Source organism: Pseudomonas abieticivorans (genome assembly GCF_023509015.1).
In the GTDB taxonomy this organism is placed as follows: domain Bacteria; phylum Pseudomonadota; class Gammaproteobacteria; order Pseudomonadales; family Pseudomonadaceae; genus Aquipseudomonas; species Aquipseudomonas abieticivorans.
This window is the reverse complement of sequence record NZ_CP094975.1, coordinates 1,316,851-1,540,724: the sequence shown is the minus strand read 5'-3', so window position 1 is coordinate 1,540,724 and position 223,874 is coordinate 1,316,851. Positions and strand designations below refer to the sequence as shown.

The following is a 223,874-nucleotide window of genomic DNA, read 5'->3' as shown; positions in this document are numbered from 1 at the left end:
GCCGAAGGCTTGCGCACCTCCGACAACCTGGACATGTTCAACGGCGCGCCCGACCGCTACGACTGGAAGCTTGAGGGCAAAAAGGAGATGTACATCGCCGAGAACAGCTACAAGCTCGACTCGCCCACCCTCAAGTACAGCGACATCATCAAGCCCGGCCACATCAACCAGGACCTGGCCCGCTACGAACTGCGCCGGGTATGGCACGTGGTCGCCACCCTGAAGGAAGGCCAGCGGCACATCTACGCCAAGCGCGACTTCTACATCGACGAAGACACCTGGCAAGCGGCGGTCATCGACCACTACGACGGCCGCGGCCAACTCTGGCGCGTGGCCGAGGCCCATGCCCAGGATTACTACAACGTACAGGTGCCGTGGTACACGCTTGAGACGTTGTACGACCTGCAGTCCGGGCGCTACCTGGCGTTGGGGATGAAGAACGAAGAGAAGAAGGCCTACGATTTCGGCTTTACCGCCAATGCGGCGGACTTTACGCCAGCGGCGTTGCGCCAGGATGGGGTGCGCTGACGGCGCGGACTTCTTCGCGGATAAATCCGCTGCTACAGAGGGGTCCCGCGGCCTGTAGGCGCGGATTTATCCGCGAAGCATTCACCCTCCATTTCCGCGACAATACTGCCATTCAATTCCGCAGCCGGAGTCATTCACCATGACGACCCCACCCACGCTCATCCGCGAAACCTTCCCCGTCGGCCCGTTGCAGTGCAACTGCACCATCATCGGCGACCCGATCACCAAAAAAGCCATCGTGGTCGACCCCGGCGGCAACCATGAACTGATTTTGGCGCGCCTGGATGCGCTGGGCCTGAAGGTGGTGAGCATCATCCACACCCACGCGCACCTGGATCATTTCCTGGCGTCGGGGCAGTTGAAAGAGAAGACCGGCGCCACTTTGCATCTTCATAAAGAGGATCAATTCCTCTGGGATAATCTGGAAATGCAATGCCAGATGTTTCGCGTGCCCTACACACCGGTGCCGTCCCCGGACCGTTGGCTGGAACACGACGAAGAGCTGGCCTGCGGCTGTGGCGTAGCCCTGCACACGCCGGGGCATACGCCGGGTTCGATGAGTTTCTGGTTCGCCGATGCCAAGCTGTTGATCGCCGGCGACACGCTGTTCAAGCGCGGCATTGGCCGCACCGATTTGTGGGGCGGCGATCAGGCGACTATCGTACGTTCCATCAAGCAACGGTTGTACAGCCTGGATGAAGGGGCCACCGTTGTGACCGGGCACGGGCCTGATACACGGCTGGGGGATGAGATGCGGGAAAATCCTTACGTGCGGGCCTGAGTTTTAATTCACGGAATTTTTTCGTGTGGCGGCGATCCAATCCGCGCAGTGGTCCATGTGTGCGATCTGCCGCTGCACCTAATTTGAAAGTACAGGAGCGTCCTGATGTTCACCGCCACTCGCGTGATTATTGCTGCCACCGCTGTTGCCTTGCTAGCCGGCTGTGCATCGCAAAACCCCTATGACAACCAGGGCCAGGCCCAAGGCTCCAGCGGCATGAGCAAGACCGCCAAGTATGGCGGCCTGGGCGCGCTGGCCGGTGCCGTGGCCGGTGCTGCCATCGACCACAACAACCGTGGCAAGGGCGCGCTGATTGGCGCCGCCGTGGTGGGTGCCGGCGCGGCCGGTTATGGCTACTACGCCGACAAGCAGGAAGCCGCCCTGCGCGCGAGCATGGCCAACACCGGCGTGCAGGTGCAACGTGAAGGCGATCAGATCAAGCTGATCATGCCGGGTAACATCACCTTCGCCACCGACTCGTCGGCCATCGCCCCAAGCTTCTATTCGCCGCTGAACAACCTGGCCAACTCGTTCAAACAGTTCAGCCAGAACAGCATCGAGATCGTCGGCTACACCGACAGCACCGGCAGCCGCCAGCACAACATGGACCTGTCCCAGGCCCGTGCGCAGAGCGTGGCCACCTACCTGACCTCGCAAGGCGTGGATGGCTCGCACCTGTCGGTGCGCGGCGCCGGCCCCGACCAGCCGATCGCCAGCAATGCCGACGCCAACGGCCGCGCGCAAAACCGTCGGGTAGAGGTGAACCTCAAGCCGATCCCTGGCCAGCAGTACCCGCAGCAGTAAGTTGACCGGATAAAAAAACCCGCCGTGTTGGCGGGTTTTTTTTGGCCGGCAGCAATCAGTCATGCCGCCCGTGCAACTCCCCAAGCTGCACGTCCTTCTCATCCCACATCCGGTTGATCCACTGCTGGAACTCTGCCCGGTACTGCGCATCCTGATCATAGCTTTTGCCCAGGAACTGCGCCGGGATCGGCGTCTCGCGAATGTGCACCACCACTTCCTTGACCCGACCGCACAGCAGGTCCCAGAAACCGGGGCGGCCGTGGGGGTAGTGCAGCGTCACGTCGACGATCGACTGCAACTGCTCACCCATGGCATCGAGTACAAAGGCGATGCCACCGGCCTTGGGTTTGAGCAGGTAGCGAAATGGCGATTGCTGCTGCTTATGCTTGCCTTCGGTAAAGCGCGTGCCTTCGACGAAGTTGAAGATGGCCGTGGGTTTGCCTTCGAACTTGGCACAGGTGCGGCGGGTGGTTTCCAGGTCCTTGCCTTGTTTTTCCGGGTGCTTGGCCAGGTAGGCCTTGGAGTAGCGCTTCATGAACGGGAAGCCCAGCGCCCACCAGGCCAGGCCGATCACCGGCACCCAGATCAGCTCTTGCTTGAGGAAGAACTTCAGCGGGCGGATCTTGCGGTTGAACACGTACTGCAGCACCAGGATGTCGACCCAACTCTGGTGGTTGCTGGTGATCAGGTAGGAGTGCTGGTAGTCCAGCCCCTGCATGCCCTCCACGTGCCAGCGGGTGTGGTTGAGCAAGGTCATCCAGCCTTTGTTGTTGCTGATCCAGGCCTCGTGGATGTGCCGCATCAGTTCGTCGGTGATGCGTTGCGCCGTGGGGAACGGCAGGCACAGCTTGAACAGGCTGACGATGAACAACGGGGTGCAGCAAACGATGGTGTTGAGCGCCAGCAGCAGCGAGGCCAGCACGCCTCGCAATGGCGGTAAAAAGTCCTTCATGGGGCGTCCTGAAATTCCGCGCTACGGTTGGCCTGGATGGCAGTGAGGGCGATGGTGTAGACGATGTCGTCGACCTGGGCGCCGCGCGGCAGGTCGTTGACCGGCTTGCGCAGGCCTTGCAGCATGGGGCCCAGGCTGACGCAGTCGGCGCTGCGTTGCACGGCCTTGTGGGTGGTGTTGCCGGTGTTCAGGTCGGGGAACACGAACACCGTGGCACGGCCGGCTACCTGGCTGTCGGGCGCCAGTTGGCGGGCGATGGTTTCGTTGGCGGCGGCGTCGTATTGCAGCGGGCCGTCGATCAGCAAGTCGCGCTGGGCTTCCTGGGCCAGTTGCGTGGCTTCGCGCACTTTTTCCACCTCTTCGCCGCTGGCCGAATTGCCGCTGGAGTAGCTGATCATTGCCACCCGGGCCGGGATGCCGAAGGCTTCGGCGGAGTCGGCACTTTGCCGGGCGATTTCCGCAAGCTCGGTGGCGCTGGGGTGCGGGTTCATCACGCAGTCGCCGTACACCAGCACTTGCTCGGGGAACAGCATGAAAAACACCGATGACACCAGGCTGCAACCCGGCGCGGTCTTGATCAGTTGCAGGGCCGGGCGGATGGTGTTGGCGGTGGAGTGCACCAGCCCCGACACCAGCCCGTCGACCTCGTCCAGCGCCAGCATCATGGTGCCCACCACCACGTTGTCTTCCAATTGCTGCTCGGCCATCGGCGCGTTCAGGTTCTTGCTTTTGCGCAGGGCCACCATCGGTTCTACATAGCGCTCGCGCACCCGTTCCGGGTCGAGAATCTCCAGGCCTTCGGGCAATTCGATGCCTTGGGCACGGGCAACGGCGTGCACGTCTTCAGGCTTGGCCAGCAGCACGCAGCGGGCAATGCCGCGGGCCTGGCAGATGGCGGCGGCCTGCACGGTCATCGGCTCGCTGCCTTCGGGCAGCACGATGCGCTTGTTGGCCAATTGCGCCCGTTGGATCAACTGGTAGCGGAACACCGCTGGCGACAGGCGCATTTCCCGTGGCGTGCCGCAGCGCTGGTGCAGCCAATGGGCATCGAGGTGGCCGGCGACGAAATCGGTGATGATCTCGGCACGTTCGCGGTCGTCGATGGGGATTTCCTTGTTCAGTTGGTTCAACTGGTTGGCCGTGTCATAGGAGCCCGTGCTCACCGACAACACCGGCAGCCCGGCCTGCAGCGCGCCGCGGCACAGGTCCATGATGCGCGGGTCTGGCAGGGTGTCGCTGGTCAGCAGCAAGCCGGCCAACGGCACGCCATTGAGGGCGGCCAGGCTCACGGCCAGGATGATGTCGTCGCGGTCGCCCGGGGTCACCACCAGCACGCCCGGCTTGAGCAACTGCAGGGTGTTGAGCACGGTACGCGCGCAGATGATGATCTTGGACATGCGCCGCTGCTCGTAGTCACCGGCGTTGATCACCTGGGCACCCAGCAGGTCGGCGACATCGCGCGTGCGCGGCGCGTTGAGGTCGGCCTGGTAGGGAATGCAGCCCAGCAGGCGGAAATCGCCACTGCGCAGCAACGGTGAATGCTCTTTCAGGCGGGCGGCAAATTGCTCTATGGTTTCTTCGGTGCGCACCTTGTTGAGGATCACCCCGAGCACTTTCGGATCCTTCGGCCCACCGAACAATTGCGCCTGCAATTCCACCCGGCCTGACAGTTCGGCCAGTACTTCGTTTTCCGGCGCGGACACCAGAATCACCTCGGCGTCCAGGCTCTTGGCCAAGTGCAGGTTGACCCGCGCGGCGTAACTGGCGTGCCGGGTGGGCACCATGCCTTCGACGATCAGCACGTCCTTGCCTACGGCCGCTTCCTGATACAGGGCGATGATCTCTTCCAGCAGCTCGTCCAATTGGCCATCGCCGAGCATGCGCTCCACGTGGGCCAGTGCCAAGGGCTTGGGTGGGCGCAGGCCGTGGGTGCGGGCGATCAGTTCAGTTGAGCGCTCCGGGCCAGTGTCGCCTGGGTGTGGCTGGGCAATGGGCTTGAAAAAACCGACCTTCAGGCCAGCCCGCTCCAGGGTGCGAACCAGGCCCAGGCTGATGGAGGTCAGGCCGACGCCAAAATCGGTCGGCGCGATAAAAAATGTTTGCATGCGAGCTTCTCGAGTGAGCATTGCATTGGCGTCAGCGTATGGTTCGCTGATCGCTCGAATCAGCTGCCAAGGGTATCGTCATCCGCCCCCTGTGTGCATCTGCCACAGGCAAAGCTTTGCGCAATTGGCAGATTCGCGGCGTGGGCCGTTGGTCAGTGTTCCGTTCGCTTTCAGGCGATGGCTTGGTTACACTTGAGCGTTCTACATTCTTATGCAAAAGGTCTCGCCCCATGCTGATCGCCGCCAACAAGGCTGTCTCCATCGACTATACCCTGACCAACGACGCTGGTGAGGTCATCGACAGCTCCGCCGGTGGCGCGCCACTGGTCTACCTGCAAGGCGCAGGCAACATCATCCCGGGCCTGGAAAAAGCCCTGGAAGGCAAAACCGTTGGTGACGAGCTGCAAGTTGCCATCGAGCCGGAAGAAGCCTACGGCGAGTACCTGGCCGAACTGGTCAGCACCCTGAGCCGCAGCATGTTCGAAGGCGTCGACGAACTGGAAGTGGGCATGCAGTTCCACGCATCCGCGCCAGACGGCCAAATGCAAATCGTCACCATTCGTGACCTGGACGGCGACGACGTCACCGTCGACGGCAACCATCCGCTGGCCGGCCAACGCCTGAACTTCAAGGTCAAGGTCATCGACATTCGCGATGCCAGCCAGGAAGAAGTTGCGCACGGCCACGTGCACGGCGAAGGTGGTCACCACCATTGATCTGAGCCCCACAGCCCGGATTGACTGAAAGGCGCCTGTACCAGACTGTCGCGTATTCCACGGAGTATTCAACGGCTTGGACAGGCGCCTTTTTAGTCTGCTAGTGTCCAGTTACGTCCGCGACGTTTTACAGCAGGGATTTGGAGAGGGGAGTTCGTCATGAGTATTTTCCACGACCTTAAGTTGCAGGCCCTGGATGGCCAGGAGCTGCCCTTGGCGCCCTTGAAGGGCAAGGTGGTGCTGGTGGTGAACGTGGCCTCCAAATGCGGTCTGACACCGCAATACGCCGCCCTGGAAAACCTTTACCAGCAATTCAAAGACAAGGGCTTCAGCGTATTGGGCCTGCCGTGCAACCAGTTTGCTGGCCAGGAGCCGGGTACCGAACAGCAGATTCAGGAGTTTTGCAGCCTGAACTACGGCGTGACCTTTCCATTGAGCAGCAAGCTTGAGGTCAATGGGCACGATCGTCATCGCCTGTACCAATTATTGGCAGGCGAGGGCGCCGAGTTCCCTGGCGACATTACCTGGAACTTCGAGAAGTTCCTGGTGGGCAAGGATGGGCGGGTGTTGGCCAGGTTTTCGCCACGCACCGCGCCCGATGAGCCTGCGGTGGTGCAGGCCATCGAGAAAGCGCTGGGCTGATATACCGAGTGGGGTTTTTCGCGGATCAATCCGCTCCTACGGGCGGATGTAGGAGTGCGCGAAGCAGCCACCGCTATCTTCAGCCAGCGTCATCACCCTGATCAATAGTACTGTGCCCTAACCCCCTGGCGGATTAAGCTGGAGTCTTTGCGCCCCTAACGCCACGGAGATCAGCATGCCGGTCAAAGCCCTGTTCAAACCCTTCAACCTGGGCTCGCTCGAGCTGCCAAGCCGCGTGGTCATGGCGCCGATGACCCGTTCGTTCTCGCCGGGCGGCATCCCCACCGCCGAGGTCATCGAATACTACCGCCGCCGCGCCGCTGCCGGGGTAGGCCTGATCGTGACCGAGGGCACCACCGTGGGCCACAAGGCCGCCAATGGCTACCCCAACGTGCCACGCTTCTACGGCGTTGACGCACTGGCTGGCTGGAAAAAAGTGGTGGAGGCGGTGCACGCCGAAGGTGGCAAGATCATGCCGCAACTGTGGCACGTGGGCGCAGTGCGACGCCTGGGCACTGAGCCCGATGGCACCGTGCCGGGGTATGGCCCGGTCGGCAAGTTCAAGGGTGACACCGAGGTGGTGCATGGCATGACCCACCAGGACATCCAGGACGTGATTGGCGCCTTCGCCCAGGCCGCTGCCGATGCCAAGGCCATCGGCATGGACGGCGTGGAGATCCATGGCGCCCACGGCTACCTGATCGATCAGTTCTTCTGGGAAGGCAGCAACACCCGTGACGACGAATACGGTGGCAGCCTGGCCAAGCGCTCGCGCTTTGCCGTGGAGTTGATCAAGGCCGTGCGCGCGGCAACGGGCCCGGGCTTCCCGATCATTTTCCGTTTCTCGCAGTGGAAGCAGCAGGACTACAGCGCCCGCCTGGTGCAGACGCCAGAAGCACTGGGGGAATTTTTGCAGCCGCTGTCTGACGCAGGCGTGGATATTTTCCACTGCTCCACACGTCGCTTCTGGGAGCCGGAATTCGACGGCTCCGACCTCAACCTGGCCGGCTGGACCCGCCAGTTGACCGGCAAGCCGACCATCACCGTGGGCAGCGTGGGCCTGGATGGCGAGTTCCTGCAGTTTATGGTCGACACCGACAAGGTCGCCCAACCGGCCAGCCTGGACAACCTGCTCAAGCGCCTGGGCAATGAAGAGTTTGACTTGGTCGCCGTGGGCCGTGCACTGCTGGTAGACCCTGACTGGGCGGCCAAGGTGCGTGATGGCCGTGAGCAAGACATCCTGCCGTTCAGCCGTGAAGCGTTGACGAGCCTGGTCTGATCCCTTGCTGATCGCGCGCGGTGCCGGCACAGGCACCGCGCAGTTGGCTCTCGAACTGCTCCACAATCGCCCCCCAGCCTTGGCGGCTGGCATGCTGGCGCGCGTTAAGGCGCACCCGGCGCAGGGTCTCGCTGTCTTCCAGCAGCCAACTGGCCGCATCCATGAACCCCTCCTCATCGCCGGGCAAGGCTAGCGCGCCGTTGTGCCCGTGGCGTATGTGCTGCGCGGCGGCGGCTTCGTCGTAGGCCACCACCCCAAGGCCTGAGGCCAGGGCTTCAAGCACCACGTTGCCGAAGGTTTCGCTCAGGCTGGGGAACAGGAATATGTCACCCGAGGCATAGTGCTCGGCCAGCGCTTCGCCGCGCTGCGTACCACAGAAGATCGCTTCGGGCAGTTGCTGGGCCAGCACCGCCTTTTGTGGGCCATCGCCCACCACGATCAACTTCAGGCGTTGCAGGGGGTGTTCCAGTTGCAGGGTGTGCAAGGTGCGCTTGAGCAGGCCCAGGTTTTTTTCCGCTGCCAGCCGGCCGACGTGGATCAGCGCAGTGTCCTCTGGCCCCAGCCCCCATTGGGCGCGCAGGCTGTCGCTGCGTCGCGACGGCTGGAACAACTGGCTGTCCACCCCGCGGGCCAGCAAGGCCAGGCGCTCGAAGCCACGCCGTTGCAAGGTGTCGCGCTGGCTGGCGCTGGGCACCAGGGTCAACCGGGTGCGGTTGTGAAACCAGCGCAAATAGTGCCCTACCCACCGGGTCAGCATCCCTAGGCCATACTCATTGGAGTATTGCTGGAAATTGGTGTGGAAACCGCTGACCACGGCGATGCCCAGGCGTTTGGCCGCGCGCAGTGCGCTGAAGCCCAGCGGGCCTTCGGTGGCGATGTAGAGCACGTCCGGGCGCTGACGCTTCCAGCGCCTGAGCAGCTTGTGCATCGAGGACTGGCCCCATTGCAACCCCGGGTAGCCGGGCAATGGCCAGCCACGGCAGAGCATCAGGTCGGCGTCGCTGGATTGGCGCAGGTCTTCGCCTTGCCGGGGGCGAACGATCTCGATGCGGTGGCCCAAGGCACGCAGGCCATCGCTGAGGCGCCCAAGGGTGTTGGCCACGCCGTTGATTTCCGGGGCGTAGGTTTCGGTCACCAGGGTGATGTGCAGCGAAGAAGTTCTCATGACGCCAGTGTCGGGCCTGGCGATTGCGCCCACATGTCACCCAGGTGACAGATAGATGACTGCAGGGGGAGGCGACGGTGTCGGACAACGTGTATGCCCCGCCCCAGGCGGATTTACGCACGCCGCTGGGCGGCACCCGGCCGCAGTTCTACGTGGTGTCGGCGGGCAAGTTCTTTGCCTTGTTCGTATTGAGCCTGGGGCTGTACCAAGTGTATTGGTCCTACCGCAACTGGCGCCTGTACAAGGCCTCGACCGGTGCCCCCGTGTGGCCGTTGATGCGCGGGCTGTTCCCGATATTCTTTGTGCACGCGCTGTACCGCCACGCCGACGACAGCCTCAAGGCACGCGGGTTGGATTACCCTGGCCGGCCCATGTTCTGGGCCACGGCGTTCGTCGCGGTAAGCCTGTTCAGCAGCCTGCTGGACGCTTTGGTCAAGCGCAATATCGGCTACCCGTTGACCGATATCGCCAGCCTGGGCTTTTTATTCATCCAGGCGCTGGTGGTTTACAAGGGCCAGCAGTTGATCAACTTCGCCGCCGACGACCCGGTGGGCTACGGCAACTCGCGGATGCAACTGCTCAACTACCTGTGCGTGGTGCCCGGCGTGTTGATCTGGGCGTTGATGCTGGCCGGGCTATTCATCGAAGTGGATTGATCAGCTGCGCTCGCGCACCCAAAACAGCGTGGCACCGGCCACGGCCGCCGGCATCATCAGCAGGTTGACCACCGGTATCAGCAGCACCAGGTAGACGATCCCGCCAAACCCCAGGCTCTGCCAGCGCTTTTGCCGCAGCCAGGCGAGCATGTCCTGCCAGCTCATCTTGTGGTTGTCGGCCGGGTAGTCGATGTATTGGATGGCCATCATCCACACGCCAAACAGCAGCCACAGGGGGGCGGCGACAATATTGACCACCGGGATCAGCGACAGCACGAACAGGCCGGTGGCCCGGGGCAAAAAGTAGCCCAGCTTGCGCATTTCGCGGCCCATGGTGCGCGGCACTTCGCCGGCCAGCTCGCTCCATTTGAATGCGGGGAATTCGTCCTTGCCGCGCACAACGATCTCGACCTTTTCCGCGAGAAAACTGTTGAACGGCGCGGCGACGATGTTGGCGACCATGGTGAAGGTGAAAAACACCATCAACACCACCAAGGCGACAAAAATCGGCCACAGGATATAGCTCAAAAAATCCAGCCAGCCGGGCAGGGTGGGCATGAGCTGGTCAACCCACTGGCCGAATGCGTGGCCGGCAAAGTAGATCAACCCCACGAACAGAATCAGGTTGATGGCCAGGGGTAGCAGTACAAACAGCCGCAGGCCGGGGCTCAGAACCAGCTTCAGGCCTTCGCGCAGGTATTGCGGGCCGGACAGTACAGGGGCTTGCATGGCGTGCTCCAAGGGTGAAAACCGGCCGACATTACCGATTTTGAGCGGCGGGTGAAAGCCGCGAAGGTGCTGTGCAATGCACTGTAACAAAGCTTATAGCCCAAGGGGTGGCGTCAAGCCGTGATGAATAGACGCGGCCTATAAGGTGGATTGTGAATCGGTATTTCCTTAATCTTGCCCACCTCGTTAAAGTGCGCACATCAAATTTTCAAAGCCTTCGAATTTTCACCTTCAAGGAGTTCCCATGAGCATTCTGGTCAACAAGCAGGCCCCTGATTTCGACGCTGCCGCAGTACTGGGCGACGGTTCGATCGTCGACAGCTTCAAGCTCTCGTCCCTGCGTGGCAAGTACGTGGTGCTGTTTTTCTGGCCTCTGGACTTCACCTTCGTGTGCCCGTCCGAGATCATTGCGCACAACAACCGCATGGACAAATTCCGTGATCTGGGCGTTGAAGTGGTGGGCGTTTCCATCGATTCGCAGTTCACTCACCACGCCTGGCGCAGTACGCCGGTGGCAAAAGGCGGTATCGGCGAAGTCCAGTTCACCATGGTGGCCGACGTCAAGCACGAGATCACCCGTGCCTACGGCATCGAGCACGAAGACGGCGTGGCCCTGCGTGCCTCGTTCCTGATCGACCAGCAAGGCGTGGTGCAGCACCAGGTGGTGAACAACCTGCCGCTGGGCCGCGAAGTGGACGAGATGGTGCGCCTGGTCGAAGCCCTGCAGTTCACCGAACAGCACGGTGAAGTCTGCCCGGCTGGCTGGCGCCCAGGGCAAAAAGGCATGAAGGCCGACGCCCAGGGCGTGGCCGACTACCTGGCCGAGAACGCCAGCAGCCTGTAATTGTTTTCAGGGCTGCCGGCCAAAGGCCTTCCCCAAGTGCTTCGGCAGCCCCTTTTAATTCCAGCCGCTCTGGCGGCATTGCGACCCAGGCCCACCCGGCCGGTCGAAGGAGTCATGTATGTCTGAAGTCCGCCACTCCCGAGTCATCATTCTCGGTTCCGGCCCTGCCGGTTATAGCGCTGCCGTCTATGCCGCGCGTGCCAACCTCAAGCCGCTGCTGATCACCGGCATGCAGGCGGGTGGCCAACTGACCACCACCACCGAAGTCGACAACTGGCCCGGTGACGTGCACGGCCTGACTGGCCCGGCGCTGATGGATCGCATGCGCGAACACGCCGAGCGTTTCGAAACCGAAATCGTCTTCGACCACATCAATTCCGTGGACCTGGCCGGCAAACCGTTCAGCCTGACCGGCGACAGCGGCGTGTACACCTGTGACGCACTGATCATCGCCACCGGTGCCAGCGCTCGCTACCTGGGCCTGCCGTCGGAAGAAGCGTTCATGGGCAAGGGCGTTTCCGCCTGCGCGACCTGCGACGGTTTCTTCTACCGCAACAAGCCGGTTGCCGTGGTCGGTGGCGGTAACACCGCCGTGGAAGAGGCGCTGTACCTGGCCAACATCGCCAGCAAAGTGACCCTGGTTCACCGTCGCGAAACCTTCCGCGCCGAGAAGATCCTGATCGACAAGCTGCACGCTCGCGTGGCCGAAGGCAAGATCGAGCTCAAGCTCAATTCGACCCTGGACGAAGTGCTGGGCGACAACATGGGCGTGACCGGCGCGCGCTTGAAGAACAACGACGGCAGCTTCGACGAGCTGAAAGTCGACGGCGTGTTCATCGCCATCGGCCACACCCCGAACACCGGCCTGTTCGAAGGTCAGTTGGCCTTGAAAGACGGCTACATGGTGGTCGCGGGCGGCCGTGAAGGCAACGCCACTGCCACCAGCGTGGAAGGCGTGTTCGCTGCCGGCGACGTGGCAGACCACGTATACCGCCAGGCCATCACCTCGGCCGGCGCCGGCTGCATGGCCGCCCTGGACGTTGAACGTTATCTGGACGGCCTGGCCAACGCACAGTTCTGACACACCACCTGTGGGAGCACGGCTTGCCGGCGATGGCGTCAGTGGTATCGCCATCGCCAGCAAGCTGTGCTCCCACAAGGAGGCTGCCTAGGCTTGGCCAACGCGCAGTTCTGACACACCACCTGTGGGAGCACGGCTTGCCGGCGATGGCGTCAGTGGTATCGCCATCGCCAGCAAGCTGGCTCCCACAAGGGGACTGCCTAGGCTTGGCCAACGCGCAGTTCTGACACACCACCTGTGGGAGCACGGCTTGCCGGCGATGGCGTCAGTGGTATCGCCATCGCCAGCAAGCTGCGCTCCCACAAGGGGGCTGCCTAGGCTTGGCCAGCGCGCAGTTCTGACACACCACCTGTGGGAGCGCGGCTTGCCGGCGATGGCGTCAGTGGTATCGCCATCGCCAGCAAGCTGTGCTCCCGCAAGGTGTGTTGCAAAAAGGCGTGTTGCAAAAAGGTGTGTTAAAAAAAACCGGCCTCGATGGGCCGGTTTTTTTATGCCTTGCGTTTGAGCGGTTCGCCGTCGAACATCACCCCGGCCAGGCCGTGGCTGATCAGGTTGCGGATGTTGCCGTGGTCGCTGCCTTCTGGCGTGGCCAGTACCGAGCGGTAATGCTCGCCGAACGCCAACAGTACCTGCTGGTCGTTCAGGCCTTCCAGTACGGCCAGGCCGACGGTCTTGCACGAGCCTTCGTTTTGCCCGGCGGCGTTTTCCACCTCGCCGTTGCGGAACGCTTGCGGGGTGTAGTCGTAGTGCGCCGCGATAAACCCCAGGGTATCGGCAAACAAGTGCTCGCCGCTGTCCAGGCTGTTACGCAGGGTGTTCAAGTCAGTCATGCTGTTTTCCTTTGGCAAACGCCGCTTGTTGGTCGGCGCTGGCTTCTTTCTGGTGAAGGTTTTTCCATTCGGCGTAAGGCATGCCGTAGACGACTTCGCGGGCCTCATCCAAGGTCACCTCGATCTGCCGTTCGTCTGCCTCGGCCTTGTACCATTTGGACAGGCAGTTGCGGCAGAAGCCGGCCAGGTTCATCAGGTCGATGTTCTGTACATCCACCCGTTTGTCCAGGTGCTGGACCAGGCGGCGGAAGGCCGCGGCCTCAAGTTCCAGGCGTTGTTGATCGTTCATTGCAGCTCCTTCAGCGGCGTGCGGCGAGGGTGATCGACACCGACTCGGCAAAACGCAGCGCATGGGGTTTGTCGACTTCGACTTCGGCGTACAGCACGGCGGTGTTGCTCATCACCAGGTCCAGCAGTTCCTGGGTCAGGCGTTCGAGCAGGGCAAAGCGGTTGCCCTCCACGTGCTGGATCACGGCCTTGGTGATGGTGCGGTAGTTCAGGGCGTGGTCGATGTCGTTGTCACGCACCGCTTCCTGGGCCGCATAGAGGATGGTCAGGTTGATCAGCACATCCTGCTTGTTGAGGATCTCGTCCTCGTTGATTCCGATGAAGGTGCGCAGGCACAGGTCCTTGACCCGGATGCGCGCCATTCCTGGCTCCAGTTGTGGCATTGCTACTTGCTCCGTCCAATCAATTGCAGGAATTCCTGGCGGGTGGTGCTGGAGTCGCGAAAGGCGCCCAGCATCACCGACGTGTTCATGGTCGAGTTCTGTTTCTCGACGCCGCGCATCATCATGCACATGTGTTTGGCCTCGATGACCACGGCAACCCCTGCGGCGCCGGTCACCTCCTGAATGGCGTCGGCGATTTCCCGCGTCAGGTTTTCCTGGATCTGCAGGCGCCGGGCGAACATGTCGACGATACGGGCGATTTTCGACAGCCCCAGTACTTTACCGGTGGGGATGTAGGCCACATGGGCCTTGCCGATGAAAGGCAGCAGGTGATGTTCGCACAACGAGTAGAGCTCGATGTCTTCGACGATGACCATTTCATCATTGTCGGAGGCAAACAGCGCGCCGTTCACCAGCTCCTCCACGGTTTGGCCGTAGCCGTGACACAGGTATTGCATGGCCTTGGCGGCACGCTTGGGGGTGTCGAGCAGGCCTTCGCGGTCGGGGTTTTCACCCAGGCCCTTGAGGATTTCCCGGTAATGATACGGCAGGGGTTCGGTCATGAAGCATTCCTCGCGGGGCGGCTTATTTTAGGTGCCGGCCGCCGTTGACGGTCAAGGTGGATCCCGTGGCGTAAGGGTTGTCCATAAGGTAACGCAGGCTCTGGTAGACGACTTCGGCGCCGGGCTCGATGCCCATGGCCGACTTGGCCAGGGTTTTTTCGCGATAGGCCGCGTTGTCATCGGCATTGAACATCAGCAAGGCCGGGGCGATGCCGTTGACCTTGATGCGTGGCGCAAATTTGGCGGCGAACGACAGCGTCAGGCTGTCTAGCCCGGCCTTGCTGGCGCAGTAGGCGATGTGCTTGCTGCTGCCTTTGCGGGTGACGTCATCGCTGATGTGCACGATGTCGGCCGGTGTGCTGGCGTGCAGCAGTTCGGCGCAGTGCAGGTTGATGAGGTAGGGCGCCAGCATGTGCACATTGACCATTTGTGTGAAAGCGTCGGCTTCCTCGCCGGCGGTTTCGGCCAGCCAGGCCGAGGCGTTGTGCACGATGGCCCGCAGGCTGCTGGTATGGGCCTTGAGGCTATCGATAAAAGCCAGGATGCCGGCTTGGGTCGAGAAGTCCCCGAACAGTGTGATTGCGCCCCGTTCACGCAGGTGCTGCAAGCTGTCGCGCTCGCTGCGGTAGCTGATGATCACGGCAAAGCCATCGTCCAGCAGGCGCTCGGCGCAGTGCAGGCCGACGCGCTGGCTGGCGCCGGTGATCAGGATGGGGGCACAAAGGGGCATGGGGTACTCGCACAGGGCTATCACCCGTGACGTTATCCCACTGGAACATTCTGTACAACATTCCCCACGCCCCGTGGGCGCGGATTCAGTGAGTGGCCGGGCGCAAAGGCCTGGCTGGGGCGGCGTGTAGCCAGTTGTGCAGCAACCTTGTCGACAGCGGGATAAAGAAAAACACCATCAACGGCGTCAGGGCCAGGGTGCTGTAGAAGATCCGGCTCAACAAACCCAGTTCGCCCAGCAATGGGCCGAGCACGAAGTTAAATAGCAACGATACCGGAAAAAAAGCCAGCCAGATGGCCACCGTCTGTTTCCAGCGCGGCGGCCGTTGCGGGTGGCCGGTGTCGCCGAACCAGCCGTCGATGCCGCTTACCCGATGCTCGTGGGGCTGGGCGAACAGGCCGCTGCCGCGGCTCAGCCAGGCGCTGCGCGAGGCGCAGTGCTCCCAGGCGTGCAGGGTGGTTTCGTCAGCAAAGCGGAAGATGATCTGGAATTCATCGTCGTCGGGCGGCGGGGCCAGCACGCCAGAACCCAGGTAGCCGGGGAAGTCGGTGGCGAGTTGTTCGCCTTCACGCAGCCAGGTCATGAGGTCCTGGTAACGGCCATCGGCCACGCGACGCGCAACCATCAGGGTGACGGGTGAGGTAGACATTGTGTATCTCCGTGCAAAATGAGCGTCCCGGGTAGGGCTTCCCATGAAAACGCAGCGCCGGGGTGTTGGGCTGCGTTTGAAATCAAGCAAGGATTATTCCTGAAACGATTAATTAAGCCAGTACTGTTTCCAATACGGGTGTTTGTTGGGTAAGCGGGCGCTGGCAAGGTTAGAATGGCCTACGCCTCCTGCCCCCGGTTTCCCTAGCGATGACCCAGACTGATTACGACGCCCTCGGTGGCGGTGAGCTTGCCCGCGAAGACCTCTTTCCAATCCGTGAAGTGTCCCGCCTGACCGGCATCAACCCCGTGACCCTGCGTGCCTGGGAGCGCCGTTATGGGCTGGTGCAGCCCACGCGCACCGAGAGTGGGCACCGGCTCTACTCCCAGGCCGACATCGACGAGGTGCGCAGTATCCTGGGTTGGATCGAGCGAGGCGTGGCGGTGAGCAAGGTCGGCAAGATCCTCGCCAAGGCCCAGACGGCCAAGGCACGTGAGGGCGAGCGCGACAGCGCGGTGCTGCTCAGTGAGCACGGCGAGTGGCAGGCGCAGTTGGGCCGCGCCGTGCGCCAGTTCGACGAAACCCGCCTGGAGCAGATCTACGGCCAGGTATTTTCCAGCTACCCCATGGCGGTGGTGTTCCAGGACATTCTGATGCCGGTGTGGCAACAGGCGTTGCTGCAGGTCGATCAGTTCGGCCAACTGAGCGAATGGCTGTTCCTCGATAATTTCCTGCGCGCCCGTACCTTGCAACGGCTGCAAATGACCCGCGGCCAAGGCCAGGATGCTCGGGTGCTGCTGGCCGCGATGCCTGGCAAGTGCCGCGAGTTGGAATTGCTGGTGGCGGGCCTGCTGTTGGGCAGCGATGAAGTGGCCGTGCACGTTCTGGCCATGGGCCAACCGCTGGAAGAGTTGAGCCTGGTGTGCGACAGGATGCAGCCCCACGGGGTGGTACTGTTTTCCAGTTACCCGCCCAAACCGGATTTTGCCCGCCAGGTGCTCAAGCTGAGCATGGGCCTGGGCTGCCCGTTGATGGTGGCGGGCGAGGCATCGGAACTGGCGCACGACAGCCTGGTCAATACCGACGTGGCTTGCCTGGGCAATGATGGGCGGTTGATGCAGCGGCGCTTGCAGCAATGCCTGGCAGGGCGCTTGGATACCTGATCAGGCGTGCAGGTGCGGATGGGTCAGGCGGTGCTGGTGCAGGATGTACTGGCGCAGGCTTTCGATGTCTTTTTCATCGCTTTGGTCGAGCCGGTAGGCGACCAGGCCTGCGGCGGTCTTGCGTTCCAGTGAGCCACGCAACGCAATGGGTTCATGGCCCGAGGGGTTGAACCACAGTGAGAAGTGCCGTGGTGTCTTGGCCTGGTTGCGGATTTCCAGCAACACACCCTTGAAGGATATTTCCCGCACCCACAGGTGGCTCATGCGGCCCTGTTCGTCTTCCAGGGGCATCGGCTCTTCCAGGGTCAGGCGCCAGGGGCGGATCATCGGCCCTTCTTCGTAGATGCTCGGTGCGCCCAACTTCAGGTGCAAGGCGTGGAACTCATCCTCCACTAACTGCAGGGGAAAGCTCATCTGCTGGTTTTCGAACTGCGCCTGGATGGTGACTTGCTCGTTAGCCGCCAGGCGGGTGAGCAGGTCCTTGATTTGCGCCCCACCATTGACCAACAGGCTCGACGTCGCGTCGCGCTTGTTCAGCTGCGGGTTGTGCTGCATGGTTCGAATGAAATCCAGCTCATCCTGGGTGAGGAGGGCATCAGGCTGCATGATCAGGCTCAACGAGAGGAAAAAAAATCGGTTTACCGCAATGGTAGACCGCCGCAAGGCCAATTAGTTACGACCGTCGGTCAGCTTTGAGCGCTTGCAACTGCGCACGCGTTTCGGCCAACTCCAGTTCCAGCAACGCGAGGCGCTCGCGACATTGCACTTCTTCTGTCACATCCTTCTGCACGCCGATGAAATACGTCAGCTGATGCGTTTCGTTGTGCACCGGGGTGATCGAGAGCTCGTTCCAGAACGGCGTGCCGTCCTTGCGAAAGTTCTTCAGGATGGTGCGGCTGGGCAGGCCGTTATCGATCGCCTGGCGGATTGCCCGCAAGGCGTCCTCATCGCGCGTGCCGTTCTGCAGGAACCGGCAGTCCTGGTACAGCGTCTCGTGGGAGCTGTAGCCGGTCAGCCGCTCGAAGGCAGGGTTCACGTAGATCAGGATGGTGTCGTCGCCTTCCTGTTCGGCGACCACGATGCCGTCATTGGAGGCGTCAATGACGTGTTGCAAGAGTTTGGCGTTGATCATCAAAAGGCGTCCGCTGCGCAATGAATCCATTTCAAGGGCTGCATTCTAGTGCAAAGTGCGCCGAAGCACAGCCAGTTCAGGCCTTTTGCCACTAACGGTGTGCCTGCGATTCCTTGCTCAGGCTGTTAATATCCGGGCTTTTATTGCTGCCCAGGATAGATTTGATGAAAGTTGCCATCCTCTCCGGTTCTGTCTACGGGACCGCCGAAGAAGTTGCCCGCCACGCACAATCGCTGTTCAAGGCTGCAGGTTTGGAGGCGTGGCACGACCCGCGCGCGACCCTTGCCGATGTGCAGAAGTTTGCCCCGCAGGCATTCTTGGCCGTGACCTCGACCACCGGCATGGGCGAACTGCCAGACAACATGATGCCGCTGTTTTCCGAGATTCGTGACGTGCTCCCCGCCGCGTGGCGCGGCCTGCCGGGGGCGGTGATTGGCCTCGGGGATTCGAGCTACGGCGATACCTATTGCGGTGGCGGTGAGCAGTTGCGCGAATTGTTTGCCGAACTGGGCGTGCGTGAAGTACAGCCGATGTTGCGCCTGGACGCCAGCGAGACCGTCACCCCGGAGACCGATGCCGAACCATGGCTTGCAGGCTTCATCAGCCATCTCAAGGGGTAATCAGCGCGGCTCAACCTGTTTGCCGTGCCTTTGGACGGGGCCATTACCTGGCTGAGCCACGGGCTGACTCGCCAGGACACTAAGCTGGCTGCCAATGCAATTACCCGCCTGGGCGTGGGTGATTAGACTGCACGCCAGGAGAGCACAAGTATGTGCCGAGGTGATTGCCGTGACCGCATTCCATGTTCAGCCGCAAAAGCGCGTACAGGATCGAATCAGCAGCGCTCCCCACGATCGAGCCGCCCACCTTGATGCGCCCGGCGTGGCGTCAGGGGCGGCTATTGGCCCACGTCAACAGGGATGTCAGGTAATGCCGCTTGCCGAGATTCCATTGAGTGTCTGGCGAACCCGTGCGCAGACCTTCAATTTTAACAATCACCGCATTCACTTCTGGAGCGCCGGCCAAGGCGAGCCGTTGTTGCTGCTGCATGGTTTTCCCAATGCCAGCTGGGATTGGCACTACCTGTGGCAACCATTGATGCAGCGCTACCGGGTGATCGCCTGCGACATGCTCGGGTTTGGCGATTCGGCCAAACCCCTGGACCATGACTATAGCTTGCAAGAGCAGGCCGACCTGCAGCAGGCCCTGCTGCAACACTTGGGTATCCGGCAGCCGGTGCACGTGTTGGCGCATGATTACGGTGACAGCGTCGCCCAGGAGTTGCTGGCCCGCCACCACGAAGGCCGCGCCAGCATTGCCAGTTGCGTGTTCCTCAACGGCGGGTTGTTTCCCGAGGCGCATCGCACAGTGTTCATCCAGAAAATGTTGCTCAGCCCGCTGGGCTGGCTGGTGGGGCGTGCGTTCAGCCGCGATACGCTGGTCAAGAATGTCACCCAGATTTATGGCCCCGATACCCGGCCCAGTGAAAGCCAGATCGATGACGGTTGGAGCCTGATCGACGCGCAAGGTGGCACGCGGGTATTGCACAAGCTGATCGCCTACATCCCCGAGCGAATTCTTTGGCGTGAACGCTGGGTGACGGCCATGCAGCAGGCCGGCGTGCCCATGCGCTTTATCAACGGTGCCGTCGACCCCGTGTGCGGCGCGCACATGTTGGAACGCTACCGCGAGCTGATCGACAACGCCGACACGGTGCTGCTGCCCACTATCGGCCATTACCCGCAGACCGAGGCACCCGTGCAGGTGCTCAAGCACTACCTGGCCTTCCGTGGTCAATTGCAGCCAAGCCGACGAATACTGGTCGGAGTGTGACCAAAAAGTCGATCATCGCCCTGCCTTATCGATCGTTATTCAGCCCCTGCGTTGTTGATTGTGACAAGCCGGCGGGTGGCTGACACTCAGGGCCACGAACCGTTGTGAAGGCAGAGTTTGATCATGAGTGAGTCGATCCGTTTCGAAGATAAAGTGGTCGTTGTCACGGGGGCCGGCGGCGGTCTGGGCCGTGCCCACGCGCTGCTGTTCGCGCAGCACGGTGCCCGCGTGGTGGTCAACGACCTGGGCGGCTCCAGCCAAGGCGAAGGCGCCAATGCCTCGGCGGCCGACCGTGTGGTGGCCGAAATTCGTGAAGCCGGCGGCACGGCGGTGGCCAACCACGACTCGGTGACCGATGGCGACAAGATCATCCAGAACGCGTTGGATGCGTTCGGCCGGGTTGACGTGGTGGTCAACAACGCGGGCATCCTGCGTGACAAGAGCTTCCACAAGATGGACGACAGCGACTGGGACCTGGTGTACCGGGTGCACGTCGAGGGTGCGTTCAAAGTCAGCCGCGCCGCGTGGCCACACCTGCGCGAGCAGAACTTCGGGCGCATCATCTTTACCGCCTCTACCTCGGGTATCTACGGCAACTTTGGCCAATCCAACTACGGCATGGCCAAGCTGGGGCTGTATGGCCTGACACGCACCCTGGCGATCGAGGGGCGCAAGCACAACATTCTGGTTAACGCCATTGCGCCCACCGGTGGCACGCGCATGACCGAAGGGCTGATCCCCGCCGAAGTGTTCGCCAAGCTGAAACCTGAATTGGTCAGCCCGCTGGTGGTGTACTTGGGCAGCGAAGGTTGTGAAGACACCGGCGGCTTGTACGAAGTGGGCGGCGGCTGGATGGGTAAGGTACGCTGGGAGCGCAGCCTGGGCGTGGGCTTCAACCCTGATCAGGCGCTGTCGGTTGAAGCGGTGGCGGATCATTGGGCGCAGATTGGCGATTTCGATGGCGCGGTACACCCGCGGGATAATATCGAGGCGCTCAACGAGATGATGCAGAACTTGCGCCGGTATTAAGTACGTTAGTACCAACCGTTGAATCCCAGGCATAAAAAAGGCCGCTGTAAAACAGCGGCCAAGCAAGACGTTCGATCAAGGAGCTTCAAATCAACGTCAGTGTACAAGTTTACGCTCTGGCCTAACTGGCCGGGCGGGGCGGAGGAAAATAATCGGTGAAGATTAATTCATCGTTAAGGCGCTTGGCGCCTCAAGGCCGACCTGCTGCGAATGAGCAAATAATAGGCATTGTGGCGAGCCGAAAAAATAGCGCTTTGTGACAATCACTATTACACCCTGGGTAACAGTCAGATGCGGGCCCTGCGCTTGGGCTGGCTGGCGGGTACCCAATGCCTTCCCCGCTGTATCGACGCCCAGATGACAGGTATTACGTATCGATGAGTGGGGATGTGAAGTTGCCGCCATGGTCCACTTGCAACGCGTGGCGTTTCATATTCCGCTATCGCAAGTTCGGCGCTGGGTCGTCGTGGTATTCAATAAAGCCTGTCTGCTAACAGCCGCGGCGAGCGTATTGATTGGCACGCTGATAATTACTTATCGTGTTCGGTACATAACGCCGTTGTTTCAGGGTGCTTTCCACCGGCTTCAGCCGATGTTATGAGTCGGACTATCGTGGCCAACTCGAGCATTTCTGCTCAGGCCCGACCTGACCGCCAATGGTGCCAGAATATCTACTTTCGCAAGGGGCAACTGGGCGCGAACGCCCTCCCGGAACCGGACAGCCGCTACGCGGTAAATTGAACCGGTGGGTTCAGCCCTGATACCCCATGCGCCAACTCACCGCTCGACTGGCCGCCAATAGGCTTTTGGCCGCCGGGCCGTGTTCATCGGCATGGAACATCGAGGTGGGGCCGACCACCGTCAGCACCGCGACCACCTTGCCCATGGCATCGAACACCGGGGCCGACAGCGCGTCGACACCGGGTAGCAGCAAGCCGTGAACATGGTGCAAGCCTTGTTCACGGATCTGCTGGAAGAGCTGCGTAGGGTCTTGCACGGCCGGGTCACTGCGCTCTTCGCGAATAAATTCGACGGTTTCCCTGGCGGGTAGAAATGCACCAAACACCAAGCCGGTGGACGAACTGAGCAACGGCAACACCGAGCCCATTTGCGTCACCACCGTGACCGCGCGTACCGCAGGCTCGATCTGTACCACGGTGGGCCCACGGTTGCCCCATACGGCCAAAAAGCAGGTCTCGTTGAGTTCGTCGCGCAAGTCCGACAGCGGCATCGCCGCCACCTTCAGTACGTCCATGCTGCCCAGCGCTGCCAAACCCACCCGCAAGGCTTCGCGGCCCAACCCGTAATGGTTGGTGGCCGGATTTTGCTCGGCGAAACCGCTGGCGATCAACGCCTGCAAATACCGGTGTACCTTGCTGGCAGGCATTTGCACGTGCTCGGCCAGGCGCGACAGCGAGGTGCTGGGCGACAACTGCGCCAGGGCCTTGAGGATGTCGGTGCCCACCTCGGCCGAACGTACTTTCTGCTTGTTGGCGCTTTCGGGGGCAGGGCTGGGTTTTTCCATGACGCATTCGATCCGCAGGGCAGGTGGGCGTCTTTATAGCTTGACGGTCGGGCTCAATCAAATTACGTTATTCGTAATTGGATTACGATAAAAATAACAGGAGGCCTTCATGTGCCCCGAGATGTCCACGCCGGCCCTGCGCTACCAAAGCGGCTTTGGCAACCAGTTCAGCAGTGAAGCACTGCCGGGCGCCTTGCCCGAAGGGCAGAACTCCCCACAAAAAGTCCCTTATGGCCTGTACGCCGAGCAGTTCTCCGGCACGGCTTTCACGGTGGCGCGCAGCGAAGCGCGGCGCACCTGGCTCTACCGCATCCGCCCCTCGGCATTGCACCCGCGGTTCGAGCGCCTGGGGCGCCAGTTATGCGGTGGCCCGCTGGGCGAGGTCACGCCCAATCGGTTGCGCTGGAACCCTTTGCCGTTACCCAGCGGCACGGTCGATTTCCTCGATGGGTGGGTGGCGATGGCGGCCAACGCTGCGGCCGATAAGCCGGCTGGCGTCAGCCTGTACACCTACGCCGCTAACGCCTCCATGCAGCGGGTGTTCTACAACGCCGACGGTGAGTTGCTGCTGGTGCCTGAGCATGGCCGGCTGCGCATCGCCACCGAGTTGGGCACCCTTGAACTCGGGCCACTGGAGATCGCCGTGTTGCCGCGCGGCCTTAAGTTTCGCGTGCAATTGCTCGACGCCACGGCGCGCGGCTACATCGCCGAGAACCACGGTGCGCCCCTGCGCTTGCCTGACCTGGGTCCCATCGGCAGCAATGGCCTGGCCAACCCTCGGGACTTTCGCAGCCCGGTGGCCTGTTACGAAGAGCAGCCAATGCCAACGCAGTTGGTGCAGAAGTTTCTGGGTGAACTGTGGGGCTGCCAGCTGCAACATTCGCCGCTGGACGTGGTGGCCTGGCACGGCAACAACGTGCCCTACACCTATGACCTGCGCCGCTTCAATACCCTGGGCACGGTTAGCTTCGACCATCCCGACCCGTCGATTTTCACCGTGCTGACCTCGCCGACCAGCGTGCATGGCCTGGCTAACCTGGACTTCGTTATTTTTCCGCCACGCTGGATGGTCGCGGAAAATACCTTCCGCCCGCCGTGGTTCCACCGCAACCTGATGAACGAGTTCATGGGCCTGATTCAGGGCAATTACGACGCCAAGGCTGAAGGGTTCGTGCCCGGTGGTGCGTCCTTGCACAGTTGCATGAGCGCCCATGGCCCGGACGCCTCCACTTGCGCCCAAGCCATTGCGGCCGAACTGGCCCCGGCCAAGATCGACAACACCATGGCCTTCATGTTCGAGACCAGCCAAGTGCTGAGGCCTACCCGCCACGCCCTCGATTGCCCGCAACTGCAAACTGATTACGACGCGTGCTGGGCCTCGTTGCCCAGTACCTTCAACCCGAACCGGAGATACCCATGAATCAGCCTGCCAACCTGCGCAGTTGGGTCAGCGACGCCAACCAGCACGCGGATTTTCCCTTGCACAACTTGCCGCTGGGGATCTTCAGCCAGGGTGGTTCGCCGCGCCGCGCGGGCGTTGCCATCGGTTATTCGATTGTCGACTTGCACGCGGCCCTGGCCGCAGGTTTATTCAGCGGTGCAGCGCAGACGGCCGTGCAGGCCACGGCCGACGGCACGCTCAATGGCCTGTTTGCGTTGGGCCGCGGGCCACGGGTGGCCCTGCGCAATCGCCTGTTGGAGCTGTTGGGCGAAGGCAGCGGCGAGCGCGATGCGGTGGCCCGCTGCCTGTTGCCCATGGCCGACTGCACACTGCATGTGCCGGCGAAAATCGGCGACTACACCGACTTCTACGTGGGCATCGAGCACGCGAAGAATGTCGGCAAGTTGTTCCGGCCCGACAACCCGCTGCTGCCCAACTACAAATACGTGCCCATCGGTTACCACGGCCGCGCGTCCACCGTGCGCGCCTCGGGCACCGAGGTGCGCCGGCCGCGGGGCCAAACCCTGCCGGCCGGCCACAGCGAGCCAAGCTTTGGCCCCTGCGCGCGGCTGGACTTCGAGCTTGAGCTGGGCGTGTGGATCGGCCCGGGCAATGCCATGGGTGAGGCGATTGCCATCGACCAGGCCGACGAACATGTCGCCGGCTTCTGCCTGCTCAACGACTGGTCGGCGCGCGATGTGCAGGCTTGGGAATACCAACCGCTGGGGCCCTTTTTGTCCAAGAGCTTCATTACCACGGTTTCGCCCTGGGTGGTCACGGCCGAGGCCTTGGCGCCGTTCCGTTGCGCCCAGGCCGCGCGCCCTGAAGGTGACCCGCGGCCACTGCCGTACCTGTGGGACGCCCGCGACCAGGCCGAAGGCGCCTTGGACATAGAGCTGGAGGTACTGCTGCTGACAGCGCAGATGCGCGAGCGCCACCTGCCGGCCGAGCGCCTGGCCTTGAGCAACAGCCAGAACATGTACTGGACCGTGGCACAAATGGTCGCGCACCACAGCGTCAACGGCTGCCAGTTGCAGCCTGGCGACCTGTTCGGCACGGGCACCTTGTCCGGCGCCCAGCCGGGCCAGTTCGGCAGCTTGCTGGAAATCACTCAAGGCGGCAAAGAGCCGATCAACCTGGCCAGCGGCGAGGTGCGGCGCTTTCTGGAAGATGGTGACGAAATCATCCTGCGCGCCCGTTGCCGTGGCATGGGGCAATCCTCCATCGGCTTCGGTGAATGCCGCGGCGTGGTGGTCGCGGCACGTTAAGGGAGGCGGGCCATGAAGCTCTACACCTATTACCGGTCTACCTCGTCGTATCGAGTGCGCATTGCCTTGGCCTTGAAAGGGCTGAGCGTGCAGGCGGTGCCGATCAACCTGCTTAAAGGCCAGCAACGCCAGCCGGACTACCTGGCACTCAACCCGCAAGGGCGCGTGCCTATGCTGGAGCTCGACAGTGGTGAGCGGCTGCTGCAGTCGCCGGCGATCATCGAGTATTTGGAGGAGTGCTATCCCACGCCCACGCTGCTGGTCGGCGATCCGTTGCAGCGCGCTCGCGCCCGCGGCGTGGCCGCGTTGATCGGCTGCGACGTGCACCCGCTGCACAATGTCAGCGTGCTCAACCGGCTACGCGAAGGCGGCGCCAGCGATACCCAAGTGGCCGAATGGATTAGCCATTGGATCAGCCAAGGCTTGGCGGCGGTCGAGTCGATGATTGGCGATCAGGGCTACTGCCTGGGTGCGTTGCCGGGGCTGGCCGATGTTTACCTGATACCTCAGGTGTATGCCGCCGAACGGTTCAATGTTTCGCTGGCGGCCTACCCGCGCATCGCCCGGGTGGCGGCCTTGGCGGCGCAGCATCCGGCCTTTATCCAGGCGCACCCGTCACGGCAAGTGGATACGCCCTGACGTCAGTGCACCGACGACGGCCGGGGTGGCAGTTGGCTCAAACGTTGGGTCAGGCGAAGTTTTTGCAGGGGGTCGTCGCTGAGCATCAGCGCATGCTCCAGGTCAAAACGTTCGGCCTGGGGGCAGTCCAGATGTTGGTACAGGCTGGCGCGTGCCAAGTAATCACTGGTGTTGGCCGAGCCCAGTTCCATGACCCGTTCGGCATCCCTTAAGGCCGCGATGGGGTCATCATGGGTGGCGTGCAGTTGCCTTAGGTTGCGTGACAGGCGCTGCAGCATCTGCCGGGGGCTGGCTTCTTGCAAATGGTCGGCTGTGAGCAGCATCTGTGGGCCGAACTGGCGGCCCAGCAAGTCCCGGCAGTCGGGCAGGTAAAGCCTGCGGCCGCCGCATGGGTCCAGTTGGTGGTCGGCGCCGGGCACGCGCAGCAGGAAATGCCCGGGGAAGTTCACGCCGATCAGCGGGATTGCCAGGCGCCGGGCAATTTCCAGGGCGATCAGCGACAGCGCCAGCGGTTGCCCGCGCTTGCGCTCCAGCACTTTGTCCAGCAACGCCGCTTGGGCACGGATGGGGTGGTATTCGTCCTGCTGGTAGCCTAGGTGGCTGAGCCTGCGCAGCAGTGGCTGGGCCAGTTCGTTGACGGGCAGCATGGGCAGCCCGGCACTTACCTGAACCTGCAGCTCGTGCAGGGAGGCCAGTAGGTGGGCGGGGTCGACCTTTACGTCATGCTCGGCCGCGATCCACAGCGCAGCCTCGAACAACGCTGGCGGGCTGCGTTCCAGACAGTTAAGGCAGGCTTGGCGTGGGCTCATGGAATACTCCGTCATCCCCCCTGTTTTAGCCCTGCCCGGTGCGTAAGTCCAGCCTGCAGGAGCGGATTGATCCGCGAAAAGCACAACGCGGTGTTTCAGGCAAACCGCGGCTCATGGGGAAGGACGACCACACGGCCCCCCGGCATGCACATGCGCCAACCCCACCTATACTAGGAGCATAAAAAGAAACTGTTCGGGAGCTCGTCGATGTTCGCTCTCATGCAAAGTACCCGCACCCATTCGCTGCATCTTGCCGTCGACCCCGATACCGGTTTGCGCGCAGTGATCGCGATCCATGACTGCCAAGCCGGCCCGGCCATTGGCGGCTGTCGTTACCTGGCCTACCCGGACGACGAAAGCGCCATGGTCGATGCCATTCGCCTGGCCCAGGGCATGAGCTACAAGGCCGCCTTGGCCGGGCTGCCGTTTGGTGGCGGCAAGGCGGTGATCATCCGCAGCCCGCACGTCGAAAACCGCGCGGCGTTGTTCGAGGCCTTCGGGCGTTTCATCGAGCAACTCGACGGGCGCTACATCACCGCCATCGACAGCGGCACCTCCATGATCGACATGGACTGCGTTGCCCAGCAAACCCGTCACGTCACCAGCACCAGCGCCGCGGGCGACCCGTCTACCCATGCGGCCCTGGGCGTGTTCGCCGGCATTCGCGCAACATCGGTGGCGCGCCTTGGCAGCGACAACCTGGAAGGGTTGCGCATTGCCGTGCAAGGCCTGGGCAACGTCGGCTATGCGGTGGCTGAACAGCTGCATGCCGCCGGCGCCGAGCTGTTGGTCAGCGACTTGGACCCTGGCAAGGTGCAACGGGCCATGGAGCAACTGGGTGCGCACCCCATCGCCGCCGAAGCGCTGCTCAGCACCCCTTGCGACATCTTTGCACCCTGCGGGCTGGGCTCGATTCTCAATGGCCAGAGCGTCGCGCAATTGCGTTGCGCGGCGGTGGCCGGCAGCGCCAATAACCAGCTCACCAGCCTGCAGGTGGCCGATCAGTTGGAGAAACGCGGCATTCTGTATGCGCCCGACTACGTGATCAATTCCGGTGGGCTGATCTACGTTGCCCTCAAGCATCAGGGCGCAGAGCTTGGCACCATCACCGCGCACCTGAAAAACATCGGCACGCGGCTCACCGAGGTGTTTGCCCATGCCCAGGCTGAAAAGCGCTCGCCGGCGCGGGTGGCCGAGGCGCTGGCCGAGAAGCTGATTTACCCGTAAAGGGCCGTGGCCTACCCGGTTGCAGCCCTGGATAACTGGCAGCCACAAGCCGCCGGCCATTGTCACCACGCGTACCGCGCGTGTCAGGAGTGTGCCCATGACCTCAAGCAAGCTTGAACTCCCCTTTACCCGCTATTTATCCCCCGACGGTCGCTTGACCGCTCAATTGCCCGACTGGGCCGATGACTTCAACTTGTTGACCCGCCTGTACCGGCAAATGGTGCTGACCCGTTTATTCGATCAAAAGGCCGTGGCCTTGCAGCGCACCGGCCGGATCGGCACCTATGCCCCGACGTTGGGCCAGGAAGCGATCGGCGTGGCCATCGGCAGCCTGATGCACCCTGAAGACGTGCTCATTCCTTACTACCGCGACACGGCCGTGCAACTGATGCGCGGCGTGCGCATGGAGGAGATCCTGCTGTACTGGGGCGGCGACGAGCGCGGCAGTGACTATGCCGAGCCGGCGGTGGCCCAGGACTTCCCGTTGTGCGTGCCCATTGCCACCCAAGCCCTGCACGCCTGCGGGGTTGCCAGTGCGTTCAAGATCCGTGGCGAGCACCGCGTGGCCGTGACCACTTGCGGCGATGGCGCCACCAGCAAGGGCGACTTTCTGGAGGCATTGAACGTGGCCGGTGCCTGGCAGTTGCCGGTGGTGTTCGTGATCAACAACAACCAATGGGCAATCTCGGTACCACGGCGTATCCAGTGCGGCGCGCCGACGTTGGCGCAGAAAGCCATCGGCGCGGGGTTTCATGGCGAACAGGTCGACGGCAATGACATGCTCGCCGTTTACGACCGCATGCAGGTGGCCCTGGAGCGGGCGCGTCAGGGTAAGGGCCCGGTGTTGCTCGAATGCTTGAGCTATCGGTTGGGCGACCACACCACTGCCGACGACGCCACGCGCTACCGCTCGGCCGAGGAGGTCAAGCAAGCCTGGCAAGAGGAGCCGATCAAGCGCCTGCAATCGTTCATGGCGGGGCAAGGGGTGTGGGACGAAGGCCGCGAGCAGGCATTGATTGCCGAATGCCAGGTGTTGGTCCAGCAGTCTGTGGATAACTTCGAGGCGGCCGGCCTGCAACCGGCCGAATCGGTGATGGACTATGTCTACGCGCAATGGCCCAAGGCCCTGGCTGACCAGCGTGAGGAATTCCTTGAGCGGGTCGCTCGCCGTCAGGGAGGTGACGCCCATGGCCAGTGAAAAAATCAGCCTGTTGGAGGCCGTTAACCTGGCGATGCACACCGCCATGGCCGAGGACGAGAACGTCGTGGTGCTGGGCGAGGATGTCGGCGTCAATGGCGGGGTGTTCCGCGCTACCCAAGGCCTGCGCGAGAGTTTCGGCTTCAAGCGGGTGATCGACTCACCCCTGGCCGAAACCATGCTCGGCGGCCTGGTGGTGGGCATGGCCGCCCAGGGCCTCAAACCCATTGTCGAGATCCAGTTCATGGGCTTTATCTACGCGGCCATGGAGCACCTGGTGTCCCATGCCAGCCGCTTGCGTAACCGCACGCGCGGCCGGCTCAGTTGCCCGATGGTGTTGCGCACGCCCATGGGCGCCGGCATTCGCGCCCCCGAACATCACAGTGAAAGCACCGAGGCCCTGTTCGCCCACATTCCGGGCTTGCGGGTGGTGATCCCCTCATCACCGGCCAGGGCCTATGGCCTGCTATTGGCCGCCATCGACGACCCAGACCCGGTGATCTTCCTGGAGCCCACCCGGTTGTACCGTATGAACCCGCAACCGTTAGTGAACGATGGCAAGCGTTTGCCGCTCGACACCTGCTTCACCCTGCGCGAAGGCAGTGACATCACCCTGATCAGTTGGGGCGCCAGCGTGCATGAAACGTTGCAGGCCGCCGACGCGCTGGCCGAGCAGGGGGTGTCGGCAGAAGTGATCGACGTGGCCTGCGTCAAACCGCTGGACCTCGACACCCTGGAAGCCTCGGTGCGCAAGACCGGGCGCTGCGTGATCGTGCACGAGGCGCCGCGCTCTTGTGGTGTGGGCGCAGAGATTGCCGCCAGCCTGTACGAACGGGTCTTGCTCGACTTGCAAGCGCCGATCCAGCGGGTCACTGCCCCCGATATTCCACCGCCGCTGTACAAACTCGAACAGCTCTACATTCCTGGCGTGGCGGACATCCTGCACGCCTGCGACACCGTGCTGAATTTCGCCTGAGGAGGCTGCGATGAAATATTTCAAACTGCCCGACCTGGGCGAAGGCCTGCAAGAAGCCGAGATCGTGCAATGGCACGTGAAAATCGGCGAAACGGTCAAGGCCGATCAATTGCTGGTGTCGGTGGAAACCGCCAAGGCGCTGGTGGACATCCCGGCACCTTACGACGGCGTGGTGGCGAAAACCTTCGGCGGCGAGGGCGACATCCTGCACGTTGGCGAGCCACTGCTGGGCTACGAAGGCGAAGCGGATGCAGGTACGGTGGTCGGGCGCCTGGAAGGCGGCGGCAACAGCCAGGCCGATCAGTTCTTTGTGGGCGCGGCGCCTTCTACCCGCGAACACATGGCCACCCGCGCCACGCCGGCGGTGCGGCAACTGGCCCGGCAACTGGGCGTGGACCTGGCCGCGCTGAACGGCTCGGGCAGCGATGGGCTGATCACCCGCGCCGACGTCGAGGGCGCTGCGCAATCGGCGCAGGACCGCTTTGGCGGGGAAAAACTGCGCGGCGTGCGCCGCAGCATGGCGCTGAACATGGCCAAGTCCCACGCCGAAGTGGTGCCTGTGACTATTTTTGGCGACGCCGATTTGCACCGTTGGGGCCAGGCCCGCGACCCGCTGATCCGGCTGGGCAAGGCCATAGCGGCAGCGATGCTGGTGGAGCCGGTGCTCAACAGCTGGTTCGATGGCAAGAGCTTGTCGATTCGCCAACACGCCAACCTCGACCTGGGCATTGCCGTCGATACGCCTGACGGTTTATTCGTGCCGGTGCTTCGGGATGTGGGCGCGCGCAGCCCCGAGGATTTGAAAGAGGGCATGGGCCGCTTGCGCGCCGACGTGAAGGCGCGCTCGATCCCGGCAAAGGAAATGATGGGCGCGACGATCACGCTGTCCAACTTCGGCACGCTGTTCGGGCGTTATGCCAACCCGGTGGTGGTGCCGCCGCAAGTGGCGATCCTGGGGGCAGGTGGTATACGGGACGAGCCCGTGGCCATGGAAGGACAGGTGGTGGTGCACCCCATACTGCCGTTGTCACTGACCTTTGATCACCGGGCAGTGACGGGGGGCGAGGCGGCACGGTTCTTCAAGGCATTGGTGATGGAGTTGGAGAAGCCGTGACACCGGGGCATTCTTATCGCGGATGAATCCGCTCCTACAGGAACGTATTCATCTGCGAACCCGCCACTATTCCTCGCCGTCGCCGTTGATCAGTTCGTTCAGCGCATCGGGCTGGCTCTTGAACGCCTTGGCGAATACATCACGGTTTTTCGCCATGTAGATACCGGCGTCCTCCACCTGCTGCTCGCTCAGGGACGGCACGGCTTTTTTCAGGACTTCTGAAAGCAATTCGGCCAATTCGAGCATTTTGTCATGACGGTCAGCTTCGGCTTTATCCATGAACAGGCGCTCCAGGTCTCGGCTGCTGCGATATACCACTTCGACGGACATTCATCACCTCATAGGCCTTTCGGGTACTGGTTGTTTATACAGTGGATGATAAGGCAAACCGCAGCGCTTGAACAGCGGCAAAACGCCGGGGTGAGTCAAAGTGCCGCTATGGGCTTGTCACACCGCTCAGGCACACTGGTGTGGCCTTTAATCTGCATAGCAGAGCATAGGCATTGGCGACCATCGAGCAAGGGATCACTACCGTGAAAATGAATTGGGCCGAAGCCCTGCGCCAGCGTGTGCATGGGTTGGCAGAGTCGTTGGGAAACCTGTGTGTCGAGGTCTTCCACTACCTGGCGTTGTTCGCCATCGGTGGGGTAACCGCTTGGGCAGCGGTCATGGCATTTATCGATATGCTGGAAAAGGGCCACATTACGGTCGATGACATTCTGTTGTTGTTCATCTACCTGGAATTGGGTGCCATGGTGGGCATCTATTTCAAGACCAACCACATGCCGGTGCGCTTCCTGCTGTACGTAGCCATCACGGCGCTGACCCGCCTGTTGATCTCTGACGTTTCGCACCATGCGCCACCGGATTTGGGCGTGGTGTACCTGACCGGTGCAATCTTGTTGCTGGCCGTTGCCATCCTGGTGGTGCGCTACGCTTCGTCCAAATACCCGTCGGCAAAAATCCCCGATCGCCACAGCCCGGTCAAAGGCGCGGTGACCGAGGAGAAAGGCGAAATTTAAAGTGCTTGAACAGCACCGCCCCGCGTATGCGGGGCGGTGTCAGGTTCAGTTGACCCAGCCACCGGCACGCCAGTGCCAGCCGTCACCGCGTTGCACCCACTTGGCATGCTGGTAATGGCCATTGGGGCGCACTGGTTCCCAGTGGCCGCGCACCGGCACATAGCGGCCGCCTTCCCAACCCCAATAACCGCGGGCCCACACGTAGCCTGGGCGAGGGCCCGGTTCTACTTCGATAACCTGCACGGGCGGCGGCTGCGGCGCCACCACCTCGACGTATTCGCGCTGCACGGGTGGGCGCTCGACCACACGCCGTTCGTGGACCACTCGTTCTTCAACGCAACCGGCGGTTGCGGCGATCACGGCCAACAGAGCCACGTAGCGTACTTTCATGTTGCCACCTCTGGGCTTGCTTGAAAGATTTCACGCTACACATGTATCCACCCGCTCACATTAGCTTTACCAGTCATTTACATTCAGTTACATCTTCGCTCGGCTGGGCTCCGGTAGACTGAAAATGTCTTGCCCTTGCCGTGGAAACTTCTTGATGCCACTGCCGCGTCTCGTGTTCCGAGCGTTGATACTGCTTCTATTACCAACTTTCGCGTTGGCAGCCACGCCCATACCGCTCAAGCCAAGTGACATCGCCTGGTTGCAGCGTGACGGCTTTGGCCTGGACGCCGCGCAGCTCGCGCGTTTTCATGCCTTGGGGCGCAACGGCCTGCTGCAGGCACAATTGGCCGATCGCCTCGACGAGCCGTTGCCCGCGCCCATCGAGCAAATGCTCAAGGCCTATCCGGTGCTGAGCCAACCGCTGCAGGCCACGTGGCTGGCGCAACGCCAAGCTCAACAGGCCTACAAGGACATGCCCGAGGGCGACGCCCGGGTTCAGGCGCGCAAGGCCTTGCAGCAAGACGCCAACGCGCTGGGCGAGCAGGCTCGGGAAATCGTCATGCTGCGCGCGGTGTATGGCCCCAACCAGCTCAAGGAGCAGTTGGTGTGGTTCTGGCTTAACCATTTCAGCGTGTTCCTGGGCAAGGGCCCGGTGCGCCTGATGGCGGCCGATTACGAAGAGCAGGTCATCCGCCCCCATGCCCTGGGCAAGTTCAAGGACTTGCTGATGGCCACCTTGAAAAGCCCGGCCATGCTGGCGTTTCTCGACAATGCCCAGAACGCGCAGGGCAAGGTCAACGAAAACTATGCGCGCGAGTTGATGGAGCTGCACACCCTTGGGGTGGGCGCCGGCTACACCCAGCAGGACGTACAGCAATTGGCGTTGATTCTGACCGGGGCCGGGTTTGCGCCACTGGATGGCAAGCCGCAGGCATTCGGTCCGAAACTGGCAGACAAAGTGGTGCGCGAAGGCCTGTTCGAGTTCAACCCGCGCCGGCACGACTTCAGCGACAAGGTGTTGCTTGGCCAGGCCATCCCCGGGGCCGGCTTTGACGAGATTACCCAGGCGGTCGAGCTGATCACGCGCCAGCCCGCTTGCGCACACTTCATCTCACTGCGCCTGGCGCAATATTTTGTTGCCGACAAACCGCCGCCGGCGCTGGTCGAGCGGATGGCCACTACCTTCCAGCGTACCGATGGCGACATTGCCGAGGTCATGCGCACGATGTTCCAGGCCAATGAGCTGACGCAAAGTGCCGGCCATAAGTTCAAGGACCCGATGCAGTTCGTGGTGTCGTCGGTACGCCTGGCCTATGACGGCAAACCCATTGCCAACCCCAAGCCCATGCTCAACTGGCTGAACCAGTTGGGCGAACCGGTGTTCGGGCGCCTGACGCCGGACGGCTGGCCCCTGGATGCCAGCGCCTGGTCAAGTTCGGGGCAAATGGCCAAGCGCTTTGAGATCGCCCGTGGCATTGGCATGGGGGACAACCGCCTGTTTACCGCCGAAGGCAGTGCCAAGGCCGGTAGCGGATTTCCGTTGATCACAACGCCCCTGTATTACGAGGCCATTGCCCCGTTTTTATCGGCAGCCACCCAACAAGGGCTGGACCAGGCGACTTCCCAGCGCGAGTGGAACCTGTTTCTGCTGGCCTCGCCAGACTTCAATCACCGTTAGAGGTGCTTTATGAAGCGTCGTGACTTTCTCCTGGGTTCAGCGGCGGCCATCGCGTTGCCGGGCCTGTCGTTTTCCGGGCGGTTGTTTGCCGCCCCCGCCAGTTCGCCGCGGTGCCTGGTGGTGTTCCTGCGCGGTGGTTACGACTGCAATAATTTGCTGGTGCCCTACGCCAGCGACTTTTACTACGAGTCGCGGCCTACGTTGGCCATCGCAAGGCCCGATGCAAGCAACGCCGAAAGTGCCATCGCCTTGGATAGCCAGTGGGGCCTGAACCCGGTACTGCGTGACTCGATCTACCCGCTGTGGCAACGCAAACAGATTGCCTTTATTCCCTTTGCCGGGACCGATGATCTGTCGCGCAGCCATTTCGAAACTCAGGACAACATTGAGGCCGGCCAGCCGACCCAGCAACGTGGCCACTATGATTCGGGCTTTTTGGCGCGCCTGGCCAAGGTGGCCCCCAACAGTGCACCTATCGCGTTTACCGATGCCATGCCGTTGAGTTTCCAGGGCGGCAAGGACATTCCCAACCTGTCATTGCGCGGGGTGGCCAAGCCTGCGTTCGACGATCGCCAGTCGGCGATTTTGGCGGGCATGTACAAGCACTCGCCGTTGGCCGCGGCCGCGGCGGACGGCCTGGAGCTACGCCAGAAAGTGTCCATGGATTTGCAGGAGGAAATGATCAAGGCCAACCGCGGTGCACCGACGGCCAAGACCTTCGCCGACGAAACCCGGCGCATGGCCACGCTGATGCGCGATCAGTATCGGTTGGGTTTTGTCGATGTGGGTGGTTGGGACACGCACGTCAACCAAGGCAGTACCACAGGCGTGCTGGCCAACAATTTGAGCAACCTGGGGCAAGGGCTGGCGGCGTTTGCACAAGCGCTCGGCGATGTGTGGAACGACACGACCGTGGTGGTGGTATCGGAGTTTGGTCGCACCTTTCGCGAGAACGGCGACAAGGGCACCGACCACGGGCACGGCACGGTGTATTGGGTGCTGGGCGGTAGCGTGCGCGGCGGGCGGATTGCCGGCGAGCAAGTGGCGGTAGATCAACGCAGCCTGTTTCAAAACCGTGATTACCCCGTGCTCAATAATTATCGCGATGTGCTCGGCGGTGTGCTGGGGCAGACGTGGGGGCTTTCGGGCAGCCAGTTACAGGCGGTGTTTCCTGGCGCCAGGCCCAATGCCTTGCAGCTGGTGTAAGGCCGCGCACCATTATCCGTCACGAAAGGGCTGAAGCAGGTCTTTGTGGGGCAGTTTCAGGAAGCCTGCGCCGTAAGGGCGGAGCAGCCTTCCTGTCAGCAGAGGGAGGGGGTAGCGGTCAAGGTCAGATACCTGTGGACAAGCCGGGTGGGTTGCCCAGCCAGCCTTTGCGCTGCTGTGACAACAGTTTGAGATTATCGCCATCGGTCATGGCCGCGAGGATCTCCATCGCGCTGTGGCCTTTTTCGATGGCGATGCCAAATTGAATGCTTTCGATCAGGCGTTGCAGGCGCTTGGGATCATTACGTTGGGCGGCGCTGATCATGCGCTTGGCCACTACCCCTGTTTCATTGGACAAGGTCAGCATGATGCTGCCGTCCAAGCGCTGGATGCTGAGGTTGACCCGGTACTCGGGCTGGAAGGCATCGCTGATGGCTTTGAAGGGGTTTTCCATGGTGCTTACCTGCTTATTAAGACATGCATCATTGACTGGGCGGCAACGCAAAAAGTTCGCCGTGACCAGACCACTGGCGGGGAAACCTCCTCGTCATGACTGCGGTGTAATTAACATTGCAAGGCGCATGCCGTTGGCGGGCAGGTAAATAAATGGCAATAAAAAAGGCGAGCCCGTGGGCTCGCCTTTTTTTATTCAGCTGATCAATCAGCTATTGAGTGCCGCCTGTTCATTCTCCAGGAATTCTTCCTGCAGCAATGCGTCGGTCGGGCTGCCTTCTTCGATGGCGCTGCCGGCCCCACGCTTGGCGCGCAGTTTGCCGAACAGGTGCTCGAGGGCGTGATTGAGTTTGGTGGCCGCGCCATCGACTGCCTGATCCAGCGATGCGGCTTTATGGGTAACGGAAATCGGTTGGTGACCTTTTGGGCGGGCCTCCATTTGGCAGCGTTTGTCGTGCGTGCCGGGCTTGTCGCCGTTCTCGTCGCGAAGGTGGACTTCGACACGGGTCAGATCTTCTTCGTAGCGTTCTAGCGTGCTTTCAACGGTAGTGCGTACCCACTCCTCCAGTCGGATGCTGCTTTGAATATGGTTGTCGCTATTGACTTGGATTTGCATAGTTCATCCCTTATTCAGCTAGCTCGCAAGAGATTCGATGGGGCCCTTTGGCAGGGGAATATTTCCATCGCCTCTTGATTACAAGGTCGGGCAGTTGAGCCAACAATTCAACCCCCTGAAGAAGATAAATATTCAGTCGCACAAAAAACGCCCGGCCATTTCAGGGGCCGGGCGTTGTTTTTTTTATCGTGTTTTAGAACGCGATCGAGGTTTGCACGTAGACGGTGCGGGGCTCGCCGACGTACTTGCCTTTGTTGTTGTCATCGAAGGAACGGGTGAAATATTCGTGGTTGAAAATATTTTTCATGCCCACTGCCACGTTCAGATTTGACAACTGCGGGCCAAAGTCATAACCGGCGCGGGTGCTGAACAACACGTAGCCAGGGATCTTGCCGGTGCTGCCATCTGCGCTCTCGGCGCGGGTGTTGGCGTTGTCGGCAAACTGGTCGCTCTGGTAGCTGCTATCCAGGTTGAGTTTCCACGGGCCCTCGGTGTAGCCGATGCCCAAGGTGCCCTTGTGGCGCGAGGAAAACGGTACGCGGTTGCCCTGGTTGTCGCCGCGTTCGCGGATGGTGGCGTCGACAAAGGCGTAGGTGGCGTACACGTCGAAACCACTGAGTACGGGGCTTACATCATCCAGGGCGTAGTTGACGCTGGCCTCGATACCCTGGTGGCGGGTCTTGCCACGGGCGATGACCGTGTCGTTGGTTTGGTTGCTGTCATATTGGTTGTTGAAGTTGATCAGAAACGCGCCGATCTCCGCGCGCAGGTTGCCATTGTCGTAACGCGTGCCCAGCTCCCATGTGCGGGCTTTTTCAGGTTTGACTTCGCCGTCGGCCACCCGATTAGGCATCTGGCTGTACTGCACGCTGCCGAACGAACCTTCGGTGTTGGCATACAGGTTCCAGCTTTCGGTCACGTGGTACATCACATTCAACGCTGGCAAGGCGGTGTTGTAGTCACCCTTGTAGTCAACTTGGGTGAGGTTGTTGGCCTGCTCGGACTTGATCATCTCGTAGCGGATGCCCGGGGTGAAGGTCCACTTGCCGATGTCGATGCGGTCGTCGACGAAAAACGCATTGGCCTCGGTGCCACCCCGTGTGTCGCGGTCGTTGCGGCTGTCGGTGGTGGGCAGGGCGTTGGAGGTGATCGGGGTGCGGTAGCGCAGCTCATGGCCAGCCTCGTTGATGTAGCGGTAGCCCACGCCCACTTCATGCCAACTGTCGCCCAGGGCAAAGCCCTGGGAGAAACGGGTTTCCAGGCCGCGTACCCAATACTCGCGAGGCGACAGCGAAAGGAAGGTGCCCTGGTCGAGGTAACCGCTGCGCAGGGTTTTGGTGAAGAAGCTGTTGACGGTGAATTCGCGGGCGTCTTCCTGGTAGCGGTAGCCGACGTTGACCATAGTGCGGCGGCCCCAGAACTTGTCGTTCTTGCGCGTGGACTGGTAGGGGTCGGCCTTGTAGTCGGCGGCGCTCAAGCCACCGGGCATGTCGGCCTGGCCTTCGTAGTACTGCGCTTCGGCGTTCAGGCTGTTGGCCGCGTCGATCTGGTATTTACCCTTGAGGATCAGGTCATCGATTTGCGTGTCGCTGTGCTCGCGCCAGTCGCCGCCGCGGGTGCCGGAGTACAGCAGTGCGCCGCCCAGGCCATTGTCGGCGGTGCCACCGGCGAGCAGGTTGCCGGTGGTCTTGAACCCGTCCTGGCTGGACGATGGGCTGGTCTGGGTCTGCAAACCACCTTTCACCGTGGGGGCATCGGGGATGGCGCGGGTGACGAAGTTGACGATGCCGCCGACGTTCTGCGGGCCATAGCGCACCGCGCCGCCGCCGCGCACCACGTCGACCGCGTCCATGTTGCCCATGCTGATGGGGGCGAACGAAAGCTGTGGCTGGCCGTAAGGCGCGAAAGGCACCGGGATGCCGTCCATCAGCACGGTGGAGCGGGTGGCCAGGCGCGGGTTGAGGCCGCGGATGCCGAAGTTCAGCGCCATGTCATGGCTGCCGGTGCCGTTGTTGTCCGGGGCATTGACGCCAGGGATTCGGTTGAGCACTTCCCGGGCGGTGGTGGCGCCAGTGCGCTCGAATTCTTCGCGGCGGACCACGTCACGGGCGCCGGCATGCTCGAATACGTTGGTTTGCTCGGCCGAGCCCAACCAGTCGCCGACCACCGCCGACGCCCCCAGCTCCAACGGCGCAGGCACGTTATGGGGTATCGCACTGATCGGTTGCAGGCTGTAGGCATTTTCGCCCTCGGCCCGCGCTTGCAGGCCGGTGCCTTCCAGCAAGGCCGCCAGGCCCTGGTCAGCCGTATAGCTGCCATTCAGGCCATGGCTCTGCACGCCTTGGGCCACCTGTGAGCCAAAGGAAATCAGCACGCCGGCTTCGCGGCCAAACTGGTTCAGCGCCGCCTCCAACGAGGCCGCCGGGATGTGATAGCTGCGCGCCTGGGGCTCGGCCGCCAATACCTGTGGCACGCTGGCGAAACTGAGGCTGGCACCGAGCAGCAGGTGGCGCAACGAGCGGGCAAGCGGGGTGGGGTGGGATGACATGCAAAGCGTCCTTCAGAGAGGCGTTAAGGGTGATTACCCTCTCTGTCACGCGAGACGCGGAAAACGGCTCACTGCGAATGAAAATAATTCAGCTGGCGGCTTCGACGTTTACCCAGTAGCGGGTAAAGCGCCGCACTTTCACCGGCAGTGCCACTGCCAGCAGGTCGAGGATGCGTTCGGTGTCGCCCAGCGGGTAGCTGCCGGAAATCTGCAGGTTGGCCACGCTGGCCGCGCAATGCAGTTGCCCGCGACGGTAGCGGCCCAGCTCTTCGAGAAAATCCCCCAGGCGCATGTGGGCTGCCACCAGCATGCCGTCCACCCAGGCGCCGCTGTTGGCATCCAGGGGGCGGCTGGCTTGCCAGCCCGTCTGGTTGAACTCCACCTGGCGGCCGCTTTCGACGATCAATGGGTAGCCGTGCAGGCCAATGGGGTTCAGTTCTACCTGCCCGCTGAACACCGCCAACCGCGTACGCCCGGCCAGTTGGCGCACGTTGAAACGCGCGGCCTGGGCCGCAAGCGTGCCCTGTGCGGTGGTTACGCTCAGGGGGCGTGGGTCGGCGGCGCTGGCCAGGAGCATTTCGCCCTCAAGCAAACGCACCCGCCGTTGGCTGGCTGTGAAACTCACGTCCACGGCGCTGGCCGTGTTGAGCTGCAATTGGCTGCCATCGCTCAACGCTTGCGAGCGGCGCTGGCCTAACGGGCTGCGGTAATCGGCCAGCAGCGGCGGCAGCAGGTCTTGCTGGCGCAAGGCAAACCCACCGGCGCCACCCACCCCCAGCAACAGGGCCAGCTTCAAGGCCCGCCGGCGGCTGGCGTTTTGCGGCGCATTCAGCGCGGCGTGGGCCAGGGGCGAAGCCACGCCACGCAAACGTTGGTTCACCGCCTGGATATGCTCCCAGGCGCGCAGGTGCTCGGGGTGCGCCGCCAACCACTGGCGCCAGGCCAATTCGCGAGCGGCGGGCAGCGGGCCTTCCTGGCGCTCGATCAGCCAATGCACCGCCTGCTCGGCGATGTGCCCCGGGATATTTTGTGCAGCGTTCATCGTGCGAAGTAACAGCGCATGGCTGCCTTGTGCAGGTGGCGCTTGACCGTGGCCAGGGAAATGCCCAGTTGGCTGGCGATTTCGTTGTAGGTCAGCCCGTCGACCTGGGCCATCAGGAAGGCCCGCTTGACCTGGCCGGGCAACCCGTCCAGCAGGCGATCCAGCTCCATCAGGGTTTCCAGGATGATGGCGCGGTGTTCTTCCGACGGCGCCAGTTCTTCGGGTAACTGCTGCAACGCCTGGTAGTAGGCGCGCTCGATATCCTGGCGGCGATAGTGGTTGAACAACACGCGCTTGGCCACCGTGGTCAAGAACGCCCGAGGCTCGTTAAGCGGTGGTGTTTCGCGGTTGGCCAGCAGGCGTACGAAAGTGTCTTGGGCAAGGTCCGCAGCGCTGTGCGGGCAGCCCAGGCGCCGGCGCAGCCAGCCGGTCAGCCAGGTTTGATGGTCGAGATAAAGGCCCTCGACGGCAGACGAGGCAGGGGCGTTGGCACGGTGCACCGCAGAACTCCGGCGCTGAACACGCGCTAAAGAATAAGAATTGTTCGCATTGTAGGGGCGTACAAGCCGCCTCGGCAATCACCAGATGTGGACCAACGGAGGCGCGCGACGAAAAGCACCTTTGCGTATGAGAATATTTATCATTAATATTGGCGGTCTTCGGCCTGTCCTTTCAGGCACTCAAGGTTGTCTATGAAAAGCGCTGTCAGCGGGGTACCCGCATCCTATCGGTTGGCCGTCGCCTCGCGCGTTGTCGCAGCGGCGCTGGGTGGCTATGTGTTGGCCTCGCTGGCCAGCGTTTGCGTGGCCTGGCTGATGCCAGGCAGCCGCGCCGATGCCGTGGTCACCGCGATGATGCTGTCGTTTCTGGTGTACCTGGTGGCGGTACTCTGGTGCTTTGCCTGCCACAGCGCCTGGCGCGCCTGGCTTGGCCTGTTGCTGCCAATTGCCTTGCTGGCGCTGGCCGATGGCGGCTTGTACTGGATGCATCAAGGATGAAAGAAGGTTTCAGGCAAGCCATGGCCTGGCTGCATACCTGGGCCGGGCTGGTGTTCGGCTGGATTTTGTTCGCGATCTTTTTGACCGGCACGCTCTCCTACTTCAAAGATGAGATCAACCGCTGGAGCCACCCCGAAGCGCCGGCCCAGGTGGTGGACGCGCGCACGGCCCTGAACAGTGCGCAGGCGTACCTGCAGGCCAACGCCGCAGACGCTTCGCGTTGGTACATCAGCCTGCCGGATGCCCGCAACGCCGCCCTGTCGGTGATGTGGCAGCAGGAGGGCAAGCGCGGTTTTGTCGACAAACTGGTCGACCCACGTGAAGGCACCGAGTTGCACACCCGTGACAGTCGCGGCGGCGAGTTCTTTTATCGCTTCCACTACGAGCTGCAAATGGGTTACCCGTGGGGGCGCTGGCTGGCCACTTTGTCGGCCTTCGTGATGCTGGTAACCCTGGTCAGCGGGATCATCACCCACAAGAAAATCTTCAAGGACTTCTTCACCTTCCGCCCAGGCAAAGGCCAGCGCTCGTGGCTGGACGGGCACAACGCGATTGGCGTGCTGCTGTTGCCGTTCTTCGCGATGATCAGCTATTCCAGCCTGGTGATTTTCATGACCATGGTGATGCCGGCGAGCATCCTCACCACGTATGACAATGACCTGAACGCGTTTTACAAGGACGTGTTCCCCAGCGCGTTCAATGATGTGAAGGCGGCAGGCACGGTGGCGCCCTTGCAACCCTTGAGCGTTTTTTATGACAAGGCCCTGGAGCAGTGGCCGGGCGGGCATGTCGGGGTTGTCGATGTTCAGCATCCGGGCGACGCCAACGCGCGGGTCTCGGTGTCGCAGTTGGCCGGCGACCGCATCGTGCATAGCGCCGGCAATGGCCTGTTGTTCGACGGTGTCAGCGGGGCGCTGCTCAAGGGCCGCGTGGCCGATTCGTTACCGGTCGCGGTGGCAGGCAGTTTTTATGGGCTGCACATGGGCAATTTCGCCGGGCCGGTGTTGCGCTGGGTGTACTTTTTCTGTGGCATTGGCGGCACGCTGATGATCGGTACGGGCCTGGTGATGTGGTTGGGCAAGCGCCAACTCAAGCACGCCAAGACCGGTGCGCAACCCTTGGGCCTGCGCGTGGTGGCGGTGCTCAACATCGCCAGCATGGCCGGGTTGTTGCTGGCGGTGGTAGCGTTTTTCTGGGCTAACCGACTGTTGCCCACGGCATTGCCAGACCGGGCGGCGCTAGAGGTCAAGGTGTTCTTCCTGGTGTGGCTGCTGTCGGCCGGGCATGCCGTGCTGCGCCCTGGGCGTCGCGCCTGGGTGGAGCAGTTGAGCGTCGCGGCGGTGCTCTATGCCGGCCTGCCGGTGCTCAATGCCCTGACCACCGGCCAGGGGTTGCAGCATTCGATTCCGGCCGGCGACTGGGCCATGGCCGGGGTCGACCTCACGGCCTTGGGCAGCGGCCTGTTCTTGCTGTGGAGCGTGCGCAAACTGCAACGGGTAAACGTGGCACCTGTGAAAAAGCCGCGGCGCACGGCGGTCATCGTCGAAGGCGAGGTGTCCTGATGCTGGCGGCCGCCTTGCTCTGCTACGCCGCGTTCACCGCCCTGTGCCTGTCGATGGAGCGCCACCACACCGAGTTGCTCGGGCACACGCCGTCCCTGGCCCGTCGTCGCCTGCTCAAGGCCGCTGGCTGGGGCTTGCTGGCCGTGTCGCTGTGGGCGGCGTTGCGTGACATCGACTGGGGTATGGGCCTGGTCCACTGGGTGGCCGCGCTGATGGGCAGCGCGGTGTTGCTGGTGTGGTTGCTGCCTTACCGGCCGCGCCTGGCCCTTGGCCTGGCGGGCACCGGTTTGCTGCTCGGGCCGCTGGCTGCCTTGGGGTCGTTTTGAGCATGCGTTTGATCACCGATGAGCCGGTACCGGGCGGCGATGAGGACAATGGCGGCGCACGTGCGCATTTCCTCAAGGTGTTCTTGTCGCAGCGCGCCCAGATGGAGGCGCTGGTCAACCGCCGGGTCGGTTGCCGCGCCACGGCGGCCGACCTGGTGCAGGACCTGTTCTTGCGCTTCTGGCGCCGGCCGTTGGTGCAGGTCGAGGAGCTCAGCACCTACCTGCTGCGCTCGGCCAGCAACATCGCCATCGACCACCTGCGCAGGGAAGGCGCCCGCGAGCGCAACACCGAAGCCTGGCAGCCGGACGCCGCCGAGCAACTGAGCCCTGAACCGCAAGGCAGCCCTGGAGGCGGGTAACGATTTGCGCCATATCGAAGCCGCGCTGCGGCAGTTGCCCGAACGTACCCGGCAGATCTTTTTGCTCAACCGCCTGCACGGGCGTACCTACGCCGATATCGCCCGGGCCATGCATCTGTCCCAAAGCGCCGTGGAAAAACATATGATGCGCGCCCTCCACGCGTGCAAGGCGAGCTTGCACGAGCCGCCAGGAAAAGCCGGTCGATGAAGCCCAATTGTGATATCAGCGCAGAGCATGAGCGCCAGGCGCTGGCCTGGCTCAGCCTGTTGCACGACAAGCCCAGCGCGGGCGACCAGGCCACCTTCAGCCACTGGCTGCAGGCCGACCCGGCCCATGCCCAGGCGTACGCCCAGGCCCAGGTGCTGTGGGAGTTGAGCGAGGCCCCCGCGCGGCGCCTGGCCGAGGAAGACGATGCCGCCCTGCAAGCGTTGTTGCAGGCCATGGACCGCCCGCGGCGCAGGCCGGCGCGCTTTGCCGCAGCCTTGGCCATGGCGGCCTGCCTGGTGCTGATGGTGGGCATGGGCGCAGGTGTGCGACCGATCGATTGGCTGCAGGACCTGGGCGCCGACTATGTCAGCCGGGGCGATGTACGCACGGTGACCCTGGCGGACAACTCCGAAGTGACCCTGGACGCCGACAGCGCCATTGCCGTGGACTTCGATCACGGCCAGCGCCATGTGGAGCTGAGGCGCGGTGCGGCCTTTTTCCATGTCACGCACACGGGCGAGCCTTTCGTTGTCAGCGCCAATGGCGGTGAGGCACAAGTGCTGGGTACCCAGTTCGAGGTTCGCCGGCAAGCGGCGGGCGCGCAGGTGACGGTGCTGTCCGGGCGCGTGGGTGTCACGCCAAGCCCAGGGCAACCGCAGACCGTGCTCACGGCCGGCCAGCAACTGGCCTACAGCCACGGGTTGGCCGCGCCGCTGCGCCAGGTGGACAGTGACGCGCAACTGGCCTGGCGCCAAGGCTGGCTCAGTTACTACCAGGCGCCGCTGGCCGAGGTTGTCGCCGACCTGGCGCGCCATTACCCGGGGCGCATCCTGCTGCTGAACGACCAACTGGCGGCGCGCAAGGTCAGCGGCAGCTTCCCCAGCAGCGACCCGCAGGCCGTGCTCGACTCGCTGCAAAAGGTCATGGGCTTCGAGCAGGACCATGTGCTGGGGCGGCTGATCGTGCTGCGCTGAGTTTTTTTCGGATTTATCGAGCCAGGCGGTGAGGTCTTTGTCGAGCTGATCCGTGTAATGGGTGAAGTGCGATTCATTCGCATCAAAGTCGATGTTATTCACAGGTCACCCACTCATGAAGTACAGACACGTTTGGTTCGGCGCATCGGCGTTATGGTTGGGGCTATGCTGGCTGCTGCCGTTGAGTGCCACCGGCGCTGAGCAGGTGGCCCGGCAGAGCACACTTTATCGTTTTGCCATTGCCGCCAAGCCCTTGCCCCAGGCCCTGAACGACTTTAGCCGGGTAACCGGCCTCAGCGTCATTTACACCGAAGAGGCGCCTTATCGCCTACAGGCGCCTGCGCTCATGGGGCAGTTCAGCGCAGAAGAAGCGTTGCAGCAGTTGCTTGCGCAGTCCGGTTTTACCTTTCGGCATACCGACGCGCATACCATCACCCTGCAACCAGTGCCCACCCGCGCAGCGCTGAGCATTGCGCCCACCAGCATTGTCTCGACCCTGTCCGACAGCACTGGCTACCAGCCGCCGGCCAGCAGTTCGGTGATGCGCTCGCGTGGATTGATCCAGGAAATCCCGCAAGCGATCAACGTGGTGCCGGCCCAGGTGCTCAAGGACCAGGCGCCGCGCAACCTCGACGATGCCCTGGCCAACATCAGCGGCGTGACCCAGGGCAATACCTTGGGCAGCACCCAGGACACGGTGATGAAACGCGGTTTTGGCGACAACCGCGACGGTTCGATCATGCGCGATGGCATGCCGCTGGTGCAGGGGCGCAGCCTCAATGCGACTGCCGAGCGGGTCGAGGTGCTCAAAGGGCCGGCCTCTTTGCTGTACGGCATCCAGGACCCGGGCGGGGTGATCAATGTGGTCAGCAAGCGCCCGCAACTGACCGCCTACAACGCCATCACCGCACGCGGCTCCAGCTATGGCGACGGCAAGAATGGCGGCGGCAGTACCCTGGACAGCACCGGGCCACTGGGCGAAAGCGGCTTGGCGTACCGCTTGGTCCTGGACCACGAAGACGAGGACTACTGGCGTAATTTTGGTACCCACCGCGAAACCCTGGTGGCGCCGTCGCTTGCCTGGTACGGCGAAGACACCCAGGTGGTCGCCGGTTTCGAGCACCGCGAGTTCATCTACCCCTTCGACCGCGGCACTGCCATCGACCCCAGTACCAACCACCCATTGAACATCCCCAGCACCCGCCGCCTGGATGAGCCGTTCAACAACATGGAAGGGCGGTCGGACCTGTACCACCTGGAGGTCGATCATCAGCTTGGCGATGATTGGAAAACCCACCTGGGCTACAGCTGGAACCGCGAAACCTATGACGCGAGCCAGGTGCGGGTGTCGTCGGTCAACCCGGCCAAGGGCACCCTGACCCGTAGCATGGACGGCACCCGTGGCGCGATCAGTATCGACCGCTTCACCACGCTCAGCCTGGAAGGCAGCCTGCAGGTGGCGGGCTTACAGAATGACCTGTTGGTAGGGGTGGACGATGAGTACCGCAAGATCTACCGCGCCGAGTTGATCCGCCAAAAAAGCCTGACCACCTTCAGCTATGCAAGCCCGGTGTATGGCCAGGAAGTGGAAGGCACCACGGTCAGCGCCGCCGACAGCGCGCAAAGCGATCGGCTGCGCACCGATTCAATATTCTTCCAGGACTCGCTGCACCTCACCGACCAGTGGATCCTGGTGGCTGGCGCCCGTTATCAGACTTACGACCAGATCGCCGGCAAGGGCATCCCCTTTACCGTCAACACCAACACCAATGGCCAAACCTGGATACCCCGCGCAGGCCTGGTGTACCGCTACACCGAGGCGCTGTCGTTCTACGGCAGCTACACCGAATCGTTCAAACCCAATTCCACTATCGCACCGTTGACCGGCGGGGTGATTGTTGATTCAGCGATCAAGCCGGAAACCGCCAAAAGTTGGGAGCTGGGCGCCAAGCTCGACCTGCCCGGCGCGATCACTGGCAGCGTGGCGCTGTTTGATATCAAAAAACGCAATGTGCTGGTGTCCAACTACGATGCGCTGACCACCGACACGACCTACAGCAACGCCGGCGAGGTGCACTCCCGTGGCCTGGAAATGGATGTGAGCGGGCAACTGAGCGAGCGCTGGAGCCTGATCGGCAACTATGCCTACACCGACGCCGACGTCAGCAAAGACCCGACCTACCAGGGCAACCGCCTGCAGAACGTGGCCAGGCACAGCGGCGCGTTGTCGGCGGTGTATGACTTTGGCAGCGTGCTGGGCGGCGGTGATCGCCTGCGCGTGGGCGCCGGGGCGCATTACGTGGGCGAGCGGGCGGGCAATGCGGTGAACGATTTCACCTTGCCCAGCTATACCGTGGCGGATGCCTTTGCCACCTACGACACGCGAATCGATGGGCAGAAGGTGCAGTTCCAGGTCAACGTGAAGAACCTGTTCGACCGCATTTACTACACCTCGGCGGTGAACCGCTATTTTGTCTCGATGGGTGATTCCAGGCAGGTGGTGGTCTCCAGTACGCTGGAGTTTTGAGGGGGTAGGTTCGCGGATAAATCCGGCTCTACAGGGCGGGGGCATGTTGGAGTGGATTCAGCACCTTGCCAACGCCTGGCGATACTCACCCGGCGTCGCGCCTACCCCCTGCCTGAACCGATTGGCAAAATGGCTGGCACTGGCAAACCCGCAGGCCAATGCCACTTCGCCCAGCGGCAGGCGGCTGTGGCGCAGCAGGTGGCGCGCCCTGGCAAGGCGCCGAGCCAGCACGAACTGATGGGGTGGCAAGCCAACGCTTGTGCGGAACATCCGTGCGAAGTGGTACTCCGACAGGCTGCACAGCCCCGCCAGCTCACCCAGGCTCAACGGGGCCTCCAGGTTGGCGTCGATGTACTCCAGCAATTGCCGCCGCTGGTGCGCCGCCAGCCCACCTTTCAATCGCAGCCCCTCACGCAGCCCCACTTGGCCGAGCAGCGCGTGGCCCAGCATCTCGTGGGCCAGGCTGCTGGTCAGCAGGCGCTCGCCCGGCTCTTGCCCGTTCAGCTGGATCAGTTGGCGAAAGCGCGCGACCTGCAACGGGTCATCGAAAAAGGTGCTTTCGCGCAGTTGCACCGCCCGTGGCTCGCGGTCCAGCAGGGTGATGCACCCCAAAGCGAACTGTTCAGCGCTGAAATACAGGTGGGCCAGGCGAATTTCGCCATTGATCACCCATGCTGACTCGTGGCCTGCGGGCAAGGTGCAGAGTTTGTCGGGGGCGCCTTTCTCACTGGGTCGGTCGCGGCGGAACGTACCCGTGCCACCGCCGATGTAGCACGACAGGGTGTGGTGGCTTGGCGCCTGGTAATCCTGGGCGTCGTGGCGATTGTTCCACAGGGCGGCGACCATCCCGTCACCCAGCTCGGCAGTGTGCTCCAGCACCGCATGGGGCGAGCTGTTCAGGGCCTGGAAAATCTGGATGTGCGAGAGCGGGTTCATGGTCGTTTTCCTCAGGCCTCATCCTACCGTGGCCTCAGTAGGCTGGCAGCCCTGGCGCGATAAAAAGCGCAAGTTTACGCAAGCGGATATCCAGGTAGCGCTCGACACTGGCGGCCTGTCCTGGAGGTCACCCGCATGAACCTGTTTTTATATCTGCTCACCGTCCTGATCTGGGGCACCACCTGGATCGCCCTGAAACTGCAACTGGGCGTGGTCGCGATTGCGGTCTCGATCGTCTACCGCTTCGGCCTGGCCGCCCTGATGCTGTTCGTTATTTTGCTGCTCAGCCGGCGCCTGCAACCGATGAATCGTCGTGGCCACCTGATCTGCCTGGCCCAGGGGCTGTGCCTGTTCTGCGTGAACTTCATGTGTTTCCTGACTGCCAGCCAGTGGATCCCCAGCGGCTTGATCGCCGTGGTGTTTTCTACCGCCACACTGTGGAATGCGCTGAACACCCGGATATTTTTCGGTCAAAAAATCGCCGCCAATGTGCTCGGTGGTGGTGCCTTGGGGTTGGCTGGGCTAGGCCTGCTATTTTGGCCTGAACTGGCCGGGCATGCGGCCAGCCACGAAACAATCATCGGCCTGGCGCTGGCTTTGCTGGGTACGCTGTGCTTTTCGGCCGGTAACATGCTCGCAAGTTTGCAGCAAAAGGCCGGCTTGCGGCCGCTGACCACCAACGCCTGGGGCATGCTTTACGGCGCCTTTATGCTGGGGCTGTTTTGCCTGGTGCGCGGCATTCCCTTCGCGATGGAATGGAACACCCGCTACGTCGGCTCGCTCTTGTACCTGGTGATCCCGGGCTCGGTGATCGGCTTTACCGCCTATCTCACTTTGGTCGGGCGCATGGGCCCGGAGCGCGCTGCCTATTGCACCGTGCTCTTTCCGTTGGTGGCGTTGAATATCTCAGCCTTTGCCGAAGGCTACCAGTGGACCGCACCGGCCTTGGCAGGTTTGGTACTGGTGATGCTGGGCAACGTGCTGGTGTTTCGCAAACCCGCGGCAGGCGGCCGGCGCTGGGCGTTCAGTCGTCGTTTTTCAGGCTGACGAACACTAGGCCAACCAAGATCACATCGAACATGCGCAGGGAAATCCCCAGGCTGCTCACCGGGCGTGCCACAATTTGGAACAGCCAGGGGCTGGCATTGACCCCGAGCACCAGGCCCACCACGAGCAGGCCGATCAGCAGCCCCAGCACGCTTAGCCGTTTGCTGTCGTGAAAGGCCGAGGCACCGGAGTCCAGGTGTCGAACCATCTGGCGGGCGCCCACCAGGCACAGCGCGCCGAACAGCAGGTGCGCGGCCGTCACCAAGGCATAGGCGCTGGGCGGCACCCAGGTCAATCGGGTTACCCAATAGGCTATCGGGTACTCCTCGGCCAGCACGCTCAGCAGCAGGTCCTGGCGGATGAGCGAAAACACCTTGGGTAAACCGGCCAGGTAATCGATGCCCACCAGTATTCCGAAAAGGCCCGTGGCCAAGGTGATCAACAGTTTGCTGGCGCGGATCAGGTCGCGGGTGGTCAGGGCGTACATGCAGAATTCCTTGAGCGTGGGCGGCGAGATCACCGGCCGGGGCAAAAGGAAATTCTGGCAATTGCAAGGTCTTGCGTCAGCTGAAGATGAGTGTCAGGACGTGTAGCCGCCCAAGGCTTAGCCCTTGAACACCTGAGGGTTCACCAGGTCCTGCGGCCGTTGGCCCTTCAAGGCCGCAGTCAGGTTGCTGATGGCGCGGTTGGCCATGGCTTCGCGGGTTTCCGAGGTGGCGGAGCCGATGTGTGGCAGGGTCACGGCGTTCTTCAGTTGGAACAAAGGCGACTCGGCCAGCGGCTCTTTTTCGTAGACGTCGAGGCCGGCGCCGCGGATTGTGCCGTTCTGCAGGGCTTGGATAAGCGCCGGTTCGTCGACGATCGGGCCACGGGCGATGTTGATCAGGAACGCGCTGGGCTTCATCAGCTTCAATTCGCGGTGGCTGATCAAGTGCTTGGTCTTTTCGCTCAACGGCACCACCAGCACCACGAAGTCGGCTTCGGCCAACAGTTGGTCCAGGCTGCGAAATTGTGCGCCCAGTTCCTGTTCCAGGTCAGCCTTGCGGCTGTTGCCGCTGTAGATCACCGGCATGTTGAAACCCAGCCGACCGCGGCGGGCGATGGCCGCGCCGATGTTGCCCATGCCGACGATACCGAGGGTTTTGCCGTGCACGTCGCTGCCGAAGTGGCCCGGGCCGACGCTTGCCTTCCATTCGCCGGCCTTGGTCCAGGCGTCCAGTTCCGCCACGCGACGGGCGCTGCTCATGATCAGCGAGAAGCCCAGGTCCGCAGTGCTTTCGGTCAGCACGTCGGGCGTGTTGGTGAGCATCAGGCCGCGTTCGTTGAAGTAGCCTACGTCGTAGTTGTCGTAACCCACCGACACGCTGGACACCACCTCAAGGTTCGTCGCGCCTTCCAATTGCTTGCGGCCCAAAGGGCGGCCGGCGCCGATCAGGCCGTGGGCGCGGGGCAGGGCGTCGTCGAACTGCGCGGCAATGTCACCGTGCTTGGGGTTGGGCACGATGACTTCAAAGTCTTGCTCCAGGCGCTCGACCATGGCGGGGGTGATGCGACTGAAGGCAAGTACGGTCTTTTTCATTGGGCTTGTTCTCGGCAGACGGGCTTGAATGATGAGCACGCTAACATTCTATCGCCCGACTCTTCAAACACTACAGTGTCGTCTGCTTCGCGGATGAATCCGCTCCTACAGGAGCCCTTTGTAGGAGCGGATTTATCCGCGAAAGCCCCGCCGCCGACTCAATTGGCGATATGCAACTCGTGCGTCTTCAGGTCTGCCTCATGCGCCGCCAGGATGTCTGGCAACGAGCCGCGCAGGTATTCCACCCAGGTCTTGATCTTCGCATCCAGGTACTGACGCGACGGGTAGATGGCGTACAGATTCAGCTCTTGCAGGCGGTAGTCGGGCAGCATGCGCACCAAGGTGCCGTTGCGCAGGCCTTCGATGGCTGCGTAGATCGGCAGCACGCCCACGCCCATGCCGCTGCTGATCGCGGTTTTCATGGCGTCGGCCGAGTTCACCTGGAACGGCGCGTTGGTGATGTTGACCATCTCCTGGCCTTCCGGGCCGTCGAACAGCCATTTTTCCAGTTGCACCACCGGGCTGATCAGCCGCAGGCAGGCATGGGACAGCAGGTCGCCGGGCTTTTTCGCCACGCCGTTGGCGCGCACGTATTCGGGCGAGGCGCAGACGATGCTGTAGGTGATGCCCAGGCGCTGGGACACGAAGCCTGAGTCCGGCAGCTCGCTGGCCAGCACGATGGACACGTCGTAGCCCTCGTCCAGCAGGTCTGGCACGCGGTTGGCCATGGTCAGGTCGAAGGTCACGTCCGGGTGGGTCTTGCGGTAGCGAGCGATGGCGTCGATCACAAAGTGCTGGCCGATACCGGTCATGGTATGCACTTTCAACTGGCCAGCCGGGCGCGCATGGGCGTCGCTGGCCTCGGCCTCGGCTTCTTCGACGTAGGTCAGGATCTGCTCGCAGCGCAGCAGGTAGCGCTTGCCCGCTTCGGTCAGCGCGATGCGCCGCGTGGTGCGGTTGAGCAGGCGGGTTTGCAGATGCGCTTCCAGGTTTGAGACCGCCCGGGAGACGTTGGCGGTCGTGGTGTCCAGTTGCACGGCGGCGGCTGTAAAGCTGCCCGCTTCGGCCACGCAACTGAAAGCACGCATATTTTGCAGGGTGTCCATGGGTCACTCTCTGAATAGACGGGCAAATTGTCGCATGAAGTAACAATTGTCGTCTTCAGTACAAAGGTCGATTATCGCTTTTTACGTAACAAAGATTCGCAGGAAACTGAGCTTATCGCCATCTGCGGCGCCCCCTATGATGAGCCGCTCCAAGGGTTCTCCTTAAAATCATGTCGGGAAATTGCAGCTGTGCCGCGTCGCATCAACCGTAAGCTGAATGCTTTCAGTGTGTGGGCTTTAACTTTGACTCTCAGCGGCTGCATCGGTACTGGGGGGATTGCCCCACAAGGCAAGGCCCTGCCGGCCAACAGCCTGGCCACCGACGAAGCCATCCAGGCGGCCGCAAAAGACGCGCACTGGCCCACCGCCCAATGGTGGCAGGCCTATGGCGACACGCAACTGAACCACTGGGTCGAAATGGCCGTGCAGGGCAGCCCCAGCATGGCCATGGCGGCTGCCCGCGTGCGCCAGGCCAAGGCGATGGCCGGGGTGGCCGAGGCCGCCGAGTCGGTGCAGATCAACGGTAAATCCACGCTGATCCGCCATAACTGGCCGGCTGACCAGTTCTACGGGCCGGGCGAGCTGTCGGGCGCCACCACTTGGGACAACAACGCCTCCCTGGGCTTGAGCTACGCCCTGGACCTGTGGGGCCGCGAAAGCAACGCCACCGAGCAGGCCGTGGACATGGCCCACATGAGCGTGGCCCAGGCCCGGCAAGCCGAGCTTGAACTGGAAAACAACATCGTCAAGGTGTACATCCAGTTGTCGCTCAACTACGCCCAGCGCGACATCGTGCAGTCGACCCTGGCCCAGCAGCAACAGATCCTGGACCTGGCCCAACGGCGCCTGCAAGGCGGTATTGGCACCCATTTCGAGGTGAGCCAGGCCGAGGCACCGTTGCCGGAAACCCATCGCCAGGTCGATGCACTGGACGAAGAAATCGCCCTGAGCCGCAACCAGTTGGCGGCATTGGCCGGTAAAGGCCCGGGCGATGGCGCGCAATTGCAGCGCCCCACATTAACCCTGAACACCGCGCTTAAACTGCCGTCCTCGCTGCCCGCCGAGCTGTTGGGCCAGCGTCCGGACGTGGTCGCCAGCCGTTGGCAAGTGGCGGCGCAGGCCCGCGGCATCGATGTCGCCCATGCCGGCTTCTACCCCAACGTCGACCTGACCGCGAGCCTGGGCTACATGGCCACCGGTGGCGGCATGCTGGAATTTCTGACCGGCAAGAAGTTGGCTTACACCGTGGGGCCGGCAATCTCCTTGCCGATCTTCGATGGCGGCCGCCTGCGCTCGCAATTGGGTGAAGCCTCGGCCGGCTACGACATGGCCGTGGCGCACTACAACCAGACCCTGATCAATGCGCTGAAGAACATCTCCGACCAATTGATCCGTCGCGAGTCGATGGACAAGCAGCAGGTGTTCGCCGCCGAATCCGTGGCCTCGGCGCAAAAAACCTATGACATCGCCAAGGTCGCCTTCCAGCGCGGCCTGACCGACTACCTCAACGTGCTGAACGCCCAGACCCTGCTGTTTCGCCAGCAACAGCTGCAACAGCAAGTGCAGGCCAACCGCCTGAGCGCCCATGCCGAACTGGTGACTGCCTTGGGCGGCGGCCTGCGCGCGGGCAACGATGTGCCCAGCGAGCAGAAAACCGCCGCGCCGGTCACGCCCAAGGCCCTTGCCTTCCTCGATCATTGAATAGCCGACCATGACTTTTTTGTCTGCCCCCTTTCGCTGGCTGGGAACGCTGGCCTGGCGCCGCGGGTTCTTTGAATGGGCCCGCAGCGACGGCGTGACCTGGGCCTACATCTTCAAGGTGCTGATCGCCGCGTTCCTGACCTTGTGGCTGGCCATGCGCCTGGAGTTGCCGCAGCCGCGCACGGCGATGATCACTGTGTTTATCGTGATGCAGCTGCAAAGCGGCCATGTGTTCGCCAAGAGCTTTTATCGGTTTTTGGGCACGGTGGCCGGCTCTGCCGTCACCGTGCTGCTGATTTCGCTGTTCGCGCAGAACACCGAACTGTTCCTCGCCGGCCTGGGCCTGTGGGTGGGTATCTGCTCGGCCGGGGCCGTGCGCCATCGCAATTTCAAGGGCTACGGCTTCGTGCTTGCCGGCTACACCGCGGCCATGGTCGGCCTGCCGGCATTGGCCCACCCCGATGGCGCCTTTATGGCGGCGGTATGGCGGGTGCTGGAAATCTCCCTCGGGCTGGTGGTGTCCACGGCGGTGAGTGCGGCGATTTTGCCGCAGTCGGCCAGTGCCTCGATGCGCAATGCCATGTACCAGCGCTTTGGCGTGTTCGCAGGCTTCGTGGCCAACGGCCTGCGTGGCAACAGCACCCGCGAGGGTTTCGAAAGTAGCAACGTGCGGTTCATCTCCGAGGCCGTAGGCCTGGAGAGCCTGCGCGGGGTGGTGGCGTTCGAAGACCCGCACATGCGTCGGCGCAGTGGTCGGGTCAGCCGCCTGAACAGTGAGTTCATGGTCATCACCACGCGCTTCAACGCTCTGCACCAGTTGCTCGAACGCATCCGCAGCCACGGCCACCCCGAGGTGGTCACCGCCATCGAGCCGGGCCTGCAGGCGTTGGCGCAGGTGCTCGACGGCTTCTCGGGCCGCGCCCTCACCGATGCCGACGCGGCACGCCTGGCCGATCAACTGGCCCTGTACAAGGAAGAGCTGCCGCCCCACGTGCGCCGGCTGCGGGCGATCTTCGTCGAGAGCGGCCCCAGCGACGCCGACCTGATGGATTTTCACACGGCTTACGAACTGCTCTACCGCTTTGTCGACGACCTGCACAGTTACGCGCAAACCCACGCTTCCCTGGCCGACCATAGCCACGCACGGGAAAATTGGGACGAGCCGTTTATGCCGCAAACCAACTGGTGGGTATCGATCGCCGCCGGTGCCCGGGCTTCGACCATCCTGCTGGTGCTGGGCAGTTATTGGGTGGCCACGGCTTGGCCGAGCGGGGCGACCATGACCCTGGTCGCCGCCGCCACGGTGGGGCTGTCGGCCGCAGCGCCAAACCCCAAGCGCATGTCGTTCCAGATGGCCTGCGGCACTATGCTGGGCGCGGTGGTCGGCTTTATCGAAATGTTCTTCGTGTTCCCCTGGATCGACGGCTTCCCGTTGCTGTGCGTGATGCTCGCACCGGTGTTCATCCTGGGCGCCTTCCTGGCTTCACGGCCGCAGTACGCGGGGTACGGCCTGGGCCTGCTGATCTTCTTCTCGATTGGCTCGGTGCCCGACAACCTCACCGTGTACAACCCCTACGCCTTCATCAACGACTACATCGGCATGATCATCGGCATGCTGGTATGCGCCGCGGCCGGGGCAATCATCCTGCCGCCCAACAGCCGCTGGATGTGGGAACGCCTGGAGCAGGACCTGCGCGCCCAAGTGGTGTTCGCCATCAGTGGGCGCCTCAAAGGCTTGGGTTCGGCGTTTGAAAGCCGCACCCGCGACGTGCTCAATCAGGTCTACGGGCTGGCGGCCGGCAAGCCCCAGGTGCAGCGCAATTTGCTGCGCTGGACCTTCGTGGTGCTGGAGGTCGGCCACGCGGTCATCGAGTTGCGCCGCGAGCAGGATCGCTTGCCGGTGCACCCGGCGTACGCCCAAGCGCAGCCTTGGCGGCAGGCGATCCGGGTGATGGGTCGCTCGTTGATCCGGCTGTTCATCAAGCCCAACCAAGACAACCTGGTCCGCAGCCTGGGAGCCGTTGACCACGCCCTGGACCGCGTGCGCAACACCGACGAGCCATATGCGCCGCACTTCGACACCTCGGCCCTGCGCCGGGTGCAAAGCTACCTGCACTTCATTCGCTCGACCTTGCTCGACCCGCAATCACCGCTCGCCGAACTGCCGCCTACAGACGCCACCAAGGACTGATCCATGCCCCGTGAAATTGCCTTCCACGGCGTCTACATGCCGACCGTGACGCTGATGTTCCTGCTGGCCGGGGTCGTCGCCTGGGCGTTCGACCGGTTGCTCAGCGGGCTGGATGCGTACCGTTTTTTCTGGCACCCGGCGCTGCTGCGCCTGTGCCTGTTCATTTGCATTTTCGGCGCCATGGCGCTAACCGTTTACCGTTGAGACCGACCCGATGAAAAAGTTTTTCAGCCTGATCGCCACCCTGTTGGTACTGGCCCTCGCCGTGTTCATCGGTCGGGAACTGTGGGTGCACTACATGAACACCCCCTGGACCCGCGATGGCCGCGTGCGCGCCGACATCATCAACGTCGCGCCCGACGTTTCCGGCTACGTGGTGGCCGTGCCGGTCAAAGACAACCAATTGGTGAAAAAGGGCGACGTGCTGCTGCAGATCGACCCCGAGCACTACCAGATTGCCGTCAAGCAGGCGCAGTCGCTGGTGGCCTCGCGCAAGGCCACCTGGGACATGCGCAAGGTCAACGCCAGCCGCCGCGCCGACATGGACAACCTGGTGGTGTCCAAGGAAAGCCGCGAAGACGCCAACAACATCGCAAGTTCGGCCCAGGCCGACTACCAGCACGCCCAGGCCCAGCTTGAAGCCGCCGAACTGAACCTCAAGCGCACTCAGGTGCTGGCAACCGTGGACGGCTACGTCACCAACCTCAACGTGCACCCCGGCGACTACGCCCGCACCGGCGAGGCGAAAATGGCCGTGGTCGATAAAAACTCGTTTTGGGTATACGGCTTCTTTGAAGAAACCAAGCTGCCGAACATCCGCGTGGGTGACCGGGCCGACATGCAGATGATGAGCGGCGAAACCCTCAAGGGCCACGTGGAAAGCATCTCGCGCGGCATCTACGACCGCGACAACCCGGAAAGCCGCGAACTGATCGCCGACGTCAACCCCACCTTCAACTGGGTGCGCTTGGCCCAGCGGGTGCCGGTGCGTATTCATATCGATGAAGTGCCAGAGGGGATGCTGCTGGCGGCGGGGACGACGTGCACAGTGATTGTGAAGCAGGATTCGCTGGGGCAATAGGTTCGGGGGGGCGCATCGCAAGCAAGCTTGCTCCCACATTGGCTGCAACGCGCCATGGCCTGAGAGACCGAGTTGCCAGCCTGGGCAGCACCCTCATAGATTCACTGTGAACCCAAAAAGGCCAACACTCCAATCTGTCAGGGCAGATGTGGGAGCAAGCTTGCTTGCGATGCGCCCGCGCGGCGCTCGATTTGCGCGGTGCTGCAAGGCTAAAGGCTTCGGCTAAGCCCAAACTTCTTCTTTAACACCGCATCCAGTAGCCCCTTGGGCAGCAACCGCTCCATCAACGGCAACACCGTGCTGCCGTTGCCGATGCGCACCAGCCGGGCCGGTTTGGGTTGCAGTACCGCTTTGACCAGTTCGCCGGCAAATGTAGCGGCAGGGGTTGGGCGGTTCTGCGAGGCGTTGGCCCTGGCGCGGATGCTCTCGCGCAACGGCCACCAGGCCGATTGCTCGCTGATCACCAGCTCCGCTTCGCGCCCGGCGTTGCTGGCAAAGTGCGTGTCGATGGCGCCAGGCTGCACCTCCATCACGCGGATACCGAAAGGTGCCAGTTCCAGGCGCAGGGCATCGCACAGCCCATGCACGGCGGCCTTGGAGGCACAGTAGGCGCCGGCAAATGGGGTGACCAGGACGCCTGAGACGCTGCCGATGTTGACCACCAAGCCGCGGCTTGCGCGCAGCAGCGGGAACAGTGCGCGGGTAACGCCCACGATCGAAAACACGTTGGTTTCAAACTGCCGGCGCATGCCCTCGACGCCGCCATCGAGCAGTGGCCCCATGGCGCCGTAGCCGGCGTTGTTGATCAGGATATCCAGGTGCGGCAACTCGCTGGCCAGTTGCGTGAGTGCCGTTTCATCGTTCACGTCCAGTTGCCGGCCGATGAAGCCTTGGGCCTGCAAACGGCTGACGTCCTCTGGCTTGCGGGCGGTGGCCCAGACTTCATGGCCGGCCTGTTTGAAAGCCTGTGCCAACGCCAGGCCAATGCCGCTGGAACAACCGGTGATCAGTGTGACGGGCATGGGCCATCCTTGTCAGGTATCAGTTGGAAAAGCTGCCCTGCAGGTGCTCGGCACGAAACTCCAGGGTTTGTGGCCGGTAGCCCGAGCGCAGCGGTGGCATCGGCAAGCAGTCTTGCCACTGTGCGCCGGCCTGCAACTCGCCGGGGCCGCGGTAACGCGGAGCGGAGTATAGATTCTGCGCAAGGTTTGCGGTGTCGCCCGGCGCATAGGCGGCCACGCGCCATTGCAGCTCCACCAAAGGGACCTTGTTGCCATTGTTCAGGCTGACCCGCAATGGCCGATCGGCCGGGCACTGCTCGGGCGCATAGTTCAGGCGCAACTCCAGCCGGGCCAGTTGATTGGCTTCGCGATTATCCAGCCACACCACCCACAGGCCCACCAGGCTCAGGCCGAACAGCGTGGCCAGGGAAATGGGGAAGGCCTTGGCCGGGTAGCGGACCAGCAAAACCAGCCAGGTGATGATCAGGAAGATGCCAATGAACATGCGCGTGTCTCTGAAGCTTGGTGCTTTTATCCTAACAGGAGCGCTGTCATTGGCGATACGACAGGTATTTTGCGGTGCGGCCTTCGCGGATTCAGCCGCTGCTACACGGATTTATCCGCGAAAAGAGCGCCGCTCAACGTAAAAAAAAAGCCCCTGCCTCACCGGCTGCGGATAGGGGACGCAGCGGGTGGGGCAGGGGCTTTTATCGAGGCCGGTTACTGCGCGATGGTTTTCACCGACACGCCGCGCCCGATCGGGGTGCTGCGCCCGTAGATGTCTTCGAAGCGTTCGATGTCATCTTCACCCAGGTAGCTGCCCGACTGTACTTCGATGATTTCCAGCGGGATCTTGCCTGGGTTGCGCAGGCGGTGTACCGAGGCAATCGGGATGTAGGTGGACTGGTTCTCGCACAGCAGGAACACATTTTCGTCGCAGGTCACTTCGGCGGTGCCCGACACCACGATCCAGTGTTCGGCGCGGTGGTGGTGCATTTGCAGGCTCAGGCAGGCGCCCGGCTTGACCGAGATGTGCTTGACCTGGAAGCGCCCACCCATGTCCACCGAGTCGTACGAGCCCCACGGGCGATACACTTCGCAGTGGTTCTGGGTTTCGCTGCGGCCCTGTTCGTTGAGGGTGTTGACCATCTGCTTGACGCCTTGGACCTTGTCCTTGTGGGCAATCATCATGGCGTCTTTGGTTTCCACCACCACGATGTTGTCCAGGCCGATCACCGACACCAGTTTGCCGTTGCCGTGGATCATGCAGTTGCGGCTGTCTTGCAGCACCACGTCGCCCTTGGTGACGTTGCCGTGGGTGTCTTTCTCGTGCACGTCCCACAGCGACGACCAGCAACCCACGTCACTCCAGCCGGCCGTCAGCGGCACCACGCAGGCACGCTGGGTTTTTTCCATCACCGCGTAGTCGATGGAGTTGTCCGGGCAGCAGGCGAAGGTGGCTTCATCGATTTCGATGTTCTCATCTTCGTGGTTGCTGCGCTCAAGGGTCAGCAGGCAAGTATCGTAGATGTCCGGGTCGTGCTTTTTCAGTTCTTCCAGGAAGCGGCTGGCGCGGAACAGGAACATGCCGCTGTTCCAGAAATAGCCGCCGGCCTGGACGTATTCGGTGGCGCGTTTTTCGTCGGGTTTTTCGACGAACTGCGACACCCGGCTCACGCCTTCCGGCAGCAGCGCATCGGCGGTGGACTTGATGTAGCCGTAGCCGGTTTCAGGCTTGGTGGCCGGCACGCCGAACAACACCATTTCGCCACGCTCGGCGGCCACGGTGGCCAGGGCCAGGGCGCGTTGCAGGGCTTTCTGGTCGTCGATCACGTGGTCGGCCGGCAGCACCAGCATCAGCTCGTCGCGGCCTTCGTTGACCAGCTTCATGGCGGTCAGGGCCACCGCCGGCGCGGTGTTGCGCCCGAACGGTTCCATCAGGATGCCCTGGGTTTGCAGCTTCAGTTGGCTCAACTGTTCGTTGACGATGAAGCGGTGGTCTTTGTTGCAGACCACGATGGGCTGGTCCATGCCTTCGAACACCAGGCGCTCCAGGGTTTGCTGGAACAGGGTGTGTTCGCCGGTCAGGGCCAGGAACTGTTTAGGGAATTGTTTGCGCGAAAGCGGCCAAAGACGTGAGCCACTACCACCTGACAAGATCACCGGAATCATGTTGTTTCTCCAATAAACGAATGGGATGACTGTTGTTGCCGTTTCTGTCTTGTTTTTGTTCCATGTGGGCCCCCCGCACCCGCGGGGGGCTCACTCAATGCGTTAGCGCGTGGCGACCGGGCGTTTCACCCAGACCGGCGACAGGTTGCTGCCATTGCCGGTGACGTACAGCACGGCGGCTTCACCGCGTTCCAGGGCCACGGGCTTGAGGTCGCTGACCTTCTTGTCGCCTTCGTATAGCGCCAGGCTGACTTTCACCGGGTTGATCTCGCGCTCGCCACGGCCTTTGGCCGCCACGTCCTTGACCACGTCGGTCTTGCCGTCGGCGGTCTTCAGGGTCAGGGCCTTGTCGCTGAGGTTCTGCACGCGTACCAGGGACTTCTGCTTGTTCTTGAACGGCGGCTCTTCGACCAGTTGTGGCGCGCCGCTGGTGTTGTTGACCACGGTGTAATAGTGGTCACCGGCAAGCTTGACCGGCAGGGCCTGGCTGCCGACCTTGGCGCTGTAGTCGCCCTGGGGCATGAAGCTGAAGTCGCTGCTGGCCAGCGGCGCGATTTCGTTGAGGCTGGTGTTGCCCACGCTGGCGCTGACTTCCTGGTTGCTGGCGTTGTACACACGCACGAAGGCCGAGCCTTTGGGTGCGGTAGGGCCATACAGAGCGGCGTCGCCACCGGCGAAGGCCTGGGCCGACATCAGGCCGGCTGCTGCAAGCAGTGCACAAGCCAGGCGGGTTTTGGCGGTACGGCGTTGAGTGTTCATAGTCATGTGCTGTTCCTCTATCTTTCTTGAGTATCGAGCGTCCATCGGGCCGCTCAGTTGGATTGGCCCACAGCCAGGTTTTGCGTCGTGTCGCTGGTGCTTTTCAGTTGCGCGATCCAATTGGGATCAAAGTCGCTCAGGTCGTTTTTCATCGGCAGATAACGTTCCGGGAACTCCCAGACCAGCACTTGGGGCGCGCTGTTCTTGAAGGCGTCGGTTTGCAGGTACTTGAGCATCGGCAGAATCGGGCCGTGGCCGTCTTCGGCGTAATTCACCACGTCGCTGTGCAGGGCTTGCTGCAGGGCGCCCAGGAAGTTCCAGTGCGGGTTGGCGCTGTAGCTGGTGCCCACCAGGGCCACCGGGATTTCGCTGTCGCCGAACAGCGAGTCACCGCCGGCGGCTTTGTCTTGCGCAGCCTTGGTGGTGCGCTGGGCCAGTTCATCCGGCTTGGGCAGCAGGTTGCTGAACAGCGGGTCCAGGGGCAGGAAGTTGGTCAGGTCGCCCTTGTACGGCTTGCTCGCGTCGCTTTCGGTGACGAAGCTTTGTGGCTCGCCGCTGAGTGGGGTCTTGCTGGCAATTGCCTGGCCCAGGTTCTGCGCGACGATCTCGGCGCCCATAGGCGTCCAGTGGGTGTCGGTGCGCAGGAACACTTGGCCATTGGGCTTGGCCTGTTGCAGCGGGCCCAGCAGGTCGGGGGCAAAGATGCCGGCTTGTTGCGCTTGGGCATGGAACTGCTGGTACAGGTCTTCGTGCAACTCGGCGGGGGCCACGTCACCGATGTGCTCCGGGTACAGCCGCGCCTTGGCCGGCACGATCGCCAATACCAGTTGCACGCCGTGCTGCTTGAGGGTGTTTTGCACGCCTTTGATCAGGGCAAAGTTATCGGCTTCGATCTGCTGGCTGTTGGCGACCGGGTTGAACTCCTCGTCGCTGTACAGCCACTGGTCACGGCCCAGCACCACGCCGGGGCGGCCTTCCTTGAACACTTTGTAGTCCAGTGCTGCCCAGAGGTTGGTGCCCAGGCGCTTGATCGGGAATTGATCGTCGTAGTGGGTTTCCACCGCCTTGGTGAACTTGCCGTTGAGCACGGTCATCTGCTCGGTGCGGTTGAAGCTGGCGAAGCTCCACAGCGACCAGATGCCCATGCCCAGCAGCACGGCCAGGAACAGCAGAATGTAGAGAACGCGTAATGATCGGGTCATGGTCGTCTCGCTCAGAACTGGAAGTAGAGGAAGGGCGAGAAGCTCTGCGCCGACAGCTTCAGGATCGAAGCCACGAACAGCAGCAGCACCAGGGCACGCATCAGGTAGCGTGACCAATCCACCGTCCAGTACGACGCTTGCACCTGATGCCCGTGGGCATGGGCGGCCAGTACGTTGGGTTCATCACCCGGGGTTGCGCGGTACAGGCCGGGTTGCGCGGTGGCCGGGCCGTTGGCCTCGGCCACTTCGGCCCGGGCCTTGGGCTTGGGCTGGTTGGTGTACAGGTCACGCAGGCCGAAGAACGCCAGGGTGATGTACGCCACGATCAGGGTGGCGACTTGCAGGCCTGTGAGGCTGGCGCGGTTGAGTTCCGACAACTGCCAGTCGCCGAAGCTGAACATGGCGCCGTACATGCGGTAGGCCACGTGCAGGTTCTCGGCGCGGAAGATCACCCAGCCCATGATCACCAGCAAGAAGGTCAGCACCCAGCGGATCGGGTTCAGCGCACGTGGCGTGGTGTTGATGCCCAGCAGGCGTTCGATGGCCAGCCACATGCCATGCCACGCACCCCAGATGATGTAGGTGAAATTGGCGCCGTGCCACAGGCCACCCAGCAGCATGGTCAGGAACAGGTTGCGGTAGGTAGCCAGGGTGCCTTTGCGGTTGCCGCCCAAGGTGATGTACAGGTAGTCGCGCAGCCAGGTCGACAGGCTGATGTGCCAGCGGCGCCAGAACTCGGTGATCGATTGGCTGATGTAGGGCTGCTTGAAGTTTTCCATGAAGCGGAAACCCATCATCAAGCCCAGGCCGATGGCCATGTCGCTGTAGCCGGAGAAGTCGAAGTACAGCTGCGCGGTGTAGGCCAGCGCACCCAGCCAGGCGTCACCGGTGGTGGGGTTGGCCAGGGCAAAGCAATGGTCGGACACGGTCGCCAGGGTGTCGGCGATGAACACCTTCTTGATGAAACCCTGCATGAACCGCGTGGCACCCTCGCTGAACTTGTCCAGGGTGTGGGTGCGGTTATTGAACTGGTCCACCAGGTCGGCAAAGCGCAACACGGGGCCGGCGATCAGGTGCGGGAAGATCGCCACGAAGGCTGCGAAGTCGATCAGGTTACGCGTGGCCGGGGTGTCGCCGCGGTATACGTCGATGATGTAGCTGATCGATTCAAAGATGTAGAACGAGATGCCGATGGGCAGCAGCACGTGGGTCAGGATGAACGGCTGCATGCCGAACGACAGCATGATCTGGTTGATGCTGTCGACGCCGAAGTTGGCGTATTTGAAGTAGCCCAGGATACCCAGGTCTACCGCCACGCCCAGCAGCAGCCAGCGTTGCGCAGGCTTGGTGCGCACGCCTGCCGCACCGACGCGCAGGCCGATCCAGTAGTTCCACAGGGTGACGCCTGCAAACAGCGCGAGGAAGTCCACCCGCCACCAGGCGTAGAACACATAACTGGCAATCAGCAGCAGCAGATTGCGATAGCGAGTTCCGCTCAAGTAGTACAAGCCGAGAAAGACCGGCAAGAACAGGAACAGAAACACATTGGATGAGAAAACCATCCCGATCTCTCCTTGTAAACCCACAGACAAGGGCCGCAGCCCCCCCAAACCCCCCCATGCAAACCGGGGGGGCAAACAACCTCTACCTGTAGGAGCGGGTTAATCCGCGGAGCACTCAACGCGCGAATCGCGTCGTATACCCGTTCGCGGATAAATCCGCTCCTACGAGCCTTTCTTCTCGTGCGCCGGGTCGTACACCTTGGTCACGTCACCCCCCAGGCGGAACGACTTGAACGGCTCCATCTTGTACTTGCGGGCCAACACGTCCGGGCCACAGCTGTAGAGGCTGCACCACGGCTCCAGCCAGGCGAACTTGCTGTCCACCTTAAGATCGGTCATGTCTTGCTTCTGGCCGTTTTTCTGTTGGAACTGGTCGGAGTCGTCGACCCCGGCCAACACCCGGTCACCCAGGCGCTTGAGGGCTGAGTTGTTTTCCTGGCGCAGGTCCACGCCATTGGCCTGGGCGAAGCTTGCGATCATTGCCAGCGGCGGCAAGGCATAGTTGTGGTAGGCCAGGGCACGCTGGCGACGCTTGAGTTCGTTGGGCAAGAAGCCCTGGGCGTCGATCTGGTTGGCGCCGATCTTGAATTCCTTCACCGACCAGTCGAACAGGTCACGACGGTTGGTGGCGACGGACGCCGACATCACCGACCAGGCGGCCCAGTAAGAGTGGTTGTTGGTCTTGTCCATCGGCAGGTTGTCCCAGTCGCTGACCACCTGGTCGGCCACCTTGCTGAACCAGGCCTCGATCTGCTGGGCCTGTTGCTGGTGCGTGGCCAAGGGGTGCGAATCGGAGAACTTCAAACGCAGGTAGGCCGAGGACATGCTGCCCAGCGCCCATTTGCGCATCGACTTGCCGGTGTGGTTGAAGTCCTTGGACATCAGCGCATCGGCCTGGGCCCACGCGGTCAGCCAGTTCAGCGCGCAGTCGAGCTGCTCGGGGCGCCCGTCACGCATGTACTGCATCACCAGTTTGCTGGTGCCGCGTTCCATCGACGTGATGTCGGCGGTGGCGTCGCGAAAGGCCTTGTCGGAGTCGGCGTTGAACGTGGAGCGCGCCTTGTCCGAGCCCTCGTACTTGCTGCGAAATTGCAGGCTTTGGGTGTAAGGCTGCGGCATGGCCGGGCAGCCTTCGCCGCCGTCACCCGTCTTGAATTTGTCGACGGCCGCCAGATAACCCTGGGGCGGGTGCAGGGGGGCTGCGGCTTGGGCATTGCCGGCGAAGATCGCCAAGCCCAGCAGAGTGGGGGCCAACAGGTTTCGAACAGTCTTGGAAGTGTGCATAGGTAACCTCACAGCCCGGCTTGAGCGTTCTGTTGCGTCTTGGATTGCTGCACGCCGGGGAATACGTTGCGTTTGCATACCGTGGCTTCGACTTTCTGTGGCGCGGCGCCGGCCTCAGGGCCTTGGACTTCGAGGGCCAGCAAGTTTTGTGCAGCCCAGTCCTCGTCGTTGCGCAATTCGAAAGCGAAACGCCCGTCTGTATCGGATGTTTCCGGTTTTTCGATTTTCAGGTCCTCGTGGCGCCCGTTCAGGTACCAGAGGGTGGCTTGCAGGGTTTTCACCGAAGGGTCGGCAAACTTGATGTCGATCTGGTGCGTGCCGTTGTGCAGGTCTTTGATCCCGTTGCGGCCGTTGACCAGCAGCTCGTTCTTGCCCGGTTTGAGGGTGGTGCTGGCTTGCAATTCAGCCGGTTTGCCTTCGCAGCCGTTGTCCAGCAGCGACATCATCTGGCGGTAGATGGTCTCTTGGTCCAGGCGATACAGCGGCGAGAATTCCCAGATGAGGATTTTCGGCGGGTGTTTCTGGAAGTCGTCGCTGCCCAGGTACTGCAGCATCGAACCTTCAAGGCCGCCGCCGGGGAACGCCACGTTGAGAATGTCGGCGCCGATGTACTGCTCCAAAAAGCCTGAGAAGTTGTAGTTCTTGCCGCTGTGGCTGGTGCCTACCAAGGTGATCTCCGGGTTGCCGGCGTCGCCGAACAGGTCGCCGTCGGCCGCTTCGCCCTTAGGCTCGGTGGTGAACTGATCCATGTACTGGATCGCGTAGCTGGTGCCGCACAACTGACCGGCCATGTTGTGCAATGTTCCGGTCTTGCCCATACGGCCCGACAGGTGGGTCTCGAATTCACGCTTGGGAATGTCGGCGAACTCCGGGACTTTTTTCACCGTCTGTGCAACGATTTTTGCCGTGCGCTCGGCGCCATACGGCGTCCAGTGTTGGTCGCCGCGGAAGTAGAAATCATGGGCCTGTTGCTCGTTGGTCAACGGCGACAGGTCAGGCACGTGGTAGCCCATGGCGGCGAAGCGGCCGAGCATGGCCTGGTAGTTTTTCAGCGCCTTGTCGTAGTCGAACTTGTCGCGGTCGGCGGGGAACAGTTTGTTGCGGTCGACCAGGCCACGGGTCGGCTGGTACACCACCACCAGCTCCACGCCTTTGCTCTTGAAGGCGTCGTGCAGCTGTTTCATGCGACGGTAGCCTTCCGGCGTGGTGTCGAACTCGGTGCGCAAGTCTTCCTGGGTACGGAACAGCCAGTCGCCTTGGGCCTGCACCAGCGTGGTGAAGTTCTGTTGGTAGCGGGTCACGTAGTTCTTGGCGTCGTGGGCGGCCGGGCACAGGCTGCAGCAGGGCGCTGCGGTGAATTTCGGGGCCTGCAGTTCATCAGCCTTGGCGCCAGCGCTGGCGGCAAGGATGGCGGCGGTCAGGCCGGACAGGCTGAGTAGTTTGAGCAAGGTCGGGTGCATGGTTTCTATCCTCAGTCCTTCATGTCGGTCTGGCGTTCGACGGGGTCGATCAGCACGGCTTTTTTCTGGCGAACCATCAGGTCCATGATCTCGGCCTGGCGTTCGCCCAGGATGCCGTTAAAGCTGATGCCACTGGATTTGGTCGGCGCAAGCATCGACACGCGGTACAGCTCCACCGACAGTGGCGAGTCGATCGCCAAAGGGCCGGAGCCATTGCCGGCCAGCTCACCGCCTACCAGGATCAGCGACACCTCGGCGTCGAACGGGTCCAGGGCGATGTCGCGGTCGGTGTTGCTCAAGTCTTTGATGTGCCCGTACACGCCGGTCAGGCCGTTGCCCATGGCGAGGTTTTCGTACAGGCGGATGTTGGTGCTGTTGCGCACGCGGATACCGTGGCGTTTGTTGCCCAATATCTTGTTGCCCCACAGCAGGTTGTCGCCACTCTCGTAGAGGGTGATGCCGTCGGTGTGGTTCTTGTAGATCTCGTTGTAGGCCACCAGGTTGCCCACGCTATTGCGGTCGATCACCACGCCGGAAAGGTGGTTGTCGTAGCTGCGGTTGTTGATGATGAAGCTGTCGTTCACCTCGCGGGAGACGATGATGCCGTGCTTCTTCTTGGTCCCGTACACGGTGTTGTCGGCGATGATCAGCCCGTGGGAGCGGTCATGGGGGTCGATGCCGTAGATGATGTTGTCGTGGTAGGTGTTGCTCTTGACCACGAAGTCACGGGTTTCATAGCAGTAAAAGCCGTACCACATGTCCGAGAAGGTCGAGCCGATGATCCAGCCGGTGGGCTCGCTGCGGTTCATTTGCTTGGCCATGTTCGGCGTGTACTGGGAAATACTCACCCCGTACGACTTGCTCTGGTTGTAGCCCATGCTCGCCATCACGGTGTTGACCATGTAGGTTTCGGTGCCGCCCCACGACAGCACGAACGGGCGGAATTCCTTGGGCGTGCGGAAGGTGGCGGGGCCATTGTCGGCCTCGCGCCAGCCGGTCACCTTGGTGTCACGGATAAACAGTTTGCCGTCGTTGACGATGAACGAACCGCCTTCCTGGGACAGGCGCAGCTCCTGGGTCTGCTTGTCTATTTCAAGGATGCCCTTGCGCCCGACCACGATGGGCAACCGCGCCAGGAACACGCCCGGCGAGGTTTCGCGGATGTACTGCTTGGGCAGGGTCTTGGTCAGGTCCTTGAGGTTGACGTAGCCGTCTTCCACGAAGATGGCCTGCGGGATGCCGTGCTGGCGCTGTACCCACTCGGCCATCTTGTTGTCGCCGCCGATGAACTCCTTGAGCACGTCTTCCTGGAGCATGCGCTTGACCTGGACCTTGCCGTGGTGGCTACGGTCGATCTTGGCCTGCACCGCTTGCGCGGTATAACCGGTGAGGTCGGGCAGCTTGGGCGCGGCCATTTCCAGCGACTCGGAGGGTGCCGTGGTCACGGTGTAGGTCTTGGCTTGCTGCAGGCCCTTGGCCACGGTTTCCGGTTTGCCGGCGGCCACTGGCGCGTTGGCCAGGGCGCTGGCGCTGGCCAGCAGCAGGGCACTGGCGAGCAATGCGGCCGGCCAGCGGCCGTTGCAAATTTGGCTGTTCATCTCTCGCACTCCCTTCGCGGTTCGCATCAGAAGCGCCAGATCACGTCGACAAAGGCGCGGTGCATGTAGGTGTCGGTGCCGCTGCCATAGGCCGAGCCTGGCTTGAACACACCGGCACGCAGGCGGATCAGTGCCGACGGCTCGTCGATCGATTGGCTCAGGGCCGCAGGCAGCAGGCCTTGCTTGAAGTACTTGCTGACCACCAGGTCCATCTCTTGGCCCAGGTCCTTGTCGCCATCGTTCAGCGGCAGGGAACTGATGGAGGTGACGTTGGTCACGTCTTCAGGGTCGGTGGTGGTGTTGACCGCATCCAGGGTGGTGTTGCCGATCGGCCGGTTGCCGTCCACGCGCCAGAATTTGTGGTAGATGAGGCTGGCGTCATAGTCGTCGCGCAGCTGCCAGGAGGTGAACAGCGAAGCGGTCTGCATGTTCGCCATCTCGGCCTGGTACGCCTCGCCGAAGCGGTGGATGCGCGAGCGGGTGCCGGTCCAGTTGGAGCGGTTGCTCTGCAGGCCGTTTTGCTCGTAATCGCGGCTGGCGCGCGAGTAGGCGCCGCCCACTTGCCAGTTGGGGTCCAGGCGCAGGCGCAGGCCCAGGTCGGTGGCCCAGCCGTTGACGTTGCCCGAGTCCTTGGCGCCGACCACGGTCTGGCCGTTCTGCACGCTGCGGCCAATGGTGTCGCGGTCGCCGCTCATGAACGTCACGCTGCTCCAGTAGTTCAGCGTGTTGGTGTTGCGGTAGTTGTAGGCGTCGCTGTCGGCGGTAAAGCCCAGCCAGGTCAGGTCGCCGGTGCTGCTCTTGTCCGAGTCGTCGATGACTTCGCCCTGGTGCGCCAGGCTGCCACTGTCGTGGGTGTGGTGGGCACGGATGCCGGCCCACTGGCCAGGCGTCCACTGGTACGAAGCGTCGCCGTACACGTGCAGCACGTCTTTGTCGGTGGCCGACAGTTCGGTGAGGTCGGTGCGGTATTCGCTGAAGCGTTCGGCGACACCTGCGTGGGCACGCAGCAGGGTGGTGTCGAAGTCCCAGTTAATGGCTTCGATGTTGGTGTCTTTCCACTGGCCGTCGTCGTTGCGCAGGCGCTGGCGACCGAACTTGAGCATCTCGCCGGGGTAGGGCGTGAAGCCGCTGTAGCCGACCCAGAATTCGCGCATGGCCAAGTAGCTTTTCTTCTGCTCGCGGCCGCTGGCGGTGGAGTCCTCGGTGACTTGGGACTCTTGCAGGGTATCGGTCTGGATGGTGTCGGTGGCGGTCACCGCCTGGCCCATGGCGTAGGCGCTCCAGTTGCCCCATTGGCCATACAGCCAAGGGCGCAGGTCAAGGCCCAGGCCGTTGACGTCGCCGCCGGAACGGGTGCCCAGGTCGCGGTCGTCTTCCGATTGGCCGGTCACCTTGACCTCAAGGCCAAAGTTCTGGTCGGCGGTCAGCGCGGCCAGGGTCGGGCACGACCACAGGGCGGCGAAGCCCAGGCCGATACCGGCCTTCATCCATCGATTCAATTTCATAGCGATTGGTCCTCACCGTCTTCTTCTTGCAGAGCGTGCAACGCCAGGTTGTTGTTGGGGCTCATGGCGCCCCGCACCCGCTGCTCTTGCTGCAGCAGTTGCATGGCCTGGGCACGCTGGTCAGGCGGCAGTTGTTGTTCGGCGGTCGCGGCCAGGTCGAGGGCCGTTTGCGGCGGCTCGGGCTGGGCTTTTGCCAGTTGGCTGAACACGTAGGCATTGACCGGGTTGGGCACGGTGCCGCGGCCGGTCGAGTAGAGTTGCGCCAGGGCATAGTCGGCGCTGGCCTGGCCGCCGCGGGCGGCGATCAGCAGGTTGTCCACCGCCTTCTGCGGTTCGACCTGGCCCAGGTAGCCACGGCGGTAGATCTGGCCCAGGTAGTAGTGGGCGCTGACCTGGGTATTGGCCGCCTTGAGCAGGTGCTGCTCGGCTTTTTTCGCGTCCGGCAGCACCAGCTTGCCTTCGTAGTACACCTTGCCCAGCAGCAACTCGGCGCGGGGCTGGTCTGCTGCGCGGCCCTTGTCCAGGTATTCCATCATCTTGTCCACGTCGCCCAGTTCCGGGAAGTCGTAGAGCAACTGCGCCAGGCTGACCCAGGAGATCGGGTAGGCCGGGGCGATCTTTTCCAGCAGCGCCTGGGCGGTTTTCTCGTCGGTCTTGCCCAAGGTCGGGTCGGCCAATACGCGGGCGACGCTGTCGACACGCTGGGCCGAGACAGTACCGCGCGAATAACCGGCCTGCAGTTGCTTGAGCAGCTCGGCCTGTTGGTCGGGCTGGGCGCGTTTCTGGTAGACGGTGGCCAGTTCCACGTAGCAGATGTCGGTGCTGTTGAGCGCCGCTTTGCAGATGCGTTCAACGTCGTCCAGGTGCTGGTCGTAGGTGCCCTGGGTGCGGTACAGCAGCACTTGGGCCAGGCCTGCTTCCGGGTAGCCGGCGGCTTTCCATTGGTTGATCTGCTTCTGCGCATCGATGTACGGGAAGCTCTTGGGGTATTGCAGGTACAGCATGGCCAGCGGGATCAGGGTGTTGCCTTCGCCATTGGCAAAGGCTTTTTGCAACAGGCCTTCGGCTTCGTGGCGCTCAGCCTCGCTGCTGTCGGGCTTGACCACCAGCAGGCGCCCCAGGCGGGCCTGGGCCCGTGGCGAGGTGTCAGCTGCGGCGCGGTACGTGGCCTCGGCCTGGCGGATCTGCTCGGGGTCGCGGGTTTCTACCTGGATATCGGCCAGGCCGACCTGGGCTTCGGTGTAGCCCAGGTTCGCCAGCTGTTGGTAGTTCTGTTGGGCCAGTGCGGTGTCGCCGCGCTTCAGGGCTTCGTTGGCCAGGCGCTGGTCGGGCAGGCCGGCGCAACCGGCCAGGCCGATCGCTACCGCCAGCCCCAGCAGGGCAGGTCTTGGCAATGTCATGAATGTGCTAGCCACAGGTGTTCTCCTCGCCTCTTAACGGCCGCTGGCCATGGCTTTGTCCATCAGCCAGTTCAGCGATGGGCCGCGGTCGCTGCTCACTTCCACGGCTCGGCCGGCCAGGGTGCTATCCAGTGGCTCGTCAGGCTTGATCTGCACGCGCATGTCACTGGAAAGGTCGACGCTGTTCAGGCTGGTGCTGGCGATCACTTTGCCCTGGCGCACGGTGTTGTCGCCGGCGACCTGGAAGTTGACCGGGGTGCCTGGCTGCACGTCACCGAACTGGCGGTAGGTGAAGCGCGCCTCCACGTTGGCCTGGCTGTTGCGCGGCACCAGTTGGAAGATCACGTCGCCTTTGCTGGCGTATTGGCCGTCAGCCACCAATTGCTGGCCCACGGTGCAGTCGCACGGCGAGGTCAGGGTGCCGGTCATTTGCTTGCCGAACAGTTCGGTGATTTTTTCCGGGGCCAGTTGGTCTGGGTCCAGGTTGCCTTTCAGGGCGTCGAGCATGCTGGTGCTGAAGCTGGCCAGCGGGGCGCCTTTGGGCGCGCTGCCGTCGGCACCCAGCAGGCTTTGCACGGTGCCATCGCGAGGCATGGTCACGTTGAAGCTTGGCGCGCTGACCACCGCCGATTGTGCGTGGCTGACGAAGTACAAGCCGTAAACCGACTTGAACACGAAGCCGAAGGCGGCCAGGCCAACCACGAAGATCCCGGCGCTGAAGGTCACTGCGCGCAGGCGGGCAAAGGCCGACTGGCCCTGGCCACCGGCTTTCTGTTTGCGCGCCTTGGTGAAGTTGTCGCGCTGCAGGGTGCTGAGCACGTCGCCCATGGTCACCACTTCGCCACTCAGGTGCGAGGTGATCAGGTGGCGCATGGTGGCGATGTCTTGCTGCTCCAGGTTCTGGAACTGGCAACCGGCGCGGCCACTGGTGCCGTCGAACGAGCGGACCTGGAATTCGATATCCATGCCCAGGCCCAGGTTGTCGATCACGAACATCAGGCGGCCGCGGTACACCTCGCCGTCCACCAAGGGCTTGGGCGCATGGAAGCTGAAGCCACCGGCCGACAAGTCTTCGATACGGGTTTCGACGGTTTCGCGGTTCGGCCCGATATAGCGCAGCTTGGCCGGGATCTTGACCCGGGCATGTTGGCGCTGCGCTTCGGATTCATGGACAACATTGACGTTCACGGCTTTATTCATGGCGATTTTTTCCTACTTAATCCATTCGAGTTCCGGTTCAAACCATCACGAACAGCACAGCAACGAAGATGCTGGCGGCCGAGAAAGTCATCGTCCGGGAAGACCAGGTGTTGAACCATTGTTGAAAGCTTGCCAAGTCACGCTTGAGGGTCGTGGGCTGGCGGGTCCAGGACTGCTTGTCGAGGCGGAAGAACACGTAGATCTTCATGATCGCGCCGACGATCTGGTTGTAATAAAGAATCACCGGGTAGGCCGGCCCAATGGAGTGCCCCGAACACATCAGCATGATGGTCAGGATCAACCGGGTAATACCGATCCACAGCAGGTAGCCCAACAGGAAGGCAATGTTGAATTTGAAGCTGGCGATGATCGCCACGGTCAGGCCCAGCAGGCTGGTCCACATCGACACGCGCTGATCAAACAGCACCACGCTGGTAAACAGGCCCAGGCGACGCACGCCCAGGCCCAGCGCTCGGGAGTTTTGCCGCAGGTTGTTGCCATACCAGCGGTACATCAATTTGCGACTGGCCTTCAAGAAGCTCTTCTCGGGTGGATGCTCCACGGTGTTGATCGCAGCATCAGGCACGTAGAAGGTGTCGTAGCCCAGGCGCATCAGGCTGAACCAGCTGGACTTGTCGTCGCCGGTCAGGAACTTGAAACGGCCCAGGCGCCAGTGGTCCAGGGAGTCGCTTTCCACGTCGGCGATGAATTCGGGGTTGGTGACCACCGAGGCGCGGAACACCGACATGCGCCCGGTCATGGTCAGCACGCGCTTGGACAGGGCCATGGAGCACATGTTGATGTGGCGCTGGGCGAAGCGCAGCTTGTGCCACTCGCTCATGATGTAGCCGCCGCGCACTTCGCAGAATTCGTTGGTGGTCAGGCCGCCGACGTTTTCGTACAGCTTGAACCAAGGCACGGTCTTGCGAACGCAACCTTCGGACAGCACGGTGTCACCATCGATCACGGCGACCACGGCGTTGTCGTCGGGCAGGTGGCGCGAGATGGCACGGAAACCGAACGCCAGGCCATCGCGCTTGCCGGTACCGGCGATGCGCACGAAGTCCAGTTGCACGCGCTCTGGCGGGTTCATTTTGGCCCACAGGCTCTTGACCAGCAGCTCATCGGACATTTCCACCAGCGAGCACACCACGGTGGTGGGGAAACCGCAGTCGATCGCTTCGCGGATAACCGAGCTGTACACCTGGGCGGTGGTCAGGGCGTCGATGCGAAAGCTGGTCACCATCAGAAACACATGGGAGGGGTCGGCGTCCTTGCCCAGTTTGCGCACTTTGCGGCGCAGGTGCGGGTACACCACGTACAGGAACAGCATGCCCCGCACAAAGTGCGTGGCGCCCATGGAGTAGCGCCAGATACCAACGGCGCCCACCAGGAAAATGAAATTCTTCGACTGTGAGTCGAACAGGGATGTTGGCAATGCCAAGGCGAGTGCCATGAGCAAGCTCAGGTAGAACATCCAACCGGCGGCCTGGAGGAGGCCGTGCTTTAGCCTGTGCATTGATCTGCTTCCGTGTCGTTGTCGGGCCACTTGGGGAACGGGCTGGCCCGCGAAGGCAGTTGCCTTCGCGGGCCAGCCGGTTACCGTTACCAGCAGATGCCTTCGGTACGGGCGACCGGGCAGCTGGAGTTGGGCATGAAGCCGACCAGGTCGATGACCTGCTTGCCGTGTGGCACGGACTCCACCAGCGAGCGGAACTTCTCGTCGCGGTTACCCAGGATGATCACGTCGGAGTTGTTGATCACACCTTCGAAGTCCGAGTCCAGCAGGCTCGACACGTGGGGGATCTTGGACTCGATGTAGTCCTTGTTCGCACCGTGAACACGAGCGTACTCGACGTTGCTGTCGTAGATCTTCAGGTCGAAGCCCTTGCCGATCAGCATTTCGGCAAGTTCTACCAGCGGGCTTTCGCGCAGGTCATCGGTACCGGCCTTGAAGCTCAGGCCCAGCAGGGCGACCTTGCGCTTGTCGTGGCTGGAGATGATGTCGAAAGCGTTCTGCACCTGGGACACGTTGCTGCGCATCAGCGAGTTGAGCAGTGGCGCGTCGACGTCCAGGGTGCTTGCGCGGTAGGTCAGGGCGCGTACGTCCTTGGGCAGGCAGGAGCCGCCGAAGGCAAAACCTGGGCGCATGTAGTACTGCGACAGGTTCAGGGCCTTGTCCTGGCATACCACTTCCATCACTTCGCGACCGTCGACGCCGACCGCTTTGGCGATGTTGCCGATCTCGTTGGCGAAGGTCACCTTGGTGGCGTGCCACACGTTGCAGGTGTACTTGATCATCTCGGCCACTTCGATGTCCTTGCGGATGATCTGGGCGTCGAGTTCTTCGTACAGGGACTGCAGGGCATCGCCCGAGGCCTTGTCGAATTCGCCGATGACGGTCATCGGCGGGTGATCGTAGTCGGCGATGGCGGTGCTTTCACGCAGGAACTCGGGGTTCACTGCCACGCCGAAGTCCACGCCGGCCTTTTTCCCGGAGCAGTCTTCCAAAATAGGAATGACCACATTTTTTACAGTGCCGGGCAATACGGTCGAACGCACGACAATCGTATGACGCGAGGTTTTGTCACGCAGTACGAAACCGATCTCGCGGCACACCGATTCGATGTAGTCGAGTTCCAGGTCGCCGTTCTTTTTGCTCGGGGTGCCGACGCAGATCATCGACAGGTCGGTGTCGCGGATTGCCGCCGCAAAATCGGTGGTGCCGCGCAGCCGGCCGGTCTGAATGCCCTGGGCCAGCAGCTCTTCGAGCCCCGGCTCGACGATAGGCGATTTGCCGTTGTTGATCAGGTCGATCTTGGCTTTGGAAATATCCACGCCAACCACATCATGACCACGTGCAGACAGGCAACCGGCGCACACTGCACCGACATAACCCAAACCAAAGATGCTGATACGCATCGCATTCACCTCATGTGTTTTCACGCCGACTCAAACCAATAAGAGCCAGACTGGGTTTAATTAACCAGCAGTGTTCGCGCACTCGGGGTCCTGACAACTTAAGTGTCATTCAGCCGAACGCAGGCATATAAGTTCCGAGCACAATAAAGTTGCACTCAAGTTGGGCGTCACTGGGCCATGTAATAAGGGCGTTGCCCTGAAATGTAACCAGCCTGTATTACAAAACGACTTCCATGCTTGCAGTGAGCGATTTCGGGATTGGCTAATGGGCCAATGAAATCAAACACTAAGACGCTTTGCAGGAGCTCAGTAAAAGGGCTCTGGCCTGGCCATCTAGAAGGTGCTCTTTTGGTGCGTTCTCTCCTGAGATCAACTTCTGGGTCATATGTGATGACCGTTGAGTCAATGTCTTCCGGGTAATTGCCCGGACCCAATCCAGTCGCGGTGTACGACATCTCTCACATAGCGCTCGAGAATCGTTACGGCATGTAGGAGCGGCAATGTTTGGTATTAGTTCCTGACCGAACCGACCGTTCATGAAGAAATGTTTAATAATTTTTCCGATATCAATACTCGCATTTTGATAGCACTTTCCGTTTCACCCCTATGTATAAAGGCGTTGCGGAGCAGAGATGTTTTTTTGCCACTATCCAAAAAAAAGTCGTCAAAAAACCGGAAAAAAACTCAGTTCCAAGGGTATTCAGATTTGCTATATGTCAGTTCGACGATTTTATGACGTCAAAAAAATACCGATCATGCGATCGGTCGTTTTCTTTGAACTTTGAGAGTGGGCGCGGGTCGGGCGATACCCGCGCACCAGATTGGATCTTTTTCAGTCGTCGGGGTGGTCACGCAAGAACACTAACTGATCGGTTTTGGACTGCTCGGCGCTAAAACGATAACCCTGCACATCAAATTGCTTGAGCGCCTCTGGGTTGTCGATGCGCTGTTCGATCACGTGGCGGGCCATCATGCCGCGGGCTTTTTTCGCATAGAAGCTGATGATCTTGTACTGGCCGTTCTTCAAGTCCTTGAAGTCGACATTGACGATACGGGCCTTGAGAGCCGTGCGCTTGACCGCCGAAAAATACTCGTTGGAGGCCAGGTTGAGCAGCACGTCATCGCCTTGCTCGGCCAGGGCTTCGTTCAGCCATTCGCTGATTTGTGTGCCCCAGAAGGCGTACAGGTCTTTGCCGCGGGCGTTGGCAAGCTTGGTGCCCATTTCCAGGCGATAAGGCTGCATCAAGTCCAGCGGGCGCAGCAGGCCGTAGAGGCCGGACAGCATGCGCAGGTGCTGCTGGGCGTAGCTGAAATCGTCCTCGCCCAGGGTTTGGGCACCAAGCCCCGTGTACACGTCGCCTTTGAAAGCCAGCAGCGCCTGCTTGGCATTGTCGGGCGTAAAGGCGGGGTTCCAGCTACCAAAGCGCGCGGCGTTCAGGCCGGCGAGCTTGTCGGACAGGTGCATCAGCTCGCTGATCTGCGCCGGGCTCAGTTCGCGCAGAATCTGGATCAGCTCCTGTGAGTGGTCCAGGTATTGCGGCTGGGTGAAGCGCTGGGTTACCGGGGGTGTTTCAAAATCGAGGGTCTTGGCTGGGGATATCACCATCAGCATGCGGTCGTCTCCTTTAATCGTGGGGGCGATTTTAGGGGGGCGGGGCGGCAAACTCCATCTGTGGTAGCGGATTTATCCGCGAAAAGCGCCCTACGGTCTACCTGCACCACTGCGGTGTATTTTTCGCGGATAAATCCGCTCCTACAGGGTACAGTGCTGGCCATATCGCTCAGGAGACCTGCCCTTGCGCCTCGCTTGCCTATTAATGGCCGCCCTCGCCACATTCGGCGCCCAGGCCGCCACGCCGCCGCCGGTGGCTTTCATTGACCGCGGCACCTGGCCCGAGGCACTCGAGTCGCCTGCACGCTTTGACGTGGCGTCGCGTGCCGAAATTCTGATGTTCGCCCGCGCCCTGCTGGAAAGCGAAGCGCTGGACGAAACCGAACTGGCCGAGCGCCTGGGCTTGCGGCAGATCAACCTGGCGTCGATCAACGAACTGCGCGGCCGCCTGTGGCAGCGTTTGTGGCAAAACTTCGACCGGGCCCAGCAAAGCTGCGGGCAGGACGCTTCGTTTTGCCTGGCCATCGACGACCTGGACAGCCTCAAGCAGCAGGCCGCGACATTTGCCATCGACAGCGATTCGTTCTACGCCGGTTGGGCCGCACCGGGCCTGGCGTTCCACCAGACTTACCTGGATGAATTATTGCGCCTGGCCGCCTTGGCACCGCAGATCAGCAGCGAAGTCACGCTGCTGTCGGACCTTGAGCGCAATGGCGATGAACTCCCGGACCGGCTGTTCCTGCTGACCTTTGACAGCGGCCCGAGCATCGCCGTGGGCGGCACCGAAGGGATGACCGACTACCTGCGCAAGCAAAAGATGAACGCGACCTTCTTCGTCATTGGGCAGAACCTGCAGAACCGTGCCGACAAGGCCCAGACCAACCTGCAGGCCTTGTACAAGGGCCAGTGCGTGGGCGTGCAGGGCTGGCAATACCGGTCGCACGCGCAGTGGGTCGACTGGCAAGGCTCGATCCTGCGCAGCGTGGCGTTGGTGGAAAACGAGCTGCCCGACAACTACGTGCCGCTGTTCCGCCCGCCCTACGGCCAGCGCCGGGCCGACAGCCGGGAGTTCTTCAGCACGCAGAAGCTGCAGGTGGCCCTGTGGGACATCGATTCCCAGGATGACAGCATTCAACTGACGGCCGAGCAGAGCGCGCAGCGGGTACTGACGTTGATGCTGCTATGGCGTCATGGCGTGGTGGTGTTCCACGATACCCAGGCCAAAGCCCAGTCGGCGGTGCCTTGGTTGCTGCAACAAACGGCGCAAAGCGGGATCGGTTGGCAAGACTGCCATGATTTTGCCAGGGCCCAGTGATTACGTGGCCTGCAGGGCAATGGGCGAAAAATTTGCGGGGGCATTGCGAGGGGGTCGACTTCTGACTTTACCGGTGCGTGGCCCCTACGCCAAGCGATATTCATCGTTCATAAAAATAAACTTAAAAAAAGCGTCAAAGTAGTTTTTTCGTCATGTTTTTTGCGGTATTACGAAGACAGATCGCCGAACCCTGCAACACAGGTGGCGTCTTAAAACGCCAGTTGGGTATGTATCTCGCGTGACCACAGCACTCTGGGGCACAGCGAGGTCGGCGGTCACTTCGCGGCGCAGCACCGTCTAGGTATTGCGTCGAATGGCTCCCAAAAAGGTGACCGAGTATGGATGATCAAGGACGCACCACCTCTTCCAACCAGCCAATCCTTTATGTGCTCGATACCAACGTACTGATCCACGATCCAAACGCGCTGCTGAACTTCGAAGAACACCACGTTGCCATCCCGATGACGGTACTCGAGGAGCTAGACAAGCTTAAAAGCGGCAAGCAATCCATCGCTGCCGAATGCCGCCAGGCCATCCGCCTGATCGACCAGACCCTGGGCGAAGCCTGCCCGGCCGATGTCGAACTGGGTGTGCCGATCCAGCGCGGCAAGGGTGACCCCAAGGGGTTCCTGTCCATCCTGATGCCCAAGATCGGTGAGCCGAGCAACCTTTTGCCCAGCCACCTGAACGACAACATCATCATCAATCAACTGGTCGACCTGCATCAGCGCAAGCCGGACTGGAACATCGTCCTGGTCACCAAAGACATCAACATGCGCCTCAAGGCCCGTGCGTGCGGGATCGAGGCCGAGGACTACAGTACCGACCAACTGGTTGACGATGTCTCCTTGCTTTCCCGTGGCTACCACACCATGACCGGCTCGTTCTGGGACCGCGTCAGCAAGGTGGACACCCGCCAGGACCATGGCCGCACCTGGCACCGCGTGCAATTGACCGACAACCTGCCGGCGGTGCACATCAACGAGTTCATCATCGACGAACAAGGCTTCGTCGGTTGGATCAAGGCGATCCAGTCCGGTGAGTTGGTCATTCTGGACCTGCACCAAGAGCCGCTTCTGCATCAGGAAGCCTGGGGCCTGAAACCCCGCGATATTCACCAGGCCCTGGCGCTGTTTGCCCTGCTGGACCCAGACATCCACCTGGTCAACCTGACCGGTGCCGCAGGTTCGGGTAAAACCATCCTGGCGCTGGCCGCCGCCATCGAACAAACCATGGTCACCAAACGCTACCGGCGCATCATCGCCACCCGTAGCGTACAGGGCCTGGACCAAGAGATCGGCTTTTTGCCGGGCACCGAAGCCGAGAAAATGGAACCTTGGCTGGGCGCGATCACCGACAACCTCGAAGCCTTGCACATGGATGACGAAAACACCCATGGCAGCGTCGACTACATCCTCAGCAAAGTGCCGTTGCAGTTCAAATCCCTCAACTACATCCGGGGCCGCAGCTTCCAGCAAAGCCTGATTCTGATCGACGAATGCCAGAACCTGACCCCGCACCAGATGAAAACCATCATCACCCGTGCAGGTGCCGGCTCCAAGGTGATCTGCCTGGGTAACCTGGCACAGATCGACACCCCTTACCTGTCGGCGCCAAGCTCGGGCCTGACCTACCTCACCGAACGCTTCAAGGACTTCCCGAACGGCGTGCACATCACGCTGCAAGGGGTACCACGCTCGATTCTGGCCGAATACGCCGAGTCGCATTTGTAATCGCTTCACGGATGAAACCGCCCCTGCGGGGGCGGATTCATTCGTTCCCCCCGCAGGCTCGCGCACGGTTTACAATCGTCTTTCCCTACCCAGGAGCAAAGGCTCGTGCTGACTCATCTCGATTCCCAAGGTCGCGCCAACATGGTCGACGTCACCGAAAAAGCCGTGACGTCCCGTGAAGCCACGGCCGAAGCGCGGGTGCGCATGCTCCCGCAAACCCTGGAAATGATCGTTGCCGGTGGCCACCCCAAGGGTGACGTGTTCGCCGTGGCGCGCATTGCCGGTATCCAGGCGGCGAAAAAAACCAGTGACCTGATCCCCCTGTGCCATCCGCTGATGCTGACCAGTGTCAAGGTCGAGCTGAGCACCGAGGGCACTGACTGCGTGCGCATCGTTGCGCGGTGCAAGTTGGCCGGGCAGACCGGCGTGGAGATGGAAGCGCTGACGGCTGCCAGTGTCGCGGCATTGACCCTCTACGACATGTGCAAGGCCGTGGACAAGGGCATGATCATCGAGACCGTGCGCCTGCTGGAAAAGCTCGGCGGCAAGAGCGGCCACTACCAGGCGGACGCACAATGAACATTAACGTAGTGTATTTCGCTCGTTACCGCGAAGCCATGGGCATGGATGGCGAAGCACTTCAAGGCGAGTTCAAGACCTTGGAAGACGTACGCCAGGAACTGCTGGAGCGCGGTGGCAACTGGAGTGTATTGGGGGAGGCCAACCTGATGTGCGCGCGCAACCAGGACTTGTGCAAGCTGGACGAACCGGTGGCAGACGGTGATGAAGTGGCGTTTTTCCCGCCCGTGACCGGGGGCTGACATGAGCGTTCGCGTGCAGTCCAGCCCGTTTGACCCAGGCGTCGAGGTCAACGCCATGCATGCCGCCAACGTAGGTGTTGGCGCGGTGGTGAGCTTTGTCGGTTATGTGCGTGACTTCAATGACGGCCTGGAAGTGGCCGGGATGTTCCTGGAGCACTATCCGGGCATGACCGAGAAAGCATTGGCCAAGATCGTGCTGGAGGCCGAGCAGCGCTGGCCCTTGCTCAAGGTCCAAGTGTTGCATCGCATCGGCGCTTTGGAGCCGGGCGAGCCGATCGTGTTTGTCGGCATCGCCAGCGCTCATCGCCAGGCTGCTTTCGATGCCTGCAACTTCGTGATGGACTACCTCAAGACCCGGGCGCCGTTCTGGAAGAAGGAAAGCACCGAGCAGGGTGCGCGCTGGGTAGAAGGCAAGGACAGCGACAACGCGGCGGCGGACCGCTGGGGTATCTGAAGAGGCCGGAAAGCCCGGGCCTGGCGCAACACGGTAGGAGCGGATTTATCCGCGAAAAAAAACGCCGCGGTTTGCCTGACACACCGCAGCGTTCTTTTCGCGGATCAATCCGCTTAGGTGCGCTTGCGCTCAACCGGCCTGAGCAGCTCGGTCGGCGGCATTTCGCAGCTGATCTTGCGGCCCAGCAGGGCCTCGATCGATGGCAACTGATAGGAGTCGTCTTCGCCGGCGAAGCTGATCGACACACCGCTCATGCCCGCCCGGCCGGTACGGCCAATGCGGTGCACGTAGTCGTCCGGGTCTTCCGGCAGGGTAAAGTTGATCACGTGGCTGATGCCGTCGATGTGGATGCCACGCCCGGCCACGTCGGTGGCCACCAGCACGCGGATCTTGCCTTCGCGAAAGCCTTCCAGGGTTTTGATGCGCTTGTGCTGCGGCACGTCGCCCGACAGCTGCGCGGCGTTCACGCCATCGCGCACCAGGCGCTCCTCGATGCGGCGCACTTCGTCCTTGCGGTTGGCAAATACCATCACCCGCTCCCAACCGTTGTCAGTGACCAGGTTGTACAGCAGCTTGTACTTGTCGCTGCCGGCCACCGCGTACACGTGTTGCTCGACGGTTTCGCTGGCGACGTTTTCAGGCTCGATCTCGACGATGGCCGGGTCCGTGGTCCATTGCTTGGCCAGGTTCATCACGTCTTCGGTGAAGGTGGCCGAGAACAGCAGGGTCTGGCGCTCGTTTTTCGGTGGGGTCTGGCGAATGATCTGGCGTACTTGTGGGATGAAGCCCATGTCGAGCATGCGGTCGGCTTCGTCCAGCACCATCACCTCGACCATGTCCAAGTGCACTTCGCCGCGCTGGTTGAAGTCCAGCAGGCGGCCAGGGGTGGCGACCAGGATGTCGCAATGGCGGGCTTCGAGTTGCTTGAGCTGCTTGTCGAAGTCCATGCCGCCAACGAACGTCATGACGTTCAGGCCGGTGTACTTGGTCAGCGCCGCGGCATCCTTGGCGATCTGCACCACCAGCTCGCGGGTGGGGGCGATGATCAGTGCGCGCGGCTCGCCCATGTAGCGCTCTTTGGGCGCCGGGGTCTGCTGCAACTGGGTGATGATCGAGATCAGGAATGCGGCAGTTTTGCCAGTACCGGTCTGGGCGCGACCGATGGCGTCGCGGCCCTTGATGGTGAAACCCATGACCTGCGCCTGGATCGGCGTGCAATAAGGAAAGCCCAGGTCATGAATGGCGTGCATCAGTTCGGGCGACAGCGGGAAATCATGGAAGCGGGTCTTGCCTTCCTGGGGCGCTACGGCGAAATCTTCCAGCTTCCACAGAACGGCGGCAGGCTTGGGCTTGCGCTCGGTGGGCTTGGGTTTGGTCGAGTGCTGCACCGCTTGCGGCTCTGCAGCAGGCGCCTGAGGCTCGGGCTCCAGGGCTCTGGGCTGCGTGTGTGGGGCAGGCTGGGCAGGTTCTGCCGCGCTGACGGGGATAGCGCGAGGTGCAGGGGCGCCGGCAACGAGCTGCTCAGCCTCGCTTTTACCGAACATTTTCTTGAGTGCTTTGAGCACGGTCATCTCATTAATTGATTAAGGAATGTACGCCGGGCAGTGTAATGCAAGAATCGGGCGCGGCGTAGTGTCTGGCGGCGGACGCTACAGGAAGTTTGCCTGCAGCGCCCGTTTTGTACCGATTTAGACGAGTTTTTCGCTTAACCACACGCCAATGTCATGGATCTCTTGGGGTAACACTTCGTGGCCCATCGGGTACTCCTGCCAGGTAACGGTTACGCCCCAACCCTTCAAGTACTCAAAAGCGCTGCGGCCCATGGCGTTGAACACCACTTCGTCATGGTTGCCATGCAGGCACAGCACCGGCGTGCGCGCCTGGCTGGCTTTCACTACTACCTCATCGCTGAATGTCGGGGCGTAGGTGGACAGCGCCAATACGCCGCCCAGCGGGCCTTCGTAGCGCAAAAAGGCGGTGTGGTACACCACGGCGCCACCTTGGGAAAAGCCGGCGATAAAGATGCGCGAACCGTCGATGCCCTTGGCCCGTTCGGCCTCGATCAAGTCGATGACCAGGTCTGCCGACTGCTCCAGTTGCGCTTGGTCTATGGCCCGCGCCGGGGTCATGGCCTTGATGTCATACCAGCTCGGCATCTCATAGCCACCATTGATGGTGACGGCGCGGGTTGGCGCCTGGGGCAGCACGAAGCGGGTGGTGTGCAGGCTTTGCTGCAGGGCCTCGGCCACGGGCATGAAATCGTAGCGGTCGGCGCCCAGGCCGTGCAGCCAGATCACGCAGGCGTCGGCAGGCTTGTTGGGCTCAAGAATCAGGGGGTTGCTCATGGCTGCTCCAAAGAAGTGCGCACGCTCTCATAGAGTGCAATTTAAAAGGGCGTGAAAGGTGGATCACTGAAGAAGATGTCGCAAGGGTACAAGTTTCCCTATTGACGTGCACTGAAACGCTTCCGCAAAGCACTGTGGTACGGGCTTTGCTACAGGAGATGGCAAGCGAGTGCCTTTCTTCAAGCGGTAACACTATCAGGCTGTTATCAGGCGAGGCAGAGGAGAAATCCCGTTTGGGCATTTCACAATAAATTCGCCGATCAACGGGGGGGACAGAAGCGGGCATGACATCGCTTTACCCCTCCCGGTCGATCAAGGAGTCGCGAGCTCAACAGTGCCTTGGTAAGGCCTGGCGGTTCGCAAAAAACTAATAGTCCTGACCCGCTCGACCCAAAAAAAAGCCAGCACGGGTCGCAGTTGCCTCATAAGGGTGCGGCAGGACGAACGCTCGAACACAACAAGAGCACATTGGAGGTTTGAATGAAGATGCTGAAATCCACCCTCGCCGTACTGACTGCCGCTACCGTTCTCGGTGTCAGCAGCTTCGTGCAGGCAGGGACCACGCTGGACGCCATTCAGAAGAAAGGCTTCATCCAGTGCGGCGTCAGTGATGGCTTGCCTGGCTTCTCCGTTCCGGACGCCTCGGGCACCATCAAGGGGATCGACGCCGACGTCTGCCGCGCCGTAGCCGCAGCAGTGTTTGGTGATGCGAAAAAGGTCAAGTTCAGCCAGCTCAATGCCAAGGAGCGCTTCACCGCGCTGCAGTCCGGCGAGATCGACGTACTGTCGCGTAACACCACCTGGACCAGCTCGCGTGACGCTGGCATGGGCCTGATGTTCACCGGCGTCACTTACTACGACGGCGTTGGCTTCCTGGTCAACAAAAAGCTGGGCGTTAAAAGTGCCAAGGAACTGGACGGTGCAACCATCTGCATCCAGGCCGGTACCACCACCGAGCTGAACGTTTCCGACTACTTCCGTGGCAATGGCCTGAAGTACACCCCGATCACGTTCGACACCTCCGACGAAAGCGCCAAGTCGCTGGAAAGCGGCCGTTGCGACGTGCTGACCTCCGATAAATCGCAGCTTTACGCACAGCGCTCCAAGCTGGCCAACCCAGGCGACTACGTGGTACTGCCGGAAACCATCTCCAAGGAGCCCCTGGGCCCGGTCGTGCGTAAAGGCGACGAAGAGTGGTTCAGCATCGTCAAGTGGACCCTGTTCGCCATGCTCAACGCCGAAGAAGCTGGCGTGACGTCGAAAAACGTCGAAGAAGAAGCCAAGTCCACCAAGAACCCGGACGTCGCCCGTCTGCTGGGTGGCGACGGTGAATATGGCAAGGACCTGAAACTGCCGAAGGACTGGGTAGTGCAGATCGTCAAGCAAGTCGGTAACTACGGCGAAGTGTTCGAGAAAAACCTCGGCAAAGGCACTCCGTTGGCGATCGACCGTGGCTTGAACGCTCTGTGGAATAACGGCGGCATCCAGTACGCACCTCCAGTGCGCTGATTGGCCCCCCGCACCTGGCAGCGGCCGCTGCCAGGTGCTGTTTCACTCCCTTTCCTCCGGGGCATTCCATGCAAAAACAAATCGGCGCACCCAAGGGTTTCTCCCTGACCGATCCACGTGTGCGTGCGTGGCTATTTCAGATCATCACGATTGTGGCGGTGGTCTCGCTGGGCTGGTTTCTGTTTCACAACACCCAGACCAACCTGCAACACCGCGGCATCACCTCCGGCTTCGACTTCCTGGAACGCAGCGCCGGCTTCGGCATCGCCCAGCACCTGATCGACTACACCGAATCGGACAGCTATGCCCGGGTGTTCGTCATCGGCCTGTTGAACACGCTGCTGGTGACGGTCATCGGCATTGTCTTGGCGACTTTGCTGGGCTTCATCATCGGTGTGGCCCGCCTGTCACCCAACTGGATGATCAGCAAGCTGGCAACCGTCTACGTCGAGGTCTTCCGTAACATCCCGCCGTTGCTGCAAATCCTGTTCTGGTATTTCGCAGTGTTCCTGACCATGCCGGGCCCACGGGCCAGCCATAACCTGTGGGACACCTTTTACGTCAGCAGCCGTGGCCTGAACATGCCGGCCGCCATTGCCGCCGACGGTTTCTGGCCGTTCTGGGTAGCCGTGGCCATCGCCATCGGTGCGATCGTGCTGATGGCGCGCTGGGCGAACAAGCGCTTCGAGGCAACCGGCGTACCGTTCCACAAGTTCTGGGCGGGCCTGGCGCTGCTGCTGATCATCCCTGCACTGGACGTGTTGGTGTTCGGCAGCCCGGTGCATTGGGAAATGCCCGAGCTGCGCGGCTTCAACTTCGTCGGCGGCTGGGTATTGATCCCTGAACTGCTGGCCCTGACCCTGGCACTGACCGTGTACACCGCGGCGTTCATCGCCGAGATCGTGCGCTCGGGCATCAAGTCGGTGACCCACGGCCAAACTGAAGCGGCACGTTCCCTGGGCCTGCGCCCTGGGCCAACGCTGCGCAAGGTGATCATCCCGCAAGCCCTGCGCGTGATCATCCCGCCGCTGACCAGCCAATACCTGAACCTGGCGAAGAACTCCTCGCTGGCGGCCGGTATCGGTTACCCGGAAATGGTTTCGCTGTTTGCCGGCACGGTGCTCAACCAGACCGGCCAGGCGATTGAAGTCATTGCCATCACCATGAGCGTCTACCTGGCCATCAGCATCAGCATTTCGCTGTTGATGAACTGGTACAACAAGCGCATTGCGCTGATCGAGCGGTGAGGATACGCACATGACCACTCATATCTTCAAACCCGACATGGCACCGCCAAAGCGCGTCTTTGGCCCGGTGGCGTGGATGCGCAACAACCTGTTCTCCAGTTGGCTGAACACCTTGCTGACGCTGTTTGCCTTCTACCTGATCTGGCTGATCGTGCCGCCGCTGCTGCACTGGGCGATCTTCGATGCCAACTGGGTAGGCACCACCCGTGCCGACTGCACCAAGTCTGGCGCTTGCTGGGTGTTCATCGAGCAGCGCTTTGGCCAGTTCATGTATGGCTACTACCCGCGTGAACTGCGCTGGCGCGTAGACCTGACCGTGTGGCTGGCGGTGATCGGGGTGGCGCCGTTGTTCATCTCCCGCTTTCAGCGCAAGGCCGTCTATGGCCTGAGCTTCTTGGTGATCTACCCGATCGTGGCCTACACCCTGCTGCACGGTGGCTACCTGGGCTTGGAAAACGTGGCCACCAGCCAATGGGGCGGCCTGATGCTGACCTTGGTCATCGCCACGGTCGGCATCGCCGGCGCCTTGCCGCTGGGCATTCTGCTGGCCCTGGGCCGGCGCTCGAAGATGCCGGCGGTGAAGGTGGTGTGCGTGACCTTCATCGAGTTCTGGCGCGGCGTGCCGTTGATCACCGTGCTGTTCATGTCCTCGGTGATGCTGCCGCTGTTCCTGCCAGAAGGCATGAGCTTCGACAAGTTGCTGCGGGCACTGATCGGCGTCATCCTGTTCCAGTCGGCCTACGTGGCCGAGGTGGTGCGCGGTGGCCTGCAAGCCATCCCGAAAGGGCAGTATGAAGCGGCCGCGGCGATGGGCCTGGGCTACTGGCGGTCGATGGGCCTGGTGATTTTGCCGCAAGCGCTGAAGCTGGTGATCCCCGGTATCGTCAACACCTTCATTGCGCTGTTCAAGGACACGAGCCTGGTGATCATCATCGGCTTGTTCGACTTGCTCAACAGCGTCAAGCAGGCGTCGGCCGACCCGACTTGGCTAGGCATGGCCACCGAGGGCTACGTGTTCGCGGCCCTGGTGTTCTGGATTTTCTGTTTCAGTATGTCCCGCTACAGCGTGCACCTTGAGCACAAGCTGGATACTGGCCACAAGCGTTAGGAGTTTTTTCATGAGTGAAGCGATCAAACAGCCTGTGGGTGCCGAAGGCATTATCCAGATGCAGGGCGTGAACAAGTGGTACGGCCAGTTCCACGTGCTCAAGGACATCAACCTGAACGTGCGTCAGGGCGAGCGTATCGTGCTGTGCGGGCCTTCGGGCTCGGGCAAGTCGACCACCATCCGTTGCCTCAACCGCCTGGAAGAACACCAGCAGGGCCGCATCGTGGTGGACGGCGTGGAACTGACCAACGACCTCAAGCAGATCGAAGCGATCCGCCGTGAAGTGGGCATGGTGTTCCAGCACTTCAACCTGTTCCCGCACCTGACCATTTTGCAAAACTGCACGTTGGCACCAATGTGGGTACGCAAGATGCCCAAGCGTCAGGCCGAGGAAATCGCCATGCATTACCTGGAGCGCGTGCGCATCCCGGAGCAGGCGCACAAGTTCCCGGGGCAATTGTCCGGCGGCCAGCAGCAGCGCGTGGCGATTGCCCGCGCCTTGTGCATGAAGCCCAAGATCATGCTGTTCGACGAACCGACCTCGGCGCTGGACCCGGAAATGGTGAAGGAAGTACTCGACACCATGATCGGCCTGGCCGAAGACGGCATGACCATGCTCTGCGTGACCCACGAAATGGGCTTCGCCCGCACCGTGGCCAACCGGGTGATCTTCATGGACAAGGGTGAAATCGTCGAGCAGGCCGCGCCGAACGACTTCTTCGACAACCCGCAGAGCGATCGGACCAAGCTGTTCCTGAGCCAGATCCTGCATTGATGGCTTGAGCGTTTGATAAAAAACCCGGACTCGTTCCGGGTTTTTTTATGGTGCGCCATAAACCCGTGTAGGAGCGGATTCATCCGCGAAAAGGCCGCCGCGGTGCATCAGGCATACCGCGTCGGGGCTTTCGCGGATGAATCCGCTCCTACAAGGTGACGGGTATGCCTGTAGGAATCATCCGCGAACCGGATACCGCACATCCAAAGCTGTTTGCCATCGATGCCCTGCGACGTTAATCTGCACCGTCGTAATTCGTCCGATGATTGGATGTTAAGCCATGTCCACCCTGATCAAACGCTCCCTGGTCGACCAGGCCCTGGACCAACTGCGCGCGCGCATCAACTCCGGTGCCTGGGCCATTGGCCAACGCCTGCCCACCGAACCTGAGCTTGCCGCGCAGCTGGGCATCAGCCGCAACACCGTGCGCGAAGCCATGCGCGTGTTGGCCTTCAGCGGCCTGATCGAGATTCGCCAGGGCGATGGCAGTTACCTGCGCTTGAACGTCGATCCGTTCGACACCCTCAAGGCGCTGTCGGGTTGTTCGCTGGAACAGGCTCGGGAAACCCGGCGCATCATTGAGGTGCAGGCCATTGGCCTGGCTGCAGTGCGCCGTACCGACGAAGACCTGCAAGCGCTGCATGATGGCCTTGAACCACAGCGGCGAGCATTACCACGGCGACGTCGACCGCTACATCGAATGCGACCTGGTGTTTCACCGGCGCCTGGTGGACGCGGCCCATAACCCGACCCTGAGCGAGCTGTATCGCTTTTTTTCCGGGGTGATGGGCAGTGCGATCCTGCACGCGCTCAACCACACCCCGCGCAACCCCAGCGTTTTCCACAGCCACGGCGACTTGCTGGCGGCGGTGGAGGCGCGCGACCCGGAACGGGCCATGTCGATCTGCCAAGCGATTCTCGACTGCCCGGACCTTTGAACCCCTTAAAACGAGAAGCTCATGACCAGCGCTCAACACATCCCCACTTCACTTGAACCGGCCACCCGTGCGCGGCCGTGGTTGTTGCTGCTCGGCCTGGTGCTGGTGGCGCTGAACCTGCGCCCGGCGCTGTCGAGCATGGCGCCGCTGCTCGGCGAGGTGGCGCGCAGCCTGGGGTTGTCGTCGGCCCAGGCCGGCCTGCTGACCACGTTGCCAGTGCTCTGCCTAGGCCTGTTCGCCCCCCTGGCACCGCGCCTGGCACGGCGATTTGGCAGCGAACGGGTGGTGTTCGGCGTGTTGTTGTGCCTGGCGGCGGCGATTGCCCTGCGCAGCTCTCTGGGCGAGTTCGGGCTGTTTGCCGGCACGCTGCTGGCCGGCGCCAGCATCGGCATCATCGGCGTATTGCTGCCGGGTATCGTCAAGCGCGACTTTCCCAACCAGGCCGGCACCATGACCGGTGTCTACACCATGGCCCTGTGCCTGGGCGCGGCGCTGGCGGCGGGCAGCACGGTGCCGCTGGCGCAGAAGATGGGCGATAGTTGGTCGTTGGGTTTGGGCTTCTGGCTGCTGCCGGCGGTGATCGCGGCGTTGTTCTGGTTGCCGCAACTGAAGAATGGCAAGCACGCGGCGCACGCCTCCTACCGTGTACGCGGGCTGTTGCGTGATCGGCTGGCCTGGCAGGTGACGCTGTACATGGGGCTGCAATCGTCTTTGGCGTACATTGTGTTTGGCTGGCTGCCGTCGATCCTGATCGGCCGCGGCCTGTCGCCGGCCCAAGCCGGGCTGGTGATGTCTGGCTCGATCATCGTGCAACTGGTCAGTGCGTTGTCGACCCCATGGCTGGCCACCCGTGGTCGGGATCAGCGCCTGGCCATCGTCATCGTAATGTTACTCACCCTGGGTGGGCTGTTTGGTTGCCTGTATGCGCCGTTGAGCGGCCTGTGGGGCTGGGCGATCCTGCTGGGGTTGGGGCAGGGCGGGACGTTCTCGCTGGCCTTGACCCTGATTGTGCTGCGCTCCAGGGATTCGCACGTGGCCGCCAACCTGTCGAGCATGTCCCAAGGTATCGGCTACACCCTTGCTTCGCTGGGGCCTTTTGCCGTAGGCGTGGTGCACGAGTTGAGTGGTGGTTGGGGCGCGGTGGGCTGGATTTTCGGCCTGATCGGCGTGGCGGCGATTGTTGCGGGCCTGGGCGCTGGCCGTGCGCTGCACGTGCAGGTGGTCAGCGAAAAAGCCTGAAGCCGCCATTGCCGCCAGCCTTGCACCCACAGGGGTTCACACGTGGGGCTTTTACGCTAGGATGCCCTCACGACAACCTTGAGTGCATGCCATGAGCGACGCCAACAGCGCCCTGATCACCCGTTTCTACCAGGCTTTCCAGCGCCTGGACGCCGAGGCCATGACAGCCTGCTACACCGACGACGTAGTGTTCAGCGACCCGGCGTTCGGCACCTTGCGCGGGCGTGATGCGGGTGACATGTGGCGCATGTTGGCCTCGCGCGCCAAAGATTTTTCCCTGACCTTCGACGGCGTTCGCAGCGACGAGCGCAGTGGGGGCGCGCACTGGGTGGCGACCTACCTGTTCAGCCAGACCGGCAACATCGTGGTCAACGACATCCAGGCGCGCTTCGTGTTTCGCGACGGGCTGATGTGCGAGCACCATGACAGTTTCGATTTGTGGCGCTGGGCACGTCAGGCCCTGGGCACCAAAGGCCTGCTGCTGGGCTGGACGCCGTTGGTGCAAGGCAAGGTCCGGCAGCAGGCGCTCAAGGGGCTCAAGGCGTTTCAATCAAGCCCGCGAGCTTAAGGCTTTACCGCCTGGTCGTCGGCACGGTAAATGAACTGCGCGGTTCGGTTGCCTTGGGGCAGGGTGATTTCAATCACCGGGACAAACTTGCCGGTGCTCTTGTGCCAATCCTGTTGCACGCTGCGGGCATCGGCCAGGCCCTGTTGCCCGGTGATATGAAAGAACGACTGGATCGGCAATTGGCCTGAGTGCTCCTTGCTCCAGGTCTTGATCATGATTTCGTTCCAAGGGAACGGGCGGTCTTTCATCAATTGCATCACCTGTAGGGCCTGGTGAAAATTGTCGGCAGCCTTGGCGCCCTTTTCATCGCGTACATCGAAGGCACATTGCGTGGCATAGCGATAATCCGGGTTACCTTGCCAGCCGGTGTACTCGGGTTTTGGTGTGTTGTTGTAGTGGGCAATCCAGTCTTGCGCGCTGTTGATGCCCACCCTGTGGCACAGGGTTTCCTTCACTTGCGGGGTGAATGCGTTGTTGCCGCAACCATTTTTATCCCGCTCCCAACTGTCGCCATCGGTGGGATAGGCGCACAGCGTTTTGTACGGCTGGGTACCGCTGGGGCGGCGGTCGACCGGCGCCAGGGTAAAGCCGCTGCGGGCGCCTTCGGCCAACCGATCGATCTGCGCGTCGGCGCGCAAATACGAAAAGGACACCCCACCTTTTTGCACGGCATTGGGGCTTGGGTCCCAGGTGTGGTATTTGTCGGAGGGTTTGGTGGTGCGCAAGAAAATACCCGAGCACTTGAACGCGGCTGCGCCGTCGCAATGGCTGCGGGTGTCGTTGTATTGGGCCTGCATGGCTTGGGCGGTGTCCACGCCAAGGTCGGCGTGGGCGGCAGTGGCCAGTGACGCCGCCAGTAGCGACAATAGGCAAATATGAGCGGTTTTCATGATTGAAGCCTCATGGGTTGTTGGGCTTCCTAAACTATTTTCCTGCACACGCGCTGTATGTCGCCCGCATGGCTTGATGGCGGGGGTAAACGCTGACCTGGCCAAGTCATTGAGCAGCGGGGCACTGTAGGATGTGATGAGACGGGAAAAGCCTTCCCTTGCACGGTACCGATAGGTTTTAAACACGTGACTGAACAAGCAACTGCTGGCAAACCCTGGTTCGTCTACTTGGTACGCGCCGCCAATGGCGCGCTGTATTGCGGCATCAGCGACGACCCGCACAAACGCTTTGCCAAGCACCAGAGCGGCAAGGGCGCGCGCTTTTTCAGCTCCAGCCCAGCCATCGCCCTGGTGTACGTAGAGTGCTGGGCGGACAAAGGCGAGGCCCTTCGCCAGGAGCGATTGATCAAGCGCCTGCGCAAAAGCGCCAAGGAGCGGCTGGTCGCGTCATATGCGCCGATAACCGCGCTGGATGAGCCACTATCAGCCTGAGCCGGTAGGCCATTGGCAGCGCCGGGAGTAAGCTTGAGGTTTGTGCAACCTTGGCGGACTCATCGATGACCGAGCTGATCCTTCACCATTACCCCACCTCTCCTTTCGCCGAAAAGACCCGCCTGATGCTCGGCTTCAAGGGGCTGTCCTGGCGTTCCGTGCTGATCTCCCCGGTCATGCCCAAGCCGGACCTGGTGGCCTTGACCGGGGGCTATCGCAAGACCCCGGTACTGCAGGTGGGCGCGGACATTTACTGCGATACCGCGTTGATCGCCCGCCGTCTGGACCAAGAAAAATCCCTACCGGCGCTGTACCCCGAAAGCCAGGAAATGACCGTCGCCGCCTTTGCTGCCTGGGCCGATTCAGTGCTGTTCCAGCACGCCGTGAGCCTGGTGTTCCAGCCAGAGTCGGTGGCCGTGCGCTTCGCCCGCCTGACGCCGGAAGCGGTCAAGGCGTTTATCGCCGACCGTGCGCAGCTGTTCAGTGGTGGCAGCGCGACACGCTTGCCGCTGGAGCAAGCCAAGCACCAATGGCCCGCCTTCATGGCGCGCCTGGAACAGCAACTGCAGCGCGAGGAGGGCGACTACCTGTTCGGCGAACCTTCGGTGGCTGACTTTGCCGTCGCGCACCCCTTGTGGTTCCTCAAAGGCACCCCCGTGACGTCGCCCCTGGTGGATGCCTACCCAGCCGTGCATGCCTGGCTTGGGCGCGTGCTGGGCTTCGGGCATGGCGCCTACAGCGAGCTGACGGCTGAAGCGGCGCTGGACATTGCCCGCGATACGGCGCCTGCGGCGCTGCCCGATGAGCAGTTCGTAGACCCCAATGGGTTCAAGGCAGGCGACCGGGTAACGATTTGTGCCGTGGACTACGGGGTTGACCCGGTGGAGGGGGAGTTGCTGTTTGCCGGTGCCCAGCAGCTGATCCTGCGCCGTGAGGACCCACGGGCAGGCGTGGTGCACGTGCACTTCCCACGCCTGGGCTTCAAGATTTCGGCTGTCTGACCGCGCCGCGCGTGTCGCGGATAAATCCGCTTCCCAAGGAGCGGATTCATCCGCGAAGCAGGCGACACTATTTCGGCTGGTTCAACGCCGCCAGAATCGCCGCTTCATCGAACTGGCGCAACAACACCCCGTTCACATCCAGCATCGGAATGCCGCGCCCGCCCAATGCTTCGTAGGCGGCGCGGGCCTGGGCGTCTTTCTCGATGTCGAACTCCTGATACTTCACGCCTTGGCGGTCCAAGTACTGCCTGAAGTCCTTGCAGTAGCCACACCAGCCCGTCGAGTACAGTGTGACGTTCGCGGCGGCGAGGTGTTGCGCCGACACCGCCGAGCCTGGGTTGAAAAAGTGCTCGATCTTGCCCCATTGCTGGAACAGCACCACCACCGCCAGGATCGGCAAAAAACGCTTGAGGGTCCGGTTCAGCACCCCTTCAGTCCTTGCGGCGCTTGAGCTGGTCGGTGAGCTGCGTGGGCAGGCCCTTGATGATCAGGGTGCCGGCTTCTTCGTCGTATTCGATCTTGGAGCCCAGCAGGTGCGCCTCGAAGCTGATGGACAGGCCTTCGGCGCGGCCGGTGAAGCGGCGGAACTGGTTCAAGGTGCGTTTGTCTGCCGGGATCTCGGGCGACAGGCCGTAGTCCTTGTTGCGGATGTGATCGTAGAAGGCACGGGGGCGGTCTTCGTCGATCAGCCCGGAAAGCTCTTCCAGGCCCACCGGGTCGCCGTTCTTGGACTGGCTGGTGGCGTACTCGACCAGGGTCTGGGTTTTCTCGCGGGCAGCCTCTTCGGGCAGGTCTTCGCTTTCGACGAAGTCGCTGAAGGCCTTGAGCAACGTGCGGGTTTCGCCGGGGCCGTCGACACCTTCCTGGCAGCCGATGAAGTCGCGGAAGTACTCCGAGACCTTCTTGCCGTTCTTGCCCTTGATGAACGAGATGTACTGCTTGGAGTTCTTGTTGTTCTGCCACTCGGAAATATTGATGCGCGCAGCCAGGTGCAGTTGGCCCAGGTCCAGGTGGCGCGAGGGGGTCACGTCAAGCTCGGCGTTCACCGCCACGCCTTCGCTGTGGTGCAACAGGGCGATCGCCAGGTAGTCGGTCATGCCTTGCTGGTAGTGGGCGAACAGAATGTGGCCGCCGGTGGACAGGTTGGATTCTTCCATCAGCTTTTGCAGATGCTCGACGGCTACGCGGCTGAAGGCGGTGAAGTCCTTGCCCTCGTCCAGGTACTCCTTCAGCCAGCCACTGAACGGGTGCGCACCGGACTCGGCATGGAAAAACCCCCAGGCTTTGCCCTGTTTGGCGTTGTAGCTGTCGTTGAGGTCGGCCAGCAGGTTCTCGATGGCCGCCGACTCGGCAAGTTCAGAGTCGCGGGCGTGAAGCACTGCTGGGCTGCCGTCGGGTTTCTTGTCGATCAAATGGACGATGCAATGGCGGATCGGCATGGGCTTCTCGGCTGTTCGAATGGGCTGGCACGGAGCGGCGTGTGGTCGGCCCCGGCAAAGGCGCCAAGTGTAACGCAACTGGGGGTTTGGGCAGTGCACGAGTGCGTTTCAGGGCGTTTTTGATTAATTTTCAATCAAACCACCGATAAACCTGAACAAATGGGCAGGTTGTGGCGGATATTTCTCTGTCTGTGTGCTAGTTTTGCCCGGTCTTGCGCTCCAGAACGGCGCATAGCCCGCAGATAGCTGCCCGTCAGGTCGAACCAAACTCCGATTTGTGCATCTACATTCGCGATTGGCGTGGCTGTAGACCGATCGCCGGACCCAGGCGGGTCTGGCGCTATGACTGACGTTGCACTCTGCAATCCAAATGAATTTGATAGGGAAGGAACACCACCATGGCACTAACCAAAGACCAGCTGATCGCCGACATCGCCGAAGCTATCGACGCGCCTAAAACCACCGCGCGCAACGCTCTTGAGCAACTGGGCCAGATCGTTGCTGATCAACTGGAAAATGGCAGCGAAATCACTCTGCCAGGTATCGGCAAACTGAAAATCACCGAGCGTCCAGCTCGCACTGGCCGCAACCCTTCGACTGGCGCTGCCATCGAAATCGCTGCCAAGAAAGTCGTGAAATTCGTGCCAGCCAAAGTGCTGACCGACGCTGTTAACAAGTAATTGTAAGCAGACGTAAAAAAACCGTGCTTCGGGGCAACCCGGGCACGGTTTTTTATTGCCCGCGTTTTACCGCGCCTGGAACGTCCACGCCACGAATCGGCTTTGCTTCTGCCCCTGGCCCATCTCTACCACGCGGGTGGCCACGGCGCCGGCTTTTTTCAGCGCCGCTTGAATCGCCGGCAAATTGGATGCCTTGGACACCAGGGTACTGAACCAGCCCACCTGCTGCCCATACTGCGCGCTCTCGGCAATCAGTTGGCTGACAAAGCGGATTTCGCCGCCTTCGCACCACAACTCATTGCTCTGCCCGCCAAAGTTCAGCACCGGCAGCTTGCGCTTGGGGTCGGCCTTGCCCAGGGCGCGCCATTTGCGCGAGCTGCCCTTGGTGGCCTCTTCTATGGAAGCGTGGAAGGGCGGGTTGCATAAGGTCACGTCGAAGCGTTCGTCGGGCTGCAGCAGGCCGGTGAGGATGTGCTTGGGGTTGGCTTGTTGGCGCAGGCTGATGCCCTTGTTCAAGCCATTGGCTTGCACGATCGCCTTGGCCGAGGCCAACGCCACCGGGTCGATGTCCGAGCCCACGAACTGCCAGCGGTAGTCGCTGTGGCCCAGCAGCGGGTAGACGCAGTTGGCGCCTACGCCGATGTCCAGCGCACGCACCGAGGGGCCCCGAGGGACCTCGCCGCCGTTGCCTTCGGCCAGCAGGTCGGCCAGGCAATGGATGTAGTCGGCGCGCCCGGGAATGGGCGGGCACAGGTAGTTGGCCGGGATGTCCCAGTGGTGGATGCCGTACAACGCCTTGAGCAGCGCCCGGTTGAACACCTTGACCGCCGCCGGGTTGGCGAAGTCGATGCTTTGCTTGCCGTAGGGGTTGAGGATCACGAACTGGCCCAGTTCGGGGCTGCTTTTGATCAACTGGGCGAAGTCGTAACGGCCTTGGTGCCGGTTGCGCGGGTGAAAGGTGGGTTTGCTTGGGGCGGTCATGGCAATGTTCCGATTTTCCGTAGCCCTCTGTAGGAGCAGATTGATCCGCGAAAAAAACGCCGCGCAGTGTCAGACAGTGCGCGGCGTGATGTTCGCGGATCAATCCGCTCCCACGGGGAGCGGTGTGCGTTAGAGGCTGGCGATCCGCGCGTGTTGCTCGGCCAGCTTGCCCAGGGCCTGTTCGGCCTCGGCCAGCTTGGCGCGCTCCTTGTCGATGACCGCAGGCGGTGCCTTGTCGACGAAGGCGGCGTTGGACAGCTTGCCGCCTACCCGTTGCACTTCACCTTGCAGGCGCTGGATTTCCTTGTCCAGGCGCGCAAGTTCGGCGTCCTTGTCGATCAGGCCAGCCATCGGCACCAATACTTCCATCTCGCCGACCAAGGCGGTGGCCGACAGCGGCGCTTCGGCGCCAGCTGCCAATACGGTGATCGATTCCAGCTTGGCCAGTTTCTTCAGCAGGGCATCGTTTTCGCTCAGGCGGCGCTGGTCTTCGCTGCTCACGTTCTTGAGGAACAGTTGCAGGGGCTTGCCCGGGCCGATGTTCATTTCGCCACGGATGTTGCGCACGCCCAGCATCAGGCCCTTGAGCCATTCGATGTCGGCCTCGGCAGCCTCGTCGATGCGTGCCTCGTTGGCCACTGGCCAAGGTTGCAGCATGATGGTCTTGCCTTGCGCGCCCACCAGCGGCGCCAGGCGCTGCCAGATTTCTTCAGTGATGAACGGCATGAACGGATGCGCCAGGCGCATGGCCACTTCCAGCACGCGCACCAGGGTGCGACGGGTGCCACGCTGGCGCTCGACCGGCGCGTTCTCGTCCCACAGCACAGGCTTGGACAGCTCCAGGTACCAGTCGCAGTATTGGTTCCAGATGAACTCGTACAACGCCTGGGCAGCCAGGTCGAAACGGAACTGGTCCAGTTGGCGGGTCACTTCGGCTTCGGTGCGCTGCAGCTGGGAGATGATCCAGCGATCAGCCAGGGACAGTTCGTAGGCTTCGCCGTTCTGGCCGCAGTCTTCGCCCTTGTCCAGCACGTAGCGGGTGGCGTTCCAGATCTTGTTGCAGAAATTGCGATAGCCTTCGACGCGGCCCATGTCGAACTTGATGTCGCGGCCGGTGGACGCCAGCGAGCAGAAGGTGAAGCGCAGGGCGTCGGTGCCGTAGCTGGCGATGCCCTCGGCGAACTCTTCGCGGGTCTGCTTCTCGATCTTCTTGGCAAGCTTGGGCTGCATCAGGCCGTTGGTGCGCTTGTGCACCAGGTCTTCCAGCTCGATGCCGTCGATGATGTCCAGTGGGTCCAACACGTTGCCCTTGGACTTGGACATCTTCTGGCCCTGGCCGTCACGCACCAGACCATGCACGTACACGGTCTTGAACGGTACCTGCGGGGTGCCGTCCTCGTTTTTCACCAGGTGCATGGTCAGCATGATCATCCGGGCAACCCAGAAGAAAATGATGTCGAAACCGGTGACCAGCACGTCGGTGGAGTGGAATTTTTTCAGGAAGTCGGTTTGTTCCGGCCAGCCCAGTGTGCTGAAGGTCCACAGGCCCGAACTGAACCAGGTGTCGAGTACGTCGTTGTCCTGGTTAAGCACCACGTCTGCGCCCAGGCCGTGCTTGGCACGTACTTCGTCTTCGCTGCGGCCCACGTAGACCTTGCCCGATTCGTCATACCAGGCCGGGATGCGGTGGCCCCACCACAGTTGGCGGCTGATGCACCAATCCTGGATGTCGCGCATCCAGGAGAAGTACATGTTTTCGTACTGCTTGGGCACGAAGGCGATGCGGCCGTCTTCCACGGCGGCGATGGCCGGTTCTGCCAACGGCTTGGTGGACACGTACCACTGGTCGGTCAGCCACGGCTCGATGATCGTGCCCGAGCGGTCGCCCTTCGGCACTTTCAGGCCGTGGTCGTCGACGCTGACCAGAAGGCCTGCGGCATCGAAATCGGCAACGATCTGCTTGCGCGCTTCGAAGCGATCGAGGCCGGCGTACTTGGCCGGCAGCGAGCCGTCGATGCTCTCGTTCAGCGTGCCGTCCAGGTTGAATACCTGGCAGGCCAGCAGTACGGCGGCGTTCTTGTCGAAGATGTTCAGCAGCGGCAGGTTGTGGCGCTTGCCGACTTCGTAGTCGTTGAAATCGTGGGCCGGGGTGATTTTCACGCAGCCGGTGCCGAATTCAGGGTCGCAGTAGTCGTCGCCGATGATCGGGATGCGGCGGCCGACCAGGGGCAGTTCGACGAACTGGCCGATCAATGCCTTGTAGCGCTCGTCTTGCGGATTCACGGCCACGGCCGCGTCGCCCAGCATGGTTTCCGGGCGGGTGGTGGCGACGATCAGGTAGCCCAGGCCGTCAGCGGTTTTCGCGCCGTCTGCCAGTGGGTACTTGAGGTTCCACAGGAAGCCTTTTTCGTCATGGTTTTCCACTTCCAGGTCGGAAATGGCGGTGTGCAGCTTGGTGTCCCAGTTCACCAGGCGCTTGCCGCGGTAGATCAGGCCGTCTTCGTGCAGGCGCACGAAGGCTTCCTTGACCGCTTCCGACAGGCCGTCGTCCATGGTGAAGCGCTCGCGGCTCCAGTCCACGGACGAGCCCAGGCGACGGATCTGACGGCTGATGTTGCCGCCGGACTGGTCTTTCCATTCCCACACTTTTTCCAGAAACTTCTCACGACCCAGGTCGTGGCGGTTCTGGCCTTGAGCTTCCAGTTGGCGCTCCACCAGCATTTGCGTGGCAATGCCGGCGTGGTCGGTACCTGGCTGCCACAGGGTATTGCGACCCTGCATGCGGCGGAAACGGATCAGGGCGTCCATGATCGCGTTGTTGAAACCGTGACCCATGTGCAGGCTGCCGGTGACGTTCGGCGGCGGGATCATGATGGTGTACGAGTCACCCTCGCCTTGTGGGGCGAAGTAGTTCTCGGACTCCCAGGTCTGGTACCAGGAAGTTTCAATAGCGTGCGGCTGGTAGGTCTTATCCATGCGCGGCGGGACCCTATAGGCATTTATTCAGGAAAGCCGATAAGTATAACGGGGATGTCGCGCCGGGCGTAGAGCGAGCTGATGGCAGGGCGGATAAAATTTGCGCTGCCTGGTGTGCCGATCGGTGTACGAGCGGATTTATCCGCGAAAATCGCGCCGCGGTGTATCAAGGAGACCGCAGCGCGACCTTCGCGGCCAAATCAGCACCTGCACCGGGTGGCGTCCAGCCGCCACCCAAGGCCTTGTACAGGTTGACCTGGTTGACCTCCCGCGCCAGTTCCAGGGTCAGCCATTGCTGCTGGGCGCTGAACAACGAGCGCTGGGCGTCCATGGTGGAAAAGTAGCTGTCCAGCCCGGCCTCGAAGCGCAGGCGTGACTGGCGGTAAGCCTCTTGGTAGTCGGTGACCAGTTTTTTCTGAAAATCCACCTGGGTGATCATTTCCGAGCGGGCATTCAGCGCGTCTGCGGTCTCGCGAAAAGCGCTTTGCACGGTACCCTCGTAGGCGGCGGTGCGCTCGTCGAAGCGCGCGTGGCTGGCGTCGACCTGGGCGCGGCGGGCGCCCCCATCGAACAATGGCACGGAGCCGGCCAGGGCGATGGACCAGAACTGGGCCGGGCTACTGAGCAGGTTGGAGAAGGTGCCGCTCAGGGTGCCCAGGGCACCGGTCAGGGAAAACGTTGGGAAGTAAGCTGCGCGGGCGGCGCCAATGTCGGCGTTGGAGGCCCGCAGCAAGGCCTCGGCAGCCATGATGTCAGGGCGCCGCGCCACCAGGCTGGCGGGCAAGCCTGCGGGAACGTCGGCGGTCGCCAATTCCTTGCCCAGCTCGCCGGTGGGCAGCAGGGCATCGGGCACCGGTTGGCCGACCAGCACGCGCAGGGCATTGAGGTTCTGCGCCACCTGCATGTTGTAGGTATTCACTTGCACCGCCGCGGTGTTGGTCATGGCATCGCCCTGGTGCACGTCGATCCGCGCCGTGGAGCCCAGGTTGTAGCTGCTGCGCAACAACTGGCCGTATTTGTTCTGGGTGTCGTAGGTGTTTTTCGCCAGGGCCTGCAGGTTGAGGTTGGCCTTAAGGCTCAGCCAGGTGCTGGCCACCTCGCCGATCAGGGCCAGGCGGGCGGTCTGGTAGTCCGCTTCGGAGGCTTCGAACCGGGCACCGGCGGCATGTTTTTGCGCCCGCACGCGGCCAAAGAAGTCCAGCTCGTAGGAGGTGAACCCGGCCGTGCCCTGGAAGGTATTGGCGATAGCGCCGCTGCTGTCGCCGCCGCCCTGGGTGCGCACCAGGGGTGGGATTTTGCTGCGCCCCGCATACGTATCGATGCCGATGGTGGGGAACAGGTTGGCGCTGGCACCGGCGTAAGAGGCGCGTGACTCTTCGACACTGGCGGCAAACTGGCGCAGGCCGCGGTTGTTTTTCAGGGCCAGGTCGACCAGTTGGCGCAAGCGGTCATCGGTGATGAAACCGCGCCAGTCCTGATCGAAGGTCTGTTTGCTGCTGCAACAGCCAGCTGCCGCATTGGCGGGCCATTGCTGGTCGATGGGGGCGTCCGGTTGCTGGTAGGTGGGCTCCAGGGAGCAGCCGCCAACGATCAGAAAAGACGCCAGGCATGTCGTGGGAAAATAGCCGTTCATCATCTCACTCCTACAACCTTGGGCCGAACAGGGCACGGATCTGGGACACCAGCAGGGTCAGCAGGCCGCTTTTGTTCGAGGCCGCTGCAACGGGCATCGAAGCGCGAACCGGGCGACTGCCGAGCGGCCTGAAACGCGGGACGAAGTCACTGACCGGCCGCCGGGTACGCCGTGGTCGCAGCGGTTTGACGTATTTTTCGCCAAGCAAGGAGCGGCGCAGCAGGCTGTTGAAGGCCACGCCAGGGGCCGCCTGCCCGGCCACGTTAGGGCTGGCATCACTGAACAGCCGGCCTATCAGTTGGCGGCGCTGCGGTTCAGGCATATCGATGAACTGCAGGCCCATGTGGTCCTTGCCATGCATGCGCATGATCTCGGCGCCCACCCAGCCCACGCGGTTGATCCAGATTTGCCCGCGCAAGCCCGGTTTCAGCGAGTCGGCGACCGGACAGTAGAACGACGCGCCGGTGACCGAGATGTCCACCAAACGGCCGGGCAGGGTGCTGCCACCGAGCTTGAAACCGGCCGGCTTGTCGAACGGGAAGCGCTCCTCGCCATGCAATCGTGGGCGGTCTACACAGGCCACCAGGGTGGCGACGTTGTACACCAGTGCCACCACCGTCCAGCACAGGTTGAACACCATGTTGCCGTCAAAGGCGTTGGAGGTGGCCATGGCGGTGAAAGCGCCGATTTGCGAGAGCAGGGTCAGCAGCAAAAAGAAGCTGAAGAGTTTCCAGTGCACGGCTGTCTTGCTGCGGTCCAGGCCCTTGGCGGTGACTTTGAACGGTCGGCCGAAGGGCCGGATCATGGCGCTGGCGATGGTGGCCGTGACGGCCAGGGAGGCGACGATCTGCGTGACCTCGGTGAAGATCGGCAGCGTTCGCCGCGCGGTGACCCAGGTGCCGTAGCCCCAGAATGCGATCAGCGCCGGCATGCCGAAGGCCAGGAAGTCCATCGGGTTGGCGTAGAACCCGGCGATGCCGAAGTACCAGTAGAGCACCGGCGACACCAGCATCATCAGGATGAAGGGCTTGGAGAACCAGTGCAGCATGCCGTGCAGGTAATGCAGGCGGTCGTTGAGCGTGTAGCCTTTGCCGCGCAACGGGCCGTCTGGCAGCAGCGCGACCTGGATAGTCCCCAGGCACCAGCGCCCACGCTGGTTGATGTACTCGCTCAGGCCCTCGGCAGACAGGCCGATGGACAGTCGCTCGTTGAGCCAGCGGGTGACGTAGCCTTTTTGCAGCAGGCGGTAGGTGGTGTAGATGTCCTCGCACACAGAGCCCGTGGGAAAGCCGCCGATGTCCTCGATCAGGTCGCGTCGCACCACGAAGGAGGTGCCCACGCAGAACGCCGCGTCCCAGCCATCCTTGGCCGGTTGATACACGTCGAAGAACACCCGTTGTTCATCCACCCAGCAATTGGCCGAACCGAGATTATGCTGGATGGGGTCGGGGTTGTAATAAAACTGCGGGGTTTGCACCAGGCCCACTTTCGGGTCGTCGAACAGGCCCAGGGTGCGCAGCAGGATGGGCGTTTGTGGCGCGAAGTCGGCGTCCAGCACCAGGATGTACGGGGCATTGCTGCTGGCTGCGGAGTGGCGCAGGCCGTTGTTCAGGTTGCCGGCCTTGGCATGGGCATTGTCGGGGCGCCGGCAGTACTGCACGCCAAGCTCGGCGCAGTAGTCGCGCAGCCAGTCACGACGGGTGTCGTCGCACACCCAGAGGGTGAAGTTGGGGTAGTCGATGGCTTGCGCGGCAATGATGGTTTTTTCCAGCACCTCGATGCCTTCGTTGTAGGTGGCGATGAAGATATCCACGGCGGGCACGTCCTGGCCCGCGGCCCGCAGGCGTCGCTCACCCTGGTCGGCATCGGCCTTGTGGTCGGTACGGCAGAGCATCACGATGATCGAAAACAGCGTGTAGCTGATGGCCAACAGTTCGAAAAACAGAAAGGTGTAGGACCACACCGTGGCAAAGCCTGCGTGGGCGCTGGGCAACGTGTCGCGCACCCGCCACACCACGTAGTTGATCAGCAGCAGGGCAGTCATCAGGCCGAATGCGGCCCGGGCCAGCCATTGGTCGCGGTGGGTCAGGCAGCTGAACAGCACCACCATGGCCAAGGTCCACAGGTTGATCTGCAGCAGTTGCATCGAGTCCAGTGCGTGCATGTCAGTTCGCCTCTTGAGCGCCGGTGAAGGGGTTGACGCCGGTGGCAGCAATGGCCGCCCAGGCCGTGGCGCCCAGGTGAGGCAGGTGGTAATAGAAAAAGTCGTTGTAGGCCGAGTCCGGGCCTATCTTGAGCCCCGTACTGATTTGCGCCTGGGGCGTGGCGAACAGCCAGCCACCCTCGGCCTGTTGTGCCATCAGCACCGGCCACAGTGCAGCCGCCTGGCGGGTGTTGCCGCGCAAACTCGACACGGCGGCCGCCTGGGCGGTGCCTTCGGTCCATAGCCCGTCGGGTTGGCGATTGAAGCCATACCCTGGACCTGAACGGTGGGCCTGGTCGATAAAGGTGAACACTCGCAGCCAATCGGCCGGCGGGTTCTGTACGGCAATCAACGGCCAGATCTGCGCGTCGAGCCCCGAAAGCGTATGTTCGGCCGTGTGCCCATCGGGCAGCGTGCCAATCAGGAAGCGGCCCTCGTCGGGCAGCCACTGGCTGTTCACGAAGCTTCGGGCTATGGCCTCGCGTCGCTGGTTTTCCTTGCTCGGTTGCACCTGGTCCAGGGCGGCCCAGGCAGCCGCCAGGTCGACGTTGTGTTCGGTAGACTTCCAGCCTTGGCGCACCTGGCTGGCCGTGTAGCCGTAATAGCCGCCGATGAAACCTGCCGGTGGCTGGCTGTCGTAGGTGTGCTGCAGCGTCCAGTCGAGTAACCGTTGCGTGGCATTCAGGTAGCGTTCGTCGCTGGTCTGGCGGTAGGCCTCAAGCAACGCCAGGGCGGCCCAGGCCTGGTTGCCGGTGGCGCTGCTGACCTGATAGGCGTCCTGGTTCCAGGCGTTGCGCTCGGTGCTCCAATAGCCGGGCAAGACCATCTTGCCTTCCTTCACGGTACCGGCGGCGTAGGCATTGCGCAGCCGCCCATCGGGGTACTCCGGATCATGTTCGGTAGCGTAGGCCAGGGCGTCGGCGATTCTGCCCGCCGACGCCGGCTTGCCACAGCCATACAAGGCGATGCTGGCCAAGGCGTTGTCGTAGGTGAAGGCAACCCCGCGCAACGCCTGGATGGCCGGCGGTTGGCCGTTGAGCGGTGGGTAGCTGGTCAGTAGCACGGGCCCTGCCGGCAATGCCTGCACCGCGGCGTCGAGGGTGGCGCAGGTCATCTGCGCCAATTGCGGTCGCGCATCGGCGGCATGCACGCAAGCCGTGCCCAGCAACAAGGCGCACATTGCCGTGGCCCCCGGCCTCATCGCGTCACCTCGGCGGTCACCCAATTGCCAGGGTTGCAGGCCATGGCGCGCTGGTTATCGCTGAGGCCAGCATCGAATTCGCCCACCACATACACCGAATTTTGCTCGGCATAGGGGAACGGCACGCTGTAGGTGTTGGCCTTGATGTCGGTGGGGCTGGAGAGCAGTTGTACTACCTTGGCGTCCAGCGGCTGGTCCATGCCGCGGATGCTCACCTTGAGCACGCTGTCACGGTCGATCTTGCTGGCCATGCGTTCCGGGAACACCGCCACCACGTAGCTCTGGCTGCAATTGGTCGCCCGCAATAAGGTGGCCCCGGCCTGTACCAGGGTGCCCTGGGGTGCCACCAGTTCCTGCACGGTACCCGGCGAGTAGGCCACCACGTCGTAGGCCGCCATCATCTTCACGCGGTTCTGTTCGGTCTCGATCAGGTGGTTGAGGTTGTCCAGTTCCTGTTGTTGGGTAGCGCGGTTTTTCGCCTGGTTGGCCAGGCTCAGTTGCAAGGTGGTCATCTGCGCCTTGAGGTCGAACATGCGCAACTGGTCCGGGTCCAGGTAGACCTGCTGGTTGGCGGCGGTGACGTCGCCGTCGTTGATTCGCAGTTGCGAGCGTATCGATTCCGCCGCCCCCTGCAACGACGCCAGTTGCGCCTTGGAGGACGCCACCACCGCCTCGCTCACCGCCCCTTGGCGGAAGAGTTCCAGGTTGCGGTCCACCGTGGCATTGGCGTCTTCCAGGCGGGCGCTGGCCGCGCTGCTCTCGGCTTTGAGCGCCTTTTGCGCATAGAGTTGGCGGGTATGGTAGGCGGTCTGGTATTGGTCGCTGGTTTTTTGCAGCGCGTCGAAAAACTGCTGGTCGTGCTCGGCCTGGCTGCTGAGCGAGGACAATTGCTGTTCCAGGGTCAATCGCCGGGTTTGCAGGGTCAGCAGGGTTTCCTGATTGGCCCGCGGGTTAACGATGGTCGCGATCTCCTGGCCCTTTTCAAAGGTTGCCCCCGGCTTGATGTCCAGCGTACTGACTACCCCATCGATCGGTGTGGTCAGCAATATCACCGGGGCATTCAAAATGGCGCGGGTGGCCGTCGAGGTCATCAGCGGCATAAACAGCGTTGAAAACAGTAGCCACAAGATAAAGACCAATACACCCAGGCCTACCAAGCGTGGCAACAGCGATAACGAAATACCCTTTGCAGTCGTTTCAGCCATCTTTCAGCACTCCAAGGAGCGGCACACATCAACGGCAGGCACGCGCATGTTTCCCGTGGCTGCGATGGGCAGAAGGCAGGTGGCAAAAACGTGAAAGTCAGATGGCTTTTATTGGTTTTAGGGATTGCGCAGGCGTCATGTGCCTGTCTTTTGGAAGCGAACCCAAGGCAGGAAAAAATGGTGCGCTCGAGTTCGAAACTATGTCGGAAGTTATTTATTGTCAACAACCTACGAAGGCTGCTTTTGTGGCGCCTGAATATTGGCTGGGCCGAACAGGCTGACGGAAGGTAATGCGGGGCGTTGAACTTTTTGAAGCCTGTTGTTTTTACAAGGGCTTTTTCGAAGTTTTTTATGTTTGATTTGTTACAAGCGCGCGTTGTTATTTTAGATAAATTGCAAGTGGGTTAAAAAGATTATATGGATCCCTCCTTTGTTAGTGCCAAAGTCTGTATTGGATACAGACTTTAATCGCGCATACGCCGTGTCAGGTGACTTTCTCGTTGCGCAGGGCCGCGATCGAGTGGTTGATGGCATCGGCATTTCGATCAAGCGTCTCCAGTGCGCTGCGCACGTTGTCCGCGATGTCTTGTGCTTCCCAGCGAATCTCCACCCAAAGGGCGAGCTCCTCGACAGCCGCCGCGATGGCGAGCTGGTTTTCGTAGAGCTTGTCCAGAAGGTTGGCGGATAGGTGCCCGTCCTGCTGCATGTGATTACCCTTTTCAGAAGCAAAAAATGAACGCCGTTAAGGTAATGACCGATGGCGCTCGAGATCGTTCTGTGGGATGAGTGAAATGATGGGTAAAGGCCATTAGTGGCTGGCGCTGTGGGCGATGGCTGCCTACATTCGGTCGCAGTTTGATGGCGGCAGTTGGATGAAAAGCGCTCTCAGGATATCTAGAATCGGGAGTGCGGAGGCGCAGGTATGCGCTTTCAGTCAAAGACAAGGGGGCGGGGGGGACGAAGTGCGCGAGAGGAGAAAGGTTGGAGCGGGTGAAGGGAATCGAACCCTCGTTATCAGCTTGGGAAGCTGGAGTAATGCCATTATACGACACCCGCGCTACGCGGTTGACTTTGTACCAGAACTCACCCGGAAACTGAAGCTTTTTCCGCAGCTTACGGGTTTTCACGGCCTGTAGTGCCAGGGCATGCATGGGATGATGCCGTGCAGGGGCTGGCGCTACAGGTCGCGACGCGTTTCAGAATGCCAGCGCATGGTGCCCCTGGATGTGGTGATAGCGCACGCGCTGTTCGCGCTTGGTGGGTTTCAGGAAGTCTTGCAGCGCCTGGCGGGTGTCGCGGCAGGCGGCCTTGTGCTCCATGTCCAGGAAGTGCCCGGTGGCCTGGATGGTGGTGAAGGTGCAATCCTTGACGTGCGGTGCAAACAGGCGTGAGTCGTCGGCCGTGGTGTACTCGTCCCATTCACCGTTCATGAACAACACCGGCACGTTGATTTCCGAGGCAGCAAACAGGGCATTGCCCAGGTTGTGCTCCAGCACTTCGCTGATGTGGAAATGCATCTGCTTGTATTCGTGATCGGCCAGGCTGCTGACATGGCGGTAGTTGAAGCGCTTGAACAGGGACGGCAGGTGTTTGCCGATGGTGTCATTGACCAGGTGCCCCACTTCATGCCGGTTGCAGCGGCCCAAGTGGTGGGCGCCGCGCTCCAGATAGTCGCGCATGGGGCCGTTGACGATGGGCGAAAACGAACTGATCACGGCCCGTTCGACGCGTCGCGGCTTGTGGGCCAATGCCAGCAAGGCACAGGCGCCGCCCCACGAAAAGGACATGATGTGCTCGGCGGCGAAGTGATCGATCAGCTCCAGCAGGATCTGGCCTTCTTCTTCCTTGGTCAACGAGCGTTGGTGAATATTGTGGGGCTTGGATTTGCCCGCGTACGGCTGGTCGTAAAGCACCACGTTGAACTGTGGGTGCAGGTTACGCACGGTCTGGGCAAATGACGCCGTGGTGGCCAACGAGCCGTTGACCAAAATGATGGTCTTCTCAGCGGCATCTGCGCGATAGAACTCCGTGTAAACCCGATACTGACCCTGTATATCCAGCACAGCGATTTCTGGCCTCATGTCATCGACTCCTGGCAAAAATAACGGGTACCCGCGCAATCAACTGTGCACGTGTTTTATGACAGGTAGGCAGATGCCTGGAAGACTTGGCCCATGTCGATCCGAACTGGCTGGTCGACGGGGTGTTGTTATAGGCGGGCGATTTGCCGAGCTCGGTACTTTGAAGGCTGCCGAAGACCGACAAAAGGTTTCTTAGAGTTCGATGATGACTGTCGAGTCACACTTGGACTGACGATTGGATTCAAGCAGGCTCAGCACGAACCTGCAAGGGGGTAAGACACATTGTTCGACAAGTTTCGGCTGAGCGGTCGGCGGGCTAGATCTGCTGAATCTCTTCAGCCGTGAGGGCCCGGTACTGGCCTGGCGCAAGCTGTGGATCCAGTTGCAGTGGACCCATACTCTCACGATGCAGCCGTAACACCTTGTTTTGAAAGTGACCGAACATTCTCTTTACTTGGTGGTAACGCCCTTCGACGATGCTTAAACGCGCCGAATAGTCACCCAGAATGTCCAAGTGGGCCGGCTGGGTGGTCAAATTCTCGAACGCAAAATAAATGCCTTCGCGAAAGGTGTCGGCGTAGTTGGCCAGGATGACCTGCTCGGTTTCGACGTAGTACACCTTCAACAGTTTGGTCTGGGGCTGGGTGAGGCGGCGCGACCATTGGCCATCGTTGGTAATAATCATCAGCCCCGAGGTGTTGTAGTCCAGGCGGCCGGCAATGTGCAGTTCGTGTCGGTCGGGCTCATCGATCAGGTCGAGCACGGTGGGGTGCTGCGGGTCTTGGGTGGCGCTCACGCAGCCCATGGGCTTGTGCAGCATGAAGTAGCGCGCTGGCCGACCGGCCTGTAGGACTTCGCCTGCGCACTCCACCTGGCTGAACTCGCGCACCTCGTGCAACGGGTCGCGCACAATCACCTGGTCGACCCGCACCTGGCCTGCAATCAGCAACAGGCGAACCTGCTTGCGATTGAAACGGGGCAAGTTGCTGAGGAATCGATCGACGCGCATTTCAGGGACGGCTGACGGTTGGGCGGGGTGACATCTTACGGGATTTGCGAGCCCGATGCGCCGGGCAACTGCGCCTGCACCTGGGCGCAGCGCGGGCACAGGCAGCTTTTGTCGCGCAGGTCGGGGGGCAGGGCCAGCAGCACCGCCGGGTCGATGCTCACGCTGTAGCACCAGCAGGGCTGGGTCACGGTTCGCGGGTCGGCCAGGCTGCAGTCGTTGCGGGCGCCGCAGGCGGGGCAAAGGTTACTATCGTTCATGATTCGTAATGGGACCTGGGCTGTTCACTGCAGACGCGGTTGCGGCCACTTTGCTTGGCTCGGTACAAGGCCTTGTCGGCACGGCTGATCAGGTTGTGCAGGGTGTCGTCGGCCTGTAAGCCGGTCTGGCCGATGCTGGTGGTCACGCTCAAGGCCACGCCGTGGTAGTGGAACAGCGACTGTTCGGTTTGCTGGCGGATCTTTTCGGCGATCTGCGCGGCATCACTGGCCTGGGTGCCCTTGAGCAATACAATGAACTCCTCGCCGCCCCAGCGGCAAATGATATCCGACTGGCGCAAGCTGTAGCGTAACACCCGGGCAAAGCCTTGCAGCACCGCGTCACCGGCCAGGTGACCGTGCCCATCGTTCAGCGCCTTGAAATGGTCCAGGTCGAGCAGCAGCGCGCTCAGTGGCTGGTTCTCGCGTTCGGCCTCGTGCAGCGCCTGCGCGGCCAACAGGTCGAAGCCGCGGCGGTTGGGCAGGCCGGTCAGCACGTCGAGGGTGGCCAGGGCTTCGATGCGTTCGCGATAGCGCTGCAATACCTGGTTGAGCAGGTACAGCACCACCAAGGTCACCAGCAGGCAAATCAGCAGGTTCAGGTACAGCGATTGGCGGATATCACCCAAGGCGCTGTCTTCGCGCTTGTCGACGAACAGGTACCAGTTGAGTTCGGGAATAAAGCGTACGTTGAGAAAATGCCCGTGACCATTGGCGCTGTACTCATAGTTGCCGCCGCTGGGGTTTGGCATTTTGTGCAGCAGGTCCTCAAGGCCCGGCAGGGTGTGCAGCGAAGTACCGCTGCGGGCGCCTTGGGGGCCGCCTTCGGCACCGGTGAGCATCACCCGGCCGCCCTTGTCGACGAAGTACACGCTGCGTTGGTAGCGCTGTTGATAGGTGTCGATCAGCTTGATCACTGCATCCACGGTCAGGCCCACGCCGGCCGCGCCAATGAAACGGTCCTGATAGTCGAACACTTTGTAATTGATGAAAAACGTCAGGCTGTCGTGGTTCGCCATGTCGACATCGACGTTGATCTCGTAGGGCGCTTGCATGTCCCTTACGCGGAAATACCACACGTCCCGCGGCTCGTCGGGCGCCACTTTTTTCAGCACGCCCTTGGCCTGGTAATAGGTCAGGGTGGTATTGGAAACGAAGAAGGCGGTGTAGGCGCCGTAATGGCTCATCACTTCCTTGAGGTATCGCGTCATTTGCTCCGGGTCGCGCTCGCCCCCCACGACCCAATCGCGCATGAACGTGTCGCGCGACATCATCGAGGAAATCAGGATCGGCCTGACCAGGTCTTTCTGGATTTCCGAGTAGACGGTATCGGAGGTCAGCGGTAGCTCGGTGTTGACGATGTTGTCGCGGATGGAGCTACGTGATGCGAAATAGCTCAGTAGAGAAGTCGCCAGGAAGCCGCAGCCCAGCAACGCGATCAGCGTCAGCACCAGGGAGCGTTGGGAAAACGGTGCGAAGCGAAGCGGCATGGGCAATCCGTTGGCAGATGTCGGCCCGTTCAATTCTAGTGGCTTTGGCCTCGCTCATGTAAGAAATCAGCCTACAGGCCTGGCCGTTTGAGGTGGGGCACGGCCTGGGCAATCATCGTTGCATCACTTGGCACCGACCGCGGTGCTTGCCATGCAAACGAAGAAGGACACCCCTATGCGTACCAAAATCATGTTTGGATTACTTGCCGTGCTGGGCACTGGCACTGCCTGGGCACAGGGCCAGGAGTACTGCCCGGCCACTGACGCGATTAGCCAGGTAGGCGCGACCTACAGCGCTCCAACCGCCGATGGCGAAGGCCAGTGGTATGGTGTGGCCGCGGCGGGTGCCGGCCAGGTGCAGGCGTTCACCGAGGGTGTGTTTCGCGCCCATGAAACCAGCAGCAAAGGCGTGGTGCACGGTGAAATTCTGCGTTGCAGTTACACCCTGCAAGGTGGCAGCAGCCTGGACATGAGGTTCAAGCAGCCGGGCACGCTGGTAAGCATCGACGATACGCAAGGCTGGGAACAATGGCACACGCAGTATTTCTGCGAAAATCCGGAAGCCACGGCGTGCCGGTTTACCGAACTGAAGCGGCCAGCACGTGGCTGACCCAGACCTCGCTCGGTGACTGATCTGTTACAAAATTATACAGGGCGGCACTTAAACCGGATCTCGCAGTCTTAAGTAATGTCGAGAAGCGTATGGCTTGTCGACGCCAACCAGCGCCGCTGGTTAGAGCCGCCTAGCGGTCCAGGAGGCCGCCATGTATAGACAGTATCGAAAACTTTTGCTGATAGTTTTGCTGAGTTTGACGACCACCGCCTGTGTTTACGGAGGCCCCGATTACTATCCCAGCCGAACCTATGTAGCCGAGGCGCCCTACACGCCTTACTACGGCTACGGCACCACGATCTACAGCGGGACTTATTACTCGGCACCGCGCGCCTACTACGCGCCCCGCGCCTATTACGCACCGTCGCCGCGTTACTACCGCCCACCACCACCCGGCTATGGACCGCCACGGGGTAACTGGGGTGGCCCACCCCACGGGCCTGGCCCGGGTTACCGCCCTGGTTACCGGCCGGGGCCAGGGCACTACGGGCCAGACCGCAATCACGACGGTCGGCCGGACCACGGGCGGCGTTGAACCGCTCGCTTGAAAAAAGGCGCCTCCAGCAGGCGCCTTTTTTTTAGGTCAGTATTGCAACAGGTCGGCCAAGGGGTGCCTGCCCTCCCAGGCCTTGCTGAAGTGCGCCTCGATCACGGCGCTTGGAATGTGCGAAACATCCGGCCAATGCCAGTGCGGTTTCTGATCCTTATCAATCAGCCGGGCACGTACCCCTTCGCTGAACTCGGGGTGGCGGCAACAGTTCAGGCTCATGCTGTATTCCATCTGCAGCACTTGCGCCAACGACAGCAGCTTGGCGCGGTGGATCTGCTCCCATACCAGGTGGGCGGTCAGCGGGCAGCCCTCGCTCAGGGTGTGCGCGGCGCGGCTCAGCAGTGGGTCGGCATGGCCGCGCAAATGGCTGATGGCCCGCCAGGCGCAGGCGACATCGCTGACGTCCAGCAGACTGTCGATTTGCTGGCGCCGAGGTAGCCACTGCGGCTCTGGCAGGTCGGCGATGGCTTCCTGCTGCAGGGCCTTGAGCAGGCTGTTGAGCTGCATGGGCGTCTGCTCCTGCCAGTTCAGTTGCAGCAGGCCATCGATCAGCGCCTCCTGTTGATCATCGCGCATGAACCGGTCGGCCAGGTCCAGGTCCAGGGCATCGCGGGCGTTGATGTGCGCACCGGTCAAACCCAGGAACAAGCCCAGCTTGCCTGGCAGGCGGGCAAGAAACCAACTGGCGCCCACATCCGGGTACAGGCCGATGCTGATCTCGGGCATGGCCAGGCGCGAGCTGGGGGTGACGATGCGAATGTTCGCGCCTTGCAACAGGCCCATGCCGCCGCCCAACACATAACCGTGGCCCCAGCAGATCAGCGGCTTGGCATAGGTGTGCAGTTGGTAGTCCAGGCGGTACTCGGCGGCAAAGAAGGCGGCGGCCAGGGGCGGAACTTCGCCGGGGTGGGCGCGGCAGGCCTCGACCAGGCTGCGCACGTCGCCGCCAGCGCAAAATGACTTGCTGCCATTGCCGCGCAGCAGCACGCAAACGATTTGAGGTTCCAGCGCCCAGGCATCCAATTGCGTGCTCAGCGCTTCGATCATGGGCAATGACAGGGCATTGAGGGATTTCTCGGCATTCAGGGTCGCGATACCAATGCGCGCGCCGTCTACACCGGTGAGTTCTTCGAATTGCAGATTCATTCTGACCTCTACTGAACAGATCCTGACAGTATGGTTGCTGTCGTGGTTTGTGCGGGTTACCGGTCGGATTGATTGACAAGCGCGGGCGGCTTTCCTAGTGTCCGCGCATTGTTTCGCAGGTGACCCATGAGCACAGACCACGACCGTATCAAACTTGAGCCCAGTTGGAAGCAGGCCTTGAGTGCCGAATTCGACCAGCCCTACATGGCCCAACTGCGCGAATTCCTGCGTCAGGAGCACGCGGCAGGCAAGGAAATCTACCCGCCAGGCCCGTTGATTTTCAATGCCCTGAACCTGACGCCGCTGGACCAGGTAAAGGTGGTGATCCTCGGCCAAGACCCCTACCACGGCCCGGGCCAGGCGCACGGCCTGTGTTTTTCGGTGCAGCCGGGCATCGCCACGCCGCCGTCACTGGCCAATATCTACAAAGAACTCAAGCGTGACCTGAACATCGACATCGCCACCCATGGTTGCCTGCAACATTGGGCCGAGCAGGGCGTATTGCTGCTTAACACCACCATGACCGTGGAGCGCGCCAACGCCGCCTCCCACGCCAAAAAGGGCTGGGAACATTTCACCGACCGGGTCATCCAGCTCGTCAGCGAGCACCAGGGCAGCACGGTATTTTTGCTGTGGGGTGCACATGCCCAGAGCAAGCAGAAACTGATCGATGCCAGCAAGCACCTGGTGCTGACCTCGGTGCACCCCTCGCCGCTGTCGGCCTACCGTGGCTTCATCGGCAACGGGCATTTCAGCCGCACCAACAAGTTCTTGCAGCAAAACGGCATGACGCCGATCGACTGGAAATTGCCCGCGGCTTAGGTGTAGGAAGTAGCTGAAAGCTGCGTCCTACCTGAGATGTGGGATGGTTCTGGTTTTCTCTCAGTGGCTAGGAATGGCCCCTGTTCCTTGAAATCATGCTCGCCGGAAATGGACGTGCGAGTGGCGATTCAAGATGAAAATACCCCGAGGATTCTGGCTGGCTATCGGTGCCGTGGTCATCAGCCTGATGCCGGCCAGCGGCGCGACGAGCGATTGGCCTGGCGATCCCCTGTTCGATCGCCAGGGCTACCTGCACGCGCTCAATATTCCGATGGTCTGGCAACACTTCACCGGCCGGGGCGTGCGCATCGGCCAGTTCGAAGCGCATAGCACCGATATCAAGGCGGTGTTTGATTATCGTCATCCAGACCTTGCGGCCAACATCGATCCCGCATGGCAGGCCAGCAGCAGCCCCTGGCTTTTCCCCAGCCGTTTCAACAGCGACCGGCACGTCGAGCATGCCACTGCGGTGGCCGGGGTCATGGCGGCGGCGCGCAATGGCCAGGGTGTGGTGGGGGTTGCCTACGATGCGACGTTGGGCGGGCACTGGCTCAAGCGTGACCTGTCCTCACTGCGCTACCTGCAACGCTACGACGTGGCCAATCTCAGTTGGGGCAGCGAAAAACGCTTCGGTCTTTGGTTGAAGATGCCCATGGTCGGGGCAGTGCCTCGCGAATACAGCCAGGCCCTGAGCGAGGGCCGTGGCGGTTTGGGTACCGTCATCGTCATGTCCGCTGGCAACGAGCGCCAGCAAGGCGGCAACGCCAACTATTCGAACCTGAGCAACATGCGCGGCAACATCATGGTGGCGGCCAGTTGCTCGAGCGCCCTGGCGGCCCGATGTGCCAGCAGCGGGTTCTCCAACCCCGGTGCCAACCTGCTGGTCAGTGCGCCGGGCGTGGGCATCATGACCACCAGCCAGGCGGCGGAGCACTATCGTGAGCACAGCGGCACCAGCCTCGCCGCACCCATGGTCAGTGGTGTGGCGGCATTGATGCTGCAAGCAAACCCGGCCCTGGGCTACCGCGACGTGCAGGACATCCTGGCAATGACCGCCCGACGGGTCAGCGACCCCTCCAGCACCTGGCAAATCAATGGTAGCCATGAGTGGAATGGCGGCGGCATGCACGTCAGCCACGACTACGGCTACGGTGAGGTCGATGCCCTGGCGGCTGTGCGGCTGGCGCAACACTGGCCGACGACTCAACGTTTTGGCGACGAGGCCCTGTTGCAAGAGGCCCTGGCCAGCCGCCGGCAAAACCTCGCGATCCCTGACAATGATCCCCAAGGCATTGCGTACCGCATGACATTGCTCAATGCCCGCCTGCGCGTCGAACACGTGCAGGTGCGTGTCGAGCTTGAGCATGAGCGCGCCGGTGATCTGGTCGTGACCCTGGTTTCACCCAAGGGTACCCGTTCGGTATTGATCGACCGGCCAGGCAGGCCGCCCGCCAAACCCGACGACCTGGGCGACCTGCATTTCGCTCGAAAACAGCGCCTGGACTTCACCTTCAGCACGGCGTTGCTACGCGGCGAACCTGCGGCCGGGCAGTGGGAGTTGCACGTCAGTGACCGGGCCGCCGGCAAGATCGGCCAACTGCGGGGCTGGAGCCTGAATGCGTTTGGTCGGGTGGAAAACACTAACGATCACTACGTGTACACCAACGAATTCGCCGAGCAGTCCCGCGAGGTGGGGCGCCAACGGCTCGAGGATCGCAACGGTGGTATCGACACCTTGAACGCAGCAGCCATCAGCAGCGCGAGCCTGGTCGACTTGAGCACCGGGCAGGCGCGGCTGGCGGGTGCGGATTTGACGGTGGTGAGCCCGGAGCAGATTGAACACCTGATTGGCGGTGATTATGCCGATGTGCTGATCGGTAACGCCGCAGACAATGTGCTGGTCGGCGGCAAGGCCGATGACCTTCTGCAAGGCGGCGATGGTGACGACACCCTGCTCGGAGGCACTGGCAACGACCGTTTGAGCGGCGGCCGGGGCCGTGACACCTTTGTGATTGCGGCAGCCGCGCAGCAGGGTGACACGCTGCTGGACTTCACCCCGGGTGAAGACCGATTGCTGTTCACAGGTTTTGCCGCGCATTCCCCAATCGAATGGCTGGACCGTGGGCAAGACACACTGGTCAAGCTGCCCGGCGAGCAGTTCCTACTGCTCAGGGGCGTCGCCGCCGACACGCTGTCTGCAGACGATTGGGCCTGGCGTGAAGGCGCGGTGACGCTGGACTTACTGGCGGGCAAGGTCGACCTGGGTTAGCGCCGACGCTTGGCAGCCGCTGGCTTGACCACCGGCACGTTCAACGATGGGCTGCCCAGCGGGTGGGTGGTGGCATTGAAGAACGACAGCTGCGTGCCGTGGGCCGCGAACAACTGGCTGAAGTAATGCTTCTGGCTGATGACCCACGCGTCGCTGAGCGGGAAGATCGAGATCGCCAGTTGTTGTATGCCGGCTTGCACGATGGCTTCCAGTAGGTGCCGGTCTTGTTTGCCCAGGCTGTGGCCAAACAGGCACAGCGGCCCTTGGTGGTTGGCCAGTTGGGCGTGGCACCAACTCAGGTAGTCGGAGTTTCGAATGGCACGCAGCTTGTCGGCGAGCTGGCCTTCATTGACAAACAAGGGTACCTCGCCCGGCTGGTTGATGGCGAAACCATCCAGCAGTGCACTGGCGCTGGCTGCGCGCTGGAACGTGGTGCCGTCAGCTTGTTTGATCAGGTGCAGGCCACCATGCAAATGCAACAGCCGGGTGCCAGGGGCGCGGGTATGGCAGGCATCGAAACCGGTGTCCACGTCGAACAGTTCGGCGAAGCCCTCGGGCGCCTGTTGCACGGCCCAGTGGGCGAGCAGGTCGTAGTTGGTCGAATACACCGTGGTGTAGGCACGCAAGGCTGCGTTGATCTGCAGCATCGACGCGGCTGGCAGCAGCTTCCAGGGGATGTGCACGCTGCGCATGGCGTGGATCAACGCTTCCTTGATCGCGTAATAGCGATTGAGCGGCGAGGATGAGCTGATTGCCAACGCGGCGTTGACCCGCACTGTGGTGTTCAGCGAGCCAAGTACCTGTTCGAAGTTTTGCGTGGCCATGGACTTGAACAAGGCCAGGTCCGTTTGCCCCAGGGGCTTGTTGCGCACGGTTTGCGCCTGCTCGAACAGTGAGTCGTAGGCAAAGCTGCGCCACACGGCGCGGCTGGCGCCGTTGCCCAGCAGCAGGCCGCTGCAGGCGGTGGCCAGGGGCAGGTCCGGCCAGGCCGCGAGGCTGGCGTCGAGGGCGTCAAGTTCCATGGTGTAAGGTTTGCCTGGTTCGGTTTCAGGGCGCGACTTTACCACGGGAAACCGCGTTGTCATGTGCAGGGGCGACTATGCTGGTTTCGGTAAAACGCCGCGAGGCGTCACCTTTCAAGGAGCAAGCATGTTCGCCACCTGGAGCAAGACCCTTTACCTGGGCGCCCTGTTGATGGGCGCTGTAGCGTTGGACGCACAGGCCGACAGCCACCCTGGCGAGGCCTTGGCCAAGGTGGCCGGGGTGACCTGGCCGGCGGTCATCGCCCACCGTGGCGCCTCGTATGATGCGCCGGAGTCGACCCGGGCAGCCTATGTGCTGGCGCGCGAGTTGGGTGCCGATTACCTGGAGATGGACTTGCAGCGTACCCGTGATGGCGCCCTGGTCGCCCTGCACGACGTCAGCCTGTTGCGCACCACCGACGTGGCCAATAAATTCCCGCAGCGCCAGGACCAGCCGGTAAGCGAGTTCACCTTGGCTGAACTCAAGACCCTGGATGCTGGCAGCTGGTACAACAGCGCCAATGCGCCGCGCGCCCGCCCCACCTTTGCCGGCCTACAGATTCTGACCCTCGACGAGATCATCGACATCGCCGAGGCGAACCCCGCGCACAAGCCTGGGTTGTATATCGAGACCAAGGCGCCCTTGCTGTTTCCTGGCATCGAGCACGACCTCAAGGCCAAGCTTCAGGCCCGTGGCTGGGTGACGAGTGCCAATGGCGTCGCGGCCGGGCACCGACTGATTCTGCAAACGTTCGAGAAAAACAGCCTGCAACTGCTCGACAAGGAAATGCCAGCCGTACCCAAGGTGCTGCTGCTGTGGGTGGGGGCGGGCAGCATCGAACCCAAAAACCCTCAGACTTTCGCCCAGTCTGGCGCTACCAGCAGGGCTGCCTACTACGCCAGCCAAGCGCCCAAGGACCGGGCTGAGTTCGAGCGCTGGCTGGACTTTGCCAAGGCCAATGGTGCTGCCGGTACCGGGCCCTCGGCTGCGTTGACCGAAGGAGGGGACCAGAGCTACATGGACCTGGTGCAGCCGTGGATGAACAGCATGACCCACGACAAGGGGCTGTTCGTGCATGTGTACACGGTGGATGACCCGGTGGATTACCAGAAAGTGATGGCGGCGGGCGTGGACGGGATCTTTACCAATCGCGCCAGTGAACTGTTGAAGTTCTATGGGCGGGCGTCGAGCCAGTCAGTCGGTCAGATCTTGCAGGCACAGGGTTTCTGATCGAAGTCGGTGCCCCTTGGGGCCGCATCGTAGCCATCGGCAGCGGTTACGGGGCGGCAGTCAGGGGCTGCTGTTATTTATTGCTGGTTAAGCAGCCGCTCCATCCGCGCCTCAAGCCGGCGCTTGATCTCGGTTTCGATGTGCGGGGCAAAATCGTCGATCACGTCCTGCATGATCAGTTGTGCGGCGGCACGCAGTTCGCGGTCCAGGTGCAACAAAGTGTCCTGGCGGTTTTCAGCCGGCGTGGCAGCGACCGCAGGCTTGGGTGCTGGCGGCGGGGTAGGTGCCGGCGTTTGCGCCTTGGGTTCTTGCAACTGATCGAACAGCAGCGGTATTTGCTCCTCGCCACCGACGGTGTCGGTCAGCAGGGGTGGTTGCAGTGTGTCATCGCCGAGCAGCTTGCGGATCGATTCGAGGTCGTCCAGCAGGTGCGCGGATTTTGGCAGGGAATTGGGATTGTCCATCTTGAACTCAGAGTCGCTGTAAGCGGTGATCTTGCAGAGCATAGCCCTGTTCACGGTAGAAACGGAAACTCTCCCGTGCGGCCTGACGAATAGCGGGGTCTTCGACCACCACTTCGGCCACGCGGGCAAAACGCTGCACAAAGGCGGGAATCTTCAGGTCCAGGTTGACCAAAAGGTCTTGGTGCGAACCCGGCTCGGCGCTGCCGTGGCCCAAGGCAATCGGGCCGTCGGCGTCGTCTTCGACGGCGCTGTGGGGGATGAAGCTTTCACCCTTGAACTGCCACAGGCGTGCGTCCAGGTCGTCGCGTTGGGCGGCATCGCTGCAATGCAGGTAGATGCGGTGGCCCATGCGCCAGGCCTTTTCGGTCAGCTTGCAGGCAAAGTCCAGCCGAGCCGAAGGGTCGGCGCTGGGTAAAATGTAGAAATCGACTTTGGTCATGACTTTTCCACGTCTCCCGATGCGCCGGCAAGCCGGCGCACCGAGGGGCGTTCAGGTTCAAGCGTTGGCGCGGTCCAGCAAGTACTGGGTCAGCAGCGGCACGGGGCGGCCCGTGGCGCCCTTGTCTTTGCCGCCGCTCAGCCATGCGGTGCCGGCGATGTCCAGGTGGGCCCAGTCATATTGCTTGGCAAAGCGCGACAGGAAGCAGCCAGCGGTGATCGAGCCGCCTTTGGGGCCGCCAATGTTGGCGATGTCGGCAAACGGGCTGTCCAGTTGTTCCTGGTATTCGTCGAACAACGGCAGTTGCCAGGCGCGGTCGTCGGCCAGCTTGCCAGCACTGAGCAGTTGCTCGATCAGTGCGTCGTTGTTGCCCATCAAACCCGAGGTGTGGCCGCCCAGGGCGACGACGCAGGCGCCGGTCAGGGTGGCGATGTCGATCACCGCTTGCGGCTTGAAGCGTTCGGCGTAGGTGAGGGCGTCGCACAGTACCAGGCGGCCTTCGGCGTCGGTATTGAGGATTTCCACGGTCTGGCCGCTCATGGTGCTGACGATGTCGCCCGGGCGCGTGGCGTTGCCGCTTGGCATGTTCTCGGCGCAAGCCAGGATGCACACCAGGTTGATCGGCAGTTGCAGGTCGAGCACGGCACGCAGGGTGCCGAACACGCTGGCGGCGCCGCACATGTCGTACTTCATCTCGTCCATGCCGGCCGCAGGCTTGATGCTGATGCCGCCGGTATCGAAGGTAATGCCCTTGCCGACCAGCACGAACGGCTTCTCGGATTTCTTGCCGCCCTGGTAATTCATGACGATCAGGCGCGGTGGCTGCTCGCTGCCTTGGGCAACGGCCAGGAAGGCACCCATGCCCAGTTCCTTGAGCTTCTTCTCGTCGTGGATTTCAACCTTGAGGTTCTTGTTGGCCTTGCCCAGCGCCTTGGCTTCTTCAGCCAGATAGCTTGGGTGGCACAGGTTGGGCGGCATGTTGCCCAGGTCGCGGGTAAAGCGCATGCCGTTGGCGATGGCCTTGGCGTGGGCCACGGCGCGCTCGACGTCAGCGGAGTTGAGCTTGTCGGTCAACAGGGTGATTTTTTTCAGGGCGCGCGGTTCGGCCTTGGTGCTCTTGAACTGATCGAACACGTACTCGCCGTCCAGCAGGGTTTCGGCCAGCAGGCGAGCCTTGCCGTAGGCGGCGCGGTTTTTCACCGTCAGTTCTTCCAACGCCAGCACCGCATCACTGCCGCCCAGGCCCTTGAGCACGTTGAGCACGCCGGCGGCCAGTTTGCGCCACGGGCGGTCGCCAAGCTCGGTGTCTTTGCCGGTGCCTACCAGCAGTACGCGTTCGGCCTTGAGGTTGGGCACGCTGTGCAGCAGCAACGTCTGGCCAGCCTTGCCGGACAGGTCGCCGCGCTTGAGCACGGCGGTCAGGGCGCCGCCGCTGACGTCGTCGATTTTCTGCGCCACGGTGCCCAGTTTGCGCCCTTCGCCGACCGCGATCACCAGGGTGGCGGTTTTCAGGCTTTCAGCGGTTACGCTTTTTACAACCAATTCCATTTATCGGATCCCCGAGTGAACTGTCAGTTTTCGCAGAGTCTATGCTGTGCGAGGCGTGCATGCCGGTCATGCCAAAGTCCCCAGTTTGAGCCCAGCCGGCCGGCGCTGACAACCCTTGAGCGCAGCTTTGCGCGCTCGCATGCGTACACGAAGTGACAGGGCGGGCCAATCACAGGATAATGCGCCGACTTTTTCGGTGGTTCGCCCTGTGCGTGCCGGTCACTGTCGTGGCAACTTGTGTTTTCCTTGTTCGGCCCCCGAGCCTGACAACCCTGGAGTGTCTGGTTTGATCGTCTTCCGTTATCTGTCCCGTGAGGTCATGCTCACCCTCAGCGCGGTGAGTGCCGTGCTGCTGGTGATTATCATGAGCGGGCGCTTCATCAAATACCTGGCACAGGCCGCTTCCGGCGCCCTGGACCCTGGCGTGCTGTTCCTGATCATGGGCTACCGTCTGCCAGGCTTCCTGCAACTGATCCTGCCCCTGGGGCTGTTTCTGGGCATCCTGCTGGCCTATGGCCGGTTGTACCTGGAAAGCGAAATGACCGTGCTCGCCGCCACCGGCATGAGCCAGCAACGCCTGCTGGCCATGACGATGTTCCCGGCCGCCGTGGTGGCGTTGCTGGTCACCTGGCTTAGCTTGAGCCTGGCCCCGCTGGGCGCCGCGCAGTTTTCCCTGCTGATCAACCAGCAAGACGCCATGACCGAGTTCGACACCCTGGTACCAGGGCGCTTCCAGGCGCTGCGTGACGGCACCCGCGTGACCTACACCGAAACCCTGTCTGACGACCGGGTCAATCTGGGCGGTGTGTTCATTTCCGAGAAGCGCCTGTCGAGCGACCAGAAGGACCGCGGCATTTCCGTACTGGTGGCCGACAAAGGCCGTCAGGAAGTGCGCCCCGATGGCAGCCGCTACCTGATCCTGGACAACGGCTACCGTTATGACGGTAACCCGGGCATGGCCGATTACCGTGCCATCAAGTACGACACCTACGGCGTGATGCTGCCCAAACCCGAAGTCAGCCAGGAGGTCAGCGATCGCGATGCGATCCCGACCCTGAAGCTGATCGACGGTGAGGTCAAGGACGCCGCCGAGTTGCAGTGGCGCCTGTCCCTGCCGCTGCTGGTGTTCATCGTCACCCTGATGGCGGTGCCGCTTTCGCGGGTCAACCCGCGCCAGGGCCGTTTCCTCAAGTTGCTACCGGCGATTCTTCTGTATATGGCGTATCTGACGATCCTGGTGGCCGCCCGCGGCGCTCTGGAAAAAGGCAAGATCCCGGCAAGCCTGGGCTTGTGGTGGGTGCATGTAATCTTCCTGGTGATCGGCCTTGGCTTGATGTACTGGGAGCCGCTGCGCCTGAACATGGCCAGCCGCCGTGCCCAGGAGGTGACCCGTGGTTAAGCTCGACCGGTACATCGGCCGCAGTGTCTTCGTGGCGATCCTGGCGGTACTGGGGATTATCCTCGGGCTGGCCTCGCTGTTCGCGTTCATCGACGAGATGGGCGATATCAGTGACACCTACACCTTGCTCGACGCCGGGCGCTTCGTCCTGCTCACGGCCCCGCGGCGTGTCTATGACATGCTGCCGATGGCCGCGCTGATCGGTTGCCTGATTGGCCTGGGCAGCCTGGCCAGCAGCAGCGAACTGACCATCATGCGTGCCGCCGGCGTGTCCATCGCCCGGATCGTCTGGGCGGTGATGAAGCCCATGCTGGTGCTGATGATCGCCGGCGTGCTGGTGGGCGAGTACGTGGCCCCGGTTACCGAAAGCACCGCCCAGGCCGAGCGTGCGCTGGCCCAAGGCAGTGGCGATGCGCAAAGCTCGCGCCACGGCCTGTGGCATCGCGAAGGTCAGGAGTACATTCACATCAACGCCGTGCAGCCCAATGGCTTGCTATACGGTGTGACGCGCTACCACTTCGACGACCAGCGCCATATGCAAAGCGCCAGTTTCGCCAAGAACGCCCAATACGACAGTGGCCACTGGAACCTTACCGAGGTCACCACCACGCTGTTCCATGGCGACAGCACCGAAGTGGTCAACGAGCCGCAGGTGCGCTGGGACGTCAGCCTGACGCCGCAACTGCTCAGCACGGTGGTGATGGAGCCCGAGTCGCTGTCGATCACCGGCCTTTGGAGCTACATCCATTACCTGGCGGACCAGGGCCTGAACAACGCGCGTTACTGGCTGGCGTTCTGGACCAAGGTGATGCAACCGCTGGTGACGGCGGCGCTGGTACTGATGGCGATTTCCTTCATCTTCGGCCCGCTGCGTTCAGTAACGCTGGGCCAGCGGGTGTTCACGGGTGTACTGGTGGGCTTTACCTTCCGCATCATCCAGGACCTGCTGGGGCCTTCCAGCCAAGTGTTCGGCTTCCCACCGCTGTTGGCGGTGGTGATCCCGGCGGGCATCTGCGCCCTGGCCGGGGTATGGCTGCTGCGCCGAGCGGGTTGATGGCCACACGCTGAAAAAAACCGACCTCAGGGTCGGTTTTTTTATGGGCGGCGTATCAGGTTTTCTTCTTCGGCAGGCGCACCACCTGGGTCTCGGAGTAGCGGTCGTGCCAACTGCGTTTGCGCTCGTCCACCAGCACCCACCAAAAGCCTGCGCCAACGCACAGCCACGAGCCGATCGATACCACGAAGCGCAACAAGGCCTGCCACAGGTTGATCGCGCTGCCATCGGCATTTTGCACGCGTATGCCCCATACCTGCATACCCAGGGTCTGCCCGGCATGGGTCCAGAACTTGGCGAAAAAGCCGAACAGCACAAATAGCAGCAACGTGGACAGGAAGGGATCGCCGTCCAGCTTGCCAGCCTCGGACAGGGCGCGCAGGCGTGCTTCGCCGATAAACGCCATCATGATCAGCTTGTACACCAGCGTGGTCACCATGAGCAGCGCCAGGCACAGCCAAAAGTCATAGAACATGGCCGCCAACCGGCGACCGAGCCCGGCAGCGGGGAAGTCGCCCTGGGGGCGCAGCATTTGCTTGGGCATGGCGTGGTGCTCCTTGCTCACGGGTAACAGGCGGGTACAAAAAAGCCCCTGCTGTTGCCAGCAGAGGCTCTTTCATACGGAGACGAATCAGCCTTCGGCTTGAACTTCGTCAGCCTGCAGGCCCTTCTGGCCTTGCACGGAAACGAAGGTCACTTTCTGGCCTTCTTTCAGGCTCTTGAAGCCGTTACCCTGGATAGCGCGGAAATGTACGAACAGATCCGGACCGCTTTCTGGAGTGATAAAACCAAAACCTTTCTCGTCGTTAAACCACTTGACGGTACCGCTCTGACGTTCAGCCATTTTCTTATTTCCTTGGAACTTGAATTAATGACAGCTTCTTTCACATGAAAGAGTACTGGGCTGGATTGCAGGAAAGTAAGAGACGCAGAACGGGTTGTAGCAAATCTCGGCGCTACTGCCCAGGTCACGATCCAAAGCGACCCATGCAAACACAGTGAAGAAACTCTACGCTAACTTCGCCCGCAAAAACAAGCCCTGCGAAGCGCCCATTGGTTACCTTTTTCCACTTGCCCTGTAAGTCAGGCCAGCCAAGGCTTACAGCCCTGCACTCAAGGTATTTCGGAATGTTATAAAGCCTGTTCGATTTCGAATAGAGCAGCGCTGATTTCGTCGACCGATTGATATGAAATACTGTATCAATTCAATCGACAAAAACCGCTGGGTGAATCGGATCAGCCGCGATAGTAGCGCTGTGCTACGAACGGCATCTTGCTGACTTTCATGGCAACTTTCTTGCCGCGAACGATGGCCCACACTGGCGTATCGATCGCGATATGCGCCGCATCGACATAACCCATGGCCACCGGGGCTGCGAGTGTCGGGCCGAAGCCGCCGCTGCAGACGGTGCCGATGACGGTGCCGGCCTCGTCGACGATTTCGGCGCCTTCGCGCACTGGCGTACGTTCTTGAGGCAACAAACCAACCCGCTTGCGCGCCACGCCCTGCTGTTGTTGGGCAAAGACCTGGGCGGCACCCGGGAAGCCGCCGGCACGCGCACCATCGGCGCGGCGTGCCTTGGAGACCGCCCACAGCAGGCTGGCCTCGATTGGCGTGGTGTGTTCGTTCATGTCGTGGCCGTACAGGCACAGGCCCGCTTCCAGGCGCAGGGAGTCCCGTGCGCCGAGGCCGATGGCCGCGACTTCAGGCTCGGCCAGCAGTGCGCGGGCCAAGGCCTCGGCGTGGGCCGCAGGCACCGAGATTTCAAAACCATCTTCGCCGGTGTAGCCCGAGCGGCTCACGTAGCAGTCCACGCCCAGCAACTGCACGGGGGCGAACTGCATGAAGGTCATCTGGGCAACGTGCGGTGCCAGGCGCGCCAGTACCGTGACGGCGGCCGGGCCTTGCAGGGCCAGCAGGGCGCGCTCCTCGAACAGCGGCTCGACGCGGCAACGCTCGCCCAGGTGCGCCTTGAGGTGCGCCAGGTCCTGGTCCTTGCAGGCGGCGTTGACCACCAGGAACAGTTCGTCGTTGCCCAGGTTGGCAACCATCAAGTCGTCGAGGATGCCGCCGTGCGCGTTAGTGAACATGGCGTAGCGCTGCATGCCCACCGGCAGGTCGATGATGTCGACCGGCACCAGGGTTTCCAGGGCTGCGGCGGCATCGCTGCCCACCAGGCGAATCTGACCCATGTGCGACACGTCGAACAGGCCTGCCAGTTCGCGAGTGTGCAGGTGTTCCTTCATCACGCCCAGCGGGTATTGCACGGGCATGTCGAAGCCGGCGAAGGGCACCATGCGCGCGCCCAGTTCCAGGTGCAGGGCGTGCAGCGGGGTGTGTTGCAGGGTTTCAGTGGACATTGGTGGCTCCTAAAATTGGATGGGTCAACATTCGATGATGTTGACGGCCAGACCGCCGCGGGCGGTCTCCTTGTATTTGCTTTTCATGTCGGCGCCGGTCTGGCGCATGGTGCGGATCACCTTGTCCAGCGAGACGAAGTGCTGGCCGTCGCCACGCAGGGCCATGCGCACCGCGTTGATGGCTTTTACCGAACCCATGGCGTTGCGTTCGATGCAGGGCACCTGCACCAGGCCGCCGATGGGGTCGCAGGTCAGCCCCAGGTTGTGCTCCATGCCGATCTCGGCGGCGTTCTCGACCTGTTGCACGCTGCCGCCCAACACCTCGCACAAGGCGCCGGCCGCCATGGAACAGGCCACGCCGACTTCACCCTGGCAGCCGACCTCGGCACCCGAGATGGAGGCGTTTTCCTTGTACAGAATGCCGATGGCAGCGGCCGTCAGCATGAACCGCACCACGCCGTCTTCACTGGCGCCGGGTATAAAGCGCATGTAGTAGTGAAGCACCGCCGGCACGATGCCAGCGGCACCGTTGGTGGGCGCCGTGACCACCCGCCCGCCCGAGGCGTTTTCCTCGTTCACGGCCAGGGCGTACAGGTTGACCCAATCGAGCACCGACAGCGCATCGCGCAAGGCGGCCTCCGGGTGCTGGCACAGTTGCCGATGCAGGGCGGCCGCACGGCGCTTGACCTTCAGGCCGCCGGGCAGGATGCCTTCGTTGCGGCAACCGGCTTCGACGCAGTCCTGCATCACCTGCCAGATTTTCAGCAGGCCACTGCGGGTTTCGGCTTCGGGGCGCCAGGCGCCTTCGTTGGCCAGCATCACCTGGCTGATCGACAAGTGCTGCTCGGTGCAGTGGGCCAGCAACGCCTTGGCGCTTTTGAACGGGAAGGGCAGCACCGTGCTGTCCTCGACAATGCGGTCGGCGCCGGCGGCATCTTCATCCACCACGAAGCCGCCACCCACCGAGTAATACTCGCGGCTGCGGATTTGCAGGCCGGCGGCGTCCAGGGCGCGAAAAATCATGCCGTTGGGGTGGTAGGCCAGCGGTTTGCGGATCATCGCCAAATGCTGCTTTTCGATGAAGGCGATGGCGTGCTCGCCCAGCAGGTTGATCTGCCCGCTGCCGCGAATCGCCTGCAGGCGCTCGTTGACCGAGGCCGTGTCGACGGTGTCCGGGTGTTCGCCTTCCAGGCCCAGCAACACGGCCTTGTCGCTGCCGTGGCCTTTGCCGGTGGCACCCAGCGAGCCGTAAAGCTCCACCTTGACGCTGGCGGTGCTGGTTAACAGCCCATCGCGCTTGAGCCCTTCGACAAAGCGTGCAGCTGCGCGCATCGGCCCTACCGTGTGGGAGCTGGAGGGGCCGATACCGATCTTGAACAGGTCGAAAACGCTGAGGGACATGAAGCGGCTCCCTATGGAGACATAATTTCAGCCAAAACCACGGTGCGGTGTTCGCGGATGCTCCTACACGGGTATACAAGTCCCATAGGAGCATCCGCCCAGCAAACACCGCACATATCCGGCCAAGCCGCGAGGCTTAGCTTTCCTGGTAAGCCTCGATCGACGGGCAGGCGCACACCAGGTTGCGGTCGCCGAACACGTTGTCCACACGCCCGACCGGCGGCCAGTACTTGCTTTCCACCAGCGAGGCCAGCGGGTACACCGCCTGTTCGCGGCTGTAGGCGTGGGCCCATTCACCGACCAGCTCGGCCGCCGTATGGGGTGCATTTTTCAGCGGGTTATCGTCCTTGTCCAAGGTGCCCGCTTCCACTGCACGGATCTCTTCGCGAATCTGGATCATGGCATTGATGAAGCGGTCCAGTTCTTCCTTGGATTCGCTTTCGGTCGGCTCGATCATCAGCGTGCCCGCCACCGGGAACGACATGGTCGGGGCATGGAAACCGAAATCGATCAGGCGCTTGGCCACGTCATCGACGCTGATGCCGCTGGTTTCTTTCAACGGGCGCAGGTCCAGGATGCATTCGTGGGCCACCAGGCCATTGCTGCCGGAGTACAGCACAGGATAGTGCTCTTCCAGGCGGCGCGAGATGTAGTTGGCGTTCAAAATGGCCAATTGCGACGCGCGCTTGAGGCCGGCGCCACCCATCATGCGGATATACATCCAGGTGATCGGCAGGATGCTGGCACTGCCGTACGGGGCGGCGCACACCGCGCCTTGCTTGCGGTCCATCTGGCCGTGGCCTGGCAGGAACGGTGCCAGGTGCGATTTAACCCCGATCGGGCCGACGCCCGGGCCACCACCGCCGTGGGGGATGCAAAAGGTCTTGTGCAGGTTGAGGTGCGAGACGTCGCCGCCGAACTTGCCCGGTGCGCACAGGCCGACCATGGCGTTCATGTTGGCGCCGTCGATGTACACCTGGCCGCCGTTGTCGTGCACGATCGCGCAGATCTCGCGAATGCCTTCCTCGAACACGCCGTGGGTGGACGGGTAGGTGATCATCAGCGCGGCCAAATGCTCGCGGTGCTCCAGAGCCTTGGCGCGCAGGTCGTCGATGTCGACGTTGCCGCGGGTATCGCAGGCCGTGACGACCACGCGCATGCCAGCCATGTGCGCGGTAGCCGGGTTGGTGCCGTGGGCCGACGAGGGGATCAGGCAGATGTCGCGGCGCTCATCGCCACGGCTCTGGTGGTAGGCGCGAATGGCCAGCAGGCCCGCGTATTCACCCTGGGAGCCGGCGTTTGGTTGCAGCGACACGGCATCGTAGCCGGTGGCGGCGCAGAGCATGGCTTCCAGTTCGTCGGTCAGTTGTTTGTAGCCCTGGCTTTGCTCGGCTGGTGCGAAGGGGTGCAGGCTGCCGAACTCCGGCCACGTGATCGGGATCATCTCGCTGGCGGCGTTGAGCTTCATGGTGCACGAGCCCAGCGGGATCATGGTGCGGTCCAGCGCCAGGTCCTTGTCGGCCAGTTTGCGCAGGTAGCGCATCAGCTCGGTTTCGGAGTGGTAGCGGTTGAACACCGGGTGCGTCAGGAGCGCCGATTGGCGCAGCAGGGCGGCCGGCAGGCGGCTTTGGACGGTAGCGGCAAGGCTTGCGAACGAGGGCTGCACGCCGCCGAACAGGGCCCACAAGGCTTCGACGTCAGCCTGGCGGCTGGTTTCGTCCAGGGACAGGCCCAGGCGCAGGTCATCCACCACCCGCAGGTTGATCCCGGCGGCGTGGGCCTTGGCGTGCAACTCGGCGGTGGCGCTGCCGGTGGCAAGGGTCAGGGTGTCGAAAAAGTATTCCTGCTCTACCGCGACGCCCTGGGCGACCAGGCCCTGGGCCAGGATGGCGGTCAACTGGTGGGTACGCTGGGCGATTTGTTTCAGGCCCACCGGGCCATGGTAAACGGCGTACATGCTGGCGATGTTGGCCAGCAGCACCTGCGCGGTGCAGATGTTGCTGGTGGCCTTCTCGCGGCGGATATGCTGCTCGCGGGTTTGCATGGCCAGGCGCAGGGCCGGTTTGCCGAAGCGATCGACGGACATGCCGACCAGGCGGCCCGGCATGTCGCGTTTGTACGCATCACGGGTGGCAAAGTAGGCAGCGTGCGGGCCACCGAAACCCAGTGGCACGCCAAAGCGCTGGGCGCTGCCGATGGCCACGTCGGCCCCGAATTCGCCCGGGGCCGCCAACAGTGTCAGGGCCAGCAGGTCAGCGGCCACGGCCACCAGGGCGTTCACGCCGTGGAAGCGCTCGACCAGCTCACGGTAATCGAACAGGTCGCCGTTGGTGGCCGGGTATTGCAGCAGCGCGCCGAAGTAGTCGCTGACGTCGCCCAACTCGCGCTCGTCTTCCACGACTACGGTGATGCCCAGCGGCTCGGCACGGGTACGCAGCACGTCCAGGGTTTGCGGGTGGCAGTGGCTGGAGGCGAAAAAGCGGTGGCTGCCCTTGTTCTTGCTCAGGCGCTTGCAGAAGGTCATGGCCTCGGCAGCCGCGGTGGCTTCGTCCAGCAAGGAGGAGTTGGAGATCGGCAAGCCGGTCAGGTCGCTGATCAGGGTCTGGTAGTTGAGCAGCGACTCCAGGCGGCCCTGGGAGATTTCTGGCTGGTACGGCGTGTAGGCGGTGTACCAGGCTGGGTTTTCCAGCAGGTTGCGCAGGATCGGTGCCGGGGTGTGGCAGTTGTAGTAGCCCTGGCCGATGTAGGTCTTGAACAACTGGTTTTTGCCGGCGATGGCTTTGATGGCCGCCAACGCTTCGGCTTCACCCTGGCCTTCGCCCATGTCGAGCACGCTGGTGCCCTTGATGCTTTCCGGGATCACGCTGGCGCTCAGCGCCTCCAGGCTGTCGAAGCCCAGGGCCTGCAACATGGCGGCTTCGTCTGCCTGGCGCGGGCCAATGTGGCGGGCGATGAATTCGTTCTGGGTGTTCAGGGAAGTAGTCATGGCGGGTCTCAACCTTCGGCGCTGATCAGGTTGTCGTAAGCCTGCTGGTCAAGCAGGGCATCGATCTGGCTGGCGTCGGCCGGGACGAAGCGGAAGAACCAGCCGGCGCCCAAGGCATCTTCGTTGACCAATTCCGGCTCACCGTCGAGCGCGCTGTTCACTTCGACCACTTCGCCGTCTATTGGCATGGTGATGCTGCTGGCGGCCTTCACCGATTCCAGGACCGAGACTTCGGCGTCCTTGGCGTAGGTGGCCAGGTCAGGTAGCTGTACGAATACCACGTCACCCAGGGCGTTCTGAGCGAACGGGGTGATGCCAACCGTGACGCTGCCGTCAGCCTCAACGCGCAGCCATTCGTGTTCGACGGTAAAACGCAATTCGCTCATGGAAACTCCTCAGGTCGGCCAGATTACGGCTGGCACATCAATACAGGTGCTCGGGGCATACCGAGCGAGTCTGAGGGAGTACATAGCAAGTTTACTGCCAACCTGCTTTTAGCCTTTAAAATCAGGGGATTGGCGTGTTTTTGGGTCGATTGGCTGTAGCGAAATCGCTACAGCCTGGGGCGGGTAAAAAAGCCTACGGGGATCAGAGCCTTGTACTGCGGGCTTGTGCTTGCTTCGTACTGAAATCATTACGCTGTACTGTTTTCAGTACGGCTCAAGGTTTCCCGGGAATGCCGTACTTGCGCAGGCGATTGGCGATGGCCGTGTGGGACGTTTGCAAACGGCTGGCCAATTGACGACTGGAGGGGTAATTCACGTAGAGTTTTTCCAGCAGGCCTTTCTCGAAATCATCCACGGCCTGTTCCAGGCTGGCGACTTCGCCGTCGCTTTGGCGCGCCACGGAGGTGCCGGCGATATCCAGGTCACCAATGTCCACCAACGTGCTTTCACAGATCGCCGCCGCGCGGAAAATCACGTTTTGCAATTGCCGGACGTTGCCAGGCCAGCGGTTGCCCAGCAGGGCGGGGTAGGTGCCCGGTGCCAGGCGGCAGATGGGCCGCTGGATCTGCGCGCAGGCGTGCTGCATGAACGCCCGGGCCAGCAGCAGGATGTCCTGGCCACGCTCGCGCAGCGGCGGTACTTCCAGGTTCAGCACGTTGAGGCGGTAAAACAGGTCTTCGCGGAAGGTACCCTCGTTGACCATCTTCTCGAGGTTACGGTGGGTGGCGCTGAGGATACGCACGTTGACCTTGACCTCGCGGTCGCCCCCCACCCGGCGGAAGCTGCCGTCGTTGAGAAAGCGCAGCAGCTTGGCCTGCAAGTACGGCGACATCTCGCCGATTTCGTCGAGGAATACCGTGCCTTGGTGCGCCAGCTCCATGAGCCCGGGCTTGCCGCCGCGCTGGGCACCGGTAAATGCCCCCGGCGCGTAGCCGAACAGTTCGCTCTCAGCGAGGTTTTCCGGCAGGGCCGCGCAGTTCAGCGCCAGGAAAGGCGAGCTGTGCCGCGCGCTGATGGCGTGGCAGGCACGGGCCACCAATTCTTTGCCGGTGCCGGTTTCACCCTGAATCAGCAACGGTGCGTCGAGTGCCGCCACCCGTTGGGCGCGGGCCTTGAGGGTGCGGATGGGGGGGGAATCGCCCAGCAGCGAGTCAAAGCCCTCGGCATGGTCGTGGTGCAGCGCCGCCAGCCGCTCACCGATGCGGTTGGGTGGGTACAGCGTCAGCAGTGCGCCAGCATCGGTGATGGGGGTGGCATCGAGCAACAGCGTCTCGCCATTGAGGGTGACCTCGCGCAGCGGCAGGCGAAAGCCATGCTCCAACAGTGCAGCCAACAAGGCTTCGTCACCGAACACCTCGGCTACCGACTCGCCCGTGGGTTCGCGGCCGAACAAGCTGATCAGCGCCGGGTTGGCCAGCAACACATGGCCGGCGCTGTCCAGGGCCAACACCGGGTCGGTCATCGCCGCCAACAGGGCATCCAGTTGCAAGTGCCGGCGCTGGCCGGGCAGGATGTCCACCACGTTCACCGCCTGTACCCCGCGCACGCTCAGCAACGCGTCGCTCAGTTCCTCCAGCACCTGCGGGCTCAAGGTGGGCGCATCGATGTACACGTTGGGCGGCACCATCTCCACCGCATCCAGGTTGAGATTGCGAGCGCCGAGCAGGGCCAGCACTTCCTGGGTAATGCCGACTCGGTCGATGAAACTGACGTGGATGCGCATGGGGCCGTGACAAGTTCTGCTGGACAGGGGCGGCTAGTATGCCTTGCCAAGGCGCCTGTAGGAGCGGATTGATCCGCGAAAAAGGCGCCGTGCTGTTTCAGCTAAACCGTGTCTTGATATTCGCGGATCAATCCGCTCCTTAAGTGCTGGGCTACTCGAGATGTTCAGGCGCCACGCAGTCACCGCTCTTGGCGCCGATCTGCTCGCGAATGTGCTCGAACATGGCGTCATATTGCTTGTGCATCGACAAGGACAGCACGCCAGTGGTGGGCAGGCCATGCTTGCGCGCGATGTGGTCGGCGCTGCTGGCGAAGTTGTACCACTCGTCCTTGCCCAGTTCGAATTCGTCCTGGAAGGTTTGGTCGTTGACGTGCCCGTCCATCTTGAAGTGCACGTATTTGCCCCGGCTGGCATCGTGGAGCACTTCGTACTTGAGTTCGATTTCGTAGCCAAAATCGTCGGGTTGCAGGGCTACACGCTGGATGTGCAAGCGACCGGGTTCGAACAAGGCCATGGGGGTACTCCTCGAAGTGGAATATGCAGGGTAGACCCTTGGGCCTACCCTGCGGTTCGACTAAAGATAGGTGATGCCCGCTTTGGCGGTGCTGATACGCGTGCCAGCGGTGCCTTGGACGATGGCGTCGATGTCGGCCAGCGAACCAATCACCGCGACCTTGCCGGTGTTGCGCGCGAACTCGCAGGCTGCCTGTACTTTAGGCCCCATGGAGCCGGCGGCAAAGCCGAGTTTTTCCATCTCGTCGGGGTGGGCGTGGGCGATGCCCTTCTGGCTGGGCTTGCCCCAGTCGATGAAGGCGGCGTTGACGTCGGTGGCGATCACCAGCAAGTCGGCGTCCAACTGCTCGGCCAGCAATGAAGAGCACAGGTCTTTGTCAATCACTGCCTCCACGCCTTTGAGTTTGCGGTTCTCATCGTACAGCGTGGGGATACCACCGCCGCCGGCGCAGATCACGATGCTGCCTTTTTCCAGCAACCACTTGATCGGGCGGATCTCGAAAATGCGCTTGGGCCTGGGGCTGGCGACCACGCGGCGGAACTTGTCGCCGTCGGGGGCGATGCTCCAGCCTTTCTCCTTGGCCAGGCGTTCGGCTTCATCCTTGCCGTAGACCGGGCCGATGGGTTTGGTCGGGTTTTTGAAGGCCGGGTCATTGCCGTCCACTTCTACTTGGGTCAGCAGGGTGGCGAACGGCACCTCGAAGTCCAGCAGATTGCCCAGTTCCTGTTCGATCATGTAGCCGATCATGCCTTCGGTTTCGGCGCCCAATACATCGAGCGGGTAAGGCGTGACCGAGGTGTAGGCCGCCGCTTGCAGCGACAGCAGGCCTACTTGCGGGCCATTGCCGTGGGCCACCACCAGTTCATTGCCGGGGGCAATCTTGGCAATTTGTTCGGTGGCGATACGGATGTTGGCGCGCTGGTTGTCGGCGGTCATGGGTTCGCCACGACGCAAAAGGGCGTTCCCGCCCAGTGCAACGACGATACGCATGGTGTTCTCCCTGTGTTGCGCAGGTGGGGCGCGGCGGGTCGCCGCGCCCCTATCCGGGGTGGGGTTACAGATCGGCCAGGGTCGACACCAGGATGGCCTTGATGGTGTGCATGCGGTTTTCCGCTTGCTCGAAGGCGATGCAAGCCGGGCTTTCGAACACGTCATCGGTCACTTCGATGCCGTTTTTCAGGTGCGGATACTGCTCGGCAATCTGTTTGCCGACCTTGGTTTCCGAGTTATGGAAGGCCGGCAGGCAGTGCATGAACTTGGTCCGCGGGTTGCCGGTGGACTTCATCAGGTCGGCGTTTACCTGGTAGGCCAGCAGTTGGTTGATGCGCTCGCCCCAGGCTTCGACGGGCTCGCCCATGGACACCCACACGTCGGTGTGCACGAAGTCCACGCCCTTGACCGCCGCTTTCGGGTCTTCGGTGAGGGTGATACGTGCACCGCTTTCCTCGGCGTACGCTTTGCAACGCGCCACCAGGTCGTCGTGTGGCCACAGCGCCTTGGGGGCTGCGATGCGCACGTCCATGCCCAGCTTGGCGCCGATCAACAGCAGCGAATTGCCCATGTTGTTGCGGGCATCGCCCAGGTAGGCGTAGCTGATGTCGTGCAGCGGCTTGTCGCTGTGCTCGCGCATGGTCAGCACGTCGGCGATCATCTGGGTGGGGTGGTACTCATCGGTCAGGCCGTTGAACACCGGCACGCCGGCAAATTTGGCCAGTTCTTCGACGATTTCCTGCTTGAAGCCGCGGTACTCGATGGCGTTGTACATGCGCCCCAGCACGCGGGCGGTGTCTTTCATGCTCTCTTTGTGGCCGATTTGCGAAGAGTTGGGGTCGATGTAGGTGACATTCGCCCCTTGGTCGTACGCCGCCACTTCAAAGGCGCAGCGGGTACGGGTCGAGGTTTTCTCAAAGATCAGCGCAATGTTCTTGCCTTTGAGGTGCTGCTGTTCGGTGCCGGTGTACTTGGCACGTTTCAGGTCGCGGGACAGGTCCAGCAGGTAACGCAATTCGCGCGTGGTGTGGTGCTCCAGGCTGAGCAAATTACGGTTACGAATGTTGAAAGCCATGATGGGTCTCCTCTCAATAGTCGATCGGATCGCGGATGATCGGGCAGGTCATGCAGTGGCCGCCGCCACGCCCACGGCCCAGTTCGCCGGCGCTGATGGTGATCACTTCAATACCGGCCTTGCGCAGCAGGGTATTGGTGTAGGTGTTGCGGTCGTAGCCGATGACCACGCCGGGCTCCACGGCCACCACGTTGTTGCCGTCGTCCCACTGCTCGCGCTCGGCGGCAAAACTGTTGCCACCGGTTTCCACCACGCGCAGGGTTTTCAGGTTGAGCGCCGCGGCCACGGTGTCGATAAAGCTTTTTTCTTCGCGGCGGATGTCGATGCCGCCCGGTTTGCTGTCATCGGGGCGCAGGGTAAAGGCGACGATCTGGTTCACCACTTCCGGGAAGACGGTGACCAGGTCGCGGTCGCAGAAGCTGAACACGGTGTCCAGGTGCATGGCCGCGCGGGACTTGGGCAGGCCGGCGACGATGACCCGCTCCACCGCCTTATTCTTGAACAGGTTCTGCGCCAGCTGGCCAATGGCTTGGCGTGAGCTGCGTTCGCCCATGCCGATCAACACCACGCCATTGCCGATGGGCATCACGTCGCCGCCCTCCAGCGTGGCGTTGCCGTGGTCCTCGTCGGGGTTGCCATACCAGACCTGGAAGTCGGCGCTGGTGAAGTCCGGGTGGAACTTGTAAATGGCGCTGGCCAGCAAGGTTTCCTGGCGACGCGCCGGCCAGTACATGGGGTTCAGGGTGACGCCACCGTAGATCCAGCAGGTGGTGTCGCGGGTGAACTGGGTATTGGGCAGCGGCGGCAGAATGAAGCTGGAATGGCCAAGGAAGTCGCGGAACATCTGAATGGTCTGGCCACCGAACGTGTCGGGCAAGTCATCGCCAGACACACCGCCGATCAGGTACTCGGCGGCCTTGCGCGGCTCCAGGCTGCGAATCCACGAATTGACTTCGTTCACCAGGCCCACGCCGACCTGATTGGGGGTGATCTTGCGCGACAGAATCCAGTCCAGCGCTTCGGGCTGCGCCACGATGTCGGTCAGCAGGTTGTGCATCTCCAGCACTTCGATGCCGCGTTCGCGCATCTTGGTCACGAAGTCGAAATGGTCGCGCTTGGCCTGGTTCACCCACAGCACGTCATCAAACAGCAGTTCGTCGCAGTTGTTCGGGGTCAGGCGCTGGTGGGCCAGGCCCGGGGAGCAGACCATGACCTTGCGCAATTTGCCGGCTTCGGAATGGACGCCGTATTTAACTTTTTCCGTAGACATTGCAATGTTCCTCCACAATTTCAGAAACAGGGTTCAGAGCGTTAGGAAACCGTCGTACAGTCCGTAGGCAGCCACGATGGCGCCGAGTACGACCAAGGCAAATATCAACTTCTCCACGTTGGTAAAAATCGGTTGGCCCACCTCGCGCTTGGCCTTGGCAAACAGGATCGCGCCAGGGGCATAAAGCAGCGCCGACAGCAGCAGGTATTTGACCCCGCCGGCATACAGCAGCCAGATCGCGTAGATCAGTGCGATGCCGCCGATGACCAGGTCTTTCTGGCGCTCCTTGAGGGCCTGCTCGTAGGTTTCCGAACGCACCGCCAGCAGGAAGGCGTAGGCCGCGGACCACAGGTAGGGCACCAGGATCATCGAGGTGGCGAGGTAGATCAGGGACAGGTAAGTGCTGGCCGAGAACAGGGTGATGATCAAGAAGATCTGCACCATGGCATTGGTCAGCCACAGGGCGTTGACCGGGACCTGATTAGCGTTCTCCTTTTTGAGGAACGCCGGCATGGTGTGGTCCTTGGCGGCGGCGAACATGATCTCGGCGCACAGCAGTACCCACGACAGCAGTGCCCCCAGCAGCGAGATGATCAGGCCGACACTGATCAGCACCGCACCCCAATGCCCGACCACGTGTTCCAGCACCGCGGCCATGGATGGGTTCTGCAGTTTGGCCAGTTCCGGCTGGGTCATGATGCCCAGGCTCAGCACGTTCACCAGCACCAGGAACAGCAGCACGGTGATGAAACCGATGACGGTGGCCTTGCCCACGTCCGAGCGCTTTTCGGCCCGGGCCGAGAAGATGCTGGCGCCCTCGATGCCGATGAACACCCACACGGTGACCAGCATCATGTTGCGCACCTGGTTCATCACGCTGCCAAGGTCCGGGTTCATCGAGCCCCAGATATCGGCGGTGAAAATGTCCAGCCTGAAGGCGAAGAAGGCGATGGCGACGAACAGCAGCAGTGGCACCACCTTGGCAACCGTGGTGACCAGGTTGATGAAGGCGGCCTCCTTGATGCCGCGCAGCACCAAAAAGTGCACGCCCCACAGCAGTACAGAGGCGCCGATGATCGCGGCCGGCGTGTTGCCTTCGCCGAAGATCGGGAAGAAATAGCCCAGGGTGCTGAACAGCAACACGAAGTAGCCGACGTTGCCCAGCCAGGCACTGATCCAGTAGCCCCAGGCCGAGGAAAAGCCCATGTAATCGCCGAAGCCGGCCTTGGCGTAGGCGTACACCCCACCGTCCAGGTCTGGCTTGCGATTGGCCAGGGTTTGAAAGACGAACGCGAGGGTCAGCATGCCGACTGCGGTAATTGCCCAGCCAATGAGTACTGCACCTACATCGGCACTTGCAGCCATGTTTTGCGGCAATGAAAAGATACCGCCGCCGATCATCGAACCCACCACCAGCGCGACCAATGCGCCAAGTCGTAGTTTGCCGGGAGCTTCTGACATTGTATGACTCCATCCAGGAGAATCGAGGCTTTAGACTAGAACTAGTCGCTGCGAAAAAAGATGATCTGGGTCAGTTCATGGGCACATTCCATTGTTGATTTATGAACCTCGGTCGTTGCACAGGCGTGACAGCTCGGTCGTGCTGGAACTCCCCTGCACTGCGGACCTTCCATGTGTGGGAGAGACTTGCGCTCGCCCTGCCGAGACCTTAGAAATTAGTATGGTTTTTCGAATTCGCAAATTTTTGCTGAGAATTTTTCCCATTCATCTGATTTATAAGGCAAGCTTTAAAATACTCTTAGCTGGCTAACTTTCTTTATGTTGCATCGCTATCACGGGCATCTTTTTTTGCGCTAAAAATCATAACCGGTCAGTAAGTAACTATATTTAAGAACTGTACCTGGCAAGGCTGGCAGCTTGATATCACGGATTGACGAGGCTCAAATGACAGAACCCGGCGGGAAGTTACGGCTTGGCGCGTTGATCGCCTTGGTAGTTGGCTCGATGATCGGCGGCGGAATCTTCTCGCTGCCGCAAAACATGGCCGAACGGGCCGAAGCGGGCGCCATCCTGATCGGTTGGGGCATCACTGCCGTGGGCATGTTGATGCTGGCATTCGTGTTCCAGACCCTGGCTAATCGCAAGCCCACCCTCGACTCGGGCGTGTATGCCTATGCCAAGGCCGGGTTTGGCGAATACATGGGTTTTTCCTCGGCCTGGGGCTATTGGATCAGTGCCTGGTTGGGCAACGTCGGCTACTTCGTGCTGCTGTTCAGTACCTTGGGTTACTACTTTCCGATTTTCGGCCAGGGCAACACGCCCATCGCCATTGCCTGTGCGTCGGTGCTGTTGTGGTCGGTGCATTTCCTGGTGATGCGCGGCATCAAGGAGGCGGCGTTCATCAACCAGGTCACCACGGTGGCCAAGATCGTGCCGCTGGTGATGTTTATCGTAATCGCGGCCGTGGCGTTCAAGGCCGACGTCTTCACCCTGGACATCTGGGGTAGCAGCAACCCCAGCCTGGGCGGGGTAATGGAGCAAGTGCGGCACATGATGCTGGTGACGGTGTTCGTGTTCATCGGCATCGAGGGCGCCAGCGTGTATTCGGGTCGGGCGCAGAAGCGCTCGGACGTCGGCAAGGCCACCGTCATCGGTTTTCTGGGCGTGCTGGCGCTGCTGGTGCTGGTGAATGTGTTGAGCCTGGGGATCATGAGCCAGCCTGAGCTTGCCACCTTGCAAAACCCTTCCCTGGCTGCGGTGCTGGAACACATCGTCGGGCCTTGGGGCGCACTGCTGATCAGCCTGGGGTTGGCGGTGTCGTTGCTGGGGGCGCTGCTGTCGTGGGCGTTGCTGTGCGCCGAAATCCTCTTTGCCACGGCCCGCGACGACACCATGCCGGCCTTCCTCAAGAAGGAAAACGCCAACGGCGTGCCGGTGAACGCGATGTGGCTGACCAATGGCATGATCCAGTTGTTTTTGCTGATCACGCTATTTTCCGCCGGTACCTACACCAGCTTGATCTACCTGGCCTCATCGATGATTCTGGTGCCCTACCTGTGGTCGGCGGCCTATGCCGTGTTGCTGGCCTGGCGCGGCGAAACCTACGAGCAGGCCCCCGGCCAGCGCCGCAAGGACCTGCTGATTGGCCTGGTGGCGCTGGCCTATGCGATATGGTTGTTGTACGCCGGGGGGGTGAAGTACCTGCTGCTGTCGGCACTGTTGTATGCGCCGGGGGTGATCTTGTACGCCAAGGCCAAGCGCGAGCAGGGCCAGCCGTTGTTTACCCGCTGGGAAAAGCTGATTTTTGCCGCCGTGCTGGTGGGGGCGGGGTTGGCGGCTTACGGGTTGTTCAGTGGGGTGTTGAGTTTGTGAGGGTGGGCGGCGACGGTGCCTGATTCACGCCCCGAACGCGGCAATCGCACTGCCCAGTTCATTGGCCGGCAGCGCCCATTGCAAAGGCGTCCCGCGGATGCACAGTGGCGGGCTCAGCCGGTGGGCCGGGCCCCAAGGTGTGTGTTCCACCGCCGAGGCCAAGTCGGCGCCGGTTTCGGCCGCCAACGGCAGGTCGACTGTGACCTGGCCGTGCTCCACCAAGGCTTTGGCCGTGCGCGCCAGCGACAACCGTGCCGAACCCCCGCGACCGCTGTGCAGGCGCTCGGTCAGGCCACGTATCACCGAGGCTGCGATCAGGTAACCGGTGGCGTGGTCCAGCGCCTGCACCGGCAGTGGCACGGGTTTGTCCGCCGATTGCCACTGCATGCCCGCCGCAGCGATGCCGGTGCTCATTTGCACCAGGCTGTCGAAACCCCGGCGGTGGCGCCAGGGCCCGCTGCAGCCGTAGGCATTGAGGCTCACATCGATCAGGCCGGGCGCCAGCCGACGACGCTCCTCGGCGCCATAACCCAACCGCTCCAGTGCATCGCCACGGTAACCATGCACCAGCACGTCGGCCTGGCCGAGCAAGCGCTCGAAGGTCAGTCGGTCGAGGGCATCGTGCAGATCCAGGCGCGCACAGTGCTTGCCCAGGGTGATTTCGGGCACCAGCGATGGTTCTTCCCATCCGGGTGGGTCCAGGCGCAGTACATCGGCGCCCAGCCCTGCCAGCAGACGGGTGGCCACGGGGCCAGCGAGGATGCGCGTGAGGTCCAGCACCTTGATTCCGGCCAGCGGTTGCGCGGCGCTGCCCAGCCAGGGCTGGCGTACCTGGGTATCGGCATGGCTGCGCTGTACAAGCGGTTCGGCGTTCACCGCCTGCCCCTGCGGGTGCGTTTGCCATTGTGCCCAACTGCGCATCTGTGCGGCGCAACCACCGGCCGCGACAATCGCCGACTCCAGGTCGCCGGCCTGCCACTGCGCGACTTTTTGGGCCATGGCTGCCCGGTCGCTGCACGCGCCCAGCACCTGTTCGGCGCTGGCGCGGTGGTGGCGGGCATTGGTGTGCAGGCGAATCCAGCCGTCGGCTGCCTGGTAGTCTGCGGCCAACGCGTCCCAGGCCGGTGCCAGTCTCCAACCCAAGGGGCGCAGGCTGCCGGCAAACCAGAATGAGGCCAGGCGGCGGTCGACGATGACTGCGGGCAAAGGTTGCCCCTGTTGCTGCAGCAGGTGCGCCACGGCGAGCCCGGCAGCGGCGATGCTGGCGCTGGCAAAGTCAGTGACGGCGTAGGCAGAGGGCAGGGCGCCCACGGCTTGGAAGGTGGTGGCGGCGAGCAAATGATCCGGCAGGTCCAGCGCCGCGCAAAAGGACGAGAGCAATTCAGGCATGGTCAAGCCTCCTTGTGTGCCGATCATTTTCGGCACACAAGGTTGGACCGTCAAACGCGGAATTGATCCATCAGTTTCATTTGCTGGCTGGACAACGCGTTGAGTTGGCTGCTCACCTGCGCAGACTCGGTGGCCTGGCCAGTCAGGGTTTCGGTCACGCTGCGGATTGCCGAGACGTTGCGGTTCACCTCTTCGGCCACCGCGCTTTGTTGCTCGGCGGCGCTGGCGATCTGCAGGTTCATGTCGCTGATCACCGTTACCGCGTCGCTGATCTTGCCCAGCGCCTGCACGGCCTGCTGGATCTGCCCGGCGTTGTCTTGCGCCTTGGTATGGCTGGAGTGCATGGTCAGCACCACGCCGCGGGTGCCGCTTTGGATGCGTTCGATCACGTGGCGGATCTCTTCCACCGAGTCCTGGGTGCGTTTGGCCAGGTTGCGCACCTCGTCGGCCACCACCGCGAAACCGCGCCCGCTTTCGCCGGCACGGGCCGCTTCGATGGCCGCGTTCAGCGCGAGCAGGTTGGTTTGCTCGGCGATGCTGCGGATCACTTCCAGCACCGAGCCGATCTGCTCGCTGTTCACCGCCAGGGCTTCCACTTCGCTGACCGCCTTGCTCACTTCCTCAGCCAGCAGGGTGATGTCGCGGGTGCTGCGCTCGATGATCTGCATACCGTCCTTGGCCGATTGGTCGGCACCGCGGGCGGCACTGGCAGCGCTTGAAGCACTGTTGGCGACGTCGTGGGCGGTGGCGCTCATTTCATTGGAGGCGGTGGCCACCTGGTCGATCTCGCGGAACTGCACCTGCATGCCTTCGCTGGTGCGCCGCGAAATTTCCGAAGACTGGTCGGCGGTGGCACGCGCCTCGGTGACGCTTTGCTTGATTTGCGCGATGGTCGGCTGCAGTTTGTCGAGGAAGCGGTTGAACCAGCTCACCAGTTCGCCCAGTTCGTCGCGCTTGGTATATTTGAGGCGCTGGGTCAGGTCACCTTCACCGCTGGCGATGTCCTTGAGCATGTTGGCAACGCTGTTGATCGGCCGGGTTACGCCCGAGGCGGTCAGCCAGATCAGCAGCAGGCCAACCAGGCCGGCCACCAGGGCTACCGACAGTGCAATCAGGGTGCCGGTGGTCTGGGCCTTGTCGAGCACGCCCTGCAGTTTTACCGAGTCGGCCAGCAGCACCTGCTCTGGCAGGTCGATCACCACGCCCCACGGCGCGGCATCGGGGATGGGCGCAACCGGGTACACGGCGCGGATCAGTTCGCCCTGTTTGAAGACCTTGATGTTGTGGGTTGCAATCGCCTGCAGCAACTCCTTGCCGTCACTGCTCAGGGCCTGCTCGACGCCTTTGCCCACAGTGCTGGCATCCAGGCTGTTGGCCGCCAGTACACCTTTGCCAGAGACAATGAGCATGTGGCCTGCGCCTTGGAACAGCTCGCCCTGTGCCTTGACTGCGGCAGCTTGCAGCGAGTCCAGGGCGATGTCCACGCCTACCACGCCAATCACCTTGCCATCGGCACGTATCGGCATGGAGACGGTGGTCATCAATACCTGCTGGCCATCCACGGCATCGGCATAGGGTTCCAGCAGGCAGGTCTTGTTGGACTTCTGCGGGCAGGTGTACCAGCTGTTGTAGGGCACGCCGCTGACGCTGAGGTCGGTCTTGCTCAGGTCCGTTTCCAGGATGAGGCTGTTGAGGGTCTTGCCGGCGGAGCGGTTCCAGTAGCTGCCAAAGCGCCCGTTTTCGTTGGAACTATGCGCGGTGTCGCCGACGAATTCGGCGTCATGGCCGTCCAGTGCATTGGGCTCGAAAACGGCCCAGGTACCCAGCAGGCCGGGGTTGCGCTCGATCACCGTGTTGAGCACGTGGCTGAGGTCTTCGCGCAGCGCCGCAGGCGGGATGGCGCGATGGTTGGCCTGGTTGCGCAGCTCACCGATCTGGTCGTCCAGCGCGCTAACCACCAGCAACGCGTCGCCAAAGGTTTTCTGTAGCAGCAAGGCTTTTTCCGCGGCCTTGGCCTGTAGCAGGTCCTGCACGCTGTCGGTGAGCATTTTCTTGCTGGAGGCGCCGACAAGGGCATCGTTCTGGCTGGTTTGCCACAGGTTGATCGTCACGATCAGGCCGACCACGCCAAACAGGCACAGGCCAGATAACAGAACGATTTTCAGACGGATCGAAAGACTGTCGAACATAGGTGAGAGCTCGCTAAATGACCGGGAACGGGACAGCGAGAGCCCCATCAGGCCCTGCCCGCCAATTCCTTCTAGCGATGGAAGCACATCGGCGCTGCGCCGTTTGTCTTGAGAAAACGACGACAGGCGGTCGTCAGGAGGCGACGACTGTCGATTCCGGGCGTGACCAGATCCACAGGTTGACCAGCACCATGCCGCCGATCGAGGCGTACACAGGCCAGGCGTGGGGCAGGGTGAAGTACATGACGAAGGCGCACACCAGCATGCTCAGCGTGGCGCTGAGTTTGGCGCGGCGGGTGATGACCTTGCCGTTGCGCCAGTTGCTCAACATGGGCCCGAACAGCCGGTGGTTTTCCAGCCACGCGCTCAGGCGCGGCGAGCTGCGGGTGGCGGCCCAGGCGGCCAGCAGGATGAACTCGGTGGTGGGCAGGCCGGGAATCACGATGGCCACCAGGCCAATGCCCAGGCTTACATAGGCAAGCAGGCCGAACAGGAGGCGGGCGGTTTTGGACGGGGCTGGGCGGGTCATGGGGTCATTTTTCGAGGGCAGCACATCCGGCCCGTGCGCAGGCGCAGGCCGGGTCGAGCTTAAGCGCGGGCAGCGTAAGTATGCTGCAAGAGTATTTGCAAGCGGGAAAAGGCGTCAATCGCCGCCTGATCAGCGTCCGCTTCTTCGGACGGGCTGAACGGCAGGCTGTCGAAAATCACGTTGAAGGCCTTCCAGCCACGCATGCGCCCACCCTCGGGTTCGGCCAGGTGGCGGGCACCGAAGGTTTCGCTCAAACCCATGGCCTGGGCACGTTTGATCAGGATGGCTGCGCCCAGCTTGGAGCCTTCCGACACCCGGATCCAGGTCAGGGCGGTGGCCACACTTGGGTTGTGCAAGGCACCCGGCACGGCCGCTGGTACTGCCAGGCCCAGGTCGGCCAGATCTGCCAGGGCAGCATCGGCGCGGCAGCGCTCGGGCAGGTCGGGGAACAGTTTGACCAGCTCGGGGTCGTTGTACAGGCCCTTGAGTTCGGACTGGAACAGGTACTGCATTTGCAGGAAGTGGCCATAGCTTTCGCGGCTGTCGAACGGCGCGTGGGCGCCCACAGCGGTTTCCAGGCTGTCGTGCAGGCTGGCGCTGAGTTGACGCAGGCGCGCCGAACGCAGGGTCGGTTCCAGGGTGGCCGTGTCGGCCGGTGCTTCGATTGCAGTCATGTGCAGTGTCCTTGTGGTCAGCGGTCTTGATTGACTAGACGAATCAACTGACGAAACTCAGTAAAAAAACTTGGTGGTGCCGCCGACCTGTGGCCAGCGGCACAGTGCCACAATCAGATGTCCCAAACCACATTGACCGAGAAATTGCGCCCCGGTTGCGTCAGGCGGTCAAGGTTGGCTGGCTGCGTGACCGACGCCTCGCCCACGCTGTCGTAGCCGCGCACGTCATCCCACTGCCAGTACTTCTTGTTGGTCAGGTTGTACAGGCCGGCGTTGATGGTCACATCGTCCGTCACCTTGTAGAAACCGGCCAGGTCGAGCACGCCGTAACCCGGGGTCTTGAACTGGGTACTGGTGCCGTCCGGGGTGTTGAAACTGGTGCTGTCCACGCGGTTTTTGCGCTTGACCAGGGTCCAGCTCAACAGGCCGCCGTAATTGTCTTGCTCGTAGCCCAGGCCAAACACGCCGGTCAACGGGTTGATGCTGTTGAGCGGCTCGCCGGTGTCGTCGTTACGACCATACAAGTAAGCCACCGAACCTTGGGTGTACAGGCCGTTCGGCGCGCCGAAGCTGTCCAGGTTCAGGCGGCCCTTGAACTCCATGCCCTTGATGGTGGCGTGCTTGATGTTGTTGCTCTGGAACGTGGTCTCGGTGTAGCCGGGGGTGATGGCGTTTTCGTCAATGAAGTCGCGGTATTTGTTGTAGAACAGCGCCACGTCAAAGGTGCCTGCCTCGAACTGGCCGCGCAGGCCGGTCTCGTAGCTTTTGCTTTTTTCAGGCTTGAGGTTAGGGTTGGGCGCTACCTGATAACCACTGGTCAGGTTCTCGAAACGACCATACAAGGCCTTGGCCGTAGGCGTGCGGAAGCCTTCGGCGTATTGGCCGTACCACGTGTAGTTGTCGTTGAAGCTGTAGGTAGTGCCGAACTTGGGCGACAGGCGGTGCCAGGTCTTGGTGCTGTCGCTGACCTCGCCATCGCCGCTCTGGTCGGCGGTGTTCAGGAACTCCTGGGTGATGTGCGGCTTGAGCTGGGTGTAGTCATAGCGCGCGCCAGGCAGGAAGGTCCAGTCGTTCCAGCTGATCTGGTCCTGGGCGAACAGGCTGTAGTTGTTGATGGTCGGGTCCGGAAAGTCGCTGGCCGGGGTCAGGGAATCGGCGGCGCTGACGGCTCCAACCGCCGTGCAACTGCCCGCCACGGTCAGGCAAGTGCCCGTGCCGGTGCGCAAGCCCGTGACCTTGTCCTGCTTGATAGTGGTGCCGTAGGTGACGCGGTGGTCGGTGTCGGCAATGGCAAACGATTTGTCGGCCTGGGCGTCGAATACCCACTGGCGGTCTTTGTAGGTGGTTTCGCGGTTGCGCAGCACCGTGCGCGATGGCGCGTAGATTTCCTGGGTGGTCTGGTCGGTCTTGGCGATCTGGTAGTTCAGGGTCCACTTGATGTGGTCGGCCAGGGCGCTGTCCAGGCCAAAACTGTGGTCCAGGCCAAAGCGCTCGCGGGTCACGGTGTCATTGCCGGTGCGCGATTTGTAGTAACCAAAGCCACGACCCGAGACGAACGGCCCGCCCACCGCGCTTAACTGGTTGGTATCGCGGTCGTCCTTGTAGTGCTCGTAGGTCAGGCCAAAGCGCGCATCGTCGGCGTAGTTCCAACCGAGCTTGGCCAGCACGTTGGTGGTGCGCACGTCTTCAGGGTTGGCCTCGGTGCGGGACAGGCCGGTACCGCCGGTTTCGCCATAGGACTCGGTTTCGTGGCCATTGCGCTGGCTCAAGTGCAGCAGGCCGTCGAAGTCACCGGTGCGCCCGGCCACGGTGCCCGAGGTCAGCCAACTGTCGTCGGCCGAGCTGTAGCCGGTCTTCAGGCGCGCGCCCACATCCTTGCCTGGCTTGATGATGTCATCCGGGTCCAGGGTGTAGTAGCTCACCGCGCCGCCGATGGCGTTGCTGCCGTACAGCACCGAGGCCGGGCCACGCAGAATTTCCACGCGCTTGACGATTTCCGGGTCGACGTAGTTGCGGTTGGTTTGCGCGTAGGGGCCGTTGAAGAAACTGTCGGGCACTTGCACGCCGTCGATCTGGGTCAGTACGCGGTCGCCATCGATGCCGCGGATGTTGTAGCCGGTGATGCCGGCGCGCTGGCCACTGCCGCCCACCGACACGCCCGGCTCGTAGCGCACCAGGTCCTTGATGCTGTTGACGTTGTCGCGGTCCAGTTGCGCACGGTCTTGCACGGTCACGGTGCTGGGCACGCTGTTGACCTCTTGGGCGCTGCGGGTGGCACTGATGGTGACCTGTTGCAGGGCCATGGCGCCGGAGGTGCGGCGCTCGATGACCACGTTGTTGCTGCCCAGCTTGCGATAGCTGAGGTTGGTGCCGGCCAGCAGGGTGTCCAGGGCGCGATCGGCGCTCAGCGACCCGCGCACACCGGGGGAGGCGACATCCTGCGCCAGCTGCGCCGAGAGCCCCACCTGCCAGCCCGTGACCTGGGTGAACGCATTAAGCGCCGACACCAGCGGTTGCTGTTCGATGGCAAAGCGGTAGTCGCCCGCCGACCGCGTGGCAGCCGGCGCAGCTTCTGCGGCCAGCAGCGGAGCGGCGGGGGTGGCAGCCATTAGCAGCGCCACGGCGAGCAGCGAAAGGCGGCGTGGCGCCGGGTTGGCGGTGCAAGAACGATTGAAACCTGAAGACATCGAAAAGCGCTCCCTGTCGCGCGGCATTTATAGTTGCTAAATGATTCATAATGCGAATCACTTGCATTGGCTATAACGAGACGAAGCAGGGAGCTTGATCGCGTAAAAATAAATTCGGAAAGACAGTGGCACGATGGAGGGGCGTTGCCAGGTGCTTCTAAAAACCAACAGCGCCGCTCTCACAGGCATAGGCACGGTGCAACCAATGTGGGAGCAAGCTCGCTTGCGAATAGGTGCGCGGGCGGCCGGTATTTGCCTCACTTGAGTCTTGAACCAAGCCGCGTGGGCAGCCCTGCGATAAGCCTGCCGGGCGATTCAAGTGTTGCTGAGACCGGCCGCCCGCGCGGCCTATCGCAAGCAACGCTTGCTCCCACATTGGTTGCATCGTGCCGCATTCTGAGGCGCGCGTTATCAGTCCAGAATCACCAACGCCGGAAACTCGTGCAGCCTGGCCGAGGTGATGTGCGCCAGGGAGCGCACCACGTCCAGGGGGTTGTCCAGGCGGTAGTTGCCCGTGACCGAGACGTTGGCCAGCCGCTCGTTATTGTTGATGATCCAGCCCGGGTAGTAGCGGCGCAGTTCGGCCAGTACTTGGCTCAAGGGGCAATTCTCGAACACCAGCCGGCCTTGCACCCAGGCCAGGTCCTTTTGTGGGTCCAGCCGTTCACGCTGGCCAAAGCCGTGGGGGCCGATGCGGATACTGTCGCCGGCGCTCAGGCGTACGCGTTCGTCGTGGCTGGCTTGCAGGTCGACATTGCCGCGCTGCACGCGTACCTGCGCCTCGCCGTCCAGGTAGCTGACGGCAAAAGCGGTGTCGCGCACGCTGGCGCGCACTGGCCCGGCCTGTACTTCCAAGGGCAGTTGGCGGCTACCGGCGACCTCGAAAAACGCCTCGCCCTGGTACAGCCTGGCCGAGCGCTGTTGGTCATCGATGTGGCTGGAGAACGCCGAGTTGGTGTTCAACAACACCTGGGAGCCGTCCTCCAGTTGCAGGCGTTGACGCTCGCCCACCACGGTCAGGTGGTCGGCCTGCAAGCGCAGGGGCAGGTTGCTGAAGCTGAACAGGCCGATCAGCAGCACGGCGGCGCTGGCCAGAGGTTTCCAGTGCGGGCGCAGTGTGCGCAACCACGCCGGGCGGCGCTTTTTATCCAGGGCATGGGCAGCCTGGCTGACTGCCAGGCCGTTCCAGACGGCGTTGGCTTGGGCGAAGGCCTCGGCGTGCGCGGGAGCGGCGGCCAGCCAGGCGTCGAACGCCTGGTGATCGGCTTCGCTGGCGCAGTCCAGGCGGATCAACCAGTCGAGGGCTTGATCCATCGCGCTGCCGGCAGGCTTATCGGCGCGCGATCTGTTGTGTTCTGTCACGGGTGTTCCTCGGCATCGCACCAGCAGGGTCGTCGGCGGCTGAGCTTAACAAAGTGCGTGGGCAAGCAGCGGCCTTCGATTAAAAACTCGGAATATTCCTACCAGACTCGTTATTGATCCATCCGTTGCGCAACACCGACGCAGATCGCCATGATCAGTTTCAGCTCTTTTTGCACGGTGCTGGCCGACACCGACAACTGCTCGGCGATGTCCAGGTAGCTGCAGCCGTGCAGCCGGTTGAGGATAAAAATCCGCTGCTGGCGCGCGGACAGTTGGCTCAGGCTGGTATTGAGGCGCATCAGCAATTGCTCGGCGTGGGCGGCTTCTTCAGGCGAACTCTGTGGCGCGGCGACACTTTGCAACACCGCCAGCGGCACGTCCTCAAGCATGGTCCGTTCATGCACCTTGCGCGCCCGCAGGTGGTCCAGCGCCAGGTTGCGGGCGGTCTGGAACACAAAGGGCTCCAGGTGATCGATAGGGCGCTCGCCCAAGGCGCGGGTCACCCGCAGGTAGGTTTCCTGCAACAGGTCTTCGGCGGTGCTTGGGTTGTTGACCATGCGTTGCAGCGTGCGCAACAGGCTCAGGCGCTGGGCGATAAAAACAGAGTTGAAGTGTGACTGGCTCACAGCGGTACCGGACCAAAAGGCAGTTAATGATAATGCTTATCATCTATGCCTTTGGTCAAGCGGTTCTTTGTATCGATCAACTGCGAGCTTTCAGGTAACCGTCGTAATCCGGAATCCGGTAGGCGTGCGCCTGGTTCATCAGCGGGCTGCCCAGCAGGTAGTCCGCAGTGGCCTCGTTGGTGGCCATGGGGATGTTCCACACGGCCGCGACCCGCAGCAATGCCTTGACGTCCGGGTCATGGGGCTGCGGCTCGAAGGGGTCCCAGAAAAACACCAGCAGGTCGACCCGGCGCTCGGCGATCCGCGCGCCCAATTGCTGGTCACCGCCCAACGGGCCGCTGAGCATGCTCTCGATGGGCAAGCCCAGGCGCTTTTCCAGGAGCATGCCAGTGGTGCCGGTGGCCAACAGGTGATGGTCGGCCAGGCGGTGCTTCTGGCGTTCGGCCCAGTCCAGCAAAAAGCCCTTGCAGTGATCGTGAGCCACCAACGCAATGCGCTTGCGCGCCGGCAGGTGTGACTCGATGAATTCGATACCGATCATACTGCGTTCCTTTTGTGTTACTGGGCGTTGCACAGCGCCAGGCAGTTATCGAGCATGCGGTTGGAGAAGCCCCATTCGTTGTCATACCAGGCCATGACTTTCAGCAGCTTGCCGTTGGCCTTGGTGTGGTTGGCATCGAAGATCGACGACAGTGGGTTGTGATTGAAGTCGCACGATACCAGCGGCAGAGTGTTGTAGCCCAAAATCCGCGAGTGCTGGCTGGCTTCTTTCATCAGCGCGTTGACTTCGTCGGCACTGGCTTGGCGTTTCAGGTTCAAGGTCAGGTCGACCAGCGACACGTTGATCACCGGTACCCGCACGGCCATGCCGGTCAGCTTGCCGGCCAGTTCCGGCAGCACCAGGCCCACGGCTTCGGCGGCACCGGTCTTGCTCGGGATCATCGACTGGGTGGCGGAGCGGGCGCGGAACGGGTCGCTGTGATACATGTCGGTCAACACCTGGTCATTGGTGTAGGCATGGATCGTGGTCATCAGGCCTTGTTCGATGCCCAGCTCGCGGTGCAGCACCTGGGCCACCGGGGCCAGGCAGTTGGTGGTGCACGAGGCGTTGGAAATGATCTGGTGGCTCTGGCGCAAAATGTCGTGGTTAACGCCATACACCACGGTGGCGTCGGCGCCCTTGGCGGGGGCCGAAATAATGACTTTGCGTGCGCCGGCGGTGATGTGCGCGGCGGCCTTGGCACGGTCGGTGAACAAACCGGTGCACTCGAACACCACGTCGATGGCCTCGGCCTTCCACGGCAATTCGGCGGGGTTGCGGATGGCACTTACTGCGATGCGGTCACCGTTGACGATCAGGCCTTCCTGGTCGAAGTCGACGGTGGCATCGAAAATACCGTGCACGCTGTCATATTTGAGCAGGTGGGCATTCATCGCGCTGTCGCCCAGGTCGTTGATGGCGACGACCTGCAGGTCCTGACGGTAGCCTTGGGAGTACAGTGCACGCAGTACGTTGCGGCCGATGCGGCCAAAACCGTTGATAGCGATACGAAGGGTCATGTAGGTACCTCTGGCAGATTGTGTGGGCCTCCTGGCAAGGAATGACGGTCACGAAATCTGTTTTGTTATTGGAATTACAAGATTATTCGCAAAAAAATAGAAAACAAGCCTTTTTAATGGCAATATTTTGTTTTATCTACAACGAGTGACCGGCACAGCTGTTCCTGTTGATCAAACGCAATCCTGGCTACCGAGCCTGGGCGGCCGATGGGATAATGGGAAACAAGGTGCAGCGGTCACCCCCATAGCCTGGAGTTAGTCTCATGCATCCCCGCGTCCTAGAGGTCACCGAACGTCTGGTAAACCGCAGCCGCGCAACGCGCGAGCGTTACCTGCAACTGATCCGCGGCGCCGCCAGCGATGGCCCGATGCGGGCGAAACTGCAATGTGCCAACTTCGCCCACGGCGTGGCCGGCTGTGGTACTGAAGATAAGAACGCGCTGCGGATGATGAATTCCGCCAACGTGGCCATTGTTTCTTCCTATAACGACATGCTCTCGGCGCACCAGCCCTACGAAACCTACCCCGAACAGCTCAAGCAGGCCCTGCGCGAGATCGGTTCGGTGGGCCAGTTCGCCGGTGGCGTGCCGGCCATGTGCGACGGCGTCACCCAGGGTGAGCCGGGCATGGAGCTGGGCATTGCCAGCCGCGAAGTGATCGCCATGTCTACCGCCGTGGCGTTGTCGCACAACATGTTCGACGCCGCGCTGATGCTGGGCATTTGCGACAAGATCGTGCCGGGCCTGATGATGGGCTCGCTGCGTTTCGGCCACCTGCCGACCATCTTCGTGCCGGGCGGGCCGATGCCATCGGGTATTTCCAACAAGGAAAAAGCCGACGTTCGCCAGCGCTACGCCGAAGGCAAGGCCAGCCGCGAAGAGCTGCTGGAGTCGGAGATGAAGTCCTATCACAGCCCGGGCACCTGCACCTTCTACGGCACCGCCAACACCAATCAGTTGCTGATGGAAGTGATGGGCCTGCACTTGCCAGGCGCCTCGTTCGTCAACCCCAACACCCCGTTGCGCGATGCCCTGACCGTGGAAGCGGCGCACCAGGTCACGCGCATGACCAAGGCCAGCGGCAATTTCATGCCCATTGGCGAGATTGTCGACGAAAAATCGCTGGTCAACTCCATCGTGGCCCTGCATGCCACCGGCGGCTCCACCAACCACACCCTGCACATGCCGGCCATCGCCATGGCCGCGGGCATCATCCTCACCTGGCAGGACATGGCCGACCTCTCCGAGGTGGTGCCGACCCTGTCCCACGTGTACCCGAACGGCAAGGCCGACATCAACCACTTCCAGGCAGCGGGCGGCATGTCATTCCTGATCCGCGAACTGCTGGAAGCCGGCCTGCTGCACGACGACGTCAACACCGTGGCCGGTCGTGGCCTGAGCCGCTACACCCAGGAACCGTTCCTGGACGACGGCAAGCTGGTCTGGCGCGAAGGCCCGATCGAGAGCCTGGACGAAAACATCCTGCGCCCGGTGGCGCGCGCGTTTTCGGCAGAGGGCGGCCTGCGGGTGATGGAAGGCAACCTGGGCCGTGGCGTGATGAAAGTCTCGGCCGTAGCCCCCGAGCACCAAGTGGTCGAAGCGCCAGCACGGGTATTCAACGACCAGCAAGACCTGGCCGACGCCTTCAAGGCCGGCGAGCTGGAACGTGATTTTATCGCGGTGATGCGCTTCCAGGGCCCGCGCTCCAACGGCATGCCCGAGCTGCACAAGATGACCCCGTTCCTGGGCGTGCTGCAAGATCGTGGCTTCAAGGTGGCGCTGGTCACCGATGGCCGGATGTCCGGTGCTTCGGGTAAGATCCCTGCTGCCATTCACGTTTGCCCGGAAGCCTTCGATGGCGGCCCGCTGGCCAAGGTTCGCGACGGCGACATCATCCGTGTCGACGGCGTGCAAGGCACCCTGGCGGTGCTGGTGGAGCCTGCCGAGCTTGCGGCCCGGGAAAACGCCATTGGCCTGCTGGACAACGGCGTGGGCTGCGGGCGCGAACTGTTTGGTTTCATGCGCATGGCGTTCAGCTCCGCAGAGCAAGGCGCCAGCGCCTTCACTTCGGGCCTGGAGGGGCTTAAATGAAACTGGCGCTCGTCGGTGACATTGGCGGTACCAACGCACGCTTTGCGTTGTGGGAAGACAACAACCTGCACTCGGTGCGGGTATTTCCGACGGCGGACTACACCAGCCCCGAGCAGGCCATTGGCGTTTACCTGAAGGACCTGGGCCTGGCGCCCGGGTCCATCGGCGCCGTGTGCCTGGCCGTGGCGGGCCCGGTCAGTGGCGACGAATTCCGTTTCACCAACAGCCACTGGCGCCTGAGCCGCAAGGCCTTTTGCGACACGTTGCAGGTCGAGCACCTGCAACTGGTCAATGATTTCACCGCCATGGCCCTTGGCATGACGCGCCTGGAAGACGGCGAAACCCAGGTGGTTTGCCAGGGCATCGCCGACCCGCTGCGCCCGGCCGTGGTCATTGGCCCGGGCACTGGCCTGGGGGTGGGCACGCTAATACGCAATGGCGAGCATTTCATGGCCTTGCCCGGCGAGGGTGGCCATGTCGACCTGCCGGTGGGCACCGCCCGCGAGGCGCAACTGCGCCAGCAGATCCAGAACGAGATTGGCCACGTGAGCGCCGAAACCATCCTCAGCGGCGGCGGCCTGTTGCGCCTGTACCAAGCCGTATGCGCGGTGGACGGCCACGAGGCGACGTTGGTAACCCCGGCCGCCATTACCTCGGCAGCCCTGGCCGGCGATCCGGTCGCGATGGGTGTGATCGACCAGTTCTGCCGTTTTCTCGGCCGCGTGGCCGGCAATAACGTGCTGACGGTGGGCGGGCGTGGCGGGGTGTTTATCGTGGGTGGGGTGATCCCGCGTTTCCTTGATCTGTTCCTGGCCAGCGGCTTTACCGAAAGCTTTGCTGACAAGGGCTGCATGAGCGATTACTTCAAGGGCATCCCCGTGTGGATCGTGACTGCCGAGTTCTCGGGGCTGATTGGTGCCGGTGTGGCCTTGCAGCAAGCCCACGCCTGAGCGTTTAATCTGCGTTTGAAGTAATCGGGCGCCTCGACCCGGTACCAGAGACAAGGACGCAGCACGTGAGCACTGCCGGCAAATCGATTCTGCTGGTCGACGACGACCAGGAAATTCGCGAACTGTTGCACACCTATCTCAGCCGTGCGGGCTTCGCGGTCCGCACCACCGGCGACGGCCAGGGCTTTCGCCAAGCCCTGAACGAGGAGCCAGCGGACCTGGTGATCCTCGACGTCATGCTGCCCGACGAAGACGGTTTCAGCCTGTGCCGCTGGGTGCGCCAGCACCCGCGCCAGGCCCAGGTGCCGATCATCATGCTCACCGCCAGCTCCGATGAAGCCGACCGGGTGATTGGCCTGGAGTTGGGCGCCGACGACTATCTGGGCAAACCCTTCAGCCCGCGCGAACTGCAGGCACGGATCAAGGCACTGCTGCGCCGGGCGCAGTTTGGCCAGGAGCGTGGCGGTGAAGTGTTGGCCTTTGAGGAGTGGCGCCTGGACACGGTCAGCCATCGGCTGTTTCACACCGATGGCGAGGAGGTGTTCCTGTCTGGTGCCGACTTTGCCCTGCTCAAGCTGTTTCTCGATAACCCGCAGCAGATCCTGGACCGCGACACCATCGGCAACGCCACCCGTGGCCGTGACCTGATGCCTCTGGACCGCATTGTCGACATGGCCGTGTCGCGCTTGCGCCAACGCCTGCGCGACACCGAAAAACCGCCCCGGCTGATCCGCACCGTGCGCGGCAGTGGCTACCTGCTGGCGGCCAACGTTGTCTCTGCTTAAGCGCCTGCCGCTGCCGCGCTCGCTGTTGGGGCGCATGCTGCTGCTGACCCTGTTGGTGGTGCTGCTGGCGCAAAGCCTGGCCAGCGCCATCTGGCTGTCGCAACTGCGTGCCACCCAGCTTGAGGGCCTGGTCACGGCCGCGCGCAGCCTGGCCCATTCGATGTCGGCCAGCGTCAGTTATTTCCGTTCGTTGCCCCTGGCGTATCGGCCACTGGTGCTCGACCAGTTGCGCAGCATGGGCGGCACGCGGTTCGTGGTGTCGCTCAATGACAAGCCGCTGGACATGCGCGTGCTACCGCCCACCCCACGCAAGACCGCGGTGCTGGAAGCGGTGGATGAAGTGCTGCACGGGCAATTGGGCGACCAGGTGAATATCTCGGTGCAGTTTGTCAGCCCCGATGACCTGCGCATCTTCAACAGCGGCCTGAGCCTGAGTGAGTTGCCGCGTTCCTGGGCCCACTACGCGCTGACCCTGGAGCCGGTCAACCCGCCGGTGCTGGTCACGCAAATCCGCCTGGCCGAAGGCGAGTGGCTGTACATCGCCTCCTTGCTGCCCGAGCCCTACACCAGCCTCGAGGAAGAGGGCCTGCCGTCGCAGCAGGTGTGGTTCATCGTGCTCACCAGCTCGTTCCTGCTGCTGTTCATCGGCCTGTTGGTGCACTGGCAAAGCCGCCCGCTCAAACGCCTGGCCCGCGCCGCGCGAGACATGTCCCTGGGGGCCACCCAGGTGGACGAGGCCAAGCTTGAGGGCGGTGGCAGCGAGGTGGAAGACGTGGGCCGGGCGTTCAATGCCATGCGCGAACGCATCAGCCGATACCTCACCGAGCGCAGCCAGTTGTTCAGCGCCATTTCCCACGACCTGCGCACGCCCATCACCCGCCTGCGCCTGCGCGTGGAACTGCTGGAGGATGAAGCGTTGGAAGCCAAGTTCGGCCGCGACCTGGACGAGTTGGAACTGCTGGTCAAGGGTGCGCTGCAATGTGTGAAAGACACGGACATCCACGAGAACATCGAGAAGGTCGACCTCAACCAGGTGCTCGATTGCCTGGTAGAGCCGTTTTTGGCGCCCGGTGGCAACGGCCGCGTGACCCTGGAGGGCGCGGCGCACTTCAGCTACTCGGGCAAGCCGCTGGCCTTGAAGCGCTGCATGGGCAACCTGATCGACAATGCCTTGAAATACGGCCAGCGTGCGCACCTGTTCGTCGAAGATGACGGCGACGCCTTTGTGCTGCACGTGGACGACGAAGGGCCGGGCGTGCCACAGCAGCGTTTGGAGCAAGTATTCGAACCGCACTTTCGCCTGGCCGGGCAGCAGCAGGGGTATGGCCTGGGGCTGGGCATCGCCCGCAACATTGCCCATAGCCATGGCGGCGAGGTGAGCCTGCAAAACCTGCGAGAAGGGGGCCTGCGCGTCACGCTCTACCTGCCCCGCACCTGAATGAATGCACGCCCGCTGTAGGATTTATCCGCGAAGAACGCACAGGTGATCTTGCAGAAAAACTGCGGCGGCCTTTTCGCGGATGAATCCGCTCCTACACGATATCTGCTTATGTCACAGGCTGGTGACATTACCCTGCACCTTCGTTACCTGCACGATCCCCACCCTTGTTTAGACTCAGCGCATTCCAGGCTCTCTGCCTGGCGGGGTCAAATAACAAGAAAAGGTCCTCCATGGAAACGTTCGATCTGCCGTTCGCCAGTTGGCTGAACGCGCCCGCTCACCGCGCCTGGCTCACGGCCGAAGGCCAACGCCTGTTGCAGTTTGCCAAGGCGGCCAAGCTCGTCGATGGCTTTGGCAACCTTGATGATCGCGGGGTGCTCAAGGTGGGTGCCTACGCCGAAACCATGAACACCGCGCGCATGACCCACAGCTTCGCCATGGCCCATGTCATGGGCGTGCCCGGTTGCGCCGCGCTAGTGGACCATGGGGTCAAGTCGCTGCTCGGGCCGTTGCGCGATGCCAAGCATGGCGGCTGGTTTGCCGCCGCGTACCATCAGGACGGCAACACCGGCAAGGCCGCCTACCTGCATGCCTTCGTCGCCCTGGCCGCAAGCTCCGCCGTGGTGGCCGACCGCCCCGGCGCCAAGGCGTTGCTGGAGGAAGCGATCAAGGTCATCGAGCAACAGTTCTGGTGCGAAGAGGAGGGCGCCATGCGCGAGTCCTTCCGCCGCGACTGGAGCTACGAAGAGGCCTACCGCGGCGCCAACAGCAACATGCACTCGGTGGAGGCCTTCCTGGCGCTGGCCGACGTGACGGGCAAGCGCCGTTGGCTGGACCGGGCATTGAGCATCGTCGAGCGAGTCATCCATACCCATGCCGCTGGCAACGACTTTATGGTGATCGAACATTTCGATCGCCACTGGCAGCCGCAGCTCGAGTACAACCACGACAACCCAGGCGACGGCTTTCGCCCCTATGGCACCACGCCCGGCCACGGCTTTGAATGGGCGCGGCTGTTGCTGCACCTCGAGGCGTCGCGCAATCAGGCGGCCCTGCTGGTGCCGCAGTGGCTGGTGGGCGACGCGGCCAAATTGTTCGACAGTGCCTGCCGCCATGGCTGGAGCGTGGATGGCGCGCCGGGCGTGGTCTACACCCTGGACTGGGACAACCACCCGGTAGTACGCCAACGCATGCACTGGGTGCATTGCGAAGCCAGTGCGGCGGCGGCGTCGCTGCTCAAGCGAACCGGCCAACCCCAGTATGAAGCCTGGTACCGACAATTCTGGGACTTCAGCGAGACTTTTCTGATCGATCGCGAGCAGGGCAGTTGGCACCATGAGCTGGATGAAAAAAACCGCCCCAGCAGCCTGGTGTGGTCTGGCAAAGCCGACCTTTACCACGCCCTGCAAGCCGTTTTGCTACCCTGCCTACCACTTGCGCCTAGCCTTGCAACCGCTCTGGCACAAGCCTGAGCGGCAATGTCACGGGTTGGTGACATTTGCCCGTCGCTTCGTTACCTGCAAGTTGGATCACCCTGTTTAAACTCCTGTGCAGCGCAAGCACCAGACTTGCATGCATAACAACAAGAAAAGGTACTCCGATGAATGCGATCAATCGCCTCGCCGCTGTCATTTCCCTTGCCACTCTGTTCCCCCTCGTTGCCCATGCTGCTGACAGCAAAGGTAATGTCGAGGTCGTGCACTGGTGGACCTCCGGTGGTGAAGCCAAGGCTGTGGGTGTACTGAAACAGCTGGTCGAAAAGGACGGCTACACCTGGCAGGACAGTGCCGTTGCCGGGGGTGGTGGCGCCGCCGCCATGACCGTGCTGAAAACCCGCGCCGTGTCTGGCAACCCGCCTTCTGCCGCGCAGATCAAAGGCCCGGACCTTCAAGAGTGGGGCGCCTTGGGCCTGCTGACCAACGTCGACGACGTGGCCAAGGCCAACAACTGGGACAAGCTGCTGTCCAAGACCGTTTCCGACACCATGAAGTTCGAAGGCCACTACGTGGCCGTGCCGGTGAACATCCACCGCGTCAACTGGCTGTGGATCAACCCCGAAGCGTTCAAGAAAGCTGGCATCGCCAAGGCCCCGACCACCCTCGAAGAACTCTATGCCGCCGGTGACAAGCTCAAGGCCGCCGGCCTGATCCCGATCGCCCACGGTGGCCAGCCATGGCAGGACAGCACCGTGTTCGAAGACATGGTGCTGAGCATCATGGGTGCCGACGGCTACAAGAAAGCCTTCATCGACCTGGATGAGAAAACCCTCACCGGCGAGCAGATGACCCAGGTCTTCACCGCGCTGAAAAAACTGCAAGGCTACATGGACCCCAACGGCACCGGCCAGGACTGGAACCTGGAAGCGGCCAAGGTCATTGACGGCAAGGCCGGCATGCAGATCATGGGCGACTGGGCCAAGAGCGAGTGGAGCGCGGCCGGCAAGAAAGCCGGTACCGACTACGAGTGCGTGCCGTTCCCTGGCACCCAAGGCAGCTACACCTACAACATCGACTCCCTGGCGATGTTCAAGCTGGCCAAGAAGAACGATACCCCCGGCAACAATGCTGCACGTGACGACCTGGCCAAGGTCGCACTGGAGCCGGAATTCCAGTACGTCTTCAACCAGAACAAAGGCTCCATCCCGGTTCGCAACGACCTGGACATGACCAAGTTCGACAGCTGTGGCCAGGCCTCGGCCAAAGACTTCGCCGCCGCCGACAAGGCCGGCAAGCTGGAGCCGAGCATGGCGCACAACATGGCTACCTCGCTGGCCGTGCAGGGCGCGATCTTCGACGTGGTGACCAACTTCATGAGCGACAAGAACGCTGACCCGGCCAAGGCCGCCAAGCAGATGTACTCGTCGATCAAGGCTGCCAAGTAAGGTTCGACCCGCTTTCCAAAGCCTGCGCCGGGGTGATCCCCGTCCTCCGGTGCAGGCGATGGGTGCCGATTCACTTTTTCATTCTGGATGTTCCCGATGAGCTCTGTGGCTGTGTTCAGCAAGGCCTCGCCGTTCGATGCGCTGCAACGCTGGCTTCCCAAGTTGGTGCTGGCGCCAAGCATGCTGATCGTGCTGGTCGGTTTTTATGGTTATATCTTCTGGACGTTCATTCTTTCGTTCACCAATTCCAGCTTCATGCCGAGCTACAAGTGGGTCGGCCTGGAGCAGTACGCCCGCTTGATGGACAACGACCGCTGGTGGGTGGCGAGCAAGAACCTGGCGCTGTTCGGCGGTATGTTCATCGGCATCAGCCTGGTGCTGGGGGTGTTTTTGGCCGTGCTGCTGGACCAGCGCATCCGCCGCGAAGGCTTTCTGCGCACCATCTACCTGTACCCGATGGCACTGTCGATGATCGTCACCGGTACCGCCTGGAAATGGCTGCTCAACCCAGGCCTGGGCCTGGACAAGATGCTGCGCGACTGGGGCTGGGAAGGCTTTCGCCTGGACTGGCTGATCGATCAGGACCGCGTGGTGTACTGCCTGGTGATCGCCGCCGTGTGGCAGGCCTCCGGTTTTGTCATGGCGCTGTTCCTGGCTGGCCTTCGGGGCGTTGACCAGTCGATCATCCGCGCCGCCCAAGTCGATGGCGCGAGCCTACCGGCCATCTACCTGAAGATCGTGCTGCCGAGCCTGCGCCCGGTGTTTTTCAGTGCGTTCATGATCCTGGCGCACATCGCCATCAAGAGCTTCGACCTGGTGGCAGCCATGACCGCCGGCGGCCCGGGCTACTCCTCGGACTTGCCTGCCATGTTCATGTATTCCTTTACCTTCAGCCGCGGCCAGATGGGCGTGGGGTCGGCCAGCGCCATGCTGATGCTGGGCGCGATCCTGGCCATCCTGGTGCCGTACCTGTACTCGGAGCTGAGGAGCAAGCGCAATGACTAGTGCCTACCGCAAATCGTCGCTCACCTTCAGCCGCGTGGCGATCTACGCCACCCTGATCCTGGCGGCCGCGGTGTACCTGATCCCGTTGGTGGTGATGCTGCTCACCAGCTTCAAGACCCCCGACGACATCCGCACCGGCAACCTGCTGAGTTGGCCCGACGTGATCACCGGCATCGGCTGGGTCAAGGCCTGGGACGACGTGGGCGGGTTCTTCTGGAACTCGGTGAAAATCACCGTGCCCGCCGTGTTGATCTCCACCTTCATCGGTGCCATGAACGGCTACGTGCTGTCGATGTGGCGCTTTCGCGGCTCGCAACTGTTCTTCGGCCTGCTGCTGTTCGGCTGCTTCCTGCCGTTCCAGACCGTGCTGTTGCCGGCGTCCTTCACCCTGGGCCAGTTCGGCCTGGCCAACACCACCCAAGGGTTGGTGCTGGTGCACGTGGTGTACGGCCTGGCCTTCACCACGCTGTTTTTCCGCAACTACTACGTGAGCGTGCCGGATGCGTTGGTCAAGGCTGCGCGGCTCGACGGCGCGGGCTTCTTCACCATCTTCAACAAGATCCTGTTGCCGATGTCGATCCCGATCATCATGGTCTGCCTGATCTGGCAGTTCACCCAGATCTGGAACGACTTCCTGTTCGGCGTGGTGTTCGCCAGCGGCGATGCCCAGCCGATCACGGTGGCGCTGAACAACCTGGTCAACACCAGCACCGGCGCCAAGGAATACAACGTAGACATGGCTGCCGCGATGATCGCCGGCCTTCCAACACTGCTGGTGTACATCATGGCCGGCAAGTATTTCCTGCGTGGGCTCACTGCCGGCGCGGTCAAGGGGTAGAACATGGCAACGCTCGAACTGCGTAACGTAAACAAGACCTACGGTGCCGGCCTGCCCGACACCTTGAAAAACATCCAGCTGTCGATCGACTCGGGTGAATTCCTGATCTTGGTCGGCCCGTCGGGCTGCGGTAAATCCACCCTGATGAACTGCATCGCGGGCCTGGAAAACATCAGCGGCGGCGCCATCGTGGTGGATGGCGCCGACATCAGCGGCATGAGCCCCAAGGACCGGGACATCGCCATGGTGTTCCAGAGCTACGCGCTGTACCCGACCATGACCGTGCGTGAAAACATTTCCTTTGGCCTGAAGATTCGCAAGATGCCGCAAGCCGCCATCGACGAGGAAGTGGCCCGCGTGGCCAAGCTGCTGCAAATCGAGCACCTGCTCACCCGCAAGCCTGGCCAATTGTCCGGTGGCCAGCAACAGCGCGTGGCCATGGGCCGGGCCCTGGCGCGCCGGCCCAAGATCTACCTGTTCGACGAGCCGCTGTCCAACCTTGACGCCAAATTGCGCGTAGAGATGCGTACCGAGATCAAGTTGATGCACCAGCGCTTGAAGACCACCACGGTGTACGTGACCCACGACCAGATCGAGGCCATGACCCTGGGTGACAAGGTGGCGGTGATGAAGGACGGCATCATCCAGCAGTTCGGCACGCCCAAACAGATCTACAACGACCCGGCCAACCTGTTCGTGGCCAGCTTCATCGGTTCGCCGCCGATGAACTTCATCCCTCTGCGCCTGCAACGCAAGGATGGCCGCCTGCAGGCGCTGCTGGACAGCGGCCAGGCGCGCTGCGAGCTGCCGATGGACATCAACGACGCCGGCCTTGAAGACCGTGAAGTGATCCTGGGCATGCGCCCGGAGCAGATCACCTTGGCACCCACCGAGGCGACGGGCTTGCCGAGTATTCGCGCCGAAGTACAGGTTACCGAGCCCACCGGCCCGGACACCCTGGTGTTCGTCAACCTGAACGGCACCAAGGTCTGCTGCCGCCTGGCACCCGACGTGGCGCCGCAGGTGGGTGAAACCCTGAACCTGCAGTTCGACCCGGCCAAGGTCTTGCTGTTCGATGCCCAGACCGGCGAGCGCCTGGGGGTGGTGGGGCGCCCGCAGGCCAAGGTTCAAGCCGACAACGTGGCGCAGTTCAAGGGCCGTTGAGAATCCGCGCCGGCTGGCCTGTCAGCCGGTGCCATTGATGTAAACCGCGTTAAACACACAACCAATAAGAATAAAGACGAGGAAGCAAGGGATGGACAAGCGTACAAACAAAAAGTCGGCACGTAACCGCCTGGTGCAACTGTCGGTGCTCAGCGCCCTCAGCCTGGCAGGCACTGCGCACGCCTACGACGCATTCGACCCGGAGTCGCCGTGGATGCTCGGCGACTGGGGTGGCGCGCGCACCGACCTGTTGAACAAGGGGTATGATTTTTCCCTGGAATACGTGGGCGAAGTCGGCAGTAACCTCAAGGGCGGCTACAACGACGACACCACCGCGCGCTACAGCGACCAGTTCGCCTTGGGCGTGGCCTTCGACCTGAACAAGATCATGGGCTGGAAGGACACCGACGCCAAGCTGACGATCACCGAGCGTAGTGGCCGCAACATCTCCAACGACCGCATCGGCGACCCGCGTGCCGGCACCCTCAGCTCCTCCCAGGAAGTCTGGGGCCGTGGCCAGACCTGGCGCCTGACCCAGATGTGGATCAAGCAGAAGTACTTCGACGGCGCGCTGGACATCAAGGTCGGCCGCTTCGGCCCGGGCGAAGACTTCAACAGCTTCCCGTGCGACTTCCAGAACTTGACCTTTTGCGGCTCGCAAGTGGGTAACTGGGTCGGCGGCATCTGGTACAACTGGCCAGTCAGCCAGTGGGCCGGCCGTGTCAAATACAACATCACGCCTGAGTTCTACATGCAGGTGGGTGCGTACAACCAGAACCCGTCCAACCTGGAAACCGGCAACGGCTTCAAGCTCAATGGCAGCGGCACCAAGGGTACGATTTTCCCCGTTGAAGGCGTGTGGTCGCCGAACGTCAATGGCCTGCCGGGCGAGTACCGCCTGGGCTACTACTACAGCACCGCCAAGGCCGACGACGTCTACGACGGCGCCGATGGCCAGCCGCAGCCGGTGTCGGGCACCTACAAGGAACACGGCAGCAAGCACGGCTGGTGGATCGTGGCGCAGCAACAGCTGACCACCCACAACGGCGATGCCAGCCGCGGCCTCAGCGTGTTCGCCAACTTCACCGTGCATGACAAGGCCACCAACTACATCGACAACTACCAACAGGTGGGCATCGTGTACAAGGGCGCCTTCGATTCGCGGCCCAAGGATGACATCGGCGTTGGTATCGGCCGTATCCACGTCAACGATGATGCACAAGACCGCGCGCGCCTGGTCAACCAGCTCAGCGGTATCGACGACTACGACAACCCAGGTTACCTGCCCGTGCAGCAAACCGAGTACGACGCCGAGATTTACTACGGCTTCCACGTGACCAACTGGCTGACCGTGCGTCCCAACCTGCAGTACATCAAGCACCCAGGTGGTGTTGACCAGGTGGATGACGCGATCGTGGCCGGCCTGAAGATCCAGTCCAAGTTCTGATCAAGGTTTGATGTGTGCGCTTTGCGGGCGGCTTGGCCGCCCGTTTTTTTTGGGAAACCGTATATCCTGTGTAAGAGCGGATTCATCCGCGAAGAGATCACCGCTGTTCATCTGAAAAAACGCGGCGATCTTTTCGCGGATCAATCCGCCCCTACAGAGGGGCAGTTGGCCCCGCATTTTTTGTTTCAGGAACTCAAATGCACCCGCTTCAGCGCTTCTTCAAATCGCAGCGACAGCGCCCGACGTTCGAATGGGAACGGTTTCAGCATCGCGACGTGCTCGTTATCGACCACCCGCGGTGCCAGGCGGTGTTCAGCCGCCAGGGCGCGCAATTGCTGCACTTCCAGCCGGCCGGGCAAAAGCCTTGGTTGTGGTGTTCGGCCACCTGGCCGCAAACCGGGGCCATCCGTGGCGGGGTGCCGGTGTGCTGGCCGTGGCACGGCCGCCACCCTAGCGAGGGCATGTGGCCGGCGCACGGTTGGGGCCGCCTGGTGGATTGGAAGCTGCAAGATAGCCAAGAAGATGAGGCCGGCGTGAGCCTGCATTGGCGGCTGTCGTTGTGCGACTGGCAGGTCGACTTGCACGCGCGCCTGGGCGATGCCATGGAGTTGCGCCTGAGCACTGAGCACCAGGACATCGAGCCGTGCCAGTTGAGCCACGCGTTGCTGGCTTACTGGCGCATCGGGGATATCAGCGAAGTGTCGCTTGCAGGCTTCGATGGCCTGGACGGCTACGACAAGCTCAGCCGCCAGCCCTGCCGGCAGGACGGCGACCTGCACGTGAGCGGTGCCTGCCAGCGGGTGTTCAGCGGGGTTGGGGCGTTGCAACTGGAAGACCGTGCCTGGGCGCGGCGGCTGGCCATCGACACCGATCACAATGATGAAACCTGTGTGTGGCACCCGGGCGCTCGGCCGTTGCTGGGTGTCAAAAACAACGAAAGCCAAGGCTTTGTCTGCGTTGAAACCGTCAGCGGCGGCGACGAGTACCTGACACTTGCGCCCGGCGAGAAGGCCCACTTGAGCCTTCAGGCACGTTTGCTCAGTTGAGTTCGTCGTCGGCCGGATAGCGGCTGGCGTTCAGGCTTTCCTTGATCTTGCGCAGGTGCGGCTGGAAGTCCACTCCGCGACGAAGGGTCATGCCGGTTGCCAAAACATCGAGTACGGTTAACTGAATGATGCGCGAGGTCATCGGCATGTAGATGTCGGTGTCTTCGGGCAGCGGGATGTGCACGCTCATGCTGCACGCCTTGGCCAACGGCGAGCCAGCCGCCGTCAGGCCCAGTACCGAGGCGCCGTTCTCCCGCGCCAGGCGCGCCACTTCGACCAGTTCACGGGTGCGGCCGGTGTAGGAGATAATCACGAACAGTTCACCGGTGTGCGCCACCGACGCCAGCATGCGTTGCATCAGCACGTCGGCATGGGCAGACACCGCCAGGTTGAAGCGAAAAAACTTGTGCTGGGCATCCAGGGCCACGGGGGCCGAGGCACCCAGGCCGAAGAAATGGATCTGCCGGGCCTGGATCAGCATGTCGACCGCGCGGCTGACCAGTTGCGGGTCCAACGCCTGGCAGGCGCTGTCGAGCGAGGCGATGGCGCTGCCGAAGATTTTCTGGGTGTAGGCCGCCGGGTCATCGTCGGCTTCCACCGCACGGCTGACATAGGCCGCGCCGCTGGCCAGGCTTTGCGCCAGTTGCAATTTGAGCTCGGGGTAGCCGCTGACACCAAACGAGCGGCAGAATCGGTTGACGGTCGGCTCGCTGACCGACGCTGCCTGGGCCAGCGCCGCGATACTGAAGCGGGTGGCTTGTTGCGGGTTGAGCAGGATGACTTCGGCGACCTTGCGTTCGGCCTTGTTCAAGTCTTCGAGGCGGCCCTGGATCTGCTCCAGGAGGTTTCGCACGCGGTCCATGTTATGTCCTTGGGTCGAGATACTGCCCGCTTGAGCGGCGGCGCGACGATTTTCACGGGTGGCCTATCGTACTGAGGGCTTGGTGCGATCTCCACCCGAATCTGTTTTACGGGCTAAATGTTGTGGTTATTACTACATTTTCCCTTGAATGACGCCTTGAAAAAAGGTATTTGTAGTCTAACTTGATAAAAGAACAAACATCATGCCTTCGACTTCCGTAGAACCCTGCACCTTTGCCTTGTTTGGCGCGCTGGGCGACCTGGCACTGCGCAAGCTGTTCCCGGCCCTGTACCAGCTCGACCGCGCAGGCCTTCTGCACGATGATACGCGCATCCTCGCCCTGGCTCGCGAGCCGGGCAGCGAGCAGGAACACCTGGCCTCCATCGAAGAGCATCTACGGGTTTTTGTCACGGCCGAACAAATCGAGGACGCACCGCTGCAGCGCTTTCTGGCGCGCCTTGAGTACGTGCACGTCGACTTCCTCAACGCCGCCGACTACGTCACCTTGGCCGAGCGCGTGGGCAAGTCCGAGCAACTGATCGCCTATTTCGCCACGCCAGCGGCCGTATACGGCGCCATCTGCGAAAACCTGGCCAAGGCCGGCCTCACCGAGCGCACCCGTGCGGTACTGGAAAAACCCATTGGCCATGACCTGGCGTCCTCGCGCCGGGTGAACGACGCCGTGGCGCAGTATTTCCCGGAAAACCGCGTCTACCGCATCGACCACTACCTGGGCAAAGAAACCGTACAGAACCTGATTGCGCTGCGTTTCGCCAACAGCCTGTTCGAAACCCAGTGGAACCAGAATTACATCTCCCACGTGGAAATCACCGTGGCCGAGAAGGTTGGCATCGAGGGCCGTTGGGGTTACTTCGACCAGGCCGGCCAACTGCGCGACATGATCCAGAACCACTTGCTGCAGTTGCTTTGCCTGATCGCCATGGACCCGCCGGCCGAACTGTCGGCCGACAGTATCCGTGACGAGAAAGTGAAAGTGCTCAAGGCCCTGGCGCCGATCAGCGCCGAAGGCCTGACCACCCAGGTGGTGCGCGGCCAGTACATCGCCGGCTACAGCGAAGGCAAGGCCGTGCCGGGTTACCTGGAAGAAGAGAACTCCAACACCCAGAGCGACACCGAGACCTTCGTTGCCCTGCGTGCCGACATCCGCAACTGGCGTTGGGCCGGCGTGCCGTTCTACCTGCGTACCGGCAAGCGCATGCCGCAAAAGCTGTCGCAGATCGTCATCCACTTCAAGGAACCGCAGCACTACATCTTCGCCCCCGAGCAGCGCCTGCAAATCAGCAACAAGCTGATTATCCGCCTGCAGCCGGACGAAGGTATTTCCTTGCGCGTGATGACCAAGGAGCAAGGCCTGGACAAGGGCATGCAACTGCGCAGTGGCCCGCTGCAATTGAATTTTTCCGACACCTACCGCAGTGCGCGCATCCCGGATGCCTACGAGCGTTTGCTGCTGGAAGTGATGCAGGGCAATCAGAACCTGTTTGTCCGTAAAGATGAAATCGAATATGCGTGGAAGTGGTGCGACCAGTTGATCGCCGGCTGGAAGAAGTCTGGCGATGCGCCCAAGCCGTACGCGGCGGGGTCCTGGGGGCCGATGAGCTCGATTGCACTGATTACCCGCGATGGGAGGTCTTGGTATGGCGACATCTAATCTGCAACTGCCCGGCAACGTCGTGGCGCACGACTTTGCCAGCCCACCGCTGCTCGCCGATGCCTTGGCCAGCAAGGTGGCCGAACAACTGCGCGGCGCGGTCGACCAGCAGGGTGTCGCTACCCTGGTGGTGTCCGGTGGCCGTAGCCCGGTCATGTTCTTCCAGTGCCTGGCGCGCCAGGCGCTGGACTGGTCCAAGGTGGTAATCAGCCTGGCCGATGAGCGCTGGGTGCCGGTGGAACATGCCGACAGCAACGCCGGCCTGCTAAAGCGCTACCTGCTGGTGGGCGCGGTGGCCAAGGCGCGTTTTGTCAGCCTGTACACCACCACCAAGACCCAGGAGCAGGCCGCCGACGAGGCAGACTCGCTGCTGGCAGAGTTGCCACCCATTGACGTGCTGGTGCTGGGCATGGGTGATGACGGTCATACCGCATCGCTGTTCCCGGGCAGCCCGAACCTGACCGAAGCCTTGGCCGAGACCGGCGAGCGTCGCTGCCTGCCGATGATGGCGCCGACCGTGCCGCATCAACGCCTGACCATGACCCGTGCGCTGCTGGCCACTGCCCGCCACACGGTGTTGTCGGTGCAGGGCTCGGGCAAATTGAACACCCTGCGCGATGCGCTTGCCGGCGACGATGTCGCGGCGATGCCGATCCGTGCCTTTTTACACTCCCCCCTGGATATTTACTGGTGCCCCTGAGCCAAGGATCAGCCGCGATGACGACCCTCGAAAAACAACAGCTGGTGCAAAACCGCATGGCGGACAAGATTGCCCTAATCGATGCGCTGGCCGCCAAGGCGAAAATCCTTCCGGTGATCACCATCGCCCGTGAAGAAGACATTCTGCCGTTGGCCGATGCCCTGGCCGCTGGCGGCCTGACTGCACTGGAAGTGACCCTGCGCTCGTCGTTGGGCCTCAAGGCCATCAAGCTGTTGCGCCAAGAGCGCCCCGAGCTGCTGGTGGGCGCGGGCACCGTGCTCGATCGCCACATGCTTAAGGCAACCGAGGACGCAGGTTCGCAATTCACCGTGACCCCGGGCGTGACCCAGGACATGCTCGAGGCTGGCGTGGAAAGCCCGTTGCCGCTGCTGCCAGGCATCAGCAGCCCGTCGGAACTGATGATGGGTTATGCGCTGGGCTATCGTCGCTTCAAGCTGTTCCCGGCCGAAGTGAGCGGTGGCGTGGCAGCGATCAAGGCCTTTGGCGGGCCGTTCGGTGACGTTCGCTTCTGCCCTACTGGCGGTGTGGGGCCTAACAATCTGGTCAACTACATGTCCCAGCCGAACGTCATGTGCGTGGGCGGCTCGTGGATGCTCGACAGCAGCTGGATCAAAAACCGTGACTGGGCGCGTATTCAGGAATGCACTGCAGAGGCCTTGGCCCTGCTGAATTGATTCAAACCGTTTTTCATGGCTTTTGGGGTGCGCTTGGTCGGCGCGCCCCTTTTTTTTGCCTGAACTTTTCGCGGTTGATCGCATAGCCCTGTAAGGGCGGATTTATCCGCGAAAAGAGCCGCCGACCTAATGCCTGGGCGCCGGTCGATTGTGCTTCTTGCGCAGCGGCTCCAACAAATCGGCCAAGCCATTGCTGTCGATCTCTTGCATCAACGCCAGCAACCCGCCCAATTGCCCGTTGGGAAACCCTTCGCGCGCAAACCAATTGAGATAGGGCCCGGGCAAATCTGCAAGGATGCGCCCTTTATATTTGCCAAACGGCATTTGCTGAGTGATCAGCAGTTCGAGCATTTCTGGGTTCATGCAGGGGAGCCTTTGAAAACCGTTTTTCAAAATACATGCATTCTGCATGCAGGCCAAATGACAGATCATGCAGAACGCTGGAGTCGGTTAGTTCATTTAATATATAACACATTGAAATATAACGATTATTTTTGTTTATAAAAGCTGGCACGAAGGCTGCTCAATACCTACGTAGCCTCTTAAACCAGAAGGAATCGAAAAATGTCTAATCCAACCAAAGATGTCATCAAGGTTCTGAACGATCTGATCGAAACTACCAAGGACGGTCAGGAAGGCTTCAAGACGTGTGCCGAAGACATCAAGAATCCTGAACTCAAAGCCCTGTTCGTCAAACGCTCGCAAGAGTGTGCTCAAGCCGCAGGTGAGCTGCAGCAGGAAGTGCGCGCCCTGGGCGGCGATCCGGAAGACTCCACCAGTGTTGCCGGTGACCTGCACCGCCGCTGGGTCGACGTGAAGTCGGTATTTACCGGCAAAGATGAAGAAGCGGTCCTCAACGAGGCCGAGCGTGGTGAAGACCATGCGCTGAAAGCCTATAAGGAAGCACTGGCCAAGCCACTGCCGGCCAACGTGCACGCCATTATCGAACGCCAGTACCACGGCGTTCAACGCAACCATGACCAAGTCAAGGCGCTGCGTAACATCGCGCGTGCCAGTTAAGCCGAGCGAGTGATCAAAGGCGCCGCAGCCCCAAAGGTTGCGGCGTTTTTTTGTGCCTGCCTGTCAGCTTTCGTTGAAACCCACCTGGTTGCGCCCGCCGGCCTTGGCCTGGTAAAGCGCAGTGTCGGCCGCCCCCAGCAAATCCCCCAGCACCGCGCCTGCGCCAGGTGTTTGGCTGGCAACGCCGATGCTCACCGTGACCGGTTGCTCGTCGCCCGCATACGGCGGTTGCATCTGCACGGCGTGGCGGATGCTTTCGGCGATGATCAGCGCACCATTGAGGTCGGTCTCTGCCAGCATCACCAAAAACTCTTCGCCGCCATAGCGCGCGGCCAGGTCGGCTGGGCGGTGGATGCTCTGGCGGATGGCCTTGGCCACCTCGCGCAATGCCTCGTCGCCGCCTTGGTGGCCGTGGCGTTCGTTGAAAGCCTTGAAGTGGTCGACATCGATCATCAACACCGACAGCACCTTGCCGCCGCGCAGGGCACGCGACCATTCGCGACGCAAGGTCAGGTCCAGCGAGCGGCGGTTGGCCAGGCCCGTCAGGCTATCGGTGGCGGCCAGCGCAGCCAGGTTGCGTTCGGCACTCTGGCGCAAACGCAACTCGCGCCCCAGCATCAATGACAGCCACAGGATGCCGATGCACAACAGCCCAGTGGCAATACTGACGATCATCGCGGTGCGCTGCCATGAGGCGTACACCACGTCGGTGGACATGGCGATGATCACGATCAGCGGCAACTCGCCCACCCTGGAGAACGTGTACAGGCGCTCCTTGTGGTCCATGCTGGAGACACTGGTGAAGCTGCCGCTGCCTTGCTTGAGGATCCGAATGAAGTTGGCTTTTTGGCTGAAGTCCTGACCAATCAGGTCTACGTTGCCCAGCATGGGCTGGCGGGCAAGCACGATGCCTGCGGTATTCAACAGGTTCAGCGTGCTGTCGCGGCCGATGTTCAGCCCCTTGAACAGGTCTTCGAAGTACGCCAGGCGCAGTGCACCGGAGGCCACGCCAAGGAACTTGCCGTCGGGCGAACTGATGCGTCGGCTAAAGGCGATGCACCAGCCTAGGCTGCCAATGCGGTCCTTGAACGGCTGGCTGATCAACAACGCGCTGGAGGGGTCGTCGCGGTGTTTTTGAAAGTCATGATCATCGGCGAAGTTGGCCTGGCGCGGCGGCGATGCCAAGGAGTCGCCGACAATATTGCCCTGGCGGTCTACCCATAGAATATCGCCGCGAAAAGGCCCGGTGATGGCACGGTCAAACAATACCCGGCGGCGCAAGCTTTGCGGAATTTGCACGAAGTCGGGGTGTTGCGATGCCTCGATCAAGCCTTTGAGTGACAAGTCGTACAAGTCGGCATTGCGCTGAACATCGGTGTCTATCAATTGCAGGATGTTATCGGCCGAGCGTGAAGCCGATTGCGCGACATTGGCCCGTTCGCGTATCAACAGGAAACTGACAATGGTGACGATCGCCAATACCGCCAGCCCACTGCCTATATAAAGCACGTGTTCAGGTCTGGAACTCAGGCGGGTTGCGCCTCGAGAAGAAGTCAGCAATGTCGTGGCTCGGGTGTTGAACGGTAGAGTTTTCAAGCGCGCGGCGAGCGCTCGATTAACGCCGGGGGCAGGCGCGAGGCGGCGGTATTCTAGGGGTGAGGGCAATCGAGGACAAGCGCTTAATGCAGTAAACACGATACAAACTGATCAAGCGTCAAGTAAATAACGCCAGCGGTTAATTAAATACACTGATATTTCCGAGGCTTAGGTTAAATCATCAAAACCCGCCGGCGTTTATAGCCGGCGGATCAAACGATTGAATGAAACGATTGTTAGAAAATGTTGATCGGGTAATCAACGATCACACGGTATTCATCCATGTTGTCGTCCACTGCCTGGTAGCCCTCACCGCCGCGGTTACTTGCCCAGCGCAAGCGTACCGACAGATCCTTGGCCGGCCCGCCCTGCACCACGTACTTAAGGTCCAGGTCGCGTTCCCAATGCTGGGCATCCTTGCCATCGGCGTTGTAGTAGCCGGTATAGCCTTGGGTAGTGGCGGCCTTGGTCAGGTCCAGCGTGCCTTTGGTGTAGGACACGGTAGAGGTCAGGCCGGGCAGGCCCCAGCCAATGAAGTCATAGGCGTATTGCAGCTTCCAGGACTTTTCGCCCGGGCCGTTGAAGTCCGAGTACTGCTGGGAGTTGTCCAGGTAGATGCTGTCGCCATCGAGCACGTAGTCGAAGGGCGTGTTGCCGTTGACCTTCTGGAAGGAGCCGGTGACCGTGTGGTGGCCCATGGTCACGCCCAGGTGCAGGCTGTAGGTGTTGGTGTCGATCTTGCCCAGCAGTGCCTGGCCCGAGTCTTCGGTGTGGTAGTAGTGCAGGCCCGGGTTGAAGCTGATCGCATCGTTGAGCGCCCAGGTGTAGTCCAGGTCGTAGTAGTACTGGTCCCACACGTCCTTGAGCTGGCCGTAGTACAGGTTGCTTGTAACCCCCGGGATGCCCTTGTAGCTGGCGCCCGCCCAAGTCATGTGCTGGCTGTCCTCGCCGGCAGGCAGCTTGCCGTAGTAAGTGCTGATGCGGTCGTTGTTGCTGGAGTCGAAGGTCTTGTTGAAGCTGACCTGGCCGGCCTCCAGGGTGAGGTCCTTGAAGCTGGTGTTGGTCAGGCTCACACCGCGGTAGGTCTGCGCCAGCATACGAGTCTGGCCGCCGGCGATCACTGGGTTGTTGAGGAACATGTCACCGGCCTTCAGCACGGTGTCGAACGCGCGCATCTTGATGGCGCCGCCGGCACTGGAGAAGTCGCGAGGCGCGCCGCCGTCCGCATTCTGCGGGAAGATACTGGTGCCGCCAGTGCCGTCGCCGCCATCGAGCTTGAGCCCGAGCATGGCGTTGGCGTCGATGCCGAAACCGACGGTGCCTTCGGTGAACCCCGACTCGAACACGCCAATGAAGCCTTGACCCCACTCCTTGCTATCGTTTTTTTCATCATGGCGGTCGTGGTTGAAGTAGTAGTTCTTCAGGTCGAGCTTAAGGCTGGAACCCCCGATAAATCCGCTGTCGCTGCTGTCATCAGCGCGTGCGCCGGTAGCCATCGTTGCAGCCAGTGCAATGAAGAGGGGGCTCAATCTTAATGTTTTTTTCATATTTTAGTTAACTCCTTGGTAAATAATCTTTAAGTTTTGGCAGTTATTATTTTCATGCGGCTTTTGTTTTTTATTTGATAGTGTGTTGCGGTGTTGCGACTTTTTTACAGGCAAAAAAAAGCCGCTGAACTCAGCGGCTTCAAAAACGTTCAGTCTGATGGCTAGCATCTAGACGACGTCGAGGGAAATGCACGGTGGCCCAAGATCAGCTGTCCTTCGCGGAAGCGTTTTGGTCTTGAACGGCCGATGTTTGCTGGGTCTTTTCGCTTTCCTGAGCCTTGTTTGCCAGTTCCACCTGGTGCTGTTCAAAGGCCGCGTGGCGGGCTTCGTTTTGCGCCACGAATGCCGGCGATTCTTCAGCCATGGCAAGCGGGGAAAGGAATAAGGAAGACAGGATAAAAGCGCTAGCAATACCCATGGAGTTAGACATCTAAAACAGCCTTCTTGCGGTGCAAGTTCGATTAGGTGAGGCAAAGTTAATGCGTAATGGCTCTTTTTAAAAGAGCCAATAACGAAAAGGGTTGTTGCTGATTTTGTAATAATATTGAGAGGTCAGGCTGGCAGGCTGATGCCAAAGGTGTTGGCGCCCGCCTGGCTGCGCACGAATACCGTGCCGCCATGCATCAGCGCGATGGCCTTGACGATAGCCAGGCCCAGGCCGTGGTTGGCGCCACTGTTGCTGCGCGAGGCGTCCACCCGGTAGAAACGCTCGAACAGCCGGGGCAGGTGTTCGGCGGCGATTTGCGGGCCGGGGTTGCTCACGGCGATGTCTACCTGGTGCGCCTGGCTATGGATCTGCACGACGATCACTTCGCCGGCCGCCGTGTGCTGCACGGCATTGTTGATCAGGTTGATCAACGCGCGGCGCAGGTGGGCGCGTTCGATATGCACCAAGGCGTCGCCACTGACCTGGACGCGGATTTGCGCGTCTTCCAGGATGAAGTCCAGGTATTCAAGGGTGGTGGCCACTTCCTCGGCCAGGGAGCTGGCGGTCAGTTGCGTGGCCTTGCTGCCCTGGTCGGCGCTGGCCAGGAACAGCATGTCATTGATGATGCTGCGCAGGCGTTCCAACTCTTCGAGGTTTGATTGCAGTACCTCGAAGTAGTGTTCGGCCGAGCGCCCGCGGGTCAGTGCGACCTGGGTCTGGCCAATCAGGTTGGTGAGCGGTGAGCGCAGTTCGTGGGCCACGTCAGCGTTAAACGCTTCCAACTGTGAGTACGCTTGGTCAACCCGTGCAAGGCTTGAGTTGAAAGCATGCACGAATTGCCGTAACTCCGGCGGCAATGGCGACAATTGCAGGCGGCCTGACAACCTGGGCGGCGCGAGTTTTTGCGCCTCCGCCGACAGTGTGACCAGTGGGCGCAAGCCGATGCGCGCCACCCAATAACCCAGCGCGCAGGCCAGCAACACGCCAATCAGGCCGAAGCTGATCAGCGCCAGCAGCAGGGTGTGCTGGGTTTCGGAAAACGGCTCGGTGTCGATGGCGATCAGAAAGCGCAGCGGCGGGCGTTGTTCCTTGGCCGGTAATTGCGTGAGCAGGGCCTTGAAGGGGGCAGTCGAGCCGTTCAGGGGCAAGTCGCGCATGCCGGTAGGGCCCGCGGTGAAGGCGCGGATGGCCGCATCCGGTTGGCCAAATTCGTAACTGGGGTCGGTGCTCACCACCCAGAAGCGGATGCGCTTGTCTTCTTCGCCCAACAGGTTGAGCTTGGCGGTGATCTTGGCCCAGTGCTCGGGGGTGCCGTAGCGGTTCAAGGCCGATTCGAGCACGCTATAGCGGGCTTCCAGTTCGGCTTCCGGCAACAGGTTCAGGCTCTCGTCGACCTGGCGGTACAGTGCCCAGCCGCTGAGCAAGAAGATCAGCAACGCGACGACGGTGAACAAGGCGCTCAGGCGTACGGCGATCGAATCAGTCGACAGTGCGGCTTTCCAGGACATAGCCCATGCCTCGGATGGTGTGCAGCAGTTTGGCGTCGAACGGCCCGTCCAGCTTGGCCCGCAAACGCTTGATGGCGACCTCGACCACATTGGCGTCGCTGTCGAAATTGATGTCCCAGACCATTTCGGCAATGGCCGTCTTGGACAGGATTTCACCTTGGCGGCGGGCCAGTACGCTGAGCAGCGAGAACTCCTTGGCGGTCAGGTCCAGGCGTTGCCCGTTGCGGCTGGCCTTGCGGCTGATCAGGTCGATCCACAGGTCCGCCACGCTGATCTGCACCGGCTCGTGGCCGCCACTGCGGCGGGTCAAGGCTTGCAGCCGGGCCACCAGTTCGAGGAAGGAGAAAGGTTTGCCCAGGTAGTCGTCGGCGCCTTCGCGCAGGCCATGGATACGGTCTTCGACCCGTTCGCGGGCGGTCAGCATGATCACCGGCGTCTGCTTGCGCGCGCGCAGGGCCCGCAGCACGCCGAAGCCATCCAGGCCTGGCAGCATGACGTCGAGCACGATCACGTCGTAGTCGCCCTCCAGCGCCAGGTGCAGGCCCTGGATGCCTTCGACCGCCACATCCACCGTATAGCCCTGTTCGGTCAGGCCGCGGTGCAGGTAGTCAGCGGTTTTTTCTTCGTCTTCGATAATCAGGACGCGCATGATCCGCTCTCAATGTTCGGCCGGCAGGGCCTGGTTGGCCTGTGCCGGTGGCCGATGGAACAGCCGCTCCAGTTGCAAGTATATGACCGGGGTGGTGAACAGTGTCAGGGCCTGGCTCACCAGCAGCCCGCCGACCACCGCCATGCCCAGCGGCTGGCGCAGTTCGGCGCCGGTGCCGTAGCCGAGCATCAGTGGCAGGGCGCCCAGCAGCGCGGCCAGGGTGGTCATGATGATGGGCCGAAAGCGCGTCAGGCAGGCTTGGTAGATCGCGTCGCGCGGCGACATCCCGTGGTGGCGCTGGGCTTCCAGGGCGAAGTCGACCATCAGGATGCCGTTTTTCTTGACGATGCCGATCAGCAACACCAGGCCGATCAGCGCCATGATCGAGAAGTCCTGGCCGCACAGCCACAGCATGATCAGCGCGCCCAGGCCGGCCGAGGGCAGGGTGGAAATGATGGTCAGCGGGTGCACGAAGCTCTCGTACAGCACCCCCAGGATGATGTACACCGCCACCAGCGCGGCCAGGATCAACCACGGCTGGCTGGCCAGCGAGCTCTGGAAGGCCTGGGCCGCGCCTTGGAAATTGCCGGTGAGGGTGGCTGGCATGCCGATTTCGTTTTTCGCCTGGTTGAGCAGGTTGACCGCATCGCCCAGGGCCACGCCGGGTGCCAGGTTGAAGGACAGGTTGGCCGCCGGGAACATGCCGTCGTGGGCGATGGACTGCGGGCCGATAGTGGGTGCGTCTACCCGGGCCAAGGCCGAGAGTGGCACCATTTCCCCGCTCAAGGGCGAGCGCAGGTAGAAGTAGTTGAGGCTTTCGGCCTTGCCGCGCTGGGCCTGATCCAGCTCCAGAATCACCTTGTATTGGTTGGTGTCGGTCTGGAATTCATTGATCTGCCGTTGGCCAAAGGCATCGTACAGCGCCTGGTCGACGTCGGCCGCGCTCAGGCCGAAGCGCGCTGCGGCAGTGCGGTCGATGGTGATGTGGGTAATGCTGCCGCCCAGTTGCAGGTCGTTGGACAGGTCGCGAAACGCCGGGAGGGTGCGCAGCTTTTCGGTCAAGCGCTGGGTCCAGAGGTTCAAGGTGGGTGCGTCATTGCTTTTGAGCACGTACTGGTACTGCGCGCGGCTGGGGCCGGAGCTCAGGTTGATGTCTTGGCCGGCACGCAGGTACAGCACGATGCCTGGCACCTTGACCAGTTTCTGGCGTAGGCGATCGATGAACTGGCTGGCCGAAACGTCACGGTCGCCGCGGTCTTTGAGCGTGATCCAGAAACGCCCGTTGGCGATGGTCTGGTTGCTGCCGGTGACGCCGACCGAATGGGAGTAGGCCATCACGGCCGGGTCTTCACCGACGATCTTGGCCAATGCCTCATGCTTGGCGACCATGTCGGGGTAGGAAATGTCGGCAGCGGCTTCGGTGGTGCCGAGCACGAACCCGGTGTCCTGGATGGGGAAGAAGCCCTTGGGGATAAACACGTAGCCCGCGACGGCCAGGGCCACCGAGGTCAGGAATATGCCCAGCATCAGCCGCTGATGGTTCAGGGCTTTTTGCAGGTAGTGATCGTAACCGGCCAGCAGACGCTCGCTGAAACCGGGCTTGGCGTTGGGTTTATGCACGGGCGCGCGCATGAACTTGGCCGCCAGGGTGGGCGCCAGGGTGAGTGACACCACCACCGAAATCAGGATGGTGGAGGTGGCGGTCAGGGCAAATTCCTTGAACAGCCGGCCCACCACGCCGCCCATGAACAGCAGCGGAATGAATGCGGCCACCAGCGAGAAGCTGATCGACACCACGGTAAAGCCGATCTCGCCGGCGCCCTTGATCGCCGCTTCGCGCATGCCGTCGCCGGCCTCCAGGTGGCGGTGGATGTTTTCCACCACCACGATGGCGTCGTCTACCACGAAGCCTACGGCCACCACGATGGCCACCAGTGTCAGGTTGTTCAGGCTGAAGCCCAGCGCGTACATCAGCGCGAAGCTGGCGATCAGCGACACCCCCAGCACGGCCGACACGATCAGCGTGGCCGACCATTGGCGCAGGAACAACGCCATCACCGCGATTACCAGCAGCACGGCGATCATCAGGGTCATTTCCACTTCATGCAGCGAGGCGCGGATGGTGCGGGTGCGGTCGTTGAGTACCGTGACCTGCACCGAGGCCGGCAGCAAGGCTTGCAGCCCGGGCAGGGCGGCCTTGATGCGGTCCACGGTCTCGACGATGTTGGCCCCCGGCTGGCGCGAGATGGCCAGGTTCAGGCCAGGATTTTCGCCGGACCAGGCCTGCACGTAGGCGTTCTCCGAACCGTTGATGATCCGTGCGACGTCGGTCAGGTGTACCGGCGCGCCGTCCTTGTATGACACGATCAACTGCGAGTAGTCGGCAGCCTTGAACAGTTGGTCGTTGGAGGACAGCGTGGAAATGCTGGAGGCACCGTACAGCGCGCCCTTGGCCAGGTTCAGGCTGGTGTTCTGCAAGGCCACGCGCACGTCGGCCAGGGTCAGGCCGATGGCGGCCAGGCGATCGGCCGAGGCCTGCACGCGGATGGCCGGGCGTTGTTGACCGGTGATGTTCACCTGGCCAACGCCGTCGATCTGGCTGATCTGCCGCGCCAGCAGGGTTTCGGTGTAGTCGCTCAGTTCGGTGCCCGGCATCAGTTGCGAGCTGACGCTGAGGATCAGCACGGGGCTGTCGGCAGGGTTGACCTTTTTCCAGGTGGGCAGGGTGGGCAGGTCCTTGGGCAGGCTGCCGGCGGCGGTATTGATCGCCGCCTGGACTTCCTGGGCGGCGGTGTCGATGCTTTTGTTCAGGGTGAACTGCAAGGTCAGGATGGTCGAGCCCAGCGCGCTGGTCGAGGTCATCTGGGTCATGCCGGGGATGGCGCTGAACTGCACTTCCAGGGGCGTGGCCACCGAGGAAGCCATGGTTTCGGGGCTGGCACCGGGCAGGTTGGTGGTCACCTGGATGGTCGGGAACTCGGCCTCCGGCAACGGCGCCACGGGCAGCCGTGGGAAGGCAATGCCGCCGAGCAGCACCAGGGCGAAGGTCAGCAGCAGGGTGGCGACCGGATGGTCGATGCACCAGGCCGATACTGATCCGCGGCCGGTCATTGGGCCACCTCGAGTGGCTCGGCCGGGGTGTCCTTGAGGATCTCGACTTGGCTGCCAGGCTTGAGCCGCGACTGCCCATCGCGGATCACCACGTCGCCATCACTGACGCCTTCGATCACGTTCAGGTCGCTGTTCTGGAACAGCATCTTGACCGGTACCGATTCGACCTTGTCACCCTTCAGGCGGTACAGGTAATAGCCGTCCAGCCCGCGTTGCACCACGGTCGGCGGCACCACCAGCGCGTCGTGCTGCAACGCGGTCTGCACCTTGATGTTGACCAGTTGCCCCGGCCAGAGCTTTTGCCCGCCGTTGTCGAACACGGCCTTGACGCGCAGGGTGCCGGTGGTCGCGGAGATCTGATTGTCGATCAGGCTCAATTGGCCCTGGCCGAGCAGGGTGCCGTCTTCGGCATTGCCATCGACATAGGCGAACACCGGGGCCGCCTGGTTGCCGTGCACCAGCGCTTGCAAGGTTGGCAATGCTTGTTGTGGCAGTGAGAATTCGATGGAAATCGGGTCGATCTGCGTCACGCTGAACAGGCCCTGGGTGTCGGTCACGCGCAAAAAGTTGCCTTCGTCGACGTTGCGGATGCCCACGCGCCCGGTCACCGGTGAGCGGATCTGGGTGTACGACAATTGCACCTGGGCCGAGGCGATCGAAGCCTGGTTGCCTTGAACGGTTGCTTTGAGTTGGTCGACCAGCGCCTGTTGCTGGTCCAGGGTTTGCCGCGAGATACCGTTATCGACACTCAAGTCCTTGTAGCGCTTGAGGTTGACGGCGGCCACCTGTAATTGCGCCTGGCTCTGGCTCAGTGTTGCGCGCGCCTGGTCGAGGCTGGCGCGGATGGAGCGGTCGTCGATGCTGGCCAGCAGGTCACCTTCCTTCACCTGCTGGCCCTCCTTGACCCACAGCTTGGTGAGCACGCCGTCCACCTGCGGGCGCACCGCAACACTGTGCAGCGACAGCACCGAGCCGATCCCGGTCAGCGTGCGGGGCACATCCTGACGGACCACGGTCGCCACTTTCACGGGGACGGCGAGGGGCGCGGCGATTTTTTTCGCGGCCGGGAATTTCCACAGCCAGATGCCTACGGCTAACAGCACGATGATGATCAGAACCAGGATTTTTTTTGTCGGGTTGCGCATGCGGTGAGACGCCAGGGCTGGAGGGACGGCAGTGTGTTGTTCTTATATAGCGGCGATCGGGTCAAGAGCATGACCGCTAGCTGTCAGCCTTGACAGAAAAGCCTGAAGGTCACCAGGGCAGCGGTCGCACCGTGCTGTGCAGAGAGGGCATTTCCTACAGGTTCTACAGAATTTGCCAATAGTAGAGGCCTTTTGTTCTCGCGACACTGGGCGGCCTGCGAATCGGCGATCAACCAAGGTGGCCCCTGTGTTCAGGCTCAACAAAAATAAATGGCTCGAGGCGCTTGTGTTTTCGATGCCCGTGACCCTGCTGCTGAGCAGCGTAGCGCTCGCCGCCAGCACCGATGTGTTCCTGCCCTTGTTAAGCTTGCTGTACGTTTTTATCTGGCTTTGAGCGATTTCACCGAGTCCCACTCGGTGACGGCGGCGCGCTTGGTTTGTTTGTTGTACAGGCACAATTCCAAGCCGCTCTGGTTCTTCATGTGCGGTTGCGGGTAGCGACCTTGCAACAGCAGGGCGGTGTAGCCGACCTGGTCATCGAATTGGGCAGGGCTGCCAATGGCCTGGGTGCCTTTCAGTTGGCTGGCCTTGAGGCAACTGGCGAGTACGCTTTTGTCGTAGGCGGCCCACGCGGCTTCGCTCGAAGCCAGTGCGTTGGCGCTCAGGGCGGTCAGGCCCAGCAACAGGAGAATGGTTTTCATCAAGGTATCCGCGAGAACTGATCGTTAATTATGCCCAAGCATAGCCAGGGGCTGTTCGCGGCGTTGTTACAGTGTGTATCGAGCTATCCAGAGCATGCCGGCGCGTTCGTACAGGCGGCGGGCATTCAGGTTGCTGTCCAGTACCTTGAGGTCGACGCTGGGCTCGCCGCGCTGGCGGTACACCTCGAAGCAATGCTGCAGCAAGGCCAGGCCGATGCCCCGGTTACGTGCGCGCGGGTGCACCACCAAGTCCTTGATAAACGCGCTGCGCCAACCCTGGGCCACGGCCACCAACCCGTGCTCGTCGGCCAGCAACAGGCACAAGGCGGGGTCGAACTCGGCATCGCGGGTGGTCAGGGTCAGCCAGTCCTGCAGCGCCGGCACCTCGCCGCCCCCTTGCTGGTAACCCAGTTCCAGCAAGCCGTGGATCGGTTCAAGCAGGCCGTGTTCAAAGGCCACCGGGTGCACGCCGGTCGGCAGGGCCACCGGTGCCAGCCCTTGGGTCAGGTCTTTGCGCAGCAGGTGACAGGTTGCCATGGCGGGCCCGGGCTCAGTGACCGGCCACGGCCTGGGCCGCGCGGATCAGGCATTCGGTAAGGTCGGGTGAAGAAAACTTGGTCAGTACCGCGTTGGCCCCGGCAGCCTTGGCTTTCTCGCTGTTCATGGCGCTGTCCAGCGAGGTGTGCAGCAACACGTACAGGTCCTTGAAGTCCGGGGTTTCGCGCAGGGTGCGGGTCAGCGCGTAGCCGTCCATTTCCGACATTTCGATGTCCGACACCAATACGTTGATCTGCTCGGGCGTGCCCTGCAGTTCCAGCAATACGTCGATGGCCTCCTTGGCGCTGCGCGCGGTGTGGCAGTCGATGCCCAGGTTGCGCAGGGTAATCAACGATTGCTGTAGCGCCACCTGGCTGTCGTCCACCACCAGGATATTGGCCTTGGCCAGCAGTTGGGCATCGGCGTCGCTCAGTTGCGCCGGGGCCGCTTCGATCTGCGCCGGGGCAATGCCGTGGATGACCTTTTCGATGTCCAGCACCTGCACCAGCGCGCCGTCCACCTGGGTGACGCCGGTGATGAACGATTTGACCCCGGCGCCGTAGGGTGGCGGGCGGATGTCGGTGGTCAGGCAGTGCACGATCTTGCTCACCGCCTGCACGTGCAGGCCCTGTTTGGAGCGGCTTACGTCGGTCACGATCAGGCAGCCGCCGTTGGGGTCGTTCAGCGGCATTTCGCCGATGGCCCGGCTCAAGTCGATGACCGACAGCGTGGCCCCGCGCAGTGTGGCCACGCCCTTGACGTGGGGGTGCGACTCGGGCAGGCGGGTTAGCGCCGGGCAGGGGATGATTTCGCTGACCTTCAGCAGGTTGATCGCCATCAGCTTGCCGCTGCGCAGGGTAAACAGCAGCAGCGAGAGTGAATCCGCGCGGGCATTCTTGGATGACATATAAACCTTCCGGGTCAGGCGAAAAACGAGTTCGATGCTGGGTTATCGACCCGTGGCACCCAGTCTTGAGTGCCACGGCGCTTTTACTTCAGGCCCAGGCGCCGGGCCATGCGGTTCAGGTTGGCACGGTCCAGGCCCAGCTCGCGGGCGGCGCTAGCCCAGTTGTCACTGTGCCGTGCCAGGCAGGCCTGGATCAACTGCCGCTGGTAGGCGTCCAGCGCCTGGCGCAGGTCGCCGCTGGCCAGCACCGGCTCGGCCACATCCGGCTCGCGGCTTTCAGGCGTTGCCTGCGCCAGGCTGCCCGGTGCTGGCAGGTCCAGGTCCCTGGCGCTCAAACTGAGGATGCGTGGGCGCTCCGGGTGCAGGCCTTGGGCCTTGAGTGCCGAGCGGCCGATCAGGTGCTCAAGCTCGCGCACGTTGCCCGGCCACGTGTAGGCGAGCAGGGCGGCCTGGGCGTCGTCAGTCAGGCGCAAGCTGTGCAAGCCCATGCGCGAGCGGTTTTGCTCCAGGAAGTAACCGCTGAGCAGCAAGACGTCGCGGCCGCGATCGCGCAGCGGCGGCACCGGCAATGGGTACACGCTCAGGCGGTGGTAGAAGTCGGCGCGGTAGCGGCCGGCGCGCACTTCCTCGGCCAGGTCGCGGTTGGTCGCGGCGATCAGGCGCACGTCCACGCGGTGCTCCTGGTCTGAGCCCAAGCGCTGCAACTGGCCGCTTTGCAACACCCGCAGCAGCTTGGCCTGCACGGCCAGGGACAGTTCGCCCACCTCGTCGAGGAACAGCGTGCCGCCGTTGGCCAGCTCGAATTTGCCGCGGCGCTCGTGGGTTGCGCCAGTGAACGCGCCGCGCACGTGGCCAAACAGTTCGCTTTCCACCAGGGTGTCGGGCAGGGCGGCGCAGTTCAAGCTGATCATCGGCTTGCTTGCCCGGCTCGAGGCCTGGTGGATGGCCTGGGCCACCAGTTCCTTGCCCACGCCGGTCTCCCCGGTGATCAACACGGTCAGGTCGCTGCCGCCCACCAGGGCAATCTCCTCCACCAGGTGCTTGAGCGCTGCACTCTGGCCGATCATTTCCTTGGCCTGCTGGCCGCTGGCCTGGCGGTAGATTTCGGCGCGCTGGTGTTCGTCCTCGGCCCGCACGGCCAGGCGCTCGATGCGCTCGGCCACGGTTACCGTGGCTGCCGCAAGGCTGGCAAAGGCTTGCAGGGCGTCCAGGTCAATGCGGTCGAAGCGCGACGGGTCCAAGGCGTCCAGGGTCAGCAGGCCCCAGGGTTGCTGGTCGATAAACAACGGGCAACCCAGGCAGTCGTGCACTTGCAGGTGTTCGTGCAGGCCTTCGACCAGGCCGTCGTAGGGGTCGGGCAACTCACTGTCGCTGTCGAAGCGCGTCGGGCCGCTGCTGCTCATCAGCGCGGCAAAGCGTGGGTGTTCGCTGACCTTGAAGCGTCGGCCCAGGGTGTCGGTGCTCAAGCCATCCACGGCCAGCGGTACCAGCCACTCGCCGTCCAGGCGCAGCAAGGCGGTGGCGTCGCAGGGCAGCAGCGCGCGCATGGCTTCCAGCAGGCGGCGGTAGCGCTCCGGCTCCGGCAGCTCGCGAGACAGGTCCGACACCAGGGGCAGCAAGGCGGTGAGCAGCGGTTTTGCAGTCATAAAGACTCCTTGTAGTCCTTATGACTATAGATTACCCGACGTCATTATGACTGCATAAATTATAAGACACTGATTTTTAAGGCTTTTATTGTTGGCATGAAAGCTGATTACACCCAGGTAGACGCTTAACCCTGCCCAACGAGGAATTTCATCATGCTGAGTGCCCACGATCGTGCCATCGTCAAGTCCACCGTACCGCTGCTGGAAAGCGGCGGCGAAGCGCTGATGACGCATTTCTATTCGATGATGCTCAACGAATACCCAGAGGTGCGCCCGCTGTTCAACCAGGCCAACCAGGCCAACGGAGACCAGCCGCGCGCGCTGGCCAACGGCGTTTTGATGTATGCCCGCCACATCGACCAGCTCGATCAACTGGGCGGCCTGTTGGCGACGATCATCAACAAACACGTGGCCTTGCAGATCCTGCCCGAGCACTACCCCATCGTGGGGCGCTGCCTGCTGAAGGCGATCGAAGAAGTGCTGGGCAAGGACATCGCCACCGCGCAGGTGCTGCTGGCCTGGGGCAATGCCTACCAGCAACTGGCCGATATCCTGATTGGCGCCGAAGCCCAGGTATACGACCAGAAGGCCCAGGCCCCGGGTGGCTGGCGCGGCGGCCGGGCGTTCCGCCTGGCGGCGCGGGTGCAGGAGAGCAGCGAAGTGGTGTCGTTTTACCTGGAGCCGGTCGACGGCCAGGCGATTCTTGAGGCGGCGCCCGGCCAGTACCTGGGCCTGAAGCTGAACATCGACGGCGAGGAGCATCGGCGCAACTATTCGCTGTCGGCATTGGCCACCGCCGGGCAATACCGCATCAGCGTCAAACGCGAGGCCGGTGGCAGGGCGTCCACCTTTCTGCACGACCGCTTCCAGGTGGGCGATACCCTGGAGGTGTTCACGCCGTCGGGCGAGTTCACCCTGCGCGACAGTGACAAGCCGCTGGTACTGATCAGCGGCGGGGTGGGCATTACCCCGACCCTGGCGATGCTTGAGGCGGCGCTGCGCACCGACCGGCCGATCCACTTCATCCACTGCGCACGCAATGGCGCGGTGCACGCCTTTCGCGAGGTCATTGACCACCTGGCCGCGCGCCATCCCCAACTCAAGCGCTTTTATTGCTACGGCGAGGATGACGGCGCCAGCGCGGCGGCCGATGCCATTGGCCTGCTCGACCAGGCGCTGCTGGGTGAGTGGCTGCCGGCCCAGCGCGACCTGGACGCCTACTTCCTGGGCCCCAAGGGGTTCATGGCGGCGGTCAAGCGCCACCTCAAGGCGCTGGGCGTGCCAGAGCAGCAAAGCCATTACGAGTTCTTCGGCCCGGCTTCCGCGCTGGAATGAGAAAGGCTTAATGTTGGTTTAATCGCGCCGGCCTGTACTGTGATTCCCCCTTCGCCCTCAGAAAACTCCCTGGGCGAAGGGGACAGATCCTACATACATTCGGAACCTTTCTCGTTCTATCGGGTCTGGGTCTGCGTGTAGACTTGCCGTCGGAATTTCCAGCGCGGCCCCGATGCCGACGTTGCCCGGCCAACCACACACCCTTGAAGGACATGCAATGAGTGACGTGAATCTGCACCTGGCTCGCGAAAAGCGCTTCCTGGTCTTGCTGGGCATCATCTGCCTGGCGCTGATCGGCGGCGCGCTGTACATGCAGATCGTGCTCGAGGAAATGCCGTGCCCGTTGTGCATCCTGCAACGTTACGCATTGCTGTTCATCGCCATCTTTGCCTTCATCGGTGCCGCCATGCCGGGCAAGCGCAGCCTCACCTTGTTCGAAGGCCTGGTGGTGCTCAGCGCCATCGGCGGTATCGTGGCTGCTGGCAACCACGCCTATATCCTTGCGCACCCCGATGTCAGCTGTGGCGTCGACGTGCTGCAACCCATTGTCGATGGGCTGCCCTTGGCCAACGCCCTGCCGTTGGTGTTCCAGGTGGGCGGCTTCTGCTCCACTCCCTATCCGCCGATCCTGGGCCTGTCGCTGGCGCAGTGGGCACTGGCCGCTTTTGTGCTGACGGCGTTGCTGGTGCCGGTCGGTATCTACCGGAACCGCCGTCGGGCGGAATTATAAATCGTGCCTGAAATGGGAATGCCCTGTGTCACGGTGGTTTGCTACAGGGTATTTCAAGCGGACTTATCCGTAGTAAAAATAGGCCTTTAGGGGTGCGTCAGGGGGTGCGACATCGTGTCGCAAGGCCTTGAATGCAGGCGGAATTGTTGCATAATTGGAAAGGTATTGTTGCTAAATAAGCCATAGTCAATGAAACCTGACCTATCTACAATCGCCGCAATTTCATACCGGCGGCGCGTACCCAGGGGCAGGTTTTGAGGGGCTATCGGCCTCTTGCAACTGATGTTCGAGAGCACGCCAGGCGCCGGTTTGAGAGCCTTTCGTGACTCCCGCACCAAATGGAATTGGTCTGCAACCAGGCCTTTTTAGCCTACGTAGTCAGAATAAGAAAGTACCGTTCCACACAGGTCTGCCAATACAGCAGCTGCTGATCTCAAGGCATGCCCGTATCCAATTTCGATAAATGCTGACGCTTGGCAGGACGAAGTGTTGGCGACCAAAACACAATTGCATTGATGCAAGCTGCTTTAGAGGTCGTGAGATGAGCAAAAAGCGTTACCCCAGACTGTTTGGCATATTGCCCTTTTTCGGCATGCTTTTTCTCGGTGGTTGCAAGTGGACCCTCCTGGACCCAAAAGGGCAGGTCGGCATTGACGAGAGAAACCTGATCTACATCGCTACCGGGCTGATGCTGCTGGTGGTGGTGCCGGTTATCGTCATGACCTTTGCCTTCGCGTGGAAGTATCGCGCGTCGAACAAGGCTGCCACCTACACCCCGGATTGGTCGCACTCCACCAAGATCGAAGCCGCGGTATGGGGTATTCCTCTGCTCCTGCTCATCGTGCTGGGCGTGATCACCTACAAGTCCACCCACGCGCTGGATCCGTACAAACCGCTGGAGTCGGATGTCAAGCCGATCACCATCCAGGTTGTTTCGCTGGACTGGAAATGGCTGTTCATCTACCCGGACCAAGGCATCGCGACGGTCAACAAGATCGTCTTCCCGGCCAACACCCCGGTGAATTTCCGCATTACCTCTGATTCGGTGATGAACTCGTTCTTCATTCCGGGCCTGGGTGGTCAGATCTACGCAATGGCCGGCATGCAGACTCAACTGCATCTGATGGCCAACCAGAACCACGAATTCGACGGTATCTCCGCCAACTACAGCGGCGAAGGTTTTACCGGCATGAAATTCAAGGCAGTCGCCACCTCCCAAGAGGATTTCGACGCCTGGGTAAGTGAAGTCAAGAAGGCACCTAAACAGCTTGATTCGGCTGAATACGCTGCACTGGCCAAACCGAGCGAGAAAAATCCAGTCGAGCTTTACTCCACGTACGCACCGAACCTGTTCCAGACCATCCTCGACAAGTACGAGGGCATGGGGCGCGGCAAGGTCATGCATCACGAAGAGAAAGAAGTCGCCGGCATGGAAGGTATGGACATGGGTTCGCATTCAGCTGCTGGGGCAGAGGAGTAAAAGATGTTTGGTAAATTAACTTTGGAAGCGATCCCCTTCCATGTCCCGATAGTGATGATCACCATCAGTGCGATCATCCTGGGCGGGCTTGCGTTGGTCGGGGCGATCACTTACTTCAAGAAGTGGTCCTACCTGTGGACCGAATGGCTGACTTCGGTCGACCACAAGAAAATCGGCGTGATGTACATCATCGTCGCCATGGTCATGCTGATCCGTGGTTTTGCCGACGCATTGATGATGCGTTCCCAGTTGGCACTGGCTGCCAACGGCGGCGAAGGCTACTTGCCGCCTGAACACTATGACCAGATCTTCACCGCTCACGGTGTGATCATGATCATCTTCATGGCGATGCCATTCTTCACCGGCCTGATGAACATCGTCCTGCCGCTGCAGATCGGCGCGCGTGACGTTGCGTTCCCGTTCCTGAACTCCCTGAGCCTGTGGCTCCTGGTGTCTGGCGTGGTGCTGATCAACCTGTCCCTGGGCGTCGGCGAATTCGCCAAGACCGGTTGGGTTGCTTATCCGCCGCTGTCGGAACTGGGCTACAGCCCGGGCGTGGGTGTGGACTACTACATCTGGGCACTGCAGCTATCCGGTCTGGGTACGACCCTGACAGGCGTGAACTTCCTGGTGACCGTGCTGAAAATGCGCACCCCAGGCATGAAGCTGATGCAAATGCCGATCTTCACCTGGACCTGCACCTGGGCAAACGTCCTGATCGTGGCTTCGTTCCCGATCCTGACCGCCACCCTGGCACTGCTGACCGTTGACCGTTACCTGGACTTCCACATCTTCACGAACGAATTGGGTGGTAACCCGATGATGTACGTGAACCTGTTCTGGGCGTGGGGTCACCCCGAGGTGTACATCCTCATCCTGCCAGCGTTCGGTGTGTTCTCGGAAGTTATCTCCACGTTCTCCGGCAAGCGTCTGTTCGGCCACGTGTCGATGATTCTGGCGTCCGGTTGCATTACCGTACTGGGCTTCATGGTTTGGCTGCACCACTTCTTCACGATGGGCTCCGGCGCCAGCGTCAACTCCTTCTTCGGGTTGGCAACGATGCTTATTGCGATCCCCACGGGTGTGAAGCTGTTCAACTGGTTGTTCACCATCTACCAAGGCCGCCTGCGTTTCACCGCGCCAGTGCTTTGGACCCTGGGCTTCATGGTGACCTTCTCGATCGGCGGCATGACCGGCGTACTGCTGGCCATCCCGGGTGCTGACTTCATCCTGCACAACAGCCTGTTTGTGATCGCGCACTTCCACAACGTGATCATCGGTGGTGCGGTATTCGGTTACATCGCAGGTTTCGCCTTCTGGTTCCCGAAAGCGTTCGGCTTCAAGCTGAACGAGAAGTGGGGCAAGACTGCGTTCTGGTTCTGGATCTCGGGCTTCTACGTCGCCTTCATGCCGCTGTACGCGCTGGGCTTCATGGGCATGACCCGTCGTCTGAACCACACCGACAACCCTGACTGGACCCCGTACCTGTACGTGGCCATGTTCGGTGCGGTGCTGATCCTGTTCGGTATCGCTTCGCAACTGATCCAGATCTACGTGTCGATCCGCGATCGTGAGCAGAACCTGGACGTCACTGGCGACCCATGGAATGGCCACACCCTGGAATGGTCGACTTCGTCGCCACCTCCGTTTTACAACTTCGCGGCTCTGCCTGAAGTGAACGACATCGATGCTTTCACCGCTTCCAAGCGTGACGGCACCGCCTACAAGGCTCCGCAGAAGTACTCGGCGATCCACATGCCGAACAACACCGCGAGCGGCATGGCAATCGCCGGCTTCCTCACTGTGTTTGGCTTCGCGATGATCTGGCACATCTGGTGGATGGCAGCAGTCGGTCTGGCGGGCGCGGTGATCTACTTCATCGTTCACGCTGCTCGTGACGACCAGGGCTACATGGTCCCGGCTGAAGAAGTGGCTCGCATCGAAGGCGAAAATCAGAAGGCCCTGGCGAAAGCCAAGGTGCCAGGTGTTGGTGCAACTCCGGTCAACGCGCTAGAGCAGGCTTAAACAATGTCGAACATAGTATTGAACGCTGGAACTGCCCATGGTCACGACCATGGGCATGACGACCACGAACACCATGATGCGGGTCCGATGACCGTATTTGGGTTCTGGATCTACCTGATGACGGACTGCATCCTGTTCGCGTCGATCTTTGCCGCGTACGCAGTGCTGGCGAACAACTTCGCCGGCGGTCCATCGGGCCACGATATCTTTGAACTGCCTTATGTACTGGGCGAAACCGCTTGCCTGTTGCTCAGCTCGATCACCTACGGCTTCGCCATGCTGGCGCTGCACAAAGGTAACAAGGCTGGCGTGCTGGGTTGGCTGTTCATCACCTTCCTGTTCGGCCTGGGCTTCATCGGCATGGAAGTGAACGAGTTCCACAAGCTGATCTCCGAAGGCTTCGGCCCATCGCGCAGCGGCTTCCTGTCGGGCTTCTTCGCCTTGGTCGGTACCCACGGTCTGCACGTGACCAGCGGTCTGATCTGGATGGCGGTGATGATGTATCAGGTTCAGAAGAACGGCCTGACTGCATCCACCAACACCCGTCTGAGCTGCCTGAGCTTGTTCTGGCACTTCCTGGACGTGGTCTGGATCTGCGTGTTCACCGTTGTTTATCTGATGGGAGTCCTGTAAATGGCCAACTCACATGCTCATGACGCGGGCGACAGCCACGGCAGCCTGAAGTCGTATGTCATCGGCTTCGTCCTGTCGATCATCCTGACCGCCATTCCGTTCGGCCTGGTGATGTACGGTTCGCTGTCCAAGACCGCGACCCTGGTGATCGTGCTGGCATTTGCCGTGATCCAGGTACTGGTTCACCTGGTGTACTTCCTGCACTTGGACCGTTCGGCCGCGCAGCGTGAAAACGTCACCGCGTTCGTGTTCGCAGGTCTGGTTATTCTGCTGTTGGTTGGCCTGTCGCTGTGGATCATGTTCAGCATCCACACCGTCATGATGGCGCACTGAGGAAAACTGCATGTCCGTTAAGCACTTTATCCAAATCACCAAACCGGGGATCATTTTCGGTAACGTGCTTTCTGTGGCAGGCGGCTTTTTCCTGGCCTCGCAAGGAACAGTGAACTACCTGCTGTTCCTCGCTACAGTGATTGGCACTTCGTTGGTGGTGGCGTCGGGCTGTGCGTTCAACAACTGCATCGACCGCGACATCGACCTGAAGATGGAGCGCACCAAGAACCGTGTATTGGTCCAGGGCCTGATCTCGATGAAGGTCGCCCTGGCCTACGCCACGATCCTGGGCGTGGCCGGCCTGGTCCTGCTGTACAAGGTGGCCAACCCGTTGGCAGCCCTGTGCGGCTTGATCGGCTTCGTTATCTACGTGGGTTTCTACAGCCTGTATCTGAAGCGCAAATCGGTGCACGGTACCCTGGTAGGCAGCCTTTCCGGCGCCATGCCTCCGGTGATCGGCTATGTTGCCGTGAGCGGTCACTTCGATCTGGCTGCACTGACCCTGCTGGTAATGTTCAGCCTGTGGCAGATGCCGCACTCCTATGCCATCGCGATCTTTCGCTTCAACGACTATCTGGCAGCGTCGATTCCGGTACTGCCGGTCAAGCGTGGCATCGTTGTCGCCAAGAAACACATCCTGCTCTACATCCTGGCCTTCGTGGCTGCCACGCTGATGTTGACCATCGGTGGCTATGCCGGCATGAGCTACCTGACCGTCGCTGCGGCGATGGGCATGTACTGGCTGTACATGGCTTGGACAGGGTACAAGGCGGTGGATGACAAGGTCTGGGCACGCAAGCTGTTCGTGTTCTCGATCTTCACCATCACGGCCTTGAGCGTAGCGATGTCCTTGGACTTCAAAGTGCCGGCGGAGCTGTTGCTGACCTACGCTCATTGAGGCTGATGAGCCAGGCACGCTGATTCGATCGCTGTCCTGCTACACACGAGAACGCCCCAGGCCGAAAGGTTTGGGGCGTTTTTGTTCGTGCGTGATTTGCCGATGGGTCGATGCGTTGTTTTCGCGGATAAATCTTCTATTGCAGGGGTATCGACTTAAAATCTAATTACTTTCGGGATAAAGGTCTGTAAATATGGTTTTTTCATGAGTGTGGGGGTTTACAGCCTCCAGCCATCCAGCTTATCTTCCCCCTAGGCCAGCGCACTGGCCTGCGTCGCTCGGACGGTTCCGGGCGCTTACGTTTCGAGGAAATCATGGCTGACATCCCATCGCCACGCCGCTTTTCGCGTATTGATCGTCTACCCCCCTACGTGTTCAACATCACTGCCGAGTTGAAGATGGCCGCCCGCCGCCGTGGCGAAGACATCATCGACTTGAGCATGGGCAACCCCGACGGCCCGACACCCCCGCACATCGTGGAAAAACTGGTGAGCGTCGCCCAGCGTGAAGACACTCACGGCTACTCGACTTCGCGTGGCATCCCGCGCCTGCGCCGGGCGATTTCGCGCTGGTACGCCGACCGCTACCAAGTGGACATCGACCCGGAAGACGAAGCCATCGTCACCATCGGCTCCAAAGAGGGCTTGGCGCACCTGATGCTGGCGACCTTGGACCAGGGCGACACCGTGCTGGTACCCAACCCCAGCTACCCGATCCACATCTACGGTGCGGTCATCGCCGGGGCCCAAGTGCGTTCAGTGCCACTGGTGCCCGGCGTGGACTTCTTCGATGAGCTGGAGCGGGCCATTCGGGGCTCCATTCCCAAGCCGAAGATGATGATTCTGGGCTTCCCGTCCAACCCTACCGCGCAGTGCGTGGAGTTGGATTTCTTCGAGCGCGTGGTGGCCTTGGCCAAGCAGTACGACGTGCTGGTGGTGCACGACCTGGCCTACGCCGATATCGTCTATGACGGTTGGAAAGCGCCGTCGATCATGCAGGTACCGGGCGCCAAGGACATCGCCGTGGAGTTTTTCACCCTGTCCAAGAGCTACAACATGGCCGGCTGGCGCATCGGTTTCATGGTGGGTAACCGCGAATTGGTCAACGCCCTGGCGCGTATCAAGAGCTACCACGACTACGGTACCTTTACCCCGCTGCAAGTAGCGGCCATCGCAGCCCTGGAAGGCGACCAGCAATGCGTGCGCGACATCGCCGAGCAGTACCGCCAGCGCCGCAACGTGTTGGTGAAGGGCTTGCACGAAACGGGCTGGATGGTCGAGAACCCCAAGGCCTCGATGTACGTGTGGGCGAAAATCCCCGAGCAATACGCCCACCTGGGCTCGCTGGAGTTCGCCAAGAAACTGCTGCTGGAGGCCAAGGTGTGCGTATCGCCGGGTATCGGCTTTGGCGAATATGGCGATGACCACGTGCGCTTCGCCCTGATCGAAAATCAGGACCGCATTCGCCAGGCCGTGCGCGGAATCCGACAGATGTTCCGCGCCGATAGCAAGAAAATCGACGCGTAACAGGCTGATCCTACAAAGCGCGCAGCCCCTTCACCACTTGCTGCAACGCCTTGTTCAACGGCTTGTCCTGGCGCAACACCAGGCCAAGCCGGCGGCTCAGTCCAGGTGTAAGGGGCTGCACTTGCAGCCCCCGCCGGTAGTGCACGGTATTGACCGCCATGCGCGGCACGATGCTGTAGCCCAATCCTGCCGCGACCATTTCCTTGATCGCTTCGATACTGCCCAGCTCCATCACCGGCTTGATCCGCACACCCGCCTGCAAAAACCATTCATCGATCAACAATCGGGTGCTGCTGCCCGCCTCGAACACTACCAACGGCAAAGTCGCCAACGCCTGTGGCGTGGCGGTGGGCGCGCTGCTGTCGAGCGGGAAGATCGCCACGAACTCGTCTTCCAGCAAGGCTTCCACCTGCAGGCTGCGGCCCGCGGCGGGCAGGGTGACCAGCGCCAGGTCCAGCCGGTTCTCTTCCACGGCCCGCAACATGGCGTCGGTGTTGCCGGTACTGACCCGCACATCCAGGTCCGGGTAAGCCCTGCGCAATTTTCGCAACATGGGCGGCAGCAGGTGAATGCAAGCCGTCGCCCCGGTGCCGATTGAAACCTGCCCGGCCACGCCTTGGGCATGGCTGGCCAGATCCAGCAGGGCATCTTCCACCACCGCGTCAATGCGGCTGATGTGTTCCAGCAGGGTGCTCCCGGCCGAGGTCGGCTTCAGGCGCTTGCCCACCCGCTCGATCAGCCGTAGTTGCAGGCGTTCTTCCAATTGTCGCACCTGTAGGCTGATCGCCGGTTGCGTCAGGTTCAAGCGCTCGGCGGCTGCCGAGAAACTGCCCAGGCTGATAACCTGAGCGAAGGTGTGCAGGTGGGTCAGGTTCAAGTGGCGCATGGCAAAGTTTTTCTTATGCTGGGCATCACTCATCTTAGCTTTATTTGGTCTTGCTCTACCTGCATCATGTACCTATAAACCTTGCGATAGAGCCATTGATGAGCCTAGAACCCCAACTGCGCGACGCCCTGGAAAGTGACATGGCCACCGTGCAAGCCATTTACGCCGACCACGTGCTGCACGGTATCTCGAGCTTTGAACTGACGCCGCCCACCCTCGAAGAAATGCTCCAGCGTCGCGCCGACATCGTCGCCAAGGGCCTGCCTTACCTGGTGGCTGAAATCGCGGGTGAAGTGGTCGGCTACGGCTATGCCACCCTCTACCGCCCGCGCCCTGGCTATCGCTTCACGGTTGAAGACTCGGTGTACATCCGCGATGGCCTGGGTGGCAAAGGCATTGGCCAATGCCTGCTAGCCAAGATCATCGAGCGCTGCACCCACGGCGGCTGGCGACAGATGGTGGCTGTGATCGGCAATAGCGAAAACATCGCCTCCCTGCGCCTGCACCAGCGTCAGGGGTTCCGTACCGTGGGGGTATTGGAGTCGGTGGGGTTCAAGCATGGGCGGTGGGTGGATACGGTATTGATGCAGCGGGGGTTGGGGGAGGCGGATACCGCCTTGCCAGGCGAGCGTTAGGCAAATTGCAGCAGGGTTACTGACAGCCCAGCATCGCCGCCACCCCCACCAACACCACGGCACTGCCACGTTGCACCATCACCTGCCGTTTCGGCTCTTGCAGCAGGTGCTTGATGCGTTGCCCGAAGTAGCCGTACAGGCAGCCGCTGGCCAGTTGCAGCACCAGAAACGTGGCGCCAAGCAGGGCGATGTTCAGGGTTTTGTGCTGCGTGCTGCTGACAAATTGGGGGAACACGGCACTGAATAGGATCAGGGTCTTGGGGTTGGAAAAACCGGTGAGCAGGCCTTTGCCGAACAGGCCTTTGAACGTGGTTTCAGCCGGCGCGCCGGTGCCCAGTGGCTGTGCCGGGCGGGACCATTGGTGCCAGGCCAGGTAGAGGATGTAGGCCACGCCGATCAGTTGCAGGCTGCGGTTGATGCCGGCGTGATCCTGGAGCAGTTCGGACAGGCCCACGGCAAAGATCAGTATCGAGATCAGGTAGGCGAGGCTGGCGCCCAGTTGCGCGGGCAATGAGCTTTTCAAGCCGTTGTTCAGCCCCAGGCCCAGCAGCAACAGGGTCATGGGGCCGGGGCTGAAGGTCATGCTGGCGCAAAACACAATGAAGTAAAGGTAGGACGTCAGGGTCATGGCATGGGCTGCGCAGGGGGGGGCGTTGCAGTGTAGGGGCGACCCAGGGGCGGCGGCAGGGCAAGTGTGCCTGTATCGGCCCAAACTTTACCGGTAAACTTTTCGGTAAACCTCAAGGATGTGAACATGCCCATCGTGCCATTGGTCTTCGTGCCCGGTACCCCCAAGGTGCAGCAAATTGTCGACGCTTTGCAGCGCGCCATCGAGCAAGGCGCATTGCCTATCGGCAGCAAGCTGCCTGCCGTGCGCGAGCTGACCGAGCAGTGGGGCGTGAGCAAATTCACCGTCATCGAAGCGCTGGATCGCCTGCGTGGGCGTGGCTTGATCACCTCCAGCCAAGGCCGTGGGCACTTCGTCGCAGCCACCGGCGTGCAGAAAAACACCGTCGGTCAATGGGTCGACCTGCTGCCCCAAGACTTGATCAACGTGCTGCGCCGCTCGCTGATCACCGACAACGGCGCCTTGCGCGCCGGCAGCGGCCACATGCCGGAAGCCTGGCTGGACTCGCCGGCCATCCGCCAGGCATTGCGCTCGGCCGTGCGTGCGCCGGCATTGCGCGTGGCCGGTTACGGCACGCCGGGTGGCTACCTGCCGTTGCGCCAGGCCTTGCAACAAAAATTGCACGGGCAGGGCATGAGCGTGCAGGTAGAACAGATCGTCACCGCGCCCAACACGTTGCAAGCCATCGACATGCTGATGCGCCTGCTGGTGCGGCCTGGGGACACGGTGTTGCTGGACGCGCCCTGCTATTTCAACTTCCACGCCAACCTGGCATTGCATGGGGTGAACATCGTCAGCATCGCGCGGGGCCCGGAGGGTCACGACCTGGTCGAACTGACCCGTACGCTGGCCAGCCGCCGGCCGCGCGTTTACCTCACCACTGGCATCCTGCACAACCCGACGGGGCATGCTTTTACGCCGAGCCAGGCATTCCAGTTGTTGCACGTGATGCGTGAGTACGGCTGCCACGTGATCGAAGATGACCTGTACGCCGACCTGCACCCCAGCCCGCCACCACGCCTGGCAGCGTTGGCAGGGTTGGAGCAGGTCACCTACCTGTCGGGGTTTTCGAAAACCCTGAGCGCCAATATGCGCGTCAGCTACATTGCCGCGGCGCCGCAATTGGCGGCCAACCTGATGCACCTGAAACTCATGAGTGGCGGCATTGCTTCGGAGCTGTTCGAGCAGGTGCTGTGCCGCCTGTTAGTGGACGGCGGCTACGCCAAGCACCGCAAGCGTGTCACCCAGCAACTGCAAGAGGCAGCCGGGCGAGTATGCGAGTGGCTTCGCCAAGCCGGCTGCGAACTACCCTACGGGTACCAGGGCGGGTTGTTTGTTTGGGCGAAATTGCCCATGGGCGCCGATGCCGAAGTTATCGCCCGATCGGCCCTGGAACAGGGGTTGGTACTGGCCCCTGGCGCCCTGTTCGGCAGTGCCGAAGGCTGCCAGCGTTACCTGCGTTTCAACGTGGCCTACAGCGACGATGCCCGTGTACGCGACGGCGTGCAGAAGTTGTTGCCAGGCTCATGAATAGATCAGCGTGACCAGCTGCTTGTGCTCGTCAATGGGCTTGATAACGATGCTCACATGGTCGTCAACGGCATCACAGTGGTCACAGGCTGAGTTAGGGTGAGCATCGTTTTGGAGATCGATGATGCACGTGTTTTCCGTAATGGCGCCGTTGAAATCGAGCGTGCCCTGCGCCGCGTTCGCGAGGCCAGGCATGGCCGCCAGGGCCAGTGCGCTCAGCAGGTGTTTGCAGTTGATAAATGGCATGTGGCTCCTGTAGCGGATGGTCGGCCGATCCTTGGCCGTTGAAGTCAGCAAACCCTTCAGACAGTCGCTATTTTGCTCAACCGAACTGGCCAGGTAAATCAGCTGGTTCCGAACATGCCTATGGCGGATTCCTCAGCAGGTCAGACACTTCCTACCCATACGCCGAGTCGTTATTTGATGGATGTGGGTCATTTTGTTTTAAGGTTTCTGTTTGCCCTGTCATCCCTTCCTATCGCGACGCTTCAATTTCTCCAGCCTTGCGAGAAATTTCTGTAAGCAAGCCTACTGTGTGGCGACCCTGTTGGTCGGTTCGTGCAGTGCAGCGTCTGCACGGCAGGTGGCCAACGTCTGGGCATTGACGCGCTTGATGCGGGTCAGGCTGTGCGCCGTTGCGTCGGTATTGCCGGAGACACAGGCGCAACCGTAGCCGTAAGCGTTGTTGGCGCTGCTCGGCACCCATTGGCCAGCGCGAAAGATCGGTTTGGCACTGTCGTCGGGCAGCGCCCACACCCCGCTGTGGTCGCTGAGGGTGGCGGTGGCATTGCCGGGGTTCTGGTACCAGCCGCAATGGCGCTCTACCGTGGGGGCAGCCTGGGCGGTAGCGATGATGGCGAGGGACAGCAGCAGGCTGTCACGGGCAATAGTCAGGCGCATAAGACCTTCCTTGTCTTGAGCCACACACCCGCGTTGACGGTCGAGTGGCGAAGGCGGGCCTGTAGCATGAAATGAGAGCGGCCACTCGATACGTCGGCGAGTCTAAGCGCGGCAAATGATGGCAGAGGGCATCTTATGGTCACATGGTGGATACATTTTGTTGATTACTCTCAAGATTGACGAAGGGGTCACAGAAATACCGACCCGATGTTCAAGTGTGCAGGGCGCGCCTTGCAGCTTTAGAGGCATTGCCATTACGCTGACTTTAGTACTATGATTGAGTACGCACTCATTTAAAGACCTTTTTCATGGCCCGCCCCAAAAGCGAAGACAAGCGCAACGCCATCCTCGATGCTGCCACCCAGGTGTTCGCCGAGCAGGGCCTGGCTGCGCCTACGTCCAAGATCGCCAAGGGCGCAGGGGTGGCCGAGGGTACGTTGTTCAACTATTTTGCGACCAAGGACGAACTGCTCAATGCGCTCTACCTGGTGATCAAGGGCGAGTTGCGTGAGGTGTTGCTCAGTGGCACGCCTGCCGATGACAGCCTCAAGGCACAGTTGCACCATGCCTGGAGCCGTTACGTGGCGTGGGGCGTGCGTTACCCACACAAGCGCAAGGTGTGCACCCAATTGACGTTGTGTGACCGACTCACCGAGGTCACCCGCGCCCAGGGCATGCAAGCCTTGGCCGAGTTGACTCAACAAATCGACCTGTGCGTCGCCAGTGGTGCGTTGCGTGATCATCCGCCAGCGTTTATCCCGGCCATACTGGGGTCGTTGGCCGAAACCACCATGGACTTCATGGTCAAGGAGCCTGCGAGTGCCGAGCGTTACGCACAAGCAGGTTTCGAGGCGTTCTGGCACGCCATTGCCGCGTGATTTTTATCTTATAAATGAGTGATTAATCGCTCATTATTAACCGAGGGTCGCTTCATGAGTACTTTCACCGTTGCATCGCAAATCGGTAAGCGCGCAGTGATCACCGGCGCCACGGGCGGGTTGGGGTACGAGACTGCCCTGGTATTGGCAGGGGCGGGCGCCGATGTGCTGCTCACCGGGCGCAACGCGGCCAAGGGTGCAGAGGCGCTCAAGCGGATCCGTGCGATACACCCCAAGGCGAACGTGCGCTACGACCATCTGGATTTGTCCAGCCTGGCCAGCGTGGCGGACTTCAGCGCGCGCTACGCCTCAGGGCATGACGCGCTGGACTTGCTGATCAACAATGCCGGCGTGATGGCGCCGCCGACTCGCCACGCCACCGCCGATGGCTTTGAACTGCAGATGGGCAGCAACTACCTGGGCCATTACGCGCTCACGGCCCAGTTGCTGCCGCACTTGCGCAAGGGCCATGAACCACGGGTGGTCAACCTGAGCAGCATCGCCCACCGCAACGGCGCGGCCATCCATTTTGATGACCTGCAATGGCAGCGCAGCTACAAGGCCTGGCCCGCGTATTCGCAGTCCAAACTGGCCATGCTGATGTTTGCCTTCGAGTTGCAGCGGCGCAGTGATGCCAACGGCTGGGGGCTGATGAGCAATGCCAGCCACCCAGGGTTTGCGCGCACGGCGTTGCAAAGCACCGGGCCGCAAATGGGCCGGGGCCAGAGCAAGTCGCTGTTCTGGCAGCTGTCGTCAATACTTGAGAAGTTTGCCTCGCACTCGGCTGCAGAAGGTGCGCAACCGACCTTGCTGGCGGCGACGTCGCCCTTGGCCAAACCGGGCGGCTATTACGGCCCGCAGGGCTTGATGGGGTTGAAGGGCGCGCCGGGTGAAGCATCGGTGGCGGGCCCCGCCAAGGATCTCGCGGTGGCGGCGCGGTTGTGGCAGGTGTCCGAGCAACTGACGGGCGTGCGTTGGTCTGAAGGAGCCTGATGATGAAGGTATTGCTGTTCGGCGCTACCGGCATGGTCGGCCAGGGTGTGTTGCGCGAGTGTTTGTTGGCCGACGATGTCGCCCAGGTCACGATTGTTGGTCGCAGCCCATCGGGCCTGGGGCACGCCAAGTTACGCGAAGTGGTGCTTCCCGACCTGTTTGACTACCGGGACGTTGCCCTTGAAGGCTTCGATGCTTGTTTCTTCTGCCTGGGCGTATCGTCGGCGGGGATCAGTGAAGCGCAGTACACGCGCCTGACCCACGACTTGACCCTGGCGGCTGCCCAGGCGCTGGCAAGGCTTAATCGGCAGATGACCTTCGTATACGTCAGCGGTGCCGGTACCGACAGCAGCGAGCAAGGCACAAGCATGTGGGCGCGGGTAAAGGGTCGCACCGAGAATGCGCTGCTGCGCTTGCCCTTCAAGGCGGTATACCTGTTGCGGCCGGGGTTCATCCAGCCGCTGCACGGGGCGCAGTCCAAAACCCGCTCATACCGGCTGCTCTACAGCTTGATCAAGCCGCTGAATCCTTTGCTCAAGCGGATTTTGGGACGGCGCATGGCGAGTACCGAATCCATGGGCCGGGCGATGTTGAACCTGGCCAGGCACGGGGCGCCAACAGCCGTTCTGGAAGCGGCGGCTATCACTGATGCCGCCGGCTGATTCACGCCTCGCTCATCAACCCATGCAGCAACCCCAGGCGCAGCCCGGGTTCGGATGGGCTCATGCGGTCGATGCCAAACACCTTGAACACCGCCAGCATCACCGCCAACCCGCCGGGCAGCGTGCTGACTTTGTGCGGTTGAAGGCCCAGCATGCGCAGATGGTCTACCCGGCCAACCTCAAGCAACCGCACCGATAAGCGCAGCAGGCCGGCATAGGTGATGCCGCCCTGGCCATAGTCGTTCAGGCCATTGGCCTTGAGCACCTTGGCCAGCATGCGCGCCGTGCCGGACGAGCCGATCGCCTGTTGCCAACCCAGTTCGCGGTAACGCCGCGCCACCCGCTCGAACTGCAGGCCGGCCACGCGTTCGGCCTCTTGCAACGAATAGCTGTTGACGTAACCGCCGCTGAAAAACCGTTGCCCGAAGGTCCCACTGCCTATCGCCAGGCTTTCGGCCAACAAGGGGCGATTGCCTTGGCCGATGATCAACTCGGTGGAGCCGCCGCCAATGTCCACCACCAAGCGAGTGGACTGCGCGCAGTCCAGTGCCTGGGCCACGCCGGCATACACCAGGTGCGCCTCTTGGTGGCCGGTGATCACGTCGATGGGGAAGCCCAGGCGTTCTTCGGCCCCGGCCAGAAACAACGCACTGTTATCGGCATCGCGCACGGCGCTGGTCGCCACGGCGCGCACATGCCCGGCGTCGAAGTGGCGCAGGCGCTTGCCAAACCGCTCCAGCGCCAGCCAACCGCGTTCCAGCGCCAGGGTGTCGAGGGTTTTGCCTTGAAAGCCTTCGGCCAGTCGCACCGGCTCGCGTAGGGTTTTGACTTCCTGGATACACAGGCGCCGGTCACGCTTGACCGGCTGGCCGATCATCATGCGAAAGGCGTTGGAGCCCAGATCCACGGCGGCAAACAACGAAGTCTCTTTCATGGCAGTCCCTGATAGCCGAAAACACCCGGCCACGCGTCAAGAATGAGCCTGGATACTGCCACCCCGGCCATGACACTACGATGACATAGGTCAAATCCCACCGCGGTCGTTAACCAGTCCGTCACATAGGCTCACTACCATCAGACTTTTCCTACCTTCAGCGAGTCTCCATCATGCATGCGAGTACCGACACCTTGATGCGCCGCATCCACCGCGAGTTGCTCGACCACAGCGATGAAGAGTTGGAGCTCGAACTGATGGACGATGGCTATGGCATCGACGAGCTGTTTGACAGCCACCAACCCGAGACCCCGGAGAAACAGGCCCGGCGGCTGTACTTCAGCGAGCTGTTCCGCCTGCAGGGCGAACTGGTGAAACTGCAGAGCTGGGTGGTGAAGACCGGCCACAAGGTGGTCATCCTTTTCGAGGGGCGCGACGCCGCGGGCAAGGGCGGTGTGATCAAGCGCATCACCCAGCGCCTTAACCCCCGGGTGTGCCGCGTGGCCGCCTTGCCCGCGCCCAACGACCGCGAACGCACCCAGTGGTACTTCCAGCGTTACGTGTCGCACCTGCCGGCCGCTGGCGAAATCGTGCTGTTCGACCGCAGCTGGTACAACCGCGCGGGCGTAGAGCAGGTGATGGGCTTCTGCAACCACGAGCAACTGGACGAGTTCTACCGCAGCGTGCCGGAGTTCGAGCGCATGCTGGCGCGCTCGGGCATTCAGTTGATCAAGTACTGGTTCTCTATCTCGGACCAAGAGCAGCACCTGCGCTTCCTGAGCCGTATTCACGACCCACTCAAGCAATGGAAGCTGAGCCCCATGGACCTGGAATCACGCCGCCGTTGGGAGGCCTACACCAAGGCCAAGGAAGTGATGCTCGAGCGCACCCACATCCAGGAAGCGCCGTGGTGGGTGGTGCAGGCCGACGACAAGAAAAAGGCCCGGTTGAATTGCATCAACCATTTGCTGGGGCAGATGCCCTACGAGGAAGTCGAGCACCCGGTGATCGAGTTGCCGCAGCGGGTGCGACAAGAGGACTACACGCGCAGCCCGACGCCGCCGGAGTTGTTTGTGCCGTTGGTTTATTGAGGGGCGCGGTGGGCTCTCAATACCCCACGTAGTTCTCCAGTTCCTTGATCCGCTGCTCCGCCCGCTCACGCTTGCACCCGATCGCCGCCAGGGTACGAATCGTACCCGAGGCGTTGATCTGCAAGATCGTGTCGCAATCGGCCTCGCGGAACTTGATCCATGCCCGTTGGGCAATTTGCAGCTTCTTGCGCATCTCGGAGTATTTGTCCGTTTCGGTGTCTGGCTGGGTCAGTTGCTTGACCAGGTTCTGGTAAGCGACATTGAGCTTGGCCTCCACCACGTCCGCCTCGGCTTGCGCGCACTGGTTGATTTCTGGCGTGGTGGTGGCGTTGGCACAGTCGGCCTTTGGCTGGGCCGCAAAGGCCGTGGCCGAGAACAGCAGTGGGGCGAGGATCATCAAGCGAGGCAACATGGCAGTCTTCCGTGAATCGGCAGAATAAAAAGGGCCGCGTATTTTAATCGTCATGCGGCTGCGTTGAAGCGTATTGAGTCGCAGAATGTGTCGCGGTTCAGCGGTGAGCGCTCACCAGCAACAGCATCGGCCGCTCTTTTTCTTCGGCTAACGCCGGCACTGCCGCCACCTGTTCATCGGTGGGCCCCCAGTCCTCGATGTGCTCCAGCACAAAGCCGGCCTTGATCAAAGCATTCAACAGGGTGCCCACGGTGCGGTGCTGCTTGATCACGCCGTCGGCCAGCCAGTTGGTCACCCGTGGGCCTTCCAGCTGGTAGCTGTCCACCGGCCAGGTCTTGCGGCCCTGCTCGGTGACGATCCAGCCTGGCTGCCGTGACGCCATGTAGATCGGATGCTCGATGGAAAACACCAGATGCCCACCCGGCACCAGTGCTTTGTGCACGGTGGCGAACAAGCGGTCCAGGTCTGCGAGGTAATGCAGGGTCAAGGAGCTGTAGACCAGTTCCACACTGCACTCGGGCAGATTCAACTGCTCAAGGTCGGCGTGCTGGTAACTGACGCTCGCCTGGCCGGTGCTGGCCTTGGCCCGTTCCAGCATCTTGTGCGACACGTCCAAGCCCAGCACGCTGCGTACACCTTGCTCCGCTGCCCAGCGGCAGAACCAGCCATAGCCACAACCAAGGTCCAGCGCACGCACGCCATGCATGGGCGGCAACATGGCCTGCAAGGCCGGCCACTCGGCAGCACCGGCCAGGCCGTGCACCGAGCGCCCGAGTTGGCTGTAGCCATGGAAGAAGTCGGGGTCGTCGTAGATGTTTTGGGTCATGAGGGCATCGCTCCAGTAATCCTTCAGGACTGGTTACATCGTGGTAAAGGTGAGTGTCAAGGCGAAGCTTGCAGGTGAAAATAGACATTTTTGGTAAAAAATTCACTCTGGGTTGGATGTACGGCATTGCCGTATCTTATTGGCCATGTACACTATTATCGAAACAGAGACATTCAAGCGCCAAGCCGACTCTATTTGGGGTGATGGTGAGCGTCAGGAGTTTATCGTTTGGTTGGCGGCCAACCCATTGGTGGGTGACGTGGTCCCTGGCAGTGGAGGCCTGCGTAAAGTTCGATGGTCTCGTGGCGGTATGGGGAAGCGGGGCGGTACGCGGGTGATTTATTACAATACATTGGGTGAAGGTTTTATCTGGCTGTTGGTTGCTTTCACCAAAACAGCACTGGATAACCTGCCCGCATCCTTCCTGAAAAAATTGAAGGAGGAGGTTCTTGATGGACAGTGAAATGGAACAATTCCAACAGGATTTGCTGGCGTCCGTGCGCCAAATGAAAGCGGGCAAAGCGGCACGAGTGACTCACGTGAAATTATCGGAAGCGGCGCAAGCTCGTGCAAAAGTCGGGGTATCCCAAAACGTATTTGCAAAACTGCTTGGCGTCAGTTTGCGTACCCTGCAGGATTGGGAACAAGGGCGCCGCCAGCCTACAGGTGCTGCTCAAACCTTGTTGCGCATCGCCAGCCTGCACCCAGAGGTTTTGCAGGAAATGAATGCCTATTGATCATCAACCAACCTTGGCAAGGCGCCCTGTGGCTAGGCCCCGACTACTGCCTGGTCGGCGGTAAAGCCGGGCAAACCCATCGCCACGCCCATTATGCTCACCAAGCCCTGCTGGCGCTGGGTGGGGAGGTGTGCGCGCGGGTTCAAGGCTTGCCGCAGTGCGGCCCGTTACTGCTGATCGAGTCGATGCGGGAACACGAAATCCTGATTCCCGATCAACCCATGATTGCGGTCTACGCAGAGCCGCTGGCGTTTGATCTAACCGAGCTTCAACGGGCCTGCGAGCAGGCCGGGCCCGACCTTGAGCGCTTGGCCGAGCGCTTGCACCACACCCCTCGTCGCCCGCTGGACCCACGCCTGATCAAGGCAATGGAGCAGATCCGGGCAGTGGGGGAGGAGGCCTTGCCTGCCCATCACCTGGCCCGCGAGGCGGCACTTTCAGTCAGCCAGTTGGAACGCCTGTTCAGCGGCAGCCTGGGGCTTTCGGTGCGCCGCCTGGTGCTGTGGCAACGCCTTCGTCGGGCGTTGGCACTGGCGCTGGCTGGCAGCAGTTTGACCGATGCGGCCCATGCGGCAGGCTTTGCCGATTCGGCGCACCTGTCGCGCAGCATTCGCAGGCAGTTCGGCATTCGCGCTGACCGCACCGTGCGGCATCTGGCGCTACGTTTGCTCGACTAATGCCAGGCGCAAAACCAATGGGAGCGGGGCTGCGGGATGAACGTTTGGTTCGTTGCGAAAGGGCTCCGCCAATTGCTGCAGGTAGGCCACCGGGTAATCCGGGCGGTCGCCGATGCCCAGGTCATCATCGGCCAGCGGGTAATGGGGCAGGTGCAAGGCTGTCCCCAGTAGCCGATCCCAGCCACTGAAAAACAGCGCGAAATTCACATCGCCCGTGGTGCCATATTTCAGATGGTGCAACCGATGCAACGGCGCCCAGGCGAACACATGGCGCAGGGGGCCGATGCGCATGTCCACATTGCTGTGCTGCAGCAGCAATTGGATGGCAATGCTGAAGGCCAGCAATACGGCCACCTCTTGCGGTAAACCGCACAACAGCAACGGCAGCGTGCCGCCCAAGGCTTCGAGCAATTGGTGCAGCGGGTGCTTCATCAAGCCATTGAAGCCATACATGCGCTTCACGCTGTGGTGCACCGCGTGCAAGCGCCATAGCAAAGGCCAGCGGTGGCTGGCGTAATGCACCAGCGTGATGCCCACGTCCGCGAATATGATGGCCAGCAGCAGTTGCAGGCCCAGCGGCCAGTCCCCGGGCCAAAGGTGCGCACTGGGAAGCCATGTCGCCACCAGGGGGATGGCGGCCACACTGAGCACGTTCAAGGTTTCGTTGATCAGTGCATGGGCCGTGTCCCGCAGGCCGTCGCCTTGCCCATGGTTCCAGGCCGGCCGATACGGCAGCAGCACCTCACTGGCCTGTGACAAGGCAATTGCCGCCAGCAGTAACACCGGCAGCCACCCAGGCAAGCCTGCCGACACCAGTACTACCGCCCCGCCGATAAATCCAAAGAAAAACACCGGTGCATACAGGCTACGCATACCGCACTCCCTTATGTAAGAAGCACCCAGCGTCGCCCTTGCAGCCCTTGTCGCGCTTGAACAAACGGCGCAATCGCCGGTTGGCACAGGCCTGCGAATCGCGGCACAATCCCAAGCGCTTTCATCCACCCACTTGGTAATGGAACTGTTCATGAAACGTCTTTTGTCACTGGTGGTAGCACTGGCCGGCCTGCACTTGACCCCTGCACTGGCCGACGATGCCCAAACCCCGCAACAGACCACCCAAGCCTTCTACAGCTGGTACCTCAAGCGCCTGAGCCAGGACAAGGTGCCGCTGACCGACGACGTCGCGCGCATGCAAACCTTCGCCGCCGACAGCCTGCTCAAGAGCATCGATCAACAGGCCAAGGCCGAAGGCGGGTTGGAAGAGGACTACTTCATCAAGTCCCAGGACTATGACGAAACCTGGCTGACCCACATCAACGTTACCGAGCAATCGCTCAAGGGCGTGGTGGCCAAGGAGAACGTGGTGTTGGGCACGACCCAAGACAATGCCCAGGTGCTGAACGTGTCGTTGGGCAAGGACAAGATGGGCTGGCGGATTACATCGGTGGAAGTGGTGCCGACGGAGCAGTGATCGCTACGCCGTCGGGGTGTGGTTTCTTCGACCAAAGCCACATGGCCCGGACGTTCAAGAGAATCGTCGGCGTGACCCCTGGCGCCTTTCGCGGATAAATCCGTTGCTACAGAGCACTCGATGCCCCTGTAGGAGCGGATTTATCCGCGAAAAGCCAATGCCACGGCAGCCGCTACACTGGCCCGCGGACTGGTCAGCACGTGCAGGCCAGGCGGTTCATCGTGAGTTGCCCCTGCCATCGAGGCTTGCGCCAACGCCACTACCTCGGCACCTTCCTTAAAAGCTATCGCCACCGCAGTCCTGATTCTTTCAAAGTAGCGCTCCCGCTCACCGGCCTTGAACAGCGCCCAAGCGCCGTCAACTAAGCGTACCTCCACCCAAGCCCCGGTTGCCTGCGCCGCCGCGTTAAACAGCTCACCCGTAGCCGACACCGTGGAAGGCGCCGCACATAACACCACCACCCGTTGCCCACCCTGAACGGCTGCCACCGCCAATGCTGCATCCGCTCGCAGTATCTGGGCCTGCCCCAAGCCATCCACCACAGGCCCCAGGCTTGAACACGTGAGCAGTACCGCAGTGTTTTCCTGAGCCAGGCGATGCAAAAGCGCGCCGGTTTGCTCACGTAATTGGGCCGTCAAGCCTTCAGCCTCAACCGCTGCCAGCAAATCCGAACGTACCGTGTGTACAAGCATTTCAGGCGCTATGCCCAAGGCTTGCGCGGCAGCGTCGAACACCGCGATATTGCTGTCATGGGTATGTAAACACGCGATGCGTCTGATCGCACTCATGGGCGCCCCGGTGCGTCAGCTACCCAAGGCTCGGCTAACACCAACTGCAACACCTGCCCATTCGCCAACTGCCACTCATAAAAATCCGAAAAGTCCTGCCGCACCAGCGCACGGATTGTCTTGCCGACAAAACCATGGGCCACCAACACCACCACTTGGCCAGGATAAGTCGCTACCAACTCGCGTAACCCAAGCGCCACCCGCGCCACCACCTCGGCGATGGATTCACCCTGCGGCGGGCCTGCGTCCCATTGCCGAGTGATGTTTTGCGCCCATAGGTCCGGGTAACGCGCCTTTGCTTCAGCCTGGGTCAGCCCTTCGAACACGCCCACGTTGCGCTCGCGAAAATGCTCCAGCGTATGCAGCGGCAGTTGCAAGGCTTGGCCGAGGACCTCGGCGGTTTGCCGGGCACGTAATAACGGGGATACGACGATGGCATCAATGGCCGTGGGCAACTGATCGCGCAAGGCCTGGGCTTGCTGGATGCCTCGCTCGGTAAGGGCGGGGTTCAGGGAGCCGACGTAGCGGCCCTCGGAGTTGGGTGCGGTTTCGCCGTGCCTTGCGATGTAGAGCTGCATTGGCATCCGTCTCAAGCGAAGTGGGAGAGGGGGATCGTAGCGCGACCGGGCGCGCCACGGCCAATTATGAAGATTGCAGCCCACTACAGGACGAAACCCCAACGCTGGCGTAAGCTGACTGAGACCCCGCATCCCCCCGGCTTCCAGTCCCCGGAGACTGAACACATGAAGTTGAACCTCAAAGTGATCCTCGTCGCCAGCGCCTTGCTGCTCAGCGCTTGCGCCGGCACCAACCCAAGCGCTTGCTACACCGAAAACTGTCGCGCGCTGGATGCGGGCAATACCAGCCAAGCCACAGGTGGCACGCACCTGGGCAGCAATTTCAGCCAGTACAGCTATGGGCTGATGCACGATTAAAGCTTGGCAGTTCTCCTGCGCTTGGCCTGTGACAATCGAGCGCGGTCTGCTTATCCTGCAAGTCCAACACCGCTCTCTCATCGTCCGAAAGAGGGGTGATGCCTTTGCCTGGAGATGCAGTCATGAAAAAAACACTCGCCCTGACCTTGCTACTCGTCGCCTGCGGCGCGGCGAACGCCGCCATCCCGTTGGTTAACGCAACCTGTCCTGGCAAGATCCAAGTGCACGCCGACGAAGGCGGGCCGATCTACATCAACGGCAAGGAAGGCAAGCTTAAAACCTTCAACCAAAATTACTACGAGGCTCAGGGCAGCGGCGTGACCATCTCCTTGAGCATCAACCCGGACGGCTCTGCAGATGTTTCCTACACCGGGAAGAAAAAAGCCCATGGCGTCTGTGAGGTCAAGAAGGGCTGAGGGAGTCGCTGGCCAGCGTTCGATCAACCAGACGAATACTGTTGCGCCCACCGCGCTTGGACTCATACAGCGCAGCATCTCCTTGCTCGATCAAGGCCGCCAAACTGGCTGGCGGTTGGTCAAACAGGCTGGCGCCGATACTCAAGGTGACCGCCGCAGGGGTGGTGAACGTTTGCGAGGCCACCTTGTGGAATTGATCGCGCAAGGCACTGCCCAACTCCACGATCCGCTCGCTCGACGCATCATTGAGGAGGATGACGAACTCGTCGCCGCCCAGTCGAGCTGCCAGCGAACCTTCCGGCAGCACCGTGCGAATCATCTCGCTCAGGGTGATCAGCAGTCGATCCCCAGCCGTATGCCCATACAGATCGTTAACCAACTTGAAGTTATCGATATCGATCAGCAGTAACGCGCCCGGCTTGGTGATCGACACTTCCCTCAACAACCGTGGCGCTCGCACTTCCAGAGCGCGGCGGTTGTACAAGGCGGTCAACGGATCACGCGCAGCCAGCCGTTCGATGCGTTTTTCCCGACGGTGGCGCTCGGTGCCGGTCATCGACAGCGCAATCAACATGATCGCCATCGCACCCTCTACCAGCGAAACTTTGATGATCTCGCCACGAAACGCCGCCAGGTCAATCAGCGTGCCGGGTATCACGACAGACAATGCCTTCACCGCGTAGAACAGCCCATGCACCAGCAACACATAGCGCAACTGCCCGGCGCCCACGCTGAGCGACTTGCCGTGAGGGCGCAGCAGAAAGCTGGCACGGATGGTCACCAGGGCCACCAGCAGTGAATTGGCCACCAGCATCACTTTCGACCACGACGGTTCATCCGGCAACAGCAGCAATACCCCCCAGGCCACGAACACCAGGTACCACCCACGCGACAGGCGCGCCCCGGTAAAACGGGCCACACCCAGCAGGAAAAGGAAGTGCGCCGTCACCAACAAGCCGTTGGCAAACCAGATACCCACCAGCAAAAGCCCGCTGCTGCGCAGCAAGGCGAGCGTGGAGCCCACGGTGATAGTCGCAAACCCCGCGCTCCAGAACAGCAGCGAAGGCTCGCGAATGCTGCGCCACTCCACCGCCAAGTACAGTGCGGCGGCCGCTGCCAAGGCAATGGAAAGGGTCAACAGTGTGAGTGGATCTAGCGCCATATTCTGACGGGCCTGCCTGGGTTACGGTAAAGGTGTGGATTGTATGCGTTTGGGCCAGGCTTTCGCAGGGCACACGTCGCTTGGATAGGTACTTGGCGCGAATGTTGAGCCGCGTCAGGGCTTGAGGATTTTATGATAGGTAATGAATTGCGCTTCCCGCTCATACCCCAGTGACTCGTACAGCGCCTGGGCCGCCTTGTTGGCGTGCGCGGTATCCAGGCTGATGCGCTGGGCGCCTTCGGCGGTCAACGTGGTGGTCAGGTGAGTCATCAGCACCCGCGCGAAGCCTTTTTTCCTTGCAGCGGCCGCCACGTAAAGATCGTACAGCCAGTAAAACGGTTTCATCTCCAGCGAACAGATCGCCGGGTACAACTGCGCAAAGGCCACCGGTTGCTGATCGTCATCCAGCAGCAGAAACACCCTGGAGGCATTCTTTTCGAGGTTGCCCTGGATAAATCCCCGTGAAGCGGCCAGGTCATCGGCCAGTTCATAAAACACACGGTATTCGTTGAACAATTGGGCGACGCGGTCAACGTCCTTGAGGGAGCATTCGATGACTTCCATGTGAGGGGCCTGCCTGTCGCAATCGGGTTTAGGGTTCAGTGTATACCGGCGTCTATGCTTCAACGATTACACGCCACGAGAGATCGAGATGGAATATCGGGTTCGCCTGGCAGCAGGTGAGGATGCAGAAGCGATCAGCCAGGTCATCGTGGCGGCGTTACGTGAGACCAACGGTTTGGACTACTCGCCTGAGGTTATCGCGCGCGTGGAGCAAAGCTTTACCCCCCAGGCGATCAAGTTGCTGATGGCGCGGCGCGAGGTCTACGTAATACTCCGCGGCCCCTTGGTTGCCGGGACAGCCAGCCTGGATGGGGATGTCGTTCGCAGCATGTTTGTAGCGCCAAACGATCAAGGCACCGGGCTTGGCAGGCAACTGATGACGGTCATTATGGCGAGCGCTCTGAATGCAGGAGTCGAGGTTTTGCGGGTACCGTCTTCCGTCACCGCGCAAGGCTTTTATGCCAAGCTGGGCTTTGAAAAAGTGCGCGATGAGCACCACGGTGAAGAGCGCACGGTTGTCATGCAGCGGCGGTTATGTGGGGGCGGATTGATCCGCGAAAAGACCACTGCGGTATGTCAGATGAATCGTGGCGGTCTGTTCGCGGATGAATCCGCTCCTACAGGGGGGTAGCGAGTGGTTGTGGGGGGCTCATCGCCGGCAAGCCTTGCGCCCACAAAGCCAAATCGCAGGCACAAAAAAACCGACACTAAGGTCGGTTTCTTTGTTGCGATCCCGCTAGACGGCTCTTTCAGCTAGCCAAGCATGCGCATGATGATGTGGGCCCAGTGACGATATTCTATTGGGCTCTGCGCTCCAAATAGGGCGCTGCAGCATTCTGCCGAGTGCTGCGGCAAATCAGGGTCGATTGCTGGTTTTTTGAGGCACCTGCAATTCAGGGACGAAGGGCATGGGGGCTCGCGCTTTGCCGTTGAGGCGTTTGCTCAACTGCATGAAGGGCAACTCGACGTAGCGATAACTCAAATGTGCTGCCAGAAACGCAAGGCTGGTCGCCACCAGCGCCAGCAAGGTCGACGGCGTGGCGTTGCCCAGCCAGTAACCCGCCAGCAATGCCATGCTGGGGTGCAGCAGGTACAGCGAGTAACTCCGGGTGCCCAGCCACAGCAGGAGTGGCTGCTGCAGGCGGACGCGCTGGGTCAGCACCAGGAAGCTGCCGATGGCCAGGGCATAGGTAAACAGATAACGCACCCAGTACTCGCCCAGGCCGGTATCGAAGCTGTAGGCCGTGTAGAAGGTCGGCGGCAGCACTACGATGAAGGCCCCGAGCAGCGCAACGGCACAACGCTTACTCGTAGCGTTCGCCTGGCCCAGTATCCAGTCGCGCCAGATCGAGCCGAACAACATCAATGAAAGCCCGAGCGGCAGGGCTACCGGCAACTTGCGTTGAAGCAGCATGCGGGCCAGGCCCATTGCCAAGGCGACCAACAGCAGCCCCAACGCGCAGAGGGCGCGAAACACCGTGTTGTGGAGCTTGCCCGTCAGCATCAGGCCCAGGCACAGGGCGTAGAACACCCATTCGATGAACAGCGTCCAGTACAGCCCTACCACGTCGCTGTAGCCAAGCGCTGCCTGCAGCATGGTCAGGTTGGCAATGACGGTGCGGCCACTCGGCAGCTCCGCGTGGGTCAGCACCAACATGGCGACGAACACCGCCATCGATAGCCAATAGGTGGGATATAGCCGCAGCCCCCGCGACACGATAAATCGCCGAGCACCGCCGGGGCCTGGCTGCAGGCTGAACGGAATGACCACCCCGCTGAGCAGGAAGAACCAGATGACCCCCATCTTGCCGATGTCGAGCAGGAAGTGGTTAGGCATCGACCACGACGGCAACCAGAGGTGGGTGACGACGACCAGAACAGCAGCAATGCCCCGTAGGGAATCAAGGTAGGCGAGCCGACTCATTGCGGCACCCCGCTTTTTTCCTGGGCCAGAAATCGCACATTGATGACTATCATCGAAAACTCCTTCATAGAAGAAATCACACGCGCTCCGGGTAGGGTGGAGGCGTATCAGTGCATGACAAATCCGTGGGCCTGGCCCAGGTTGATGGCGTGGGGCAAATCGGAAGGACTGCGCAGGGGAATGGGCGCACCCATGATCGGCAGGTTGCTCTTGAAACCGCTGGGGCACGCTACCGCCAAAGGCGACGTAGGCGCAGGGTTTCAAATGCTGGAAGGAAGGTAGAAGCCGGGTCGCCTCTTTTCAAACATGCAAGGCTTTGCGGCAAAGCGATGGCGCAGATCTACTGGCGACTAACAACGATATTTAAGGCCTTACCCAATGCGCCGTCAACAAGTTTGTCAAAGAAACGACGGAGCGACCTTTTAAAGATTCTATGAGCAGGCAATGCATTGATTTATAAGTAATTGATGTGAGATTTGGTTGCAGCGGTACCGAGTCGGCCTCTTCGCGGATGATCGTATTCCTTCTGTAGGAGCGGATTTATCCGCGAAAAGGACACTGCGGTATGTCAGGCAAATTTTGTCGGCTGCTTCGCGGATGAATCCGCTCCTACAGGGCGGTCGGGTAGGGCTTCATCGCAGGTAGGGGTACTTCCACAAAGCCAAATCGCAGGCACAAAAAAACCGACGCTAGGGTCGGTTTGTTTGTTGCGATCCCGGTAGAAGGATCTCTGTTTGGTGCCCCGAGGGAGACTCGAACTCCCACTCCTTTCGAAAACGGATTTTGAATCCGCCGCGTCTACCAATTCCGCCATCAGGGCTCAATGGCGGCGAAGTATAGAGACGAGATGACCGTTGGTCAACCGCCTTTCATGGTCATTTTTTATGTTTTCGGCTAAACTTTGCGACCCTGTCAAACCGAACCTCATCATGCGCGTCGCTGATTTCTCTTTTGAGCTTCCTGATTCCCTGATTGCCCGCCACCCTTTGGCCGAGCGCCATGGCAGCCGTTTGCTGACCCTGGACGGCCCGACGGGGGCTTTGGGGCATCGTCAATTCACCGATTTGCTGGAGCATTTGCGCCCCGGCGACCTGATGGTGTTCAACAACACGCGGGTTATTCCTGCGCGGGTGTTTGGGCAGAAGGCCTCGGGTGGCAAGCTGGAGATCCTGGTGGAGCGGGTGCTGGACAGCCATTCGGTGCTGGCCCACGTGCGTTCGAGCAAGTCGCCCAAGCCTGGCTCGACTATCTTGATCGACGGCGGCGGCGAGGCCCAGATGGTGGCGCGCCACGACGCGTTGTTCGAGCTGCGTTTCAACGAAGAAGTGCTGCCGTTGCTCGACCGCGTGGGGCACATGCCGCTGCCGCCTTATATTGACCGCCCCGACGAGGGTGCGGACCGCGAGCGTTACCAGACCGTTTACGCCGAGCGGCTGGGCGCGGTGGCGGCGCCCACGGCGGGGCTGCATTTTGATGATGGGCTGCTGGCGCAAATCAAGGCCAAGGGTGTTGAAAGCGCCTTTGTGACGCTGCACGTGGGCGCGGGTACCTTCCAGCCGGTGCGGGTCGAGAAGCTTGAAGACCACCACATGCATAAAGAGTGGCTCGAAGTGAGCCAGGAAGTGGTGGACGCCGTGAACGCCTGCAAGGCGCGCGGTGGCCGTGTCGTCGCCGTGGGCACCACCAGCGTCCGCTCGCTGGAGAGTGCGGCGCGCGATGGCGTGTTGAAGCCGTTCAGTGGCGACACCGATATCTTTATTTTCCCGGGCCGCCCGTTCCACGTGGTCGATGCACTGGTCACCAATTTCCATTTGCCTGAATCCACGCTGCTGATGCTGGTTTCGGCTTTCGCGGGTTACCCCGAGACCATGGCGGCCTACCAGGCTGCAGTGGCCAACGGTTACCGCTTTTTCAGTTACGGTGATGCCATGTTCATCACCCGCAATTTGGCGCCCCGTGGTCCGCAAGCCACCGCGCCAGGGGATCACGCATGAGCCGCACCTGTCGTATGTCGTTCGAACTGCTGGCCACCGACGGCAAGGCCCGTCGTGGCCGGCTGACCTTTCCCCGTGGCGTGGTCGAGACCCCGGCGTTCATGCCGGTGGGCACCTACGGCACGGTCAAGGGCATGCTGCCGCGGGACATCGAGGCCATTGGCGCGCACATGATCCTGGGCAATACCTTCCACCTGTGGCTGCGCCCGGGCATGGAAGTGATCAAGGCCCACGGCGACCTGCACGATTTCATGCAGTGGAAAGGCCCTATCCTGACTGACTCCGGTGGTTTCCAGGTGTTCAGCCTGGGCGCCATGCGCAAGATCAAGGAGGAGGGCGTGACTTTCGCCTCACCGGTCGACGGCGCCAAGGTGTTCATGGGGCCGGAGGAGTCGATGCAGGTGCAGCGCGACCTGGGGTCGGACGTGGTGATGATTTTTGACGAATGCACCCCGTATCCTGCTGACGAAGATGTTGCGCGCGTTTCCATGGAGCTGTCGCTGCGTTGGGCCCAGCGTTCCAAGAACGCCCATGCCGACAACACGGCGGCGCTGTTCGGCATCGTCCAGGGCGGCATGCACGAAAACCTGCGCATGCGCTCGCTGGAGGGCCTGGACAAGATCGGTTTCGATGGCCTGGCCATCGGTGGCCTGTCGGTGGGCGAGCCCAAGCACGAGATGCTTAAAGTGCTGGATTACCTGCCGGGCCAGATGCCCGCTGACAAACCTCGTTACCTTATGGGTGTTGGCAAGCCGGAAGACTTGGTTGAGGGTGTGCGCCGCGGTGTGGACATGTTCGATTGCGTGATGCCAACCCGTAATGCCCGCAATGGGCACTTGTTCATTGATACAGGCGTGCTGAAGATCCGTAACGCGTTCCATCGCCATGATGATTCGCCGCTGGATCCGACCTGCGATTGCTACACCTGCCAGAACTTCTCCCGCGCTTACCTGCATCATTTGGACAAGTGCGGCGAAATGCTGGGGAGTATGTTGAATACGATCCACAATTTGCGTCATTACCAGGTGCTGATGGCTGGTTTGCGCGAGGCTATTCAACAAGGTACATTGGCCGCCTTTGTCGATGCCTTCTACGCCAAGCGCGGGCTTGTCACGCCGCCTTTGGACTGATTTCGTGACCCTTAGAGTCAACCTTTTGCAACTGGAGTGCTAAATGAGCTTTTTTATCTCTGATGCTTTCGCCGATGCGGCTGCACCGGCTGCTGCAGGCCCAATGGGCGGCGGTTTTGAGTGGATCTTCCTGGTCGGCTTCCTGGTCATCTTCTACCTGATGATCTGGCGTCCACAGGCCAAGCGTGCCAAAGAGCAGAAAAACCTGCTGGGCAACCTGGCCAAGGGCGACGAAGTCGTGACCACCGGCGGTATCGCCGGCAAGATCAACAAAGTGACCGATGATTTCGTGGTTATCGAAGTGTCGGACACTGTAGAGCTGAAAATTCAGAAGGGCGCCATCGCAGCGACCCTGCCGAAAGGCACGCTCAAAGCGATCTAAGCTCCAGACTTTTACCAATCGACGGGGCGCGCAAGGCGCCCCGCGTCTTGAACGGGCGGCGTGATGCTGAACAAATACCCTCTGTGGAAATACCTACTGATCCTGGCGGTGCTGGCGGTCGGTTTTATTTATTCCGCACCCAATCTCTACCCTGACGACGCGGCCATCCAGGTCACCGGCGCAAGCAGTGCGCTGCAGGTCAGCCAGGCGGAACTGGACCTGGCGAGCAAAGCGCTCACCGATGCCGGTATTGCGGTCAAGGGCGCGTCCCTGGCCGAGAATGGCAAGGGCGGTTTGTTGCGACTGGTCAAGCAGGAAGATCAACTTCCAGCCAAGGACGTGGTTCGCAAGGCCATGGGTGACGACTACGTCGTTGCACTGAACCTGGCCCCTACCACGCCAAAATGGTTGCGCAGCATTGGCGCGCACCCGATGAAACTGGGCTTGGACCTTTCCGGCGGTGTGCACTTCCTGCTGGCCGTTGACATGGACAAGGCGATCGACGCCCGTCTGAAAGTCTACGAAGGCGAAATCAAAACCCAGCTGCGTAAAGACAAACTGCGTTATCGCAGCATGCCGCAGGACAATGGCGCGATTCAGTTGGGCTTTGCCGACGACGCCACCCGCCAGCAGGCACGCGATACCCTGCAGAAGAATTTCGCTGACTTCGACATCACCACCTCCGAGCGAGGCGAATTGTCGGTGTTGAAGATGGCGCTCAAGGCCACCAAGGTTGCCGAGATCCGCGAGTACTCGATCAAGCAGAACTTGACCACGGTACGTAACCGCGTCAACGAACTGGGCGTGGCCGAGCCACTGGTTCAGCGCCAGGGTGCCAACCGCATCGTGGTCGAGCTGCCAGGCGTGCAGGACACCGCCGAAGCCAAGCGTATCCTCGGTAAAACCGCCAACCTGGAATTCCGCCTGGGCGCAGGCCCGGATGACTCCAAGGCGACCACCGAAACCTTCGAATTTCGCGAGGGCAACCGCCCGCCGGCAGCCGTTGAACGTGGCCTGATCATCACCGGTGACCAGGTGACCGACGCCACCGCCAGCTTCGACGAACACGGCCAGCCGCAAGTGAACATCCGCCTGGATGGCCACGGCGGCGAACTGATGAGCCGCGCCACGCGCAGCAACGTCGGGCGCAGCATGGCGGTGATCTTCATCGAGCAGAAGCCAACCACCCGTTACGAGAAGCAGACTGTCAACGGCGTTGAAAAAGACGTGGCCGTGCAGACCTTCACCGAAGAGAAGAAGATCATCTCGCTGGCCACCATCCAGTCGCCGCTGGGCAGCCAATTCCGTATCACCGGCCTGAACGGCCAGGGTGAGTCCTCGGAGCTGGCCCTGCTGCTGCGTGCCGGTGGTCTGGCCGCGCCGATGTACTTCGCCGAAGAGCGCACCATTGGCCCAAGCCTGGGTGCCGACAACATCACCAAGGGTATTCACGCTTCCTTGTGGGGCATGCTGTTCGTGTCGCTGTTCATCATGGCCATCTACCGGTTCTTCGGTTTGATCGCCACCGTGGCACTGGCGCTGAACATGGTCATGCTGCTGGCACTGATGTCGCTGCTGGGGGCTACGCTGACCCTGCCGGGTATCGCGGGTATCGTGTTGACCATGGGTATGGCGGTCGACGCCAACGTGCTGATCTTCTCGCGGATACGTGAAGAGATCGCTGCGGGGATGACGGTGCAGCGTGCAATCAACGAAGGTTTCGGCCGTGCGTTTACCGCGATTGTCGACGCCAACCTGACCACGTTGCTGGTAGGTGGCATCCTCTTCGCCATGGGCACCGGCCCTGTGAAGGGCTTCGCCGTGACCATGTCCCTCGGTATCTTTACCTCGATGTTCACAGCCATCATGGTGACCCGCGCAATGGTCAACCTGATTTACGGCGGTCGTGACTTCAAGAAGTTGTGGATTTAAGGGGCTGCCATGAAACGTACCATCAACTTCATGGGCGTGCGCAACGTTGCGTTCGCCATCACACTGCTTCTCACGGCCCTGGCGTTGTTCAGCTGGTTCCACAAGGGGCTTAACTACGGCCTGGACTTCACCGGCGGTACGCTCATCGAGCTTGCCTACGAGAAGCCGGCGGACCTGAGTGCGGTGCGCAAGGAGCTGGTCGAGGCCGGTTACCGCGAAGCCATCGTGCAAAACTTCGGCGCCACCACCGACCTGTTGGTGCGTATGCCGGGCGACGATCCCAAGCTGGGCGCGCAAGTGTCCGAAGCGCTGCAGAAGTTCGGCGGCGACAACCCGGCCGAGGTCAAGCGTGTCGAGTTCGTGGGCCCGCAAGTAGGTGAAGAACTGCGCGACCAGGGCGGCTTGGGCATGCTCATGGCCTTGGGCGGCGTATTGATCTACCTGGCCTTCCGCTTCCAATGGAAGTTCGCGGTGGGTGCCATCGCCTCGCTGATCCACGACGTCGTGGTGACCGTGGGTATCCTCTCGTTCTTCCAGATCACCTTCGATTTGACGGTGTTGGCGGCGGTGTTGGCGATCATTGGTTACTCGCTCAACGACACCATCGTGGTGTTCGACCGGGTACGGGAAAACTTCCGTGTACTGCGCAAGGCTTCCTTGATCGAGAACATCAACATCTCGACCACCCAGACCCTGCTGCGCACCATGGCTACCTCGATCTCCACGCTGCTGGCGATCGCGGCGCTGCTGTTCTTTGGCGGTGACAACCTGTTCGGTTTCTCCATCGCGCTGTTCATCGGCGTGTTGGCGGGTACCTACTCCTCGATCTACATCGCCAACGTGGTGTTGATCTGGCTGAACCTGAACAGCGAAGACCTGATTGCACCGGTCACCACCGACAAGGTGGACGATCGCCCGTAAGGCAAAACCCTTACCTGCTGTCAGCCAAAAAGGCGCGAGTATTGAACTCGCGCCTTTTTTTATGCTCCAAGGCTGGGAGAAGCGCGGGCTTTGACCCGTTACCGTAGGTCAGGAGGTTCAAGTGAACAAATCGTTGCTGGTTGGTGCAGTGTTGGGTGCTGTCGGTGTAACTGCCGGGGGTGCTGTCGCGACCTACAGCCTCGTGAAAAGCGGCCCGGAGTATGCGGACGTTGTGGCTGTAGAGCCTATCAATGAACAGATCAAGACCCCTCGGCAGGTCTGCAAGGATGTGACCGTAACCCGGCAGAAGCCGGTGCAGGATCAGCATCAGATCGCCGGCAGCGTGCTGGGTGCGGTCGCAGGCGGCCTGTTGGGCCACCAGGTGGGTGGCGGCAAGGGCAAGACCCTGGCCACCGTGGCCGGTGCAGTCGGCGGTGGTTACGCCGGCAACAAGGTGCAGGAGCACATGCAGAACAGTGATACCTACACCACCACGCAAACGCGCTGTAATACCGTGAATGACATCAGCGACAAGGTGGTGGGTTACAACGTGAAGTACCAGCTCAATGGCCAGCCGGGGCAGGTGCGGATGGATCGTGATCCGGGTTCCAAGATTCCGGTTAACAAGCAGGGGCAGTTGGTGTTGAACGAAGGGCAGCAGTCCCAACAGTGAGCCGGTAGGGGCGGTTCCATTCGCGAACCGCCCAACGTAAATCCCGCCCAAAAAAAAGCACCCCGCAGGGTGCTTTTTTTATGCCCGCCTTAAGCTTAACGCTTCAGCGAAGCCGGCAGGTGCGGCTGGATCGCCGTCAGTACTGCCTTGAAGCACTTGGTGTTGCCTGCGACCACGTGGCCCTTCTCCAGGAAGTCGTGACCGCCGGTGAAGTCGCTCACCAGGCCGCCGGCTTCTTGGATCAGCAGTGCGCCCGCAGCCATGTCCCATTCGCTCAGGCCCGACTCCCAGAAGGCGTCGTAACGGCCGGCGGCCACGTAGGCCAGGTCCAGGCTGGCGGCGCCAGCGCGGCGGATGCCGGCGGTCTGGCCGACCAAGGCGCGGAACATGCCCAGGTAGTTGTCCAGGCCGTCCAGTTGGTCGTCACGGAACGGGAAGCCGGTGCCCAGCAGGGCGCCGTCCAGGCTGGTGCGGCTGCTGACGCGCAGGCGACGGCCGTTCAGTTGGGCGCCACGGCCACGGCTGGCGGTGAATTCTTCCTGGCGAACCGGGTCCAGAACAACGGCGTGTTCCAGGCGACCGCGGTATTTGCAGGCGATGCTGACGGCGAAGTGGGGCACGCCGCGCAGGAAGTTGGTGGTGCCGTCCAGTGGGTCGATGATCCACAGGTAGTCTTCGCCTTCGCCGCTGCCCGCGTGCAGGCCGGTTTCTTCACCGAGAATGCCGTGGGTAGGGTAGGCCTTGCGCAGGGCATCGATGATTTTTTGCTCGGCCGCGCGGTCGACTTCAGAGACGTAATCCTTGGCGTCTTTTTCATCAACCTTGATGGTATCCAGGCGCTCGATGGAGCGGAAGATCAATTCACTGGCGCTGCGGGCGGCGCGCAGCGCGATATTCAGCATGGGCTGCATGGACGTTTCACCTAGGTCGTTAAAGAAAGCCGAATATTCTAACAGAAAAACTGTTTGGATGAAGGGGGCCTTCAGCATTCGTGGCGTTGCTCGTCGTGGTTCTGTAAGATTTGCTCCCCTTCCGTCGTGTCTGTGAGCCCTCGCCGTGCTGCAAAATATTCGTGTTGTCCTGGTCAATACCAGCCACCCCGGCAATATCGGCGGGGCTGCGCGTGCCATGAAGAACATGGGCTTGTCGCGCCTGGTGCTGGTCGACCCGCTGGATTTTCCCTCCCATGAAGCCGACGCACGGGCATCGGGCGCCAGCGATGTGCTGGAAAACGCCCAGGTGGTGGCCACCCTTGAAGAGGCGCTGGTGGGTACCACGTTGGTGCTCGGCACCAGTGCCCGCGACCGCCGTATCCCTTGGCCGCTTTTGGACCCGCGCGAGTGCGGTACCAAAAGCGTCGAGGAGGCCGCCCAGGGCGGCGAGATCGCCTTGGTGTTCGGCCGTGAATACGCCGGCCTCACCAATGAAGAGCTGCAGCGATGTCATTTTCACGTGCACATCCCGTCGAACCCCGATTTCAGCTCGCTGAACCTGGGTGCGGCCGTGCAGGTGCTGGCGTACGAAGTGCGCATGGCCTGGCTGGCTGCCGAGGGGCAGGCGTCGAAGACCGAAAAAGTCGAAGTGGCTTCCGTGCGCAGTGGTGACGTTTCCACCACCGATGAAATGGAGCGCTTCTACGAGCACCTGGAAAAAACCCTGGTGGACATCGGCTTCCTCGACCTGCAAAGCCCGCGGCACCTGATGGCGCGCTTGCGTCGCCTGTACGGTCGCAGCTCGGTCAACCGGGCGGAAATGAATATTTTGCGTGGCATCCTCACGGAAACCCAGAAAGCGGCCCGTGGTGAGTCCCATAAGCGGAAGGATCAGTAAATGTTCGAGCGTCTGCGTGAAGACATCCAAAGCGTATTTCATCGTGACCCAGCGGCGCGCAATGCTTTTGAGGTGCTGACCTGCTACCCGGGCATGCACGCCATCTGGCTGCATCGTGCTTCGCACAAGCTGTGGAAGCTGGACTTCAAGCTGCTGGCACGCATTGTTTCCAACTTCGGCCGCTGGATGACCGGTATCGAGATCCACCCGGGTGCCAAGGTGGGCCGGCGGTTCTTCATCGACCACGGCATGGGCATCGTCATTGGCGAAACCGCCGAGATCGGCGACGACGTCACCATTTACCAGGGCGTGACCCTGGGCGGCACCAGCTGGAACAAGGGCAAGCGCCACCCCACGCTGGAAGATGGCGTGGTGGTGGGTGCGGGCGCCAAGGTGCTGGGCCCGTTCACCGTGGGTGCGGGGGCCAAGATCGGCTCCAACGCGGTGGTTACCAAGGCGGTGCCGGCCGGTGCCACGGCGGTGGGTATCCCGGGGCGCATCATCGTCAAGGAAGACGGCGAGCAGGACGCCAAGCGCAAGGCCATTGCCGAGAAGATCGGCTTTGATGCCTATGGTGTCAGTGGCGACATGCCGGACCCGGTGGCGCGTGCCATCGGCCAGTTGCTTGACCATCTGCACGCCGTGGACGGGCGCCTGGAGGATATGTGCGGGGCCATGACCCGGATGGGCAGTGATTACTGCGCCAAGGACCTGCCACAGTTGCGCGATGAGGATTTTGAGTGTGTGAAGGGCCAGGCGACCGACCGCTGATATTTGCAGCGTTCTTTTCGCGGATAAATCCGCTCCTACGGGTTGGTGCAGTCCCTTGTAGGGGCGGATTTATCCGCGAAGCAGTCACCGCCAGTGCGTGCGTTTGCTGCGTGCACCCGCTATCATATCGCGCCCGCATTACCGCTAATCCCGACTAAAGTGGTAGGTCTTATAGTTGACTTAAACACTCGGGAATTGCATACTTGAGCCTATTCCGTGATTCCCTTTCCGCAAAACCGTGGTACTAGCCATGCGACTGACTACTAAAGGCCGATACGCCGTGACCGCCATGCTTGACCTGGCGTTGCACGCGCAGCATGGCCCGGTCTCATTGGCCGATATCTCCGAGCGCCAAGGTATCTCCCTGTCTTACCTCGAACAGCTGTTCGCCAAGTTGCGCCGTGGCAACCTGGTATCCAGCGTTCGCGGGCCCGGTGGCGGCTATCAGCTGTCCCGTGAAATGGGCGGTATCCAAGTGGCCCAGGTGATCGATGCGGTCAACGAGTCGGTGGATGCAACCCGATGCCAGGGATTGGGCGATTGCCATCAAGGTGATACCTGCCTCACGCACCACTTGTGGTGTGATTTGAGCCAGCAGATCCATGAATTTTTAAGCGGTATCAGTTTGGCTGATCTTGTGACTCGCCGTGAGGTGCAAGAAGTAGCCCTACGTCAGGACCAGCGCCGCTGCAATAGCAGCACCAAGACGCTGCGCCTGGACAAGATCGAAACGTCCGCCGTCGAGTGACGGCCGTTGAGACACAGGCTTGCCTGCCTGATAGGAGAGATTTGATGAAGTTGCCGATTTACCTCGATTATTCCGCCACCACGCCGGTAGACCCGCGTGTCGCGCAGAAAATGAGTGACTGCCTGCTGGTTGACGGGAACTTCGGTAACCCGGCCTCGCGTTCCCACGTCTTTGGCTGGAAAGCCGAAGAAGCGGTCGAAAACGCCCGCCGCCAGGTTGCCGACCTGGTCAACGCCGACCCGCGTGAAATCGTCTGGACCAGCGGTGCCACCGAATCCGACAACCTGGCTATCAAGGGTGTCGCGCACTTCTACGGCTCCAAGGGCAAGCACCTGATCACCACCAAGATCGAGCACAAGGCGGTCCTGGACACCATGCGCCAGCTGGAACGCGAAGGCTTCGAGGTCACCTACCTCGAGCCGCGCGAAGACGGCCTGGTCACCGTGGAAATGATCGAAGCGGCGTTGCGCGAAGACACCATCCTGGTGTCGGTGATTCACGTGAACAACGAAATCGGCGTGATCAACGACATCGCCGGCATCGGCGAGCTGACCCGCTCCAAGGGCATCCTGTTTCACGTCGACGCGGCTCAGTCCACCGGCAAGGTCGACATCGACCTGTCCAAGCTGAAAGTCGACCTGATGTCGTTCTCTGCCCACAAGACCTACGGCCCCAAAGGCATCGGCGCGCTGTACGTCAGCCGCAAGCCGCGCGTACGTCTTGAAGCTGCCATGCACGGCGGCGGTCACGAGCGCGGCATGCGTTCGGGCACCCTGGCCACCCACCAGATCGTCGGCATGGGCGAAGCGTTCCATATCGCCAAGCAGGAAATGGCCGCTGAAAACGTGCGCATCAAGGCACTCAGCGATCGCTTCTTCAAGCAGGTCGAACACCTGGAAGAGCTGTACGTCAACGGCAGCCTGACTGCCCGCGTGCCGCACAACCTGAACCTGAGCTTCAACTACGTCGAAGGCGAGTCGCTGATCATGGCGCTCAAGGACCTGGCCGTATCGTCCGGTTCGGCCTGTACTTCGGCATCCCTCGAGCCTTCGTACGTACTGCGCGCCCTGGGCCGCAACGACGAGCTGGCACACAGCTCCATCCGTTTCACCTTCGGCCGCTTCACCACCGAAGAAGAAGTGGACTACGCCGCTGCCAAGGTCTGCGAGGCCGTCACCAAGCTGCGCGAATTGTCGCCGCTGTGGGACATGTTCAAAGATGGCGTCGACATTTCGAAAATCGAGTGGGCGGCGCACTAAGAAGCCGTCTTCAAGAACGGCTCCCTGATGAGTGAGGATTAAGTACCATGGCTTACAGTGAAAAGGTCATCGACCACTACGAGAACCCGCGCAACGTCGGCAAGATGAATGCCGAGGACCCGGACGTGGGCACCGGCATGGTCGGCGCTCCGGCCTGCGGTGACGTGATGCGCCTGCAGATCAAGGTCAACGAGCAAGGCATCATCGAAGACGCCAAGTTCAAGACCTACGGCTGCGGTTCGGCCATCGCTTCCAGCTCCCTGGCCACCGAGTGGATGAAGGGCAAGACGCTGGACGAGGCGGAAACCATCAAGAACACCCAGCTGGCTGAAGAGCTGGCGCTGCCGCCGGTGAAGATCCACTGCTCCGTACTCGCTGAAGACGCCATCAAGGCCGCCGTTCACGATTACAAGCAGAAGAAAGGTTTGCTCTAAGAGCTTTAAGTCGCTTGCTTGCAAGTAAGGAGTCTCGATGGCTATCAGCATGACAGAAGCCGCCGCCAAACACGTGCGCCGTTCCTTGGACGGCCGCGGCAAGGGCGAAGGTATCCGCTTGGGTGTACGCACCACGGGCTGCTCCGGTCTGGCCTATGTGCTGGAATTCGTCGACGCGACCGTTGAAGAGGATTTGGTGTTCGAGAGTCACGGCGAAAAAGTGATCATCGACCCCAAGAGCCTGACGTACCTTGATGGCACCGAGCTCGATTTCGTCAAGGAAGGGTTGAACGAAGGCTTCAAGTTCAACAACCCCAACGTACGCGGTGAGTGTGGCTGCGGCGAAAGCTTCAACATCTGAGGCTTTACGTGGGTACTCCTTGTCATTTCGCCTTGTTTGACCTGCAACCGAGCTTCCGCCTGGATCTCGAGCAGTTGGCCACGCGCTACCGAGAGTTGGCGCGTGGTGTCCATCCTGATCGCTTTGCCGACGCTTCCGAGCGAGAGCAGCGCGTGGCACTGGAAAAATCCGCCGGCCTGAACGATGCCTACCAGACCCTCAAGAGTGCGCCCAAGCGTGCGCGTTACTTGCTGGCCATCGGTGGGCATGAAGTGCCGCAGGAAGTCACGGTCCATGACCCTGACTTCCTGATGCAGCAGATGCAGTGGCGCGAAGAACTCGAAGACCTGCAAGACGCTGCCGACATCGACGGTGTCGCGGTGTTCAAGCGGCGCCTGAAGGTCGCCCAGGATCAACTGAACGATAGCTTTGCGGCCTGTTGGGATGACGCTGCGCAACGCGAGCAGGCCGAGCGCCTGATGCGGCGCATGCAGTTCCTCGACAAGCTCTCTTACGAAGTGCGCCAGCTAGAAGAGCGCCTCGACGACTAACCCAGTGCTCCTCCGGTCGCACGCCTGATATTCAGATAAGCATGGCCCTACTGCAGATCGCCGAACCCGGCCAAAGTCCCCAACCGCACCAGCGCAAGCTGGCGGTGGGTATTGACCTTGGCACTACCAATTCGCTGGTCGCTGCATTGCGCAGTGGTCTGTCCGAACCTTTGGCGGACGCCCAGGGGCAGGTCATCCTGCCGTCTGCCGTGCGCTACCACGCCGACCGTATCGAAGTAGGCAGCAGCGCCAAGGCAGCTGCCGCCAGTGATCCGCTCAACACCGTGCTGTCGGTCAAGCGCCTGATGGGTCGCGGCCTAGCCGACGTCAAGCAATTGGGCGAGCAGCTGCCTTACCGCTTCGTGGGCGGTGAGTCGCATATGCCGTTCATCGAAACCGTGCAGGGCCCCAAAAGCCCGGTCGAAGTCTCCGCCGACATCCTCAGGGTGCTGCGCCAGCGCGCAGAAGCCACCTTGGGTGGTGAGTTGGTAGGGGCGGTGATCACCGTGCCGGCCTACTTCGATGATGCCCAGCGCCAAGCCACCAAGGATGCCGCCAAGTTGGCGGGCCTGAACGTGCTGCGCCTGCTCAACGAGCCGACGGCTGCGGCCGTGGCCTACGGCCTGGACCAGCATGCCGAGGGCGTGGTGGCTATTTACGACCTGGGCGGCGGTACCTTCGATATCTCGATCTTGCGCCTGACCGGTGGTGTGTTCGAAGTGCTGGCCACCGGGGGCGACAGCGCCTTGGGCGGCGACGACTTCGACCACGTCATCGCCGGCTGGATCGTCGAGCAGGCAGGCCTGTCTTCGGACCTGGACCCCGGTGCACAACGTCAGTTGCTGCAAACCGCGTGTGCAGCCAAAGAGGCCTTGACCGTTGCTGACACCGTGGCTGTCAGCCATGGCGCCTGGCAAAGTGAGCTGAGCCGCGAGTTTTTCAACAGCCTGATCGAGCCGATGGTT

General features: G+C 61.7%; 214 protein-coding genes, 2 tRNA genes and 4 pseudogenes (2 of these 220 only partly in view). 108 read left to right on the top strand and 112 right to left on the bottom strand.

The window, feature by feature from the left end; translation table 11 throughout:
• The 3 genes from L9B60_RS06940 to L9B60_RS06930 all read left to right on the top strand — a co-directional run.
• Positions 1–528: the 3' portion of a DUF1329 domain-containing protein gene (locus tag L9B60_RS06940; RefSeq protein WP_249677533.1), read on the top strand. The gene continues 837 nt to the left of window position 1, outside the view; the window shows 528 of its 1,365 coding nt (coding positions 838–1,365); the start codon falls outside the window, past its left edge; the stop codon is at positions 526–528.
• 139 nt (positions 529–667) lie between these two features.
• Positions 668–1,309 carry an MBL fold metallo-hydrolase gene (locus L9B60_RS06935; RefSeq protein WP_249677531.1) on the top strand — a complete coding sequence of 214 codons (642 nt, stop codon included), beginning with the start codon at positions 668–670 and terminating at the stop codon, positions 1,307–1,309.
• 105 nt (positions 1,310–1,414) lie between these two features.
• Positions 1,415–2,113 (top strand): YiaD family glycine zipper/OmpA-like lipoprotein, encoded by a 699-nt coding sequence (locus tag L9B60_RS06930; RefSeq protein ID WP_249677529.1) that lies wholly within the window; start codon positions 1,415–1,417, stop codon positions 2,111–2,113.
• 55 nt (positions 2,114–2,168) lie between these two features.
• On the opposite strand, the gene yihG is transcribed toward L9B60_RS06930, so the two are convergent.
• The 3 genes and pseudogenes from yihG to L9B60_RS30645 all read right to left on the bottom strand — a co-directional run.
• On the bottom strand, positions 2,169–3,065 hold the full coding sequence (gene yihG, locus L9B60_RS06925) for a 1-acylglycerol-3-phosphate O-acyltransferase, YihG family (protein ID WP_249677527.1): 897 nt from the start codon (positions 3,063–3,065) through the stop codon (positions 2,169–2,171).
• The gene (gene pta / locus L9B60_RS06920; protein WP_249677524.1) at positions 3,062–5,170 is read right to left on the bottom strand and encodes a phosphate acetyltransferase; all 2,109 of its coding nucleotides are present in this window, start codon (positions 5,168–5,170) and stop codon (positions 3,062–3,064) included. The genes yihG and pta overlap by 4 nt, the downstream gene beginning before the upstream one ends.
• A gap of 145 nt (positions 5,171–5,315) precedes the next feature.
• Positions 5,316–5,432: pseudogene (locus tag L9B60_RS30645) on the bottom strand (DUF3565 domain-containing protein); the annotation flags it as partial.
• On the opposite strand from L9B60_RS30645, the gene L9B60_RS06910 reads away from it, so the two are divergent.
• The 3 genes from L9B60_RS06910 to L9B60_RS06900 all read left to right on the top strand — a co-directional run bounded on the left by L9B60_RS06910 (position 5,401) and on the right by L9B60_RS06900 (position 7,807).
• The gene (locus L9B60_RS06910; protein WP_249677522.1) at positions 5,401–5,886 is read left to right on the top strand and encodes an FKBP-type peptidyl-prolyl cis-trans isomerase; all 486 of its coding nucleotides are present in this window, start codon (positions 5,401–5,403) and stop codon (positions 5,884–5,886) included. The pseudogene L9B60_RS30645 and the gene L9B60_RS06910 overlap by 32 nt on opposite strands.
• Positions 5,887–6,045: 159 nt before the next feature.
• Positions 6,046–6,528 (top strand): glutathione peroxidase, encoded by a 483-nt coding sequence (locus L9B60_RS06905; protein WP_249677520.1) that lies wholly within the window; start codon positions 6,046–6,048, stop codon positions 6,526–6,528.
• A gap of 169 nt (positions 6,529–6,697) precedes the next feature.
• Positions 6,698–7,807, top strand: a complete 1,110-nt coding sequence (locus tag L9B60_RS06900) for an NADH:flavin oxidoreductase (protein WP_249679680.1) — start codon at positions 6,698–6,700, stop codon at positions 7,805–7,807.
• Here the strand turns inward: L9B60_RS06900 and L9B60_RS06895 are convergent.
• A complete protein-coding gene (locus tag L9B60_RS06895; RefSeq protein WP_249679679.1) occupies positions 7,776–8,996 on the bottom strand; it encodes a glycosyltransferase family 4 protein in 1,221 nt (406 codons plus the stop codon). The genes L9B60_RS06900 and L9B60_RS06895 overlap by 32 nt on opposite strands.
• Before the next feature lie 53 nt (positions 8,997–9,049).
• Between L9B60_RS06895 and L9B60_RS06890 the strand changes: the two genes are divergently transcribed.
• Positions 9,050–9,628: a hypothetical protein gene (locus L9B60_RS06890; protein ID WP_249677518.1), complete on the top strand. Its 579-nt coding sequence runs from the start codon at positions 9,050–9,052 to the stop codon at positions 9,626–9,628.
• Here the strand turns inward: L9B60_RS06890 and cysZ are convergent, their stop codons facing one another.
• The gene (gene cysZ / locus L9B60_RS06885) at positions 9,629–10,357 is read right to left on the bottom strand and encodes a sulfate transporter CysZ (RefSeq protein ID WP_249677516.1); all 729 of its coding nucleotides are present in this window, start codon (positions 10,355–10,357) and stop codon (positions 9,629–9,631) included.
• A 244-nt stretch (positions 10,358–10,601) separates the two neighbouring features.
• On the opposite strand from cysZ, the gene L9B60_RS06880 reads away from it, so the two are divergent.
• Together L9B60_RS06880 and trxB are read left to right on the top strand one after the other, a co-directional pair.
• Positions 10,602–11,201 carry a peroxiredoxin gene (locus tag L9B60_RS06880; RefSeq protein ID WP_249677514.1) on the top strand — a complete coding sequence of 200 codons (600 nt, stop codon included), beginning with the start codon at positions 10,602–10,604 and terminating at the stop codon, positions 11,199–11,201.
• A 118-nt stretch (positions 11,202–11,319) separates the two neighbouring features.
• Entirely contained in the window at positions 11,320–12,282 is a 963-nt protein-coding gene (gene trxB / locus L9B60_RS06875; RefSeq protein WP_249677512.1) for a thioredoxin-disulfide reductase, read from the top strand.
• Positions 12,283–12,770: 488 nt separating this feature from the next.
• On the opposite strand, the gene L9B60_RS06870 is transcribed toward trxB, so the two are convergent.
• The 6 genes from L9B60_RS06870 to L9B60_RS06845 form a co-directional block, all read right to left on the bottom strand.
• Positions 12,771–13,112, bottom strand: coding sequence for a HopJ type III effector protein (locus L9B60_RS06870; protein WP_249677510.1), 342 nt, complete (start codon positions 13,110–13,112; stop codon positions 12,771–12,773).
• On the bottom strand, positions 13,105–13,401 hold the full coding sequence (locus L9B60_RS06865; RefSeq protein ID WP_249677508.1) for a DUF1244 domain-containing protein: 297 nt from the start codon (positions 13,399–13,401) through the stop codon (positions 13,105–13,107). Before L9B60_RS06865 ends, L9B60_RS06870 begins: the two co-directional genes overlap by 8 nt.
• Before the next feature lie 10 nt (positions 13,402–13,411).
• The gene (folX, locus tag L9B60_RS06860; RefSeq protein ID WP_249677507.1) at positions 13,412–13,783 is read right to left on the bottom strand and encodes a dihydroneopterin triphosphate 2'-epimerase; all 372 of its coding nucleotides are present in this window, start codon (positions 13,781–13,783) and stop codon (positions 13,412–13,414) included.
• Between the two features lie 2 nt (positions 13,784–13,785).
• Positions 13,786–14,346: a GTP cyclohydrolase I FolE gene (folE, locus tag L9B60_RS06855; RefSeq protein WP_249677504.1), complete on the bottom strand. Its 561-nt coding sequence runs from the start codon at positions 14,344–14,346 to the stop codon at positions 13,786–13,788.
• Positions 14,347–14,368: 22 nt separating this feature from the next.
• The gene (gene folM, locus L9B60_RS06850) at positions 14,369–15,076 is read right to left on the bottom strand and encodes a dihydromonapterin reductase (RefSeq protein ID WP_249677501.1); all 708 of its coding nucleotides are present in this window, start codon (positions 15,074–15,076) and stop codon (positions 14,369–14,371) included.
• A gap of 85 nt (positions 15,077–15,161) precedes the next feature.
• The gene (locus L9B60_RS06845) at positions 15,162–15,725 is read right to left on the bottom strand and encodes a putative antibiotic biosynthesis monooxygenase (protein WP_249677498.1); all 564 of its coding nucleotides are present in this window, start codon (positions 15,723–15,725) and stop codon (positions 15,162–15,164) included.
• Between the two features lie 209 nt (positions 15,726–15,934).
• Between L9B60_RS06845 and L9B60_RS06840 the strand changes: the two genes are divergently transcribed.
• Positions 15,935–16,888: a MerR family transcriptional regulator gene (locus L9B60_RS06840; RefSeq protein WP_249677497.1), complete on the top strand. Its 954-nt coding sequence runs from the start codon at positions 15,935–15,937 to the stop codon at positions 16,886–16,888.
• Here L9B60_RS06840 and L9B60_RS06835 read toward each other — a convergent pair whose 3' ends face one another.
• Positions 16,889–17,494 (bottom strand): hypothetical protein, encoded by a 606-nt coding sequence (locus tag L9B60_RS06835; RefSeq protein ID WP_249677495.1) that lies wholly within the window; start codon positions 17,492–17,494, stop codon positions 16,889–16,891.
• A gap of 67 nt (positions 17,495–17,561) precedes the next feature.
• Complete coding sequence (locus L9B60_RS06830; protein WP_249677493.1) at positions 17,562–18,020, bottom strand: PAS domain-containing protein; 459 nt, start codon at positions 18,018–18,020, stop codon at positions 17,562–17,564.
• 164 nt (positions 18,021–18,184) lie between these two features.
• On the opposite strand from L9B60_RS06830, the gene L9B60_RS06825 reads away from it, so the two are divergent.
• The 3 genes from L9B60_RS06825 (at position 18,185) to L9B60_RS06815 (ending at position 20,882) form a co-directional block, all read left to right on the top strand.
• The gene (locus L9B60_RS06825; protein WP_249677491.1) at positions 18,185–18,640 is read left to right on the top strand and encodes a flavodoxin; all 456 of its coding nucleotides are present in this window, start codon (positions 18,185–18,187) and stop codon (positions 18,638–18,640) included.
• A gap of 310 nt (positions 18,641–18,950) precedes the next feature.
• Complete coding sequence (locus L9B60_RS06820; protein WP_249677489.1) at positions 18,951–19,853, top strand: alpha/beta fold hydrolase; 903 nt, start codon at positions 18,951–18,953, stop codon at positions 19,851–19,853.
• A gap of 123 nt (positions 19,854–19,976) precedes the next feature.
• Positions 19,977–20,882: an SDR family oxidoreductase gene (locus L9B60_RS06815; protein WP_249677487.1), complete on the top strand. Its 906-nt coding sequence runs from the start codon at positions 19,977–19,979 to the stop codon at positions 20,880–20,882.
• A 751-nt stretch (positions 20,883–21,633) separates the two neighbouring features.
• Here the strand turns inward: L9B60_RS06815 and L9B60_RS06810 are convergent.
• Complete coding sequence (locus L9B60_RS06810; protein WP_249677486.1) at positions 21,634–22,407, bottom strand: IclR family transcriptional regulator; 774 nt, start codon at positions 22,405–22,407, stop codon at positions 21,634–21,636.
• Between the two features lie 109 nt (positions 22,408–22,516).
• Between L9B60_RS06810 and hmgA the strand changes: the two genes are divergently transcribed.
• The 3 genes from hmgA to maiA are packed head-to-tail and all read left to right on the top strand — an operon-like array spanning position 22,517 to position 25,755.
• Positions 22,517–23,827 carry a homogentisate 1,2-dioxygenase gene (gene hmgA, locus L9B60_RS06805; protein ID WP_249677484.1) on the top strand — a complete coding sequence of 437 codons (1,311 nt, stop codon included), beginning with the start codon at positions 22,517–22,519 and terminating at the stop codon, positions 23,825–23,827.
• Positions 23,824–25,116, top strand: coding sequence for a fumarylacetoacetase (fahA, locus tag L9B60_RS06800; protein WP_249677482.1), 1,293 nt, complete (start codon positions 23,824–23,826; stop codon positions 25,114–25,116). The genes hmgA and fahA overlap by 4 nt, the downstream gene beginning before the upstream one ends.
• Before the next feature lie 12 nt (positions 25,117–25,128).
• Positions 25,129–25,755 (top strand): maleylacetoacetate isomerase, encoded by a 627-nt coding sequence (gene maiA, locus L9B60_RS06795; RefSeq protein ID WP_249677479.1) that lies wholly within the window; start codon positions 25,129–25,131, stop codon positions 25,753–25,755.
• A gap of 2 nt (positions 25,756–25,757) precedes the next feature.
• Here maiA and L9B60_RS06790 read toward each other — a convergent pair whose 3' ends face one another.
• On the bottom strand, positions 25,758–26,564 hold the full coding sequence (locus L9B60_RS06790) for a SirB1 family protein (RefSeq protein WP_249677477.1): 807 nt from the start codon (positions 26,562–26,564) through the stop codon (positions 25,758–25,760).
• 207 nt (positions 26,565–26,771) lie between these two features.
• Between L9B60_RS06790 and L9B60_RS06785 the strand changes: the two genes are divergently transcribed.
• The 4 genes from L9B60_RS06785 to L9B60_RS06770 all read left to right on the top strand — a co-directional run bounded on the left by L9B60_RS06785 (position 26,772) and on the right by L9B60_RS06770 (position 31,079).
• Positions 26,772–27,791: a Leu/Phe/Val dehydrogenase gene (locus tag L9B60_RS06785; RefSeq protein ID WP_249677475.1), complete on the top strand. Its 1,020-nt coding sequence runs from the start codon at positions 26,772–26,774 to the stop codon at positions 27,789–27,791.
• A gap of 97 nt (positions 27,792–27,888) precedes the next feature.
• Positions 27,889–28,989 carry a pyruvate dehydrogenase (acetyl-transferring) E1 component subunit alpha gene (gene pdhA / locus L9B60_RS06780; protein ID WP_249677473.1) on the top strand — a complete coding sequence of 367 codons (1,101 nt, stop codon included), beginning with the start codon at positions 27,889–27,891 and terminating at the stop codon, positions 28,987–28,989.
• On the top strand, positions 28,979–29,965 hold the full coding sequence (locus L9B60_RS06775; protein ID WP_249677471.1) for an alpha-ketoacid dehydrogenase subunit beta: 987 nt from the start codon (positions 28,979–28,981) through the stop codon (positions 29,963–29,965). The genes pdhA and L9B60_RS06775 overlap by 11 nt, the downstream gene beginning before the upstream one ends.
• Positions 29,966–29,975: 10 nt before the next feature.
• On the top strand, positions 29,976–31,079 hold the full coding sequence (locus L9B60_RS06770) for a dihydrolipoamide acetyltransferase family protein (RefSeq protein WP_249677469.1): 1,104 nt from the start codon (positions 29,976–29,978) through the stop codon (positions 31,077–31,079).
• Between the two features lie 66 nt (positions 31,080–31,145).
• On the opposite strand, the gene L9B60_RS06765 is transcribed toward L9B60_RS06770, so the two are convergent.
• Positions 31,146–31,409, bottom strand: coding sequence for a YebG family protein (locus L9B60_RS06765; RefSeq protein WP_249677467.1), 264 nt, complete (start codon positions 31,407–31,409; stop codon positions 31,146–31,148).
• 203 nt (positions 31,410–31,612) lie between these two features.
• Between L9B60_RS06765 and L9B60_RS06760 the strand changes: the two genes are divergently transcribed.
• A complete protein-coding gene (locus L9B60_RS06760) occupies positions 31,613–32,101 on the top strand; it encodes a phosphate-starvation-inducible protein PsiE (RefSeq protein WP_249677465.1) in 489 nt (162 codons plus the stop codon).
• A 45-nt stretch (positions 32,102–32,146) separates the two neighbouring features.
• On the opposite strand, the gene L9B60_RS06755 is transcribed toward L9B60_RS06760, so the two are convergent.
• A complete protein-coding gene (locus L9B60_RS06755) occupies positions 32,147–32,491 on the bottom strand; it encodes a YXWGXW repeat-containing protein (protein ID WP_249677463.1) in 345 nt (114 codons plus the stop codon).
• Positions 32,492–32,645: 154 nt separating this feature from the next.
• Here L9B60_RS06755 and L9B60_RS06750 point away from each other — a divergent pair, with 154 nt between their 5' ends.
• The gene (locus L9B60_RS06750; RefSeq protein ID WP_249677460.1) at positions 32,646–34,169 is read left to right on the top strand and encodes a DUF1800 domain-containing protein; all 1,524 of its coding nucleotides are present in this window, start codon (positions 32,646–32,648) and stop codon (positions 34,167–34,169) included.
• A 9-nt stretch (positions 34,170–34,178) separates the two neighbouring features.
• Positions 34,179–35,375, top strand: coding sequence for a DUF1501 domain-containing protein (locus L9B60_RS06745; RefSeq protein ID WP_249677458.1), 1,197 nt, complete (start codon positions 34,179–34,181; stop codon positions 35,373–35,375).
• Between the two features lie 124 nt (positions 35,376–35,499).
• On the opposite strand, the gene L9B60_RS06740 is transcribed toward L9B60_RS06745, so the two are convergent.
• From L9B60_RS06740 to L9B60_RS06720, 5 genes are all read right to left on the bottom strand, one after another.
• Positions 35,500–35,829: a DUF3509 domain-containing protein gene (locus L9B60_RS06740; protein ID WP_249677455.1), complete on the bottom strand. Its 330-nt coding sequence runs from the start codon at positions 35,827–35,829 to the stop codon at positions 35,500–35,502.
• Between the two features lie 207 nt (positions 35,830–36,036).
• Entirely contained in the window at positions 36,037–36,444 is a 408-nt protein-coding gene (locus L9B60_RS06735; protein ID WP_249677453.1) for an HPF/RaiA family ribosome-associated protein, read from the bottom strand.
• Positions 36,445–36,637: 193 nt separating this feature from the next.
• Positions 36,638–38,992, bottom strand: a complete 2,355-nt coding sequence (gene fecA / locus L9B60_RS06730) for a TonB-dependent Fe(3+) dicitrate receptor FecA (protein WP_249677451.1) — start codon at positions 38,990–38,992, stop codon at positions 36,638–36,640.
• Positions 38,993–39,080: 88 nt separating this feature from the next.
• Positions 39,081–40,034 (bottom strand): FecR domain-containing protein, encoded by a 954-nt coding sequence (locus L9B60_RS06725; RefSeq protein ID WP_249677449.1) that lies wholly within the window; start codon positions 40,032–40,034, stop codon positions 39,081–39,083.
• Positions 40,031–40,534 (bottom strand): sigma-70 family RNA polymerase sigma factor, encoded by a 504-nt coding sequence (locus L9B60_RS06720; protein ID WP_249677447.1) that lies wholly within the window; start codon positions 40,532–40,534, stop codon positions 40,031–40,033. Before L9B60_RS06720 ends, L9B60_RS06725 begins: the two co-directional genes overlap by 4 nt.
• Before the next feature lie 192 nt (positions 40,535–40,726).
• Between L9B60_RS06720 and L9B60_RS06715 the strand changes: the two genes are divergently transcribed.
• The 6 genes and pseudogenes from L9B60_RS06715 (at position 40,727) to L9B60_RS06690 (ending at position 46,988) form a co-directional block, all read left to right on the top strand.
• The gene (locus L9B60_RS06715; RefSeq protein ID WP_249677445.1) at positions 40,727–41,032 is read left to right on the top strand and encodes a DUF3649 domain-containing protein; all 306 of its coding nucleotides are present in this window, start codon (positions 40,727–40,729) and stop codon (positions 41,030–41,032) included.
• The gene (locus L9B60_RS06710) at positions 41,029–42,594 is read left to right on the top strand and encodes a PepSY-associated TM helix domain-containing protein (protein ID WP_249677443.1); all 1,566 of its coding nucleotides are present in this window, start codon (positions 41,029–41,031) and stop codon (positions 42,592–42,594) included. The genes L9B60_RS06715 and L9B60_RS06710 overlap by 4 nt, the downstream gene beginning before the upstream one ends.
• On the top strand, positions 42,594–42,920 hold the full coding sequence (locus tag L9B60_RS06705) for a DUF3325 domain-containing protein (RefSeq protein WP_249677441.1): 327 nt from the start codon (positions 42,594–42,596) through the stop codon (positions 42,918–42,920). Before L9B60_RS06710 ends, L9B60_RS06705 begins: the two co-directional genes overlap by 1 nt.
• A gap of 2 nt (positions 42,921–42,922) precedes the next feature.
• Positions 42,923–43,487: pseudogene (locus tag L9B60_RS06700) on the top strand (RNA polymerase sigma factor).
• Complete coding sequence (locus L9B60_RS06695) at positions 43,484–44,461, top strand: FecR family protein (RefSeq protein WP_249677439.1); 978 nt, start codon at positions 43,484–43,486, stop codon at positions 44,459–44,461. Before L9B60_RS06700 ends, L9B60_RS06695 begins: the two are co-directional and overlap by 4 nt.
• 115 nt (positions 44,462–44,576) lie before the next feature.
• A complete protein-coding gene (locus L9B60_RS06690; RefSeq protein WP_249677438.1) occupies positions 44,577–46,988 on the top strand; it encodes a TonB-dependent siderophore receptor in 2,412 nt (803 codons plus the stop codon).
• 57 nt (positions 46,989–47,045) lie between these two features.
• Here the strand turns inward: L9B60_RS06690 and L9B60_RS06685 are convergent, their stop codons facing one another.
• Positions 47,046–47,924: a helix-turn-helix domain-containing protein gene (locus L9B60_RS06685; protein WP_249677436.1), complete on the bottom strand. Its 879-nt coding sequence runs from the start codon at positions 47,922–47,924 to the stop codon at positions 47,046–47,048.
• Positions 47,925–48,059: 135 nt separating this feature from the next.
• Between L9B60_RS06685 and L9B60_RS06680 the strand changes: the two genes are divergently transcribed.
• Positions 48,060–48,971 (top strand): DMT family transporter, encoded by a 912-nt coding sequence (locus tag L9B60_RS06680; RefSeq protein ID WP_249677435.1) that lies wholly within the window; start codon positions 48,060–48,062, stop codon positions 48,969–48,971.
• Here the strand turns inward: L9B60_RS06680 and L9B60_RS06675 are convergent.
• The 3 genes from L9B60_RS06675 to L9B60_RS06665 all read right to left on the bottom strand — a co-directional run bounded on the left by L9B60_RS06675 (position 48,949) and on the right by L9B60_RS06665 (position 51,656).
• Positions 48,949–49,458 carry a DUF2165 family protein gene (locus L9B60_RS06675; protein ID WP_249677433.1) on the bottom strand — a complete coding sequence of 170 codons (510 nt, stop codon included), beginning with the start codon at positions 49,456–49,458 and terminating at the stop codon, positions 48,949–48,951. The genes L9B60_RS06680 and L9B60_RS06675 overlap by 23 nt on opposite strands.
• Positions 49,459–49,575: 117 nt before the next feature.
• Entirely contained in the window at positions 49,576–50,550 is a 975-nt protein-coding gene (locus L9B60_RS06670) for a 2-hydroxyacid dehydrogenase (protein WP_249677432.1), read from the bottom strand.
• A 158-nt stretch (positions 50,551–50,708) separates the two neighbouring features.
• Positions 50,709–51,656, bottom strand: coding sequence for a LysR family transcriptional regulator (locus L9B60_RS06665; RefSeq protein WP_249677430.1), 948 nt, complete (start codon positions 51,654–51,656; stop codon positions 50,709–50,711).
• A gap of 189 nt (positions 51,657–51,845) precedes the next feature.
• Here L9B60_RS06665 and L9B60_RS06660 point away from each other — a divergent pair, with 189 nt between their 5' ends.
• From L9B60_RS06660 to L9B60_RS06645, 4 genes are read left to right on the top strand one after another with little or no spacing between them, the layout of a single operon-like run.
• A complete protein-coding gene (locus L9B60_RS06660) occupies positions 51,846–53,357 on the top strand; it encodes an efflux transporter outer membrane subunit (protein ID WP_249677429.1) in 1,512 nt (503 codons plus the stop codon).
• Positions 53,358–53,367: 10 nt separating this feature from the next.
• Positions 53,368–55,548 (top strand): FUSC family protein, encoded by a 2,181-nt coding sequence (locus tag L9B60_RS06655; protein WP_249677427.1) that lies wholly within the window; start codon positions 53,368–53,370, stop codon positions 55,546–55,548.
• Positions 55,549–55,551: 3 nt separating this feature from the next.
• Positions 55,552–55,752: a DUF1656 domain-containing protein gene (locus L9B60_RS06650; RefSeq protein ID WP_249677426.1), complete on the top strand. Its 201-nt coding sequence runs from the start codon at positions 55,552–55,554 to the stop codon at positions 55,750–55,752.
• 10 nt (positions 55,753–55,762) lie between these two features.
• Positions 55,763–56,629: an efflux RND transporter periplasmic adaptor subunit gene (locus L9B60_RS06645; RefSeq protein WP_249677424.1), complete on the top strand. Its 867-nt coding sequence runs from the start codon at positions 55,763–55,765 to the stop codon at positions 56,627–56,629.
• Between the two features lie 209 nt (positions 56,630–56,838).
• Here L9B60_RS06645 and L9B60_RS06640 read toward each other — a convergent pair whose 3' ends face one another.
• The 15 genes from L9B60_RS06640 to yaaA form a co-directional block, all read right to left on the bottom strand.
• Entirely contained in the window at positions 56,839–57,651 is an 813-nt protein-coding gene (locus L9B60_RS06640; protein ID WP_249677423.1) for an SDR family oxidoreductase, read from the bottom strand.
• A gap of 19 nt (positions 57,652–57,670) precedes the next feature.
• Entirely contained in the window at positions 57,671–58,135 is a 465-nt protein-coding gene (locus tag L9B60_RS06635) for a multidrug transporter (RefSeq protein WP_249677421.1), read from the bottom strand.
• 215 nt (positions 58,136–58,350) lie between these two features.
• Positions 58,351–59,802, bottom strand: a complete 1,452-nt coding sequence (locus L9B60_RS06630; protein WP_249677420.1) for a mannose-1-phosphate guanylyltransferase/mannose-6-phosphate isomerase — start codon at positions 59,800–59,802, stop codon at positions 58,351–58,353.
• A gap of 102 nt (positions 59,803–59,904) precedes the next feature.
• Positions 59,905–60,567, bottom strand: coding sequence for an alginate O-acetyltransferase AlgF (locus tag L9B60_RS06625; RefSeq protein WP_249677418.1), 663 nt, complete (start codon positions 60,565–60,567; stop codon positions 59,905–59,907).
• A gap of 47 nt (positions 60,568–60,614) precedes the next feature.
• On the bottom strand, positions 60,615–61,763 hold the full coding sequence (locus L9B60_RS06620; protein ID WP_249677417.1) for an alginate O-acetyltransferase: 1,149 nt from the start codon (positions 61,761–61,763) through the stop codon (positions 60,615–60,617).
• An 11-nt stretch (positions 61,764–61,774) separates the two neighbouring features.
• Complete coding sequence (locus tag L9B60_RS06615; RefSeq protein ID WP_249677415.1) at positions 61,775–63,325, bottom strand: MBOAT family O-acyltransferase; 1,551 nt, start codon at positions 63,323–63,325, stop codon at positions 61,775–61,777.
• 162 nt (positions 63,326–63,487) lie between these two features.
• A complete protein-coding gene (locus tag L9B60_RS06610) occupies positions 63,488–64,609 on the bottom strand; it encodes a mannuronate-specific alginate lyase (RefSeq protein ID WP_249677414.1) in 1,122 nt (373 codons plus the stop codon).
• An 8-nt stretch (positions 64,610–64,617) separates the two neighbouring features.
• Complete coding sequence (locus L9B60_RS06605; protein WP_249677413.1) at positions 64,618–66,069, bottom strand: alginate O-acetyltransferase; 1,452 nt, start codon at positions 66,067–66,069, stop codon at positions 64,618–64,620.
• An 11-nt stretch (positions 66,070–66,080) separates the two neighbouring features.
• Positions 66,081–67,667: a mannuronan 5-epimerase AlgG gene (gene algG, locus L9B60_RS06600; RefSeq protein ID WP_249677411.1), complete on the bottom strand. Its 1,587-nt coding sequence runs from the start codon at positions 67,665–67,667 to the stop codon at positions 66,081–66,083.
• Positions 67,668–67,693: 26 nt separating this feature from the next.
• Entirely contained in the window at positions 67,694–69,172 is a 1,479-nt protein-coding gene (locus L9B60_RS06595) for an alginate export family protein (protein ID WP_249677410.1), read from the bottom strand.
• Positions 69,169–70,572 carry an alginate biosynthesis TPR repeat lipoprotein AlgK gene (algK, locus tag L9B60_RS06590; RefSeq protein ID WP_249679678.1) on the bottom strand — a complete coding sequence of 468 codons (1,404 nt, stop codon included), beginning with the start codon at positions 70,570–70,572 and terminating at the stop codon, positions 69,169–69,171. Before algK ends, L9B60_RS06595 begins: the two co-directional genes overlap by 4 nt.
• Positions 70,573–70,605: 33 nt before the next feature.
• On the bottom strand, positions 70,606–71,772 hold the full coding sequence (locus L9B60_RS06585; RefSeq protein WP_249677408.1) for an alginate biosynthesis protein Alg44: 1,167 nt from the start codon (positions 71,770–71,772) through the stop codon (positions 70,606–70,608).
• Between the two features lie 37 nt (positions 71,773–71,809).
• Complete coding sequence (alg8, locus tag L9B60_RS06580; RefSeq protein ID WP_249677407.1) at positions 71,810–73,291, bottom strand: mannuronan synthase; 1,482 nt, start codon at positions 73,289–73,291, stop codon at positions 71,810–71,812.
• An 86-nt stretch (positions 73,292–73,377) separates the two neighbouring features.
• Complete coding sequence (locus L9B60_RS06575; protein WP_249677406.1) at positions 73,378–74,694, bottom strand: nucleotide sugar dehydrogenase; 1,317 nt, start codon at positions 74,692–74,694, stop codon at positions 73,378–73,380.
• Between the two features lie 832 nt (positions 74,695–75,526).
• Positions 75,527–76,306 (bottom strand): peroxide stress protein YaaA, encoded by a 780-nt coding sequence (gene yaaA, locus L9B60_RS06570; RefSeq protein ID WP_249677404.1) that lies wholly within the window; start codon positions 76,304–76,306, stop codon positions 75,527–75,529.
• 184 nt (positions 76,307–76,490) lie between these two features.
• On the opposite strand from yaaA, the gene L9B60_RS06565 reads away from it, so the two are divergent.
• From L9B60_RS06565 to moaE, 5 genes are all read left to right on the top strand, one after another.
• Positions 76,491–77,621 (top strand): polysaccharide deacetylase family protein, encoded by a 1,131-nt coding sequence (locus L9B60_RS06565; protein ID WP_249677402.1) that lies wholly within the window; start codon positions 76,491–76,493, stop codon positions 77,619–77,621.
• Positions 77,622–77,959: 338 nt separating this feature from the next.
• A complete protein-coding gene (locus L9B60_RS06560; protein ID WP_249677401.1) occupies positions 77,960–79,354 on the top strand; it encodes a PhoH family protein in 1,395 nt (464 codons plus the stop codon).
• A 105-nt stretch (positions 79,355–79,459) separates the two neighbouring features.
• The gene (moaC, locus tag L9B60_RS06555) at positions 79,460–79,933 is read left to right on the top strand and encodes a cyclic pyranopterin monophosphate synthase MoaC (protein WP_249677398.1); all 474 of its coding nucleotides are present in this window, start codon (positions 79,460–79,462) and stop codon (positions 79,931–79,933) included.
• The gene (gene moaD, locus L9B60_RS06550; protein WP_249677396.1) at positions 79,930–80,175 is read left to right on the top strand and encodes a molybdopterin converting factor subunit 1; all 246 of its coding nucleotides are present in this window, start codon (positions 79,930–79,932) and stop codon (positions 80,173–80,175) included. Before moaC ends, moaD begins: the two co-directional genes overlap by 4 nt.
• 1 nt (position 80,176) lies before the next feature.
• A complete protein-coding gene (gene moaE, locus L9B60_RS06545) occupies positions 80,177–80,629 on the top strand; it encodes a molybdopterin synthase catalytic subunit MoaE (protein WP_249677394.1) in 453 nt (150 codons plus the stop codon).
• A gap of 113 nt (positions 80,630–80,742) precedes the next feature.
• Here the strand turns inward: moaE and rhlB are convergent, their stop codons facing one another.
• Both rhlB and L9B60_RS06535 read right to left on the bottom strand, forming a co-directional pair.
• Positions 80,743–82,200 (bottom strand): ATP-dependent RNA helicase RhlB, encoded by a 1,458-nt coding sequence (gene rhlB, locus L9B60_RS06540; RefSeq protein WP_249677391.1) that lies wholly within the window; start codon positions 82,198–82,200, stop codon positions 80,743–80,745.
• A 117-nt stretch (positions 82,201–82,317) separates the two neighbouring features.
• Positions 82,318–82,974: an alpha/beta hydrolase gene (locus L9B60_RS06535; RefSeq protein WP_249677389.1), complete on the bottom strand. Its 657-nt coding sequence runs from the start codon at positions 82,972–82,974 to the stop codon at positions 82,318–82,320.
• 480 nt (positions 82,975–83,454) lie between these two features.
• Between L9B60_RS06535 and L9B60_RS06530 the strand changes: the two genes are divergently transcribed.
• The 7 genes and pseudogenes from L9B60_RS06530 (at position 83,455) to L9B60_RS06500 (ending at position 90,358) form a co-directional block, all read left to right on the top strand.
• Positions 83,455–84,483 carry an amino acid ABC transporter substrate-binding protein gene (locus L9B60_RS06530; RefSeq protein ID WP_249677386.1) on the top strand — a complete coding sequence of 343 codons (1,029 nt, stop codon included), beginning with the start codon at positions 83,455–83,457 and terminating at the stop codon, positions 84,481–84,483.
• A 68-nt stretch (positions 84,484–84,551) separates the two neighbouring features.
• Positions 84,552–85,730 carry an amino acid ABC transporter permease gene (locus tag L9B60_RS06525; protein ID WP_249677384.1) on the top strand — a complete coding sequence of 393 codons (1,179 nt, stop codon included), beginning with the start codon at positions 84,552–84,554 and terminating at the stop codon, positions 85,728–85,730.
• A 10-nt stretch (positions 85,731–85,740) separates the two neighbouring features.
• The gene (locus L9B60_RS06520; RefSeq protein ID WP_249677383.1) at positions 85,741–86,838 is read left to right on the top strand and encodes an amino acid ABC transporter permease; all 1,098 of its coding nucleotides are present in this window, start codon (positions 85,741–85,743) and stop codon (positions 86,836–86,838) included.
• 10 nt (positions 86,839–86,848) lie between these two features.
• A complete protein-coding gene (locus L9B60_RS06515; protein ID WP_249677381.1) occupies positions 86,849–87,613 on the top strand; it encodes an amino acid ABC transporter ATP-binding protein in 765 nt (254 codons plus the stop codon).
• 280 nt (positions 87,614–87,893) lie between these two features.
• Positions 87,894–88,551 (top strand): annotated as a pseudogene (locus L9B60_RS06510) (FadR/GntR family transcriptional regulator).
• A gap of 21 nt (positions 88,552–88,572) precedes the next feature.
• On the top strand, positions 88,573–89,790 hold the full coding sequence (locus L9B60_RS06505; RefSeq protein ID WP_249677378.1) for a CynX/NimT family MFS transporter: 1,218 nt from the start codon (positions 88,573–88,575) through the stop codon (positions 89,788–89,790).
• A 91-nt stretch (positions 89,791–89,881) separates the two neighbouring features.
• Positions 89,882–90,358 (top strand): nuclear transport factor 2 family protein, encoded by a 477-nt coding sequence (locus L9B60_RS06500; protein ID WP_249677376.1) that lies wholly within the window; start codon positions 89,882–89,884, stop codon positions 90,356–90,358.
• Here L9B60_RS06500 and L9B60_RS06495 read toward each other — a convergent pair.
• Complete coding sequence (locus L9B60_RS06495) at positions 90,355–91,248, bottom strand: hypothetical protein (RefSeq protein ID WP_249677374.1); 894 nt, start codon at positions 91,246–91,248, stop codon at positions 90,355–90,357. The genes L9B60_RS06500 and L9B60_RS06495 overlap by 4 nt on opposite strands.
• Before the next feature lie 186 nt (positions 91,249–91,434).
• Between L9B60_RS06495 and L9B60_RS06490 the strand changes: the two genes are divergently transcribed.
• Both L9B60_RS06490 and L9B60_RS06485 read left to right on the top strand, forming a co-directional pair.
• Positions 91,435–91,740 carry a GIY-YIG nuclease family protein gene (locus L9B60_RS06490; RefSeq protein ID WP_249677373.1) on the top strand — a complete coding sequence of 102 codons (306 nt, stop codon included), beginning with the start codon at positions 91,435–91,437 and terminating at the stop codon, positions 91,738–91,740.
• 65 nt (positions 91,741–91,805) lie between these two features.
• Positions 91,806–92,741, top strand: a complete 936-nt coding sequence (locus L9B60_RS06485; protein WP_249677370.1) for a glutathione S-transferase family protein — start codon at positions 91,806–91,808, stop codon at positions 92,739–92,741.
• A 67-nt stretch (positions 92,742–92,808) separates the two neighbouring features.
• Here the strand turns inward: L9B60_RS06485 and L9B60_RS06480 are convergent, their stop codons facing one another.
• Both L9B60_RS06480 and yejK read right to left on the bottom strand, forming a co-directional pair.
• Positions 92,809–93,168, bottom strand: coding sequence for a glutaredoxin family protein (locus tag L9B60_RS06480; RefSeq protein WP_249677368.1), 360 nt, complete (start codon positions 93,166–93,168; stop codon positions 92,809–92,811).
• Between the two features lie 4 nt (positions 93,169–93,172).
• Positions 93,173–94,180 carry a nucleoid-associated protein YejK gene (gene yejK, locus L9B60_RS06475; RefSeq protein WP_249677367.1) on the bottom strand — a complete coding sequence of 336 codons (1,008 nt, stop codon included), beginning with the start codon at positions 94,178–94,180 and terminating at the stop codon, positions 93,173–93,175.
• 398 nt (positions 94,181–94,578) lie between these two features.
• Here yejK and L9B60_RS06470 point away from each other — a divergent pair, with 398 nt between their 5' ends.
• The gene (locus L9B60_RS06470; protein ID WP_009398256.1) at positions 94,579–94,860 is read left to right on the top strand and encodes an HU family DNA-binding protein; all 282 of its coding nucleotides are present in this window, start codon (positions 94,579–94,581) and stop codon (positions 94,858–94,860) included.
• Positions 94,861–94,926: 66 nt separating this feature from the next.
• Here L9B60_RS06470 and rlmF read toward each other — a convergent pair whose 3' ends face one another.
• From rlmF to L9B60_RS06410, 12 genes are all read right to left on the bottom strand, one after another.
• Positions 94,927–95,841, bottom strand: a complete 915-nt coding sequence (rlmF, locus tag L9B60_RS06465; RefSeq protein WP_249677365.1) for a 23S rRNA (adenine(1618)-N(6))-methyltransferase RlmF — start codon at positions 95,839–95,841, stop codon at positions 94,927–94,929.
• A gap of 129 nt (positions 95,842–95,970) precedes the next feature.
• The gene (locus L9B60_RS06460) at positions 95,971–98,817 is read right to left on the bottom strand and encodes a valine--tRNA ligase (RefSeq protein ID WP_249677363.1); all 2,847 of its coding nucleotides are present in this window, start codon (positions 98,815–98,817) and stop codon (positions 95,971–95,973) included.
• A 166-nt stretch (positions 98,818–98,983) separates the two neighbouring features.
• Positions 98,984–100,450, bottom strand: coding sequence for an efflux transporter outer membrane subunit (locus L9B60_RS06455; protein ID WP_249677361.1), 1,467 nt, complete (start codon positions 100,448–100,450; stop codon positions 98,984–98,986).
• A 10-nt stretch (positions 100,451–100,460) separates the two neighbouring features.
• Entirely contained in the window at positions 100,461–102,614 is a 2,154-nt protein-coding gene (locus tag L9B60_RS06450; protein ID WP_249677359.1) for a glycosyltransferase, read from the bottom strand.
• Between the two features lies 1 nt (position 102,615).
• Positions 102,616–103,833 carry a hypothetical protein gene (locus L9B60_RS06445; RefSeq protein WP_249677358.1) on the bottom strand — a complete coding sequence of 406 codons (1,218 nt, stop codon included), beginning with the start codon at positions 103,831–103,833 and terminating at the stop codon, positions 102,616–102,618.
• Positions 103,834–103,850: 17 nt separating this feature from the next.
• Positions 103,851–105,059 (bottom strand): HlyD family secretion protein, encoded by a 1,209-nt coding sequence (locus tag L9B60_RS06440; protein ID WP_249677356.1) that lies wholly within the window; start codon positions 105,057–105,059, stop codon positions 103,851–103,853.
• A gap of 484 nt (positions 105,060–105,543) precedes the next feature.
• On the bottom strand, positions 105,544–105,765 hold the full coding sequence (locus L9B60_RS06435) for a hypothetical protein (RefSeq protein ID WP_249677355.1): 222 nt from the start codon (positions 105,763–105,765) through the stop codon (positions 105,544–105,546).
• A gap of 276 nt (positions 105,766–106,041) precedes the next feature.
• Positions 106,042–106,115 (bottom strand) — tRNA-Gly (locus tag L9B60_RS06430).
• Positions 106,116–106,255: 140 nt separating this feature from the next.
• A complete protein-coding gene (locus L9B60_RS06425; RefSeq protein ID WP_249677353.1) occupies positions 106,256–107,140 on the bottom strand; it encodes an alpha/beta fold hydrolase in 885 nt (294 codons plus the stop codon).
• 316 nt (positions 107,141–107,456) lie between these two features.
• A complete protein-coding gene (locus tag L9B60_RS06420; RefSeq protein WP_249677352.1) occupies positions 107,457–108,149 on the bottom strand; it encodes a 16S rRNA pseudouridine(516) synthase in 693 nt (230 codons plus the stop codon).
• A 35-nt stretch (positions 108,150–108,184) separates the two neighbouring features.
• Complete coding sequence (locus L9B60_RS06415) at positions 108,185–108,406, bottom strand: cysteine-rich CWC family protein (protein ID WP_249677350.1); 222 nt, start codon at positions 108,404–108,406, stop codon at positions 108,185–108,187.
• Positions 108,403–109,893, bottom strand: coding sequence for a sensor domain-containing diguanylate cyclase (locus L9B60_RS06410; protein ID WP_249677348.1), 1,491 nt, complete (start codon positions 109,891–109,893; stop codon positions 108,403–108,405). The genes L9B60_RS06415 and L9B60_RS06410 overlap by 4 nt, the downstream gene beginning before the upstream one ends.
• A gap of 175 nt (positions 109,894–110,068) precedes the next feature.
• Here L9B60_RS06410 and L9B60_RS06405 point away from each other — a divergent pair, with 175 nt between their 5' ends.
• A complete protein-coding gene (locus L9B60_RS06405; protein ID WP_249677346.1) occupies positions 110,069–110,503 on the top strand; it encodes a DUF3757 domain-containing protein in 435 nt (144 codons plus the stop codon).
• Positions 110,504–111,089: 586 nt separating this feature from the next.
• Here L9B60_RS06405 and dspII read toward each other — a convergent pair.
• Positions 111,090–112,202, bottom strand: coding sequence for an enoyl-CoA hydratase/isomerase DspII (dspII, locus tag L9B60_RS06400; protein ID WP_249677344.1), 1,113 nt, complete (start codon positions 112,200–112,202; stop codon positions 111,090–111,092).
• Positions 112,203–112,328: 126 nt separating this feature from the next.
• Here dspII and ung point away from each other — a divergent pair, with 126 nt between their 5' ends.
• Entirely contained in the window at positions 112,329–113,024 is a 696-nt protein-coding gene (ung, locus tag L9B60_RS06395; RefSeq protein WP_249677342.1) for a uracil-DNA glycosylase, read from the top strand.
• A gap of 133 nt (positions 113,025–113,157) precedes the next feature.
• Positions 113,158–115,293 (top strand): S8 family serine peptidase, encoded by a 2,136-nt coding sequence (locus tag L9B60_RS06390; RefSeq protein ID WP_249677340.1) that lies wholly within the window; start codon positions 113,158–113,160, stop codon positions 115,291–115,293.
• Here L9B60_RS06390 and L9B60_RS06385 read toward each other — a convergent pair.
• Entirely contained in the window at positions 115,290–116,315 is a 1,026-nt protein-coding gene (locus L9B60_RS06385) for a DUF4917 family protein (protein ID WP_249677338.1), read from the bottom strand. The two genes, L9B60_RS06390 and L9B60_RS06385, sit on opposite strands and share 4 nt — an antisense overlap.
• Before the next feature lie 127 nt (positions 116,316–116,442).
• Between L9B60_RS06385 and L9B60_RS06380 the strand changes: the two genes are divergently transcribed.
• The gene (locus L9B60_RS06380) at positions 116,443–117,546 is read left to right on the top strand and encodes a glycerophosphodiester phosphodiesterase (RefSeq protein ID WP_249677335.1); all 1,104 of its coding nucleotides are present in this window, start codon (positions 116,443–116,445) and stop codon (positions 117,544–117,546) included.
• Positions 117,547–117,623: 77 nt separating this feature from the next.
• Here L9B60_RS06380 and L9B60_RS06375 read toward each other — a convergent pair whose 3' ends face one another.
• The 3 genes from L9B60_RS06375 to L9B60_RS06365 are packed head-to-tail and all read right to left on the bottom strand — an operon-like array spanning position 117,624 to position 119,997.
• A complete protein-coding gene (locus L9B60_RS06375) occupies positions 117,624–118,010 on the bottom strand; it encodes a DNA polymerase III subunit chi (RefSeq protein ID WP_249677334.1) in 387 nt (128 codons plus the stop codon).
• Positions 118,011–118,017: 7 nt separating this feature from the next.
• On the bottom strand, positions 118,018–118,449 hold the full coding sequence (locus tag L9B60_RS06370) for a DNA polymerase III subunit chi (RefSeq protein WP_249677331.1): 432 nt from the start codon (positions 118,447–118,449) through the stop codon (positions 118,018–118,020).
• 57 nt (positions 118,450–118,506) lie between these two features.
• On the bottom strand, positions 118,507–119,997 hold the full coding sequence (locus L9B60_RS06365; protein ID WP_249677330.1) for a leucyl aminopeptidase: 1,491 nt from the start codon (positions 119,995–119,997) through the stop codon (positions 118,507–118,509).
• Between the two features lie 286 nt (positions 119,998–120,283).
• Here L9B60_RS06365 and lptF point away from each other — a divergent pair, with 286 nt between their 5' ends.
• Positions 120,284–121,396, top strand: coding sequence for an LPS export ABC transporter permease LptF (gene lptF, locus L9B60_RS06360; RefSeq protein WP_249677327.1), 1,113 nt, complete (start codon positions 120,284–120,286; stop codon positions 121,394–121,396).
• The gene (gene lptG / locus L9B60_RS06355; RefSeq protein WP_249677325.1) at positions 121,389–122,450 is read left to right on the top strand and encodes an LPS export ABC transporter permease LptG; all 1,062 of its coding nucleotides are present in this window, start codon (positions 121,389–121,391) and stop codon (positions 122,448–122,450) included. Before lptF ends, lptG begins: the two co-directional genes overlap by 8 nt.
• A gap of 55 nt (positions 122,451–122,505) precedes the next feature.
• Here the strand turns inward: lptG and L9B60_RS06350 are convergent, their stop codons facing one another.
• The 12 genes from L9B60_RS06350 to arcD (L9B60_RS06295) form a co-directional block, all read right to left on the bottom strand.
• On the bottom strand, positions 122,506–122,994 hold the full coding sequence (locus tag L9B60_RS06350; protein ID WP_249677323.1) for an RDD family protein: 489 nt from the start codon (positions 122,992–122,994) through the stop codon (positions 122,506–122,508).
• 87 nt (positions 122,995–123,081) lie between these two features.
• The gene (locus tag L9B60_RS06345) at positions 123,082–123,294 is read right to left on the bottom strand and encodes a cold-shock protein (RefSeq protein ID WP_007253000.1); all 213 of its coding nucleotides are present in this window, start codon (positions 123,292–123,294) and stop codon (positions 123,082–123,084) included.
• Between the two features lie 392 nt (positions 123,295–123,686).
• Positions 123,687–124,811 carry a glycine cleavage system aminomethyltransferase GcvT gene (gcvT, locus tag L9B60_RS06340; protein WP_249677321.1) on the bottom strand — a complete coding sequence of 375 codons (1,125 nt, stop codon included), beginning with the start codon at positions 124,809–124,811 and terminating at the stop codon, positions 123,687–123,689.
• A 24-nt stretch (positions 124,812–124,835) separates the two neighbouring features.
• A complete protein-coding gene (locus tag L9B60_RS06335) occupies positions 124,836–126,212 on the bottom strand; it encodes an L-serine ammonia-lyase (RefSeq protein WP_249677319.1) in 1,377 nt (458 codons plus the stop codon).
• Between the two features lie 136 nt (positions 126,213–126,348).
• Entirely contained in the window at positions 126,349–129,198 is a 2,850-nt protein-coding gene (gene gcvP / locus L9B60_RS06330; RefSeq protein WP_249677317.1) for an aminomethyl-transferring glycine dehydrogenase, read from the bottom strand.
• An 8-nt stretch (positions 129,199–129,206) separates the two neighbouring features.
• Positions 129,207–129,584, bottom strand: coding sequence for a glycine cleavage system protein GcvH (gene gcvH / locus L9B60_RS06325; protein WP_249677315.1), 378 nt, complete (start codon positions 129,582–129,584; stop codon positions 129,207–129,209).
• A gap of 274 nt (positions 129,585–129,858) precedes the next feature.
• Positions 129,859–131,367 carry a transcriptional regulator GcsR gene (gene gcsR, locus L9B60_RS06320; RefSeq protein ID WP_249677313.1) on the bottom strand — a complete coding sequence of 503 codons (1,509 nt, stop codon included), beginning with the start codon at positions 131,365–131,367 and terminating at the stop codon, positions 129,859–129,861.
• Between the two features lie 151 nt (positions 131,368–131,518).
• Positions 131,519–131,881, bottom strand: coding sequence for a DUF5064 family protein (locus L9B60_RS06315; protein WP_249677311.1), 363 nt, complete (start codon positions 131,879–131,881; stop codon positions 131,519–131,521).
• A 60-nt stretch (positions 131,882–131,941) separates the two neighbouring features.
• Complete coding sequence (gene arcC, locus L9B60_RS06310; protein WP_249677309.1) at positions 131,942–132,871, bottom strand: carbamate kinase; 930 nt, start codon at positions 132,869–132,871, stop codon at positions 131,942–131,944.
• A 64-nt stretch (positions 132,872–132,935) separates the two neighbouring features.
• The gene (locus tag L9B60_RS06305; RefSeq protein WP_249677307.1) at positions 132,936–133,946 is read right to left on the bottom strand and encodes an ornithine carbamoyltransferase; all 1,011 of its coding nucleotides are present in this window, start codon (positions 133,944–133,946) and stop codon (positions 132,936–132,938) included.
• 13 nt (positions 133,947–133,959) lie between these two features.
• The gene (arcA, locus tag L9B60_RS06300; protein ID WP_249677305.1) at positions 133,960–135,216 is read right to left on the bottom strand and encodes an arginine deiminase; all 1,257 of its coding nucleotides are present in this window, start codon (positions 135,214–135,216) and stop codon (positions 133,960–133,962) included.
• Positions 135,217–135,249: 33 nt separating this feature from the next.
• Positions 135,250–136,677 carry an arginine-ornithine antiporter gene (gene arcD, locus L9B60_RS06295; RefSeq protein ID WP_249677302.1) on the bottom strand — a complete coding sequence of 476 codons (1,428 nt, stop codon included), beginning with the start codon at positions 136,675–136,677 and terminating at the stop codon, positions 135,250–135,252.
• Positions 136,678–137,121: 444 nt separating this feature from the next.
• On the opposite strand from arcD (L9B60_RS06295), the gene arcD (L9B60_RS06290) reads away from it, so the two are divergent.
• A complete protein-coding gene (arcD, locus tag L9B60_RS06290) occupies positions 137,122–138,549 on the top strand; it encodes an arginine-ornithine antiporter (protein ID WP_249677301.1) in 1,428 nt (475 codons plus the stop codon).
• Between the two features lie 24 nt (positions 138,550–138,573).
• Here arcD (L9B60_RS06290) and L9B60_RS06285 read toward each other — a convergent pair whose 3' ends face one another.
• The 9 genes from L9B60_RS06285 to gap form a co-directional block, all read right to left on the bottom strand.
• On the bottom strand, positions 138,574–139,938 hold the full coding sequence (locus L9B60_RS06285) for a CoA transferase (protein WP_249677299.1): 1,365 nt from the start codon (positions 139,936–139,938) through the stop codon (positions 138,574–138,576).
• Positions 139,939–139,988: 50 nt separating this feature from the next.
• A complete protein-coding gene (locus L9B60_RS06280) occupies positions 139,989–142,127 on the bottom strand; it encodes a methyl-accepting chemotaxis protein (protein ID WP_249677297.1) in 2,139 nt (712 codons plus the stop codon).
• A gap of 133 nt (positions 142,128–142,260) precedes the next feature.
• Positions 142,261–142,656: a YbaN family protein gene (locus L9B60_RS06275; protein ID WP_249677295.1), complete on the bottom strand. Its 396-nt coding sequence runs from the start codon at positions 142,654–142,656 to the stop codon at positions 142,261–142,263.
• 59 nt (positions 142,657–142,715) lie between these two features.
• On the bottom strand, positions 142,716–143,330 hold the full coding sequence (locus L9B60_RS06270; RefSeq protein WP_249677293.1) for a biliverdin-producing heme oxygenase: 615 nt from the start codon (positions 143,328–143,330) through the stop codon (positions 142,716–142,718).
• Positions 143,331–143,443: 113 nt separating this feature from the next.
• Positions 143,444–146,017, bottom strand: a complete 2,574-nt coding sequence (locus tag L9B60_RS06265; protein ID WP_249677291.1) for a TonB-dependent receptor — start codon at positions 146,015–146,017, stop codon at positions 143,444–143,446.
• 411 nt (positions 146,018–146,428) lie between these two features.
• Entirely contained in the window at positions 146,429–147,331 is a 903-nt protein-coding gene (locus L9B60_RS06260; RefSeq protein WP_249679677.1) for a FecR family protein, read from the bottom strand.
• Between the two features lie 158 nt (positions 147,332–147,489).
• A complete protein-coding gene (locus L9B60_RS06255) occupies positions 147,490–148,005 on the bottom strand; it encodes an RNA polymerase sigma factor (RefSeq protein WP_249677289.1) in 516 nt (171 codons plus the stop codon).
• Between the two features lie 76 nt (positions 148,006–148,081).
• Complete coding sequence (locus L9B60_RS06250) at positions 148,082–148,546, bottom strand: methylglyoxal synthase (protein WP_249677287.1); 465 nt, start codon at positions 148,544–148,546, stop codon at positions 148,082–148,084.
• A 17-nt stretch (positions 148,547–148,563) separates the two neighbouring features.
• Entirely contained in the window at positions 148,564–149,565 is a 1,002-nt protein-coding gene (gene gap, locus L9B60_RS06245) for a type I glyceraldehyde-3-phosphate dehydrogenase (RefSeq protein ID WP_249677285.1), read from the bottom strand.
• 263 nt (positions 149,566–149,828) lie between these two features.
• Here gap and edd point away from each other — a divergent pair, with 263 nt between their 5' ends.
• The 11 genes from edd (at position 149,829) to L9B60_RS06190 (ending at position 163,212) form a co-directional block, all read left to right on the top strand.
• Complete coding sequence (gene edd / locus L9B60_RS06240) at positions 149,829–151,655, top strand: phosphogluconate dehydratase (RefSeq protein ID WP_249677284.1); 1,827 nt, start codon at positions 149,829–149,831, stop codon at positions 151,653–151,655.
• Entirely contained in the window at positions 151,652–152,605 is a 954-nt protein-coding gene (locus L9B60_RS06235; protein ID WP_249677282.1) for a glucokinase, read from the top strand. Before edd ends, L9B60_RS06235 begins: the two co-directional genes overlap by 4 nt.
• Positions 152,606–152,670: 65 nt before the next feature.
• Positions 152,671–153,390, top strand: coding sequence for a response regulator (locus tag L9B60_RS06230; protein ID WP_249677279.1), 720 nt, complete (start codon positions 152,671–152,673; stop codon positions 153,388–153,390).
• A gap of 34 nt (positions 153,391–153,424) precedes the next feature.
• Entirely contained in the window at positions 153,425–154,828 is a 1,404-nt protein-coding gene (locus tag L9B60_RS06225; RefSeq protein ID WP_283780629.1) for an ATP-binding protein, read from the top strand.
• Between the two features lie 233 nt (positions 154,829–155,061).
• Positions 155,062–156,303: a D-mannose isomerase gene (locus L9B60_RS06220; RefSeq protein ID WP_249677277.1), complete on the top strand. Its 1,242-nt coding sequence runs from the start codon at positions 155,062–155,064 to the stop codon at positions 156,301–156,303.
• 128 nt (positions 156,304–156,431) lie between these two features.
• Positions 156,432–157,712, top strand: coding sequence for an ABC transporter substrate-binding protein (locus tag L9B60_RS06215; RefSeq protein ID WP_249677273.1), 1,281 nt, complete (start codon positions 156,432–156,434; stop codon positions 157,710–157,712).
• Positions 157,713–157,808: 96 nt separating this feature from the next.
• Positions 157,809–158,717 carry a carbohydrate ABC transporter permease gene (locus L9B60_RS06210; protein WP_249677271.1) on the top strand — a complete coding sequence of 303 codons (909 nt, stop codon included), beginning with the start codon at positions 157,809–157,811 and terminating at the stop codon, positions 158,715–158,717.
• Positions 158,710–159,555 carry a carbohydrate ABC transporter permease gene (locus L9B60_RS06205; RefSeq protein ID WP_249677269.1) on the top strand — a complete coding sequence of 282 codons (846 nt, stop codon included), beginning with the start codon at positions 158,710–158,712 and terminating at the stop codon, positions 159,553–159,555. Before L9B60_RS06210 ends, L9B60_RS06205 begins: the two co-directional genes overlap by 8 nt.
• Positions 159,556–159,558: 3 nt before the next feature.
• The gene (locus L9B60_RS06200) at positions 159,559–160,719 is read left to right on the top strand and encodes an ABC transporter ATP-binding protein (protein ID WP_249677267.1); all 1,161 of its coding nucleotides are present in this window, start codon (positions 159,559–159,561) and stop codon (positions 160,717–160,719) included.
• A gap of 91 nt (positions 160,720–160,810) precedes the next feature.
• Positions 160,811–162,166, top strand: coding sequence for a carbohydrate porin (locus L9B60_RS06195; protein WP_249677265.1), 1,356 nt, complete (start codon positions 160,811–160,813; stop codon positions 162,164–162,166).
• A 197-nt stretch (positions 162,167–162,363) separates the two neighbouring features.
• On the top strand, positions 162,364–163,212 hold the full coding sequence (locus L9B60_RS06190) for a D-hexose-6-phosphate mutarotase (protein ID WP_249677263.1): 849 nt from the start codon (positions 162,364–162,366) through the stop codon (positions 163,210–163,212).
• On the opposite strand, the gene hexR is transcribed toward L9B60_RS06190, so the two are convergent.
• The gene (gene hexR / locus L9B60_RS06185) at positions 163,205–164,065 is read right to left on the bottom strand and encodes a DNA-binding transcriptional regulator HexR (RefSeq protein WP_249679675.1); all 861 of its coding nucleotides are present in this window, start codon (positions 164,063–164,065) and stop codon (positions 163,205–163,207) included. The two genes, L9B60_RS06190 and hexR, sit on opposite strands and share 8 nt — an antisense overlap.
• A 211-nt stretch (positions 164,066–164,276) precedes the next feature.
• Between hexR and zwf the strand changes: the two genes are divergently transcribed.
• From zwf to L9B60_RS06170, 3 genes are read left to right on the top strand one after another with little or no spacing between them, the layout of a single operon-like run.
• Entirely contained in the window at positions 164,277–165,746 is a 1,470-nt protein-coding gene (gene zwf / locus L9B60_RS06180; protein WP_249677261.1) for a glucose-6-phosphate dehydrogenase, read from the top strand.
• On the top strand, positions 165,733–166,446 hold the full coding sequence (pgl, locus tag L9B60_RS06175; RefSeq protein WP_249677259.1) for a 6-phosphogluconolactonase: 714 nt from the start codon (positions 165,733–165,735) through the stop codon (positions 166,444–166,446). The genes zwf and pgl overlap by 14 nt, the downstream gene beginning before the upstream one ends.
• A gap of 17 nt (positions 166,447–166,463) precedes the next feature.
• Positions 166,464–167,141 (top strand): bifunctional 4-hydroxy-2-oxoglutarate aldolase/2-dehydro-3-deoxy-phosphogluconate aldolase, encoded by a 678-nt coding sequence (locus L9B60_RS06170; protein ID WP_249677257.1) that lies wholly within the window; start codon positions 166,464–166,466, stop codon positions 167,139–167,141.
• 126 nt (positions 167,142–167,267) lie between these two features.
• On the opposite strand, the gene L9B60_RS06165 is transcribed toward L9B60_RS06170, so the two are convergent.
• Positions 167,268–167,504: a DUF3820 family protein gene (locus L9B60_RS06165; RefSeq protein WP_249679674.1), complete on the bottom strand. Its 237-nt coding sequence runs from the start codon at positions 167,502–167,504 to the stop codon at positions 167,268–167,270.
• Positions 167,505–167,705: 201 nt separating this feature from the next.
• On the opposite strand from L9B60_RS06165, the gene L9B60_RS06160 reads away from it, so the two are divergent.
• Positions 167,706–168,161 carry a PA2169 family four-helix-bundle protein gene (locus tag L9B60_RS06160; RefSeq protein ID WP_249677255.1) on the top strand — a complete coding sequence of 152 codons (456 nt, stop codon included), beginning with the start codon at positions 167,706–167,708 and terminating at the stop codon, positions 168,159–168,161.
• Positions 168,162–168,224: 63 nt separating this feature from the next.
• Here L9B60_RS06160 and L9B60_RS06155 read toward each other — a convergent pair whose 3' ends face one another.
• The 7 genes from L9B60_RS06155 to L9B60_RS06125 form a co-directional block, all read right to left on the bottom strand.
• A complete protein-coding gene (locus tag L9B60_RS06155) occupies positions 168,225–169,670 on the bottom strand; it encodes a GGDEF domain-containing protein (protein ID WP_249677253.1) in 1,446 nt (481 codons plus the stop codon).
• Between the two features lie 323 nt (positions 169,671–169,993).
• Positions 169,994–171,304, bottom strand: a complete 1,311-nt coding sequence (locus L9B60_RS06150) for an OprD family porin (RefSeq protein WP_249677251.1) — start codon at positions 171,302–171,304, stop codon at positions 169,994–169,996.
• A 205-nt stretch (positions 171,305–171,509) separates the two neighbouring features.
• A complete protein-coding gene (locus L9B60_RS06145) occupies positions 171,510–171,734 on the bottom strand; it encodes a hypothetical protein (protein WP_249677250.1) in 225 nt (74 codons plus the stop codon).
• A 122-nt stretch (positions 171,735–171,856) separates the two neighbouring features.
• Entirely contained in the window at positions 171,857–173,221 is a 1,365-nt protein-coding gene (locus L9B60_RS06140) for a heavy metal sensor histidine kinase (RefSeq protein WP_249679673.1), read from the bottom strand.
• Positions 173,211–173,888 carry a heavy metal response regulator transcription factor gene (locus tag L9B60_RS06135; RefSeq protein ID WP_249677249.1) on the bottom strand — a complete coding sequence of 226 codons (678 nt, stop codon included), beginning with the start codon at positions 173,886–173,888 and terminating at the stop codon, positions 173,211–173,213. The genes L9B60_RS06140 and L9B60_RS06135 overlap by 11 nt, the downstream gene beginning before the upstream one ends.
• Before the next feature lie 9 nt (positions 173,889–173,897).
• Positions 173,898–176,999 carry a multidrug efflux RND transporter permease subunit gene (locus L9B60_RS06130; RefSeq protein WP_249677247.1) on the bottom strand — a complete coding sequence of 1,034 codons (3,102 nt, stop codon included), beginning with the start codon at positions 176,997–176,999 and terminating at the stop codon, positions 173,898–173,900.
• Positions 176,996–178,144 carry an efflux RND transporter periplasmic adaptor subunit gene (locus L9B60_RS06125; RefSeq protein WP_249677245.1) on the bottom strand — a complete coding sequence of 383 codons (1,149 nt, stop codon included), beginning with the start codon at positions 178,142–178,144 and terminating at the stop codon, positions 176,996–176,998. Before L9B60_RS06125 ends, L9B60_RS06130 begins: the two co-directional genes overlap by 4 nt.
• 247 nt (positions 178,145–178,391) lie before the next feature.
• On the opposite strand from L9B60_RS06125, the gene L9B60_RS06120 reads away from it, so the two are divergent.
• Positions 178,392–178,538, top strand: a complete 147-nt coding sequence (locus L9B60_RS06120; protein WP_249677243.1) for a hypothetical protein — start codon at positions 178,392–178,394, stop codon at positions 178,536–178,538.
• Here L9B60_RS06120 and L9B60_RS06115 read toward each other — a convergent pair.
• The 4 genes from L9B60_RS06115 to norR form a co-directional block, all read right to left on the bottom strand.
• Positions 178,525–178,845: a hypothetical protein gene (locus tag L9B60_RS06115; protein ID WP_249677241.1), complete on the bottom strand. Its 321-nt coding sequence runs from the start codon at positions 178,843–178,845 to the stop codon at positions 178,525–178,527. The two genes, L9B60_RS06120 and L9B60_RS06115, sit on opposite strands and share 14 nt — an antisense overlap.
• A gap of 66 nt (positions 178,846–178,911) precedes the next feature.
• Positions 178,912–179,382: a GNAT family N-acetyltransferase gene (locus L9B60_RS06110; RefSeq protein WP_249677240.1), complete on the bottom strand. Its 471-nt coding sequence runs from the start codon at positions 179,380–179,382 to the stop codon at positions 178,912–178,914.
• A 13-nt stretch (positions 179,383–179,395) separates the two neighbouring features.
• Complete coding sequence (locus L9B60_RS06105; protein ID WP_249677238.1) at positions 179,396–180,289, bottom strand: chemotaxis protein; 894 nt, start codon at positions 180,287–180,289, stop codon at positions 179,396–179,398.
• Between the two features lie 83 nt (positions 180,290–180,372).
• Positions 180,373–181,935 carry a nitric oxide reductase transcriptional regulator NorR gene (gene norR / locus L9B60_RS06100; protein ID WP_249677236.1) on the bottom strand — a complete coding sequence of 521 codons (1,563 nt, stop codon included), beginning with the start codon at positions 181,933–181,935 and terminating at the stop codon, positions 180,373–180,375.
• 153 nt (positions 181,936–182,088) lie between these two features.
• On the opposite strand from norR, the gene hmpA reads away from it, so the two are divergent.
• The 8 genes from hmpA (at position 182,089) to alaC (ending at position 190,895) form a co-directional block, all read left to right on the top strand.
• Positions 182,089–183,270 (top strand): NO-inducible flavohemoprotein, encoded by a 1,182-nt coding sequence (gene hmpA, locus L9B60_RS06095; RefSeq protein WP_249677233.1) that lies wholly within the window; start codon positions 182,089–182,091, stop codon positions 183,268–183,270.
• A 217-nt stretch (positions 183,271–183,487) separates the two neighbouring features.
• The gene (locus L9B60_RS06090; protein ID WP_249677232.1) at positions 183,488–184,000 is read left to right on the top strand and encodes a disulfide bond formation protein B; all 513 of its coding nucleotides are present in this window, start codon (positions 183,488–183,490) and stop codon (positions 183,998–184,000) included.
• Between the two features lie 541 nt (positions 184,001–184,541).
• On the top strand, positions 184,542–185,480 hold the full coding sequence (gene cyoA, locus L9B60_RS06085) for a ubiquinol oxidase subunit II (protein WP_249677230.1): 939 nt from the start codon (positions 184,542–184,544) through the stop codon (positions 185,478–185,480).
• A gap of 3 nt (positions 185,481–185,483) precedes the next feature.
• The gene (cyoB, locus tag L9B60_RS06080) at positions 185,484–187,505 is read left to right on the top strand and encodes a cytochrome o ubiquinol oxidase subunit I (protein ID WP_249677229.1); all 2,022 of its coding nucleotides are present in this window, start codon (positions 185,484–185,486) and stop codon (positions 187,503–187,505) included.
• 3 nt (positions 187,506–187,508) lie between these two features.
• Positions 187,509–188,138, top strand: coding sequence for a cytochrome o ubiquinol oxidase subunit III (gene cyoC / locus L9B60_RS06075; protein ID WP_249677227.1), 630 nt, complete (start codon positions 187,509–187,511; stop codon positions 188,136–188,138).
• Positions 188,139–188,471: a cytochrome o ubiquinol oxidase subunit IV gene (cyoD, locus tag L9B60_RS06070; protein WP_249677226.1), complete on the top strand. Its 333-nt coding sequence runs from the start codon at positions 188,139–188,141 to the stop codon at positions 188,469–188,471.
• Positions 188,472–188,481: 10 nt separating this feature from the next.
• Positions 188,482–189,369 carry a heme o synthase gene (cyoE, locus tag L9B60_RS06065; RefSeq protein ID WP_249677224.1) on the top strand — a complete coding sequence of 296 codons (888 nt, stop codon included), beginning with the start codon at positions 188,482–188,484 and terminating at the stop codon, positions 189,367–189,369.
• A gap of 314 nt (positions 189,370–189,683) precedes the next feature.
• Positions 189,684–190,895: an alanine transaminase gene (gene alaC / locus L9B60_RS06060; RefSeq protein ID WP_249677223.1), complete on the top strand. Its 1,212-nt coding sequence runs from the start codon at positions 189,684–189,686 to the stop codon at positions 190,893–190,895.
• 10 nt (positions 190,896–190,905) lie between these two features.
• Here the strand turns inward: alaC and L9B60_RS06055 are convergent, their stop codons facing one another.
• Positions 190,906–191,781, bottom strand: a complete 876-nt coding sequence (locus tag L9B60_RS06055) for a LysR family transcriptional regulator (protein WP_249677221.1) — start codon at positions 191,779–191,781, stop codon at positions 190,906–190,908.
• 98 nt (positions 191,782–191,879) lie between these two features.
• Between L9B60_RS06055 and L9B60_RS06050 the strand changes: the two genes are divergently transcribed.
• Positions 191,880–192,416: a GNAT family N-acetyltransferase gene (locus L9B60_RS06050; protein ID WP_249677219.1), complete on the top strand. Its 537-nt coding sequence runs from the start codon at positions 191,880–191,882 to the stop codon at positions 192,414–192,416.
• A 16-nt stretch (positions 192,417–192,432) separates the two neighbouring features.
• Here L9B60_RS06050 and L9B60_RS06045 read toward each other — a convergent pair whose 3' ends face one another.
• Entirely contained in the window at positions 192,433–193,044 is a 612-nt protein-coding gene (locus tag L9B60_RS06045) for a LysE family translocator (RefSeq protein WP_249677218.1), read from the bottom strand.
• 126 nt (positions 193,045–193,170) lie between these two features.
• Between L9B60_RS06045 and L9B60_RS06040 the strand changes: the two genes are divergently transcribed.
• Entirely contained in the window at positions 193,171–194,574 is a 1,404-nt protein-coding gene (locus L9B60_RS06040) for an aminotransferase-like domain-containing protein (RefSeq protein WP_249677216.1), read from the top strand.
• On the opposite strand, the gene L9B60_RS06035 is transcribed toward L9B60_RS06040, so the two are convergent.
• Positions 194,569–194,820 (bottom strand): hypothetical protein, encoded by a 252-nt coding sequence (locus L9B60_RS06035; RefSeq protein WP_249677214.1) that lies wholly within the window; start codon positions 194,818–194,820, stop codon positions 194,569–194,571. The two genes, L9B60_RS06040 and L9B60_RS06035, sit on opposite strands and share 6 nt — an antisense overlap.
• 282 nt (positions 194,821–195,102) lie before the next feature.
• A complete protein-coding gene (locus L9B60_RS06030) occupies positions 195,103–195,474 on the bottom strand; it encodes a DUF4087 domain-containing protein (protein ID WP_249677213.1) in 372 nt (123 codons plus the stop codon).
• Between the two features lie 308 nt (positions 195,475–195,782).
• Here L9B60_RS06030 and L9B60_RS06025 point away from each other — a divergent pair, with 308 nt between their 5' ends.
• Genes L9B60_RS06025 through L9B60_RS06015 form a run of 3 tightly spaced genes read left to right on the top strand, consistent with a single transcriptional unit; the run spans position 195,783 to position 198,007 of the window.
• Complete coding sequence (locus L9B60_RS06025) at positions 195,783–196,352, top strand: TetR/AcrR family transcriptional regulator (RefSeq protein ID WP_249677212.1); 570 nt, start codon at positions 195,783–195,785, stop codon at positions 196,350–196,352.
• Positions 196,353–196,406: 54 nt separating this feature from the next.
• Positions 196,407–197,345, top strand: coding sequence for an SDR family oxidoreductase (locus L9B60_RS06020; protein ID WP_249677210.1), 939 nt, complete (start codon positions 196,407–196,409; stop codon positions 197,343–197,345).
• A gap of 2 nt (positions 197,346–197,347) precedes the next feature.
• Positions 197,348–198,007, top strand: a complete 660-nt coding sequence (locus L9B60_RS06015) for an NAD(P)H-binding protein (RefSeq protein WP_249679672.1) — start codon at positions 197,348–197,350, stop codon at positions 198,005–198,007.
• A gap of 1 nt (position 198,008) precedes the next feature.
• On the opposite strand, the gene L9B60_RS06010 is transcribed toward L9B60_RS06015, so the two are convergent.
• Positions 198,009–198,941 carry a Ppx/GppA phosphatase family protein gene (locus L9B60_RS06010; protein ID WP_249677209.1) on the bottom strand — a complete coding sequence of 311 codons (933 nt, stop codon included), beginning with the start codon at positions 198,939–198,941 and terminating at the stop codon, positions 198,009–198,011.
• A gap of 173 nt (positions 198,942–199,114) precedes the next feature.
• Here L9B60_RS06010 and ppk2 point away from each other — a divergent pair, with 173 nt between their 5' ends.
• Positions 199,115–200,032, top strand: coding sequence for a polyphosphate kinase 2 (ppk2, locus tag L9B60_RS06005; protein ID WP_249677207.1), 918 nt, complete (start codon positions 199,115–199,117; stop codon positions 200,030–200,032).
• A 16-nt stretch (positions 200,033–200,048) separates the two neighbouring features.
• Here ppk2 and L9B60_RS06000 read toward each other — a convergent pair whose 3' ends face one another.
• Together L9B60_RS06000 and L9B60_RS05995 are read right to left on the bottom strand one after the other, a co-directional pair.
• Positions 200,049–200,444 carry a lysozyme inhibitor LprI family protein gene (locus L9B60_RS06000; RefSeq protein WP_249677206.1) on the bottom strand — a complete coding sequence of 132 codons (396 nt, stop codon included), beginning with the start codon at positions 200,442–200,444 and terminating at the stop codon, positions 200,049–200,051.
• A gap of 97 nt (positions 200,445–200,541) precedes the next feature.
• A complete protein-coding gene (locus L9B60_RS05995; RefSeq protein ID WP_249677204.1) occupies positions 200,542–201,270 on the bottom strand; it encodes a class I SAM-dependent methyltransferase in 729 nt (242 codons plus the stop codon).
• A 145-nt stretch (positions 201,271–201,415) separates the two neighbouring features.
• Between L9B60_RS05995 and L9B60_RS05990 the strand changes: the two genes are divergently transcribed.
• From L9B60_RS05990 to L9B60_RS05980, 3 genes are read left to right on the top strand one after another with little or no spacing between them, the layout of a single operon-like run.
• The gene (locus tag L9B60_RS05990; protein WP_249677203.1) at positions 201,416–201,733 is read left to right on the top strand and encodes a transcriptional regulator; all 318 of its coding nucleotides are present in this window, start codon (positions 201,416–201,418) and stop codon (positions 201,731–201,733) included.
• Positions 201,723–202,007: a helix-turn-helix domain-containing protein gene (locus L9B60_RS05985; RefSeq protein WP_249677202.1), complete on the top strand. Its 285-nt coding sequence runs from the start codon at positions 201,723–201,725 to the stop codon at positions 202,005–202,007. Before L9B60_RS05990 ends, L9B60_RS05985 begins: the two co-directional genes overlap by 11 nt.
• Positions 202,008–202,009: 2 nt before the next feature.
• On the top strand, positions 202,010–202,684 hold the full coding sequence (locus L9B60_RS05980; protein ID WP_249679671.1) for an AraC family transcriptional regulator: 675 nt from the start codon (positions 202,010–202,012) through the stop codon (positions 202,682–202,684).
• Here L9B60_RS05980 and L9B60_RS05975 read toward each other — a convergent pair.
• Complete coding sequence (locus tag L9B60_RS05975; protein WP_249677200.1) at positions 202,667–203,557, bottom strand: sterol desaturase family protein; 891 nt, start codon at positions 203,555–203,557, stop codon at positions 202,667–202,669. The two genes, L9B60_RS05980 and L9B60_RS05975, sit on opposite strands and share 18 nt — an antisense overlap.
• Before the next feature lie 151 nt (positions 203,558–203,708).
• On the opposite strand from L9B60_RS05975, the gene L9B60_RS05970 reads away from it, so the two are divergent.
• Both L9B60_RS05970 and L9B60_RS30460 read left to right on the top strand, forming a co-directional pair.
• Complete coding sequence (locus L9B60_RS05970) at positions 203,709–204,155, top strand: DUF3828 domain-containing protein (RefSeq protein WP_249677199.1); 447 nt, start codon at positions 203,709–203,711, stop codon at positions 204,153–204,155.
• Entirely contained in the window at positions 204,152–204,253 is a 102-nt protein-coding gene (locus tag L9B60_RS30460) for an AraC family transcriptional regulator (RefSeq protein ID WP_283780577.1), read from the top strand. Before L9B60_RS05970 ends, L9B60_RS30460 begins: the two co-directional genes overlap by 4 nt.
• A 42-nt stretch (positions 204,254–204,295) precedes the next feature.
• Here L9B60_RS30460 and L9B60_RS05960 read toward each other — a convergent pair whose 3' ends face one another.
• On the bottom strand, positions 204,296–204,889 hold the full coding sequence (locus L9B60_RS05960; RefSeq protein WP_249677197.1) for an Asp/Glu racemase: 594 nt from the start codon (positions 204,887–204,889) through the stop codon (positions 204,296–204,298).
• A gap of 50 nt (positions 204,890–204,939) precedes the next feature.
• Complete coding sequence (locus tag L9B60_RS05955; RefSeq protein ID WP_249677195.1) at positions 204,940–205,521, bottom strand: histidine phosphatase family protein; 582 nt, start codon at positions 205,519–205,521, stop codon at positions 204,940–204,942.
• Between the two features lie 165 nt (positions 205,522–205,686).
• On the opposite strand from L9B60_RS05955, the gene L9B60_RS05950 reads away from it, so the two are divergent.
• Entirely contained in the window at positions 205,687–205,878 is a 192-nt protein-coding gene (locus L9B60_RS05950; RefSeq protein WP_249677193.1) for a hypothetical protein, read from the top strand.
• 122 nt (positions 205,879–206,000) lie between these two features.
• Positions 206,001–206,294, top strand: a complete 294-nt coding sequence (locus L9B60_RS05945; RefSeq protein ID WP_249677192.1) for a hypothetical protein — start codon at positions 206,001–206,003, stop codon at positions 206,292–206,294.
• Here the strand turns inward: L9B60_RS05945 and L9B60_RS05940 are convergent.
• A complete protein-coding gene (locus L9B60_RS05940) occupies positions 206,281–207,456 on the bottom strand; it encodes a GGDEF domain-containing protein (RefSeq protein WP_249677190.1) in 1,176 nt (391 codons plus the stop codon). The two genes, L9B60_RS05945 and L9B60_RS05940, sit on opposite strands and share 14 nt — an antisense overlap.
• A gap of 114 nt (positions 207,457–207,570) precedes the next feature.
• Positions 207,571–208,020, bottom strand: a complete 450-nt coding sequence (locus L9B60_RS05935) for a GNAT family N-acetyltransferase (RefSeq protein WP_249677188.1) — start codon at positions 208,018–208,020, stop codon at positions 207,571–207,573.
• A gap of 88 nt (positions 208,021–208,108) precedes the next feature.
• Between L9B60_RS05935 and L9B60_RS05930 the strand changes: the two are divergent.
• Positions 208,109–208,555, top strand: a pseudogene (locus L9B60_RS05930) (GNAT family N-acetyltransferase); the annotation flags it as partial.
• A 321-nt stretch (positions 208,556–208,876) separates the two neighbouring features.
• On the opposite strand, the gene L9B60_RS05925 reads toward L9B60_RS05930, so the two are convergent.
• Both L9B60_RS05925 and L9B60_RS05920 read right to left on the bottom strand, forming a co-directional pair.
• Positions 208,877–209,944: an acyltransferase family protein gene (locus L9B60_RS05925; RefSeq protein WP_249677187.1), complete on the bottom strand. Its 1,068-nt coding sequence runs from the start codon at positions 209,942–209,944 to the stop codon at positions 208,877–208,879.
• A gap of 735 nt (positions 209,945–210,679) precedes the next feature.
• Positions 210,680–210,764 (bottom strand) — tRNA-Leu (locus L9B60_RS05920).
• Positions 210,765–210,873: 109 nt separating this feature from the next.
• Here L9B60_RS05920 and queA point away from each other — a divergent pair.
• The 6 genes from queA (at position 210,874) to L9B60_RS05890 (ending at position 216,976) form a co-directional block, all read left to right on the top strand.
• A complete protein-coding gene (gene queA, locus L9B60_RS05915; protein ID WP_249677185.1) occupies positions 210,874–211,938 on the top strand; it encodes a tRNA preQ1(34) S-adenosylmethionine ribosyltransferase-isomerase QueA in 1,065 nt (354 codons plus the stop codon).
• 14 nt (positions 211,939–211,952) lie between these two features.
• Entirely contained in the window at positions 211,953–213,068 is a 1,116-nt protein-coding gene (gene tgt / locus L9B60_RS05910) for a tRNA guanosine(34) transglycosylase Tgt (protein WP_249679669.1), read from the top strand.
• A gap of 43 nt (positions 213,069–213,111) precedes the next feature.
• Positions 213,112–213,450, top strand: coding sequence for a preprotein translocase subunit YajC (gene yajC, locus L9B60_RS05905; RefSeq protein ID WP_249677183.1), 339 nt, complete (start codon positions 213,112–213,114; stop codon positions 213,448–213,450).
• Between the two features lie 63 nt (positions 213,451–213,513).
• A complete protein-coding gene (secD, locus tag L9B60_RS05900; protein ID WP_249677181.1) occupies positions 213,514–215,382 on the top strand; it encodes a protein translocase subunit SecD in 1,869 nt (622 codons plus the stop codon).
• A 9-nt stretch (positions 215,383–215,391) separates the two neighbouring features.
• Positions 215,392–216,303, top strand: a complete 912-nt coding sequence (gene secF / locus L9B60_RS05895; RefSeq protein ID WP_249677178.1) for a protein translocase subunit SecF — start codon at positions 215,392–215,394, stop codon at positions 216,301–216,303.
• 121 nt (positions 216,304–216,424) lie between these two features.
• A complete protein-coding gene (locus L9B60_RS05890; protein WP_249677176.1) occupies positions 216,425–216,976 on the top strand; it encodes a glycine zipper 2TM domain-containing protein in 552 nt (183 codons plus the stop codon).
• Positions 216,977–217,071: 95 nt separating this feature from the next.
• Here L9B60_RS05890 and suhB read toward each other — a convergent pair whose 3' ends face one another.
• Entirely contained in the window at positions 217,072–217,887 is an 816-nt protein-coding gene (gene suhB / locus L9B60_RS05885; protein WP_249677174.1) for a type III secretion system regulator SuhB, read from the bottom strand.
• A gap of 145 nt (positions 217,888–218,032) precedes the next feature.
• On the opposite strand from suhB, the gene trmJ reads away from it, so the two are divergent.
• The 8 genes from trmJ to hscA form a co-directional block, all read left to right on the top strand.
• Positions 218,033–218,806, top strand: a complete 774-nt coding sequence (gene trmJ, locus L9B60_RS05880; protein WP_249677172.1) for a tRNA (cytosine(32)/uridine(32)-2'-O)-methyltransferase TrmJ — start codon at positions 218,033–218,035, stop codon at positions 218,804–218,806.
• The gene (gene cysE, locus L9B60_RS05875; protein WP_249677170.1) at positions 218,807–219,577 is read left to right on the top strand and encodes a serine O-acetyltransferase; all 771 of its coding nucleotides are present in this window, start codon (positions 218,807–218,809) and stop codon (positions 219,575–219,577) included.
• 250 nt (positions 219,578–219,827) lie between these two features.
• Positions 219,828–220,325, top strand: a complete 498-nt coding sequence (iscR, locus tag L9B60_RS05870; protein ID WP_249677167.1) for a Fe-S cluster assembly transcriptional regulator IscR — start codon at positions 219,828–219,830, stop codon at positions 220,323–220,325.
• Positions 220,326–220,369: 44 nt separating this feature from the next.
• A complete protein-coding gene (locus L9B60_RS05865; protein ID WP_249677165.1) occupies positions 220,370–221,584 on the top strand; it encodes an IscS subfamily cysteine desulfurase in 1,215 nt (404 codons plus the stop codon).
• Positions 221,585–221,631: 47 nt separating this feature from the next.
• Entirely contained in the window at positions 221,632–222,018 is a 387-nt protein-coding gene (gene iscU / locus L9B60_RS05860; RefSeq protein WP_093463004.1) for a Fe-S cluster assembly scaffold IscU, read from the top strand.
• 37 nt (positions 222,019–222,055) lie between these two features.
• Positions 222,056–222,379 (top strand): iron-sulfur cluster assembly protein IscA, encoded by a 324-nt coding sequence (iscA, locus tag L9B60_RS05855; protein ID WP_249677163.1) that lies wholly within the window; start codon positions 222,056–222,058, stop codon positions 222,377–222,379.
• A gap of 8 nt (positions 222,380–222,387) precedes the next feature.
• Entirely contained in the window at positions 222,388–222,909 is a 522-nt protein-coding gene (hscB, locus tag L9B60_RS05850) for a co-chaperone HscB (RefSeq protein WP_249677161.1), read from the top strand.
• Between the two features lie 41 nt (positions 222,910–222,950).
• Positions 222,951–223,874, top strand: partial view of a Fe-S protein assembly chaperone HscA gene (hscA, locus tag L9B60_RS05845; protein ID WP_249677159.1) — the 5' portion only. The gene runs 939 nt beyond the window's last position; 924 of the gene's 1,863 nt are visible here — the first part of the coding sequence; it begins with the start codon at positions 222,951–222,953; the stop codon falls past the right edge of the window.

What these genes read in the sequence shown, in the direction of transcription:
- iscU (WP_093463004.1), top strand. Translation starts at nt 221,632, where the DNA reads ATGGCTTACAGTGAAAAGGTCATCGACCACTACGAGAACCCGCGCAAC.
- L9B60_RS06190 (WP_249677263.1), top strand. Translation starts at nt 162,364, where the DNA reads ATGCACCCGCTTCAGCGCTTCTTCAAATCGCAGCGACAGCGCCCGACG.
- folX (WP_249677507.1), bottom strand. Translation starts at nt 13,783, where the DNA reads ATGCCACAACTGGAGCCAGGAATGGCGCGCATCCGGGTCAAGGACCTG.
- tgt (WP_249679669.1), top strand. Translation starts at nt 211,953, where the DNA reads ATGTCGTTCGAACTGCTGGCCACCGACGGCAAGGCCCGTCGTGGCCGG.
- L9B60_RS06905 (WP_249677520.1), top strand. Translation starts at nt 6,046, where the DNA reads ATGAGTATTTTCCACGACCTTAAGTTGCAGGCCCTGGATGGCCAGGAG.
- L9B60_RS06265 (WP_249677291.1), bottom strand. Translation starts at nt 146,017, where the DNA reads ATGTCTTCAGGTTTCAATCGTTCTTGCACCGCCAACCCGGCGCCACGC.
- L9B60_RS06260 (WP_249679677.1), bottom strand. Translation starts at nt 147,331, where the DNA reads ATGGATCAAGCCCTCGACTGGTTGATCCGCCTGGACTGCGCCAGCGAA.
- L9B60_RS06735 (WP_249677453.1), bottom strand. Translation starts at nt 36,444, where the DNA reads ATGCAAATCCAAGTCAATAGCGACAACCATATTCAAAGCAGCATCCGA.
- L9B60_RS06935 (WP_249677531.1), top strand. Translation starts at nt 668, where the DNA reads ATGACGACCCCACCCACGCTCATCCGCGAAACCTTCCCCGTCGGCCCG.
- edd (WP_249677284.1), top strand. Translation starts at nt 149,829, where the DNA reads ATGCATCCCCGCGTCCTAGAGGTCACCGAACGTCTGGTAAACCGCAGC.
- L9B60_RS06090 (WP_249677232.1), top strand. Translation starts at nt 183,488, where the DNA reads ATGAGTGACGTGAATCTGCACCTGGCTCGCGAAAAGCGCTTCCTGGTC.
- L9B60_RS06715 (WP_249677445.1), top strand. Translation starts at nt 40,727, where the DNA reads ATGAAAAGCGCTGTCAGCGGGGTACCCGCATCCTATCGGTTGGCCGTC.
- L9B60_RS06275 (WP_249677295.1), bottom strand. Translation starts at nt 142,656, where the DNA reads ATGACCCGCCCAGCCCCGTCCAAAACCGCCCGCCTCCTGTTCGGCCTG.
- L9B60_RS06535 (WP_249677389.1), bottom strand. Translation starts at nt 82,974, where the DNA reads ATGAGCAACCCCCTGATTCTTGAGCCCAACAAGCCTGCCGACGCCTGC.
- L9B60_RS06025 (WP_249677212.1), top strand. Translation starts at nt 195,783, where the DNA reads ATGGCCCGCCCCAAAAGCGAAGACAAGCGCAACGCCATCCTCGATGCT.
- L9B60_RS06525 (WP_249677384.1), top strand. Translation starts at nt 84,552, where the DNA reads ATGCAAAAACAAATCGGCGCACCCAAGGGTTTCTCCCTGACCGATCCA.
- L9B60_RS06375 (WP_249677334.1), bottom strand. Translation starts at nt 118,010, where the DNA reads ATGGACAATCCCAATTCCCTGCCAAAATCCGCGCACCTGCTGGACGAC.
- hmpA (WP_249677233.1), top strand. Translation starts at nt 182,089, where the DNA reads ATGCTGAGTGCCCACGATCGTGCCATCGTCAAGTCCACCGTACCGCTG.
- L9B60_RS06625 (WP_249677418.1), bottom strand. Translation starts at nt 60,567, where the DNA reads ATGACTATGAACACTCAACGCCGTACCGCCAAAACCCGCCTGGCTTGT.
- pta (WP_249677524.1), bottom strand. Translation starts at nt 5,170, where the DNA reads ATGCAAACATTTTTTATCGCGCCGACCGATTTTGGCGTCGGCCTGACC.
- cyoC (WP_249677227.1), top strand. Translation starts at nt 187,509, where the DNA reads ATGTCGAACATAGTATTGAACGCTGGAACTGCCCATGGTCACGACCAT.
- L9B60_RS06530 (WP_249677386.1), top strand. Translation starts at nt 83,455, where the DNA reads ATGAAGATGCTGAAATCCACCCTCGCCGTACTGACTGCCGCTACCGTT.
- L9B60_RS06415 (WP_249677350.1), bottom strand. Translation starts at nt 108,406, where the DNA reads ATGAACGATAGTAACCTTTGCCCCGCCTGCGGCGCCCGCAACGACTGC.
- L9B60_RS06810 (WP_249677486.1), bottom strand. Translation starts at nt 22,407, where the DNA reads ATGGAAAAACCCAGCCCTGCCCCCGAAAGCGCCAACAAGCAGAAAGTA.
- L9B60_RS06495 (WP_249677374.1), bottom strand. Translation starts at nt 91,248, where the DNA reads ATGAAAACCGCTCATATTTGCCTATTGTCGCTACTGGCGGCGTCACTG.
- L9B60_RS06235 (WP_249677282.1), top strand. Translation starts at nt 151,652, where the DNA reads ATGAAACTGGCGCTCGTCGGTGACATTGGCGGTACCAACGCACGCTTT.
- ppk2 (WP_249677207.1), top strand. Translation starts at nt 199,115, where the DNA reads ATGCATGCGAGTACCGACACCTTGATGCGCCGCATCCACCGCGAGTTG.
- L9B60_RS06450 (WP_249677359.1), bottom strand. Translation starts at nt 102,614, where the DNA reads ATGCACGCACTGGACTCGATGCAACTGCTGCAGATCAACCTGTGGACC.
- L9B60_RS06505 (WP_249677378.1), top strand. Translation starts at nt 88,573, where the DNA reads ATGACCAGCGCTCAACACATCCCCACTTCACTTGAACCGGCCACCCGT.
- L9B60_RS06445 (WP_249677358.1), bottom strand. Translation starts at nt 103,833, where the DNA reads ATGTGCGCCTTGTTGCTGGGCACGGCTTGCGTGCATGCCGCCGATGCG.
- L9B60_RS06165 (WP_249679674.1), bottom strand. Translation starts at nt 167,504, where the DNA reads ATGAACCCAGAAATGCTCGAACTGCTGATCACTCAGCAAATGCCGTTT.
- L9B60_RS06830 (WP_249677493.1), bottom strand. Translation starts at nt 18,020, where the DNA reads ATGATCAACGCCAAACTCTTGCAACACGTCATTGACGCCTCCAATGAC.
- L9B60_RS06500 (WP_249677376.1), top strand. Translation starts at nt 89,882, where the DNA reads ATGAGCGACGCCAACAGCGCCCTGATCACCCGTTTCTACCAGGCTTTC.
- L9B60_RS06385 (WP_249677338.1), bottom strand. Translation starts at nt 116,315, where the DNA reads ATGGAACTTGACGCCCTCGACGCCAGCCTCGCGGCCTGGCCGGACCTG.
- cysZ (WP_249677516.1), bottom strand. Translation starts at nt 10,357, where the DNA reads ATGCAAGCCCCTGTACTGTCCGGCCCGCAATACCTGCGCGAAGGCCTG.
- L9B60_RS05865 (WP_249677165.1), top strand. Translation starts at nt 220,370, where the DNA reads ATGAAGTTGCCGATTTACCTCGATTATTCCGCCACCACGCCGGTAGAC.
- L9B60_RS06560 (WP_249677401.1), top strand. Translation starts at nt 77,960, where the DNA reads ATGGATGATCAAGGACGCACCACCTCTTCCAACCAGCCAATCCTTTAT.
- L9B60_RS06280 (WP_249677297.1), bottom strand. Translation starts at nt 142,127, where the DNA reads ATGTTCGACAGTCTTTCGATCCGTCTGAAAATCGTTCTGTTATCTGGC.
- L9B60_RS06115 (WP_249677241.1), bottom strand. Translation starts at nt 178,845, where the DNA reads ATGAAAACCATTCTCCTGTTGCTGGGCCTGACCGCCCTGAGCGCCAAC.
- moaD (WP_249677396.1), top strand. Translation starts at nt 79,930, where the DNA reads ATGAACATTAACGTAGTGTATTTCGCTCGTTACCGCGAAGCCATGGGC.
- L9B60_RS06820 (WP_249677489.1), top strand. Translation starts at nt 18,951, where the DNA reads ATGCCGCTTGCCGAGATTCCATTGAGTGTCTGGCGAACCCGTGCGCAG.
- yejK (WP_249677367.1), bottom strand. Translation starts at nt 94,180, where the DNA reads ATGCCGATCCGCCATTGCATCGTCCATTTGATCGACAAGAAACCCGAC.
- yaaA (WP_249677404.1), bottom strand. Translation starts at nt 76,306, where the DNA reads ATGCTGATGGTGATATCCCCAGCCAAGACCCTCGATTTTGAAACACCC.
- L9B60_RS06285 (WP_249677299.1), bottom strand. Translation starts at nt 139,938, where the DNA reads ATGCCTGAATTGCTCTCGTCCTTTTGCGCGGCGCTGGACCTGCCGGAT.
- L9B60_RS06030 (WP_249677213.1), bottom strand. Translation starts at nt 195,474, where the DNA reads ATGCGCCTGACTATTGCCCGTGACAGCCTGCTGCTGTCCCTCGCCATC.
- L9B60_RS05990 (WP_249677203.1), top strand. Translation starts at nt 201,416, where the DNA reads ATGTACACTATTATCGAAACAGAGACATTCAAGCGCCAAGCCGACTCT.
- L9B60_RS05985 (WP_249677202.1), top strand. Translation starts at nt 201,723, where the DNA reads ATGGACAGTGAAATGGAACAATTCCAACAGGATTTGCTGGCGTCCGTG.
- L9B60_RS06870 (WP_249677510.1), bottom strand. Translation starts at nt 13,112, where the DNA reads ATGACTGACTTGAACACCCTGCGTAACAGCCTGGACAGCGGCGAGCAC.
- L9B60_RS06125 (WP_249677245.1), bottom strand. Translation starts at nt 178,144, where the DNA reads ATGCGCAACCCGACAAAAAAAATCCTGGTTCTGATCATCATCGTGCTG.
- L9B60_RS05940 (WP_249677190.1), bottom strand. Translation starts at nt 207,456, where the DNA reads ATGGCGCTAGATCCACTCACACTGTTGACCCTTTCCATTGCCTTGGCA.
- L9B60_RS05925 (WP_249677187.1), bottom strand. Translation starts at nt 209,944, where the DNA reads ATGAGTCGGCTCGCCTACCTTGATTCCCTACGGGGCATTGCTGCTGTT.
- alaC (WP_249677223.1), top strand. Translation starts at nt 189,684, where the DNA reads ATGGCTGACATCCCATCGCCACGCCGCTTTTCGCGTATTGATCGTCTA.
- pgl (WP_249677259.1), top strand. Translation starts at nt 165,733, where the DNA reads ATGGCGACATCTAATCTGCAACTGCCCGGCAACGTCGTGGCGCACGAC.
- L9B60_RS06425 (WP_249677353.1), bottom strand. Translation starts at nt 107,140, where the DNA reads ATGAGGCCAGAAATCGCTGTGCTGGATATACAGGGTCAGTATCGGGTT.
- L9B60_RS06010 (WP_249677209.1), bottom strand. Translation starts at nt 198,941, where the DNA reads ATGAAAGAGACTTCGTTGTTTGCCGCCGTGGATCTGGGCTCCAACGCC.
- L9B60_RS06645 (WP_249677424.1), top strand. Translation starts at nt 55,763, where the DNA reads ATGAAAAAGTTTTTCAGCCTGATCGCCACCCTGTTGGTACTGGCCCTC.
- L9B60_RS06635 (WP_249677421.1), bottom strand. Translation starts at nt 58,135, where the DNA reads ATGTTCATTGGCATCTTCCTGATCATCACCTGGCTGGTTTTGCTGGTC.
- maiA (WP_249677479.1), top strand. Translation starts at nt 25,129, where the DNA reads ATGAAGCTCTACACCTATTACCGGTCTACCTCGTCGTATCGAGTGCGC.
- L9B60_RS06585 (WP_249677408.1), bottom strand. Translation starts at nt 71,772, where the DNA reads ATGAATAAAGCCGTGAACGTCAATGTTGTCCATGAATCCGAAGCGCAG.
- L9B60_RS06675 (WP_249677433.1), bottom strand. Translation starts at nt 49,458, where the DNA reads ATGTACGCCCTGACCACCCGCGACCTGATCCGCGCCAGCAAACTGTTG.
- L9B60_RS06000 (WP_249677206.1), bottom strand. Translation starts at nt 200,444, where the DNA reads ATGTTGCCTCGCTTGATGATCCTCGCCCCACTGCTGTTCTCGGCCACG.
- arcD (WP_249677301.1), top strand. Translation starts at nt 137,122, where the DNA reads ATGACAGAACCCGGCGGGAAGTTACGGCTTGGCGCGTTGATCGCCTTG.
- L9B60_RS06825 (WP_249677491.1), top strand. Translation starts at nt 18,185, where the DNA reads ATGAAAGTTGCCATCCTCTCCGGTTCTGTCTACGGGACCGCCGAAGAA.
- alg8 (WP_249677407.1), bottom strand. Translation starts at nt 73,291, where the DNA reads ATGCACAGGCTAAAGCACGGCCTCCTCCAGGCCGCCGGTTGGATGTTC.
- L9B60_RS06835 (WP_249677495.1), bottom strand. Translation starts at nt 17,494, where the DNA reads ATGCAGCCTGATGCCCTCCTCACCCAGGATGAGCTGGATTTCATTCGA.
- L9B60_RS06460 (WP_249677363.1), bottom strand. Translation starts at nt 98,817, where the DNA reads ATGGATAAGACCTACCAGCCGCACGCTATTGAAACTTCCTGGTACCAG.
- L9B60_RS06225 (WP_283780629.1), top strand. Translation starts at nt 153,425, where the DNA reads ATGCTGCTGCTGACCCTGTTGGTGGTGCTGCTGGCGCAAAGCCTGGCC.
- L9B60_RS06845 (WP_249677498.1), bottom strand. Translation starts at nt 15,725, where the DNA reads ATGTCTACCTCACCCGTCACCCTGATGGTTGCGCGTCGCGTGGCCGAT.
- L9B60_RS06250 (WP_249677287.1), bottom strand. Translation starts at nt 148,546, where the DNA reads ATGATCGGTATCGAATTCATCGAGTCACACCTGCCGGCGCGCAAGCGC.
- gcvH (WP_249677315.1), bottom strand. Translation starts at nt 129,584, where the DNA reads ATGAGCGAATTGCGTTTTACCGTCGAACACGAATGGCTGCGCGTTGAG.
- suhB (WP_249677174.1), bottom strand. Translation starts at nt 217,887, where the DNA reads ATGCAGCCCATGCTGAATATCGCGCTGCGCGCCGCCCGCAGCGCCAGT.
- L9B60_RS06370 (WP_249677331.1), bottom strand. Translation starts at nt 118,449, where the DNA reads ATGACCAAAGTCGATTTCTACATTTTACCCAGCGCCGACCCTTCGGCT.
- L9B60_RS06200 (WP_249677267.1), top strand. Translation starts at nt 159,559, where the DNA reads ATGGCAACGCTCGAACTGCGTAACGTAAACAAGACCTACGGTGCCGGC.
- L9B60_RS06930 (WP_249677529.1), top strand. Translation starts at nt 1,415, where the DNA reads ATGTTCACCGCCACTCGCGTGATTATTGCTGCCACCGCTGTTGCCTTG.
- L9B60_RS06690 (WP_249677438.1), top strand. Translation starts at nt 44,577, where the DNA reads ATGAAGTACAGACACGTTTGGTTCGGCGCATCGGCGTTATGGTTGGGG.
- L9B60_RS06220 (WP_249677277.1), top strand. Translation starts at nt 155,062, where the DNA reads ATGGAAACGTTCGATCTGCCGTTCGCCAGTTGGCTGAACGCGCCCGCT.
- gap (WP_249677285.1), bottom strand. Translation starts at nt 149,565, where the DNA reads ATGACCCTTCGTATCGCTATCAACGGTTTTGGCCGCATCGGCCGCAAC.
- L9B60_RS06440 (WP_249677356.1), bottom strand. Translation starts at nt 105,059, where the DNA reads ATGGCTGAAACGACTGCAAAGGGTATTTCGTTATCGCTGTTGCCACGC.
- L9B60_RS06420 (WP_249677352.1), bottom strand. Translation starts at nt 108,149, where the DNA reads ATGCGCGTCGATCGATTCCTCAGCAACTTGCCCCGTTTCAATCGCAAG.
- L9B60_RS06270 (WP_249677293.1), bottom strand. Translation starts at nt 143,330, where the DNA reads ATGACTGCAATCGAAGCACCGGCCGACACGGCCACCCTGGAACCGACC.
- L9B60_RS06380 (WP_249677335.1), top strand. Translation starts at nt 116,443, where the DNA reads ATGTTCGCCACCTGGAGCAAGACCCTTTACCTGGGCGCCCTGTTGATG.
- trxB (WP_249677512.1), top strand. Translation starts at nt 11,320, where the DNA reads ATGTCTGAAGTCCGCCACTCCCGAGTCATCATTCTCGGTTCCGGCCCT.
- fecA (WP_249677451.1), bottom strand. Translation starts at nt 38,992, where the DNA reads ATGTCATCCCACCCCACCCCGCTTGCCCGCTCGTTGCGCCACCTGCTG.
- L9B60_RS05935 (WP_249677188.1), bottom strand. Translation starts at nt 208,020, where the DNA reads ATGGAAGTCATCGAATGCTCCCTCAAGGACGTTGACCGCGTCGCCCAA.
- dspII (WP_249677344.1), bottom strand. Translation starts at nt 112,202, where the DNA reads ATGAATCTGCAATTCGAAGAACTCACCGGTGTAGACGGCGCGCGCATT.
- cyoA (WP_249677230.1), top strand. Translation starts at nt 184,542, where the DNA reads ATGAGCAAAAAGCGTTACCCCAGACTGTTTGGCATATTGCCCTTTTTC.
- queA (WP_249677185.1), top strand. Translation starts at nt 210,874, where the DNA reads ATGCGCGTCGCTGATTTCTCTTTTGAGCTTCCTGATTCCCTGATTGCC.
- L9B60_RS06640 (WP_249677423.1), bottom strand. Translation starts at nt 57,651, where the DNA reads ATGCCCGTCACACTGATCACCGGTTGTTCCAGCGGCATTGGCCTGGCG.
- L9B60_RS06040 (WP_249677216.1), top strand. Translation starts at nt 193,171, where the DNA reads ATGCCCATCGTGCCATTGGTCTTCGTGCCCGGTACCCCCAAGGTGCAG.
- L9B60_RS05955 (WP_249677195.1), bottom strand. Translation starts at nt 205,521, where the DNA reads ATGCAGCTCTACATCGCAAGGCACGGCGAAACCGCACCCAACTCCGAG.
- L9B60_RS06455 (WP_249677361.1), bottom strand. Translation starts at nt 100,450, where the DNA reads ATGAACGGCTATTTTCCCACGACATGCCTGGCGTCTTTTCTGATCGTT.
- L9B60_RS06680 (WP_249677435.1), top strand. Translation starts at nt 48,060, where the DNA reads ATGAACCTGTTTTTATATCTGCTCACCGTCCTGATCTGGGGCACCACC.
- L9B60_RS06630 (WP_249677420.1), bottom strand. Translation starts at nt 59,802, where the DNA reads ATGATTCCGGTGATCTTGTCAGGTGGTAGTGGCTCACGTCTTTGGCCG.
- L9B60_RS06435 (WP_249677355.1), bottom strand. Translation starts at nt 105,765, where the DNA reads ATGCAGCAGGACGGGCACCTATCCGCCAACCTTCTGGACAAGCTCTAC.
- norR (WP_249677236.1), bottom strand. Translation starts at nt 181,935, where the DNA reads ATGACTGCAAAACCGCTGCTCACCGCCTTGCTGCCCCTGGTGTCGGAC.
- L9B60_RS06315 (WP_249677311.1), bottom strand. Translation starts at nt 131,881, where the DNA reads ATGGCCTTGTTCGAACCCGGTCGCTTGCACATCCAGCGTGTAGCCCTG.
- gcvT (WP_249677321.1), bottom strand. Translation starts at nt 124,811, where the DNA reads ATGTCCACTGAAACCCTGCAACACACCCCGCTGCACGCCCTGCACCTG.
- L9B60_RS06215 (WP_249677273.1), top strand. Translation starts at nt 156,432, where the DNA reads ATGAATGCGATCAATCGCCTCGCCGCTGTCATTTCCCTTGCCACTCTG.
- L9B60_RS06865 (WP_249677508.1), bottom strand. Translation starts at nt 13,401, where the DNA reads ATGAACGATCAACAACGCCTGGAACTTGAGGCCGCGGCCTTCCGCCGC.
- cyoB (WP_249677229.1), top strand. Translation starts at nt 185,484, where the DNA reads ATGTTTGGTAAATTAACTTTGGAAGCGATCCCCTTCCATGTCCCGATA.
- L9B60_RS06020 (WP_249677210.1), top strand. Translation starts at nt 196,407, where the DNA reads ATGAGTACTTTCACCGTTGCATCGCAAATCGGTAAGCGCGCAGTGATC.
- L9B60_RS06785 (WP_249677475.1), top strand. Translation starts at nt 26,772, where the DNA reads ATGTTCGCTCTCATGCAAAGTACCCGCACCCATTCGCTGCATCTTGCC.
- fahA (WP_249677482.1), top strand. Translation starts at nt 23,824, where the DNA reads ATGAATCAGCCTGCCAACCTGCGCAGTTGGGTCAGCGACGCCAACCAG.
- L9B60_RS06650 (WP_249677426.1), top strand. Translation starts at nt 55,552, where the DNA reads ATGCCCCGTGAAATTGCCTTCCACGGCGTCTACATGCCGACCGTGACG.
- L9B60_RS06520 (WP_249677383.1), top strand. Translation starts at nt 85,741, where the DNA reads ATGACCACTCATATCTTCAAACCCGACATGGCACCGCCAAAGCGCGTC.
- secD (WP_249677181.1), top strand. Translation starts at nt 213,514, where the DNA reads ATGCTGAACAAATACCCTCTGTGGAAATACCTACTGATCCTGGCGGTG.
- moaE (WP_249677394.1), top strand. Translation starts at nt 80,177, where the DNA reads ATGAGCGTTCGCGTGCAGTCCAGCCCGTTTGACCCAGGCGTCGAGGTC.
- arcA (WP_249677305.1), bottom strand. Translation starts at nt 135,216, where the DNA reads ATGTCTACGGAAAAAGTTAAATACGGCGTCCATTCCGAAGCCGGCAAA.
- L9B60_RS06910 (WP_249677522.1), top strand. Translation starts at nt 5,401, where the DNA reads ATGCTGATCGCCGCCAACAAGGCTGTCTCCATCGACTATACCCTGACC.
- L9B60_RS06470 (WP_009398256.1), top strand. Translation starts at nt 94,579, where the DNA reads ATGGCACTAACCAAAGACCAGCTGATCGCCGACATCGCCGAAGCTATC.
- L9B60_RS06195 (WP_249677265.1), top strand. Translation starts at nt 160,811, where the DNA reads ATGGACAAGCGTACAAACAAAAAGTCGGCACGTAACCGCCTGGTGCAA.
- L9B60_RS06595 (WP_249677410.1), bottom strand. Translation starts at nt 69,172, where the DNA reads ATGAAATTGAATCGATGGATGAAGGCCGGTATCGGCCTGGGCTTCGCC.
- L9B60_RS06345 (WP_007253000.1), bottom strand. Translation starts at nt 123,294, where the DNA reads ATGGCTGAACGTCAGAGCGGTACCGTCAAGTGGTTTAACGACGAGAAA.
- L9B60_RS06485 (WP_249677370.1), top strand. Translation starts at nt 91,806, where the DNA reads ATGACCGAGCTGATCCTTCACCATTACCCCACCTCTCCTTTCGCCGAA.
- L9B60_RS06130 (WP_249677247.1), bottom strand. Translation starts at nt 176,999, where the DNA reads ATGACCGGCCGCGGATCAGTATCGGCCTGGTGCATCGACCATCCGGTC.
- L9B60_RS06335 (WP_249677319.1), bottom strand. Translation starts at nt 126,212, where the DNA reads ATGTCCCTCAGCGTTTTCGACCTGTTCAAGATCGGTATCGGCCCCTCC.
- L9B60_RS06880 (WP_249677514.1), top strand. Translation starts at nt 10,602, where the DNA reads ATGAGCATTCTGGTCAACAAGCAGGCCCCTGATTTCGACGCTGCCGCA.
- L9B60_RS06840 (WP_249677497.1), top strand. Translation starts at nt 15,935, where the DNA reads ATGACCCAGACTGATTACGACGCCCTCGGTGGCGGTGAGCTTGCCCGC.
- L9B60_RS06605 (WP_249677413.1), bottom strand. Translation starts at nt 66,069, where the DNA reads ATGCACCCGACCTTGCTCAAACTACTCAGCCTGTCCGGCCTGACCGCC.
- L9B60_RS06350 (WP_249677323.1), bottom strand. Translation starts at nt 122,994, where the DNA reads ATGCCCAAGCAAATGCTGCGCCCCCAGGGCGACTTCCCCGCTGCCGGG.
- L9B60_RS06815 (WP_249677487.1), top strand. Translation starts at nt 19,977, where the DNA reads ATGAGTGAGTCGATCCGTTTCGAAGATAAAGTGGTCGTTGTCACGGGG.
- L9B60_RS06575 (WP_249677406.1), bottom strand. Translation starts at nt 74,694, where the DNA reads ATGCGTATCAGCATCTTTGGTTTGGGTTATGTCGGTGCAGTGTGCGCC.
- L9B60_RS06015 (WP_249679672.1), top strand. Translation starts at nt 197,348, where the DNA reads ATGAAGGTATTGCTGTTCGGCGCTACCGGCATGGTCGGCCAGGGTGTG.
- L9B60_RS06655 (WP_249677427.1), top strand. Translation starts at nt 53,368, where the DNA reads ATGACTTTTTTGTCTGCCCCCTTTCGCTGGCTGGGAACGCTGGCCTGG.
- L9B60_RS06410 (WP_249677348.1), bottom strand. Translation starts at nt 109,893, where the DNA reads ATGCCGCTTCGCTTCGCACCGTTTTCCCAACGCTCCCTGGTGCTGACG.
- yajC (WP_249677183.1), top strand. Translation starts at nt 213,112, where the DNA reads ATGAGCTTTTTTATCTCTGATGCTTTCGCCGATGCGGCTGCACCGGCT.
- cysE (WP_249677170.1), top strand. Translation starts at nt 218,807, where the DNA reads ATGTTCGAGCGTCTGCGTGAAGACATCCAAAGCGTATTTCATCGTGAC.
- L9B60_RS06305 (WP_249677307.1), bottom strand. Translation starts at nt 133,946, where the DNA reads ATGGCTTTCAACATTCGTAACCGTAATTTGCTCAGCCTGGAGCACCAC.
- L9B60_RS06135 (WP_249677249.1), bottom strand. Translation starts at nt 173,888, where the DNA reads ATGCGCGTCCTGATTATCGAAGACGAAGAAAAAACCGCTGACTACCTG.
- L9B60_RS06665 (WP_249677430.1), bottom strand. Translation starts at nt 51,656, where the DNA reads ATGGACACCCTGCAAAATATGCGTGCTTTCAGTTGCGTGGCCGAAGCG.
- L9B60_RS06035 (WP_249677214.1), bottom strand. Translation starts at nt 194,820, where the DNA reads ATGCCATTTATCAACTGCAAACACCTGCTGAGCGCACTGGCCCTGGCG.
- L9B60_RS06050 (WP_249677219.1), top strand. Translation starts at nt 191,880, where the DNA reads ATGAGCCTAGAACCCCAACTGCGCGACGCCCTGGAAAGTGACATGGCC.
- L9B60_RS06610 (WP_249677414.1), bottom strand. Translation starts at nt 64,609, where the DNA reads ATGCACACTTCCAAGACTGTTCGAAACCTGTTGGCCCCCACTCTGCTG.
- L9B60_RS06670 (WP_249677432.1), bottom strand. Translation starts at nt 50,550, where the DNA reads ATGAAAAAGACCGTACTTGCCTTCAGTCGCATCACCCCCGCCATGGTC.
- L9B60_RS06145 (WP_249677250.1), bottom strand. Translation starts at nt 171,734, where the DNA reads ATGTCTAACTCCATGGGTATTGCTAGCGCTTTTATCCTGTCTTCCTTA.
- zwf (WP_249677261.1), top strand. Translation starts at nt 164,277, where the DNA reads ATGCCTTCGACTTCCGTAGAACCCTGCACCTTTGCCTTGTTTGGCGCG.
- L9B60_RS05950 (WP_249677193.1), top strand. Translation starts at nt 205,687, where the DNA reads ATGAAGTTGAACCTCAAAGTGATCCTCGTCGCCAGCGCCTTGCTGCTC.
- L9B60_RS06740 (WP_249677455.1), bottom strand. Translation starts at nt 35,829, where the DNA reads ATGGAAAACCCCTTCAAAGCCATCAGCGATGCCTTCCAGCCCGAGTAC.
- L9B60_RS06790 (WP_249677477.1), bottom strand. Translation starts at nt 26,564, where the DNA reads ATGAGCCCACGCCAAGCCTGCCTTAACTGTCTGGAACGCAGCCCGCCA.
- L9B60_RS06710 (WP_249677443.1), top strand. Translation starts at nt 41,029, where the DNA reads ATGAAAGAAGGTTTCAGGCAAGCCATGGCCTGGCTGCATACCTGGGCC.
- gcsR (WP_249677313.1), bottom strand. Translation starts at nt 131,367, where the DNA reads ATGCGCATCCACGTCAGTTTCATCGACCGAGTCGGCATTACCCAGGAA.
- secF (WP_249677178.1), top strand. Translation starts at nt 215,392, where the DNA reads ATGAAACGTACCATCAACTTCATGGGCGTGCGCAACGTTGCGTTCGCC.
- L9B60_RS05945 (WP_249677192.1), top strand. Translation starts at nt 206,001, where the DNA reads ATGAAAAAAACACTCGCCCTGACCTTGCTACTCGTCGCCTGCGGCGCG.
- L9B60_RS06770 (WP_249677469.1), top strand. Translation starts at nt 29,976, where the DNA reads ATGAAATATTTCAAACTGCCCGACCTGGGCGAAGGCCTGCAAGAAGCC.
- L9B60_RS06205 (WP_249677269.1), top strand. Translation starts at nt 158,710, where the DNA reads ATGACTAGTGCCTACCGCAAATCGTCGCTCACCTTCAGCCGCGTGGCG.
- L9B60_RS06390 (WP_249677340.1), top strand. Translation starts at nt 113,158, where the DNA reads ATGAAAATACCCCGAGGATTCTGGCTGGCTATCGGTGCCGTGGTCATC.
- L9B60_RS06105 (WP_249677238.1), bottom strand. Translation starts at nt 180,289, where the DNA reads ATGTCATCCAAGAATGCCCGCGCGGATTCACTCTCGCTGCTGCTGTTT.
- L9B60_RS05995 (WP_249677204.1), bottom strand. Translation starts at nt 201,270, where the DNA reads ATGACCCAAAACATCTACGACGACCCCGACTTCTTCCATGGCTACAGC.
- L9B60_RS06150 (WP_249677251.1), bottom strand. Translation starts at nt 171,304, where the DNA reads ATGAAAAAAACATTAAGATTGAGCCCCCTCTTCATTGCACTGGCTGCA.
- L9B60_RS06055 (WP_249677221.1), bottom strand. Translation starts at nt 191,781, where the DNA reads ATGCGCCACTTGAACCTGACCCACCTGCACACCTTCGCTCAGGTTATC.
- ung (WP_249677342.1), top strand. Translation starts at nt 112,329, where the DNA reads ATGAGCACAGACCACGACCGTATCAAACTTGAGCCCAGTTGGAAGCAG.
- iscA (WP_249677163.1), top strand. Translation starts at nt 222,056, where the DNA reads ATGGCTATCAGCATGACAGAAGCCGCCGCCAAACACGTGCGCCGTTCC.
- folM (WP_249677501.1), bottom strand. Translation starts at nt 15,076, where the DNA reads ATGCCCCTTTGTGCCCCCATCCTGATCACCGGCGCCAGCCAGCGCGTC.
- L9B60_RS06725 (WP_249677449.1), bottom strand. Translation starts at nt 40,034, where the DNA reads ATGAACGCTGCACAAAATATCCCGGGGCACATCGCCGAGCAGGCGGTG.
- algK (WP_249679678.1), bottom strand. Translation starts at nt 70,572, where the DNA reads ATGACATTGCCAAGACCTGCCCTGCTGGGGCTGGCGGTAGCGATCGGC.
- L9B60_RS06365 (WP_249677330.1), bottom strand. Translation starts at nt 119,997, where the DNA reads ATGGAATTGGTTGTAAAAAGCGTAACCGCTGAAAGCCTGAAAACCGCC.
- pdhA (WP_249677473.1), top strand. Translation starts at nt 27,889, where the DNA reads ATGACCTCAAGCAAGCTTGAACTCCCCTTTACCCGCTATTTATCCCCC.
- L9B60_RS06405 (WP_249677346.1), top strand. Translation starts at nt 110,069, where the DNA reads ATGCGTACCAAAATCATGTTTGGATTACTTGCCGTGCTGGGCACTGGC.
- L9B60_RS06755 (WP_249677463.1), bottom strand. Translation starts at nt 32,491, where the DNA reads ATGAAAGTACGCTACGTGGCTCTGTTGGCCGTGATCGCCGCAACCGCC.
- L9B60_RS05975 (WP_249677200.1), bottom strand. Translation starts at nt 203,557, where the DNA reads ATGCGTAGCCTGTATGCACCGGTGTTTTTCTTTGGATTTATCGGCGGG.
- gcvP (WP_249677317.1), bottom strand. Translation starts at nt 129,198, where the DNA reads ATGACTACTTCCCTGAACACCCAGAACGAATTCATCGCCCGCCACATT.
- folE (WP_249677504.1), bottom strand. Translation starts at nt 14,346, where the DNA reads ATGACCGAACCCCTGCCGTATCATTACCGGGAAATCCTCAAGGGCCTG.
- L9B60_RS06745 (WP_249677458.1), top strand. Translation starts at nt 34,179, where the DNA reads ATGAAGCGTCGTGACTTTCTCCTGGGTTCAGCGGCGGCCATCGCGTTG.
- L9B60_RS06705 (WP_249677441.1), top strand. Translation starts at nt 42,594, where the DNA reads ATGCTGGCGGCCGCCTTGCTCTGCTACGCCGCGTTCACCGCCCTGTGC.
- L9B60_RS06765 (WP_249677467.1), bottom strand. Translation starts at nt 31,409, where the DNA reads ATGTCCGTCGAAGTGGTATATCGCAGCAGCCGAGACCTGGAGCGCCTG.
- L9B60_RS06170 (WP_249677257.1), top strand. Translation starts at nt 166,464, where the DNA reads ATGACGACCCTCGAAAAACAACAGCTGGTGCAAAACCGCATGGCGGAC.
- L9B60_RS06045 (WP_249677218.1), bottom strand. Translation starts at nt 193,044, where the DNA reads ATGACCCTGACGTCCTACCTTTACTTCATTGTGTTTTGCGCCAGCATG.
- rhlB (WP_249677391.1), bottom strand. Translation starts at nt 82,200, where the DNA reads ATGACCGTGCTCAAAGCACTCAAGAAAATGTTCGGTAAAAGCGAGGCT.
- L9B60_RS05970 (WP_249677199.1), top strand. Translation starts at nt 203,709, where the DNA reads ATGAAACGTCTTTTGTCACTGGTGGTAGCACTGGCCGGCCTGCACTTG.
- L9B60_RS06620 (WP_249677417.1), bottom strand. Translation starts at nt 61,763, where the DNA reads ATGACCCGATCATTACGCGTTCTCTACATTCTGCTGTTCCTGGCCGTG.
- cyoD (WP_249677226.1), top strand. Translation starts at nt 188,139, where the DNA reads ATGGCCAACTCACATGCTCATGACGCGGGCGACAGCCACGGCAGCCTG.
- L9B60_RS06775 (WP_249677471.1), top strand. Translation starts at nt 28,979, where the DNA reads ATGGCCAGTGAAAAAATCAGCCTGTTGGAGGCCGTTAACCTGGCGATG.
- yihG (WP_249677527.1), bottom strand. Translation starts at nt 3,065, where the DNA reads ATGAAGGACTTTTTACCGCCATTGCGAGGCGTGCTGGCCTCGCTGCTG.
- arcC (WP_249677309.1), bottom strand. Translation starts at nt 132,871, where the DNA reads ATGCGTATCGTCGTTGCACTGGGCGGGAACGCCCTTTTGCGTCGTGGC.
- L9B60_RS06695 (WP_249677439.1), top strand. Translation starts at nt 43,484, where the DNA reads ATGAAGCCCAATTGTGATATCAGCGCAGAGCATGAGCGCCAGGCGCTG.
- iscR (WP_249677167.1), top strand. Translation starts at nt 219,828, where the DNA reads ATGCGACTGACTACTAAAGGCCGATACGCCGTGACCGCCATGCTTGAC.
- L9B60_RS06515 (WP_249677381.1), top strand. Translation starts at nt 86,849, where the DNA reads ATGAGTGAAGCGATCAAACAGCCTGTGGGTGCCGAAGGCATTATCCAG.
- arcD (WP_249677302.1), bottom strand. Translation starts at nt 136,677, where the DNA reads ATGTCAGAAGCTCCCGGCAAACTACGACTTGGCGCATTGGTCGCGCTG.
- L9B60_RS06615 (WP_249677415.1), bottom strand. Translation starts at nt 63,325, where the DNA reads ATGGTTTTCTCATCCAATGTGTTTCTGTTCCTGTTCTTGCCGGTCTTT.
- L9B60_RS06110 (WP_249677240.1), bottom strand. Translation starts at nt 179,382, where the DNA reads ATGGCAACCTGTCACCTGCTGCGCAAAGACCTGACCCAAGGGCTGGCA.
- L9B60_RS06685 (WP_249677436.1), bottom strand. Translation starts at nt 47,924, where the DNA reads ATGAACCCGCTCTCGCACATCCAGATTTTCCAGGCCCTGAACAGCTCG.
- rlmF (WP_249677365.1), bottom strand. Translation starts at nt 95,841, where the DNA reads ATGACCGCCCCAAGCAAACCCACCTTTCACCCGCGCAACCGGCACCAA.
- L9B60_RS06210 (WP_249677271.1), top strand. Translation starts at nt 157,809, where the DNA reads ATGAGCTCTGTGGCTGTGTTCAGCAAGGCCTCGCCGTTCGATGCGCTG.
- hmgA (WP_249677484.1), top strand. Translation starts at nt 22,517, where the DNA reads ATGTGCCCCGAGATGTCCACGCCGGCCCTGCGCTACCAAAGCGGCTTT.
- L9B60_RS06750 (WP_249677460.1), top strand. Translation starts at nt 32,646, where the DNA reads ATGCCACTGCCGCGTCTCGTGTTCCGAGCGTTGATACTGCTTCTATTA.
- cyoE (WP_249677224.1), top strand. Translation starts at nt 188,482, where the DNA reads ATGTCCGTTAAGCACTTTATCCAAATCACCAAACCGGGGATCATTTTC.
- L9B60_RS06160 (WP_249677255.1), top strand. Translation starts at nt 167,706, where the DNA reads ATGTCTAATCCAACCAAAGATGTCATCAAGGTTCTGAACGATCTGATC.
- algG (WP_249677411.1), bottom strand. Translation starts at nt 67,667, where the DNA reads ATGAACAGCCAAATTTGCAACGGCCGCTGGCCGGCCGCATTGCTCGCC.